Genomic DNA, 225740 nt, shown 5'->3' with positions numbered 1-225740 from the left:
GCCGGGCGCCAGCGGGTTGTCGGTGCCGTCGATCCCATGCACGATGAGGCCAGCGTTGGGGGCCGTCCATGCGACGGCGAGCCGATCTGGCCCCGTCGTATCGGGAGCCGCGTCGAGCGGCAGAAGGTTCGCCCGAGCCCGCAGGCCGGTGGAATCCCGGCCACCCCTGCTTCTCGCCACCGCCCCGCCTCTGCGCCAACGCCAGGACCCAAACCGCCCATGACAGATCGTTCACGCCGCGTGCGGCATCCCGGCGCCGGCCGGTTGCGGCAGCTTCGCGCAAGCACCGCCATCGTGCTGGCCGCCAGCGTCCTGGCCCCCATCGTCCTGGCTCCCGGTTTTCTGGCAACCGCGGCACGCGCCGACGAGGGCATGTGGACGATGGACAACCTGCCGGTGAAGCAGCTGCAGCAGCGCTACGGCTTCACCCCGTCGGCGGAGTGGATCACCCGCGTCACCCAGGCCTCGGCGCGGCTGACGCTCGGCTGTTCGGCGTCGTTCGTGTCTGCGGACGGCCTGGTCATGACCAACCACCATTGCGCCAACGAGTGCCTGGCCGAGCTGTCGCCGAAGGGCCAGAACTGGTTCCAGGACGGCTACAAGGCGGGCGCCCAGACCACCGAGCCGAAATGCCCGGCGATGGAGCTGGACCGGCTCGACACCATCAGCGACGTCACCGCGACCATGGCCAAGGCGCTCGCCGGCCAGCAGGGTGCGGCGTACAGCAGCGCGCAGAAGGCGGCGGAGGCGAATATCCAGAAGGGCTGCGTCGCCGGCGATCCGACCGACTGGCGCTGCGATGTCGTGACGCTCTATCACGGCGGCCGCACGGCGCTGTATCGCTACAAGCGCTACCAGGATGTTCGCCTGGTGATGGCGCCGGACCAGAACGCAGCCTTCTTCGGCGGCGATCCGGACAATTTCAATTTCCCGCGCTACGACCTCGACATGACGTTCCTGCGCGCGTACGAGAACGGCCACCCGGCGAAGGTGACCTATTTCCCGTTCGACCCGACTGGCCCGAAAGACGGTGAGCTGGTCTTCACCTCCGGCAACCCGGGCTCGACCTCGCGCGAGGAGCCGGTGGCGCAATTGCAGCTGACCCGCGACCTCGAGCTGCCGATCGTGTACGGCTATCTCTCGACGCTCGATGGCCTGCTCTGGGAGTATGGCCGCCAGGGTGCAGCGCAAACCCAGGATGCGCAGGACCTGCTGTTCGGTGTCGAGAACAGCCTGAAGGTGTATACCGGCTGGCTGCAGACGCTGGCCGATCCGGCGATGATGGCCGCCAAGCTGAAGAGCGAGGACGACCTCAAGGCCTGGATCGATGCGGATCCGACCCGGAAGGCGGCCTATGGCGATCCCTGGACGACGCTCGAGGGGTCGATCGTCAAGGAACGCGCGCAGTATGTGCGTTACGCGATGCTCGAGGGCTCACGGCAGCCGTTCGGCTTCATGGGCGACCTGTTCGGGTATGCGAAAACCCTGGTGCGCGCGGCGGCCGAGCGCGCCAAGCCGGACGCGCAACGACTTTCCGCCTATCACGACGCCAACCTGCCGGCACTCCAGGCGTCGCTGCAATCGACCGCCCCGGTGCATGCCGATCTCGACGAGACGCTGATGGCGTTCTCGCTGACCAGGCTGCGTCAGGCACTGGGTGCCGACGATGCGACCGTGCGACTGGCGCTGGGCAAGGACAGCCCGGACGAGCGTGCGAAAGCGCTCGTGTCAGGCACCAGGCTTGCCGATCCGGCGGCGCGCATGGCGCTGTGGAACGGTGGCCAGGCGGCGATCGATGCGTCGACCGATCCGATGATCGTGCTCGCCCGCAGCATCGAGCCGACCGCGCGTGCGCTGCGTGACGAGTGGGACAACAACATCGAGTCCGTGCAGCGCCAGACCAGCGAGGCGATCGCCAAGGCGCGGTTTGCGCGTGACGGCGCCAACACCTATCCGGATGCGACCTTCACGCAGCGTCTTTCGTTCGGTGTGGTCAAGGGCTGGGACGAGAACGGCAAGCAGGTTCCCGCCTTCACCACCTTTGCCGGCCTGTATGACCGTGCGACCGGCAGCGATCCGTTCAAGCTGGCGCAGGCCTGGATCGACGCCAAGCCGCATCTCGACCTCTCCACGAAGTTCGATTTCGCCTCCACCAACGACATCATCGGCGGCAATTCCGGCAGCCCGGTGATCGACTCTCGTGGACATGCGGTCGGGCTGATCTTCGACGGCAACATCCATTCGCTGGGCGGCGACTTTGTCTATGACGGCCGCCAGAACCGCGCAGTCGCGGTGGATAGTGCCGCGATCCTGGCGGCGCTGCGGGTCGTGTACAAGGACGACGCGCTGGCCGACGAACTGGTGCGCGGCCACCTGTAGCACGCATACCCCCGCGCCGATGAGACGTCGGCGCGGGAGGCCTTATCGTCGCGGAGGCTGGCCAATCCTCTTCAACCGATCCCACGATGAACTCTTTCCGGTGGGCGCCGCTTGTCGCTGAGCGATGGCCCATTCCCGTGCCTCGCGCGCGTCCGCGTCTGCGTCGAAAGCCTCATGGTCGTAGCGGAGCGCGATCGCCTCACGCCATTCCGGCGAGGCTGACCAGCGGTCGAGGTAGCCGGCTTTTCCGACGGGTGTCAGCAGCCGCCAAAACGGTAGCCAGGTCAGAACGATATAGGTCTCTGCCAGACCCTGATTGGTAGATGCGGCGGTGGTCAGGCCGGGAAGCGCAATCCACGGCGGAGCCAGGTCGTCCATTTTAATGCACCTCGACATCATCCGCGATCCGAGGGACGCTCATCGGAACCGTCGACAGCCGTCGGCAAACAAGCGGCTTTGAAAATAGTTTCGACCAATCGGCCCTGGAGCTGCAAGGCGGCAAGCGCGCTTCGGCTGTGATGATCGATCGACTGCTCCGACAGCGCCTATCGGACGCCACGGGAGGCGCAATCGGCATGATCGGGAGCGGTGTCAAGGGCGTGCTCAAGGACGTGGTCGTCTGGATGACGTCTGAAGCCGGATCATTGGGTTCGGGTCGCTGACGGCTGCCATGCGGGATCCGATCTACTGGCAACGCCTTCGTCGAGACAAAGCATCCGGGCTTGCAGCGCTGTTTGCTATCGGCGCGTGCGGCGTGACCATGGTGGGGCTGATCGAGTTGCTGCTGCCAAGCTCACAGGCAAACCATCGCGAGAACCCGTTCTACTGGATGCTCCTGTTGCCATTCGGCTGGTGGGGCGTCGAGCTCGTGAATTACACGCCGCGAATATCCTGGACACTGGTTCCGGCCCTGGGAACGGGTCCTGCAGTTGCTCTCGTGTGTGCAGCAACCAGCTGGTCATTGGTCAGCGACAACACGGCCTGGCTGGTGATCCTTGGAGTTTCCGTTCTGTTCGGTCTCCTTGGGGCGGTGTTCTACAGTCGGAGCATGTTGCGTCGAGAAGGGCCCGCGCGGTAGCGCCCAGGTTCCGGGCGGCGGCCGAATTTCCGCTGTCATCGACAGCGTCTTCCGTTTGCCAGTCGACACTTGCCGGCGAGCAGGACCTACAGAACACGCTCTCTCGCCCGATCAGGTTGGTCCCCCCGGCGCTCCTGCAGCGCCGCGAACCCCTCCAGCACCGCTCGACACACCGCCAGATCCTGCTCGGGCGAGCCACCCGAAGATCCGACGCCGCCCACGACGACACCCTCGTGCACCAGCGGCATTCCACCCGCGAGCGGCAGCCGTCCCGGGAACGCCAGCATCGCCGGATGCGCGTCTGCCTGCTCCTGCAACGTGGCCGTCGCACTGCGTGTGATGCTGGCGGTGCGTGCCTTCAACCAGGCAGCTTCGGGCGTATGCAGACGCGCTCCGTCGAGCCGCTCCAGCGCCAGGAGCACGCCCGCCTCGTCCACCACCGCGATGCTCACCTCCAGGTCGATCCGCTCCGCCTCGGTGCGCGCAGCCAGCATCATCACGCGAACGTCGGCGGCATCCAGGACCGGTCGGGTGTGCATCGTCGGAGTTCTCCAATGCGATCGGGGGAGGCAGCGGCACCGAATTATCCGGCCGCCCTCTTGACGATCTTATGCTCATACCCAGCATATACGGAGGCGCCACGTTGGCGTCTATTTTTCGGCCCTGGTTATGCTCTGAGTGAGCATTAAGGATCCTGTCCCGATGCTGGATGTCCTGACTGACGTCGCACCACCCCGCCTCGCACCGCTCTATGACCGGGTGCGGCGGGTCGTGCCGCCGGCCGAGTGGTCGCTGTTCGCCGACGACATCGAGGCGATCCTCGAGCTCAAGCGCACCCGCAACGCGGTCATCCTGGCACACAACTACCAGACGCCGGAGATCTTCCACTGCGTCGCCGACATCGTCGGCGACAGCCTGGCACTGGCCCGCGAGGCGCAGAATGTCGAGGCTGACATCATCGTGATGGCCGGCGTGCACTTCATGGCCGAAACCGCGAAGCTGCTGAACCCGACCAAGCGGGTGCTGCAACCGGACATGCGCGCCGGCTGCTCGCTCGCCGACAGCATCACCGCCGCCGACGTCCGGCTGCTGCGCCAGCGCTACCCGGGCGTGCCGGTGGTCACCTACGTCAACACGTCCGCAGCCGTGAAGGCCGAGAGCGACATCTGCTGCACGTCGGGAAACGCCAAGCGCATCGTCGAGCAGCTTGCCCGCGAGGGTGCCGACAGCGTCATCATGATCCCGGACGAGTACCTGGCGCAGAACATCGCCCGCGAGACCGGGATCCGCATGATCACCTGGGCCGGCCATTGCGAAGTGCATGAGCGCTTCACCGCCGCCGAGATCCGCCGGCTGCGCGCCGAGCATCCGGGCGTGGTGGTGCTGGCGCATCCGGAATGCCCGCCCGACGTGGTCGCCGAGGCGGATTTCTCCGGCTCCACCGCGGGCATGTCGGACTTTGTCGCCAGCGGCCAGGCGGCGCGGGTGGTGCTGATCACCGAGTGCTCGATGAGCGACAACCTGGCCGTGCAGCACCCGACCGTCGATTTTATCCGGCCCTGCAACCTGTGCCCGCACATGAAGCGGATCACCCTGCCGGCGCTGCGCCACAGCCTGGAGACGCTGACCACCGAGGTCACCATCGAGGCGCATCTGGCGGTCCGGGCACGGCAGGCGGTCGAGCGGATGCTCGCTCTTTAGGCGTTCGAGCGGGTGCTTGCATCCCAACCATGAACGAGGATCCTCGTAGCATGACCACGATCATTGTCGGCTCCGGCCTGGCCGGGCTGCTGACCGCACTCGAGCTGGCGCCGCGCCCCTGCGTGCTGCTGACCCGCGCCCCGCTCGGCGCCGAGGCTTCCAGCGGCTGGGCGCAGGGCGGCATCGCGGCCGCGATCGGCGCCGACGACAGTCCTGCGCTGCAACTCGAGGACACGCTCCTGGCCGGCGCCGGCCTGTGCGATCCGGTGGTGGCGGAAGCGATCACCGCCGCCGGCCCGAAGGTGATCGAGACGCTCGCGGCGTACGGCGTCCGCTTCGACCGCACACCCGAGGGGACGTTCGCACTCGGCCTGGAGGCGGCACATTCGCGCCGGCGCATCGTGCATGCACAGGGCGACTCGACGGGTGCCGAGATCGTTCGCGCCTTGGTCGAGGCGGTGCGGGCGACGCCGTCGATCACCGTCCTGAGCGGCGCGCTGTTCCGCCGCCTGGTGGTCGCAAATGGCCGCATCAGCGGCGTGGTGTTCGAGCGTGACGGCGAGCAGACGACGCTGTCCGCCAGCCAGGTCGTGCTCGCGACCGGCGGCGCCGGCGGCCTGTTCCGCGACACCACCAACCCGCTGGGCTCCACCGGCACCGGCCTTGCCGCGGCCGCGCGAGCGGGTGCCAGGCTGGGCGACCTGGAATTCGTGCAGTTCCATCCGACGGCGTTGGCGACGGGAGCGAGCGTCGGCGACCTGCCGATGCCGCTGGTCAGCGAGGCGGTGCGCGGCGAGGGTGCGACCCTGGTCGACGAGACCGGACAGCGCTTCATGCAGAACGAGCTGGCGCCGCGCGACGTGGTGTCGCGTGCCGTCTGGAAGCATCTGTCGGAGGGCCACCAGGTGTTCCTCGATGCGCGCGCCTGCCTGGGCGAGCGCTTCCCCGCACGGTTCCCAGGCATCACCGCGCTGTGCCGGGCGCGGGGCGTCGATCCCGTGTCCATGCCGATCCCGGTGCGTCCGGCGGCGCATTACCACATGGGCGGCATCCTGGTGGACGCGTGCGGCCGCAGCGACATCCCCGGCCTGTATGCGGCGGGAGAGGTCGCCTGCACCGGGTTGCACGGCGCCAACCGGCTGGCCAGCAACTCGCTGCTGGAAGCGGCGGCCTGCGCCATCACCGTCGCCCGGACGATCGCCGCCGAGGCTGCGGCTGACCCCGTGACGACGCCGGCGGACACCGTGGCCGGCTCTCCGGCTGCCACGGATCGGGGCGACCGTCTGCAGATGGTGCGCGAGATCATGAGCCGTGGCGCCGGCGTGCTGCGCAACGAGGCCGGGCTCGAACACGCGATCGTCCAGCTGGCGCCGATGGCCGGCGAGAGCGATGCGGCGCTGGTCGGCCTGATGGTCTGCGTCTCGGCGCTGGAGCGTCGGGAGAGCCGCGGCGGCCACTCCCGCACCGACTATCCGGCGACGGCACCGGTCGCGGTTCGCCGCAGCATCACGCTGGCGGAGGCGCTGTCGGTGGCGGACGGGCTCGCCGGTCGACAGAGGATCGCCTCGTGAGCCCGCTCCCCGACGTGATGCTGGAGCCGCTGGTGCGCGCGGCGCTGCTCGAGGATCTTGGCCGCGCCGGCGACATCACCACCGACGCCATCGTTCCCGAGAGCCTGCACACCCGCTGCGTCCTGCAGGCGCGCGAGCCCGGTGTCGTCGCCGGCCTCGATCTTGCCCGGCTCGCATTCGCGCTGGTCGAGCCGCGGCTGGTGTTGACCATCGACCGCCCGGACGGCTCCGCGATCAAACCCGGCGACCGCATCGCCAGCATCGAGGGCCCGGCACGCGGCGTGCTGATCGGCGAGCGGGTGGCGCTGAACTACCTGTCGCACCTGAGCGGCATCGCATCGGCGACCAACCGCGTGGTGCGTGCCGTCGAGGGCACCAAGGCCCGCATCTGCTGCACGCGCAAGACCATCCCGGGCCTGCGCGCTCTCCAGAAATACGCCGTGCGCGTCGGTGGCGGGATGAACCACCGCTTCGGCCTCGATGATGCCGTGCTGATCAAGGACAACCACATCGCCATCGCCGGTGGCGTGCGCATCGCCATCGAGCGTGCTCGAGCCGCGGTCGGCCACCTGGTCAAGATCGAAGTCGAGGTCGACACCTTGGGCCAGCTCGAGGAGGCGCTGTCGGTCGGCATGGACGCCGTGCTGCTCGACAACATGGGCCCGGACATGCTGCGCCGCGCGGTGCAGATGGTCGGCGGCCGCGCGATCACCGAGGCGTCCGGCCGGGTGACACCGGAGACCGCGCCGGCGCTGGCGGCGACCGGTGTCGACCTGATCTCGATCGGCTGGCTCACGCACTCGGTGTCGGTGCTGGATATCGGGCTCGATTACGCCGCCTAAAGGTCTCGCTTCGATATTTCGTGAAATCGGAAAGCGCCCGGCGGGACACCGTTCATGCCGGTGTCACCATGATGACCGCCACTCGGCGCGATTGACGAGGCGGCGGTCGCGCCCGCTTCTATCGCCGCATCTCGGCCCGGCGCATCGGCATCGTGTCGATCAGCGCGGTGATCTCGCGCGCGGCGACCGGCGTATCGCGACGCAGTTTGACCTGACCATCCTTGCCGACGAGCAGCACCTCGAAACTCGAGTCAGGGTCGGTGCCCAGGTCCGGCCGGTCGCGCCGGGCCGCTTCGGGCGTGACATCCTGGATGACAACGTCCCGCTCGCGCAGTGCGGCCGCGTCATGCTCGAGCCCGGCATGCTGCTCCGAAACCCGCGGATCGTTCGCATGGCCGACCACAATCACCAGACGGTGCGGCGACTGCGCGACCGCGGGTGCTGCCAGGAGTCCCAGTGCCATCATGCCACTCCCCAGGTTCATGCGCATCGAGCACCTCCCGGCCGATGAACCGGACCCGGAGCGGAATGGTTGCAGTTGAGGCAACCGCGACGGCGGGCCTGGCCAGTTTCGCTCCCGATGCACGCTGACATCACAGGAACGACGGCAGGCATCAGAAGCGTCCGTATCCCGAACGGATGACACACGAGCCGCGCTTCCCGAACTGCGGTCGGTGAAACCGACGGCTGCAAAGCCAAGGCGCGGATCTCATAATCACGAACGGCAAACTGGCGTTGTCACGCTGCGTCAGGCAACCCGAAATCCGCGATCGTGCCCTGCAGCCGCAGCGCGTTGTTGATCACCGCCATGTGGGTAAAGGCCTGGGGGAAATTGCCGCGCTGTTCGCCCGTTGCAGCGTCGATTTCCTCCGCATACAGACCGAGATCGTTGCCGCGGCCGAGCAGTCTTTCGAACAGGTCGGTGGCATCGCGGGTGCGTCCGCCCAGCGCCAGCACGCCGACCCGCCAGAACGCGCAGGCGGTAAAGGTCGCCTCGTCGCCCTCCAGCCCGTCCTCGGTGCGATAGCGATACAGGAGGTCGCCGTCGCCCAGCTCGCGCTCGATCGCCGCCATCGTGCTGTGCAGCCGCGGATCGTGCGGATCGATCGCCCCGAACACCACCAGCCGCAGCACCGACGCATCCAGCGCGTGCTTGCCATACCCCATGGTGTAGGCCTGGCGCTGATCGTTCCAGCCACGCTCGAGAAACTCTGCCTTGAGCTCCTCGGCGGTGCGCTCCCACGCCGCGATCATCGCCGCATCGAACGTGCCGATGCGTCGCGCCATCGCCGCGGCGCAACTGACCGCCACCCAGATCATCGCCTGGCTGTGCAGAACCACCTGCTTGCCGTCGCGCATTTCCCAGATGCCCTGGTCGGGCCTGTTCCGGAGCGCCAATGCCGCGTCGACCAGGTTCGGCAGCACCTCCGGCAGATGGTCGTTGACCTTCTGCGGCGGGTCGAAATCGACCGCATTCAGGAAGTCGTGCAGCGCCGCCAGCAACTCGCCGTAGATGTCGCTCTGGGTCTGGCCCGACGCCGCATTGCCGATCCGCACCGGGCCGACGCCCCGCCAGCCTTCGAGATGATCGAGCGTCGTCTCCTCAGGCATCTCGCCGTCGATGCTGTACATCAGTTTCAGGGTGCGCCCGCGGTTCGGCTCCGCATCGCGCAGGAAACGCAGGAACTCCGCAGCTTCGCGCGTGTATCCGAGCCGCGCGAACGACGACACGGTGAAGCTCGCATCGCGCAGCCAGGTGAAGCGGTAATCGAAGTTCCGGTTGCCCGGGACCGCCTCGGGAAGCGACGTCGTCGGCGCCGCAACGATCGCGCCGGTCGGCGAGTATGTCAGCAGCTTGAGGCACAGCGCGCTGCGCACGACGGCGTCGCGATAGGGGCCCTGGTAGGTGCAGCGAGCGCTCCACTGTTCCCAGTAGCGCCGCGTCTGCTCCAGCCGTTCGAGCGCGTGATCGACCTTGGCAAGCGGCGGACGCTCGTCATGCCCGTGTGTCAGCACCAGGATCGCGCGCTCGCCGGCCTGCAGCCGGAACGCCATCCGCGCCTGGCGTCCGTCGATCTCGGGCGTGAGCGAGCCGCCGGCGCGCAACCGGTCGGGGCCGGCCTCGAACAGCACGCTGTCGCCGTCGATCGCGGCGCTGCAATAGATCCGGGCGTAATCGAAGGTCGGGCGGATCACGAAGCTGCCGGAAATGCTGCCGCTCTCGCACACCAGCAGCCGGATCAGCCGGCTCTCGTTCTCGCCGTCGGGGCCTTCCTCGGGCAGCGTATCGGGCGGATGGACCGGCATCAGGTCGGTCAGCACGCCGACGCCCGTCTCGCACGCGAAGCGCGTTTCCAGGATGTTGGTATCGGGCAGGTAGCGGCGCGAGCGGGCCATGCGGCGGTCGAGCTCGATCCGGCACGAGCCGCCCCTTGTGTCGTCGAGCAGCCGCAGGAACAGGGCAGGGCTGTCGTGCCTGGGCCAGCACAGCCAGTCGATCGAGCCGTCACGGTCGATCAGCGCGGTGCTGTGGGTGTCGCCGATCAGCCCGTAGTCAGAGATTTGATTGTACAAGATTGTGTCCGGTCGGTGCCAAGTCCACGAGAACGGGCGGGCGCCTCCTGGTTTCCGTCGGGCGCCCGCCGATTACGCCGCCAGGTCGGGTGCGATCGCCGCGCGCACGGCGGTCAGCGCGTCATCGGCGCGATCCGCATCCGGCCCGCCGGCCTGGGCCAACTCCCGCTTGCCACCGCCGCCCTTGCCGCCGAGTGCGGCACTGCCGGCCCGCACCAGCGCCACCGCATCCAGCCGTCCGGTGAGGTCGGGCGACACCCAGACCACCATGCTGGCCTTGCCTTCCGCGGTCGACACCAGCGCCACCACCCCGGAGCCGAGGCCGCTGCCGATCTCCTCCGCCAACCCCTTCAGCTCCCGCGGTGGCAGCTCGCCGAGGTTGCGGCCGGAGAACGCGACATCGCCCAGCTGCTCGACCGATCCGGCCGCGGCGCCACCGGTGGCGACCTTGCGCTGCAGCTCGGAGATCTGCCGCTCGAGCCCGCGTCGTTCCTCGAGCAGCACCGACAGCCGGTCGACCGCTTCCGCCGGCGGCACCCGCAGCAGCCCGGCGAGCTGGTTCAGCCGCGCCTCGGTCAGCAGCGCCGCATGCTCGGCACTCCGCCCGGTGACCGCCTCGATCCGACGCACCCCGGCCGACACGCCGCTCTCCGAGGTGATCCGGAACAGTCCGATATCGCCGGTGCGCCGGACATGGGTGCCGCCGCATAGCTCGATCGAGTAGGCGCCGCGGGGCTCTCCATCGGGGTCCGCCATCGGCTCGCCCATCGAGACCACGCGGACCTCGTCGCCATACTTCTCGCCGAACAGCGCCATCGCGCCCTGTGCCACCGCCTGTTCCGGCGTCATCAGCCGGGTCGTGACCTCGGCATTCTCGCGGATCTTCTCGTTGACCTCGGTCTCGACGAGAGCGAGCTCCTCCGGTGTGATCGGCCGCGGCTGGGCGACATCGAAGCGCAACCGGTCGGGCGCGTTCAGGCTGCCCTTCTGGCTGACATGGGTGCCGAGCCGGCGACGCAGCGCCGCGTGCAGCAGGTGAGTCGCCGAGTGGTGCGCACGGATGTCGCTGCGCCGAGCATGGTCGACCATTGCGGTGACCGGCGCGCCGACCCGCGCGGTGCCCGCAACCACGCGCCCGACATGCACGAACAGCTCGCCCAGCTTCTTCTGGGTGTCGGTGATCTCGATGCGGAAATCCGACCCCGCGATGACGCCCGCATCACCCACCTGGCCGCCGCTCTCGGCATAGAACGGCGTCTGGTTGAGCAGCACGAACACGTCCTGGCCCGTCGCCGCCGTCGTGATCGAGGCGCCGTCGGCCACCAGCGCCAGAATTTCGGCGTCGGCCTGCTCGGTCGAGTAGCCGAGGAATTCCGCGTTGCCCACGCGCTCGCGCAGCTCGAACCAGACCTGCTCGGTGGCGGCGTCACCGGAGCCCGCCCAGGCCGCGCGGGCCCTGGTGCGCTGCACCTGCATCGCGGCCTCGAAGCCCGGCAGGTCGACCGCTTGGCCACGCTCCCGCAGCGCATCCTGGGTCAGGTCGAGCGGGAAGCCGAAGGTGTCGTACAGCTTGAACGCCACGTCACCGGGGAGCGCCTGGCCCTCGCCGAGCCGTGCGGTTTCATCGGCCAGCAGCGAGAGTCCGCGCTCCAGCAGCGCCTTGAAGCGATCCTCCTCGAGCCGCATGGTCTCGCGGATCAGCGCCTCGGTCTGGCCGAGCTCGGGGTAGGCGGCTCCCATCTGCCGCACCAGGGCAGGGACCAGCTTGTGGAACACCGGCTCGGTGGTGCCCATCATGTGCAGGTGGCGCATCGCGCGGCGCATGATCCGGCGCAGCACGTAGCCGCGGCCGTCCTTGGCCGGCAGCACGCCGTCGGCGATCAGGAACGAGGACGAGCGCAGATGGTCGGCGACTACGCGGTGGCTGGTCTTGAACGGTCCGTCCGGGTCCTGCCCGGTGGCCTCGGCGGAGGCCAGGATCAGGGCGCGCAGGGTGTCGGTGTCGTAGTTGTCGTGCTTGCCCTGCATGATCGCGGCGAACCGCTCGAGCCCCAGCCCGGTATCGATCGAAGGCCGCGGCAGCGGGTTCCGGGTGCCCGGCGGGTCCTCGAAATACTGCATGAACACCAGGTTCCAGATCTCGATGAACCTGTCGCCATCCTCGTCCGGCGACCCGGGCGGGCCTCCGGGGATGTGGTCGCCATGGTCGTAGAAGATCTCCGAGCAGGGCCCGCACGGACCGGTGTCGCCCATGCGCCAGAAGTTGTCGGCGGTCGGGATGCGGATGATGCGGCTCTCCGGCAGCCCGGCGATGCGCTTCCAGAGCGAGGCCGCCTCGTCATCCTCGGAATACACGGTGGCGAGCAGCCGCTCCGGGTTCAGGCCGAACTCCTGTGTCACCAGGTTCCAGGCGAACTCGATGGCGAGCGGCTTGAAGTAATCGCCGAAGGAGAAATTCCCCAGCATCTCGAAGAAGGTGTGGTGCCGGGCGGTGTAGCCGACATTGTCCAGGTCGTTGTGCTTGCCGCCCGCCCGCACGACCTTCTGCGCGCTCACCGCACGGTTGTACGGCCGCGTTTCCTGGCCGGTGAACACGTTCTTGAACTGCACCATGCCGGCATTGGTGAACAGCAGGGTGGGGTCGTTGCGCGGAACCAACGGGCTGCTCGGCACGACCTGGTGGTCGTGGCGGGCGAAGTAGTCGAGGAAGGTGGCGCGGATGTCGTTGCTGGAGGCCATGGCGGGCGAGGGACGATCCTGGATATGACACCCTCCACTAGCCCAGCCACCGTGGTTGCGGAAGTGTGTCGCCCTTGGGGCGCTCGCACGTTGCCCTTGGGGCGCTCGCACGTCGCCCATGGGGCGCTCGCATAATCGCCGCAGGGCGCTCGCATGACCGCCTGTGCGGCGCCCGCATCACCCGAGGAATACGCCCATGCATCTTGCCTACTGGATGATCCTGCTGGCCGCCGTGCTGCCTTATGTCATGGCGGGGCTCGCGAAAGGCGGCGGCGGCGTCGACAACGCCCAGCCGCGGGTCGGGCTGGAGCAGCTGCAGGGCTGGCGGAAGCGCGCCGACTGGGCCCAGCGCAACCATTTCGAGGCGTTCCCGGCCTTCGCCGCGTCGGTTTTCGTCGCCGAGCTGGCCCATGCCGGGCAGCACGCGATCGACGTGCTGGCCGGGCTCTTCATCCTGTTCCGCATCGGCTACAGCGTCGGCTACATTGCAGGCCGGCCGGCGGTGCGGTCGAGCTGCTGGCTCGGCGGCGTGGTGTGTGTGGTGGCGTTGTTCTGCATCGGCGCCTGAGCATGGGGGATGTCCATGGCTGAACCTGGAGAGGCCCTGGCGGCGATCGGCATGCTGCCGGACGTCGAGATCGATCCCGCCCCGGCAGCGCTGCAACTCGCCCGGCTGGATGCGTCCGGCCCGGACTGGCAGCAGGCAACCGAGCATCTCTCGGTGCTGGCCCGCGATGCCGCCGCGGTCGGTGCGGTGATGTCGGGGCGCTCGCAGGAGGCGCGGATCGGCGCGCTGGCCGGGCTGCTGCACGCGCATCACGGCTATCGCGGCGACGTCGAGCATTACGACGACCTCGACAACGCCAACCTGATCCGGGTGATCGAGCGGCGCCGCGGCCTGCCGGTGGCACTCGGCGTGCTCTGGCTGCACTGCATCCGGGCCGCCGGCTGGGAGGGGCACGGCATCGACTTCCCGGGCCACTTCATGGTGGCGCTGATCGCCGCGCCCGAGCGGGTGGACTCGCGGCGGGTGCCGGGGATCGACGGCGACACCGACCGCAGCCGGCACACGCGCCAGCCGAAGCGGATGCTGATCGACCCGTTCGGCAATGGTGCTTCGATCGGCAGCGTGCAGCTGCTGGCGATGCTGCAACGGGGCGGCGCCGATGACATCCCGCTCACGCCGGGCATGACCCGCCCGATGGCGACCCGCGACGTGCTGCTCAGGCTGCAGCGCAACCTGGTGCAAAGGCGCCTGTTGGCAGGTGAGCTGAAGGCGGCCTTGCGGTCGCTCGAGGGGATGCTGCTGATCGCGCCGGACGTCATGGCGAACTGGCTCGACGCCGCCGAGCTCAATCACGGGATCGGACGCATGCTGGAAGCCCGGCGCTGCCTCGAGCAGGTGCTGACCAAGGCGCCCTCGAGCGACGCGGCGCGGCATGCGCAGGCCCGGCTCGATGCGTGGACGCGCCCCGAGAGTTGATCGCTCATGGCGCTTGGAGCGCGTGCGATCCGATCCGATCTGATACTGAATGGCTGTCGATCGTCCCTGGATCCCCAAGCGCGTGCTGGTCACCCCGTCGGCGCTCGGCTTCGCGCACGGTGCGGCAATGGTGGAGCGGGCCGCGGCCGCAGGCGCCGAGATCGTCAGGCTGCCGGCCGACCGACTTGCCGGCCTGCCCGACACCTACCGGGACGCCAAGAGCACCATGGCGGTGGTGGTGGCCTCGCCGAGCCGCCGCCGGCCGCAGCCGATCCCGCCCAGTGCCGACTGGCGCTTCGACCTGGCGGAAGGCTGCCCGGCGCATTGCCAGTACTGCTACCTGGCCGGATCGCTTACCGGTCCGCCGATCATCCGCGCCTACGCCAACCTGCCCGAGATCCTGGCCGAGCTGACGCCGCTGGTGGGGCAGGGCACGATCACCTCGCGCTCCCCGGCGCGGGCCGCTGAAGGCACCACCTTCGAGTGCTCCTGCTACACCGACCCGCTCGGGATCGAGCACCTGACCGGCAGCCTGAGCGCCTGCATCAGCCACTTCGGCACCTGGCAGCTGCCCGCGGAGACGCCGGTGCAGTTGCGATTCACCACCAAGTTCGACGCCGTCGAGCCGTTGCTGGGCCTGCCGCATCATGGCCGCACCCGGGTGCGGTTCTCGCTGAACTCCCGGTCCGGCGAGCGCTACGAGGGTGGCGCCCCGCGCATGACGCGCCGGCTCGCGGCCCTGCGTGCGATGGCCGAGGCGGGCTATCCGATCGGATTGACGATCGCGCCGATCCTGCCGCTGATCGGATGGCGCGGGGAATACGACCGGCTGCTGGCGGACGTGGCCGAGGCCCTCGACGGCGTGGCGGTGCCCGATCTCACGGTCGAGCTGATCACCCATCGCTTCACGGACAAGTCGAAATCGGTGCTGGTCGGCTGGTATCCCGGCACCGACCTGCCGCTCGACGAGGCCGCGCGCACCCGCAAGGTGACCAAGTTCGGCACCGGCAAGTGGGTGCTGCCACGCGCCGAGATGACGGCGATGCGCGGCGTCATCACCGAGGCATTGGCGCACCGGCTCCCGCGCGCGCACGTTCTGTACTGGACGTAGCGCCACCGGATGGAGCGCCGCCGGTGGACACCTCGCTTGGCTCGTCCGGAGCCGCGTCGGAGGCGCGGGCCAACCGGCCGATGCGCAACGTCAGGACCAGCGTCGCCACGATGCCGACCCCCAGCAGCGACCACCGCGCAATCCCGGCACCGGAATTCGCCGCCTGCACCCCCACCCCGGCGAGGCACCCCAGAACCACGTAGCCAAGCAGCGCCGGCAGCGAGGCGAGCGTTCCGAGCATGAAGTCGCGTGTGGTAACGCCGGTCAGTCCGAGCGTGTAGCTGGTCGCAGCGAACGGCATCACCGGCGACAGTCGGAGCAGGCACACGGTGCGCCAGCCGTCGCGGGCGATTGCCGTGTCCAGCCTGGCCATCCATTGCCGGCGCGCGGGCGTCCGGCGGCCGAGCCAGCGCAGCACCAGAGGGCGGCCGAGCGAGCGGGCGAGCAGGAAGGCGATGATCGCACCGGCAAGCGTGCCGATCGATGCCAGCAGGAAGCCCCACACCACGCCATAGATCGCACCGGTGGCGATGCCGGTGACCGACGCCGGCAGGATCCCGGTGCAGGCGACCAGCATCTGCACCAGGGCGGTCGTGGTCCAGCCCGCCGCCCCGCTGCCGCGCGCCCACTCCAGCAGCGACCAGGCGAACGCGCCGAGTGGCTGGCGAACCCGGAGCAGGCCGACCAGCGCAACCACGGCCACCGTCGCGGCGGACGCTGCCAGCAGCAACCGGTGCGGGCGCCCGGGCCGCGACACCGACGAGGTGCGGCCGGCCGGCAGCGTCACCGGCTCACCGCTCGTGCGGCACGGCGGGTGCCGCCGGCCTGTAGAGGGCGGATTTCCGCAGTCCGAGGCGCTGCAGCCGGTAGCCGGCGGAGGTGCGCAGCACGCCCAGGCCGTATACGATGCTGCGCTGCAGGTTGATCGAGGAGGCTTCCGGGAAATACCGGGTCGGGCAGGAGATTTCGCCGACGCGGAAGCCGAAATACAGCGACTGCGCCAGCATCTGGTTGTCGAACACGAAATCGTCCGAACAGGCGTCCAGCGGCAGGCGCGTCAGCACCTGCTTCGTCCATGCACGGTACCCGGTGTGGTATTCCGACAGCTTGGCGTTGAGCAGGATGTTCTGCACCAGTGTCAGTCCGCGATTCGCGACATACTTGTAGCGCGGCATACCGCCGGCGAGCGCGCCCTTGCCGAGTATGCGCGACCCCAGCACCACGTCGTATTCGCCCGAGGCCAGCATCGATGCCATCGCGGTCACCAGCTTCGGTGCATACTGGTAGTCCGGATGCAGCATGATGACGATGTCGGCGCCACGGGCCAGCGCTTCCGCGTAGCAGGTCTTCTGGTTGCCGCCGTAGCCCTTGTTGCGGAGATGCCGGACCGTGTGGATGCCGAGTTCGGCCGCGACCTGCACGGTCTCGTCGGTGCTGGCGTCGTCGGTCAGGATGACGTCGTCGACCACGTCGTGCGGGATCTCGCCGTAGGTCTGGCGCAGCGTCCGCGCGGCGTTGTAGGCGGGGAGGACGACGGCGATCCGCTGATTGGCAATCATGATGCAGGTCCAATACAGCGTCGCGCGCCGCTCCAGAAGATGCCAACCGCACGCGCAGGGATCGGGACCGCGCGTTGATGGCCGGATCGCGCCCGCGCTAGAATAATGCCCACCGCCCGAGAGACCGTCATCGGCATGCTGATCCCGACCCGACGACGCGCCGTGCCGGCTCTCGCCTGCATGGCCGGTTTCCTGCTGCTGGCGGTGCTTTATGTCGCCGGATGGTCCGGGCTCTATCGCGGCATCATCAAGGTCTGGGGGATCGCGCCGTTCCGGTTCCCGTTCTTCGACACCGACACGGTGCTGTCCGCCGTGCGGTGCCTGCGCCGCGGCGTTGACGTCTATGTGACCAACCCATGCGACGCCCTGGGCCGGGTCTATGACTACTCGCCGCTCTGGATGGGCCTGGCGATCTTCCCGGTGACGCCCGCCTGGCTGGTGCCGATCGGACTCGCGCTCGATGGTGCGTTCCTGGTGTCGCTGTGGCTGCTGCCCGCCGGCCGTGGTCGCGCGGAGGTGGCGCTGATCACGCTTGGGGTGCTCTCCAGCGGCGTCGTGTTCGCCCTCGAGCGCGGCAACAACGACCTGGTGTTGTTCGTGCTTGCCGCCGTGACCGCGACACTCGCCTGTCGGTCACCGGCGGTCCGGCTGGTCGGCTATGCCGCCGCCTTCCTGGCCGGGCTGCTGAAATACTACCCGATGCTGCTGATGGTGGTTGCCGTCAGGGAACGGCCGATGCGCCTGGTCCGGATCGCGCTGGCTTCGGCGGCGGTCCTGGCGCTGTTCGTCGTGAGCTGCTGGCACGATCTCACCCGCGCCCTGCGCCTGATCCCGACCGGCTCCTATTTCGGCGACATGTTCGGCTCCATCACCGTGGCGGGCGGCCTCGGCGAGGTGTTCGGCCTGTCCCAGGCGACCGTCGGCTTGATCCGGGGAGCGATGTCGCTTGCCGCACTGGCAATCGGCATCCGGCTCTCGATGCGGCCCGGCATCGTGGGCGCCATCCGGGATCTGGGCGAAGATGAGCGCAGCTTCCTGCTGGTGGGTGCCCTGCTTCTGCTGGGGTGTTTCTTCACCGCGCAGAATATCGGCTACCGGGTCATCCACATCATCCTGGTGCTGCCGGCACTGACCGCCCTCGGCTGGTCCGGGCGGCATCGCCTGTTCCGTGCGACCGCGATTATGGCGCTCGCCCTGCTATGGTCGGAAGCCTGGCGGGACGGGCGGGTCATCAGGGCGACCTGGCTCAGCCAGCAGATCCGGGAGCAGATCCTGGTGCTGACCTGGCTGGCACGCGAGACGATGTGGTGGTGGCTGGTGACGGTGCTGATTGCCGGCACCGTCGTCCTGCTCCGCCAATCGGTCTCCGGCTCGTGGCTGATCCAGCACCTGCCGGCGACGCGCGCGACCGCCAGGGGATCCTAGGAGAAGAGCCAGCCCGAAAGAGGGGCTGCCCTAGTAGAACGGCCGGTAGGAATACGGCCGGTAGAAGTACGGGCGGTAGAACGGCCGGTACACGAACGGCACCGGGAGGGGCCGGTAGATGACCGGCGGTCCATACACATAGACCGGCCGCACCGCGACCAGCGGGACAGGCGGGGCGGGCGGCGGTGGCAGCGGCGCGACGGCAGCGACCCGATACGCGACACGGCGCCGGTGGACCACGTGATGCACCGGGTAGCTGCATCGGGCGGCGCGGTCCCTGGCGATCGAGGCCGCCAGTGGCCCCTGCAGCGGTCCGGCGGTGATCTCGGATTGCGCGGCCACGGCACGAACATGGATGGTCGCCTCGGCGGCCGGCAACTGGACCTGCTCAGGCCCTGCCGCCTTGGCCGGTCCCGCAGCCATGACGACGGCAAGTCCTGCGCTTGCCAGGCCAAGCGACCAGGGTCCTGATTTCGACTGCTTCCTTACCCGCATCACGACGCTCCCTCGATCCGGTGCTGGATGTCGTCCGGATTTAAGGTTTTCGCAGGGCGGTTTCTAGGCCGTTGCGTGATGGTCGAGCACTGCCAGCGCCTGGGCGAGGTCCGCGATGAGGTCGTCCGGATGCTCGATGCCGATGCTGAGGCGGATCAGTCCGTCGCTGACCCCGGCGGCACGGCGGATTTCCGCGGGCACCCCGGAGTGGGTGGTCGATGCGGGATGGCTGACCAGCGATTCGGTGCCGCCCAGGCTGACCGCCAGCTTGAAGATCACGAGTGCGTTGAGCACCCGGAACGCCTCCGCCTGGCCGCCGGCGATGGTGATGCTGAAGGTCGAGCCCGGCCCGGTGCACTGGCGGGCATACACGGCATCCGCCGGATCATCCGGCTGGTCCGCCCCGGGGGTCATGCCGAGCGCGAAGACCCGCTCGACCTTCGGGTGGCTGTCGAGGAAGGCCGCGACCTTCTCGGCGTTGCGGGCGGCCTCGCGCATGCGCAGCGACAACGTCTCGAGCGAGCGGCCGAGCATCCAGCAGCTATGCGGGTCGAGCTGGGTGCCGATGGCGCCGCGCAGCAGCCGGACCTGCCTGAGCATGTCGTGCGAGCCGACCGCGGCGCCGCCGATCAGGTCGCTGTGGCCGCCGACATACTTGGTCAGCGAGTAGATGACGATGTCGACGCCGTGCGCCAGCGGCGACTGGAAGATCGGCCCCAGCATGGTGTTGTCGCACAGCAGCACCGGGCGGTGGCCCTGCCGCGCGGAGATGGCGTCGCGGACCTCCGCCACCAGCGCCAGGTCGACCTGGGTGTTGAGCGGGTTGGACGGCGTCTCGACCATGATCGCGCCGACCCGGCCGGCCTGCATCGCACGGTCGGCGGCACCCTCGATCGAGGCCCGGTCGAGGCCGTTCAGGAACGCGACGGTCTCCACGCCCCAGGCCTTGAAGGTGCGGGTGAGCAGCGTCTCGGTGCCGCCATAGAGCGGCTGGCTGTGCAGGATGACGTCGCCGGGCCGCGTGTAGGAGAACAGGCAGGTGGCGATCGCGGCCATGCCGGCGCTGAACACCAGCGCAGCCTCGGCACCCTCCTGCACCGCCAGGCGGTTCTCGACGATCTCGCTGTTGGGGTGGTTGAAGCGGGAATAGACCAGCCCGGCGCCGCCCTCGGGTGCGGGCTTGCGACCGGCCACGACGTCGAAATACGCCGCACCCTCCTCGGCCGAGCGGAACACGAAGGTCGAGGTCAGGAACACCGGCGGCTTCACCGCGCCCTCGGAGAGGGCCGGATCGTAGCCGTAGCCCAGCATCAGGGTTTCGGGATGCAGCAGGTGGTCGCCGATGCTGCGCTGCCGGCTATGGTCGGTCTTCATCAGCGGAACACCAATCGGCGTGACAGGGTGAAGTTGGCGCACATGCCGGCGAGCGAGCCGGCCGCCAGGGCCACCACCGGGTGGGCGAAGCAGAACGGGCTCGACCAGGCCAGGGCGAACACGGCGCTGCGGTTCAGCACGAAGCCGAAGCCGTTGGCGCCGAGGAAGTTGAGCCACTGCCGCAGCAGGCCGTCGCGGCTCGCCCGGCCGCGGAAGGTCCAGAGCCGGTTCAGCATCCAGTTCATCGTGGCGGCGACGAAATAGGCGGCGAGCGTGGCCGCGGTGAAGCCGACGAACGGGCGCAGCGTGTAAACGGTCGAGGTGTCCCACAGGAAGCCGAACGCGCCGACGGTGCCGAACTTCATGAACTGCACGGCGAGCGACAGCAGCCGGTCCGGTCCGGAGACGACGGCGACGACGGGATCGAGGGCAGCCGCATCGGCGGCCGGAAGCGGACCGGCGTCCGGCAGGATCGTCTCGAACGGGTTCAGCGCGGTCTGGCTCACGGGTGTCTCGCTATCCCCGATGGCGTTCGGCCTACAAGTGAATTCCAACGAAAAAGGGGCGCCCTGAGGCGCCCCTTTCCCGAACGGATTCGAAGTGACGAGATCAGTGAAGGATGATCTCGACCCGACGGTTCTGCGGCTCGCGGGTGTTCGGGCCGGTGGCAACCAGCGGGTGGCTCTCGCCGTAGCCGTGGATGTCGATGGCCGAACCCGGAACGCCGTCGCGGATCAGTTCCGCCTTCACGCTCGTCGCACGACGGACCGAGAGGCCCTGGTTGTAGCGAGCGCCGCGTGCGCCGCCGTGGATCGACGAGTTGTCGGTGTAGCCGTTGACCTCGATGCGGGTGGTCTGCACGTGGGTCGAAGCCTGCGCCGCCTGGGCGACGATCTCGCGGGCGCGAGCGGTCAGGTCCGAGCGATCCCAGTCGAAGAACACCAGGTAGGTGCGGGCTTCGGACGGCGGGGCTGCCGGGACGACCGGAGCGGGCGGCGGCGGCGGCGGCGGGGCGGTGTCGAAGGCGTAGCGAACACCCAGCATGAAGCTGTGGTTGAACTGGTCGTTGAAGTCCGCATTGCCCTTGTGCAGGCCGGTCGGCGTGTAGGACGACGAGGCGTAGGCGTCCTGGTCGAGCTGGCCGAGGAAGCGGTACTCGGCGGTGAGCGCCAGGCCCGGGACCGGGGCGATGTTGTAGGCGGCGCCGACGATGCCCTGGTAGGCGAACGAGCCGTTCGTGCCACCGGTACGGTCGATGTTGCCGTTGGTGTACTGGGTCGTGTACGGCGACAGGTGGTTCCACAGGTAGCCGGCGCCGACGCCGACATACGGCGTGACAGGCAGGGCAAGGCCGAACTGCGCCAGGTCGATGTCATACAGCACGTTCACGAGCGCGCCGTAGCTCTCGGCGTGGCCGGAGGTGTCGCCCGGGACCGGGGTGCCGTGACGGTGGTTCACGTTGTTGTTGTAGTAGGCGCCCTCGAGCTCGGCGCGCAGGCCGTTGCCGAAGCCGAAGCCTGCCGAGCCTTCGCCGTTGAAGCCGTCGCCGAAGCGGAAGGTCGACTTGGAGCCGCCGACATTGTTGTTGGAGCCGTCAGCCACCGAGGTGGGGCTGTAATGGGCACCCTGGCTCTGGCGGAGGTTGTAGCCTGCGCCGAGGCTCACATAGGGGCCGGTGATCGGCTGTGCCATCGCGACGACGGAGCTCGCCGCCAGGAGGGTTGTTGCAAGTAGTGCCGTGCGCAGACGCATTGTCTCGTCCTTCTAGGATCCGTTCGACCGGCCGCCAACCATCGGCGACACAGGCTCATCGGGATGCGTAAGTGCGGTATAGTTCCTCCGGTTGCTGTTGAAGAGGGGAACAGTCGGGTCGCCGGCTATTCGGCCGGATAACCGTGTTCCGGAAGCCACAGTTCATTGCTTGACCAGAACAGATTGCCCAGGATTGGCGGTCGACCGCGGTCCGGAGCGGCTTCTTCGCGACAACCGGGCCCAGGACACACGAATCCGTGATCGACCCTTGTGGCCAAATGGTTACGGTTTCTTTAGTCATGGCGGCGGGTCGTCAACAATACAGCCTTCGGCTTGCAGCAACGCCGCGACCGCCTGCGGATCCACGACGCGGGTGGTGAAGGCCCGCCCGATGCCGCGCACCAGGATGAAGGCCAGCATCCCGTCCCGCATCTTCTTGTCGCGCTGCATGTGCGCGAGCAGCGCCGCAACCGGGAGCGGCCGGCCGCAATCGGCGATCGACGACTTCATCCCCAGCCGCTGCAGATGCGCGGTGACCAACGCGGAGTCCGCGGCCGGACACAATCCGAGCCGCACCGACAGCCGGAACGCCAGTGCCAACCCGATGCCCACCGCCTCGCCATGCAGCAGGCTGCCGTCGAACCCCATCTCGGCCTCGAGTGCGTGGGCGAAGGTATGGCCGAGATTGAGCAAGGCGCGGCCGTCGCTGGGCTTCTCCTCGTGCTCGTCCTCGCCGACCACCGCCGCCTTGAACAGGCACGCCCGACGCACCGCCTCCGCCTGGATCGGAGCGTCGCCGGCCAGCACCGCGGCGCCATGCGTCTCGCACCAGTCGAACAGTGCGGGATCGCCGATCAGCCCGGCCTTGAGGATCTCGGCATATCCCGCACGGCGCTCGCGTGGCGGCAGGGTGGCCAGCATGTCGGTGTCGGCCAGCACGGCGACCGGCTGGTGGAAGGCCCCGAGCAGGTTCTTGCCGGCCGCCGTGTTGATGCCGGTCTTGCCGCCGACGCTCGAATCGACCTGCGCCAGCAATGTGGTCGGGATCTGCACGAACGGCAGCCCACGCATCACCGAGGCCGCCGCATAGCCCGCGAGATCGCCCACGACGCCGCCGCCGAACGCGATCACCGCCGTCCGCCGCTCGACCCCCAACGCCAGCATCCGGTCGGTGACGCTGCCGAACCAGGCCAGGCTTTTCGACGCCTCGCCCGGTGGCACGATGATGGTCTCGGTGGCGATGCCGGTCTCGGCCAGCCCCGCCAGCAAGGCCGGCAGGTGCAGTCCTGCCACGATCTCGTCGGTGACCACGATCGCGCGTTTCTGCGGCAGCACCGGCGCCAGCAGCGCCCCGGCACGCGCGACCAGGCCGCGCCCGATCACCACGTCGTAGCGCGCCCGCGACAGGCTGACCGGCACACGGATCGGCGCCGCGTGCTGCGTCAGTGCGGCATGCACCAGGTCGGTGGTGTGCTCCACGCCCTCGTCGTTCACATCCACGATCAGGTCGGCCTCGGCGTAGGTGGGATGGCGCTGCTCGATCAGCGCCGACAGGATGTCGTGCGGTCGGCCCTGGGCCAGCAACGGGCGATGGCTGCGGCCACTGACCCGGCGCACCAGCACGTCGATCGGCGCACGCAACCAGACGCTGATCGCGCTGCTGCGGATCGCCGCGCGGGTCGTCGGATCCATGAAGGCGCCGCCGCCGGTGGCCAGCACGATCGGCGGGCCGCCCAGCAGCCGGCGGATCACGCCCTGCTCGCCGCGACGGAATTCGGGCTCGCCGTAGCGCGAGAACAGCTCGGCGATGCTGATCCCGGCGGCGCGCTCGATCTCGGTGTCGGCGTCCCGGAAGGCGATGCCGAGGCGGGCCGCCAGTCGCCGTCCGATGGTGGTCTTGCCGGCACCCATCAGCCCGACCAGCACGATCGAGGCGGGCGGCACGTCGCTCTGCACAGCGACGCGGGACCGTGCGGGAACGCCGCCGGACGCCGTCGGCCCGGCGCCTGCTCGATCGGCCGTGACTGTGACGGCCGATCCGGTCGAAGGCAGCGGCTCGAACGGGCGTGACATGTTGGCGACGCTACCATAGAGCCCGCATGCCAGCCATGGCGCCGCCGGATCCGGCGGCGGCAGGCGTGGCCGGGATTGAGCGCTGGAACGACGGAGGCTTGCATGAGGCGTGTGTTGGGGATCGTGCTGGGGGTGGGCGTCATCGCCCTGGGCGTCGGCTTCCTGTCGCTCGGCGCGTTTCCGCCGAAGCCGCCGCAGCACCCGGTGCATCAGGTGCTGGCGACGGACAAGCTGGCGCCGCCGTCCTAGCCGATGCGCGCGCCGGGCGTCCGGGATGACCGGCATGAGGAGGCGTTCCTCGAGATGCTGGCCGCCGAGCGCGGTGCCAGTCCGAACACGCTGAAGGCATACACCGCCGACCTCGCGGATTTCGGGTCCTATGCCCATGCAGCCGGGGAGGCCGTTGCCGCCGCCTCGGCTGCGACACTGGCCGGTTACATGGCAAGCCTCGCGCGCACCGGCCTGTCGGCACGGACGGCGGCGCGGCGGTTGTCGTGCCTGCGCCAGTTCCATCGGTTCCTGGCCCGGGAGGGGCTGCGGCCGGACGATCCGACCGCCAGGCTGGAGGCGCCGCGGGCCGGTCGGTCGTTGCCGAAGTTCCTGAGCGAGGCCGAGGTCGCGGCCTTGCTGCGGGCGACGGGTTCCGCCGGCGGCCCTGGAGGCGTCCTGCCGGAGCGGCGCCAGAAGGTCGCCGCGGCCGCGCTGGAGATCCTGTACGCGACCGGCCTGCGGATCTCGGAGATGCTGAACCTCGGCCGGGACGCGCTGGCCGGCGACGGCCAGGTGCTGCTGGTGCGTGGCAAGGGTGGTCGCGAGCGGATCGTCCCGCTCTCCGCGGAGGCGAGGTCAGCGGCGTCCGAGCTGGTGGCGAGTCGGCCGGCGTCGAGCCGGTTCCTGTTCGCCGGCAGGGACCCGGCGCGGCCGCTGACCAGGCAGGGCTTCGACCTGATCCTGCGCGAGACCGCCCTGGTGGCCGGCCTGGACCCCGGGCGGCTGTCACCGCATGTGCTGCGGCACTCGTTCGCCAGCCACATGCTGGCGCACGGAGCCGACCTGCGCAGCCTGCAGCGCCTGCTCGGACACGCCGACATCGCCACCACGCAGATCTACACCCACGTGCTGGCCGAGCGGCTGCAACGGCTGGTCGAGGCGCATCATCCGCTGGCACGCCCGTCTGCCGGCGCGGCTACGGCGGAGCAGCCAGCCGGCCCGCCGCCTTCGCAGGGCCCGCCCCCTTCGCAGAGCCAGGGGTCTTCGCGGAGCCCGGCGCCTTCGGAGCGCCAGGGGTCTTCGCAGCCGCCGGAACTGTGCTAAAGCCCGCCGGCCATGCGACAATTCCTCGACTTCGAAAAGCCGATCGCCGAGCTCGAGAACAAGATCGACGAGTTGCGCCGGATGTCCCTGCCGGTCGGCGGCGTCCCGACCGGCGTTGCCCTGCTGGCCGGCCCCGGCACCGATCGCGACGCTGCCAGCACCGACGCCGGTGCGTTGCCGATCGGCGAAGAGGTCGCGAAGCTCGAGGAGAAGGCCGAGAAGCAGCTCCGCGCGACCTACTCCAAGCTGACGCCCTGGCAGAAGGTGCAGGTCGCCCGCCATGCCCAGCGGCCGCATGCGCTCGACTACATCGCCGCCCTGATCACCGAATACGTGCCGCTCGCAGGCGATCGCTCCTTCTCCGAGGACCAGGCGGTGGTTGGCGGGCTCGGCCGATTCGAGGGCCGTCCGGTGGTGGTGATCGGGACCGAGCGCGGCTCCGACCTGGACACCAGGCTGCGGCATAATTTCGGCATGGCGCGGCCCGAGGGCTACCGCAAGGCGGTCAGGCTGGTCGAGCTCGCCGGCCGGTTCCGGCTGCCGATCCTGACCTTCGTCGACACCCCCGGCGCGTTTCCCGGCATCGATGCGGAAGCACGTGGCCAGGCCGAGGCGATCGCCCGCTCTATCGATGCCTGCCTCTCGGCGCCGGTGCCGATCCTGGCGACGGTGATCGGCGAGGGCGGCTCCGGCGGAGCGATCGCGCTGGCAGCCGGCGACCGGGTGTTCATGCTGGAGCACGCGATCTACTCGGTGATCACGCCCGAGGCGTGCTCGTCGATCCTGTGGCGCGATACCACCCAGGCCACGGCGGCGGCGGAAGCGTTGCGGCTGACGGCGCAGGACCTCAAGCAGTTCAAGCTGATCGACGAGATCATCCAGGAGCCGCTCGGCGGCGCGCAGCGCGATCCGGCGATGGTCATCGAGTCCGTGCGCCACGCGCTGGCACTGGCCCTGCCCGCGCTCTGCCTGCTCGATCCGGCAGCGCTCAAGGCGCAGCGGCGCGACAAGTACCTGGCGATGGGACGTCTCGGCGCCTTCTGAGCCGCAACACCCCAGCCAGATCACTCAGGGCGCAGGTTCGCCCGCGATCGGCGTATGGCCGAGGCTGCCGATCAGCGCCTCGATCCGCAGCCTCGCCGCCTCGAGCGCATCGTCGTCGGTCCCCTTGGCCAGCAGCGCCACGCCGCGTCGCCCGTCCGGACGCTCGAACGGGTAGGAGCCGATATCCAGGTCGGGGAACTCCATCTGGATCCGCTCCAGCGGGTCGGCGAGCGACCCCTCGAGCAGCCGCTCGGCATGCATCGTCACCGACTTCACCGGCAGCCCGCCCTCGAGTTCCGGGGCCAGGGCGTCGAACATCGCCCGCATGATCCGCGGCACACCCGCCATGACATGGACGTTGCCGATCGAGAAACCGGGCGCCATCGAGACCGGGTTCTCGATCGGCCTGGCCCCGCGCGGCAGGGTCGCCATGCGCTGGCGGGCGGCATTGAACTCGCCCGGAGCATAATGCGCCTGCATCATCCGCATGGTGGGCTCGTGCGGCTCCCACGGCACCCCGAACGCCTCGGCGATGCAGGGGCTGGTGATGTCGTCGTGCGTCGGGCCGATGCCGCCGGTGGTGAACACGTGGTCGAACCGCGCGCGTAGCTCGTTCACGGTGTCGATGATGGTCGCGCGGATGTCGGGGATCACCCGCACCTCCCGCAGCGAAATCCCCATGCCGCCCAGCCGGCTGGCCAGGAACTGCACGTTCACGTCCTGGGTACGACCGGACAGGATCTCGTTGCCGATGACGATGATCGATGCGGTGGGGTTCGGCATGGGCGGGCGGCTCCGGGTCGTGCGTCGCCGAGGGCAGCGGCGGGCTGGAGCTGCAACAGCCCCGGCATCGAGATGTTCCCGCGCGAGCCTCGCGAATGGGTGCATCTGTCATGGCTGGCTATTACGCTTCATTTCTGAGACAAAACTTGGCGGGTGATCATCGTGACTTATATTTGCGACATCGCCACTGTGGAGTGACCGCGTGATCTCTGGACATGGCGGCGGCGACGGTCTTCGGGAGCCGGGTCCGGTCAGCAGCGAGCTCCTGCGGCTGGTCGTCGGCAGCGCCACCGATTTCGCGGTGATCGCGTTCGACACCCTCGGCGTCATCACGATGTGGAACGTCGGCGCGGAGCGCCTGCTCGGATATCCGGAGTGGGAGATGATCGGCGGTCGCATCGAAACGATCTTCACGCCGGAGGATCGATCCGCCCTGATCCCGGCGCTGGAGATGAAGCTCGCTTTGAGCGAGGGTCGCGCCGGCGACGATCGCTGGCTGCTCCATCGCGACGGCACGCGGTTCTGGGGGTCGGGCTTGATGATGCCGCTCGCCAAGGCGGGTGCCGGCTTCATCAAGATCATCCGCGACACCACCCCGGAGCGGCTGACGACCGAGTGGATGACGCAGATCGAGCGGCAGCTGCGCGACCTGATCGAGGGGATGCCGCAGCTCATCTGGCGGTCCGCGGATGACGGCATGTGGAGTTGGGCCAGCCCGCAATGGCTCGGTTACACCGGCCAGGACCAGGAGGCCGCAGCGGACCATGGCTGGCTGGCGGCGGTGCATCCCGAGGATCGCGACTCGGTGCTGGCGGCATGGTCGGCGGCGCCGGAGCGGGGCTGCTTCGATGTCGAGATGCGGGTCCGTCGGGCATCGACCGGCGACTGGAACTGGCACCGCTCGCGCGCCATGCTGCTGCCCGACGAGGTCGGCCGGCCTGCACAATGGCTCGGGACCACGACCGACATCCAGTCGCTGAAGCAGGCCCAGTATCGCCAGGCGGCGCTGCTGAGCGAGGCACATCGGCACGCCCGGGCGCTCGAGACCGAGATCCAGGAGCGCAAGCTGGTGGAGGCGGAGCTGCTCTACAGCGCCTTCCACGACGACCTGACGCGGCTGCGCAACCGGGCCTATTTCATCCAGCGCGTGACCGTGGCCCTGGGCCGCATGCGAGACGAGCCGGGCTTCGGCTGCGCCGTGCTGTTCCTCGATGTCGACCGGTTCAAGCTGGTGAACGACAGCCTGGGGCACTCGGTCGGCGACGCCCTGCTGATGGAGGTGAGCCAGCGCGTCAAGGCCTGCGTCGGCGGACTCGGCACGCTGGCCCGGCTCGGCGGCGACGAGTTCGCCGTGCTGGTCGAGAACGTGGACAACATGGAGCCGGTGGTCGGGCTGGCCCGGACGATCATCGAGACGATCGGCCGACCGCTCTGGCTGGGCGACCAGGAGATGCTGATCTCGTGCAGTGTCGGCGTGGTCGAGGCGACGGCGGAGCACCGCCTGCCGCAGGAGCTGCTGCGCGACGCCGATACCGCGATGTACCACGCCAAGCGCCACGATACCGGCGGCTACGTGATCTTTGCCGGCACGATGCACAACCAGGCGGTCGACGCGCTGCAGCTGCAGATCGACCTGCGCGGCGCGGTCAGCCGGCAGGAATTCGTGCTGCACTACCAGCTGATCTGCAGCACGACGACGTCGGAGATCATCGGGCTGGAGGCGCTGGTGCGGTGGCAGCATCCGGAGCGCGGCCTGGTGCTGCCGGTGGGCTTCATCGCCGCCGCCGAGGAAACCGGGCTGATCCGCACCATCGGGCGCTGGGTGCTGCGCGAGGCCTGCTCCCAGACGATCGCCTGGCGTCAGCGGTTTCCGACGATGTCGCTCGACCTCAACGTCAACATCTCGGCTGGCGAGTTGCGCGACCCGCTGTTCGTGGCGTTCGTCGCCGACACCCTGGCGGCCTCCGCGACGCCCCCCGGCAGCGTCACGCTGGAGGTGACCGAGAGCGTGTTCCTGCAGCAGCCCGAGGAGACCGGCGAGACGCTCGTGGCATTGCGGGATCTCGGCGTGCGGATCGCGCTCGACGATTTCGGCACCGGCTTCTCCTCGCTCGGCAGCCTCGACCGCTATCCGATGGACACGATCAAGATCGACCGCTCGTTCGTGGCGGGGATGGCGAGCCGGCCGCGCAGCATCGCCATCGTCGAGTGGATCGTGGCGCTGGGCAAAGCCATGCGGATCGACGTGATCGCCGAGGGCGTCGAGGACCGGCAGCAGCTGCAGACGCTGGCCGCGATGGGATGCGCCGCGGTGCAGGGGCATCTGCTCGGCGCGCCGATGCCGGCGTACGAGATCACCCGGGTGCTGGCCTGCCAGAGCATGTTGTGACGCGAGGATTTCCGGGCCAGAACGGGCGGCCGGATCGTGCCGGCGGTTCCAGGTTTCCGGGAGATGCCCTTGTCGCGACGCCTTGCCTGCCCCCGAGCCCTGTCGTATCGGGGGGCCCTCCTGGCGGCTGTTCCCCTGCTGGTTTTCAATCCGGTGTCAGGGTCGGCTCGCGCTGCCGACGATCCGGTGGCCACGGCAACGCCGGCGGCCGGGGACGCGAAGTCGAAGCAGCCGCATTTCATGCCGGTCGCCAAGACTTCGGACGGGTCGGTCACGGTGCGCGGCCAGAAGATCGACTACCAGGCGGTCGCCGGCACGCTCGTCATCCACCCCAAGGGCTGGGACGATTCCGACCCGAACAGCAACCCTGACGGCAAGGACGACAAGAACCCGACCGCGGAAGCCTCGATGTTCTATGTCGCCTATTTCGAGAAGGGCGCGCGTCCGGAGAACCGGCCGATCACCTTCGTCTATAATGGCGGCCCGGGTTCGGCGACGGTCTGGCTGCATATGGGTGCGTTCGGACCGCGCCGGATCGTCACCGCCGACGACGCGCATACCGCCGCCGCGCCGTACCAGCTGGTGAACAACGACGACAGCCTGCTCGATGCGAGCGACCTGGTGTTCATCGACGCGCCCGGCACCGGGTTCGGCCGCATCGAGGGCCGCGACAAGGAAAAGGCGTTCTACGGCACCGATCCGGACGCCGACGCCTTCACCAGTTTCATCGCGCAGTTCCTCGGTCGCTACGGGCGCTACAACTCGCCGAAATATTTGTTCGGCGAGAGCTACGGCACCACCCGTTCGGCGATCGTCGTGCACGACCTGCAGCAGGACAAGGGCATCGACGTGAACGGCGTGATGCTGCTCTCGCAGATCCTCGATTACGACAACAGCATCGACGGCCCGCAGAACAATCCGAGCGTCGACCAGCCCTACATGCTGGCGCTGCCGAGTTTCGCCGCCACCGCGTACTACCACCACAAGCTCGCCACCCAGCCGGCCGACCTGCGGAAGTTCCTCGACGAGGTCGAGCATTTCGCCACCACGGATTACGCGCAGGCGCTGCAGGCCGGGACCTCGCTCGACGACGCCGAGCGCGACCGCATCGCCGGGCGGCTGCATGACTATACCGGGCTGCCTGTCGACTACATCAAGAAGGCCAACCTGCGGGTGAATGGCGGCGAGTTCGAACAGACGCTGCTGGGACCGGACGAGATGAATACCGGCCGGCTCGACAGCCGCTTCTCCGGACCGGCGATGGACCCGCTGGCGCAGCGTCCGGATTACGATCCGATGGGGGCGGCACTCTCCTCGGCGTATGTTTCGGCGTTCAACGACTATGCCCGCAAGGTGCTGCATTACGCCGATGGCGGGCCCACCGGCGATGGCTGGATGGACTACAAGCTGAGTGCCAACAACATCCGCGAGTGGAGCTTCACCCACCAGCCGCCGAGCACGCCGTATCCCTTCCGGGGGGCGCCGAACGTGCTGCCCGACCTGGCGGCGGCGATGAAATACAACCCGAAGCTGAAGGTGCAGCTCAACCAGGGATATTTCGACCTCGGCACGCCGTATTTCGAGGGCGTGTACGAGATGCGCCATCTGCCGATCCCGAAGGCGCTCGCGGCCAATGTCGAGATCCGGCAGTATCAGTCGGGGCACATGGTGTATGCGCACGAGGACAGCCTGCGCCAGTTGCACGACAACTCCGCCGACTTCATCCGCCGGACGGAGAACCAGTCGGCCGCTCCGGCGCCGGCTGCCCACCCCACACCCACGCATTGATCGGAGACGCCCATGCCCACGCTCTATTCCACGAAAGTCACTGCCGTCGGTGGTCGCGCCGGCACCGTCCGTAGCGATGACGGCCTGCTCGACCTGCATCTGGCGCTGCCGCCTAGCCTCGGCGGCAAGGGTGGTGCGAGCAACCCGGAGCAGCTGTTTGCCGCCGGCTACGCCGCATGCTTCGGCAACGCGGTGATCCATGTCAGCCGCAACCGGTCGGTAAAGGTCGCGGACAGCGCGATCGAGGTGGTGGCCGAGGTCGGGCTGCATTCCAACGATGCCGGCGGGTTCGCGCTGTCGGTGGCGCTGGACGTGGCGATCACCGGGCTGGACCAGGCAGCCGCGGAGGCGCTGGTCGAGGAGGCGCATCGGGTATGTCCGTATTCGAATGCCGTGCACGGAAACATCGATGTCGCGATCCGCGTGACGACGCGCTGAGGGCGCCTCAACTCCGGCGGCGCGCGGACGTTGATCCCCGTGCGTCGCCTGGCGGCGCCACCAGGAGATCATGACGATGCGAACCAGCAAGCTCGGCCGGACAGGATTGTTCGTCTCGGAACTCTGCCTCGGCACCATGACGTTCGGCGGAACCGACGGGATGTGGCGCAAGATCGGCGCGCTCGAGCAGGGTGACGCCGAGCGGCTGGTCGGACGTTCGCTCGATGCCGGCATCAACTTCATCGACACCGCGGACGTCTATTCCGACGGGCTGTCGGAGCAGATCACCGGACAGGCGCTGCACAACCTGAAGGTGCCGCGCGACAACGTCGTCGTTGCCACCAAGGCCTATGGCAAGACCGGCGACGGCGCCAACGCCAGCGGCAACTCACGATTCCACATCTTGAGTGCTGTGAAGGCCAGCCTGAAGCGGCTGCAGCTCGACCATATCGACCTGTACCAGATCCACGGCTTCGATCCGGCAACGCCGATCGAGGAGACCGTGCGGGCGCTCGATATCCTCGTCCAGCACGGGCACGTGCGCTATGTCGGGGTGTCGAACTGGGCCGCCTGGCAGATCGTGAAGGCGTTGGGCGTGTCCGAGCGGGAAGGGCTCGCCCGTTTCGAGAGCCTGCAGGCGTACTACACGATCGCCGGCCGCGATCTCGAACGCGAGCTGGTGCCGATGATGCGAAGCGAGCAGGTCGGGCTGATGGTCTGGAGCCCGCTCGCCGGCGGCCTGCTCAGCGGCAAGTACGACCGCGACAAGGAGGGCGCTGCCGGCGACCGCCGCACCGATTTCGACTTCCCGCCGGTCAATCGCGATCGCGCGTTCGACTGCATCGACGTGATGCGGCCGATCGCCGAGCATCGTGGCGTGTCGGTGGCGCAGATCGCGCTGGCCTGGCTGCTGCACCAGAAGGTGGTGACCAGCGTGATCATCGGCGCCAAGCGGCTCGAGCAGCTGGACGACAACATCGCCGCCACCGGCATCGAGCTGACCGATGGCGAGCTCGATACGCTGGACAAGGTCAGCGCCTTGCCGAGCGAATATCCGCACTGGATGTTCGCGCGCCAGGTCTTGCGGGCAACGCAACTGGCGGCATCCACTCCCCGTCCGAACGCGCGGTAGGGGCGCCATCCGACGGGTTGGCACTGACTTCTGTACCGGTGTGTGCCAGCCCGTCGGCTGGCGGTGCTTCATGGCGCATGTGTTCTCCACCGAGCGTCGGCAGAACCCGTTGCGCACCCTGGACGAGGCGGTCGAAACCCCGGCGCCGTTCGTGGTCACGCGCCGGGTCGGCGAGGGCAACGTGGTGATGATCTCCGAGGAGGCATGCGCCGGCTGGCAGGAAACCGTGCATCGGCTCAGCAGCACGGCCGATGCCAGGCGGCTGCTGAGCGGCATTCGGAAGTTCGATGCCGACAGCGGCACCGAGCATGAACTGGTTTCGCGCGGTTGGTGAGGGTCCACTTCAGCAATGACGGCTGGAAAGACGATCTGCACCGGGTCGAGGCCAAGCCGACCCGTCATTACGGGCTGAACGAGTTGATCGTGGATGTGCGTCAACGGGACCGGCAAGCCGGAAGCCCTGAAGCGATATTTGTCGGGGTTGTGGTCGCGTCGGATTACCGGGGGACACCGGTCGGTCTATCGCGCCCCCGGACGGCAAGGCGAAGACCAGCGCATCGAGGTCATCCAGTGCCGGTATCACGCTTGCGGCGGCACACCGACCCCGGTCAGCCGAGCAGGCGGCCGATCACGCGAGCCGTGTAATCCACCACCGGGATGATGCGGCCGTAATTCAGCCGCTGCGGGCCGATCACGCCGATCGCGCCGACGATCCGGTTGCTCTCGTTGCGCGCCGGCGCCACCACCATGGAAATCCCGGACGCCCCGAACAGCCCGCTCTCGGCGCCGATGAAGATCCGCACGCCGTCGCTCTGTTCGGCGAGGTCCAGCAGCCGGAGCATCGTCTCCTGCGTCTCCAGCCGGTCGAACAGAGCCTGGATCGTCGACAGCCGTTCGAGTTGGGTCACGTCCGAGAGCAGCCGCGACTGGCCGCGCAGGAACAGCGCGCCGCCGCGGCCCTCGCCACCCCAGATCGCCAGCCCGCTCTCCACCACACCCGCCGCCAGCTGGTCGAGCTCGGTCTGGTTGGCCGCCATCTCGCTGTCGACGTGCAGCCGCAGCTCGGCCAGCGACAGGCCGCGCAGCCTGGCGTTCAGGTAGTTCCCCGCCTCGACGAGCGAGGAGGGCGGCAGGCCCGGCGGCGTCTCGATCACCCGGTTCTCGACCTGGCCATCGGTGCCGACCAGGATCACCAGCGCACGCCCGGAGCCCAGTGCGACGAACTCGATATGCTTGATCTGGCCGTCGCTCTTCGGCGCCAGCACCAGGCCCGCCGCCGACGACAGGCCCGACAGCATAGCCGACGCGTCCGCCAGCGTGTCCTGCAGCGACCGGCCGCGGGTCTCGAGCGTGCGCACGATGGTCTCACGCTCGTCGTCGGAGAGGTTGCCGAACTGCAGCAGCCCGTCGACGAACAGGCGCATGCCCTTTTCGGTCGGCATCCGGCCGGCCGAGGTGTGCGGCGCGAACAGCAGCCCGGCTTCGGTCAGGTCGGCCATCACGTTGCGGATGGTGGCCGGCGAAAGCGGCTGCGGCAGCCTGCGCGAGAGAGTGCGGCTTCCGACCGGGTCCCCGGTCTCGACATACTGCTCGACGATCTCGCGGAGAATCGAGGCGGCGCGCGGGTCCAGCCCAGGCGGCAAAACTGGCCGCTGAAGCGGAATTGGTCGATCGATCATGCAGGCTCCACGCCGAACAACGTATGAACCTGCGCGCAACAACACAACACAAACACGCGTGGCATCCGTCTGAGCCGTTCTGGCGCCGCATCTGGCGCCACGACACCGGGTCGGGCTATCTGCACCCACATGCATCCGCTGCCGAGGAGACTGCCCGTGCGCCCATCCGGCCGCGCCGCCGACGCCATTCGTCCGGTCTCCATCGAGCCCGGCTTCGCCCACCATGCCGAAGGCTCCGTACTGATCCGCATGGGCGGCACAGAGGTGCTGTGCGCGGCGAGCGTCGAATCCCGGGTGCCGCCATTCCTGCGCGGCCAGGGTCTGGGTTGGGTGACCGCGGAGTACGGCATGCTGCCACGCGCCACCCACAAGCGCGGCGAACGCGAGGCGGCGCGGGGCAAGCAGTCCGGCCGCAGCCAGGAGATCCAGCGCCTGATCGGCCGCAGCCTGCGCGCCGTGGTCGACCGCAAGGCGATGGGCGAGATGAGCATCACCGTCGATTGCGACGTGCTGAATGCCGATGGTGGCACCCGCTGCGCCGCGATCACCGGCGCCTGGGTCGCGCTGAGCCTGGCGCTGCATACGCTGGTGGGCAAGCGCGTGCTGGCCGCGGTGCCACTGACCGGCCAGGTGGCGGCGGTGTCCTGCGGCCTGGGCGAGGCGGGCGCGCTGCTCGATCTCGATTACGCCGAGGACAGTGCCGCGCACGCCGATGCCAACTTCGTGCTGACCGAGGCGGGTGGCATCGTCGAGATCCAGGCGACGGCCGAACAGGCGCCGTTCGATGAGCCGCAGTTCCTCGAGCTCATGCGGCTGGCGCGGCTCGGCACGGCGACATTGTTCGAGATGCAGCGCGCGGCGGTGGCGGACGCAACCGGCAGGAGTTCGATTGAATGAGTGACGACACCCCCCGCCTGGCGCCCCGCTTGGCGCCCCGCTTGGCGCATGGCGACCGGCTTGTGCTGGCCAGCCACAATCCGGGCAAGCTGGCCGAATTCGCGGCAATGCTGGCCGAGCACGGCGTGACCCTGGTGTCGGCCGCCGATCTCGACCTGCCCGAGCCCGAGGAGACCGAGGACAGCTTCACCGGCAACGCCCGCCTCAAGGCCCACGCGGCCGCGGGTGCGTCCGGACTTCCGGCGCTTGCGGACGATTCCGGCTTTTGCGTGGAGGCCCTGGATGGGGCGCCCGGGATCTTCTCGGCGCGATGGGCGGGCCCTGCGCGGGATTTCGGCGTGGCGATGCAGCGCGTGCATGACGACCTCCAGGCGTCCGGGAGCGATGACGCGCATGCCTGGTTCGTGTCGGTGCTCTGCCTGGCGTTTCCGGACGGTCGCGACGTGGTCTTCGAGGGCCGGATCAACGGCCAGTTCGTGTGGCCGCCGCGTGGCACCGGCGGGCATGGCTACGATCCGGTGTTCGTCCCGAACGGCGAGGCGCGCAGCTTTGCCGAAATGCTGGAGAGCGAAAAGAACGCGATCAGCCACCGTGCCCGCGCGTTCGCCCAGTTCCGCGACGCCTGCCTGCCGGCTCAGTAACCGGCGGCCGGCTCCCCTAGGGCACGCAGCCGGCGCGACCGGGGGATGTGCGCTGGCTCCATGGCCTCACGTCGACGACCCGCTTGCCGAAGAACGCAGCGACTCCCTCGAGTCCATACCCGGCCTGCCTCCCTGCAGGGATGCACACCGTCTGCGCCGCCCAGGACGGGCCGCCGGATAGAGGCCCGGCCGGCGGCACGATGAGCGTCATCGTGTCGCCTGGCAGGCGGCCGGATTTCCAGGTCGCCTGGCGGGCGGTCATCTGCGCCGGCAGCAGGGCCAGGTCGGCGCGCAGTGCGGGGGCCCGCACAACGAGCAGGGTGGCAAAGCCGGCCGCCAGGATCGGCCAGCGCAGCCGGGCCGGGATGGCGACCGGCGACAGCGACACCAGTCCGAGTGCGGCCAGCAGATACATCCCTTGGCGCATGGTCGCGTGGCGGACGCAGCACACGGTGCCGAACTGGTGCAGCGCCAGCACGATCGAGGCATAGGCCGCCAGCAACAGGCAGGCGACCCATATGGCGAGGCGGTAGTGCGCCCCGGCTGCGTGCTGCCGCACCGTCGCTGCCGGCGGCAGCATGGCCAGGATCGCCAGCTTGACGATCAGGCCCGGCAGCAGCGCCATGCCGTCGACACTCGCCAGATCACGCAGGAACGGCGCAGTGGCGGCCACGAGATCACGCGGCCAGTTTCCGGCCATCCGGCTGCTCCGGTCCATGATCTCGCTCATCCCGGCCATCCGCCCGTGGCTGACCAGCAGGCACACGGTTGCGGACGCGGCGAGTGGCGCAAGCCAGGCCAGGATGCCGCCTCGTTGCGCACGGCGGCAGGCGGCCAGGGCGATCATCGCGGCCGAGCAGGGCAGCACCACGATCGCCGCCATCTCGGTGGAGAATGCCGCCAGCACCAGCAGGGCCGGCAGCATGACGAACGCCCGGGTGTCGTTGCGCAGCAGCAGGGTGGCCGCGGCCAGCCCGGCCCAGGCGGTCAGGTACGCGATCGTCGCCATCGGCCAGTAGAAGAACTCGACCGGCTGCCCGATCATCAGCAAGGCGACGAACAGCATGACGGCCAACAGCCACGGCCGATGCTCGCCGGCCCTGGCGCCGATGCCGGCGACGAGCCCGATGGTGCCGGCCCAGCTGATCGCCAGCAGCGGAACGATCAGCGCATGCCCGGCCGCGTATGCCAGCCAGAGGTAGCAGGCGGTCACCAGCTCGGCAACCGGTCGCGGGCTCCAGTGCAGCATCCGGCCCCGGAGCGAAGCGAACCAGCTGAGGTGCTCCACCCACCCGACATAATATTCGTCGGAGAGCCAATAGCCGCCCTCGATCTTGAGGCCGTAAGCGGCCAGGGCCAGCAGGCAGATCACCCAGGTGGCGGCGGGGCCAATACCATCCCGCCGCATGGTGGTGGGTCTGCCTAGCGCCCGGTCAGGATCCGCTCGACCAGCTGCTTCACCGACGGCACGAACCCGTTGGAATAGAACGGGTCCGTTGCGAAGCGGTAGGCGTTGTGACCGCTGAACATCAGGTTCCGCTCGGTCGCCTCGATGTCGTCGTCGGCGGCGTGGCTGATGCTCTGCAGCGTCTTCTGGATGCAGAACGAGCGGGGGTCCGCCTTGTGGCCGTTGCTGTAGCTCGGCGCCTTCTGGCTCCAGCTGGAGAACCGGCACTCCGACAGGCAGCCCATGCAGGCGATCTGGTCGGCGGTGATCTGTGCCGCTTCGGCCCGGGTCTCGAACACCAGCGTCGAGTCCGGGGTGCGCAGCGCCTCGGTGTAGCCCTCGCGTTCCCAGGCGCCGGCGCGCTCCAGGTCGGGACCGGTCAGGAACACCAGGCGGCGGCCGCCGATATAGTACGGCGCCACATGGTCACCCACCAGCTCGGTGCTGAACGCCACCTGCCGCTCGCTGCGCCCCTTGAGGTCGCGCAGGAACTCGTTGCTGACCGCCGAGGAGTAGAAGCCGGTCGGGCTGAATTTGTTGAGGTAGATGTCGCCTTCCTGCAGCCGGGTCAGGCGCTGCTTCCAGGCTTCGGGAATGGGGCTTTCCCGGGTCAGCAACGGCCGGGTGCCGAACTGGAAGGCGATCGGGCCGAGATCGGGATTGTCGATCCAGTCCTCCCACTCCTCCAGCCACCAGACGCCGCCGGCCATGATGATCGGGGTGTCGCCGAGGCCGAAGGTGCGCATCAGCCGGCGCAGCTCGAGCACGCGCCCGAGCGGCGGCTCCGGCTTGTCCGGCGACTCGCTGTTGGACAGGCCGTTATGGCCGCCGGCGAGCCACGGATCCTCGTACACCACGCCGCCGAGCAGCTCCGCGGTCTTCGAGTACGCACGCTTCCACAGTGCGCTGAAGGCGCGCGCGGACGACACGATCGGGTAGTAATGCACGCCGAAGCGGGCGGCGATGTCGGACAGCCGATAGGGCATCCCGGCGCCGCAGGTGAGGCCCTGGATCAGTCCACGCGCACCTTCCAGCACGCCGGTGATGACCCGCTCGGCCGCCCCCATCTCCCACAGGATGTTGGCATGCAGCCGGCCACGCCCGCCGGCCAGCTCGTGCGCCTGCTGCGCCTGGCTGATGCCGCCGGCGATCGCAAAATTCACCATCTCTTCATGCCGCTCGCGACGGGTACGGCCGGTATAAAGCTGCGGGATGATCCGGCCCTGGTCGTCGTAGCTGTCGGCGTTGACCACGCTGATGGTGCCGGCACCGCCGGCGGCCGCCCAATGACCGGAGCAGACCCCGGTCGAGACCGACACGCCCTTGCCGCCTTCGACCAGAGGCAGGAGCTCGGCTCCCCCCATCCGGATCGCATTGATTGTCTTCATCGCCAGCCGTGATCGCCTTCAGGACGTTGCCCGGACCCGGAAGAGTCTCGAATTGTTGCCAGACATCGTAGGTATGGCCCGGGCGCGCAAGCCCGGACCTATAACGAAGTCTGTCAGCGACCTCAGTCGGCAGCGTCGTTGCGACGCTCCGGGCGCGGTCCACGCGGACGATCGTCACGCCGGCCGCCACCTTCGCCGCCCTCGTCGCGGCCACCGCCGGCCTTGGCGCCGACGCTCTCGCTGATGTCGGCACCGGTGGCCTGGTCGACCACACGCATCGACAGCTTCACCTTGCCGCGGTCATCGAAGCCCATGACCTTCACCTTCACGGAGTCGCCATTATTGACCACGTCGGTCGTCTTGGAGACGCGGCCCTGGGCCAGCTCGGAGATGTGCACCAGCCCGTCACGAGCGCCGAGGAAGTTCACGAACGCACCGAAATCGGCGGTCTTGACCACCTTGCCGTCATAGATCGCGCCCAGCTCCGGCTCGGCGACGATGCCGCGGATCCGGCTGATCGCCTTCTGCGCCTGCTCGTCCGACGACGCTGCGATCTTGATCGTGCCGTCATCACCGATGTCGATCTTGGCGCCGGAGAACTCGACGATCTCGCGGATCACCTTGCCGCCGGTGCCGATGACGTCCCGGATCTTCTCCTTCGGCACCGTGATCACGGTGATCTTCGGCGCCGTCGAGGATACGCCGTCACGGTTCTCGGTCAGCGCCTTGGCCATCTCGCCAAGGATGTGCAGCCGGCCCTCACGCGCCTGGTCGAGCGCGATCTTCATGATCTCAGGCGTGATCGAGGTGATCTTGATGTCCATCTGCAGCGAGGTGACGCCCGCCTCGGTGCCGGCCACCTTGAAGTCCATGTCGCCGAGATGATCCTCGTCGCCGAGGATGTCGGACAGCACGGCGAACCCGCGATCCTCCTTGATCAGGCCCATGGCGATGCCCGCCACGGGGCGCTTCAACGGCACGCCCGCATCCATCAGCGCCAGGCTGGTGCCGCAGACCGTCGCCATCGAGGACGAGCCGTTGCTCTCGGTGATCTCGGACACCACGCGCACGGTGTAGGGGAACGCCTCCTTGCTCGGCAGCAGCGGACGCAGGGCGCGCCATGCCAGCTTGCCATGGCCGATCTCGCGACGGCCCGGGCTGCCCATACGGCCAGCTTCACCAACGGAATACGGAGGGAAGTTGTAGTGCAGCATGAAGTTGGAGCGATACTCGCCCTCGAGCGCGTCGATCACCTGCTCGTCCTGGCCGGTGCCGAGCGTGGTCACCACCAGGGCCTGGGTCTCGCCACGGGTGAACAGCGCCGATCCATGCGCGCGCGGAAGGATGCCGACCTCGGACACGATCTGGCGGACGGTGCGGGTGTCGCGGCCATCGATGCGCAGGCCGGTATCCAGCACCGCACCACGCACCACGTCGGCTTCCAGGTCCTTCAGCATCGGCTTCGCCTTGTCGGCGTCCAGGCCCTCGGCCTTCAGCGCCTCGACGATCGCCTTCTTGGCAGCGCCGACCTTCTCGTAGCGGGCCTGCTTGACCTGCTCCTTGTAGGCCTCGGCAACGCTGGCCCGGCCAAGCGCGTCGATGCGGGTCTTGAGGGTGGTCTCCTCTTCGCTCGGCTCCGGCAGCGTCCACGGCGCCTTCGCGGCATGCTCGGCAAGCGCGATGATCGCATCGATCACCGGCTGGAACGCGGCATGACCGAACGTCACGGCACCCAGCATGATCTCCTCGGAGAGCTCGTGCGCCTCGCTCTCGACCATCAGCACGCCCTCGGCGGTGCCGGCGAGCACCAGGTCGAGCTGGCTCTCCTTGGTCTCGGCGATCGTCGGGTTCAGCACGTACTCGCCGTTCGCGTAGCCCACGCGGCAGCCGGCGATCGGGCCGAAGAACGGGATGCCGGACAGCGTCAGCGCGGCCGAGCAGCCGATCATCGCCACGATCGCAGGGTCGTTCTCGAGGTCATGGCTCAGCACGGTCGCCACCACCTGGACCTCGTTGCGGAAGCCGTTCGGGAACAGCGGACGCAGCGGACGGTCGATCAGGCGCGAGCTCAGCACCTCGAACTCGGACGGACGGCCCTCGCGCTTGAAGAAGCCACCCGGGATCTTGCCGGCAGCGAACGCCTTCTCCTGGTAGTTCACGGTGAGCGGGAAGAAATCCTGCCCCGGCTTCACCGACTTGGCGCCGACGGCGGTGCACAGCACGATGGTGTCGCCGTAATAGATCATGACGGCGCCATCGGCCTGGCGAGCGATCTTGCCGGTCTCGAGACGGAGCGTGCGGCCGCCCCACTCCAGTTCCTTGGCGTAGAAATCGAACATGAGCGTGTTCCCTGTCTTGGGGCCGGACAGGGCGGGCGGCAGCGTCTCGGACGGCATGGAGGAGGCCCCCATGTGGCCTGAAACGCTGAGCGGTCCCGCCGCTGTTTTACGGCTTGTTGGTTGATTAGGTACTAAAGGTCAGGCCAGGGCGCTGCCCTGGACCCGTGAGAGGGCAGCCGCCCTCTCAACACCCTATACTAGCGACGCAAGCCGAGGCGGGCGATCAGGCCCAGATAGCGCGTGCCGTCCTTGCGCTTCAGGTAGTCGAGCAGGCGGCGGCGGCGGCCGACCAGCATCAACAGGCCGCGACGCGAATGGAAATCCTTCGCGTGGGTCTTGAGATGCTCGGTCAGGTTGGTGATCCGCTCGCTGAGCAGGGCAACCTGCACCTCGGGCGAGCCGGTATCGGCTTCACCGGTCTTGTAGTCGCCAATGAGCGCCGTGCGGCGCTCTGCAGTGATCGACATCGGGGTTCTCCAGGAACGACGGTTACAGAAGGCGTTCCGGACGCAGCCACCCTTCCTCGAGTCGGCAGAGCCCGATCACGCGCCCCCCGTCCATGGCGCGCGCGACCCCTCCAGCGGGGTTCGCGCCAACAGGAATCCGGCCCATCAGCTCGACCAGGCTGATAGCCTGGCCATGCGATAGGCTTGCCGCTTCACTTGAGGTCAGGGCCAGCGCCGGGATGTCGGCCAGCGCGGTCGCAACCGGCAGCAGCAGCTCCGGGGAGGCAGGCGCGTTGTCCTCGCTCGACAGGATCTTGTCCAGGGAAATCGCGTCCTTCTCCAGGAACGGCCCCACCCGCAGGCGCCGCAACGCCGCCACATGCCCCACCGTGCCGCACGCCACCGACAGGTCGCGCGCCAGCGACCGCATGTACACGCCCTTGCCCGACTGCACCTCGAACACCGCGGTGTCGGCATCCGGCCTGGCGATCAGCTCGAACCGGTCGATCCGGGCCGGCCGCGGTTCCAGCACCGGCGGCCGGCCCTCGCGCGCCATGTCGTAGGCCCGCTCGCCCGCCACCTTGATGGCGGAAAAGATCGGCGGCACCTGCCTGATCTCGCCCTGGAACGCGCCCAGGGCAGCCCGGAACTGCTCGTCGGTCGGGCGCACGTCGGAGGTCGCGATCACCTGGCCGTCGGCGTCGTCGGTGTCGCGCGCCTCGCCGATGCGCAGGGTGAAGTGGTACAGCTTGGTGCCGTCCATGATGTACGGGACGGTCTTGGTGGCCGCCCCGAACGCCACCGGCAGCAGTCCGGTCGCCAGCGGGTCGAGCGTGCCGCCGTGTCCGGCCTTCTGCGCGTCGAAGCCGCGCCTGACCCGGTTCACCACGTCGGTCGAGGTCATTCCCGCCGGCTTGTCGACGATCAGCCACCCGTCGAGGGCGCGTCCGCGCTTGCGTCGCATGATCTGGGTCGCCTCGGTCCACTCACCGCCACGGTCCGTCCGCGGGGGAGGGAGCCTTTAGACGAGCCACCCCGGCGGAGCAAACAGGAACCGGGCGGAGCAATGCAACACCCGCTTCCGACCCGCCCCGAATGCTGCCAGGATGTTGCCAATGCGGCACGAAAAGATGCCGCGTCCGAGGAACACGCCCATGCTCGACACGATCGCGGTGGCGCAGCTGCGCCAGGATCCCCGCCTCATCGCCCTGACCCGGGCCCGGGCGCGCGTCGGATGGACGCTGGCCGCGCTCATGGTGGCGATCTATTTCGGCTTCGTGTTCCTCGTGGCGTTCGCGCCCCACGTGCTGGCGACGCCGGTCTGGGGCGTCATCACCCTCGGCTTCCCGCTCGGCCTGCTGGTGATCCTGTCGGCCATCGTGCTGACCGCGATCTACGTGTCGATCGCCAACCGCCGCTTCGACCCGCTGCAGCGCGCCATCGTGGCGGACGTCCGGTGAACGCCCCCGCTCCAGGCGTCGAGCAGGCCCCCACCAACTGGACCGCCATCGCGTTGTTCGCGGCCTTCGTGCTGCTGACGCTGTTGATCACCATCTGGGCCTCGCGCCGCACCCGCTCGGCTTCCGAGTTCTACACCGCCGGCGGTGGCATCGGCGGCGCCCAGAACGGCATCGCGATCGCCGGCGACTTCATGTCGGCCGCCTCGTTCCTCGGCATCTCCGCACTCGTGTACAGCAGCGGCTTCGACGGGCTGCTGTACTCGATCGGCTTCCTGGTCGGCTGGCCGATCCTGATGTTCCTGATCGCCGAGCGGCTGCGGAACCTCGGGCGCTTCACCCTCTCCGACGTCGTGTCCTACCGCCTGGCCGAGACGCCGATGCGGTGCCTGGCCGCGATCAGCTCGCTGGTGGTGATCGCCTTCTACCTGATCGCGCAGATGGTCGGCGCCGGGCAGCTGATCCAGCTGCTGTTCGGGCTGCCCTACATCTATGCCGTGATCATCGTCGGCGGCCTGATGATCCTCTACGTGACGCTCGGCGGCATGCTGGCGACCACCTGGGTGCAGATCATCAAGGCGCTGCTGCTGCTGGCCGGCGCCAGCTGGATGGCGTTCCTGGTGCTGGCGCAGTTCGGCTTCAGCCTGCCCGCCCTGTTCGCCCGCGCCGTGCAGGTGCATCCGAAGCACCTGGGCATTTTGGCCCCCGCGGCGCTCGCCCGCGATCCGGTCTCGGCGATCTCGCTGGGTATCGCACTGATGTTCGGCACCGCCGGGCTGCCGCACATCCTGATGCGCTTCTTCACCGTCCGCGACGCCACCGCCGCCCGCAAGTCGGTGCTCTGGGCGACCTCGCTGATCGGCTATTTCTACATCCTGACCTTCATCATCGGCTTCGGCGCGGTGGTGCTGGTCTCGACCGACCCCGCCTACGTCACGGCGGCCGGCAAGCTGCGTGGCGGCAACAACATGGCGGCGGTGTTCCTGGCCCAGGCGCTCGGCGGCAACCTGCTGCTCGGCTTCATCTCCGCCGTCGCCTTCGCCACCATCCTGGCGGTGGTCTCCGGACTGACCCTGGCCGGTGCGGCGGCGGTCAGCCACGACCTGTATGCGCGGGTGATCGCGCGCGGCCGTGCCACCGAGGCGGGCGAGGTGCGCGTCTCGAAATGGGCGACGGTGGCGCTCGGTGGTGTCGCCATCCTGCTCGGCGTGTTGTTCGAGAAACAGAACGTCGCCTACATGGTCGGGCTGGCGTTCGCGGTCGCGGCGAGTGCGAATTTTCCGCTGGTGCTGCTGTCGATGTACTGGCGCGGCCTGACCACGCGCGGCGCATTGCTCGGCGGCTGGGTCGGGCTCATCACCGCGGTGACGCTGACGGTGTTGAGCCCGGGCATCTGGGTCAAGGTGCTGGGCTTCCCGCACGCGATCTTCCCGTACGACTCACCTGCGCTGTTCTCGATGCCGCTGGCGTTTCTCTGCTGCTGGCTCGGCTCGACGATCGGCCGGACGCGCGAAACGCCGGCCGAGGCGAGCGCCTTCGACGAACAGCTCGTGCGCTCCCACACCGGCATCGGTGCGACGGGGGCCAGGTCGCACTAGGCGTCGGATACGAACAGCGCTGCAGCCGATCCCGGAAGGGACCTGGCGACGTCAACCGGCCCGGTTGCCACAGAGGTTTTTTGTCTGCTCGCTGGCGTTCAAGGAGGATCCTCTTGCCAACCATTCGACAGCGCGCGACAGGGTCGGTCGCCCGGATCGCTGCAATCCTGCTGCTTCCTGCCCTGTTCAGCATGTTCGGCGTCTGGGAGATCGTCCGCGGCAAGGCCAGTATCGCCGGGTTCGAGCCGGCGCAGGCGCGGGTCACGAGCCAGCTCGGCCGGCTGCAGCAATTTGCCCAGGCCAACCCGCACGCCACTGTCCGCTTCAACGGCGATGAACGGTCCTACGCGGCGCCGGTAGCGGCGCACATGATGGCCGCCCATGCGGATGAGCTCGACACCGACCTGTTGGTGGCGCGGGCGCGGCTGCCGTTCGCTTGGCTCACGGCCCTTGCGGCGTCGCTGGCCCTGGCTGGCGGACTGGCCGGCCTCATCATCGCGAGCCTTGCCGCGCGGCGCAGCATGCGGTCCCGCGACGCCCTGGTCCGCTCGTTCGGCCAGGTGCGACGCCTGGTGCCGGTCGCGCTCGGCTGCCAGGTGGGCGGGGTGGCCCTGGCACTGGTCGGCATCGTCGGCTTCGAGTGCGCCGGGATGTGGTTCCCGGGCACGCTGTCCGGCGCCGATGTGAGGTTCGTGGGAGCGGGCCTGATCGCGGCGGGCCTCGCCCTGTGGGGTGCGTTCCAGTCGATCAGGCAGCTTCGCCGCGCCTCTGGCCTGTTCGAGCCCCACCCTGCGGAGTTGCTCGGCGTGCCGGTGACCGAAGCCCAGGCGCCGGGCCTGTTCGCCTTGATGCGCGAGCTGGCACGCGACCAGGAGGCCGTGGTTCCGCAGACGGTGGTGGCGGGGGCGGTCGCCGGCTTTTTCGTCACCTCCCATCCGCACCGGCTCGCCGGTGTGGGCGAGGTGGTGCGCGGCCGCATCCTGCACGTTCCGCTGCCGCATCTGGCGGTCTTCAGCCGGGCGGAAACACGGGTCGTGCTGGCGCATGAACTTGCCCACTTCTCCGGCGAGGACACCGCCTACAGCACGCATTTCCAGCCGGTCTATGCAGCCCTGCAGCAGAGCATGGTCGCGGTCGCCACCCGGCGGCGCGGCCGCTACCCGATCCTGGACCGGATGCTGAGCCCGGCCTCGTCGCTGGGCGAGCACGTGCTCGTCCGGTTCGATCACACGGTGAAGCATTGGAGCCGGCTGCGGGAGTTCGAGGCCGACAAGGGCGCCCTGGCGACGGAGCAGCCGGACGCGCTGGCGACCTCTCTGCTCCGCGCTGGGGTGACCAGCAGGCTCGTCGACGCGCAGCTCCGGGCGATGGCCGAGCATCCGGACCGCGGCCCCGCCGACCTGGTGCAGCAGACGCTGCAGGTCGCCGGGCAGCAGGGCTTCATCGAGCCCGGCCGCTACCTCGACGAGCGTCAGCCGCATCCGACCGACACCCATCCGCCGACCGTGCAAAGGATCGCCGCTGCCGGCGTCACGGTCGATGACGGCCTGCTCGCCCGCGCCGCCCGGCCGGTAGATGCCGGCGAACTCGCGGCGGTCGAGGCCCTGTTTGCCGATTGGCCGGGCCTGTGCGCGGCGGTGACGACGCAGCTGCGCGGCGTGGCGGTCAGGCAGCAGCAGACCTACCTGGCCCAGGTCGCGGCGGCAGCGTCGTCGGTGGGCGAGGCTCCGGTCGAACTGCACGAGCGGCGCGTGCGGATCATGATCGCGCTCGGCGTCACGGCGTTGTTCTGCCTGGGGCTGGGCGGAGGACTTGCCTGGCTGCTCATGAGCAGCCCGCCCGATCCGGCCGACAGTGCGATCGCCGTGATGTTCTGGGCAGCCATCGTGTTCCTGCTGGGCGGGTTCGCGTCCTGCTTCGGCATCGTGCGGCTTGCCCGGAACCGCGCACCGTTCCTGGTGCTGACGGCGGACGGGTTCAGCTCGCCCGGCTTCAGCGGCATCGTCTCGTGGACGGCGGTCGCGGGCGTGACGGTGCTGTCCGGCCGCGGCGTCACCACCATCCTGACCCTTGCGCCGGGGCAGACACTGCCACCGCGCACCGGCCGGATCTGGCGGCTCCGGGCGCGTCGGCGTCGCAACGCGCTGGTGTTCTCCGAGCTCACACCGCGCGGGCTGAAGGCGCGCGCGTATCTCGATCTGCTGCTGGCGCATCGCCGCGCAGCACTGGCCCGCGAGGAGTTGGCGCGCCGAGACCGGCTCGATCCGGCACGCGGGTTCCCCGGTTGAACCGGAAGGCGCGGCGGTGATCGCCACGCCTTGAAGTCATGGCTGTGAGGAGAGGAACGTCGTGAGAGACCTGATCCTGAAGATGTCGATGTCGATCGATGGTTTCGTCGCTGCCGCGGATGGCGGGATCGACTGGATATTCGGCCCCGACCAGGAGGCAAGACGCTGGTCGGTCGAGGTCGTGTCGGAAGCCGGCCTGCACATCATGGGCAGCCGCACCTTCCGACGGATGGCCGCCCACTGGCCGACCTCCACCGACATGTTCTCGGCCCCGATGAACCGGATCCCCAAGGTCGTGTTTTCACGAGAGGGGCCGGCGATCCTCGGGGACCTGGCTGCAACACCGCCACGCGACGGCGAACCGGCACAGCTGCAACCCGGTGCGGAAAGCTGGGCCGAGGCTGATGTAGCGAGCGGCGATCTGGGGGCCGACATCGCGATGCTGAAAGCCCGCGACGGCAAGCCGATCGTCGCCCATGGCGGCGCCGGCTTCGCCCGCAGCCTCGTGGCGCAGGGACTGGTCGACCGGTTCGTCCTGCTGGTGCATCCCGTGGCGCTCGGGAACGGCCTGCCGATCTTCTCCAAACTCGCCGCGACGACACGGCTCGAGCTGATCGGCTCGAGGGCATTCCCGGGCGGTTCGGTGGCGCAGACCTATCGGCCCGCGTGAATGCCGTGCCGGACCGCCGGCAAGGCAGCCTGGACCGCCGCCGTGCAGACCGATCCGCGGGCGGCGTATCCGTGACCCCCGGTGCATCGGCCGCGTTGCGGGCGATCTGCGACTGACGCCGGACGGTGCCGAGGCCGCTGCGTCCGGCGCGGCCGGTCCGGCCGGCCTACCGGGCCTGCTGCAGCACGACGACGCGCATCTCGCCGGGGGGTGGCAGCGTGTCCGGCGTGATCTCGAACTCGGTGGTGTCCAGCCGGGTCACCTGGCCGGCCGGGAAGCGCTGCGTGAAGGCGTCGACCTTCTCGATCTTCAGCACGCCGCGTTCGTGCCAGTAATGCATCGGGATCACCACGCGCGGCCGGATGGCGGCGATCGCCGTGTCCAGGTCGTCGAGGGGGATGGTGGCGTGCGCGCCGGTCAGGGCCAGCAGGATGTCGACCTGGCCGGCGAGTTCCGCGAGCTGCGCCGGATCGACCGGATTGCCGAGGTCGCCCATGTGCAGCACCCGCAGGCCGCCCAAGGTGAAATGATAGAGCGCGTTGGCGTCCGGGTCGCGGCCGCTGGCGGCCTGGTAGTCGAACGTCCGGCTCTCATAGGCTTCGAAGCCGCGGATCGGGATGCCGCAGACCACGGCGCCGTCCGCCGGCAGTTCCAGCGCGTTGATGATCGTGGGGCTGCCGTCGATGTGGCTCGGGTCGGAATGGAAATCGTCCGTGCGGGAGCTCATGATCACCAGATCGGCCGCCTCGTTGATCGGCGCGAACCCGCTCTTTCCCGGCGTGTAGGGGTCGGTGATGACGGCAATCCCGTCCGCCTCAAGGCGGAAGCTGGCATGGGCGTAGAACTTTATCTTCATTGGTGTTCCCTTTGCTCAACATGGAAGCTGACGTGTGCCGCGGGCTTGTGCGGCCTGTCTGACCCACACTGCTGCGGCCTGCGGCAGGGCATGCCGCGCATTGTGTTTATCCTACGTTGTCCTGGGACGCGCTGGCCATCGGCCCGCGACCATGGTTCGGTCGGCCGGTTTAAGCTTGGTTTTCACGGCCCCAGGGCTGGGCAAATGCTCTGCTGATGCTGCTGTCAATATAGTGGCGCGGCCTCACCACGCGAAACGCCTCCTTTCCGGTGGTGCGCCAGGCTGGTTGCTCGGCAAGGTTAACGGTCCCGAACCCAGGTATCTGGGTCAAGGTATCGGGCAGCCTCTGAATCTGAGACAAGTGCAGGTGCATCCGGATCCACCCCGCAGTAAGGTCCGCAGGCGACTACGGAATGCCATATTGACTAACCGGCTGGGAGTAGGCGGCCGCCTTTCACGCGAGAAGTGACATGCAGACGAACAATAAGAGAAAAGTAGTGCCTCCTGCGCTTCAAGACTTGGTTGAAGATAGTAGACTTGGGAGACTATTTTCAAGTGACGCGCGTCACTGCGCGCTCCAGTTATGGATCTTGCAGATCAAGCACAAAGAAACGGTCGAAAATCGTATAGTCTATGGACGCTTAGTCCCGTATCGCCACTCGAACAACAGGTGGTCTTCCAAAAAGAGTCCCGACTTTCGTGTTGCGGACAATATTCGAGTAACTCTAACCCGCTTAAATCTCTATGTCACAAGTACGCTCAGTGCAGATGTTTTGAGGCTGCTGAGCACCGGGCGAACCCTCGCAGCAGTCAGTGAAGAACTTAACCTAGACCTTACTGATGCAATAAAGACCCATTTTGGAATGACCGCCCTTAACGCGGGAGAGTTGGTCTACCGCCCGGTCTCTTATCTGCTTAATCGCAACGCCCAGGATCGGTCCTCCCTCACCAGCCCACATGGGAATGCCGGGGCGCTTAGTGCTTCGATCAGCCAAACCGATAAGGGAGCATTGTTTCGGCTAGACCATGAGTACGATGTCGCGATGACGCACTGGATAGTCAAGCAGATAAATGCCGAGACCGGTCTGGATTTTGGACTAGCAGACGTCTGCAGATTCGGCGACATTGAGCTACTGGTTTTTCCTACACTCGATGACTTTGAGCGGACATTATTAAAGATCAAGTGGGCAGAAAATCAGGACTTCATCATCATACAATTTGATCCATTGCAGGTATCCCACTTTAGCGGCTTCCAGTTCCGCCTGAACATTCAAAACGGCGGTCAGATCGTCCACTCAGTTATCGGCACTGCGGAACACAAGCCAAACGGTAAGTTTGAGTTAAGTTTTCGGATGAGCGATGATATCCGCTCCCGAACGGACAGCACCGAATTGGAGATATTCGGATTTGAAATAGACAAACCCCAGGAGGGAACACTTTGTTGTCGATGGAAAGTAGGATACATACGAGAAATAGCTTTTCAGGCTTATGTCGTCCGGCCTGAGAGCCGCCCGGTTCACTTTGACTGGTTGGAGAAGAAAGCCAAGCCCTCCTTCTCGGATCGGGTAAAAACGACGTTGACTATAAACCAAAGAGATTTGGGATTTAATAGTCTCATTGGCGGCAGCCGGACAGACCCTTGGGTCCGCGTTAACAGTGACTTCTCCGCTGTTTTCGCGCGACTTCATCCACGGTTGTCCAATGGTCGATTCTTCTTGTGTTGGAATCAGGGCGACGGCGATGGAAGAATACGATTTACAGAGTGGTTTAAGGCACTGCTTGAGCAGCATAAGCAGAGCCAAGTAATCATCTTCGACCCTTATTTTGGAGGCGCTGGTCTAGGATTGATCTTATTATGTGCCCAACCCAAATCAGACTATATTGTATTTAGGTCTTTGTCTAAATCGTTTCAGAAAAGTGACGGTGAGACGCAAGCGTCGGAGAAGCCCACATCAAACGGCGTCGATAACTTGATCGCAAGTTGCGAGCAAAACCGGAAAATGTTAAAGCGTGGCCGGTTGCGTATATTTGGGATGAAGGACGGTCGGTTACATGACCGCTACATCCTGATTGTCGGGTCAGACGGTCTTCCAATAGTCGGGTTTAATCTTTCAAATTCTCTTCAAACAGCGGCCGAAAACTATCCATTACTCATCACGCCCATTCCTGCTGACGTTCTACTGGATGTTGAACGGTACCAACTCGGCCTTGTGCAGGAAGCTTGTAAGTTACAGTCCGACAGCGACATGAAGCACCGCCCTATGCAAATGCTTTTTGATTCTGAGTCATCCGCGATTATCCCACCGCGGTACGAGCCGTTGGCTTTTCTCGAAAAAACGCAGGCCGGAGATGTATTAAGTGCGTGGGCGAATGAGGCATCGCTGCTGAACTTGAAGGGGGAGTCATTAAGGCAGCAAATGACCCTACTAAGCATGCTCAAGGACAACTTGCTAATTTTGCCACTGGCCTCGAACTTAGCTACTTTTCTGGCCAAGAAGCCGGCTGACGACACGGATTTTGGTTCAACTTGGGAAATTCTCGGGGAGCTGCTGGCCAATTCGCACGCAGGGGACCATGATTCAGATCGTCTAGATTCCGAATCTGCTTTTTTAGCTTTTTTGTCTCGGTTCCTTGATAAATCCTTCCACCGTGATCATTCGTTGAGCCAGCACGAATACCGGATCATAGACAGTCGGCTCTTTGCAGACTCATTCGAGACGTTTTTGCATAGCTCAAATCGCATTGAACACATGTATCACCCTGTAAAATACGCTGCTTTGACATGGCCGGAGTATTTCGCAATAAAATTGATGTGGCGGCATACCCCGCTGGCTCTCATAGCAATTGCTGAATATCAGATGGCCAACGCGCCTGTCGATCCTCAGATTCAAGACAGCATGCGATTGTCCTTGCTAAGCCAGATTATTAGCGAGATCTCACTCTCCGTGCAATTTAAGGCTAGCGAGCGCCAGCGAGACTGTCTCCTCAATAGCAGTAATGGCCTTCTAAGGTGGGCAGGACTAAACGCAGTCGAGCGGCAGTTGCGAACTCTGAACGGGCTGGCTCTTGGGATACAGAAGGTCAAAGATCACACGTACACCGAACAGGTACAGGCTTTGGGTTGGATGGTTCAGCGCACGGCGAAGAATCCTGAGGATGGTGATATCTATGGTTCTTTGGTATCGGCTCTTCATGCAGTGCTTCCGGCTAATATTGTTTCGAATGATTTGCGGCAACTTGTGGATTCCATGCGCGGGCATATGCGGACACTGTGCTGGGCAGAGCCGTGGTTGTTCCGCGACGTGGTCTCGCCTCTGTTAGAAGGTGGCCGGGCAAATATTGACGATGCTTGTGAAATTTGGATCCAAGAACTAGCTGACTGGCTGCGATCGGAAGACGATGCTCAGCCGCTGCTATTTGATCTAAATCGGCAGGGTCAAACAACAAATATCGCTGCATTTCTTTTTGCGAATAGCACCATAACAATGCGTCAGAACAGCATGAGGTCGATTAGGGAGATCCTAAGAAGGCAGAAAATAATCGTGCATCAGCCGCTCGCAAGCACCTCCGACTGGACACGGTGGGATCGCGCGCTGGTAATAGCCATGTGGATCCTCAGCTTCTGTAAATTTGGTCAATTCTATCTACTAAAGAGCGATATGGCCGATGCCGACTTAAATGACCTGTCCAAGCACGCTCATGAGCTTGCCATGGTAAGGCCGATCGACGAATGGCGGGTGAATGGTCCTGGGAGGCCGAGCGACCTGGCGGCATTTTACGAGAAGGCGGAGCAGCTTCTAGCTTCGACAAGGAGTAGATAGAAGCAGGCTGATAACGAGAGGTAAAACTTGTGCAGCGGTGATTGCCGCAAGTTTAGCTTTCGCCGCTGAGTTCTGGCATTTTGGCTGCTTAAAGCAATTCCCGCAACAGCGGCACCAGCGGCTTGTCCGCGTCTGGCATGCTGTAGCTGTCCAGCGCCTCCGGCCGCACCCACGCCAACGTCTGGCCCTCACGCGCGACAGGCACGCCTTTCCAGCGGCGGCAGACGTAGAGCGGCATCAGCAGGTGGAAATCGTCGTAGGCGTGGCTGGCAAAGGCGAACGGCGCCAGGCAGGCATCCTCCAGCGCGATGCCGAGTTCCTCGTGCAGCTCGCGCACCAGCGCCTGCTCGGGCGTCTCGTCCGGCTCGATCTTGCCGCCGGGGAACTCCCATAGCCCCGCCATCCGCCGACCCTCCGGACGACGCGCCAGCAGCACCCGGCCGTCGCCGTCGATCAGCGCGCATGCCGCCACCAGCAGGATACGACGCGACACGGCGGGCGGGGCGGCCACGACCGGCGCACCAGCCTCGGCGGGCGGCTCGTCCACATCCGCGGGTGCCCCGGCTTTCGACAGGTCGCCGTGCCGGGCCTCGAACAGCAGCACCGGATGATCACCACCTCGGGCCAGGAACGGCTGCCGGCCGGTGCCGATCTCGCGGAAGCCAATCCGACGCAGCACCGCCGACGAGGCCGGGTTGTCGGTGGCGACCTGTGCGGTCAGCCGGTCGATCGCCAGGTTGGCGAGCGCCCAGTGCGACAGCCGGCGCGCGGCCTCGCCGGCGACGCCGTCGTTCCAGAAGCTGCGGCCGATCCAGTAGCCGAGATCGCCGCTGCGGCTGGCGGCATCGATGCGGATGCCGAGGCAGCCGAGCAGTCGCGCCGAAGTGGGGCGCTCGTCGATGATCGCGAAGTGCCAGGCACGGCCATCCGCCATCTGCACCGCGGTCGAGGCGATCCACTCGTCGGTCAGGCGCCGCGGATAGGGGAAGGGCAGGCGGCTCAGCATCCGCACCACGCCCCAGTCATTCACCAGGCGGTGGATCGCTTCAGCGTCGCTGGCGCAGAGCGGCCGCAGGGTGAACCGCGTCGTGCGCAGGGTCGGCCCGTCGGCGCAGTCCGTGCCGCCCGCCGCCGTGCCCGCCGCCGCTGCGCCACCCGACGCGGTGCCCACCGGCGACACGACCGCCGCCGGGTCCTGAACGGTCGTGTCAGACCCCATGCACGGTCAGGCCGGGTGTGCCGTCTTGTCGATCCCGCACGACACCAGCAGCGAGCGCAGCGACCGGATCACCGGGAACACTTCCTGGTTCCAGTCCTGGCCTTGCGCGTCGTGGGCGGCCTGCTCCATCTCGACGATGTCGCGGTCCTCCTTGAAGATCCGCTCGGTGAACAGCACCAGCAGCGGCCACACCACGTTCAGGATGCCGGGGATCTTCGGCTTCTTGACCGAGAGCAGGCCGAACACCCGGTTGGTCTTCTGCTCGCGGTCGAGCGGCACATAGACGATCCAGAGATCCATCACCGGATCCTCGCCGGCGGTCTGGATGCGCAGCGTCTGGTAGGGATACTCGGTGCGGACCGTCATGACGTCGCGCTCGGCCGCGTTCGCCGCACCGCTGCGACGCTCGCCGAAGATCACCGCCTCGCCGAGGGGCTGCTTGCCGCCGGTGCGCTTGAAGCTGTACTTCACCTCGACCCAGTCATCGCCGCGACCCTGGCCGAGCACGCGGGGCTTCATCTGGCCCATCTGCTTCGAGTGCATGAACTGATGGTTCATGTCCATCAGGTTCTCGTGCATGAAACTGTAGTGGCAGCCGACCTTCTGGCCGAACCGCCGGGTCTTGTATTTCGGGTTCGCAACCGATCCCAGGCCGGGCAGCGGCACGGTGTCGGCGAGTGCCGCGTTGCCCGGGAACACCAGGATCAGGCCGTCGACCTCGCGGCAGGGATAGGCGCGCACCCCGTTCGGCAGCTTGTCGCGGCCGAGATAGGGCACGTCGACGCACTTGCCGGACGCCTCGTACGCCCAGCCATGGTAGCAGCAGCGCACCGCACAGCCATCGACGGTGCCCTTGCTCAGCGGCACCTGGCGATGCGCGCAGCGATCCTCGAGCGCGAACACCGGACCCTGTTTCGGCCGCACCAGCACGATCGGGTCGCCGGCGAACGACACCGCGAGGGTGCCGCCGGCCTTGAGCTCGCGCGACCAGGCGAGCGGATACCAGTGGTCCGGATGCGCCTGGATCAGCCGCAGGTCGGGTGAGGCGGGCACGGACGGATCTGGCCGCAAGCTGTCCGGCGTGACGGTCTGGTTCATCGGTCCTCGACTTCTAGGCGGTGCGCCGCACCCGAGCGTCCGGGCGGATGGTTACAAAACTATAAGGCACTTTGCCCGGCACGCGATGCAACATACGAACGGTTACGTGCGGGCGGTGGTCCCGGCTCAGGCGGCCGGTGGCGCCTGGAAGGCGAACACGGTGTCGGCCGGGCGCAGGCGCATCACCAAGGTGCCGGCCATGATGTCGTGCAGGCCCTGCTTGCGGCGGGTCCAGCCGACCATCAGGAAGCCGATCCCCAGGATGACCGCCGACACGAACTTGCCGAGATAGCGTCCGAGTGCGCGCGCGATGCCGATCCGGCGGCCGGCGAGGTCGGTCACCCGCATCCTGCAGACGCGCTTGCCGATGGTCGCCTGCCAGTGCGACGACTCCATCAGCACGAAATAGCCGAGGGTGAGCACCAGCACGAGCAGCGACATCAGGCTGCCATGCATGTGCCAGGTGCCCGGCCACGCCACCGACCATGCTTCCGAGGAGGCGACGCGGGTGGTGTAGGCGATATCGGAGATCTGGCGGACCGCCTGGTCGTCGTTGGTGGTGACGTACGGCTGCCGCATCCCGCTCGCCAGGCCGAAGACATACTCGACCGCGGTCAGCACCATCCCGTCGATCAGCCACGCGAGCACGCGCCACCAGAAGCCGGCATAGCTCAAGACCATCGCGCCGGTGGCGGACGAGGGCAGCGGATAGGGCTGGAAGGCGCCCGGCATGGGGTTCGGACCGCCGCCGAATTTGCCGCCCGGCGGTGGGTAAGGGTCCGACATGCTCAGCTCCGGTAGCTGCCGTTGATGTCGATGTAGCCATGCGTCAGGTCGCAGGTCCAGGCGCGGCCGCGCCCGTCGCCCAGCCCGAGATCGATGTCGATCTGCAACTCGCGGCCGCGCATGTGGGCCACCACCGGGGCTTCGTCGTAGCCGGGCACGACGGTGCCGTTGCGCGCCATCCAGGTGCCGCCGACGCCCACCGACAACGTGTCGCGGTCGGCCGGCTCGCCGCTCTTGCCGACCGCCATGACGATGCGGCCCCAGTTCGCGTCCTCGCCGGCGATCGCGGTTTTCACCAACGGCGAATTGGCGACGGCCAGCGCCACGCGGCGGGCGGAGGCATCGCTCGTCGCACCCGACACGTCGATCTGCACCAGCTTGCCGGCACCCTCGCCGTCGCGCACGACCAGCAGCGCCAGCTCGAGCAGCAGCTCGTCCAGGGCGGTGGCGAAACCGGCCAGGGCGGGGTCGCCGGCGGTGTCTGGCACCGTGTTGCCGGCGGCACCGGTGGCGAACAGCAGCACGGTGTCGCTGGTGGAAGTGTCGGAATCGACCGTCGTGCAGTTGAAGCTGCGATCGACCGCAGCGGCCAGCAGCGTCTGCAGGACAGGTGCCGGCAGGGCGGCATCGGTCGCCACGAAGCACAGCATCGTCGCCATGTCGGGCGCGATCATGCCGCTGCCCTTGGCGAAGCCCTGGATGGTGACCGGCACGCCCGCGATGCTGGTCAGCCGGCGCGCCCCCTTGGGGAACGTGTCGGTGGTCATGATGCCGCGGGCGGCCGCTTCCCAGCCATCGGGTGTGAGGCTTGCGTTCAGCGCCGGCAGCGCGGCGGTGATGCGCTGGTGGGGGAGCACCTCGCCGATCACTCCGGTCGAGGCCAGGAAGATGTCCGCCGGCCCGCAGCCGAGCAGTGCGGCGGCGGCGGCGGCAGTGGCCTCGGTGGTCTCGCGGCCCGCGCGTCCGGTGAACACGTTGGCGTTGCCGGCATTCACCACCAGGCCGCGCGCCGTGCCGCCGGCGAGGGCGGCGCGGCACCAGTCGATCGGGGCGCCGGGGCATTTGTTGCGGGTGAACACGCCGGCGACCGTGGTGCCGGCAGCGAACTCGAGCAGCACCAGGTCGGTGCGGCCCTTGTAGCGGATCCCGGCGGCACCGCTGGCCAGCCGGACACCGCCGAGCGGGGTCAGGGGCGGAAACGGCGTCGCGAGCGGCGAGACGGCGGCGGGCTGGGCCATGTCGGCGTGTGATCCTGGCGTGGGCGAACCGGTCGGAACCGCAGGATGGCCGGCCCCGGCGTGCCGGCCATCCGCGCGGGATGGCCGGGTCCGGGAGTCGGGTGTCGGGGCCTAGTCGTTGCCGTTTGCGGGCGGTGCGCCGGGGGTCGCGGGTGCGGCGGCCTGGGCCGGGACCGGCGACTGGCCGGCGGCCGAAGCAGCGGCAGGCGGCGGCACCTTGTCGCTGACCGGGGTGCCGTCGGGGTTGTAGCGGACCACCTTCACCTGGGCGACGGCCTTGTCGACGACGACGCGGACGTCCTGCTGGATCAGCTTCTGGCGGATCTGGTCATGGACGGTGGCGAAGGCGGGCGGGGTCGAGGTGCGGGTATCGAGCACCTGGATCACGTGCCAGCCGTAGCGCGTGTGGATCGGCTTGTCGGAGATCTGGCCCTTGTTCATCGCGAAGGCGGCGGCCGAGAACTCCGGCAGCATGTCGCCCTGCTTGAACCAGCCGAGATCGCCGCCGCCGGTCGCGGCACTGCCCTTGTCGGTGGAATCCTGCTTGGCCAGCGTGGCGAAGTCGGCGCCGTGCTTGAGCTGCTTGATGATGTCGTTGGCGGTCTTCTCGTCGGCGACCAGGATGTGGCGCGCATGCACCTCCTTCTCGCCCGGCTTACCAGCGTACTGCTTGGCGTAGGCGGCCTGGATCGCGTCGTCGTTGATCTGCGGGCCGACGGCTCGGCTCAGATAGACGTTCTGCAGCGCCTGGTCGGCGGCGCCCTGCATGGTCTTCTGCACGTCGGGGTCCTTCTGCAGGCCCTCCTTCTGCGCCTCGATGAGCAGCGCCTTCTGGTCGACGAGCTGGTTCACGATCATCGGGAACAGCATCTGCGGCGGCATCCCGCGCATGTCGTCGGGCAGCGCCTGGGCGGCCGCACGGACCCGGTCGAGGCGGATCGGATCGCCGTTCACCGAGGCGACGACCGGATTGGCGGTCTTTGGATCGACCGCGACCGGAGCGCCGGCAGCAGGAGCGGTGGTCGCCGCGTCCTTCTTTGCAGGGGCCGCATGCGCGGCGGGCGCCAGGGCGAAGGTGGAGGCAGAAGCAAGCAGAACCGCTGCCGAAAGGGCAGCAGCCGGGCGGAAAAGCCGCATGGGACGAAAACCTCGAATGACGCGTCGGCCGGATCATGACAAAACCCGGGGGTCACCACAAGCAAGCGCGTCGCGAGCGGACCTGGGTGAAGCCGGCCGGCGGTTGACCGGTCGCACGGCCGGTCCTATTTCGATCCGGCGTGACGCCCGGCTTCGAGCGCCGAACGACCCATCGTTGCCCGCCCGGGTCCAGGTCCGTGACCGCTCCGTCTTCCGGAACGGCACCTTGCCCGCCCGCCGCGGTGCGTCCTTGGGCGTTGGGGCTTTGGAGGCGGGAGCGCCATCCGGAAGGCCTTCATGTTCGCAAGTCTCGCCCGCTCCCTGTTCGGCTCCGCCAACGACCGCTCGCTCAAGGCGCACCAGCGCCGTGTGCCGGAGATCAACGCGCTCGAGCCTGCCATCCAGGCGCTCGACGACCAGGCGCTGGCCGCCAAGACGATCGAGTTCCGCACCCGGATCGCCGGAGGCACCAGCCTGGACGAGCTGCTGCCGGAGGCGTTCGCGGTGGTGCGCGAGGCGTCCCGGCGGGTGCTTGGAATGCGGCATTTCGACGTGCAGCTGGTAGGCGGCATGGTGCTGCACTCGGGCCGCATCGCCGAAATGCGCACCGGCGAGGGCAAGACGCTGGTCGGCACGCTGCCGGTGTACCTGAATGCGCTGACCGCTAAGGGCGTGCACGTGGTTACCGTCAACGACTACCTGGCGCGGCGTGACTCCGAGGAGATGGGGCAGCTCTATGCCTTCCTCGGGCTGTCGACGGGCGTGATCGTGCCGAACATGTCCGACGAGGACCGGCGGGCGGCGTATGCGGCGGACGTCACCTACGGCACCAACAACGAGTTCGGCTTCGACTATCTGCGCGACAACATGAAATACCGGCTGCAGGACATGGTGCAGCGGTCGTTCAACTACGCGATCGTCGATGAGGTGGACAGCATCCTGATCGACGAGGCGCGCACGCCGCTGATCATTTCCGGGCCGGCCGAGGACAGCTCCGATCTGTACCGCAGCGTCAACCTGGTGGTCGGCGAGCTGGTCAAGGACGCGACCACGTTCGACAAGGACGAGAAGTTCCGCAGCGTCATCCTGACCGAGCATGGCACCGAAACCGTCGAGGACATGCTGCGCCAGGCCGGCATCGTCACCGAGGGCGGTCTATACGACGTCACCAACGTGTCGGTCGTGCATCACGTGCAGCAATCCCTGCGCGCCCACACTCTGTTCTCGCGCGACGTCGATTACATCGTGCGCGGCGGCAAGGTGGTGATCATCGACGAGTTCACCGGCCGCATGATGGAAGGCAGGCGCTACGGCGACGGGCTGCACCAGGCGCTCGAGGCCAAGGAGTTGCAGGAGATCCAGCAGGAGAACCAGACTCTCGCCTCGATCACCTTCCAGAACTATTTCCGCCTGTACCCGAAACTGTCCGGCATGACCGGCACCGCGGTCACCGAGGCGGACGAGTTCGCCGAGATCTACAAGCTCGACGTGGTCGAGATCCCGACCAACGTGCCGGTGATCCGCATCGACGGCGACGACGAGGTCTATCTCAACGAGGAAGACAAGTTCAGCAGCGTCACCAACCTGATCGAGGAGATCACCAAGACCGGCCAGCCGATCCTGGTCGGCACCACCTCGATCGAGAAGAGCGAACACCTCTCGGGGCTGCTGCATGCGCGGAAAATCCCGCACAACGTGCTGAATGCGCGCTTCCACGAGATGGAGGCGACGATCATCGCGCAGGCCGGTGCACCAGGCGCCATCACCATCGCCACCAACATGGCCGGCCGCGGCACCGACATCAAACTCGGCGGCAATGTCGAGATGCGGGTGCGCCAGGAACTGAACGATCTCGAGGAGCCCGAGCGCACGGCACGCGAGATGGCGATCCGCGAGCAGGTTGCAGGCTTCCATCCGATCGTAAAGGCAGCCGGCGGGCTGTTCGTGATCGGCACCGAGCGGCATGAGAGCCGGCGCATCGACAACCAGCTCCGCGGACGGTCCGGACGCCAGGGCGACCCCGGTGCCTCGCGGTTCTTCCTGTCGCTGCAGGACGACCTGATGCGCATCTTCGGCTCGGACCGGATGGCCGGGATGTTGCAGAAGATGGGCCTGAAGCCGGGCGAGGCGATCATCCATCCCTGGATCAATCGCGCGCTGGAGAAGGCGCAGAAGAAGGTCGAGGCGCGCAACTTCGACACCCGCAAGAACCTGCTGAAATACGACGACGTGAACAACAGCCAGCGCAAGGAAGTCTATGCGCAGCGCAAGGAGTTCATGTCGTCGGAGGACGTGTCCGAGATCGTCACGACGATGCGCACCGAGCTGATCGACCAGATGGTGCGTGCGCGAATTCCGGAAAAGGCGTTCGCCGAGCAGTGGCAGAGTGCGGAGCTCGCCGCCGACCTGAAGCGCGTGCTGGCGCTCGACCTTCCGATCGAGGCCTGGGCGGCCGAGGACGGCATCGGGCTCGAGGAGGTGATCCAGCGGGTCGAGCAGGCGGGGCTGCAATCTGCGGCGGCGAAGGCGGCGAATTTCGGCCCCTCGGTGATGCGCTACATCGAGAAGCAGCTGCTGCTGAACACGCTGGATACGGTGTGGAAGGAGCATCTGCTGCTGCTCGACCAGCTGCGCCAGGGGATCAGCCTGCGCGCCTATGGCCAGAAGGACCCGCTGAACGAGTACAAGAACGAGGCGTTCGCGTTGTTCAACGTCATGCTCGACGAACTTCGCGAGCGGGTGACGGCGATGCTGGCCCGCGTCGAGGTGATGCCGCCGGCGGACGATCCGTTCCCGGAACAGACGTTCGCGGTGCATCCGGAGCCCGCGAGCCTGGTCGGTATGCCGTCGGGCGACCCGCTGCCGCTTGCCGGTGCAATGGCGACGGCCAGCCTGGGCGAGACGCTGGAGCCGCCGCCGGAAGCGGTGACGCTGGCGCCGGCGCATCCGCATCTGACGGCGGATCCGCGGACCTGGGTCGACACGCCGCGCAACGCATCGTGCCCCTGCGGCTCGGGCAACAAATACAAGCACTGCCACGGGCGGGTGGTCTGAACCCTCCGCGTATGTCGACAAGATAGAGAACGACGATGGCCGGTCATTCCCAGTTCAAGAACATCATGCACCGCAAAGGTGCGCAGGATGCACGCCGCGCGCGATCGTTCGCCAAGGCGATCCGCGAGATCACCGTGGCGGCGCGCTCCGGCCTGCCCGAGCCGGCGTCGAACCCGCGTCTGCGTGCGGCGATTTCCGCGGCGCAGAAGGTGAACATGCCCAAGGACACCGTCGAGCGGGCGATCAAGAAGGCGACCGGAGCCGGCGGTGGCGAGGACTATGTCGAGGTCCGCTACGAGGGTTACGGTCCGGCCGGCGTCGCGGTCATCGTCGAGGCACTCACGGATAATCGCAATCGCACGGCGTCGGATGTGCGTGCTGCATTCTCCAAGCATGGCGGCAGCCTCGGCGAGACAAACTCGGTGTCGTTCATGTTCACCAGGCTCGGCGTGGTCACGTATCCCGTAGCAGCGGCGTCCGAGGACGACATGCTCGAGGCGGCGATCGAGGCCGGTGCGGATAATGTCGAGAGCAACGCGGACGGCCACGAGATCACCTGCGCCACGGACGCATTCTTCGCCGTGCGCGATGCGTTGGAAGCCCGGTTCGGGCATCCCGAGACCGCCAAGCTGGATTGGCGCCCCGGCATGGTGGTGACGCTCGACGAGGAAAAGGGCGGCACGCTGCTGAAGCTGATCGACGCGCTCGACGACAATGACGACGTGCAGGCAGTGTACGCGAACTTCGACCTGCCCGATGCGGTGGCCGAACGCCTGTCGGCGTGATCGAAACCCGCGCAACCCGGCTGCTCGGCATCGATCCCGGCCTGCGCTTCATGGGCTGGGGCGTGCTGGAGGTCGACGGCAACCGGTTGCGGCACATTGCCGACGGGGTGATCGCGACGGACGGCGACGAGAGCGTGCCGTTGCGTCTGAAAACCCTGCATGACGGGCTGGTGGCGCTGTTCGAGACCTACCGCCCGGTCGAGGCGGCGGTCGAGGAGACCTACGTCAATCGCAGCGGCTCCTCGACCCTGAAGCTCGGCTATGCCCGCGGCGTCGCGCTGCTGGCCCCGGCGTTGGCTGGCATCGCGGTCTCCGAATACGGCGCCATGGAAGTGAAGCGGGCCGTGGTCGGCACCGGGGCCGCCACCAAGGACCAGGTCGAGATGATGGTGCGTCGCCTGTTGCCCGGAGCCACGATCCGCCGCGCCGACGCCGCCGACGCGCTGGCCGTGGCGATCTGCCACGCCCATCACCGGGCCAGCCGGTTGCGGGTGGCGAGCGGCACGCGGATGGCCTGAAGCAGCGCTTGCGGAGCCGGATATCCAACACTAGACGAAGGATATCCCCCGGGAGCCCACGATGCCGCTTTTCATCAAGGACGACGTGACCGCCCAACTGGTAGCGCAGCTGGCGACGATACGCGGTCTGTCGAAGCAGGCCGCGGTCAAGATGGCGGTGCAGGCGGAACTGGACCGTGCGGCCGAACGGGTGCCGCTCAGGGAGCGACTGGCCGCTCTGCGCGCCACCCACACGCTGCCACCGCCTATCGGCAACGTCGCCGACAAGGCGTTCTTCGACGAGCTGTCCGACGGGCTGTGACGATCTTCATCGACGCGTCGGCGCTGATCGCCATCATTGCCGGCGAGGAGGATGCGGATGCCTTGGCCGATGCGCTGGAGGCCGATCGCGACCGGATCTGCTCGGCCGTTTCGGTATGGGAAACGGTGGCGGGCCTGTGCCGGTCGTTCGCAGTCTCCGTCCCCGACGCCCGCGCCACGGTGCAGGCGTTCCTGGATTTGGCCGGCGTCAGGATGGTGGCGATCGGCGCCCCCGAATTCCAGCTGGCGACCGATGCCTACGACCGCTTCGGCAAGGGACGTCATCCCGCCGCCCTGAACATGGGCGACTGCCTTGCCTACGCGGCCGCCCGGGCGAACTCAGCCACCCTCCTGTACACGGGCTCGGACTTCGCGCGGACCGATCTCAGCCGCAGTTGAGCCACTCCCGCCGGAGCATGGCGAACAGGAACTCGCTGCCGTATCCGTCCTCGGACCACACATGCTCGACGAAATGCGCCTCCTGGCGGAAGCCGAGCCCGCGGAACAGCCCGGCAGCCGCGTCGTTGCGTGCATCGGTCAGCGCATAGACCCGGTGCTTCTCCAGCGACCCGAACAGGTATCCGAGCACGCACTGCACCGCCTCGCGCGCGAATCCTTCCCCTTGTCGTGGGCGCGCGAGGGTGATGCCGAGCTCGACCTGGCGCGGGTCGCTGGCCAGGAAATGCAGCCCGCAATCGCCGACCAGGGTGCCGGATGCCGCCTCGACGAGCGCCAGCTGGAACCAGGTCCCCGGCGTATCCGGCGCAAGACTGTCCTGGGCGCCGGCGAGGCACGCGGCATCGATCTCGTCGAACCAGGTCCAGGACTGGTAGCGCGCCACTTCGGGGTCGGAGCGATACGCCTGCAGGGCCGGCGCGTCCTCGATCGCGAGCGGCCGGATCAGCAGGCGAGCGGATCGCAGCTCCAGGCCGGCATCGCGTCGAACTGCATCGGTTGCCATGCTAGCCTCACGCTCTCGACCGCCACGTTCCGGGATTCGCCGCGTTGCCTCTGACTGATCCAATCCTGCGCGTGTGCCAAGCCGCCGCCGTGAGCCCGGCATGATCGCCCAGCTGACAGGGCTGGTCGGCCAGCTCGAGGCGGATCGCTGCATCGTCGATGTCGCCGGCGTCGGCTACCTGGTGCAGGCCTCGACGCGCACGCTCTCGGCGCTGCCGCAACCGCCCGAGGTGGCCCGGGTGCTGGTCGAGACGGTGGTGCGCGAGGACGCGATCCTGCTGTACGGCTTCGCCGACAGTGCCGAGCGTGACTGGTTCCGGCTGCTCACGACGGTGCAGGGCGTGGGGGCCAAGGTGGCGCTCGGCGTGCTGTCCGCCTTGTCGCCGCGGGACCTGATCGCGGTGATTGCGGCGGGCGACCGGCCGAGCCTGACCCGCGCGCCTGGCGTCGGCGCCAGGCTCGCCGAGCGGATCCTGAGCGAGCTCAAGGAGAAGGCCGGCGCCATGCCGAGCAGTGCGGCGACCGGCGGCGTGTCTGGCGTCAATGCTGGTGGCGGTGTCGAGGCGGATGCGCTGGCCGCCCTTGCCGGGCTCGGCTTCCGCCGCGTCGAGGCGCATCCGGTGGTCGGCCGGATCATCGAGCGGTTGGGCAAGGAGGCGCGGCTGGACACGGTGATCCGTGACAGCCTGAAGGAGCTCGCGAAGTGAGCGCCCGCGACGAGGCCGATCCGCGCGCCATCGATCCGCGCCGCGCCGACGAGGATGCGGCGGAAGCCACGCTACGCCCCCAGGTGCTGGATGATTTTGTCGGCCAGCGGGCGGCGCGGGAGAACCTGTCCATCTTCATCCAGGCGGCGCGCGGTCGCGGCGAGGCGCTCGACCATGTGCTGCTGCACGGCCCGCCCGGCCTCGGCAAGACCACGCTGGCACAGATCGTCGCCCGCGAGCTGGGCGTCGGGTTCCGCGCCACCTCCGGACCGGTGATCCAGCGCGCCGGCGATCTGGCCGCGATCCTGACCAACCTGCAGCCGCGCGACGTGCTGTTCATCGACGAGATCCACCGCCTGCAGCCGGCGATCGAGGAGATCCTGTATCCGGCGATGGAGGACTTCCAGCTCGACCTGATCATCGGCGAGGGGCCGGCGGCGCGCTCGGTACGCATCGACCTGTCGCCGTTCACGCTGGTCGCCGCCACCACCCGCGCCGGGCTGCTGGCGACACCGCTGCGCGACCGATTCGGCATCCCGTTGCGGCTGGTGTTCTACACCCACGAGGAGCTGCGGCTGATCGTGGCGCGCGGCGCCGAGAAGCTGCGGTTCGCGCTCGATCCGGAGGGTGCCGAGGAGATCGCCCGTCGCAGCCGTGGCACACCCCGCGTCGCCGGCCGGCTGCTGCGGCGGGTGCGCGATTTCGCATCCGTCGGACGGACCTCGACACGACCGGTCGATCGCGCGCTGGCGGATGCGGCGCTGTCGAGGCTCGAGGTCGACGCGATCGGGCTGGACGCGATGGACCGGCGCTACCTGAAGCGCATCGCCGAGCATCACCGCGGCGGCCCGGTCGGCATCGAGACACTGGCGGCGGCACTGGCCGAGGCGCGCGACACCCTTGAGGACGTGGTGGAGCCGTTCCTGATCCAGGAAGGGCTCGTCCTGCGAACAAGTCGCGGCCGGGTGCTGGCGGATCGCGGCTGGGCGCATCTCGGACTGAAGCCGCCGCCCGATCGCACCGGCCAGCTCGACCTGCTGGCCGAGGAGTAGCCGGCGGTGGCGACACATCAGGTGCGGTTCCGGGTGTATTACGAGGACACCGACGCCGGCGGGGTGATGTACCACGCGCAGTATCTGGCCTTCGCCGAGCGTGGCCGCAGCGAGGCGTTGCGTGAGGCGGGTGCGTCGGCGATCTCGCTGCTGCAGGAGCACGGCATCGCCTTCGTGGTGCGCCGGGCGTTGGTGGACTACCTGCGGCCACTGCGACTCGACGACCTAGTGACGGTCTCGACCGACATTGCCGAGCGTCGAGGCGCCAGCGTGCGGTTGCGCCAGACCCTGCAGACCGAGCCCACACCGGACGCGGCGCCGGTGCTGCATGCCAGGCTCGAAATCACCCTGGCCAGCATCCGCACGAGCGATGGCCGGCCGGTGCGGGTGCCCGAGCCCTGGGCCACCGTGCTGGGCCGGCTCTCCGCGCCGGATTAAAAGACAGCCACCTGCAACGAGCTACGGGACAAAGCTTCTGCTTCGGCTGAAAACCCTCTAGGAAGCGCGGCGAGTGGCGAAGTCCGACCCCCGGTCCGATGACCGGGACCGGGCGGCATGCCGACGTCGGAATGGAGGCGTGTTTGGATCGGGCGGTTGATGCGGCGAACCTGGCTGCGGCTTCGGGCGGGGACCTCTCGCTCTGGGGGCTGTTCCTGCAGGCCTCCTTCGTCGTCAAGCTGGTGATGCTGGGGCTGATCGCCGCAAGCGTCTGGGTCTGGGCGATCATCTTCGAGAAGACCATCTCGATCCGCCGCGCCAACCGGCGGGCCGCCGCCTTCGAGGATCGCTTCTGGTCCGGTGGCAGCCTCGACGACCTCTACGAGACCGAGGGCGCCAAGCCGTCGCATCCGATGGCCGCCGTGTTCGGCGCCGCGATGGGCGAGTGGCGGCGCAGCGCCCGCGTGGCCGGCGCCGACCTCAGCCGAGGCAGTGTCGGCGAGCGCGTCGACCGGGCGATGGCGATCACCGTCACCCGCGAGCTCGAGCGGCTCGAGCGCTGGATGATCTTCCTCGCCACGGTCGGCTCGACGGCGCCGTTCATCGGCCTGTTCGGCACCGTCTGGGGCATCATGCACTCGTTCTCGGCGATCGCGGCGATGCACAACACCAACCTGAGCGTGGTCGCCCCCGGCATCGCCGAGGCGCTGTTCGCCACCGCCATCGGCCTGGTCGCGGCGATCCCGGCGGTCATCGCCTACAACAAGATCAACCAGGACCTGGCCCGCTTCGCTGCCCGCCTGGAAGCGTTCGGCACCGAATTCGGCGCGATCCTGTCGCGCCAGTCCGAAGAGAGGGCCTGAGCTCATGGCGATGCAGCTCGGCGGCGGCGGCGGACGGGGGCGCGGTCGGTACCGGCCGATGTCCGACATCAACGTGACCCCGCTGGTCGACGTCATGCTGGTGCTGCTGATCATCTTCATGGTGACGGCGCCGCTGATGACCAGCGGCGTCAATGTCGACCTGCCGAAGACCAACGCCTCGCCGGTCAATGCCGACACCAAGCCGATCACGCTGACCATCAAGAGCGACGGCACGCTGTATCTGGGCGACGATGCGGTCAGCAACGACGAGCTCGTCGCCAAGCTGCAGGCGGCGGCACAGAACGATCCGAACCATCGCATCTTCGTGCGCGGCGACCAGCACATCGATTACGGCCGCGTCATGCAGGTGATGGGCACGATCACGTCCGGCGGCTTCACCCACGTGGCGCTGCTCGCCGAGCAGCCGTCAGGTGCCGGTGCGAGCGGCGGCCGCTAGCAGGCGGAGACTGGTGGCAGCGTGGCGGCAATGGCGCGCATTCGGCGGGACGAAAACCGTGGCCTGAAACGGGCGGCGCTTGTCTCCGGCGGGCTGCACCTGGCGTTGCTGCTGGCGCTCATCGTCGTGATCCCGCCGATCACCAAGCCGCCCGAGCCGCCCGACCCGCCCTCCGTCGAGATGGATTTCGCCGGACCGCCAAGTCAGTCCCGTAAGGGCGACCAGCCGACCACCAAGCCGGTGCCGGCGCCGTCCAAGGTCGAGAAGGTGGCGCCGATCTCGCCGACGCCGCCCGAGCCGGTGCCGGTCGAGGAGCCGCCGCCGCCGCCACCACCACCGACGCCGGTGCCGCCGCCGCCCGAGGCCGTGCAGGCGCCGGTGCCGCCGCTCGAGATCCCGCCCAAGATCCAGGCGGAATCGCCCGACGTCGTGAAGGCGCCGCCGCCGAAGCCGGCACCGCCGGCGCCGAGCCATGCCGTGTCGCCGCCGACGCCGCACCCGCAGCCGGAGCTGCCGAAGATGACGATGCCGTCGCGGCTGACGCAGCCGAACAAGACCAGGAACGCCGAGCCCGACACGCATTCGCTGCTGGCGACGCTGGAGAAGTTCCGTGCCGACCAGCCGCAGACGCATCCGCCGCGGTTCCACGCCAACCCCGACCAGGGCGGTTCGCCGTCGCGTGCCGGAGACGTGACCGGCTCGCTCAGTGCCGGCGCCCAGAAGGCGATCGGCAACTCGGTGCGGCGCTGCTACTCGGAGGATACCGAGGCCAAGAACTACGCGCAGTTCACCGCACACCTGACGGTCACGGTGGATGCGACGGGCGAGGCGCGGCTGGTCGAGTTCAAGCCGGACACCGCGGCGCGCATGGCGTCGGATCCGGGCTACCGGGCGTTGGCGGAGCGGGCGCGTGATGCGGTGCTCAATCCGACCTGCGCCCACCTGCCGATCCCGGCCAACCTGCTGGGCCACACCCAGCAGCTGAGTTTCGTCTTCCGCCCGTGATGGGCCAGAGCATGGAGAACGCGATGTCGATCATCACGGATGGCAACCAGGGCCTGAGCCGCCGCGGCCTCATCGGCGGCACGATCGCCGGCGGGATCGTCATGTCGCCCCTGGCGGCGTTGGCCCAGGGAGCACCCGGCGCGCCCCCGCCGGCCGGAAGCCAGCCCGGCGAGGCGGAGATCACCGTCGATCAGGCCCGTACCGCACCGATCCCGATCGCCATCCCGTCGTTCGGCCCGGGCATCGGCCAGCAGATGACCCAGGTGATCAGCGACGATCTTGCCGGCTGCGGGCTGTTCAAGCCGGTCGGCGACCAATCCACGCCGGTCGATCCCGGGACGCCGAACTTCGACCTCTACAAGAGCCTGGGTGCGCACGCGTTGGCTGCCGGCACCACCTCCGGGTCGGGCAGCAGCGTGCGGGTCGAGTTCCGGCTGTGGAACGTGCTGACCGGCCAGCAGCTGCAGGGCACCGCTTACACCGCCAGCGGCGGCAACTGGCGCCGGATCGCCCACATCATCGCCGACGTGATCTACGAGCGGATGCTCGGCGACAAGGGCTATTTCGACACCCGCATCGCCTACGTCGCCCGCTCCGGCCCGCGCTCGCACCAGACCACCCGCCTGGCAATCATGGACCAGGACGGCGCCAACAGCCGCTATCTCACCGGCGGCGAATGGCTGGTGCTGACACCGCGCTTCCACCCGACGCGCGACGAGATCGCCTTCATGAGCTACGCCAACGACCGACCGCGGGTGTACCTGTATGACCTCGGCAGCGGCCGGCAGCAGATCCTGGGCGAGTTCGCCGGCATCAGCTTCGCCCCGCGCTTCGCGCCCGACGGCAGCTCGGTGGTCATGTCGGTGACCCGCGGCGGCGGCTCCGACATCTATACCGTTGGCCTCGGCGGCGGCGGCTCGCACCAGTTGACCAACTCGGGCGCCATCGACACCAGTCCCTGCTACAGTCCCGACGGCAGCCAGATCGTGTTTACCTCCGACCGTGGCGGCAGCCCGCAGCTCTATGTCATGAGCGCCGGCGGCGGCGGTGCCAGGCGCATCAGCTACGGCTCGGGGCAGTACGAGTCTCCGGTGTGGAGCCCGCGTGGCGACCTGATCGCGTTCGTACGGATCGGCAGCGGCGGCTTCTCGATCGGCGTGATGGCGCCGGACGGAACCGGTGAGCGCATCCTGACCCAGGGTTTCACCGTCGAGAGCCCGACCTTCTGCCCGAACGGCCGGGTGCTGGCCTATTGCCGGCAGACCTCCGGCGGTGCGAGCGGGGCGGGCTTCTCCAGCAGCCTCGGCCAGATCGACATCGCGGGCTTCAACGAGCGCGTCATGCACACGGCGGGCGGCGCGTCGGATCCGGCCTGGTCGCCGCTCAAGGGTTGAGGCTGCAGCCCGCGAGCAAAAAGTTTCTCCGCCGACGCATCGAAAGCACGCTATCCGCGTTGGCGACTTGACCGGCACCGAAACGACGCAGTAATCGGCGGATGGTCTTGATTGTCCGACGCTCGATCGCGCGTTTCTTGCTCCATGACATGGTCGGGTGCCAGCCCGGCCTGCCGCTTCGACTGCAACCGCACCGCTTCCAGGAACGAACCACATGAAATTGAAGCTTCTCGGGGCGCTCGCCCTCGTTGCGGCACTTGCCGCGTGCTCCGACGACAAGGCTGCCAACACCGGCTCCGCGTCAGGCCTGGGCGCCACCTCGGCACCGACCGGCAGCGCCGCTCCGGGCAGCGAAGCCGATCTGGTGGCCAATGTCGGTGACCGCGTCTATTTCGACCTGGCGCGGAACACCCTCTCCAGCGAAGCGCAGGCGACCCTCGATCGCCAGGCGGCATGGCTCGCACGCTATCCGCAGGTCACCGTGCAGGTCGCCGGCAACTGCGACGATCGCGGCACCGAGGAATACAACATCGCGCTCGGCAACCGCCGCGCCAACGCAGCGCGCGACTACCTGGTCGCCAAGGGCGTCTCGGCCGATCGCATCTCGACCATCAGCTACGGCAAGGACCGCCCGACCGCCACCGGCGACGACGAGCAGTCCTGGGCGCAGAACCGCAACGCGATCACCTCGGTTCGCTGAGCCCACGCCGGGCTTCGGCCCTTCGCGGACCCTGAACCTGCCAAGCGCCCTGGGGACCTCCCCGGGGCGTTTTTCATGTCGACCGGCCGTTGCCGCTGCGCCGCCGGCCTGGGCTGCTTCCAGCCTGGCGGCCCATGCTCTAGCGTCTGGCCGCTGCCCGCTCCCAGAGGATTCCGATGCGTCCTGTTGCTCCGTCTTCCAGCCTTGTCGCCCTGATGATCGGCTTTTCGGTGGCAGCGCTGCCGCGTCCGGCGGCCGCCCAGATGGTGAGCCGGGAAGCTATTTCGCTGCAGAACCAAGTCCTGGAGCTCCGGCATGAGCTCGAGCAGGTCGAGGCGAATGGCGGCGGCGGCGGCGGCAACGGCGGCGGCGCGCCGATGGCCCCGCCAATGGCCAGCCAGCCCTCCCAGGGCGGCGATGCCGGGGATGCCAACGGGCTGGCACCACAGCTGCTCGACCGGGTGCAGACCCTCGAGCAGCAGGTGCGCGACATGCGCGGCGAACTGGACCAGTTGAGCAACCAGGTGCAGCAGCAGAATGCCGCTCTGACCAAGCAGATCGCCGACATGAACTTCGCCCTGCAGCAGGGGCATGGTGGCGCACCGGGAGCCGGCAATCCGCCGACCCCGGGCGACAATGCGGGCGCAGCGGCGGGTGCTCCGGCGCCGGTGGCCACCCCCGGCCCGGCCGCGGCACCGCCGCCGCCGCGTCGCACGCCGGAAGCCTCGCTCGCCGCGGGCAATGCGGCACTCGCGCACCATGACTATCCGGCGGCGCAGGCGGCCGCGCAGGCGGTGCTTGCCGGTCCGCGCAGTCCGCGCCAGGTGGATGCGCAGTTCCTGCTCGGCCAATCGCTGGCCGGCCAGCGCCAGTACCAGCAGGCGGCCGTCGCCTATTACGACGCCTATAACCGTGCGCCGCGATCCGGTCGGGCGCCGGACGCGCTGCTCGGCGTCAGCGCCTCGCTGCTGGCCCTGGGCGACAAGCCGTCCGCCTGCCAGGCGCTTGCCAAGCTGCATGGCGAATTCCCGACGGCCGCCCCCCGGGTTCGCAGCGCCTACACGGTGTTGCGCGGCCGCGGCGGCTGCCACTGACCCTGGCACGTGCACCGCGGCGCCGCGGAGTGACGTGACCCGCCCGTCGCCTGGTGAGGGTCCGCCTGCGCCGCTCGGCGACGATGAATTTGCCGTCCTGATGGCGCCCCTGGGGCCCTGGCCTGGTGCCGGCTTGCCTCGTCCGGACCTGGGTCCAGCGCCGCGAGGCCCGGTCGGGCAGGTGCCGATCGCGATGGCGGTGTCGGGAGGCGCAGACAGCATGGCGCTGGCCCTGCTGACAGCGCACTGGGCCCGGGTGCGAGGGATCCAGGTGATGGCGCTGGTCGTCGATCACGGATTGCGCGCCGGGTCGGCTCGGGAGGCATTCTCGACCGTCGAACGCCTGGCCGGCCTCGGCATCGACAGCCGGATGCTGCGCCTGTCGGGGCTGGAAGTCGGGCCCGCTCTGGCCGAACGCGCGCGGATCGCCCGCTATGACATCCTGACCCGCGCCTGCCGCAGCATCGGCACCGTCGACCTCCTGCTGGGTCACCATGCCGGCGACCAGGCCGAGACCGTGCTGATGCGCCGCCGGGCCGGCAGCGGTCCCGACGGGCTGGCCGGGATGGCCGACCTGGTCGAGACCCTCGATCTGCGGCTGGTCAGGCCGCTGCTCCGGGTCGCGCCCGGCCGGCTGCGAGCCCTGCTGCGGCTCCGTGGCATCGGCTGGGTGGACGATCCCTCCAACGCCGATCGACATGCATTGCGGACCCGAGTGCGGCAGGAGCTCGCTGCGGGCGTGCCCGATCCCGTGCCCGGGATACTCCGCGCGGCGACCGGGGACAGGCGGCAGCGAGCGCTCCGGCAGCAGGCCGATGCCGCCGCGCTGGCCGGGTCGGCATCGATGCGGCCGGGAGGCTTCGCGCTGCTGCCGCCCGGGCTGGTTCCTGCAGGCGCGCTCGCCGGCCTCATCCGGGCGGTCGGGGCCGGCAGCTATCCACCTCCGCCGGCTGCGATCGAGGAAATGCTGCGTCGGCCCTGCGCCTGCACGCTCGCCGGCACGAGGCTGATGCCGGCGGGGCGGCTTGGGGCGGGATGGGTGTTGCTGCGCGAGCAGGGCCTGATCGGTCCCGACCTGGATGCCGCGCCCGGAACCTTGTGGGACCGACGCTACCGGCTCGCGAGCAACCCTGACCGCAGGACGGATCTGGCCGGACTGGTCATGTCCGCTGTCGGCGCAGACCAGGCGGCGCTCCGGGCGGGATCGGGCCGGTGCGCGCCGGCGGCAGCCTTGCCGGGGGCGGTGGTGGCGAGCCTGCCGGCACTGCGCCGGGCGGGGCGGCTGGTGGCGGTGCCGCACCTGCTCTGGACGAACGAGCCGGGGCTGGGTGGCCTTCGGTTCCGGCTGATGCCGCCGTCACCGGCCATCGGCTCGGGGTTGTTCATCGCCGATTAACCTCTGCGGGTGCAGGTTGATCGTGTCGCCGGCACTTCCCCAGGCATCGGATCATCCCAATCTAGTTCCTGAGAGTGGTGCTTTGGCGGCTCGCTCGTCTATGGTCGTCCGAACCGCTGCTGGCGGCGAGGCGGTCTCGGCCGGGTCTCGAGCGTGGAACTGTAAGGCAAGATGAGCAATTTCGGCCGGAACCTGGCCCTCTGGGTCATCATCGCATTGCTGCTGGTGCTGCTGTTCAGCGTCTTCCAGCCGGGCAGCAACCAACACGCGGCGCAACAGCTCGCCTATTCCGATTTCGTCGGTGACGTGAATGACGGCCGGGTGCGCTCGGTGGTCATCCAGGACCACAACGTGTCCGGCGTGCTGACCGACGGGACCAGCTTCGAGACCTACACGCCGGAGGACCCGAACCTCGTTACCCGCCTCACCGACAAGAAGGTCGAGGTCGTCGCTAAGGCCGAGGATAGCGACGTCAATCCGCTGTTCCGCTACCTGCTGCAGTGGGCGCCGCTGCTGCTGATCATCGGCGCGTGGTTCTTCGTGATGCGGCAGATGCAGTCCGGTGGCGGTCGCGCCATGGGCTTCGGCAAGTCGCGCGCCAAGCTGCTGACCGAGAAGCAGGGTCGGATCACCTTCGAGGACGTGGCCGGCATCGACGAGGCCAAGTCCGAGCTCGAGGAGATCGTGCAGTTCCTCAAGGACCCGCAGAAGTTCCAGCGCCTGGGCGGCAAGATCCCCAAAGGCGTGCTGCTCGTCGGTCCTCCGGGCACCGGCAAGACGCTGCTCGCGCGTGCCATTGCCGGCGAGGCCAACGTCCCGTTCTTCACCATCTCCGGTTCCGACTTCGTGGAGATGTTCGTAGGCGTCGGTGCGTCCCGTGTGCGCGACATGTTCGAGCAGGGCAAGAAGAGCGCGCCCTGCATCATCTTCATCGACGAGATCGATGCGGTCGGCCGTCATCGTGGCGCCGGCCTCGGCGGCGGCAATGACGAGCGCGAGCAGACGCTGAACCAGATGCTCGTCGAGATGGACGGCTTCGAGAGCAACGAGGGCGTCATCCTGATCGCCGCCACCAACCGCCCTGACGTGCTCGATCCGGCACTGCTGCGGCCGGGCCGCTTCGACCGCCAGGTGGTGGTGCCAAACCCGGACGTGAACGGTCGCGAGAAGATCCTGCGCGTGCACATGCGCAAGGTGCCGCTGGCATCCGACGTCGAGCCCAAGACCATTGCCCGCGGCACCCCCGGCTTCTCCGGTGCGGACCTTGCCAACCTGGTGAACGAGGCGGCGCTGTTGGCGGCTCGCATGGGCAAGCGCACGGTGGCGATGCTCGAGTTCGAGAGCGCCAAGGACAAGGTGATGATGGGTGCCGAGCGTCGTTCGCTGGTGATGAGCGACGACGAGAAGCGCATGACCGCGTTCCATGAAGGCGGCCACGCGCTCTGCGCGATCCGCACGCCCGGCTGCGATCCCGTGCACAAGGCGACGATCATTCCACGCGGTCGTGCGCTCGGCCTGGTGATGAGCCTCCCCGAGGGCGACCGCTACTCGAAGAGCAAGTCCAAGCTGCTTGCCGAGCTGACCATGGCAATGGGCGGACGGGCGGCCGAAGAGATCATCTTCGGCGCCGAGAACGTCTCGAACGGCGCGTCGGGCGACATCAAGATGGCGACCGACCAGGCACGCCGGATGGTCAGCGAGTGGGGCATGAGCGACAAGCTCGGGATGATCTCCTACGGCGACAACGGCCAGGAGGTCTTCCTCGGACACTCGGTGACGCAGAACAAGAACGTCTCGGAGCAGACGATCCGGGAGATCGATGCCGAGATCAAGGCGATCATCGACCAGGCCTATATCAACGCGAAAACGCTGCTGACCGACAACGTCGAGGAGCTGCACAAGCTGGCGAATGGTCTGCTCGAGTATGAGACGCTGTCCGGCGACGAGATCCGGCAGGTCCTGCGCGGCGAGCCGGTCGAGCGCAAGGTGATCGACGAGCCGATGCAGGATAATCGTCGGGCGTCGGTTCCTAATACCCGCAAGCCTGAGGCGATCCCGCCGGCGGCTGGCGGTCTCGATCCGGCACCGCAGCCGGGCTGAATCGCCCGCCCATTGCTCATGAAGCAAGGGTCCGGGAACCATGTTCCTGGACCCTTTTTCGTCAGGCCGCGGTCGGGTAGTCGATATAGCCCTCGGGCCCCTGGCTGTACCAGGTCGCCTGGACATCCTTCGCCAACGGGATCCCGTCGCGCAGCCGCCTCGGCAGGTCCGGATTGGCGATGAAGGTGCGTCCGAACGCGATCGCATCCACCCGCCCGCTCTCGACCGCGGCGCGTGCGGTGGCGCCGTCATAATCCGAATTCAGCACCAGCGGACCGTGGAAGACCTTGCGGATGGCGGGCGCGATCGGCGGTCGGTCGGCGGTGCCGAAGGTCCCGTGCAGGCCGGGCTCCCGCATCTCGAGAAAGGCGATCCCGATCGTCGAGAGCGCTGCGGCGGCGGCAGTGAAGAGGGCGACCGGGTCACTGTCGTTGACGCCCTGGATGAGCCCGTTGGGCGACAGGCGGACCGACACCCGGTCGGCACCCGCAACCTCGGACGCAGCCTGCGTCACCTCGCGCAGCAGCCGGATCCGGTTCTCGATCGAGCCGCCATATTCATCATCCCGGTGGTTGCTGTTGTCGCGCAGGAACTGGTCGATCAGGTAGCCATTCGCCGCATGGATCTGAACGCCCTCGAACCCCGCCGCGAGAGCGTTCCGCGTCGCGTGGCGATAATCGTCGAGCAGCGCCGGGATCTCGTCGACGCGGAGCGCCCGGGCCTGTTCGTACGGCTGCCGTCCGGCATAGGTGTGCGCGTTGTCGGGGCCGGTCGTGGCCGAGGAGGACACCGGCGCCGCACCGTCGAGAAAGCTCGGATGCACCAGGCGCCCCATGTGCCAGAGCTGGGCGATGATGCGACCGCCGGCCTGGTGCACCGCCTCCGTCACCGGCTTCCACGCCTCGACCTGCTCCGGCAGCCAGAGACCGGGTGCGTACGGCCAGCCCAGCCCCTGGCGGCTGATCCCGGTCGCCTCGGAGATGATCAGGCCGGCACTGGCGCGCTGGGCATAATATTGCGCCATGATCGGCGTCGGCACGTGCTCGCGGGTGCTCCTGCCGCGGGTCAGTGGCGCCATCAGGATGCGGTTCGGGGCGGCGATGGCGCCGAGCTGGATGGGGTCGAAAAGCGAGGGCATGATGATCTCCGTGACGGGAACTGCGCGCTGCACGACCACCTGGCCTGCCTCATGGAGATGACGACGGACCGTCTGATCGAGCCGCTCGGCCTGCTGCATGGGGACGCGGCGCGCGAGGCCTGCGCGGCAGGACTGGCCTTGCCGCTGGCCGGCGGCCCGGTCGCGTTCAGCCTGTGCGCGCTGGTAGAGGGCCAACATAGGCGCATCGTCCCGACGCGCGAAATTCCGGTCGGATGGGCCGCGGAACAAGCGCGTGTGACGACGGCGCCGCCCATGGCCGGGCTTCCCGCCGGCGTCCTGGTGATGGGGATCCTGAACGTCACCCCGGACAGCTTCAGCGACGGCGGCCGGTTCGACACCGAAGCGGCGGCGATCACCGCGGCGGACCGGATGCACCAGCAGGGCGCCGGGCTGATCGACATCGGTGGCGAGAGCACGCGTCCCGGTGCGGTCCCGGTATCGGCGCAGCAGGAGCAGGCGCGGGTACTGCCGGTGCTGCGTGCGCTGGTGGAGCGTGGGCGTGCGGTGTCGGTCGATACGCGACACGCGGCGACGATGCGGGCAGCTCTTGGAGCCGGTGCGGCCCTGATCAATGACGTGTCGGCGTTGGCCCACGATGCGGAGGCACGCGCCGTGATCGCCGAGGCAGGCTGCCCGGTGGTGCTGATGCACATGCGCGGCACCCCGCAGACGATGGCCGGCCTGACCGACTACCGCGATGTCGCCGTGGATGTGGTCCGCGAGCTCGGCGGCCGGATCGACGAGGCGGTGGCCGCCGGCATCGCCCGGACACGGATCATCGTCGATCCGGGGATCGGTTTCGCCAAGACCCACGAGCAGAATCTCGAGCTCCTGCGGCGACTGCCGATCCTGGCCAATCTCGGCTGCCGGGTGCTTCTGGGCGTGTCGCGCAAGGGCTTCATCGGGCGCTTCGGCGGGGAGAGCGTCGCCACCGACCGGCTCGGTGGGTCGATCGCGGCGGCGTTGCCCGGGCTGGTGTTCGCAGGCAGCATCCTGCGGGTGCATGACGTCGCCGAGACCGTCCAGGCGGTGCGTCTCTGGCAGGCGGTGCATGGCTGAGCTAGACGAGAGGATTGCTCGAGAGATCCGGAAGTGCACGCGATGAGTGGTCCAAGGAAGCTGTTCGGAACCGACGGGATCCGCGGCACGGCGAACACCGACCCGATGACCGTCGAGGTGGCGCAGCGGCTCGGCCAGGCGGCGGGCCTGCGGTTCATGCGCGGCACGCACCGCCACCGCGTGGTGCTCGGCAAGGACACGCGGCTGTCCGGCTACATGATCGAGTGCGCGCTGGTGTCGGGGTTCCTCGCGGCCGGCATCGACGTGACGCTGGTGGGCCCGCTGCCGACGCCGGCGATCGCGCTGCTGACGCGCAGCCTGCGGGCGGATCTCGGCGTGATGATCTCGGCGTCGCACAACCCGTTCGAGGATAACGGCATCAAGCTGTTCGGCCCGGACGGCTTCAAGCTCTCCGACGAGGCCGAACTGGAGATCGAGGCGCTGATGGCGTCCGACCTCTCCGGCCGGCTGGCCACGCCGGACATGATCGGGCGCGCGTCGCGGCTGAACGATGCGGCCGGCCGCTATGTCGAGAGCGCCAAGTCCAGCTTCCCGCGCGGCCGCCGGCTGGACGGGCTGCGGATCGTACTGGATTGCGCGAACGGGGCCGCCTACCGGGTCGCCCCGACCGCACTTTGGGAGCTGGGTGCGGAGGTGATCCGTATCGGCTGCGCGCCGGACGGGCTGAACATCAACCACCAATGCGGCTCGACCAGTCCGCGTGCCTTGAGTGCCGCGGTGCTGGGCCATCGCGCCGACCTCGGCATCGCGCTGGATGGCGACGCCGACCGGCTGCTGCTGTGCGACGAACGCGGCCAGCTGATCGATGGCGACCAGATCCTGGCGCTCATCGCCCGCTCCTGGGCGACCGCCGGCCGGCTCGAGGGTGGTGGCGTGGTCGCGACCGTGATGTCGAACATGGGGCTCGAGCGGCTGCTGGCCGCGGACGGGCTGCGGCTCGAGCGCACCGCGGTGGGCGATCGCTACGTGGTCGAGCGGATGCGCGAGCTCGGCATGAATGTCGGCGGCGAGCAGTCCGGCCACATGGTGCTGTCGGATTTCGCCACCACCGGCGACGGGCTGATCGCCGCCCTGCAGGTGCTGTCGGTGCTGGTCGAGCGTGGCCGACCGGCGAGCGAGGCGCTGCAGATGTTCACGCCGTTCCCGCAGATGCTGCGGAGCGAGCGGTTTACCGGCCCGTCGCCGTTGCTCGATCCGGCGGTTCGCGAGGCCAGGCGCTGGGCGGAGGACGAGCTCGGATCCCGCGGACGGCTGGTGCTGCGGGAGAGCGGCACCGAGCCGGTGGTCCGGGTGATGGCCGAGGCCGAGGACGAGGGGCTCGTCAGCAAGGTCGTGGCGGGTGTGTGCGAGGCGATCCGACGCGTGTCGGTGGCGGCCTGACCCGGATGCGCGGCCGTGTGCTGATCGTCGCCGGCAGCGATTCCGGTGGTGGCGCCGGGATCCAGGCGGACATCAAGACCGTCACCGCACTCGGCGGCTACGCGATGACCGCGATCACGGCGCTCACGGCGCAGAACACGCTGGGCGTGCACGGCGTAATGCAGGTGCCGCCCGAGTTCCTGCGGCTGCAGATCGAGTGCGTGCTGGCCGATCTCGGGGCGGACGCCTTCAAGACCGGAATGCTCGACACGCCGGAGATCATAGCGACCACTGCCGACTGCCTTAGAAAATGGCCGGACGTGAAGCTGGTGATCGACCCGGTGATGGTAGCCAAGGGCGGTCAGTGGCTGATGCAGACGGCGGCGATCGCGGAGATGAAGCGACACCTGCTGCCCCTGGCCAGCCTGCTGACGCCGAACCTCCCGGAGGCGGAGGTGCTGTGCGGCATGCGCATCGAGAGCGAGGACGACATGCGTCGTGCCGCCGACGCGCTGCTGACGCTGGGCGTGCCGGCGGTGCTGCTGAAGGGCGGTCACCTGCCGGGTGACGAGGTGGTCGACCTGCTGGCGACCGAGACCAAGTGCGAGAGCTTCTCGGCCCCGCGCATCCACACCCGGCACACACATGGCACCGGCTGCACCCTGGCGAGCGCCATCGCCACGGGAATCGCCCAGGGCATGGACCTGCGCGCGGCAGTGGTCCGGGCGCGCGACTATGTCCGGCTTGCGATCGAGACCGCTCCCGGTTACGGCGCCGGGGCCGGGCCGCTCAACCATGCGGTCACCTTACCGCCGGAGCGGTAGCAGCGGCGGGCGCCTGCGCGGGCCAGGCGGCTGGAAAGCGCCTCGGCAACGATGGGCGTGCGTCACACTCGGCGGCGGCTGCGGCCGCACGGCACATGGTGGTGCTGCGCCCGGCTGGCGGCGGTCTCCTCGGCTGGCGACGCAAGGTCTGGGTTCAGCTTCCGGCCATCGGCGACCGGACCTCTAGCCGCTCCTCGCTGGCGTCGTTCCTCGTGTGCTGCAGCGCCATGAAGCGTCGCACGGCGTCTGCGCTGCAGGGGCGGCTGTAGAGAAAGCCCTGGAACTGCGTGCAGCCGCTCGCGCGCAGGCGGTCGGCCTGGTCGAAGGTCTCCACACCCTCGGCGGTGATGGTGATGCCGAGGCCCCTTGCCATGCCGGTGATCGCCTGCACGATCATGTCCGCCTCCAGGTCGGTACCGAGATCGCGGACGAAGGAGCGGTCGATCTTGACGGTATCGACGTGGAACTGGCGCAGGTAGCTGAGCGACGAGAAGCCGGTGCCGAAATCGTCGAGGGCGAAGCGGATGCCGTGCTGCTTCAGCCTGAGCATGGTCTCGCGGACCAACGGGTTGGTCTCCAGGAACAGCGACTCGGTGATCTCGAGCTCCAGGCGTCCGGCCGCCAGACCGCTTTCCTGCAGCGCGCTCTCGACGATGGAGAACAGCCTTGGGTCGCGCAGCTGGATCGGCGACAGGTTGACCGAGATGCCGATCTCCTCAGACCAGCATGTGGCCTCCAGGCAGGCGCGTCGCAGCACCCAGGTGCCGAGTGCCCCGATCAACCCGCATTCCTCCGCCAGCGGGATGAATTCGGCCGGGGGGATCATGCCGCGCGTCGGGTGCATCCAGCGGGCCAGCGCTTCCGCCGCGACCACCCGGCCGGTAACCCCGTGCATGATCGGCTGAAAGTGCAGCGAGATCTCGTCGCGGCTGATCGCGTGGCGCAGATCCGCCTGGAGCAGCAGGCGATTCTGCGCGCCGTTCTCGATGTCGTTGTCGAAGAAGCTGATGGTGCCCCGGCCTTCCGCCTTGGCCCGGTACATCGCCAGGTCGGCGCCCTTGAGCAGGTCCCGGTGGCCGGTGGCATCGTCCGGCGACAGGATCACGCCGATGCTGAGCCCGACCCGCACCGGGATCCCGTTGATGGTGTAGGGCTCGGTGACCTGCGCCATCAGCCGTCGACCGAGTTCGCCCGCCGCCGCGGAATCGCTGTCCATCAAGGCAACCGCGAACTCGTCGCCGCCGAGCCGGCCGATGAGGTCGCGCTTGCGAATGCAGCTGCGCAGGCGGGCCGCGACCTGGGTCAGCAGGGCATCGCCGGCGAGGTGACCGAGCGTGTCGTTGATCGCCTTGAAGCCATCGAGATCGAGGCAGAGCAGCGCCAATTTCTCGCCGCTTTCGGCCTGCAGGGCGCATGCGGTGCGCAGGGCTTCGTGGAAATGCGCCCGATTCGGCAACCCGGTCAGGCTGTCGTGCCGCGCCAGCCAGGCGATCCGGCGTTCGGATTGGCGGATCCCGGTGATGTCGGAGCCCACCCCGCGATAGCCGCGGAAGCTGCCGTCGATGTTGAGCATCGGCCGGCCGCTCAGCAGCAGCCAGTGTTCGCTCTCCCCGATGCCGACCGGGATCTGCACCTGCCGGAACGCCGACCTCGAATCGAGGCTCATCGCCAACGCCTCGAAGCCGTCACGGCCATCGAGCGCCAGCCACATCCGCGAGTTGATCCAGCGGCGCAGCGACAGGTTGGCAAGCGTCCGGCTCCTGCATCCGAGCAGGCGGCACAGCCTCGGTGACGGCGTCACCAGGTGGAAATCCGCCCCGGTTTCCCAGAGCCATTCCGAGCCCTGTTCCTCGAGCTCGTGCAGCAGCGTGCTGCTGATCTCGGTCTGCTCCGCCAGACCGGACTCGCGTCGTGTGGTCCGCTCGAATTCGGCGTGCTGCCAGGCGATGGCACCGGCAGCAATCAGACCCCCGGCTAGGGGGCCGAGCGGCGGCCACATCGTCTCCGCGGCCCAGCCCCGCATCGCCAGCACGGCGCCGCCGGCGACCGCGCCGACATAGAGCAGGGCGGCGGCGCGAACCGGAGCCAGCAGGATGCCGCCGAGGATCAGCGTGGGCACCAGGATCATCTGGAATACCGGGCTTGGACCGGGGGACGTCGCCGCCAGCACCACCGCCCACAGGCTGCCCAGGAGGCCAGCCATGAGGATCGCGCAGCCATAGCGATAATCGACGGTCGCCGGATGCGGCGCCCGCGCTCGCTCGTGGAGCGAGAGCCAGGCGGTCAGGGCGTGCAGCACAACCAGGCAGGCAAGCGGTACTTCGAGTGCAGCCGCTGAGGTGCCGGGGCGCGCCGAGCCTTGCAGCAGGTCGTCGAAGACGGCGAGGAGGATCGAGACCGGCGCCAGCACCAGCCACGTGCGGCCGCACGCTGACAGCGCCTGCAGGCGCATCTGGTTGCGCCGGGCCAGGTGTGAGCTCGGATCTCTATGTGCCAATGTCATGCAGCGCCTTTGACCACGCCATACGCGCCGGAGAGGCGACTGAGCAGGCGTCGGCGGGAGCTTGGCAGGAGTTTCCTAGCGGATGATTAACCGGCCCACAGTCCGCCGGAACAGGCCGTCGGTGTGGCGCCCAGGCCTTGTATCATTGACACCCTGGGAGCGCGCCGTTATTCGGCCCCTCTTTGCGGTGCATCACCGCTCTCGAAGGTCGGACCATGAAGATCAGAAACAGCCTCAAGTCGGCCAAGGTGCGCGACAAGGATTGCCGTGTGGTGCGGCGCCATGGGCGCGTGTACGTCATCAACAAGAAGAACCCGCGCATGAAGGCCCGCCAGGGCTGAGCCGCTTCGCGGGTCGGCTGGCGGCACTCGCGGGCGTTTGCCTGCTGACGGTCGGGGTGCTCCCAGCCGCCGCTGCGCCAAACCGTCCCGACGCCGCACCGCCGCCGGCAGCGTCACCTGCCGATCCCCGGATCCAGGCGCTCGAGGCTGACCTGCTGCATGCGCCGGGCGCGGACCAGGCCGGCGCGATCCTGGCTCGCCTCGAGGCTCGCCGTGAGAGCCTGCTGTCACCTACGGCGCGGCTCATGCTGCATCGGGGCCAGCGGGAACAGGCGGATGGGCATCTGCGTGAGGCGCTCGGCGATCTCAGCGACGCGCTGGAGCTGCAGCCCGGACAATCCCTGCTGTGGCGCGAGCGTGCCGCCGTGCGTGCGGCACAGGCCGACCAGGCCGGCGCGCTGCAGGATCTCGGCAATGCCATCAATCGTGATCCGGCGGACGTGCAGTCCTGGTCTGGGCTGTCGCTGATCGAGGAGAGTGCGGGCAGGGGCGAGCCGGCGTTTGCCGCGTGGGAACACGTGCTGCGGCTGGATCCGATGATCGCCGGGGGTGCGGCGCGTCTGGCGCACCTGCATCACCTGATGGTCGGCGACCCCACCTGACACCGTCCCGGGTGGCGCCCGGGCCGGTCAGCGATCGGTCAGGCGCAGCTCGATCCGGCGGTTGCGGGCGTAGGCCTCGGGGGTGCTGCCGTTATCCAGCGGCTGAAACTGCGAGAAGCCCGTGGCGGCCAGGTTCTGCGGGTTGATCCCGTCCGCGGTCAGCAGCTTCACCACGGTGATGGCGCGTGCCGAGGACAGCTCCCAGTTGGTCGCGAACGCTGTGTTGGCGATCGGCTGCCGGTCGGCGTGGCCGTCGACCCGCAGGATCCAGGGCAGGTCGGGCGGGATCTCGGCAGCGATGGTCTTCAGGGTCCGGGCGAGGGTGTTCATCTGCGCGCGCCCGGCGGCAGACAGCTCGGCGCTGCCCGGCGGGAACAGCACCTCGCTCTGGAACACGAAGCGATCGCCGACGACACGGATGCCGGGCTGGTGCGCCAGCAGCTGCGACAGGCGGCCGAAGAACTCGCTGCGATAGCGTTTCAGCTGCTCGACCTTGTCGGCGAGCGCCAGGTTCAGCTTGTTGCCGAGATCGGTGATCTTGGCGTCGCGATCCTTGATGTCGGCCTGCGAGATGTCGAGCGCCTGGGAGATCGCCGCGAGCTGCTTCTGCAGTTCGGCGAGTTGCTGGTTCAGCAGCGCCACCTGGGCCTGGCTGTCGGTCGAGAGCTTGTCGGCAGAGGCGAGCTTCGCGGTGTCGGCGTTGAGCTCGGCGGCCAGCGTCGCGGCGGAGACCTCGTCCCGGATGTGCTGCGATTTCAGCGTGGCGACCGAGTACTCGAGCGACTGGCTGTGGCCCTTCTCCAGCGACAGCAGCTGGGTCAGCTGCGCCATCTCGCGGGTCAGCCGGTCCAGCGCGCTCTGCCGGCCGTTCAGCGCCACCGACAGGAAAGCCTGCGCCAGCACGAACACCAGCAGCACGAAGATGATGACCATGAGCAGCGTGGACAGCGCGTCCACATAGCCCGGCCAGGCGTCCAGCCCGTTGCCGCGGACGCCGCGACGCCTCATCGCGCCGGACGTCCGGATGCGTCACCGGACGCCGGGAACGCCGGGCTGCCCTGGCCGCCCGATGCGGCGACGGTGCGGGTCAGCACCCTGAGCTCGTTTCGCAGCTCCGTGGTGGTCTGGCTGCGGCCCTGCTCGTTCTCGGCGAGGATGCGTTGCAGCAGCCGTTCAATGCCGCGAATCGGCTCGCGCAGGTCCTGCGCGCCGGCACCGCCGCCGGACGGGTCGCTCAGCCGCTGCAGGGCCGGCACCATCGCCGACTGCGCCTCGGCCACGCGCAGCATCAGCTGCTGGTTCGCCCGGAGCATCTCGTTCAGCGCGCCGATGCGGTCGGACAGCGTCGCCATCGTCTGGTTGTAGGCCTGGCGACCGTCCTCGCCGCGGGCCAGCACGGTCTGCAGGCCGTCGAGGTTCTCCGCGGTCTGCTCGAGCAGCGCCTGCACGTAGGCCGGGATCGGGGCCTCGCCGTCGCCGCCGGTGTAGCCGGAGGAGAAGCGGGTGATGCCGGCCAGCCACTCCTCGAGCTCGTTGAAGAAGCGGTTCTGCGCCTGGCCGGCGGTGAGATCGAGGAAGCCCAGCACCAGCGAGCCGGCGAGGCCGAACATCGAGGCGGAGAACGCGGTGCCCATGCCGGCGAGCGGCTGCGCCAGGCCGGCCTTGAGCTGGCCGAACATCTGGGTGACGTCGCCGGAGCCGACCGACATGTTCTCGATCACCCCGCCGATCGAGTGCACGGTCTTCAGCAGGCCCCAGAAGGTGCCGAGCAGGCCGAGGAAGATCAGCAGCCCGGTCATGTAGCGCGACAGCTCGCGGCTCTCGTCCAGGCGGGACGCCAGGCTGTCGAGCAGCGACCGGGTGGCGGGGGTCGAGAGCACCAGCCGATCGGCGCGGTTGCGGGTCGCCAGCATGGAGGCCATCGGCGCCAGCAGGCGAGGCGGCCGCGGTGGGGCCAGGCCGGCGCGCGGCTGGCGCAGGGTCTCGATCCAGCGCACCTCGGGCGACAGCCGGGCCACCATCACCAGGTTCCAGATGATGCCGAGCGCCAGCACCCCGAGGATCAGGCCATCCAGCACCGGATTGTTCTGGAACGCGAGCAGGAGCGTCGGGAACAGGAACGCAGCACACCCGGCGACCACCGCCAGGAACACCAGCATGCGCAGGACATAGGTCGTGGGGCGGGTCATGGATGGGTGTTTCCGGGAGGCGTTGGTCCGGGGGCGGGGGACAGCGTGGCGTCGGGAGAAGCTGCGGATGCGTCGGCAGCTGGCGTGCCGGCTGGGGACATACCGGCTGGGGGCGTGCCCGCCGGAGGTGCGCCGATCGGGGTCACGGCGGTGTCGCCGGGATTGCGGGAGAGGTGCAGGTCGACGCGATCGGCAGGTGCTGCGGTATCAGCGGCGGTGACGCTCGGGGTGGCTCCGGATGGGGTGTCGCCTGTCGTCGGCTGGCCGATCACCCGGACATAGATCCGGGTCGAGGGGATGCCTTCGTTGATCAGCACGGCACGGGCGGCAAGACCCCGCGAGAGCGCCATCCGCCGCGGCGTGGAGGGATCTTCCGGCGTGCCCAGGCCGTACGCCTCGAGATCGGCGCGGGCCAGCGGATCGGCCTTGAGCTGGGCTGCGAAGTTCTGCAGCGCCTGCATCGTGGTCGGATTGAGGTCGGCGCTGGCGGCTCCGAAGGTGATGCGGGTGCCGCCATCGATCGGCGTCGCGGTGCCGCCGGCGCCCTGCACCACCGGAACCGGCGGCGGCGGTGGTGGCGGATGCAGCGGCACGTTGATGACCGGCGCCCTGAACACCGGGGGCGGCGGCGGTGCGGCCGGGATGGTGGCAGCCGGTGGCGGGCGGCCGGACTTCGCCGCGGGTTTGTGCGCCGACCCCTTGCCGGCGGTGGCGGCGTTATGCGCCGAGGCGTGCCCATGACCGGACGTATGCGCCGGCCTTGCGGGGTGGTGCGTGGCGGTCGCATGCGCGGCCGGCTTACCCGAGCCGAGGGCGTCGAGCGCGCTCCGGTTGGTGGTGACCTGGGCCGCCGCGGGGCTGATCGCCACGCCGAGGAGGCCGATGAAGGAGAGACCGAGGTTCAAGCTGCGCATCGTGCCGGACCCTAGACGAGGCCGCGCACACGCTCAACCGGCGCCGGTCCGGAGAGGGCGCTCAGGTTGGGGGTGTTGCACTCGCCTGGATGGCGCCGCCCATGCCGGCCAGCACGATCTCGCGCAGCTTGGGGTGCATGTAGGTGTTGCCGGCGACGATGTTGCAGTCGGCTTCCATCGCCTGGCTTTCCGCGTTGTGCGGGTCGGTGACGTAGCCGCCGGCCTCACGCACGACCAGGATGCCGGCCGCACAGTCCCACGGCTTCAGCCCGATCTCCCAGAACCCGTCATAGCGGCCGGCCGCGGTCCAGCAGAGATCGAGTGCGGCCGAACCGAACCGCCGGATCCCCGACACCTGCGGCATCAGCGACCCCAGGATGCGGGCGAACGGCAGTCGGCGTTCGGCCGGGATCGCCGCGAACGGGATGCCGGTGGAGAACAGCGCGTCGATCAGCTCGCGCCTGGCCGACACGCGCAAACGGCGCTCGTTCAGGTAGGCGCCGGCGCCCTTCTCGGCCCAGAACATCTCGTTGCCGGCAGGGTTGTACACCACCGCGGCTGCGAGCTCGGCGCTGCCGTCGGGGAGGCGCTTCTGCAGGCCGATGCTGATCGCCCAGTGCGGGATGCCGTGCAGGAAGTTGGTGGTGCCGTCGAGCGGGTCGACCACCCAGCGCCAGGACCAGTTCTCCGAACCCGAGGCACCGCTCTCCTCCATCAGGAAGGCGTAGCCCGGACGGGCGCGTGCCAGCTCCTCGCGGATCGTGGCCTCGGCGCGCAGGTCGGCCTGGCTGACGAAATCGCCCGGCCCCTTGATGCTGACCTGCAGCTGCTCGACCTCGTTGAAGTCGCGCAGCAGCCGGCGCGCCGCCTTCTGCGCCGCGTTCTGCATCACCGTCATGACAGGAGAGAGGCGCATGGCCATCGTCGTCAGCCCTTGGCGCGCTCGACGTAGCTGGCGTCGTCGGTGCGCACGACGATGCGCTCGCCGGCTTCGATGAACGGCGGCACCATCGTCTTGACGCCGTTCGACAGCTTGGCCGGCTTGTAGGAGGAGCTGGCGGTCTGGCCCTTCACCACGGGGTCGGCCTCGACGATCTCCAGCGTGACGTGCGGCGGCAGCTCCATGCCGACCGGATCGCCTTCGACCAGCTTGACGTTGACCGTCATGTTGTCCTGCAGGAACGCGGTGGCTTCGCCGAGGATGGCGGTCGGGATGACGGCCTGCTCGAAGGTCTCGGGGTCCATCAGCACCAGGTTGTCGCCCTCGGTGTAGGAGTACGTGTACTCCTTGTCCTCGGTCATCAGCCGCTCGACGGTGTCGGCGGTGCGCCAGCGCTCGTTGGTCTTGTTGCCGGTCTTCAGGTCGCGCATCTCGACCTGGATGAAGGCGCCGCCCTTGCCGGGGGTGATGATCTGCTGCTTGAGGATGGTCCAGCGACGGCCATCATGCTCGATCACCTGGCCGGCGCGGATCAGGTTGGCCTGCTGCTTCATTGTCGAGCCTTGGGCGGGGGATGGGAAGGCGGGCTTCTAGACCCATCCACCCGGTGCGGCAAGAACGCCGGGCAGGCAGCCCTTGGGCCGTCGACGGACGTGGCGCGGTGACCTATCGTCCGATGCGGGTTCTGTTGCGGTCGTCTGCCGGGCGGACCGGCGCAGCTGTCAGCCCGGGAGATGGGCTGCCTGTCGCAGAACATGATTTCAATCGGATTGATGCGCCTTCATGAAAACCAGTGTCGTGTCCAACGTCGCCTCGCTTCTGCTTGCCGCGGGACTTTCCGGCCAGGCGGGGGTGGCACAGGCGCAGCCGATCGCCGGGCCGGTCAGCCATGAATTCGTCATTCCCGATTTCACCACCGAGAGCGGGTCGGTGCTGCCGCACGCCCGGGTCATGTATGGCACCTACGGCACGCTGAACCCGGCCGGCGACAATGCCGTGCTGCTGCCGTCGCACTACATGGCCGACATGCATGGCTACGAGTGGCTGATCGGCCCGGGCAAGGCGCTCGATCCGGGCAAGCTGTTCCTGGTCACCAGCGAGCTGTTCGGCAACGGTCGCTCCTCCTCGCCGAGCAACACGCCGGAGCCGTTCCACGGGCCGCGGTTCCCGGTGATGACGATCCGGGACAATGTCCGCGCGGTGCACCAGTTGCTGATCGAGCAGTTGCATGTGCGGCATCTGCGCGCCGTCATCGGTTTCTCGATGGGAGCTCAGCAGGCTTTGCAGTGGGCGGTACTGTATCCGGATTTCATGGACCGGATCGTTGCCACGTCCGGAACCGCAAAGACATACGGCCATGGCATCGTCCGGCTCGACGGGCAGATCGCGGCGATCACCGCGGATGCGGCGTTCGATGGCGGCGACTACAAAACCGAGCCGGCGACAGGCATCGCCGCGACGTCGATGGTGTGGCTCGGCTGGCTGTATTCGCAGGAATGGTGGCGTCGCGAATTGTGGCGCGGCGAAAACCCGACCGGCACGACGCTCACCCAGGCGATCGATCACATGGCGCGCGAGTTCTTTGCCGGTGACGACGCGAACGACCTGATCCTGCAGATGCGCACCTGGCAATCCAACGATGTCGGCAACACGCCGCCATTCAAGGGCGACGTCGAGGCGGCGTTGCGCTCGATCAAGGTGCCGGTGCTGTACATGCCGTCGGCGACGGACCTGTATTTCCCGGTCGAGGATGCGCGCTACGAGGCCGGCTTCATCGCGCACTGCACCTTCCTGCCGATCCCGTCGCTGTGGGGCCATCCCGCCGGCGCCGGTGCGAGCCCTGAGGATGCGCGGTTCCTGAACACGCATATCGCAGCGTTCATGGGCGGTTGACCGCTCCGGTTTGCCTGGCGATCCCTGACCCGTTCCCGTCAGCAGTCGATATGTTTCCACTCCCGCCGCGCACGGACGGGTGGCGGATGTCTGCATGAGCGCGAGCGGTCGGGCCTGGAAGCCCGAGCTGCTGGTGCAGCATCGCCGCTACGCATCAGGGGCGAGGTCGTGCGGGAGGCCCGCGGGATCGCGCACGGTGCCGGCGTCCAGATCCAGATAATCCGGGCCGATCGGGACCTTGCCGTGGCCGCCGGGGATGTCGAGCACGTAGGTCGGCCAGGCGAGCCCGGTGACGCGCCCGCGCAACTCCGCCATCAGGCGGCGGCCCTCGGCGATCGGCACATGGAAGTGCGCGGTCCCCGGCGCCGGGTCGAGCTGGTGCAGGTAGTACGGCTTCACCCGGGCGGCCAGCATGGCGCGGAACAGGGCCTCGAGTGCCGCCATGCTGTCATTGACGCCGCGCAGCAGCACCGACTGGCCAAGCACCGGGACCGCCCGGCGCTGGATCCGCAGCAGGGCCGAGCGCGCGGCTTCGGTGAACTCGCGTGCATGGTTGGCGTGCACCACCAGCCAGAGCGGCTTGGTGGTTTCCAACGTGTCCAGCATCGGCCCGGTGATGCGGGCGGGATCGGCCACCGGCACCCGGCTATGGATGCGGATGGTCTGCAGATGCGGGATCGCGTCCAGGGCGGCGAGAACGCCGCCCAGGCGACGCGGCGACAGCATCAGCGGATCGCCGCCGGTCAGGATCACCTCGGTGATCGCAGGATGCGCCGCCAGCCAGTCGAGTGCCCGTTGCAGCGCGGCCTCGTCGAGCAGGCCACCATCGGGGCCCACATGCTCGCGGCGGAAGCAGAACCGGCAATAGAGCGGACAGATCAGCAGCGGCTTCAGCAGCGCCCGGTCGGCATAGCGATGCACGATTCCGGGGACGGGAGAGAAGGCGTCATCGCCGATCGGATCGGATTTTTCGTGCACGGCGACCTCGAGTTCGGCCGCCTGCGGGATCACCTGCAATCCGATCGGATCGTCCGGCTGTTCGATGAGGCCAGCGAACGCGGGCGGGATGGCGGTCGCATAGCGCGCGGCGACTGCCTCCAGCGCACCGCGTGCGGACGGATCGACGAGGCCGGCTTTGATCAGGCCGGCGATGCTGCGGATCGTGCTGCGTTCAGGCTCGAGGTTGCTGCCATCCATCGGCGGGCTGTACTGCCGCGTTCGCCCCATGCGCAACCAGGGAAGGCGCCAGATGACCACCAGCCCGCCACGCGACCCGCCGCGCACCGCCAGCCTGCCCGACCGGCTGCCGTTGCTGCGTCGGCGCGGCATGATGCTGCGCGCCACCCGGGCGTTCTTCGAGGCGCGCGGCTACCTGGAGGTCGAGACGCCGTATCTGGTGCCGAGCCCCGGCGAGGAGGTGCATCTGCGGCCGTTCCGCACCCGCCTGGAGCAGCCGGACGGACAGACCGGTGACATCTGGCTGCATACCAGTCCGGAATTCGCCATGAAGCGGATCGTGGCCGATCTCGGGCTGCCGGTGTTCCAGCTGGCCCGGGTCTGGCGTAACGGCGAGGCCGGCGACACCCATTCGCCGGAATTCACCATGCTGGAATGGTATCGCCCCGGAGCCGACCTGGCGTCGCTGATGGACGAGACCGAGCGGCTCCTGCAACGGCTGTTGCCGCCGGCGATCGAGCGCCATGGCGGCGTGATCCGGATCGACCAGCCGTTCGAGCGGCTGCGCATGGCCGACGCGTTCGATCGTCACGCCGGCGCCGATCTGCTGGGCACCGCAGGCGACGCGGCAGCCCTGGCGCGCCAGGCCGGGTTGGAGCTGCGACCGGGCGAGGACTGGGAGGATCTGTTCTTCCGGCTGCTGCTGGAGCGGATCGAGCCGCAGATCGGCCAAACGCGCCCGACCTTCCTCACGCATTGGCCGGCGGCGCAGGCCGCACTCGCCAGGCGTGATCCGGCCGATCCGCGGGTGGCGCTGCGGTTCGAGCTTTATGCCGGCGGACTCGAGCTTGCCAACGCGTTCGACGAACTGACCGACCCGGTGGAGCAGGCGGCACGGTTCGCCGTCGACCGGGAGCGCCGCGTGGCGTTGCGCGGGCCGGATCCGGATGCTGCCTGGCCACTGGACGAGTCGTTGATCGCGGCGTTGCCCCGGCTACCCGACTGTGCCGGCATCGCGCTGGGCTTCGACCGGCTGGCGATGCTGGCGACAGGCGCCGAGCGGATCGAGGACGTGCTGTGGCTGACCCACCGACCCACCAAAGCCGGTTGTCCGCCCGCAGAAAAATTGTAACGTGATGTGGATGAACTTCCGGCGGCAGCGCCAGGACCTATATCGATGGCCTGAACCAACCTGAACCGCTGGTGCCCGATCCATGAAGTTGCAGACAATCGTGCCTCTCGCGGCACTGCTGGCATTGTCCGCGTGCGAGGTGCCGAGCCCGGCCCAGCGCAAGCAGCTCGACTCGATGATCGGCCGCTCGGAAACCGACCTGGTCCGCTCTTTCGGCGTGCCGACCCGGACTTTCAGCACCGACGGCCACACCTTCCTCGCTTATGTCGACAACGAGAGCAGCTACTCCCCCGGGTCGCCGGGCCTCGGCTGGGGTTGGGGCTGGGGTGGCTGGGGATGGGGCGGCGGCGGGTTCGGTCCCGGTGGCTTCGGCGGCGGCTGGGGCGGCGGCTATGGCGGCTTCGGCGACGGCTTCGGGCCCAGCTACTACCAGAGCAGCTGCACCACGACCTTCGAGGTCGATGGCGGCCGCGTCGCCTCCTGGAAACTGCGCGGCGACGGCTGCTGAGCTCCGCGGACGGTCGCCGGCCGGGCCCGTGATCGGCGAGGCGAACGTTGCTCGCTTGCGCCGGGTGATGCCAGCCGATATCGAGGCATCGGTGCTGGCGCGTGCGTCCTGTCTGGGTGGCGCGCCGGGGAGGGGGATCCTATGAAACGTCGGACGCGTGCCGTGTGGCCGGTTGTGCTTGCAGTGCTGTCGCCGGCGGTGCTGGGCGGATGCGAGAGCACGGCCAGGCAGGACCCGTTCTTCGTGCGCCCGTCGACCGATACGCTGGTGTTTCGCGATACCTCGCTGTTCCGCGACCGGCCGCTCGACGACAGCCTGCGTGGCTCGCTGGCGCTGGCCGATTACAGCACCGCGCTGATCCAGACCGGGCTGATGACGCAGCTGCAGCAGCCCGGGCCGTACACGGTGTTCGCGATCCCGAACACGCCGCTCGAAGCGGCACAGACTGCGGATGGCGGCCACCTGCTGGATCCGGCCATGCGCCCCAGCCTGCGCCGCATGATGGCCTACACGATCGTTCCGGGCGCCTTCACCACGTCAGAGCTGCGCCAGATGATCGCAAAGCGTGGCGGTCCGATCGGCTTGCGCACCATCGATGGCGACATCCTGAGCGTGTCGATCGAGCCCGGGACCGGCGAGCTGCTGCTGGGCGACACCCAGGGCCGGACCAGCCGGATCTGGCTGTCCGACATGCCGCAATCGAACGGCGTGCTCTATGCGACCCAGTCGATGCTGACGCCCGGCGTGGTCGCCTCCGGTCAGGTGCCCGCGACGATCAGGTAGCAGCCGAAGCGGCGTCGGCGATCGCGGCGTTCATTGCGCGGACGCCGGCGGCCGGGCCTTCGGGATGATCCCAGACGGCGCTGATGACGGCGAGGAAATCGGCGCCGGCGGTGACCAGCGGGGCGCAGTTCGCCGGCGTGATGCCGCCGATCGCCACCACCGGCAGCTCCATCATCTCGGACCACCAATGCAGCAGTTCCGGATCCGATCGGATTTCGGTCTGCTTGCTCGGCGACGGGAAGAAGGCGCCGTACGCCACGTAATCGGCGCCGGCCTCGCCCGCGACCATCGCCGCGTCCCGGCTGTCGTAGCAGGACACGCCAAGCTGCATGTCACCGAGCAGGGCGCGGGCAGACGCGATGTCGATGTCCTCGGCGCCGACATGGGCGCCGTCGCAGCCGGAGCGGACCGCGAGATCGGGCCGGTCGTTCAGGATGAAGGCGATGTCGCGCGACTGCACGATCGGTCGCAGCACGTCGATCGCGCGCAGGATCTCGTCGTCCGGGACAGTCTTCAGGCGAAGCTGCACCGCACCGACATCGCCGGCATCGAGCGCCCGCGCCAGGACGTCCGCGAACGCCGACGGCACCAAAGCGGGCGGCGTGAGCACATAAAGGCGGCAGGTCTGGGTCACGTGCGTCGGCTCCGCAACGGGGGCCGCAGACCTAGCGTGAGGGTGGTCCGGTGTCACGCGGCGGGGCCGGGGGCAGCCCGGATGCGGAGTCGCGGCCGCCGCCGAGCCAGGCTGCCAACTGTCGGACGGCCCCGCGTGCGGCAAGATCGAGCGCCGGTGGCCGGACCGCCTGAAGCCTGGCGCCAAGCCCGGTCGCCCGCTCCAGCACCGCGTCGAATTGCGGGCAGGCCTGGTCCAGCACCAGTCGTTTCTGCCCCAGGCGGAGAGCCTGCATCGCCGGTCCGGCAGCGTCGCCGCAATCCAGCAGGTCCTGGATCGAGTCCGTCCGGTGCTGCCTGGCGGCCGCGACCAGTGCCAGCCACCAGGCGGGACCCATGAAGCAGGCCGCATCCGGCGCCGACAGGAGCAATGGCGGTGCCAGGCCGTCTCGTGCCGCCGCCTCGAGCACCAGCCGCGCATCGGCCAGGCTGTGGATCACCACGGCGACCGGTTCGAGGGTGGGCGGGCTGGGGTTCATGCTTGACGTTCAAGTCGTTGCGGGCGAACAGTTCAAGTCCGATCTGAGCAAGGACAAGGGTGCCAGTGGCGCAACAGGACCAGTGGCAACAGGAAGCGACCCCCGCAGCGGCAGCCGAGCCTGACGGCGGCATTTCGCGGCTCGAAGCGGCGCTGGCCCGAATCGCGGCCGCGGCCGGTCGCAAGCAGGACGAGTTGCGGGTCGCCGAACTGACCGCCCGCGCGGCGCAGCATGAGGCTGACCTGTTGGCCCAGAGCCATGCGCTGGCTGCGGCGGAGGCGGCAGCCTTGCCGGCGGCCGCTCCGGGCATGACGCAGGACGAGTTGCAGGCGCTGGCGGCACGTCTCGACCTGATGATAGCGACGGTGCGGTCGGTGGTGGTGGTGCCGGGTTCCGAGGCCGCCGAGTCGGATGCTTCGGTGCCGGAGTCCGGGCCATAGACGCCGGCGCCTCGCGACGGACACCCAAGCGGGCGGCATTGGCCGTCCTATCCAGGAGATTGCGGTGGCGCAGGTAACCGTGCGGATCAACGGCTACGCCTACGCGGTCGGGTGCGAGGATGGGCAGGAGCCGCATCTGCAATCCATGGCCCGGCAGGTGGAGCGGCGGATCGAGCGCATCAAGTCGATCGGTGGCCAGAGCGGCGAGGCGCGGCTGCTGGCGCTTGCGGCGTTGCTGATGGCCGACGAACTGCACGACCTCGCGGCCGATAGGCTGCCTTCGGGCACGACCAGCGCGCTGGAAGAGGGTGAGCAGGCCCGTGTGCTGATCGAGCAGCGCGAGCACCTTGTGGCGGGGCTCGCGGAACGCGCCGAGGCCATTGCAGCGGCGCTGGAGCGTGACTAGGTTGGTGGGGCGGGGCTACCCGGTTCGTCAGGCAATTCATCCCCTGAGCCGATAAGCACTCTCTCGGGGACTGGCACTGTCGTGATCCTGGTCACGTTACCTGGTTCCCACCTGCACTAGCGGGTTCTGGGAGGCTGACAGTCCAACGGCCATGGTGGCTCCGCACTCCTCCTTTTCCGGCTGCCGATGACGCTGATCGAGCCACACGATGCCAAGCGGGCATTGCGCGCGATGCTGCGGTTGCGTCCCGCCACCGACCGGCTGCAGGCGATCCAGCTCACCGCGGCCTTGCTGAAGCTGCGCCTGCCCGATGGCGCGGTCGTGGCCGGGGTGGCGCCGATGCGCGACGAGCCGGACCTGATGGCGGTCTGGGAGACGCTGCATATGCGCGGCCACCGCGTCGTCCTGCCGGAAACCACGCTCCCGGGCAGTCCGTTGCTGTTCCGTGACTGGCAGCCGGGTGCCATGCTGCAGGTAGGGCGCTTCGGCACGGCACATCCGGACGGGCCCGAGCGCCAGCCCGACATCCTGTTCGTGCCGCTGCTGGCCTGGGATCGCCGGCTGTTCCGGCTGGGCTATGGTGGCGGGTATTACGACCGAACCCTGGCCGCGCTCCCGCATGTGGTTCCGATCGGATTCGGTTTTGCGGCCCAGGAGGTCGCCAGCGTGCCGACCGGGCCCTATGACGAGCCGCTCTCGGCGATGGTCACCGAGCGGGAGACGATCACGCCGGAGGGCCTCGAGTTTGCGGATCTTGTTTCTGGGCGACATCGTCGGCCGCAGCGGGCGTGACGCGGTCGAGGCGCAGCTGCCGGGATTGCGCCGGCGGCTCGGCATCGATCTCGCGGTGGTCAATGCGGAGAATGCCAGCCACGGCTTCGGTCTGGCGCCTGCAATGGCGGACAGCCTGTTCGCGGCCGGCTGCGACGTCATCACGCTGGGCAACCACGCCTGGGACCGGCGCGAGCTGATCGGCCATATCGGATCCGCACCGCGCATCGTCCGGCCGCTGAACTTCCCGCCCGGCACCCCGGGTGCCGGGAGCGTGCTGGTCACCCTGGGTGACGGACGCCGGGCGCTGGTCGCCAACGTCATGGGCCGGCTGTTCATGGACGCGCTCGACGACCCGTTCCGCGCCACCCAGGAGCTGCTGTCGCGGCATCGGCTCGGCACCACGGTGGCGGCCATCGTCATCGACTTCCATGCGGAGGCGACCAGCGAGAAGGTGGCGTTCGCGCATTATCTGGATGGAAGGGTGTCGCTGGTGGTCGGCACCCACACCCACACGCCGACTGCGGACCACCGCGTACTGGCCGGTGGCACGGCGTTCCAGGCAGATGCCGGGATGTGCGGCGACTACGACAGCGTCATCGGCATGGGCAAGGAAGGCTCGGTGGCGCGGTTCGTACGCAAGATGCCGGGTGAGCGGCTGGCCCCCGCCGATGGCGAGGCGACGATCTGCGGGCTGTTCGTCGAGACCGACGACCGCACCGGGCTGGCCCGGACCGTGGCGCCGCTGCGGACCGGAGGGCTGCTGAGCCAGGCGATGCCGGAGATCGCATCCGGCGAGGCCGCACGCCCCGCCTGACCGTCGCGTCGCCCGCCGCGCCTGAGCATCGCGTCGCCCGCCGGCTGGTGTCATCGCAACGTCACGCGACCTGTCCCGAGCCGCTGATCTACACGACCCTCGTGATTGCCCCCTGTCAGCCTCGAACAGCCCGGCGCGTCGCACGGGCCGCCCGGTTCCTGCTCCCCGCCCTGGCCGCCGCCGCGTTCGTCGCTCCTGCCCTGGCGAGCCCGGTGCTGGGCAATTCCGGGGCGGCCGACGGACCGGAGACCGTGCAGGTGGCCGGGACCGTGGCGCCGGTGTCGGCATTGTCGCTCGATCCGACGCAGCCGGCCTCGAACCTGACCACGCAATTCATCCGCACCGTGGCGCCCCCGGCGGCCGACTACAGCGAGATCGTCCGGCTTTCTCCCAGCGTGCTGTCGATCGCGCCGAACGGGCCCGGGCTGTCGGAGAGCGCCGACCTCACCATCCGCGGCTTCTCCGACGGGCAGTACAACGTCACCTTCGACGGCATCCCGTTCGGCGACACCGACGACTTCACCCACCATTCCACGGCCTATTTCGCACCCCAGGCGCTGGGCGCGGTGTCGGTCGATCGCGGGCCAGGCACCGGTGCCACGATCGGCGATGCGACCTTCGGCGGCACGGTGTCGTTGCGCTCGATCGATCCGTCCGCGGCTCCGGGCATTGCCGTATCCGGTACCGTGGGCTCGTTCGACAGCCACCAGGCGGGAGTGCGGCTGGAGAGCGGGGCGGTGCCGGCTCTGAACGATGCGGCACTCGTGTTCGAGGCGGATCGCCTGACCAGCAACGGCTACCTGACCGGCTCCGGTGGCACGCGCACCAACCTGTTTGCCAAGCTGGTGCAGCCGCTGGGCCCGGACACCACGCTCACCGCCGCCGGCAGCACCGAGTGGCTGCAGCAGAACCAGCCCGCCGGCGCCACCCGCGCCGAGATCGCCACGTACGGGCCCGACTACGCCCTCAGCGACAGCCCGGCGCAGCAGAACGACGCGGCCTATAACGGCGAGAGCTACCGGACCGACTTCGCGTATCTGGCCCTGCATCATGACGGCTCGGACCGCGTGTCGCTCGACGAGCGGGTCTATACGTATGGCCTGTACCGGCACTTCTCCAACGGCCTCGACGTCAATGGCGAGACTCCGGACGGCACGGCCCTCGGTGCGGGCGACGTGCCGGGCCAGATGGCGCGCAACGATCTGCGCGCGTTCGGCGACGTGCTGCGGGCGGAGCGTGCCTGGGGCCCGGTCACGCTGCGGCTCGGCATCTGGGGCGAGCACCAGACCAACGATCGCAGCCAGTACGAGGTCGACCTGTCGCGGGGTGGCGCGCCGAACCCGGTGCTCCCGCCTGTCGCCGGTGTGCCGGGGTCGGCGGCGATCGACCGGGTGCAGTCCGACACGCTGGACACCATCCAGCCCTATGCCGAGCTCGAGTGGCGGCCGCTTGCGGAGCTCACGATCCAGCCGGGATTGCGCTGGAACTATGCCGTCCGGACCGTCGACAGCCCGGTGATGGAGGGCACGCGGATCCCCACCGACGAGCATGCCGAGTATGACGCGCTGCTGCCTTCGGTGGTGGTGCGCCAGCATCTGTCGCCGGCCTGGACGGTGTATGGCCAGGCGGCGGAAGGCTTCCTGGCGCCGCAGTTGCAGCTGCTGGACACCACCACCGGTGCCGGCACCGTGCCGCCGGAGCGCACCTGGAACTTCCAGGTCGGCAGCAACTGGCAGCGGCCGGGTCTGTCGCTGGGTGTCGATGGCTACGTGATCCAGTTCGACAACCTGTCGGGTACCCGGACCGTCGGCGGCGAGACCAGCGTGTTCGACGAGGGCGGCGCGACCTACCAGGGGCTCGAGACCGAGGCGACTATCGGGGTCGGATACGGCTTCAGCCTGTACGGCAACGCCAGCCTGAACCGGGCGCGCGATCACCGGAGCGGTGCGCCGGTGCCGAATGCGCCGGATGCGACGCTGGCCGGCGGGCTGCTGTATCGCTCCGGCGGCTGGTTCGGGGCGCTGACCGACAAGTGGGTCGGCGCCCGCTACGGCGATACCGACCGCCAGGCGGGACTCGATCCGTTCAACCAGCTCGATGCCAGCATCGGACGTGTGCTGAAACCGGGATACGGGTTGCCGGGAGTGCGACTACAGCTGCAGGCGCAGAACCTGCTGGACAGCCACGAAATCGACGCGCTCGCCGGCTATACGGTGGCGCAGAACACGCCGCTCTGGTTCGTGCAGGCCGGTCGCAGCGTGTGGATGACGGCTGCAGTGGACTTCTGAAATCGAGCCGGCGCGGACAGGCCGGGGTGATACCGGTGGCCTTCGAAGCCTGTTACAACGCGCCGCCTCGAGACGACCGCGCGACGCTGACGGGACCCGATGACCAGGATACTCTACGACCAGAACGGCATGACCGACATCGAGGTGTCGCCTGAAGTCGCCGAATTGTTCCACAGGCTGCGGGTATTTTCGCACTTCGACTCGCCGCCCGGCATCCAGGTCGGGCACAGGCTCTACTGCACGTCGCACGCGCCGATGCCATCCTATGTCGGGATCTACAGGAGCCATCATCTGCCGACGATGGGAGCGTTCTCGTATTCGTTCTCGTTTCTCGATCGCCATGTGGTGATCGGCGCGTACTGCTCGATTTCGTGGGGTGTCAGGGTGATGGGCATCAACCATCCCCTCGACATGTTCTCGACCACGGCTGCACTCTATCAATCGCATCCGATCTTCGAGGCGGCCTATGCGGATGCCGGCAGGCGCCCGGCGTGGCGCGACAATCCGCAGAAGCCGTTTCCGGTGATCGGCAACGATGTCTGGATCGGCCAGGACGTCCTGCTCGGACGCGGCATCACGATCGGCGACGGCGCGGTGATCGCCGCAGGCTCGGTGGTGGTCAAGGACGTGCCGCCGTACGCGATCGTCGCCGGCACTCCGGCAAAGATCATCCGCAGTCGCTTTACCGAGCATGAACGCCGGCTGCTGCAATGGTCGCGCTGGTGGGAGTACGCGATGCCCGACCTGATGCAGCGCCCGGCCGACGATATCCCGGCGTTCGTGCGCTCGCTTGCGGACGCGATCAATGCAGGCACCGTCAGGAAGATCCGGAAGTTCGATGTCTCGCTCGCGGAATTGTGCCGCAGCGGCGGCGTGGCGGAGTTCCTGAACGGGGACCTCAGCTTAACGGAGCCGGCATCGCCGCTCGACCTGTCGACGATGCCGGACCCGGGTGCGGAGGATGCGATCGCGCCGCCTCTGGATGCGCCGCCGCGGCGAGGATCCGGCCCTGTCTTCAAGGTGCAGCGGGGTTAGCCCGACCGGGGCCGGGAGCCGACCGGGGTACTGCCGCACCGATCGAGGCCTCCGCGGCTCTCGGGTCGGTCGGTGCCGGCGACGTTCGCGCTGCCGGCCGAGGGTCCGGAAAGCATGCGCCGGTTTCCCATCTTGCGAACCCGACGGTGCATCCCTCCGGCGCGTGGCTACCGGAACGGGGGTTCGTCGAAGCCGCGCAGTTTGCGGGAATGCAGCCGGTCGACGCCCTGTGCGCGGAGCGAGCGCATCGTTTCGATGCCAACCTTCAAATGCTGGCTGATGCGCTCGCGGTAGAAACTGCGGGCCATGCCGCGGAGCTTGAGCTCGCCGTGCAGCGGCTTGTCCGACACGCACAGCAAGGTCCCGTACGGCACCCGGAAGCGGAAACCGTTCGCCGCTATCGTGGCACTCTCCATGTCGACGGCGATCGAGCGGCTCATGTTGATCTGGCTGAACAGCGCGTTGTAGCGCAGCTCCCAGTTGCGATTGTCGGTGGTCATCACGGTGCCGGTGCGCAGGCGGGTTTTCAGCTCCGCACCCGACAATCCGGTGATGCGCGTGGTGGCTTCCTGCAGCGCCACCTGCACCTCGGCGATCGGCGGCACCGGGACCCAGGGCGGCAGGTCGTCGTCGAGCACATGGTCGGCGCGGACATAGCCATGCGCCAGCACGTAGTCGCCGAGCCGCTGGGTGCGACGCAGGCCGGCGCAATGGCCCACCATCAGCCAGCAATGCGGACGCAGCACCGCCACATGGTCGGTGATGGTCTTCGCGTTCGAGGGCCCGACACCGATATTGATCAGCGTGATGCCGTCGCCGTCGGGGCGCACCAGGTGGTAGGCCGGCATCTGCGGCAGCCCGCCCGAGGGATCGGCACCGGGCTGGTCGCGGCGATGCACGATGTCGCCGGGCTCGACGAAGGCGCTGTACTCGTCGCCGTCCTGCACCTGGGCGCGGGCGTAATCGCGGAACTCGTCGACATAGCGCTGGTAGTTGGTGAGCAGCACGAAGCGCTGGAAATGCGCGGGCGTGGTGCCGGTATAGTGGTGCAGCCGGGCCAGCGCGTAATCCACCCGCTCGGCGGTGAACAGCGACAGCGGCCGCGGCATGTCCGGGTTGGGCTGCAGCTGGCAGTTGGCGATGCTGTCGTCGGTGCTGGACAGGTCGGGCAGGGCGAACCGCTCGCCGAGGCGGCGGAGGTCGTCCTCGGTGATGTCGGTGACGCTGTCCTCGATCACGTACGGCAGCGGGATGCGCCGTCGCGAACGGCCGACCAGCACCGGCCGGTCGTAATGCTGCAGCAGCAGGCCGATCTGCTCGCGGAGGTAGCCGGCGAACAGCGACGGACGGGTCAGCGTCGTGCCGTAGCAGCCGGGCTCGAGCAGCACGCCGTAGGGGAAGCGGTCCTCGGTCAGCAGCGAGGCGCCGTCGATCTCGATCCCCAGGTACGGATACACCGCCGCGGCTGCATCGATCGGCGTGCGTGACTGGAATGCCTGCTGCAGCAGCGCCACGCTCTCCGCGTAGAGGGCCATGATGCGCTCGACCGCGGCGCCCGCGTCGGTGAAGCGGGTGAAGTCGCTACCCACCCGCTCCAGCAGGCCGGGGACCCCCGGCGACTGCCCCGGTGGCGGCGGGGTCGTGAGGGCGCCGGATGGGCTCATTCGTGTCGCTCCTTGGCGGCGTCGCTGCCGCTGGCCTGGGTCGCCTGGCTCGCCCACGGAGTTTGCCATCGGCCGGGCGGTTTGACACCTTCCGCCCGCGCATGGTCCGTCGGCGGCCGTCACCCCCAGCGCCCGGAGGCCCCCCGAGTGCATATCGCCACCACCGTGTTCCTGCTGCTGTTCGTGGTGACGCTCAGCCTGCCGCTGGCCGCCCTGCTGCGGGTGCCGCTGCCGCTGCTGCAGATCGCACTCGGCGTCGGGGTCAGCCTGCTCGGGGTGCATGTGCATTTCGAGCCCGACGTGTTCATGCTGCTGTTCATCCCACCGCTGCTGTTCTCCGAGGCGTACCTGATGCCGGTGCGCGAGCTGCGTGCGCTGGGCTGGCCGATCCTGATGCTGGCGTTCGGGCTGGTGCTGTTCACCACGGTGGGCTGCGGCACCTTCCTGCACTGGCTGATCCCGCAGATGCAGCTGGCCGTCTGCTTCGCCCTCGCGGCGGTGTTGTCGCCGACCGACGCGGTGGCGGTGGGGGGCATGCTCGAGGGCCGCGCGGTGCCGCAGCGCTTCATGCACATCCTGTCCGGCGAGGCGCTGCTGAACGACGCCTCCGGGCTGGTGTGCTTCAAGTTCGCGGTGGCGGCGGCGATGACCGGCTCGTTCTCGCTGGCGCATGCTTCCGGAGCCTTCGTGGTGATGTCGCTTGCCGGGCTGGCGATCGGCGCGGTGCTGGCGCTGATCCTGGCGCTGGGCGTCAGGCTGCTGGTCCGGCATGGGCGCGAGGACGGCATCGGCGCGATCATGATCCCGCTGCTGCTGCCTTTCGCGGCCTATCTCGGCGCCGAGCATCTGGGCGCCTCGGGCATCCTGGCCGCGGTATCGGCGGGCCTCACGCTGAAGCAGTCGCGCGTCATCAACAGCACCCGGCACGAGATCCGGCTCCGCTCCACTGCGGTCTGGAGCATCCTCATCACCAGCTTCAACGGGCTGATCTTCCTGCTGCTCGGGCTGGAGCTGCCGCGCCTGGCCCGCGGCGGCCACGCGCTGATCGCACGGGTGGGGGTGTCGCCGGCGCGGCTGCTGCTGACCATCCTGGTGATCACCATGGTGCTGGTGGCGCTGCGCTTCGTCTGGATCTGCTTCTCGGTGGCGCTGCGTGACGCGGTCCGCTTCACACGCGGGCGGGTGCTGTCGGCGCCGCGGCGCGCGGTGTCGCGGCCGCAGCCGAGGCTGGTGGTGGCGATGTCGGTGGCCGGAGTGCGCGGCGCCATCACCCTGGCGGCGGTGTTGTCGCTGGGAGACGATTTCCCCGGCCGGGACGCGGTGGTGACGCTGGCCGTCGGCGTCATCCTGGCGTCGCTGCTGCTGGCGGCGACATGCCTGCCTCCGCTGCTGCGCGGTGTGGAGGTGCCCGACATCGATCACCGGCAGCAGGAGGTGGACCGTGCCCGGCTGGCGGTCGCACAGGTTGCGATCGACGCGGCCGAGCACGAGCTGGCGCTGCATGAGGACGAGGAGCCCGCCGGCGATGACCTGGCGCCGCACGCCGATGCCGATGACCGGCACGGCCTGGATGTGCTGCCGGAGGAGCGCAGGACCGTGCTCTCGGGGGTGCTGGCCGAGTTCCAGGCGCGCGAGCTGCGGCTGCGGGCGGTGGTCGATCCGGAGGGTTGCGGCTCCGAGGCCGACGCGGTCGAGCGGACGCTGCGCCGGCACCGGCTGGAGACCAGCTTCCGGCTGCGCGTGCTGCGGCTCGAGCGGCACGCGCTGGAGCGGATGAGCCGGTCGTTCGAGATCAACGACGAGACCGAGCGCGCCCTTGGCCGCGAGCTCGATTTCCAGGAGGAGGTGCTGTCTACGGTGGCCCGCTCGCTGCCACGACCGACGCCGGGTTCCACGGGCGCAGCATGAACAGCCGGATCACTCTCGTGCACGGCGCGCCGATCCCCGCGCGCGACTGGCTGATGCTGGTCGGGCTGTCGTTCCTGTGGGGCGGCTCGTTCTTCTTCTACAAGCTGCTGGCGCCGGTGCTGCCGCCGTTCACGCTGGTGCTGGGTCGCGTGGGGATCGCGGCCCTGGTGCTGCATGCGGTGCTGCTCGCGCGCGGCAACCCGTTGCGTCCCACGCCGCGTCTGGTCGGCTGGTTCCTGCTGCTGGGGGCGCTGAGCAGTGCGCTGCCGTTCTGCCTGTTCGCCTGGAGCGAGCAGCGGATCAGCAGCGGGCTGGCCGCGATCCTGAACTCGCCGACACCGATCGTGACCGCCCTGGTGGCGCATTTCGCCACCCGCGACGAGCGGCTCACCTGGCGGACGCTGGTCGGCGCGATCTTCGGGCTGGCCGGGGTGCTGGTGCTGATCGCGCCGAGCCTGCCGGTCGGGGGCATGTCCGGGTCGGGGGTGTCGGACCTGCTCCCGGAGCTCGCCTGTGTCGGCGCGACGATCACTTATGCGGTTGGCGGGGTGCTGGCGCGCCGGGTGCATGGCGTGGCGCCGCTGCAGTTCGCGGCCGGCCAGATGAGCGGGGCGGCCATCGTGACGCTGCCCTTCGCGGTGTTTGGCGATCGGTTCTGGACGCTGCCGCCGCTGCCGGCATCGGGCTGGGCGGCGCTGCTCGGCATCGCGCTGCTGAGCACGGCACTCGCCTACCTGCTGTATTTCCGGATCCTGGCCTCGTCCGGCGCGACCCGGGCGGCGATGGTCACCTTCCTGGTGCCAGTCAGCGCGCTGCTGCTGGGGGTCGCGTTCCTGGCCGAGCCGGTGACCGCACGCGACATCGCCGGCATCGCGATCATCGGCGCCGGGCTCGCGGTGATCGACGGGCGGATGCTGCGGGTGCTGCGGCGGCGGCCGCGGGTTGCGGAGTAGGCAAGAGAGGGGGGTCTTGGACCAGGACCGTGGTCCACAACGGCCTGCGCCGCCTGATCGAGGATGACGACGCATCCGGCGTAAAGGCGGCAGTCGTGGAGAAGCTCCGACGCATCGTCTCCTTCCTCCAGGACATGGAACGCCAAGACGAATTGCGGACGGTATCGGGTTGGAAGGCGCATCTGCCGACAGGTGATCGCAAGGGCACCTGGAGCCTGTCGGTGACGCGGAACTGGCGCCTCACGTTCCGCATCGATCAGGACGAGATCGAGATCGAACTGGACTACGAGGAGCACCGCTAGGAGGTGGTCATGAGCGTGCTGCAGGGCATTCGGATGAAGACCCCCGCCCATCCCGGCGGGTTCGTGAAGAGCGAGATCGTCGAGGCGCTCGGGCTGTCGGTGACGGATGCGGCGCGGGTGCTTGGCGTGACCCGCGCGGCCATCTCGGCGCTGCTGAACCAGCGCGCGCAGCTGTCGCCCGAGATGGCGGTGCGGCTGGACAAGGCGTTCGGCGTCCCGATGGACACGCTGATGCGGATGCAGAACAGCTACGACATCGTCCAGGCGCGCAAGCGGGCGCACGAGATCATGGTGGCGCCGTTCCAGGGCGAGCAAACCGGCCCGTAGCCGGGCGTACCCCGGCCGGGATCACGCCGAGCGTGTCACTGCAGCCGCAGATCCGGGTACGGCGTCAGCGGGTCAGGACGTAGGTGAGGGTGAAGTCGATGTCGTAGTGGTCGTCGGTGATGTCCGGCGGCATCGGCGGGAGCTTGGCGTTGCGGAACATGCCCTGCGTCGCATCATCGAGGGTATAGGACCCGGACGACCCGATCAGCTGCACGCTCTTCACCTTCCCGTCACGGCCGAGCACGACGTGGACGCGGGTCGGGCCTTCCTCGCCACGTTCCGCCGCCTCCTGCGGGTAGTAGATGTGCCGGTGGATCCAGCTCTCGATCTCGCTGTCGTAGTCATCGTTCGAGCCCTGGACACCCACGGTGGCAAACGGCGTGTTCAGCCGGCCGTTCTTGACGAGTGGCCCCAGAGACAGATCGACAGGCGCATGCGATCCGCCGGGGCGACCGGTGCGGGCGCGCTGCGGACCGGGCGCCTCGGAGAACGACAGGTCCATCGGGTTGGAGAACGGCGAAGTGCGCGTGGCATGGGTCTGTGGCCGCATGGTCCGGAGCGGGATGCGCACCGGCTGGGTCTGATGCGCTTCCGGCTTCTCGGGCGCCTCGATCGGCGGCGGCGGTGGCGGCATCGGGACGAAATCAGGGACAGGCACCGGCGGCGGCGGCGGCGGCAGTTCCGTATTGACCGTCGGTTGCTGCTGCTCCGGCGGCGGGGCAGGCGGTGTGATCGGTGTCGGCGGTGCGGGCGTGGGGGTAGGTGCCGCGGCCGCCGGCTTACCGCCGCCACCGGCATCCGGCGAATCGTTGCCGGCCATGCCACTCTGGCCGAAGACCATCTGCACCTGCGTCTGGTCGGATGGCGGCTTCAGCCGGCCCTGGCGCGCATAGAGGATCGCCAGCAGCACCAGAAGCCCGACATGCAGCGCGGCCGAACCGCCGAGCAAGGTCTCGAGATGGGTGCGCTGGGTGCGGATGCGCCGGGCCAGCGGCAGCCCGGCCAGCTCGAGGCGGCCGGCAGGGATACGACCAGCCGCGTCGGCGAAACGCTGGGACGCAACCACGCGTGGCGCAGTGCCGCGCGGTTCCAGCGCCACCAGCCCCCATGCCGAGCGCCGGGCGAGCGCCCTGGCGGAGGTCGAGAGCGTGGTCGGCCGGCGAGAGGGGCCCGACTTCGGGTCCGAGGGAGCGACGCGATCAGCCATGTCGTAGTCGGGTGTCTCCGCCTGATCGCCCGCGACGTTGCTGCTGGCTGGCAGGCTCCGGTCCGCCGCCGGCCCGCCTATGGTCGGTTAAGCCTGGAGCCTATTCTGCCAGCTGGGCCGCGGCTCCGCCACCACCTGTCTGATCGGATGAACGACGTGTCACCTCCGAAGCGCATCCCGCGCCGCAAATCCAATCCGCTCGCGGCTCCCGAACATACCCCGGCCGCGATCATGCAGGCGCCGGACGCCCCGTTGCCCGAGCCCCGGGCCAGTGGACGCGATGCAGGCCGGCGCCACCTGATCGCCCAGGACGACGACCTGGCCGCCTTGATCCGCCGTGTCGGACGCTGTGGCCTGACGGTGGACCGGGCGCGCGAGCCGTTCGAGAGCCTGATCCGCGCGATCGCCCACCAGCAGCTGCACGGACGCGCCGCCGAGGCGATCCTGGGGCGGCTGGTGGCACTCGGCGACACGCCGTTCCCGACACCGGAGATGGTGCTGGGACTTTCGGACGAGGCGCTGCGCGGGTGCGGCTTCTCCGGCTCCAAGAGTGCGGCGATGCGGGCGGTGTGCGAGGCGCGGCTGGCCGGCATCGTGCCGACGCGGGCGCAGGCGGCGCGGATGTCGGACGATTTGCTGATCGAGCGCCTGGTCAGCCTGCGCGGGATCGGACGCTGGACGGTCGAGATGCTGCTGATCTTCAGCCTCGGACGCCGTGACGTGATGCCGATCGACGATTTCGGCGTGCGCGAGGGCTACCGGCTGATCAAGCGCCTCGACCGCCAGCCGACACCGAAGGCGCTCCGCGAGATCGCCCAGGCCTGGAGCCCGCATCGCTCGATGGCGGCCTGGTATCTCTGGCGGGCGGCGGACGAGGGCAAGCCGGCGGCCAAGGGTGGTGGCGCGAAGGTCGTGAATGCAATGACCAGCACCGGTTGAGCAGCGCCGCACGACTCGCCGCGTCCGGGCTCGACTGGTCCGGTATCACGTGGCAATCGCCATCCTCCAGGCCGTGAAAGGTCAGCCGTCAACCATGCTCAGATCCTGTCTCGGATCGGCAATCCGGGGTGCGACACTGGACCATGCGTCGTTTCAAGGCGATGCCCCGCGACAGTGCCCAACCTGGACGGCTCTCTGCCGGTAAAGCATAACCGGTTATGCAACTCTGGGGCCTGACATGCCGGCGGATATCGTTCGTGACCGACCGCACCTGTTTCTCGGTAGCCGCCTCAAGCGGTTGGCGGAACGAATGCAGACCGACGTCCTGCTGGTGGCGCATGCGGCCGGCATCCCGATCCAGCCGGGGCAGTATCCCCTTCTTGTCACTTTGGAGGAGCAGGGTCCGATGGCGATCGGCGCTCTCGCTCGAGCTATGCAGATGAGCCAGCCGGCCATCACCAAGAATGCCAACAGGCTGGCACGGTCCGGGCTGGTGACGATCGACCGCGGCGAAACCGATCGGCGACAGAGCACCGTGGCGCTGTCACCGGCCGGCCAGCAGGCGCTGGACAGATCAAAGCGTAAGGTCTGGCCGCTGGTCGAGGCCGCCGTCAGAGAGGTTCTGCAGGGCCTCTCGGGCTCGTTCCTGGATCAGGTCGCCATGATCGAGGAACGGATGGAGGCCCGATCCCTGAATGCCAGGGCACGGGCGCATGCGGTCGCAAGCCTGCAGGTCGCCGTCGATGCGGACGTCCCGGGCATCGTCACGCTGATGAACCGTGCCTATCGCGGAACCGGAACCGGGTCCGGCTGGAACAGTGAGGCGGATTACATGTCCGGCGACAGGACCAGCGAGGCGCTGCTTCGCGAGGAGATCGTTGCAAGGCCCGACGCCGTTCTCCTGGCGTGGCGCATGGCGGAAGATGTCCAAGGCTGTGTCTGGCTTCAGCCTTTGGCCGACGATGCCTGGTATCTCGGCTCGCTTACCGTCGACCCGCGCCTGCAGAATGTCGGCCTCGGACGGCAACTGCTCACGGCTGCGGAGCAGTGGGTGCGGGACCGGGGTGGCCGGTCGATCCGGATGACCGTCGTGAACGTGCGCGACAGCCTGATCGCCTGGTACGAACGACGGGGTTACGAGCCGACCGGGGAAATCGAGCCGTTCCCGTACGAGGACGCCCGCTTCGGCGTTCCCAACCGCGATGACCTGAAGTTCGTCGTGATGCAGAAGCACCTCCACTGATCGCTGCGCCGTCGCAAGGCAGACAGGTGACGGAGTGAGTGGTCCCCGATGGCTACGATCGAAAGATAGAGGTGTGGCTGCGGTATCCCGCCGGCAGTGGCTTACGAAACGCAGCTCTTCCCGGCGTGAGTGACGGTGCCGAACTGCATTCGGGCAGACCCACCCGAGACCTGATCGTCTTCTCTTCATCCCGATGCGCCGAAAAGCTGTCGCAGGGCTGTCCAACACCCCAGCAGTTACGGCCCTGTTGCGCGAGTTCCGCCGTCGAGGGTCCGGCGGGTCTCGCCACTGACCGGAATAAGGCGCAAGGCGGCTGGCAGCGTCCGTCGACCCGATCTCCGATGGCAGCCGCGGGCCGCACGTCGAGGGGGTTTACGACCCTAGGGAAACGCCTCGGTGAACTCCCCGAGGAGCTGCAGGAAGCGCGCCGGATTCTCCACGTGCAGCCAGTGGCCGGCCTGCTCGATGACCTCGAAGCGGTGGTGCGGGAACAGCCGCTGCATCGCCGGATGGTCCTCCGGGCGGATGTAGGGCGAGCGCTCGCCGGCCAGGAACAGGGTCGGGCCGTCATAGCGATGGCCCTCGGGGATGTACGGCCAGCCCTCGATGTTGGTCATGGACTGCACGATCTCGGCGAGCCCGATCACCCAGCCGGGATTCTCCCCGAGCCGCAGGTTCTGCAGCATCAGGTTGCGCACGTCGGCGTCGGTGATGACCGGCTGCAGCAGCGCATCCGCGGCGGTGCGGTTGAGGTAGGGCGGGAAGCGGACCCGCATCATGTCCTCGGCGAGGGAGAACGTGCCGTGGCCGGTGCGGGCCGGCGGGATGTCGGCGACCAGCAGGCTGGCGACCGCTTCCGGACGGGTGAGGGCCAGCGTCATCGCCGCCTTGCCGCCCATCGAGTGGCCGACCAGGGTGGCGGGCAGGGCGTCGTGCTCGGCCAGCGTCTCCAGCAGGTCGAACGCCATGCTGGTGTAGTCCATCTGGCCGTGCGGGCTGTCGCCGTGGTTGCGCAGGTCGATCGCGAGCGTCCGGCGGCCGACGGCGAGGCGGCGCTGGAAATAGCCGAGGTTGCGCGCCCGCCCGAACAGGCCGTGCAACAGCACGATCGGCGGCCGGCGGCGCGGCTCCGGGGCGTCCGGACCGCGTTCGACGACGGCCAGCTTCACGGGACGCCTTCCGGGGCGCCTTCCGGGGCGCGATCCGGCGCCCGCTCCGGGGCGGCGCCGGTGGTCATGTCGAGGATGATGCGGCCGGAATGGTCGCCCTGTTCCATCATCCGGTGCGCCGCCGCAACCTCGGCCATCGGGAACACCCGGTGCAGTATCGGTCGCACCGTGCCGGCATCGAGCAGCGGCCAGACATTCTGCCGCAGCGCCTCGGCGATCTCCGCCTTGAAGGCGGGAGTGCGCGGCCGCATCGTCGTGCCGGTCAGGGTGAGGCGGCGGGTCATGATCCGGCGCAGGTCGAGGGCTTCCGCCTTGGCGCCACCCTGGACGGCCACCAGCACCAGGCGGCCGAGATCGGCCAGGCTGTCGATGTTGCGGGCAAGGTAGGGGGCGCCGACGATGTCCAGCACGATGTCGACGCCTTGCCCGTGTGTGAGGGTTTGGACGCGCTCGGCGAAATCCTCCTCGCGGTAGTTGATGGCAGCCTCGGCCCCGAGCGTCAGGCAGGTCGCGCACTTCTCCGCAGTGCCGGCCGTCGCGATCACGCGTGCGCCGAAGCTGCGGGCCAGCTGGATCGCGGTGGCGCCGATCCCGCTGGTGCCGCCATGCACCAGCACGGTCTCGCCGGCGGCCAGGTGGCCGGTGCGGAACAGGTTCGACCAGACGGTGAAATAGGTCTCGGGCAATGCAGCGGCCCGGGGGGCGTCGTAGCCGGCGGGCCAGGGCAGGCACTGGCCGACAGGAGCCGTGCAGTACTCGGCGTAGCCACCGCCGTTGGTCAGCGCGCAAACCTGGTCGCCGATCCGGAAGGGTGCGGGCTCGGCCGCTCCGGGTCCGATCGCCACGACGGTGCCGGCGACCTCGAGTCCCAGCAGCGGGCTGGCGTCCGGCGGCGGCGGATACAGACCCTGGCGCTGCATCAGGTCGGGGCGGTTGATGCCGGCGGCGAGGACACGGATCAGCACCTCGCCGGGGCGGGGTTCGGGTACCGGACCGGTCTCGATGCGGAGCGTGTCCGGGTCGCCGCCCTTCGGGTCGTGCATGATCTGGCGCATGCTGGCGATGGCGTTCACTGTTCGTTAATCCCCTGCCGTCCATAGATGCTGGCTTCAGCGAGCCGGCCCGCCCCGCCGGGCGCCGACGGCCGCACCATCCTGAAACTGTCGTCTCTTGCCCAGGTTGTCACCCCAGGCATGCACAGACCATGGAGGACCCGACCATGCGCCATCTGCCACGTCACGCTCCCACCCGCTTCCGACTGGTCGATCCGGTGATGGACCGCGGATGGCCGGGCTGGGCATCGGGGGCGTTCGCGTCCGGCGGCGGCCAGGAGCCGCCGTCACCACCACCGCCCGGACCGGATGAGGATCCGGACGCGCCACCGCCGATCGGCGAGCCACCCGGGCCGATCCCGGTGCCGCCATCCCCGGGAGCGCCGCCGATGCAGGTGGCGGCGCTATAGCCACGGAATGTCGTAGCGCCGTGATGTCGTCGCCGGCGGGTCTTGCAGGGTACACCTTTGCGACGTTCTGCAAGACGGCCGTTGCACTTCGTGGCCGCACTGGTCAGAAGTCTCGGCGGGCGTCATCGCGCTGTGACGTGGCCCTGCAAGGCTGTAACCGTGTCCGGCTCTCCACCCCTCGTTCCACCGGTCGTTCTCGACGATGATCGGCGTCGCCGCGGCAAGTCTGCGGACAGCGCCACCGTATCGAAGACGGCTGACGTTGCGCCCGGAGTGAAGGCCAGCGCCCGAACCAGGCGTGCCGACGCATTCTCACTCGATCGTCGGCAGGCTGCGATCCGGGCGGGGATCGCCACCCAGGGAGCGACGGTCAAGGGCTGGGTCCTGCACGCGCCGTTGGCGCTGCGTGCGCTGGTGCGTGCCGACGAGATCTGGCTGGCGCTGCTGGCTGCCTGCACGGGCGTGATCGCCGGGCTGATCGTCGTCGGCATCAGCGAGGTCACGTTGCTGATGCACCGGGTGCTGTTCGCGCTCGACAATAATGGCCGCCTGTCCGGGCTCGTGCATCTCGATCCGGTGCGGGCGGTGCTGGTGCCGACGATCGGGGGGTTGGCGCTCGGCCTGTTCGGGTTGCTGGCGGCACGGTATGCGCCGGGTCGGCCGGTCGATCCGATCGAGGCGAACGCGCTGTATGGCGGCCGCATGTCGATGCGCGACAGCCTGGTCGTGGTGATCCAGACCGTGCTGTCGAACGGCGTCGGCGCATCGATCGGGCTGGAAGCCGGCTATACCCAGATCGGGTCCGCCGTTGCCTCCAGGCTCGGTCGTGCCTTCCGGGTGCGTCGGCAGGATCTCCGCGTGCTGGTCGGATGCGGCGCTGCGGGCGCCATCGGTGCTGCCTTCGATGCTCCGATCGCCGGCGCCTTCTATGCCTTCGAGCTGGTGATCGGCACCTACGCGCTGGTCAACCTGGCGCCGGTGACGCTGGCCTCGATCGCCGCGATCCTGGTGACGCATGTGCTGGGCGACGCCGCACCCTCGTTGCAGGTGCAGCTGCCGGTGACGATCGCCGGCACCGATTACCTGCCGATCGTGGCACTCGGCGTGGTGTCGGCGCTGGTCGGCATCGCCATCATGCGCGCGGTCACGATGTGCGAGAGCCTGTTCCGCAAGTCGCGCATTCCGGTCTGGCTGCGACCGGCGATCGGTGGGCTGATCGTCGGGCTGATGGCGCTGATCACGCCGGCGGTGATGTCGTCCGGCCACATGGCGATGCGGCTCGGGCTCGATGCGCAGTTCGGGCTGCAGCAGGTGGCGATCATGCTGGTGCTGAAGGCGTTGGCGTCCGCGGTGTCGATCGGTTCCGGCTTCCGCGGCGGCCTGTTCTTTGCGTCGCTGTTCCTGGGCGTGCTGACCGGCACGCTGTTCGGCGACCTGCTGGCGCTGGTGACGATCAACCCGCTCTCGCCGGTCGTCTGCGCGCTGATCAGCATGAGTGCGCTCGCGGTGGCGATCGTCGGCGGCCCGCTGACCATGGTGTTCCTGGCCCTGGAAAGCACCGGCAGCCTGCCGCTCACCAGCGCGGTGCTGGCAGCCTCGGTGGTGTCGTCGCTGACGGTGCGACGGACCTTCGGCTATTCATTCGCGACCTGGCGCTTCCACCTCCGTGGCGAGAGCATCCGCAGTGCCGTCGATATCGGCTGGATGCGCACCCTGACGGTCGGCCGGATGATGCGTCGCGAGGTACGCACGATCCGGCGCGACAGTTCGCTGGCCGCGGTGCGACGCGACTTTCCGCTGGGTTCCGCGCAACGCATCGTGCTGGTCGACGAGCATGATGCGTATGCCGGGCTGGTGCTGGTGCCGGAGCTGCATGGTGCGGAGGGCAACGTCACGCGCCTGGAGGAACTGGTGCATTATGCCGACGTGATGCTGCTGCCCCAGATGACGGTGAAGGAGGCGGTGGCGTTGTTCGAGACCGGCGAGGCGGACGCGCTGGTGGTGGTGGATGATCCCAAGCGCCGCATGGTGCTCGGCGAGTTGACCGAGCAGTTCGCTCTCAGGCGCTACTCCGAGGAGCTCGATCGCAGTCGTCGCGAGCTGTCCGGCGAGCGTTGACCGCTGGCCAGGCTGCGGCCTGGATCAGAGTTGGATGCCCAGTCTGGGTGCGATGGCGCTGACCAGGAGGTAGAGCAGCACCGTCAGCACGCAGCCGAGCAGGAGTGCCCACGGGAACCCGACGCCGGCGCGCATCAGGGCCGGGATCAGCAGGAACATCGGCAGCGACGGCAGCACGTACCAGAAGGTGGCACCGACATGGGCCTGCATGCGCGCGCTGTCGTGGGTGTCGCGCCAGAGCCAGACCATGCCGAGCACCGAGATCAGCGGCAGCGAGGCGACCAGCGCGCCGAACACCGGGCGGTGGCTGGCGATGGTGGAGACCGCGGCGATCAGCAGGCCGGACAGCACCGCCTTCACGATGAAATAGGTCATGTCCGGGTGTCGCCGTGCCAGGCCGCCGCGTCCAGGGACAGCTCGTATTCGTGGCTCGTCGACCCGGCGAAGTGGTCGGCATTCGCGATGCGTCCGACGGTGCGGAAACCGAGGCTGTCGAGCAGGGCGAGCGAGGGGTTGTTGCGGGTGTCGACCAGGGCATCCGCCCTTCCGCAGCCGGCCGAGTCGAACAGGAAATCCAGCATCGCCGAAAGGGCCTCGCGACCGGAGCCCTGGCGCCAGTAGGCGGGGAAGATCATGTAGCCGAGCAGCGCCTGCTGTTCGTGCTCGCCGACCAGCGGGATCGTCGCCTGGACGGTGCCGATGCAACGGCGGTCGGTTTTGCGGCGGATCGCCCAGCTGTGCCAGAGCTGTTCTCCGTCCGGCGAGAGCCCCGAGGCGATCTCCCGGTATTGGGCCTGGAGTGCCGCCGGGCTCCTCGGCGGCAGGTCGACCAGGTAGCGGTAGAGCGCAGGATCCGACAGGCCGTCGAACATCTCGGCGGCATGGTCCGAACGCAGCGGCTCCAGTATCAGGCGGCCGGTGCGGAGTGTGGGTGTCGGTGTGGAGGCCATCATCGATAGCCCGGTGAGCGGGCGGGTGCGCCGTCGGCCGGATGACCGACGGCGCGGGTTGGCTAGACCGAGTAGTACATCTCGAACTCGGCCGGGTGCGGGGTGTGCTCGAACTTGTACACCTCCTGCCACTTGATCTCGCAGTAGGCCTCGATCTGGTCGACGGTGAAGACGTTGCCGGCGAGCAGGAACTCGTGGTCGGCAGCGACCGACTCGAGCGCCTCACGTAGCGAGCCGCACACCGTCGGGATGCTCTTCAGCTCCTCCGGCGGCAGGTCGTAGAGGTCCTTGTCCATCGCCTCGCCGGGGTGGATCTTGTTGCGGATGCCGTCGAGGCCGGCCATCAGCATCGCCGCGAAGGCGAGATACGGATTGGCGGTCGGATCGGGGAAGCGGACCTCGATGCGCTTGGCCTTCGGGCTGGTCGCGTAGGGGATCCGGCACGACGCCGAGCGGTTGCGCGCCGAATACGCCAGCAGCACCGGCGCCTCGAAGCCCGGGATCAGGCGCTTGTACGAGTTGGTCGACGGGTTGGTGAAGGCGTTCAGCGCCTTCGCGTGCTTGATGATGCCGCCGATGTAATAGAGTGCCGTGTCCGACAGGTCGGCATAGCCGTTGCCGGCCATGGTGGGCTTGCCGTCCTTCCAGATCGACTGGTGCACGTGCATGCCCGAGCCGTTGTCGCCGTAGATCGGCTTCGGCATGAAGGTCGCCGATTTGCCGTACGAGTGGGCGACGTTGTGCACGCAGTACTTGTAGATCTGCATGAAGTCCGCGGCCTTCACCAGGGTCGCGAACTTGGTGCCGAGCTCGTGCTGCGACTGCGCCACCTCGTGATGGTGCTTCTCGATCGGCAGGCCCATCTCGCCCATCGTCGAGAGCATCTCGGCGCGCAGGTCGCTCTCGTTATCGACCGGTGGGACCGGGAAATAGCCGCCCTTGACGGTCGGGCGATGGCCCATGTTGCCTTCCGGGAAGTCCTTCAGCGAGGCGCCCGGGCCCTCGACGCTGTCGAGCTGGTACATCGCGAAATTCGGGCCGCTGCCGAACTTCACGCTGTCGAAGATGAAGAATTCCGCCTCGGGGCCGAAGAACGCGGTGTCGCCGATGCCTGTCGATTTCAGGTACGCCTCGGCGAGCTTGGCGGTGCCGCGCGGATCGCGGTTGTAGAGCTGGCCGGTCGACGGCTCGACGATGTCGCAGAACAGGATCATCTGCGGCTTGGCCGAGAACGGGTCCATCACCGCGCTCTCGGGGTCCGGCATCAGGATCATGTCGCTCTCGTTGATCGCCTTCCAGCCGGCGATCGAGGAGCCGTCGAACATGATGCCGTCGCGGAACACCTCCTCGTCGATGGTCGAGATGTGCTGCGTCGTGTGGTGCCACTTGCCGCGCGGATCGGTGAAGCGCAGGTCGACATACTCGACGGAATGCTCCTGCAGCAGCTCCATCACCTTCGCGACGCTACCCGAACTCGGGCTGCCTGAGACTGGGGCGCTGGGAATCGGCTCGGGGGTGGAGTTCGACGCTTTCTTGGCCATCCGGGACTACCTGCTGTTTGCACCGCCGCACGCTGCGGCCGGTTCGGAATCGACGATGTCTCGTGGAGGGTGATCATCGTCTGACGATGAGCAATCACCATGCCACGAGGCTGGGTTCTTGTGACGATCGAGGCCTGGATCAGATGGCATCCTCGCCGCGCTCGCCGGTGCGGATGCGGACCACCTCCTCGAGGCTGGAGACGAAGATCTTGCCGTCGCCGATGCGTCCGGTACGGGCGGCCTCGACGATCGCCTCGACCGCGCGCTCGGCGATGCGGTCGTCGCAGACCACCTCGATCTTCACCTTGGGCAGGAAATCGACGACGTATTCGGCACCCCGGTAGAGCTCGGTGTGGCCCTTCTGGCGGCCGAAGCCTTTCGCCTCCGTAACGGTGATCCCCTGCAGGCCGATCTCGTGCAGCGCCTCCTTCACCTCATCGAGCTTGAACGGCTTGATGATGGCCTCGATCTTTTTCATCTCGGACCTTCCGATCGCGGGCAGGTTGCCGGGGTCTCCCGGTGCCCACCCTGGTCATGCCACGTTCGCATGCGACGCGGGTCCGGGCAATCGCGGCACCCGCCGGTTTGCGTCATGATGCGCCACGATCGATCCGAGGCAGAACCCGATGAAGTCGCTGAACCGCCAGCTTTCCGATGCGCCCACGACCATCTTCACCGTCATGTCGGCGCTGGCGGTCAAGCACGGCGCGATCAATCTCGGCCAGGGCTTTCCCGATACCGAGGGGCCGGCGGACATCGTCCGGGCGGCCGCCGACGCGCTGCTCGACAACCGCAACCAGTATCCGCCGCTGACCGGGCTGCCGGAGCTGAAGCAGGCGGTGGCGCGGGCGAATCGGCGCTTCTACGGGCTCGAGATCGATCCGGTGACCGAGGTGGTGGTGACGTCCGGTGCCACCGAGGCGCTGATGGCGTCGCTCACCGCGCTGATCGATCCGGGCGACGAGGTCGTGCTGATCGAGCCGCTGTACGACACCTACCTGCCGGTGGTGCGGATGCTCGGCGGCGTGGCGAAGCTGGTTAGGCTGCAGCCGCCGGAATGGCGCCTGCCGCGAGAGGAGCTGGCCGCCGCGTTCGGGCCGCGGACCAAGGCGATCCTGCTCAACTCGCCGATGAACCCCGCCGGCAAGGTGTTCGACGCGGACGAGTTGGCCTTCATCGCCAGCCTGTTGCAGCAGCACGATGCCTACGCCGTGTGCGACGAGGTGTACGAGCACCTGACCTTCGGGGCGGCCCGGCACATCCCGCTGATGACGCTGCCGGGCATGCGCGAGCGCTGCATCCGCATCGGCAGTGCCGGCAAGAGCTTCTCGCTGACCGGCTGGAAGGTCGGTTATGTCAGCGCGCCCGCGCCACTCGCCGCGGTGGTCGCCAAGGCGCACCAGAACATCACCTTCACCACGCCGCCGAACCTGCAGCGCGCGGTGGCCGTCGGGCTCGATCGCGACGACAGCTACTACACCGAGCTCGCCGGGGATCTGGAGGCCAAGTGCCGGCTGCTCACCACCGGCCTGGAGGAGATCGGCTTCTCGGTGCTGCCGTCCCAGGGCAGCTATTTCCTCGGTGCCGACTTCCGCGGGCTCGGCTTCGCCGGCGACGACGTGGCGTTCTGCCGGCACCTGACGCAGGCCGCCGGCGTCACGGGAATTCCGTTCTCGGCGTTCTATGACAGGAGCGGCCCGGGGGCGGCCGGGGCCGGATCCGGGGCGCCAGACCACTACGTGCGGTTCGCGTTCTGCAAGAAGCAGTCGGTGCTGGAGGAGGCGCTGGCGCGGCTGCGCGGGTTCGTCGAGGCGGGTCTGGCGGATGTTCCCGAGACCAGGCTGGCTGCGGTCGATTGACGGGGCGGCATCGCTCTTCTAAACCCGGCGCCGCTGTGGCGGACGTAGCTCAGTTGGTAGAGCGCCAGGTTGTGGTCTTGGATGTCGCGGGTTCGAGCCCCGTCGTTCGCCCCAGCGGATCATTCTGAAGTTGCCCGGGCAGGACGCCGTGTTCACGGTGATCCTCTGCGGAGGCGAGGCTCGTCGCCTGGGCGGCCTCGACAAGACGCTGATCGAGATCGGCGGCATCCCCATCCTCTCGCACATCCTGGCCCGGTTGCAGCCGGCGGCAGGCTCTGTCGCAATCAGCGCGAACGGCAATCCTGGTCGGTTCGAGCCGTTCGGCCTGCCGGTGATCCGGGATCGTCATGCCGGCATCGGGCCGCTTGCGGGTCTGCTGCGCGCACTGGAATGGGCGGCCGACCTGGGTGCGGCGTCGCTGCTGACCGTGCCGGGCGATACCCCGTTCGTTCCCGAGCGGCTGGCGCAGGCGCTGTCCCCGGCGCCGTCGGTGGCGGTATCGGGAGGGCGTCGGCATCACCTGGTGGCACTGTGGCCGGTTTCCTGGCGGGGTGCGCTCGAGCGGCACCTACACGCACTCGACGCGGCCGGCGGCGCACGGCGTGGCTACGGGGTGCGGGCCTTTGCCGAGGCCATGGGCATTCGCCTGGTCGAATTCCCTGCCGTGCCGTTCGACCCGTTCTTCAACGTCAACACACCTGAGGACCGTGCCGAGGCGGAGCGGCTGTTCACCGCGCGAAGGTGCGCGCCAGCCCCTCCGCCAGGCTGATTGGGGCAACGCCGAGTTCGGTCCGCATCGGGGCGATGTCGAACGCCTTGTCCTCCATCAGGCGCCTGATCTCGGCAGGCCCGATTGAGGGCAATCCGGGGATCGGGCGGGCGAGCAGGGCGCCCAGCATCAGCGGCCAGGCCGGGACCCGCAGCACCGGGCGCGGCGGCAGTCCGGCGGCCAGGGCGACCGCGGCGGCGAATTGGCGGTAGGCGACGACGTCCGGCCCGGCGATGACCAGGCTGTGCGGTCCATTCCACAGTCGGGCAAGGGCGGCGAGCACCGAGGCGGTGACGTCGGACTGGTGGATCGGCTGCACCAGCGCCCGGCCGCCACCCGGCAGCGGCACCATGGGCAGGCGCTTCAACAGGGCGGCCAGCCGCTGCACGTTGTCCTCGCCCTCGGCGCCGTAGATCATCGTCGGGTGCAGCATGACGCCGTGGCGGCCGGAGCTGAGGAAGGCGCGTTCGCCGGCCAGCACGCCGTTGCCGTGGTCATCCGGCCAGCGGGTGAACTTGCGGGTGCTGCCCAGGAACACGAAGCCGGCATCGGCCGGAGCGGCCTGCAGGATGCGGCCGACATAGCGCGCATGGACCGTGCTGGCGATGCGTCCGGCACCTGCGAGGGCAAGTGCCAGGGCGTCGTCGTGCTGCTCCAGGTCGGCAAGGCGGGGGGTGAGGGCGATCCCCGTGGCGGCCCACCGGGCGGCGCTTCGCACCACCGGCACGACCGTCACCCCGCCGGCTGACAGTGCCCGGACCAGTGCCTGGCCGGATCGACCGGACGCGCCGACCACATGGACGGGGCCAGGGCCGCCAGTGGCCGGGATGAAGCGGGCGGAACCGATGGCGTCGTGCGGCATGCGCCATCTTCCCCTGGAGTGGCAGCATGCGCCAGCAGCGGTGATAACGGATCGACGGCTACGGTATCGGGATACCGCAAGAAAAATCCGTTGTGCAGACTGGGTTTTGCATGAAGCGCTTGACGCGGCGGTGTCCGGCGCGGATAAGGCCGCTCCAATGCCGCGTGCGCCGGGCCCTTGTGCGTCCTGGCGTGTCCGCGGGCACGTCCACCGGCGCCCGATGCGCCCACCTGCCAAGACGGAACAGCATGTCCATCACCAAGACCACCCTCTCGCTGAAGCCTGCGGAGGTGACGAAGGGCTGGACCCTGATCGACGCCGACGGCCTGGTTCTCGGCCGCCTGGCCTCGATCATCGCCGAGCGCCTGCGCGGCAAGCACAAGCCGCAATTCACCCCGCATGTCGATTGCGGCGACAACATCGTCGTCATCAACGCCGAGAAGGTCCGGCTCACCGGCAACAAGGCCGGGCTGAAGCTGTTCCACTACCACACGGGCTATGCCGGCGGCATCAAGCAGCGCACCATCGCGCAGCGCCTCGAAGGTCGTAACCCCGGCCACATCATCACCAAGGCGGTCGAGCGGATGATCACCCGCGGGCCGCTGCAGCGCGCGCAGATGAAGCATCTGTATGTGTATGCCGGCACCGTGCATCCGCATGACGGCCAGCAGCCGAAGTCGCTCGATGTCGCCGCGATGAACCGCAAGAACACCGTCACCGCCAGAGCGGTCGGAGCCTGATCATGTCCGAGACCCAGACTGCCCCCCGCACCGGCTCGCTGTCCGACCTCAAGGACATGGCGGTTTCCGCCGGTGTCGCCGTCACCCCCGACGACGTCGTGGTGCGTGAGCCGAAGCGCGACGCGCAGGGCCGCTCCTACGCCACCGGCCGTCGCAAGAACGCGATCGCCCGCGTGTGGATCTTCCCCGGCAAGGGCGAGATCAGCGTCAACGGACGCAAGGTCGGCACCTATTTCGCGCGTCCGGTGCTGCGCATGCTGATCACCCAGCCGTTCCTGGTGGCCGACCGCTACAACCAGTTCGACGTCTATTGCACGGTGAATGGCGGCGGCCTCTCCGGCCAGGCCGGCGCGCTGCGTCACGGTATCAGCCGGGCGCTCACCTACTACGAGCCGAGCCTGCGCGGCATCCTGAAGGTCGCCGGCTTCCTCACCCGCGACAGCCGCGTGGTCGAGCGCAAGAAGTACGGCAAGGCGAAGGCGCGTCGTTCGTTCCAGTTCTCCAAGCGCTGAGGCGACGCCCCGCTGCGGCTTCGGCCGGGGCGGGGTACAGGGTTTCGGAAGGCCCGGTCGGGTGGCATTGCCACCTTGGCCGGGCCTTCTGCGTTCGGTGCGCTCGCGACGTGGGAGAATGCGGTTGAGTTCAGCGACGGTCTTCATCGATGGCGAGGCGGGCACCACCGGCCTCGGGATCCAGCGTCGGCTGCAGGCCCTGCCGGTGACGGTGCGCTCGATCGAGCCGGATCGGCGCAAGGATCCGGAGGCCCGCCTGGCGATGATGCAGGAGGTCGACCTGGTCGTGCTCTGCCTGCCGGACGAGGCGTCACGGGAGTCGGCTGCACTCGCGGCGGGGCTCGAGCATCCGCCGAAGCTGCTCGACGCCAGCACTGCGTTCCGCACGGATCCGGAGTGGGTTTACGGCTTTCCGGAGATGCGGAGCGGGCAGCCCGACGCCATTGCGGCAGCGTCGCGGGTGTCGAACCCGGGCTGCTATGCGACCGGGGCGATCGCGCTGCTGCGGCCGCTGATCGAGGCGGGTCTGCTGCCGGGCGACCATCCGGTGGCGATCAACGCCGTCAGCGGCTACTCCGGCGGTGGCCGCAGCATGATCGCGGCGCACGAGGCGGCGGGCGGCCCGGCGTTCGAGCTCTACGGGCTGACGCTCGAGCACAAGCACGTGCCGGAGATCCGGGTGCAGGCGGGGCTGGCGCGGCGGCCGATCTTCGTGCCCTCGGTGGGGCACTTCGCGCAGGGCATGATCGTGTCGATCCCGCTGTATCTGGACCTGCTGCCGGGCGACGTCCGCGGCGCCGATCTGCAGCAGGCGCTGGCCGACTGGTATGCAGGGTCCGATCGGGTGCGGGTCGGTGACGAGACGGCGCCCGCCGTGCTGAGCGCCGAGGCACTGGCCGACAGCGACGTGATGGAGCTGCGGGTGCATGCCAACGATGCCAGGCGGCACGCGCTGTTGACGGCGCGGCTGGACAATCTCGGCAAGGGTGCGTCGGGTGCCGCGATCCAGAATATCGCGCTGATGCTGGGGCTCGCACGGGCGCCTATATCTTGAGCCGCCGCCTGCTGCAGGTCGTGGTGATCGTGCTGGGGCTGGTGCCGATCCTGGCCGGCGGCTCCGGTGTCGTGCTGGGCCCGGCAATGGTCGGGCTGCCCGCATCCGCCACGCCGATCGATCTGGACAGCCACCTGCGTTATCTGTCCGGCCTGTTGCTGGCGATCGGGTTCGGCTTCTGGAGCACGGTTCCGCGGATCGAGCGCCAGGCTGCACGGTTCCGGCTGCTGACCGCGATCGTGGTGTTCGGCGGGCTGGGACGGTTGCTCGGGGTCTTCGTAGCGGGAGTGCCGCCGCCGCCGATGCTGTTCGGGCTGGCGATGGAACTGAGCGTCACCCCGTTGCTCTGCTGGTGGCAGTACCGGATCGCGGAACGTTAGCTCCGGACCCGCCGGTGGGGATGAACCGGTCAGTGCCGGGCGTGCTCCGGATCAGGCGCCACGACCAGGCGATTCCGGCCATCCGCCTTGGCACGATACATGGCCCGATCCGCCCGGCCGATCAGGGCGTTCGGCGACTCGCCGAAGTGCCATTCCGCCACGCCGACGGAGCAGGTCATCGGCGCCGGCGTCGCCGCACGCAGGCGCTCCATGCAGCGGATAGCAGCAGCCGACGGAGTGTCAGGCATGACGACGACGAACTCCTCGCCGCCGTAGCGGGCGAGCAGGTCCTCCGAGCGCAGGGACGCGCGCCATCCGTTGACCGCCCTCTTCAGGTAGATGTCGGCATTCTGGTGGCCGAACTCGTCGTTGTATTGTTTGAAGTGGTCGAAATCGATCATCGCCAGACTGAGACCGCGACCGCGACGCTGCGCACCGGCGATGGTTGCCGTCAGCATCCGGTCCAGCGACCTGCGGTTATCGAGCCCGGTCAGGAAATCCGTCAGAGCCGTCTGTTCCAGAAGCTTCACGACGTTTGCGTATTGTTCCTGGCTCTGTTTCTGTTCCGTGAGATCGCGCACGATTTTTCCGAAACCGCAATGGAGTCCGTTATCGTCGTGGATCGAGGTGATCGTGACATGTGCCCAGAAACGGGATCCGCCCTTGCGGACCCGCCAACCCTCTTCCTCATGCCGGCCTACCGAGAGAGCGGTTGTCAGTTCGCGTTCCGGATGACCGATCAGTTGCGATTCCGGCGTGTAGAATTCGCGGAAATTCCTGCCGATGATTTCGATCGAGTCATAGAACTTCATTGCCTTGGCGCCATCGTTCCATCCCACGACGGTGCCGTCCCGATCCAGCAACACGAAAGCATAGCCCTTGACGGTGTCCACGAGCTGCCGCCAGGCTGCATCGCCAGCCAGGAAGTCGTTCATTTCGAATTGACCGGCCTTCAGGGACTTGGTGCTAATCACGTGGTAGAAATAGCACCGCGGCCTGCGCGCCACAACCTTGACAGACCCGCTTCCGGTTCGGGAGACCTTGCACAAAGATGCTGAGCTGAAACCGATCTTCCAGCACTGACGCATACTGTTTCGGTATCGTCCCATGCGTACTCAAGGACTTCACGTTACCGTGTCGACCCAATCACTTTTCCGGGTTCGAAACGTTAACATCAGTGCGCCAGCCGACAGATTTGCAGGCCGTCCTGCTCGAGGTTGGTGCGCACCGGCCAGCACGGCCCGTCGCGGTGCAGCGCGTAGAACCGGAGTGCGAACGCGGCGGGACCACCAGCTGCGGGCACCTCGAGGCCGAAGAGCGGTCCCGCGTGCTGGCGCACGGCCTGCTCGATACGGCGTTCCAGCACGCTGTCCTGGCCGGGATGCACCAGGTTGTTGTCGACGCCGACGAAGCGGACCGTGCGCGGGGCGAAGGCTGCGACATAGGCCATCGGGTCCGGGGTCAGCAGCAGCACCATCGCATCCGGCGGCAGCGGCGGCAGCTGCACCGACGCGGCGGTCATGGACGCAGGAGCGCGGCCCCAGTCGGGATAGATCGTGAGCGACGCGGAGCCGAGCAGCAGAACCGCCATGACGGCCGGCGGGACGATCGGCGCCCAGGTTCGCCGGATGTGGCGGAGCGGCTGCAGCGCCTCCAGCACCACCAGGCCGGACAGCAGCTCGATCGGCGCCAGGTAGCGCAGGACGCCGAACTGCGCCTCCCAGATCAGGAACCCTGCCGACAGGAACACCAGCAGGACGCCGCCGCGACGGTCGCCGATCGGGCGGGCGCTGCGCAGGAAGGCGATCAGGCCGCAGCAGATCATCGCCAGGAATGCCAAAGCGAGGCGGGGGTCTCGGACCAGCAGCTCGCTGCTCAGCCGGCTCGGCGCGAGGCTCCAGAAGAACGGGTAGAACAGCGCCTGCAGTTCGCTGCGGGGCAGGAAACGGTCGTCGGTCAGGGCAGCCTGGGGGTAGAGCGGCGAGCGGAACAGCTGGTTCTCGTACGGGAACAGCGGGCTGCCGGTCAGGCGGGCGAGGTGCCACCACCACGGGCCGCCGATCAGCAGCGCGCCCAGGCCGATACCGGCGGCGACACTGGCCACGCGTCCGAACCGGCGCGGAAGCGGCCCGACCCCGCACGACAGCACTGCCATCACGGCCGCCAGGGCCAGGCCCGCAAGGGTCGGCTTGAGCGCGCACCCGACGCCGAAGCCGATCCCGGCGCAGAGATCCAGCAGCGCGCGGTGGTGCCAGGGTGCGCCGGCCGGGCGTCCGACGAGCAGCAACGCAAGGCCCGCGAGGGCGAAGCAGGCGGCCGGCATCTCGCTCATGCTGGTGCCGGTGGTGGGCAGGCCGGCCGCACCGGTGGCGCCGAACAGGACCGCCAGCATCAGCGACACCCGCGCGTACGGCATGTCGGCGGGCTGGATCAGGCGGCCGATGCACCAGGCGAGCATCACCGCGATGGCGCTCGGGAGGGCCAGCAGGGCGTCCAGCAGACGCGGCCAGTGGTTGAGCCGGAAGCGCAGCCAGAGCGGCGGCAGGTCGAGCATCGGCGGGTGGAAGGTCTGGCGCTGCGCCGGCACCAGGTCGAGGAAGCCCGGCTTATGGAAGGCCGCGAAGGCGTCGTACAGGTGGTAGTTGCGCAGGTCCCAGCTGGCGTCGGGGCCGAGCCAGACCGACAGCAGCAGCATCGCGGCGCCAAGCAGGCCCGGGAGCAGAAACGCCGCGAGATCGATCCGTCGTGTCACGTCACACCGCGTGTCTGCAGGGAGCTCAGGGTTTCAGCATCAACGTGGTGATCTCGAAAGAGCGGTCGCGCGTATCGGCGTCGAGCTGGTGCACGACGGACACGCCGGCATCGAGCGAGAGTGCCACGTCGAGCGGGGTGCGTGCGGCGGTGGCCGGGCAGTGCAGCGGGATCTCGATGCGGTGGCGGCCGGCGCCCTCGATCGACACATCCTGGTCGATGCAGGGCGGGGCGCTCACGTGCAACCGGCGCATCGGCGTTCCAGGCGGGAACAGCTCAGACCAGAACGCGGCGTCGAGCAGCAGCCGGGTCTGGCCGGCGCGGGCGAGGCGGATGGTGCTGTGGCGCCGCACCCAGGCCCAGCCACCGCCCGGAGGATACCAGCCGATGGTGTGGGGGATTTCGTTGCCGCCGTCGAAGCCGGTGGTGAGGGCGGCGGAGTCGCGCATCGGCAGCGTCGGGTCGACCGAGCGGATGCGGTAGAGGCCGATATCGGGCGTGCGCAGCAGCGGGTCGAGGCGGGTGGTCATGAACACCTCGCGCAACGGCGGCTGGCCGAGATTGATCGCGGAATCGTCGACCAGGAAGTAGGCGTCCGGCAGGGCGTTGATGCGGGCCGGGCTCCAGCGGTCGAAGTTCATCACGGTGCGGTCGGAGAACAGCGCCAGCACCGGCGCCTGCCACCAGCCGACACCGAAGATCACGGCATCCTGGGGCAGGGCGCGCAGGCGGGCGACGGCCTCGGTGATGGCGTGCCGGCGCAGTGCCACGTCGGTCGGCGGGAACGGGTGCGCGCCGAAGATCAGCATGCGGGCACCGACCAGGCAGGTGATCGTCAGCATCAGCGGGGCGGCCAGACGGCCGGGCGCCCGGGTCCGGGACGGGTGCAGGGACGCGGCGATCAGGCCGGCGATCAGGCAGGTCTGCAGCAGCAGCCCGGGCAGGATCCGGCGCAGCCAGGCCATGCCGGTGGGGGTGATGGCGAGCCACCAGGCGAAATACAGCAGCGTGCAGGCGAGCAGCGTCGCCAGCAGCAGGCGTTGTGGCGGGCCGGACCGGTGGCGGACGAGGTGCCACGCGCCCAGGCCCCACGGCAGCACGAGCCACAGCACGAGGGCGGCGGGCGGCACTCCGACCATGACGGCGAGCAGGTGCAGATGCAGCAGGAGCGTCGCCAGCAGCACCATCGGGTCGAGCGCCGCGTCGGCGCCGGATTGCTGTGACACCTGGCCGAGCTGCAGCTGCCACCACAGGTGCCAGGCGGCGATGCTGCCGAGCGACACGAGGCGGAACAGCTCCCAGCCGAGCACCGCTGCAAGGAAGCCGCCCACGAGCAGGGCCGGATCGATCAGGCGCCGCGCCGGGTTGTCGCCGGATCGCCGGGTCGCCAGCAGCAGGGCGCAGATCGCAAGGGCCGGTGCCACGCAGAGCAGGGCAATGGTCTTGGTCAGGACGGCCAGCCCGAACAGCAGTCCGGCGAGCGGTGGCACGGCCCGCGTGGGCGCGGGCGCGCGCAGGCAGGCGCTTGCGGCCACCAGTGCGGCGAGCAGCCAGGCCAGCATCGGGAGCTCGCCATAGCCGTCCAGGCCGTAATCGGCGACACCCGGCATCAGCAGGCAGGCGATTGCGGTCGTGGCGGCGAGCCAGAGTGGTGCGTCCAGCCGGCGCATCAGGACCAGCACGGCGAGGCCGAAGCCGACCAGGTAGAGCAGGCTCACCAGTTGCGAGGTGAACAGGGTGATGCCGAACAGGCGGAAGATCAGCACGGCCGGAAGTACGAAAGGGCCGTCGGTCTGCGCCGGGAAGGCGAAGAAGCTGTCGTAGCGGAAGCCGTAGCCGTGACCCTCGGCGACGCTGCGGGCGACGTTCAGGTTCATAGCACCGTCGAAGGACGGGTAGGCGGTGGCGGCGTAGCGTGCGTAGGAGCCGAATACGACGGCGAGGCCGGCCAGTGCCACGGCCGACAGCGCAAACGAAACGGGCCAGGACTTGCGTCCCGGCCCGCTCTCGTTGGCAGGCGCCAAGGTCAGATCTCGGTGATGGAGCTCACGACCTTGGTGACCAGACCGTAGGCGATCGCCTCGTCGGCACCCATCCAGTAGTTGCGGTCGGTGTCCTTTGCGACCTTCTCGTAGGTCTGGCCGCACTCGCGCGCGAACAGCCGGTTGAGACGCTCGCGCATCTTGATGATCTCGCGCGCCTCGATGTCGATGTCGGTCGCAGGCCCGCGGACGCCGCCCATCGGCTGGTGCAGCAGGAAGCGCGTATTGGGCAGGCAGAAGCGACGGTCCCTGTGGCCGGCAGCGAAGATCAGCGCGCCGGCACTGGCGACCCAGCCGGTGCCGATCAGGCGCACCTGCGCCACCGCATCCACGAAGCGGATCATGTCGTGGATGGTGTCGCCGCTCTCGACGTGGCCGCCGGGCGAGTTGACGTACACGTCGATCGGCTTGTCCGAGGCGCCGGCGAGTGCCAGCAGCCGGCCGGTGACGTCGCGCGCCACCTTGTCGTTGATCGCGCCGAAGATCAGCACCTTGCGCTGGTCGAACAGTCGCTTCTCGAGCTCGTTGATCGGCGACGAGAGGGTCTTGTTGTCGCCCGGCTCCTTGGGCTCCGGACCGTTCGGCTCCGGAACGTCGGGGCCATCGGGGTCCTCGGGGTCTTCGTCATCCATCCGGATAAGGTTGTTCGGCGGCATGCCGGTCATCAGGCTCTCCCTCGATCCGGTGTTCGGGATCAGTGTCGTCCATCCTGCAACCGGGCCGCCAGGATGCCAAGGCGGCGGCGCAGGCAATGGCGTGTCGCCTGCATGTAGGGTGCGGCGGTCCAGGGTGAAGGGCCCCAGGCGCGCGCCGGCCCAAGCTGCTGCTTCTCCCGCGGGTGCGGTGCGGCTAACAGTGGGGACGGCGGCCGTCGGAGCATGGTCCGGCGCGGGCGGCTGTTTGGGTGGATGCGGATGGGCAAGGCGGGAATGGTGCGGACGCGGAACCACGGGCGGCGGGTAGCGGACCAGCTGGCGTGCCGGCTCTTGTGCGGCGTGGCGCTGGGGCTCGTCGGCGGTTGCGCGCACCAGGACCCGGTCGATACGCCGCTGAACTGGTGGCATCAGCTCGAGGGCGGCGCCATCGCCCAGCAGCGGCCACCGCCGCCGGGAGTCGACGACCCGTATCCGAAGATCGGCACCACACCGGCGGCCGCCCCCCAGGTGGCGTCGATGGACCTGCGCAAGTCGGTCACCGCGGGCCTGGTCGAGCAGCGCAATCTTTCGGCGCGGCTGAATGCGCACGATCCGCTGCCGCCGCCAGTGGCTGTCGCCACGCCCGGCAAGGCTGCATCCGGGGCGGCGCCAGGGCCGGCTCCGGCGGGTGGGGTTCCAGGTGCTCCGGCGGCTGCGGCTGCGGCCAATCCGGCACTGTCCTCGGCGACACTGGATGCCGCGGAGGCGCCACCGCCGCCCGCAACGCCTGTCACGGCCACAGGCCCGGCCTCCGGTGCGACGAAGGGTGGAAAATCCGGACACGGCAGGACCGACGTGCTGGCCGATCCCTCGCAGGCCGACGAGCCGGAGCTGGCGATGCCGGACCTGGCGCCACCACCCGCCACCGGCCCGGGGAGTGTCACCGCCGAGGCCGATGCGAACGCGCCCACGCCGCAGATCCCGGGCGCTCCGCCGCCGCCGCCGTCGCTGCCGGGAATGGGGCTGGCACCACTGCCGCCGGTCGCCTATGCGGCGCCGGCGCGGCCGACGTACCAGCTGGCCACGGTTCCGGGGGAAGCGCTGGTGTTCGCCGCCGGCACCGACGTGCTCAGTCCCGGCCAGGGTGCCACGCTGCGGTCGGTGGCCACGCGCCGGGGCGCCGGCAGCGTGTATGTTCATGGCTTCGGCGATGCCGCGTCCGACGCGCCGCACGACCAGGCGCAGGCGCTCACGCTGGCAGCTTTGCGGGCCCGCGCGGTGGCCGACGCGCTGGAAAAGGACGGCGTGCCGGCGAGTGCGATCCGGATGCGTGCGGATGCATTCGGTCGCGGCGCGGTTGCGGGTCTGGTAGAGTGAGCGTCTGTTGCAACCCCGTATCGAGTAGCGCGAAGAGCCTGCCATGACCGAAGAATTCCACCGCATCCGCCGCCTGCCGCCGTACGTGTTCGCCGAGGTCAACAAGGCGAAGGCGCAGGCGCGGAGCGAGGGCGCGGACATCATCGATCTCGGCATGGGCAATCCGGACAGCCCGACGCCGCCGCATATCGTGGCAAAGCTCGTGGAGACCGTCGCGGATCCGCGTTCGCACCGGTACTCGGTCAGCAAGGGCATTCCCGGATTGCGCCGGGCGCTCGCCGGCTATTACGCGCGGCGCTTCGACGTGAAGCTGGATCCGGAAACCGAGGTGGTGGCGACGCTCGGTTCCAAGGAGGGGCTGGCCAACCTGTCCGCGGCGATCACCAGCCCGGGCGACACCATCCTGGTGCCGAACCCGTCGTACCCGATCCACCAGTTCGGCTTCATCATCGCGGGCGCGTCGGTGCGCTCGATCCCGGCGAAGCCGGACGAGGACATGCTGCGGGCGCTGGAGCGCGCGGTGCGGCATTCGGTGCCGAAGCCGACCGCGCTGATCGTCAACTTCCCGTCGAACCCGACCGCGTATCTCGCGGATCTGGATTTCTACAAGGAGCTGGTGGCGTTCGCGCGCCGTGAGGAGATCTGGATCCTTTCCGACCTGGCCTATGCGGAAATCTATTTCGGTGACCTGGTGCCGCCCTCGATCCTGCAGGTGCCGGGCGCCAAGGACGTGGCGGTCGAGTTCACCTCGATGTCCAAGACGTACTCGATGGCGGGCTGGCGGATGGGGTTCGCCGCCGGCAATCCGCGGCTGATCAACGCGCTGACGCGGATCAAGTCGTATCTCGATTACGGCGCCTTCACGCCGATCCAGGTGGCGTCGGTGGCAGCGCTGAACGGTCCGCAGGATTGCGTGGCGGAGATGCGGGCGCTCTACAAGGAACGCCGCGACGTGCTGATCCGCGGGCTGTCGGCGGCGGGCTGGGACGTGCCGTCGCCGGAGGGCTCGATGTTCGCCTGGGCGCCGATTCCGGAACGATTCGCCCACCTCGGCAGCGTCGGGTTCTCCAAGCTGCTGCTGGCCGAGGCGGGCGTTGCGGTGGCGCCGGGACTCGGGTTCGGCGAGCATGGCGAGGGCTTCGTACGCATCGGACTGGTCGAGAACACCCAGCGGCTGCGCCAGGCGACGCGCAACATCCGGTCGTTCCTGATGGCGCATAATGGCGGGCCTGCCGTGGGCGAGGCCGTGGAACGGAACCGGCCCGATGTCGCGGCCGTGCATCTGGAACGTGCCTGATGCCACACCCGCTTTCAGGTTTGGCACCTCTCCGGATCGGGATCGCCGGGCTCGGCACCGTCGGCGGCGGCACGCTCAGGCTGCTGCAGGCCAATGCGGAGCTGATCGCCACCCGCGCCGGGCGGCCGATGCTGGTGACGGCGGTTTCTGCGCGTGACCGGCAGCGGGCGCGTGGGCTCGATGTGTCGGATCTGCGCTGGCACGACGACCCGATGGGCCTGGCCGACGATCCGGATGTGGATGTGGTTGTCGAGCTGATCGGCGGCTCGGAGGGTCCGGCGCGCAGGCTGGTCGAGACGGCGTTGTCGCGTGGCCGGCCGGTGGTGACCGCCAACAAGGCGCTGATCGCGGTGCATGGCGCGAGCCTGGCATCGGCCGCCGAACGGGCAGGGGTTGCGCTGGCGTTCGAGGCGGCGGTGGCCGGCGGGATTCCGGTGATCAAGGCGCTGCGGGAGGGCCTGGCCGCCGACCGGCTGGTGCGGATCGGCGGCATCCTGAACGGCACCTGCAACTACATCCTGACCCAGATGCGCGAGACCGGCCGCAGCTTTGCCGCCGTTCTGGAGGAGGCGCAGGCGCTGGGTTACGCCGAGGCGGATCCCTCGACCGACGTCGACGGCATCGACACCGCGCACAAGCTGGCGATCCTGGCGGCACTGGCGTTTGGCCGGCCGGTGGATTTCGACAGCGTGCATGTCGAGGGCATCCGCGGCGTCGGTGCTGCCGACATCGCGTTCGCCACCGAGCTCGGCTACCGCATCAAGCTGCTGGGCATCGCGCGGCGCACCGGGGAGGGCGTCGAGACCCGGGTGCATCCGTGCCTGGTGCCGCATTCGGCGCCGATCGCGCGCGTCGAGGGGGTGTTCAACGCGGTGGTGGCGGAGGGCGAGTTCGTCGGCCGGCTGATGCTGGAGGGCAGGGGCGCCGGCGCCGGTCCGACCGCGACGGCAGTGGTGGCGGACCTGATCGATATCGCCCGCGGCAGCCTGGTGCCGGCCTGGGGTGCGAGCTCGGGGTCGCTGTCGACGCTGACCTCGGTGCCGATGTCGGCCTGTCGCGGCTCGTACTACCTGCGGCTGGAGGTGCGCGACCGGCCCGGCGTGATCGCCGAGATCACCGCGGTGCTGCGCGATTGCGGTGTGTCGCTGAAGAGCATGCTGCAGCACGGCCAGGCGGCCGGCGCCGGTCCGGACGAGAGCGTGCCGATCGTGCTGGTCACGCATGAAACCCGGGAACAGGCGATGCAGGAGGTGGTGCAGTGCATTGCCGGGCTCGACGTTGTCGTCGCAGGTCCTACCATGATCCGAATCGAGGCCGGCTGACCCCGCTCCCGCTGGCGTCCGCCGTTCCGACAACAAAGGTCTTCGCCGCCATGCAATCGCCCGCTCCGGACATCCGCTCTCCGAACGACCGCAACCTGGCGCTGGAGCTGGTCCGGGTGACCGAGGCCGCGGCCCTGGCAGCCTCGCGCTGGAGTGGCCGCGGCCAGAAGAACGAAGCCGACGGCGCCGCTGTCGAGGCGATGCGCACGGCGTTCGACACGGTCGCGATCGACGGCACCGTGGTGATCGGCGAAGGCGAGATGGACGAGGCGCCGATGCTCTATATCGGCGAGAAGGTGGGGTCCGGCGGGCCTGAGATGGACATCGCCGTCGACCCGCTCGAGGGCACCATCCTGACGGCCAAGAACATGCCGAACGCGCTGACCGTGGTGGCGCTGGCCGAGCGCGGTAATTTCCTGCACGCGCCGGACATCTACATGGACAAGCTGGCGGTGGGACCCGGGCTGCCCGAGGGCGTGGTCGGTCTCGACAGCAGCATCGCCGTCAATCTGCGCAACCTGGCGAAGGCGAAGCGCTGCGACATCAGCGACCTGACGCTGTGCACGCTCGATCGCGACCGCCACGAGGAGCTGATCGCACTGACCCGCGAGGCCGGCGCGCGGGTGATGCTGATTTCCGACGGCGACGTCGCGGGGGTGATCGCGGCCTGCATGCCGGGGAGCGGGGTCGATATTTTCGCGGGCTCGGGCGGTGCGCCGGAGGGTGTGCTGGCGGCGGCGGCGATGCGCTGCACCGGCGGCCAGATGCAGGCGCGGCTGCTGTTCGACGACGAGGCGCAGGTGCAGCGCGCCCAGGAGATGCAGGAGGGCGATCCGCGGCGGCTGCTGTCGCTCGAGGATATCGCGCGCGGCGACGTGCTGTTCTCCGCCACCGGCGTCACCACCGGAGCCTTGCTGCGCGGCATACTGCGCACCGGCATCCATGCGGTGACGCACTCGATCGTCATGCGCAGCAAGTCGGGCACGGTGCGGTTCATCGAGGGTCACCACAACTTCGCGCGCAAGACCTGGAGTACCAGCTGAGCGCCTGACGATGCCTGACGGACTGCTTCTTGCGGGCATGGCGCCGGACGCGGTGCTGGGCGTGACCGCCAGCATCGGCGGGCGGCGTTGGGTCTGGCGCAACGGCGGCGGTGCCGCAGCCGATGACCACGAGCGCATGGGCTTTGCGCTGTCGCAAAGGCTGGCCCTGCCGGAGATGGTCGGCCGGCTGCTGGCGGCGCGCGGCGTGGCGATCGAGACCGCGCCGCATTTCCTCGAGCCGACGCTGCGGGCGCTGCTGCCGGACCCCTCCTGCATGATCGACATGGACCAGGCGGCTGCGCGGCTGGCGCGGGCGGTCGAGCAGTCCGAAACGGTGGGCGTGTTCGGCGATTACGACGTCGATGGCGCCTGTGCGGCTGCGTTGCTGACCACGCTGCTGCGTGGCCTCGGCTGCCCGGTGTACACCCACATCCCGGACCGCATGCGCGAGGGATACGGACCTAACCCCGCGGCACTGGCAGGCCTGGTGGAGCGCGGCACCACGCTGATCGTGTGCGTCGATTGCGGCACCGCGGCTCCGGAGGCGCTGGCGCATGTGGCGGCCGATGCGGACGTGGTGGTGCTGGATCACCACAAGTCGGACGGGCCACCGCCGCCGATCCTGGCCACGGTCAATCCGAACCGGCTGGATTGCGGATCCGGCCTGCGACACCTGTGCGCGACGGCGATCGCCTTCCTGACCGGGATCGCGCTGGTCCGGCACCTGCGCCGCGACGGCTATTTCGCCGGCGGCAAGGAGCCCGACCTGATCGCGCTGCTCGACCTGGTGGCGCTGGCGACGGTCTGTGACGTGATGCCGCTGACCGGGCTGAACCGGGCGCTGGTGGCGCAGGGGCTCAAGGTGATGGCGCGTCGGGCGCGTCCGGGCATCCAGGCGCTGCTCGAGGTGGCGTCCGCCAAGGACCTGCCGAGCGCCTTCACCTGCGGCTTCGCACTGGGCCCGCGGATCAATGCCGGCGGGCGGATCAGCGAGGCGGATCTGGGCTTGCGGCTGCTGCTGTCGGACGATCCGGTGGAGGCAAGGCAGCTGGCCGAGCGGCTCGATGCGGTGAACCGGCAGCGTCGCACGGTCGAGAGCACGATCCTCGACCAGGCGATGGCGCAGGGCGAGGCGCAGCTGGCGGCGGGCCATGCGGTGCTGTTGCTGGCGCATGGCGACTGGCATCCGGGCGTGGTCGGCATCGTCGCTGGGCGGATGAAGGAGCGCTTCAACCGGCCGGCGCTGGTGGCAGCGACGCTCGAGGACGGGACGGTGAAGGGCTCAGGGCGCTCCGTCGAGGGGCTGGATCTGGGTGCGGCGATCATTGCCGCCCGGCAGTCGGGTCTGCTGCTGACCGGCGGCGGGCATGCGATGGCGGCGGGCTTCTCCTTGCAGGCAGACCGGCTCGAGGCGTTGCACGCGTTCCTCGACGAGCGGCTCGGTGAGGCCAGGGCGCGGCCGGCGGCATCGGCGCTGGCGATCGACGGGGTGATGACGGTGGCGGCGGCGACGGTCGAGCTCGCGGGCCACCTCGATCGGCTGGCGCCGTTCGGCTCGGGCAACGAGGAGCCGCTGTTCGTGCTGAGCCGAGCACGGGTATTGCGGGCCGAGCGCATCGGGGCCGAGGGCAACACGCTGCGGCTGCTGCTCGAGGGCGAGGGTGGCGGGGTGCGGCTGAAGGCACTGCTGTTCCGCGCCAACGAGAGCAGCCTCACGAGCCTGCTGGAAGCACCGGGCGTGGCGCCGGTGCATCTGGCCGGCTGGCTGCGGGCGGAGGCGTGGAACGGCCGGACCACCGCCGGCTTCTTCATCCAGGACGCGGCGCTGGCCTAGGTTGGGGTGTTTGGCCGGGGCTGCCTTGACCCTGCCCGGACGCTCGGCTACGCAGGCGCCCACGGCACCGCGCGCCGCTCAGCTGGCCAGTCCTGTTCGTCTAGGGGCCTAGGACACCGCCCTTTCACGGCGGTAACACGGGTTCGAATCCCGTACGGGACGCCAGCTAAATTCTTCGCTCACTGAGTATGCTTTTACAGGCTGCTTATACGGTCCCTTGAGGCTGCCACTGGCACTCGTGCTGTGGCACACGCGGAGCGCGTCGCCCCCTGCTCATCCATCCCGCGGGGCCTTGGATCAGCACCCGGCAGGCGCCACCGCGGCTGACACCGCGACAGGCGCAGCACGCGCTGCTTCCGACCGCAACCCACCAGTGGCTCCACGTCCATATCTAACGAAAGGTAGCCCGGACCGGACGCGCCTTCGAGAGGCCGGTCAGGGGTGGGTTTCAACAGCGGTAAGAGCGCTATAGGTACAGCCAGTGAGTAAGGCTCCACTGATGATTGCCCTGCCAGAGTTAATCCGAGAAACCAGAATGGTGCCGTCACTCGTCGTCAGGCTGTGACAGTAAGCTTGCCGGCGGACCGGGTCAGCCTTGGCTATAGCCGGCGTGGCCGGTAACCCGGCGACCGCGACGTTGCCGACAATAGCGACGGGGAGGTTCCGGCGAGAGGCGTCGACTGTAGCGTGCGTGTCGAACATGGTCCTGTTCTCGCGCGCTTCTATGGGTCGGAGTTCAGAAGCCCAGACGCCGCAGGTCCTCGGGCTCGAAATTCTGTCCGCTACGGTGCTTGACGCTGGGGAGCTCGGAGACCTTCGAGCGCCACTCTGCCAGGGCCTCATACTCTCCCGGAATGGCGATGCCTGCCGCGTCGGCAAACATCAGGCCTGCGAAGAGGGTGATGTCGGCCATGGAAAAGCTGTCGCCAGCGACTTAGGCGTTGCCTTTCAGGACGCCGTCGAAATATCTCAGGCCATCGAGAGCCTTGTCGCGCTGCTGGTTGCCCCAGGCGGTACGGTCGGTCCACTCCGGATTCTTGTAAACCTGCAGGATAGGTCCGAGCCCGGGCGTCGCGTTGTGGAAGTAGTTGCCGACAGCGTCGAGCACCTCGGCCTCGGCACGCCGCTGCATCATGTGGATCATTGCCTTCTCGCGCGGCGTCTTGCCGGTGAGGCTCGGGTTGCCATCGAGGTTGTCGAGATACTCGGTGATGGCCGTGCTCTCGGACAGATAGGTGCCGTCATCGATTTGCAGGACCGGCAACACGCCCGACGGGTTCTTGGCCAGGAAGGCGCTCTGTTTATGCTCGGCGCCGATCAGGTCGACCGACACGAACTCCATCTGCGCGTCGAGCTTCTTCTCGGCGAGGACGATGCGGATACGAGCGGGATTGGGAAATCCGGAACGATCGTAGATCTTCATGACGACTGATTTTCCTGCCGCGGCCCAGGTTGGTCCGGTGGAGGAACAGTTAGGCTTCGACACTCCGAGCGAGAACGCGGTATTCTTTCACAGCCCTTGTGAGAAAATGCACAGATGTTCGACTGGGAGGATATGCGTCACTTCGTGGCGCTGGCCGAAGCAGGGACACTGTCGGGTGCCGCGCGAGTGCTGAAGGTCGACCATGCGACGGTCGGCAGACGGGTGTCCGCGCTGGAAGAGGTCTTCGATACCGCCCTGATCGAGCGTCTGCCGAAGCGTTGGGTGCTGACCGAGGCCGGTCAGCGCGTGTCGGCGCTCGCCCAGGGCATGCAGGTGCAGGCACATGCGCTGGAGCGGGCGGTGAAGGCCCAGCATTCTCCCTTGTCTGGAACGGTGACGCTCAGCACGCCGCCCGCATTTGCCAGCTACTTCCTGGCGCCCCGACTGCCGATCCTGCGGCGGCTCTACCCGGACCTGCATCTGACGTTGCTGGGCAACCAGGCCGTCGCGTCCCTGAGCCAGGGCGGTGCCGACATCGCGGTGCGCATCAGCCGCCCGAAGGAGGCCAGCAGCGTCGCGCGCAAGATCGGGACTGTGGAATTCGACCTCTACGCCGCCCCCGGCTACGCGAACCGACCGGCAGCGGAGTGGGACTTCATCGCCTACGACGTGTCGCTCGATCATGTCCTGGAGCAGCAGTGGCTGCTGGCGATCGCCGCGGACCGCCCGGTCGTCTTCCGCGCGAATGATCTGGGCTGCCAGGCCGCAGCCGCACGGGCCGGGGTCGGCATCGCAGCGCTGCCATGTTTCCTGGCCGTTCAGGACCCTGGACTGGTGCCCGTGGCCGTTGATCGGCCGCGGGCGGCCCGGGATATGTATCTCGTCGTCCATGCCGACCTGCGTCGGATGCCAGCCGTTCGCGCGGTGCTCGAATTCGTGGCGGAACAGGTTGCGGGGGGCATGCCGCCCACCCGGACCTGACCTTGATGGCGACCGCGGATCTGGTCCGGGGGGCGGGACGCGTCTGTGGTTCTCGGCCGTCGATCCGGGCGATCCCCGCGGGAGCCCGGACCTGCCTGGTTGTTCAGGCAGATCCCGGCCGCTCAGCAGGGATCGGCCGAGAGGACGTTTCCCTGCCGCTCGTCGCCCGGCATCGGCGCCGGGATCAGTGGCGCCTGCCGCATCATTCAGAACCTGGCCGTGACCTGGAACGACGCCGCCAGGGGCATGCCAGGGTAGGCCGTGTAATAGAACGGACTGTGAAAGGCTCCCGCCGTATCGTCGAATTGGCCATACAGGTAGGTATAATAGTGCTTGTCGAATATGTTCTGGATGTTGAGGTCGAACAGCAGGTTCTTGACGAAGCTGTGGCGGATCGGCAGCCGGTATTTGGCGTCCAGGTTGAACGTCGCGAAAGCGCCGAGCTCGTATGTGCGGCTGGTGACCGTCGCCACGTCCAGGATCGGGTTCGGCTCGTTCGGCGGCAGGTTGTAGAGCGTGTTCTGCGCGCCGGTATATTGCATCCAAAAGCGCAGATCGACGCTGTCGCCGGTGGTCACGACGTTCTTGGGCGTGTAGTCGACGCCGGTGGTCGCGAGCCATTTCGGTGCGTTGGCGAGCGGATCACCCTTGAAGGCGTAGCCGAACTGATCCTCGAATTGCGAGGTGAAGGCCGCATAGCTCTCCAGATACTTGGAGATATTATATGATCCGGTGAAAAACAGCGTGACCTTCGGGCTGACACGCCAATCGACATTGGCCTCGAACCCCTTGAACTCCTCGGTGCCGTAATTGCCGTACTCGCTGACATTGTCGACGAAGTTCGTATAGAAGCCGAGTGCCGCAGTTTCCTTCTGGTAGTAGTAGTCCACGTTCACGTACAGGTCGGGGGTGTCGTAGCGGAGCCCGGCCTGGTAGGAGTGCACCGTGACGGGCTTGGGCGCGTAGGTGGCGTTGGCGATCCCACCCGCACCGCCGCTGATCGCGTAGTCGGTCGCAGGCGGATACAGCGTGCTGCGACCGGTGCTGGCATACCCGACGACGTGACCAGGCAGGTCGTAGCTGACGCCGAGATAGGGCAGCGCGCGGCGATAGAAGTTCTGCAACTGGTAGCCGGGTGCGCCGCCATAATTCCAGTTGTGGCTGACCACGGTGTCGATGCCCTCGAACCGCAGGGCCGGCTCGATATGCAGCTTGTTGTCGAGCAGGTCGACCCGGTCCTGCACATAGCCGGTGTACACGGTGCGCGTGCTCCCGGCGCAAAAATTGTCGGTGCCGCCATTATCCCAGCAGAACGAGTTGTAGCCGTTGATCTCCGGCATGTTCGGCGCGCCATAGACATAGACGTTGGCCGAATACCACTCCTTGGCAATGATGCCGCCGATCGAGATGTTGTTGTGGGGCAGGAAGATATTGATCTTCGGCGCGATGCCGATCTCGTCGGTGTGGGTCGAATTGTTCTCGTATGCCTGGCCCGCGGCAGCGCTGCCGAACGTCAGGGGATCGTAGGTGAAGCGGCCGGGCTGCGTGAAGATCGTCCCGGAGGAGGGTCCGATCGGACCGTAGATCGTGTAGCTGTTCTGGAAGTTCGGAATATAGGGCTCGTTCGGTCCGAGGATGTCCGGGTTGGCGAAGGAGTCGAACTCAGTATCCTGGGAGATGTAGAACGCCTTGATCGCGGCAACCAGGTTCTTTGATATGTAGGTCTGGTCGCCGAGGATCACCGTGAGATAATTGTTGGATTCGCGGGTGTATTCCTCGTTCTTCGGGAAGTTGTAGAACAGGTTGTTGGCGAGCAGGCTGGTCGGCACGGTCTCCGACTGTACATAGGAGAAGTCGTTGTTGTAGATGACGGTGGCGCTCAGGTCCGACAATCCGTTGTCGTACGGCTTGTCGACCGAGAACAGCATGTCGCGGAAGCGGCCGTTGGTGTTCTCGATGAAGCCGGATGTTTCGCTCTGGTTGTACTGCAGCAGCATCTTCAGGCCATCCATCGACTTGATGCTGCCGCTGTTGGCCTCGAAGCCGTAGGTGTCGTAGCCGAAGCTGCCGACACCGCCGGTCAGGTCGAGGTAGGCGGTGTCCGTCGGACGCTTGGTGTGGTAGTCGATGGTGCCGCCGAGCGCATCGATGCCCTGGACGTCGGGAGCCGCAACGCCCGGATAGACGTTGATGTTGCCGGTCTCGGCCAGGGTGATCGGCGCACCGACATTGTTGGTCAGGAACGATCCCGTGCCGCCCGAGATCAGGTCGTTGAACGGGATGCCGTCGAGGTCGCTCGCCAGTTCGCCCTGGCGCACGCCGCGGATGGACAACTCCGCGAAGCTCTGGCCGAAACCGGATTGATAGGAGTTCACCGAGGGCAGTTGCTTGAGCACGCTCTGGATCGAGCCCGACGGGCCCGGTGCCTGCACCTGCTTCTGGTCGAGCTCGAAGGCGGCGGACGTGACGTTGCGCTGCTTCGACAGCAGGCGGCGCCGCATGACGACGACGGTCTCGGGGGAGTCTTTCGAAGCGGCCGCGGTGCCGCCGTGATGTACGCGCGCTGCGGCCGGCCTTGCGGTGGCGCCGGTGCCGGAACCGTCAGCGGAGTTGCCCGGGGCGGCTGCCTCGTCGCCGGCCGGCGGTCCTTGCGCATGCGACAGCGCCGGCAGCAGGCAGGAGATCAAGGCGGTCGCCGTCAGAAGTGCCGTTCTGCGCATGATGTGTCTCCTTGCTGACGGCCCCGAGGGCCGTGGTTCCGCGCTAGCGGTGGGTGGCGGTGAATATCGTGCCGTCAGGCGTGATCCAGCCGCGGAACATGCCCTCGGTGTTGAACGGCGCGCTGACCTGCCCCTGCGCATCGAGCGCAACCAGTCCGGCGCCGATCCGATGCGGCGAGAGCTCGGTCTCGATCATGTATTGCGCGGCGACCGCAACCGTCTCGCCGAGATGCTGGACCCGCGCCGCAATGCCGTACGCCGCGACGTGACGGATGAAGAACTCGCCGGCCCCGGTGCAGGACACCGCGCACACACCGTCACGAGCAAAGGTTCCTGCACCGATCAGCGGACTGTCGCCCACCCGTCCCGCCGGCTTGTCGGTATAGCCGCCGGTCGAGGTTGCGGCCGCCAGGTGCCCGGCGCTGTCGAGCGCCACCGCCCCGACGGTCCCGTGTTTTTCCTGCTCGCTCGCCGTAGCCTGGGTGCCGGCACTGCGTCGCGCCTGCATCGTGCGCAGCGCGGCAAGCCGGCGCTCGGTGGTGAAATACTCCTGCGGCGCCGGGGGCAGTCCGACCGACGCTGCGAAACGATCGGCAGCACTTCCGGCCAGCAGCAGCGCCTCGCCGTGCCGCAGGACCGCACGCGCTGCCTGCACCGGATTGCGGATCGTGCGCGCAGAGCACACCGCCCCGGCGGCGCCCGTGCTGCCATCCATGATCGCGGCGTCGAGTTCGTGCACGCCCTCCCGGTTCAATGCGGCGCCGTGCCCGGCATTGAAGTGCGGGCTATCCTCCAGCACGACGACCGCGGCCTCCACCGCATCGACCGCGGCGGCGCCCTCGGCGAGCAGGTCCCAGCCACGGCGCAATGCTGTCCGCATCACCTCCTCGGCCAATGCCCAGTCCGCTGCCGGCAGGTCATTGCGGGACATCACGCCGCAGCCGCCATGCAGCGCGATCGCGATCGGCCGTCCGGCGGGCTGTCTCATGCGGCGGTGTCCAGCAGGGCCGCCGCTTTCGCGCGGAGGTCGGAAAGGTAGGCTTGCGGATCGAGACCGTTGCCGGTGGCGTCACGCAGGATACGGTCGCGGTTGCGGCTGCGACCGTGCCGGTGCACGTGCTGGCCGAGCCAGGCGGTCAGCGGCTCGTAGCGTCCGCCCCGCAGGCCGTCGCGCACCGCCGGCTCGCTGGTGGCGGCCGCGAAAAACTGCGACGCCATGACGTTGCCCAGTGTGTAGGTCGCGAACGATCCGACATAGCCGTGCGACCAGTGGACGTCCTGCAGCACGCCGCGGGTGAGGTCCGGAACCACCAGTCCGAATGCGGCGCGGATGCGCTCGTCCCACAGCGCCGGCAGATCCGCGACGCGAACCTCGCCCGCCACCAGAGCCGCCTCGAGCTCGCAGCGCAGCATGACGTGGGCATCGTAGGTGAGTTCGTCGGCCTCGATGCGGATCAGTCCCTGCCGCGGCTGGTTCACCGCGCGCCAGAACGTGTCCATGTCGATCCCGGCGAGCTGGTCGGGAAAACAGTCGCGCAGGGCTCCGAAATGCAGCTCCCAGAACTGGCGCGATCGCCCGACGCGGTTCTCGTACAGCCGTGACTGGGATTCGTGCAGGCCGAAACTGCGGCCCCCGACGGCATAAAGGTTGCGCAGGTCGGTGGCGCCGATGCCACGCGTCCAGCGCTCGGCCACGCCCTGTTCGTAGATGCCGTGGCCGGCCTCGTGCCAGAGCGCGAACAGGCCGCCCTTGACGTAGGTTTCGCGGAACCGCGAGGTGATCCGTACGTCGTCCCGGGTCATCGAGATCTCGAACGGATGCACCGTGTCGTCGACGCGCCCGCGCCCGAAATCGTACCCCATCCGCGCGGCGATTTCGGCGGCAAACCGCCGTTGGGTTTCGACCGGGTAGGGTTGTTCCAGGAAACCATCGGCCGGTGGCAGGTCGCGCAACTGTTCGAGCAGCGGCGTGATCCCCGCACGCAGCGTTGCGAACAACGGCGCAAGCGACGCGATGGTCATGCCGGGCTCGTACTGGCCGATCAACGCGTCGTAGGGATGCTCGTCGTAGCCGATGACCTCGGCCAGTTCACGCTGCAGCGCGAAGATCCGGCCGAGGGACGGCGCAAACACGGAAAAGTCGTTCCGCTCGCGCGCCACCAGCCAGGCGGCATGCGAGGTGGTCTTCAGCTCGGCCATCTCGAGCAGGAGGGCAGCCGGCACCCTGCGCATCGTCTCGAGGTCGGCGGCGAATTCCTGCAGCAGCGCGCGCTCGTCTGCATCGCCGTCCCCGCGATCCAGCGCCGCCGATACCGCATCGCGCAGACGCGGGCCGATGGCGATGTCGCGCGCCAGTCCGGTCAGTGTCGCCACCTGGTTGCCGCGGGCCCTGCTGCCGCTGGGCGGCATGTGGGTCCGCGCGTCCCACGCCAGGAGGTTGATCGTGCACAGCACGTCGTTCAGCCGTGCCGTTTCCTCGGCAAGCACAGTGTCCGGCATCGGTCGTTTCTCCTCAGCCACGATGCCGCGGGAGCCGGCCGCCGACGCGGCTGTTGCGCGGGTCGTTCCCTGCAGGCGTGCGGTGGCGCGAAATGTGCAAGCAGCTGTCATGGACGGTGTCGGCGGCAGGATGGAGAGGCCGTATCGAAATGCATCCCATGACCGTCCGAACTCCTGATGCGTCCTAATCACTTAGGACACTAAACGGCGCGGCCTGTCGTTGGTCAACCGAATTATGCTTTGGTTTCTTCGAAAGTCGAAATAATCGTATCAGCCGGCTAGGACAAATCAGGCTGCCTTGACGGCGGTGGTGATCGCGGCAACTTCGTATCGCCGTTGCCTGTCCCGGTGCGCGGCAGCAAGCCCGTCGCTGCGCCGAACGGCAGACCGGCCGCGCAATCGCTGGTCAGGTTGGTGAATCCGGATGCGGGCATCCCGCCATGCCCGTCGTCCGGCTCATGTCCGGGTCGGCAGCGGGAGCGATCCAGGCGAAAGCCGGCCCGGGATGGCGTCGCGTTCCTCGAGCCGCGCATCGATCGCTGCATTCAGCCCCGCGGCGGCATGGCGGCCATGAACAAGGTCCGTTGCCACCGCATGACGTCCGCTCTCGATCTGCGCCGGTGTCGCTGCTGCGAAGTCGCTCGGATTGCTTGCAGCCAGAGCCCCGTGGATCACGAAAACTCCGGAGGCAGCGCGTCGCCCCGTGTCATCAGAGGCGGCATCGAGTTCCGGGATCGTGATCTCGTGCCGCGTGCAGGAAAAGCCTGTCGAGCGGACTTCGGCAGCACGGACTTGTCCGGTCGATGCCGCCATGAAGATGGCCGCCTCAGTCGTCGTGGATGCCAATGGCCCGGCATGATCGAGCGCCCGGGACGATGGATATACGGCGTCCTTCGCCACGGCGTGAGGGTGCCTGCGCGCCAGGCTCCCTCACATCCAGCCGGGGGTTCTGCGTTCAGGCGCCATCACGCGGTTCCGGTGCCGACCCGACTTCCACCACAGGCGCCACCGACAGCCCGATGACGCCGTGCCGCTCGATCAGCCGGGTGATCAGGCCGGAGTTTTTCGCATTCTCGACGAAGCCCGACAGGAACACGGCACTCGCCTGCCTGCTCCGGGGGGTGCCGATCGCCTGCTGTATGGCGGCGAAGCGTCCGTCCAGCAGCCTGGAATCAGGCATCTTCCGGGCATCGACCAGCAGTCGCGAGCGCAGCCCGGCCAGCGCATCCAGCTGGTGGCTCGAGAATTCATCGAAGGCGGTGTCGAAGCTTGCCGAGCGCACCAGCGTCGCATGCCGGAGATTGCGCTCGAGCCAGAGGTCGTAGGCGGTGCGGGCGGTCACCGCGATGCGGATGCCGGGCCGGTCCACCGCCGCCACGGCGTGGATCGCGGAGCCGTTCGGCACCAGGTAGGTAGCGTCGATCTCGACATAGGCGGGCGTGAAGGCGATGTGTTGCGCGCGGGCCGGCTCGGCGCCGATCAGGCCGATGTCCCACTCGTCGCGGACGACTGCATCGGCCAGCGCGCCGGGGTCGGGATACGGCACCAGGACCATGTCGACGCCCAGGTGCCTTGCGATCTCGCCTCCCATGTCGGGTGCGACACCGGTCGGATTGCCGCCTGCATCGCGACCGGTGACCAGCAGGAAATTGCTGAGGTTGATCGCGACACGGAGCAGGTTTCGCGGCGCAAGTTCCGCCCGCACGGCGTCCAGGGTCATGCCGCTTCAACCCCGTCCCGGTTCATCGACGACATCACCGGGGGATTGATGGAATTTCGGCGCTGCCTGCGTCGTCAGGCAACGCGCCGAGACGCTGCAGATAGCGGATCCAGGCGCGGATCCCATCGCGCAGTCGTTCGAGGCGGAAGAATTCGTTCGGTGCGTGATAATCCTCGTCGGTCGTCGAGAACGAGAAGAACACCGTGTCGAGACCGAGCCGATGACGAAAGATCCCGGCGACGGGGAGTGTCGCCCCCATGCGCACCGGCACTGCCGCGCGACCGTACAGCTCCTCCAGCACCTGCATGGCCAGGCGCAGGCCGGGATGGGTGGCGGCAATCGCGGCCGGGTGCGCGCCGCCCGCTTCGCGCGAAACCGTGAGCGTGACACCGGGACCGACGCGGCGCTGCAGATCGTGCTCGATGGCATCGAGGATCTCCGCCGGGTCCTGGTCGGGTACCAGCCGGCAGGTGATTTTCGCGTGCGCCTGTGACGGGATCACGGTTTTCGTCCCCGGGCCGCTGTAGCCGCCCCAGACGCCGTTGAGCTCCAGCGTTGGTCGCAACCAGTTGCGTTCCAGCAGACTCCAGCCGGCCTCGCCCGCACCCGCCGGCGCGCCGATCGATTGGAGGTAGTCGGCCTCGTCGAACGGGACTGCGGCGGTCTCGCGACGGACGGCGTCCGAAGGGATACGGACCCGGTCGTAGAAGCCGGGAACAGCGACGCTGCCGTCACCGGCGTGCAGCCCGGCGAGCAGTGCGCTCAGGGCTTGCAGCGGGTTGGCCACGGCGCCGCCATGCCGGCCGGAATGCAGGTCCTTCGCGGCACCCGACACGGTGAGTTCGAGGGCGCAGAGGCCACGGCTCGCCACCGTCACGCTCGGCAGATCGAGCCGCCACATGGCGCCGTCGGCCGAGAGCACGAAGTCGGCGGCAAGCTCGGCTGCGTGCTCTGCCACGAAATCATCCAGGTGAGCGCTGCCGATTTCCTCCTCGCCCTCGAGCAGGAGCTTGACGTTGACCGGCAACGCACCCGCCGTCCCGAGAAAGGCGGCCAGCGCGGATATCGCAACGATCAGCGGGCCCTTGTCGTCCGACACGCCGCGGGCATAGATCCGGCCGTCACGGATTTCTGGCGCGAACGGCGCGGAGTTCCAGCGATCGAGCGGGTCGGGCGGCTGCACGTCGTAATGACCATAGATCAGGATGGTTGGCCGGCCCGGCGCGTGCAGCCAGTCGCCGGTGACCACGGGATGTCCGGCGGTCGGCCGCAGCGCGACGTTCTCGATCCCGCAGACGCGCAGATGGTCGGCGATGAACCCGGCACCGCGCGCCATGTCCGCCAGGTAGGCCGGGTCGGTGCTGACGCTGGGGATCGAGACGAATTGGAACAGCGTCTCAAGGGTCCGGGCGTCATGCTGTTCGGCCCACGCCTGAGCCTCGGCGGCGCTCACTTGCCGCCATCCACGCTGAGGGTCTGGCCATTGATCCAGCCGGCGAAGTCGCTCGCCAGGAACAGCACCGCATGGACGATGTCGTCGACGGTGCCGAGCCGGCGCATGGAAACGGCATCGAGCAGCCGCTGCTGCCCCTCCGGCCCGTAGGACTCCCATTGTCGTTCCGTGGTCGGATTGGACCGCACGAAACCGGGCGCCACGCTGTTCACCGTGATGCCGAACGGCCCGAGCTCGTGCGCCAGCTGCCGGGTCAGCCCGATCTCCCCGGCCTTCGCCGCTGCATAGGCCTGGATCCCGGTGAGGCTGATGCCGAGCCCGGCGCCGCTGGAAATGGTGACGATGCGACCGCGTCCGGCCGCCTTCATCCCGGGAACCACCGCCTGCGCCATCAGGAACGCACCGGTGAGGTTGACCGAGAGGATGGCCTGCCACTCGGCGGCGGTCACCGTTTCCGCGGGCTTGCCGACCTGGCCACAGACGCCGCCCGCGCTGTGCACGAGGATGTCGGCCGGTCCGAATGCGGCAACTGCCCGGCTGATGCTTTCTGCATCGGTGACGTCGACCACCGCCGTCTGCAGCAAACCTTCGGCGCCGGCTGCCGTCTCGCCCAACCCGTCGGCATTGACGTCGACAGCAAGCGTCCTGGCACCGATCCGCGACAAGGCCTGGGCGATGCCGCGTCCGATCCCATGGCCGGCGCCGGTCACCAGGGCGCGCTGCCCCTCGAAATCGATCCGCATCAGCGTACCTCCAGCCCGGCCGGCCTGAGCGCTCGCGGCGTGAGCACATCCAGATTGGCGCGGTCCAGCCGGCGCTCGCCGCGTTCGATCTCGTGGATCAGCTCGATCAGCCGGACGGTCAGCTTGGTCTCGATGCCGCACGCGGCGCCCCCTGCCACCACCGGTCCGAGCTGCGCATCCACCTCCGTCTGGCGGTGGCGGATCGCCAGGTCGCGCCAGATCCCGCTATGCGATTTCGCGGAGCGGCGGTTGAACGCCACCATCGCATCGAACGAGGCGTCGATCGCCGCCGCGTTCCCGCCCGGTGCGAAGGCGGCCGGATCGAAGCCGTTGAAGCCGCGTGGCTGCACGCCCTGGGCGATCGCCACCGCCACCGCCATCGCCTCGCGCCCGACCCCGACCAGCACCGCGCGATACGTCTCGGATGCCAGGATATCGGCGATCGCGTCATCGGTGACGGCGGTCGCGAACAGCAGCGCTCCGTAGGCGACCTTGCCCCAGAGATAGCCGAGGATGTCGTCGGTCCCGATCGTATCAGGCTCGAACGGCAGCAGCGTTCGGCGCAGCGCGCTCACCCGCTCGCTGGCGCTGCCATCCACCTCGCCGACCACGCAGGCGCCGCGGCCGCCGAACAGGATGCGCCCCGGTTCCAGATAGTCGGCGCCGAAATTGACGAACGCCCCGACCACCCGCTGCATCCCGGTCACCGCGCCGATCACCGGCTCGTTGAGCCCGTTCTGGAACGACGCGACATAACCGGCCGGACTCAAATACGGCAGCAGCGCGCGCGCCGCATCGGCAGTGTGGTGCGCCTTCACGCAGAGCAGGATGCGGTCGTACCGGCCCTCGAGCTGCGCTGGCGTCGCGGCCCGCACCGGCACCACGAACTGCTGGATCGGCCCCTCGATCGCGAGCCCGTCCCGCTGCATCGCCGCGACATGATCGACCGCGCTGTCGACGAACAGTACGTCCTGCCCGGCGCGCACGAGAGAGGCGCCGATGGTGCCGCCGATCGCGCCGGCGCCCCAGATCAGCAGCGTCCCGCTCACGCCCAGCCGCTCTCGATGAGGGCGCGCGTCTCCTCGACCGCGACCTCCCAGATCGCCAGCATGTCCGCGTCGCTGCGCTGGTACAGGCCGCCGAAATTGCCGTCGCCCAGCATCTCCTTGACCTCCGGCGGCGACAGCAGTCGCAGCCGGTCGAGATCGGTCATCGGCTTGGCGTCCTCGGGTCCGCGCAGGTTGCCGAGACGGGTCCAGGGAAAATTCTCCATCCAGGATGCGTGCGACGCCACCGGATCGATCTCATGCACCTTCTGCAGGGTTTTCGGCGCGTTCCACCAGTTATGCAGCCGCACGCGGCACCCCGGATGCTCGGCTACCCACTCCTGCACGTAGTTCGCGGCGGACGCGTTGCCGCCATGGCCGTTGCACAGCAGGATGCGCCGGAAGCCGGTCCGGTACAGGCTGTCCAGCACGTCCTGCACGACGCGCAGATAGGTTTCGGCGCGCAGCGTGATGGTGCCGGGATAGCTTGCGAAATACGGCGTCACGCCATAGGCCAGCACCGGGAACACCGGCACCGACAGCGGCGCTGCGGCTTCGAGGGCCACACGCTCGCTCAGGATGCTGTCCACCGACAGGCTGAGCTGCGCGTGCTGCTCGGTACTGCCGAGCGGGACCACGCACCGGTCGTCGTCTTGCAGGCTGCTCTCGACCTGCATCCAGTTCATCTCGCTGATCCGCATGGGACCTCCGGTCGCTTCGGCATCGGCATCGGCCGACATGCTCGGTTGGGGTTCGTCTGGGCCGTGCCATCGCGGGTCACGGCGTCACCGTGTCTGCCGCCGCGGGATGGGCGGTGTCGGGGAACAGGTGGCAGGCCACCGCGCGGCCGGCCTCGATCGGGCGCAAACCGGGCGCCTCGGCGGCACAGCGCGGCATCGCGTCGGGACAGCGGGCGCGGAACACGCAGCCGGTGGCGGCCACTTCGGCGATGGTGCCGCCCGTCGGTGTGTGGGCGTGCGCGTGGACGTGGCCCGGCTGCAGCGTCGGCGCGGAGCCGACCAGCAGGCGCGTGTAGGGATGCAGCGGTTGCGTGAACAGCGCCTCGCTGTCGCCGAACTCGACCAGCGTGCCTCGATACATCACCGCCACCCGGTGCGAGATGTGGCGCACCAGCCGGAGGTCGTGGGCGATGAAGACGATCGCGAGCCCGAGCTCGTCCTGCAGCGTGATCAGCAGGTTGACGATCTGCGCCTGCACCGAGACGTCGAGCGCCGACACGACCTCGTCGGCAACGATGATTTCCGGGCGCACCGACAGCGCGCGCGCCATGGCGATGCGCTGCAGCTGGCCGCCGGAGAACTGGTGCGGCCGCCGGTCCAGCACGGAGACGGGCAGCCGCACCCGCTCGAGCAGCGCCCGCATCTGCGCCTGCACCTGGTCCGCGGGGCAGATGTCGTGCACCCGCAGCGCTTCGCGCAGCATCTCGGACACCGTCATGCGTGGATTGAGGGCGGCCAGCGGGTTCTGGAACACCATCTGCACACGCCGGTGGAAACGGCGGCGCTCGGCCGGCGGCATCTGCGCCAGGTCGCGGCCACGGTAGAGCACGCGGCCACCGTCGCACGCGTGCAGTGCCGTGAGGCAGCGTGCCAGCGTCGATTTTCCCGAGCCGGACTCGCCGACGATGCTGAAGGTCTCGCCGGGCCGGATCGCCAGGCTGACCTCGTCGAGCGCGCAGATCACCGGCGGGTGCACGCGCCGCGCCCGCTCAAGCAGCGAAGCCGCTCGCCCGAACCGCTTACTGACCCGTTGAGCCTCAAGGATCGGGGCCTCAAGGATCGGGGCGTCGGGGACCGGCGCCGCCGGCATCGGAGAGGCCACGTTCATGCCGCCACCCGGTCGGCAAGGTCCCGCTGGCGCAGGCAGGCCGCCTGGTGGTCGGGCACCTGTTCCTCGAGCGGCGGTACGGTGATGGCGCAGAACGGCCGGGCTGCCACGCAGCGCGGATGGAAGGCGCACCCGGCCGGCCGGTCGCCGATCGACGGGGTGGTGCCCTCGATCGCCGCCAGGCGGGTGCGCGGCGGGGCTTCTCCCGGCATCGAGGCGAGCAACGCGCGGGTGTACGGATGCCGCGGGGCCGCAAACAAAGCAGTGACGCTGCAGCTCTCGACGACGCGGCCCGAATACATCACCACCACGCGCTCGCACAGCCGCGCCACCACCCCGAGATCGTGCGTGACCAGCACGATGCTCATGCCGAGGCGGTCACGCAGCGACAACAGCAGGCGCAGGATTTCCTCCTGCACGGTGACGTCGAGCGCGGTGGTGGGCTCGTCGGCCAGCAGCAGCCCGGGCTCGCTGGCCAGCGCGATCGCGATCATCACCCGCTGCAGCATGCCGCCGGAGAACTGGTGCGGGTGGTCGTCGAGCCGCCGCGCGGCGTCCCGGATGCCGACCAGCTCGAGCAGTTCGGTGGCACGGGCGCGACGCTGGCGGCGATCCAGCACGGTATGCGCGGCGAGGCTCTCGTCGATCTGGGCGCCGACCGTCAGCACGCGGTTCAACGCCGTCGCCGCATCCTGGGTGATCAGCGCGATCTCGCCGCCACGCACCGCGCGCATCTCCCGCTCGCCCAGGGTGGCGAGATCGCGACCGCGCCACAGCATCGTGCCGCCGAGCCGGGCCTCGCGCGGCGGCAGGCGCATGACCGCGCGCAGCAGCTGGCTCTTGCCGGACCCGCTCTCGCCCACCACGCCAAGGATCTCGCCACGCCCGAGGCTGAGACTGACGCCGTCGACCGCGTATGGCGCGTCCTGGCCTGCCCCGAACCGCACCGTGACGTCACGCAGTTCGAGCTGCGGGATCTCGGGCGGCAGGGCGCCACTCACCTTCGCACCCCGAGCAGCGTGCCGAGCCCATCGCCGGTGAGGCTGAAGCCGAGGCCGGTGACCACGATGGCGATCCCGGGGAACACCGTCATCCACCAGGCGGTCGACATGTAGTTCTTGCCGCCGGCGATGAGCGCGCCCCATTCCGCCACCGGCGGCTGCGCGCCGAGCCCGAGATAGCCGAGGCTGGATCCGAGCAGGATCGCCAGCGCCATGTCGGTCATCCAGTAGATCAGCACTGCGGTGATCGCGTTCGGCAGCAGATGGCGGAAGATGATCCGGACCTGGCCGTAGCCCATCGCCCGCGCCGCCGCAGCATAATCCAGTCGGCGCTGCAGCTTCATTTCCGCCATCATGAGCTGCGCGTAGAACACCCAGCCGACCAGGGCAGTCGCCACGTACATGTTGATCAGCCCCGGCCCCAGCACGGTGACGATGGCGATCACCAGCACCAGGAACGGGAAGGCGACGACCACGCCGACCAGCTGCACCAGCATCGTCTCGGCGAGGCCGCCGAAGAAGCCGGCAAGTGCCCCCACGACAGTGCCGATCAGCAGGGCGGGCAGGGTGGCGAACAGCGCGATCTGCATGTCGACCGCGTAGCCCCAGATCACCCGCGAGAGCATGTCGCGACCGAACTCGTCGGTGCCGAGCGGGTGCAGCGGGCTGGGCGCGCTCAAGAGATGCGCATAGTCGAACCGCAACGGGCTGAACGGCGCCAGCAGTTGCGGCACCGCGGCCAGCACGATCCCGAACAGCAGGATCGTCGAGCCGGCCAGCAGCGATCCCGGCAGCCGCCGCCGGACAGCCCGCGCAGGGTGCGCCGTCGCACTCACGACGCCGCTCCCGGGTCGAGGGCAGCGGCGAGCAGGTCGGTCAGCAGCAGGGTCAGCACGACCAGCGTTGCCAGAGTTAGAGTGAGGGCCTCGATCACCGGGTAGTCGCGCGCGAACACGCTATCGACCATCAGCCTGCCGACACCGGGGATCGCGAACACCGTCTCGGTGATCACAGCACCGCCCAGCAGCGTGCCGGTGCTGAGACCGAACAGCGTCACGGTGGGGATGAGCGCATTGCGCAGTACGTGCCGGCGCAACACCAGCGCGCGGTCGAGACCCTTGAGCCGGGCGAACTCGACATGCGGCGAATCCAGGACATCACAGATGGAGGCACGCAGGTTGCGCAGCAGGACCGCGGACAGGCTCAGCGCCAGCGAGATCGACGGCAGCAGCAGGTGCCAGAGATGGCCCGCAAGATCGTCGCCGTAGCCGCCCACCGGAAACAGCCGCAGCCTGGCAGCCAGCACCGTCAGCATCAGCAGTCCGACATAGAAGGCCGGCATCGACAGCCCGACCTGGAACACGCTGCGCAGGATCAGGTCGATCGGGCGGTCACGGTTGATCGCCGCGACCAGTGCCAGCGGCACCGAGATCAGCAGCGCGATGACGGCACTCATCGTGGTGAGCATCAACGTGACCGGCAGCCGCGCGGCGATCAGCGCGGTCACCGGCACGCCGAGTGCGGTCGAGCGGCCGAGATCGCCATGCAGCAGCCCGGCGACGTACGCGGCGAACTGCACCGGCAGCGGCCGATCCAGCCCGAGCAGCGTGCGCTCGTTCGCGACCTCGGCATCGGTGACGCGGTCGCCGATCAGCGCGCTCGCCGGATCGCCGGGCAGCAGGTGCACCAGCAGGAAGGTCAGCACCATGATCGCGAACAGCGTCGGCACCACCTGCAGCACACGCCGGAGGATCCGTGCCGGCGTCATCGTGCGAGCCACGCGCCGGAAAACACGTTGTTGCCGAGCGGCAGCTGCAGGAAGCCGTGCACCGCGCGCCGCAGCAGCACCGCGTACGGCGTCTCAAACAGCCGCACGATCGGGCCATTCTCGTACAGCGCCTGGATCTGCGCGTATTCCTCGGCGCGCCGCCCGCGATCGAGCTCGGTGCTGGACGCCAAATACAGCCGCTCCGCGTCCGTGCTGTGCCAGCCGCTATGCTGTGCGCCGATCACCGGGGTGTACACGAAGTACGAGGTGATCTCGCCGGGATCGGCGATGTCGTCGGTCCAGATGCTGAGCCGCATGGTGTACCTGCCCGCCCGATACAGTGCCGTGATGCTGGCCATGTCGAGCTGCTGCAAGTGCAGCTCGACACCGATCTCGCGCCACATCTCCTGCAGCGCCGTACCGATCTCGATCTCGTCCTCGTTGCCGGCCAGGATCTGCATGGTGGCGGAGAAGCCGTGCGGATAGCCGGCTTGGCGCAACAACGCGCGCGCCTGCACCGGATCGAAACGATCCGCGCCCGGGACATCGACATGCAACGGTGTGGCGCGCGACATGTAGGACGTCATCGGCATGCCGATCCCGTGGGTGACGATCTGGATCAGGCCGCGGCGATACACCGCGTCGTTCAGCGCCTCGCGCACTGCCGGCAGTGAGAGCGGGTTGGCGATATTGCCCGTCAGCGTCGGACGCACGTTCAGGACGGCGTAATCGAGGCGGGTCGACGGAAACAGCGCCAGGCTCAGTCTCGGATCCGCCCGCAGCTCGGCGACCCGCGAGAACGGGATCATTTCGGCGCCGTCGAGCTCGCCCGACTGCACCCGCAGGATGCGCGTGGCATCGTCCGGGATCACCTCGAAGCGGATCCCATCGAGATACGGCAGCGGACGTCCATCGGCGCCGGGCCGCCAGTAGTACGGGTTGCGCCGCAGCTGCATGGTCGCGCCATGCACCCAGGAGGCCAGCACGAACGGACCGGACGTCACCGGATGGTTCGAGAACGTGACCGCCTTTTCGGCGTCGGTGGCGCCGGGAGCCGCCTCGAACTGATGCTGCGGCATGATGGCGGAGTTGAAGACGCTGAGCAGCGGCAGGATCGCCGGATCCGGATGACGCAGCCGCAGCACGACGGTATCCGCGGCCGCAATCCGGACCTCGCCCAGCGCGCCCAGCAGGGCGTTCCAGATCCCGTTATGCGGATTGCGCGCGCGGTCCAGCGACCATTTGACGTCGTCCGCGGTGATCGCGGTTCCGTCCGAGAAGCGGATGCCCGGTCGCAGCGTGAGCGTCACCGTCAGTCCGTCCGGGGAGACCTGCCAGGCGGAAGCCAGCCCCGGTTGCACGCCGCGCCCGTCATCGGTGGGCAGCAGCAGCGTGTCGTAGAGGTTCGACAGGATCCAGATGTCAGCGTTGCTGTCGTTGAGCACCGGGTCGAGCAGCAGGCTGTCGGCGTAGCGGCCGTAGCTCATGATGCCGCCGCGGGTGATGGCTGCCGCCGGTGGGGGTGCCGAAACCGCGCAGGATGGGCTGGAGCCGGAAGCCGCCAGAAGTGCCAAGATGAACGCCAGGGCGCGCCAACATCCCAACAGCATGCCCCTTTCCCGATCATTTCGTCCTAACCGGTTAGAACACTAGGAAGCCGGTCACTCCGGGGTCAACCACTTTCGCGATGTGATCCTAGACTTGGAGCCTTTCGATGGATAGCTCGCGTGCTGCGAGGCAAATGCCCATCTAGCGTGCGAAAGCCGCCTTCGATATGATCATTTCGGGAGAACCAACGTATCAAGATGGTAGAACGCCTCATCCTCGCGCCCAGGGCTGACCTGGCGGCCTTTTCGGTCGATCGCGATCTGCCGGTCCCGCTTGGCACCCAGTTGCGTGGACTGATCGAGTTCGGGATCGGCCTCGGCACGCTGCGGTCCGGCGAGAGGCTGCCCTCGGTGCGCGAGCTTGCGGACCATCTCGGCGTGGCGCCGATGACGGTGGCGCAGGTCTATGCCGAGATGAAGGCTGCCGGCGTGATCGTCAGCCGGACCGGATCGGGAACGTTCGTGGCCGACCTGTCGCCGGTCGAGCGGCGTCCGGCCCGGCACGATATCGCGCTGCACCGTGCCGTCGACGCCATGATCGCGCAGGGCCGAGCCCTCGGGCTGCGCGCGAGTGACCTCGCCGGCCTGATCGCCGCGCGGATGGACGAACCGGACCGGACCGGCAAGCGGCCGTTGGTCGCCGTGATCGGTCATTTCGCGCAAACGACCGCAGCCTACTGTGCAGAGATGGCGCTCGCGGTGGACGATGCGGCGGTCTTCGAGGCCACCACGCTCGCACTCATCGAGCAGGAGGCGGGGGCGCGGAGGCGTGCGTCCTTGGCCGACCTCGTGATCACCTTCCCGCACCGCCGCAGCGACGTGATCGCACTCCTGCCGGACTCGGTGGTGGCAACCATGACCTTCATCCCGGCTGTGGCGACCCGCCAGGCGCTGGCTGCACTCGAGCCGCGCACGCGGGTCGGCGTGGTCTCGATCTACCCCGAGTTCACGCCGCTGATGAAGGCCGGCGTGCAGCGTTTCGCGCCGCATGTTGCCGAGGTTTCGGTGGCGCTGCACGATACGCCGGAGCTTGCGCCGATGCTGCGCCGGGTCGACGTGGTGGTTTATGCCACCGGCGCCGACGATCTCGGTCTGGCGGTACCGGACGGCGTCGCCTCCTTCGAATACCGCCATACGCCGGACCCGGGTTGTGTGAGGCGCCTGATTCGGCCGCTGTTGAACGACGACGGCAACACCGACAAGGATGCGTGAGTCTGCTGCGAGCGCGACTGCCGGCTCGGTTTCGTCGAACATCCTGCGTGCGACTGGCACGATCGTCCACCAGGCGGAAAAGGTGATCCGGGCCGGCGACGGAAGTGCTCCCGGAGTCCTGTTGCGCGAAAGGCCGCCCTGCGCCAGCCGCCAGATCGATGCGCCATGATCGCTTGATCCTGGGGACCCGACACAGCCTGCTCGACCAGCCGCACGGTCGCCTGCGATCGCTTTCCGGCCCTTGCGAATATCCGCCCTCCCGGTAAACCCGGATCGGCTCCGATCGGCAGGCGGGTCTCGTCTCGGGTCGAAGGAGCTGTCTTGGCTGGAATACGGAACGTAGCTCTGCGCGGACTTTTCGCCCTGGCGGTGACCGCGACCGTTGCTCCAGCCGCGAGTGCGGCCGACACGCCGGCCCTCCCGCCGCTGCTCCAGCATGCGTTCAGCGCGGTGTCGCTGTCACCGGACGGCCGCCGGCTCGCCGACATCGAGACGGACGATCCCGCGGATCCCTCGGTCCAGGAAACCATGCGGCTGGTCATCCGCGACACGGCCAGCGGCGCCAGGACGGTCGTGGCGCTGCCGTGCGGCGACGTGCCCGATTGCAAGCCGGGCCAGCCGGTCTGGCGCCCGGACGGGCAGGGCCTGGTGTTCCTGTTGCAGGACAAGACGAAACCCACGCATCCGGCTCAGGCCACCTCCGCGACCGGCCCGGCGCCAACGCCCGGGTGGCGTATCGAGGCTGTCGACGCGGACGGGTCGCATCCGCGCCTGCTGCTGGCCTTCGCCGGCACCCTCGACAGGCCGCGTTTCGCCCCGGATGGCCGCCTCGCCGTGCTCGCCATCGCCGACGCGCACAAGGAGATCGGCGCGGCCTCCGCGGCAGCCGCCCTGAGCGGCGAGATCGGCGCGCACGAGGACGAGCAGCGGATCGGCATCCTGAACGGCACGTCGCTCGAGCTGGTCTCGCCGCCGGACCTGTTCGTCTATGAGTATGAGTGGAGCCGGGACGGGCGCGGGTTCGTCGGCACCGCAGCGCCCGGCGACGGCGACCAGAACTGGTACGTGGCGAAACTGCTCGCCTTCCCGGCGGCGGGCGGCACACCGCGCGTGCTGTTCGCACCCCGGTCGTACCAGCAGCAGATCGCGGATCCCGTGGTCTCGCCGGATGGCCGCAACGTCGCGTTCATCGTCGGCGTGATGAGCGATTTCGGCTCGACCGGCGGCGACGTCTGGAGCGCTCCGCTCGATGGCGGGACCGCCGCCCGGAACCTGACCGCCGGCAGCCGACGCAGCTTCGCCGGGCTGAACTGGTCGTGTGGGCCGTCCCTGCTGGCGAGCGACATCGAGGGACCGCGCACCGGCCTCGTCCGTCTCGACGCAACCGGCCACGAGACCAGCGTCTGGTCCGACGAGGCGCGCCTGAGCAGCGAGGGCTACAACCCGTCCGTCGCATGTGCCGGCGACACCACCGCCGGCATCGTGACGACGATGACCCGGCCGGCGGTGCTGGTGGCGGGTCCGGTCGGCCAGTGGCACCCGATCAGCCACGAGAACGACCACGTCGTCGCGCGCTGGACCGCCCGCAGCGTGTCGTGGAGCGATGGCGGCGTCACTCCCAGCGGCTGGCTGCTGCAACCGCTGCATCCTGGCCCCGGCCGGCGCCCGATGGTGGTCGAGGTGCATGGCGGTCCGTCCGCGGCAGCGATGCCGAACTTCCCGCGTCGCGGCTTCCCGCTCGACATGCTGGCTGCCGGCTATGACCTGTTCATGCCCAACCCGCGCGGCTCGTTCGGCGAGGGCGAGGCGTTCGCGGCGGCCGACGTGCGCGATCTCGGCGCCGGACCGTTGCGCGACATCCTGGCCGGGGTCGATGCGGTGGAGAAGCTGGCGCCGATCGACGATCACCGGCTCGGCCTGTTCGGCTACAGCTATGGCGGCTACATGGCGCTGTGGGCCGCGACCCAGACCGACCGCTTCAAGGCGATCGCGTCGGGTGCCGGCATCTCCGACTGGATCTCGCTGGACGGCTCGACCGGCGTCGAGAAGGCGGACCTCGCCCTGTTCGGTGCACCGTCGTACGCCGCCTTGCAGCTTTATCTGTCGCAGTCGCCGATCGCGCATGTCCGCTCGGTGCACACGCCGGTATTCCTGTTCGGCGGCGACCATGACGACGAATGCCCGATCGGGCAGAGCCTGGAGTTCTGGCACGACCTGCGCGATCTCGGCCGTCCGACCCAGTTCGTCGTCTATCCGGGACAGGGTCACGGGATGCAGGACGCGCATGACCTGAACGACGCGACCCGCCGCACCGTCGCCTGGTTCGACCATTACGTCGGTGCCGGGGGCGGGAAATAGCCGGTTCGTGCATGGCGCGGGACGTCCGGGCGGCGGCCTTTTCTTGCGCCGATGCTTCCCCGGGGGTGATTGAGTATCGATCGGAACGCCGAAGCGACACATGATCGCGCGGCAAGACATCGTGTCTCACCCGTCATCAAGAACGGGGGTCTGATCGGAGGAAACAATGGATACAGGACTGAGCGGCCGGCTCGATGCCGAGAGTGGTGGCGGATCGATCGTGCGGGTGATCACCGCGGCGGTGTTCGGCAATGCGCTGGAGTGGTACGACTTCACGATCTATGCATTCCTCGCCCCGATCATCGGGCGGCATTTCTTTCCGAAATCCACCGACACCGTGGCGCTGCTGGCAACCTTCGCGGTGTTCGGCGTCGGCTTTGCTGCGCGACCGCTCGGCGGCGTGCTGATCGGCGTCGTTGGCGACCGGCTCGGCCGCAAGCCCGCGTTGCTGCTGACGATCATGCTGATGGCCGTGGGCACCGCGGTGATCGGGCTGCTGCCGGGCTTTGCCAGCATCGGAATCGCGGCACCCGTGCTGCTGGTCCTCGCACGCGCGTTCCAGGGCTTCTCGGCCGGGGGCGAGTGGGGAAGTTCGGCCTCCTTCCTGGCGGAATGGGCACCGGCTGCGAAACGCGGGCTGATCGGCAGCTGCCATACCGGAAGCATCATCGGCGGCCAGCTCGTCGGCACCGGCGTCGCTGCGTCGCTGACCACCCTGCTGGGGTCGGCCACCATGGAGAGCTGGGGATGGCGGGTGCCGTTCCTGCTCGGTGCGCTGATCGGCCCGCTCGGCCTGCTCGCACGCCGCCGGATCGACGAGACCCCGGTGTTCCGCGAGGCGGCCCGGGTCGAGGCGCTGACCGGCCCGGTGACCCGGATGCCGGTGCGCACGATGCTGTTCGCGTTCTGCTTCGTGGCCGTGCAGTCCGCCGCGATCTACGTGTATCTCTCCTATTTCCCGACCTTCCTGCAGCGCAATCTGGGCTGGACCGCCGGCCTGTCGCTCTGGTCGACGGCAATCGCCACGCTCGCCACCGGCGCCTCGGTGGTGGCATCGGGCTACGTCTCCGACAAGATCGGCCGCAAGCCGCCGTTGCTGTTCAGCTGCCTCTGCCTGCTGCTGCTGTCCTATCCGCTGGTCTGGCTGATGCTGCACGAACATTCGGTGGCGCTGACGATCGCAGCGCAGATTGTGCTGGGCTCCAACTGCGGCATCTTCATCGGCACCATGACCGTCGCCCTGGTGGAGATGTTCCCGACCCGTCGGCGGCTCACCGGGCTGAACACCTCCTACAACCTCGCCTCGATGGTGTTCGGAGGGTTCGCGCCGTTCATCGCGACCTGGCTGATCTCGCGCACCGGGCAGCCGATCGCGGTGACCTACTACGTCATCCTCGCGGCCCTGGTGTCGCTGCCTGCCTTGCTGATGTTCCGCGAAACCGCCGGCCGGCCACTCGATTGACCGGGAGCCCGGCGGCTTGATCGCCCCGCGGATCACCGTCACCCTGAGCCGGCCGAGGAGCTGCCATGGTCAAGAGAATGCTCACGATCACCGTGTTCGCCTGCGCCCTCGGGCTGGCAGGGTGCGTGTCGCCGGACGGGCAGGGCGGGACTGGTGGCAGGGTCAGCGGGGCCTATGTCAGTGGCAGTGGTGGATACCTCACGCACTGAGCGACCCGCAGGGAGATCGAGCATGGAAGATGTCTGGAGCTACCCACGGCCGCCGGCCCTGCAGCCGGTGGCGGCCGAAATCCGCATCGACTTCGCCGGTCACACCATAGCGCGCACCCTGGCCGGCTACCGCGTGCTGGAGACGTCGCATCCGCCGGTCTATTACCTGCCCGCGGACTGCTTCACCGACTGCGTACTGGAGCCTGCGACAGGGGGCAGCTTCTGCGAATGGAAGGGCCAGGCGCGCTACTGGAGCATCCGGGTGGGCGATCGGGTGGCCCCCCGCGTGGCCTGGAGCTACCCGGAGCCGACGGCCGCCTTCGAGGCGATCCGCGATCATCTGGCGGTGTATGCCGGGCCGATGGATGCCTGCTTCGTCGGCGAGGAGCAGGTGACGCCGCAACCGGGCGGCTTCTATGGCGGCTGGGTCACCTCGGATCTGCAGGGACCGTTCAAGGGCGGTCCCGGCAGCATGGGCTGGTAGCGGCAGCCGGGATGCGCAGTCTGGGCACGGGCGGCGCCGCGGTGGTGGTCGGTGCGTCCGGCGGGATCGGCGGCGCGCTGGTGGCGGCATTGCTGGCAGATCCCGGCATCGCCCGGGTGGTGGCACTGTCCCGCTCCGGGGACCCGCCCGCAGGTGCAGCGGAATCCGGGGCTCGCCTCACGTGCGGCACGATCGACGTGACCGACCCGGAGAGCATCGCCCTCGCTGCGGACCGGCTTGCGCGGGATCTCGGGGGAGTGCCGCTGCGGCTGGCGATCGTGGCGACCGGCGCGCTGCACGGTGATGGAATGAGCCCCGAGAAGAGCTACCGGGCGCTCGACGCCGACGCGCTGATGCAGAGCTACCGGATCAATGCGGTCGGGCCGGCGCTGGTCGCGCGTGCGATGCTGCCGCTGCTGGCCTCGCCCGGCCGGAGTGTGTTCGCGGCGTTGTCGGCGCGGGTCGGCAGCATCGGCGACAACCGCGCCGGTGGCTGGCACGCCTACCGCGCGTCGAAGGCGGCGCTCAACATGATCCTGCGCAACCTGGCGATCGAGGTCGCGCGTCGGACGCCGGAAACGCTGTGCGTGGGGCTGCATCCCGGTACCGTGGATACCGGCCTGAGCCGTCCGTTCCAGCGCGGTGTCGCGCCCGGCCATCTGTTCACGGCGGCGGAGTCGGCGGGGAAGCTGCTGGCGGTGTTGGACGGTCTCGAGGCGTCCGACAGCGGCTCGGTGCTCGACTGGGACGGCAAGACCGTGCCGCCCTGACTCGGTCAGCTGGCCAGTGAGGCGGCGATGTTCACACCCAATGCGATGATCGCGGTGTTGAACAGGTAAGACACCAGCGAGTGCGCCAGCACCAGTTTCCGCATCGACGCCGACTGGGTCATGACGTCGCTGACTTGGCTCGCCACCGCCATGCAGAACGAGAAATACAGGAACTCGGACATGTTCGGGCGGTCGTTGCCCGGGAATTGCAGCCCGCCGCGGCGCCAGAATTCGTGCGCGTAGTGGGTGGCGAAGATCGTGTGGATGAAGAACCAGGAGAGCAGCACGGTCAGCCCGGCCAGGCCGTCGAGGGAGGCTGCGTGGGCCTTGCCGTGGGTTTGTGCCAGCTCCATCACGATCGCGCCGAGCGAGGCGAGGGCCGCCACGATGGTACTCATCAGGATGCCCCAGCGACCCTCGTCGAGTTCGTCGGCAACCTGGCGCAGGCGGTCCGGGGTGGTGCGCGACATCACCACCGTGAACACCAGGCCGTAGGCGACGACGCCGACATCCCAGCCGATCAGGCAGGCGGTGATCGGCCGGAAGTCGAACATCAGGCCGGCGACCAGGATGGTGAGGAGGGCGACGCCGAGGCCGGTCAGCAGCGATGGGCGGTAGCGCAGGTGGTGGATGAAATTGGGCATGGGATCCTGTGGCAGCGGCGGCGCCGGTCGGGGTGATGGGTGCCGATCGCGGGACCGGGCGAGTTGGCGATTGTAATTCGCCGGGTTCGGCGTATGTTTAGCCCATCGGCTGTCTTTTCGGCCGGGAAGATACGATCCCTACGTAGTAACGCACGTCGAATTCAAAGTCTCCCAATCGGAAAGTGGAGCGGTCCGCAGCGTCGCGGATTGCAGGCCTATCAAGGAGACTTGCGATGTCAACAGGCACAGTGAAGTGGTTCAACAGCCAGAAGGGCTATGGATTCATCCAGCCCGACGATGGTTCGAAGGACATCTTCGTGCACATCTCGGCCGTTGAGCGTGCGGGCCTGACCGGCCTGAACGAGGGCCAGAAGATCAGCTACGAGCTCGAGCGTGGCCAGCAGGGCAAGGTCTCTGCCGGAAACCTCCAGGCGAGCTGATTTCGCTGGACAAGACGGCCCCGCGCGAGTGGGGCCGTCGAAAGGACATTCTATGACAGTGCCGAAGTTCGGGATCGGCGATCGAGTCTCGTTCGTTCCCGGCAAATACGACAACAACATCACCCGCGGCGTCTATACCGTGGTCCGGGCGATGCCAGTGACGAACCAGGGCTACCAGTATCGGGTCAAGAGCCTTCGCGACAGCCATGAGCGGGTGATCGACGAAGTGCAGCTCGCTTCTGCGTCCTGATGGGCCGTTCCGGGCAAAATTCCGGTTCTGTCGCCTGACCGTCAGGCAGGCATGACGTCGTCCGACGGAGCGGCGGTATCCGGAGACGGTCCGGTCCGCCCCCCGCGGCCCCGGTGGCGGTTCGCCCACCATCCCATGATCTTCCCGACGTATCGACGCGACGAGCTCGCGGCCGATCAGGTGGTCCATGTCGTCGGCCTGGTTTCGGCGTCGGCCGGCCTTGCCTGGCTTCTCGCGCGCTCCCTGCCGGAAACCGACCGTGCCGGGGCCTTGGCGCTGCTGGTCTATGCGATCGGCCTGCTGTGCATGCTGGGTGCGTCGGCCGCCTATAATCTCTGGCCGCCGGGACGCCGGAAGTCTGCGCTCTGCCTGATCGACCGGTCGATGATCTTCGTGATGATCGCCGGCACCTACACACCCTTCGTCCTGCACGCGCTGCCGGCGCGGCTGGGCGTGCCGCTGTTCATCGTCATCTGGACCCTGGCCCTCATCGGCGTGGCGCTGACGCTGACCTGGTTCGAGCGCTTCCAGCGTGTGTCGCTGTGGCTCTATCTCTGCATGGGCTGGATCCTGGTTTCGGTGCTGCCTTCGCTATACGGCATCCTCTCTGCTCCGGTGCTGGCGCTGCTGCTCGGGGGCGGCGCGATCTACTCGGTCGGCACGGTATTCCACAGCTGGGAGCGGCTGCGCTTCCACAACGCCATCTGGCATCTGCTGGTGCTGGTGGCGGCGCTGGTGCACATGGCCGCGGTCATGCTGATCTTCACGCCGGGCGCCAGCATCGGCTAGAGCATCATCCGATCGATCTTGCTTATCGACCGGAAAAAGCTCTGGCCGCAGCTAACTTCCACTGAACCAGTTGTAGCCTTGGTCCTCCCAGTAGCCGCCAGGATACTGGTTGGTGACGAACACCGCGGCGATGAATTTCGGGTTCTTGAAGCCGAGCTTGGTCGGGATGCGCAGCCGCATCGGGTATCCGTATACCGTCGGCAGCTCCTCGCCACCGTAATCCAGCGTCATGATGGTCTGCGGGTGCAGCGCCGTCGCCATGTCGATCGAGGAATAATACCGGTCGGAGCACTTGAACCCGACATAGCGGGCCGTGGTGTCGGCGCCGATCTGCTTCAGGAACATGTGGAACGGCACGCCGCTCCACTGGCCGATGGCGCTCCAGCCCTCGACGCAGATCAGCCGGGTGATCTGGCTCTCCTGCGGCATCGCGCGCAGCCGGGGCAGCGTCCAGGGCGTCTTGTCGGCGACCAGTCCGGACACCTCGAGTTTCCAGCTGTCGCCGTCGATGTCGGGCGCGTTGTCGATCGGGTAGAAGGCGTTGAACGGGAACGGCTTGGTGATCCGGCTGGCGGCATAGGTCGGCGCCAGCGTGGTCCTGCTGAACAGCAGCGCCTGCACCCGGTCGTTGAAGCGCGACATCGCCAGCAGCACGCGATCGACCGCGTCGCCGTCCGCCAGGTTGCATCCCGACAGCATGGTCAGGGCGCCGAGCGACAGGCCCTGGCGCAGGAACGAGCGTCGCTCGATCCGCTCCAGCCGTGGGCGCAACGTCTCTAGCAACGCCCGCCGGCTGGCCCTGGCTTCCGGCGAGCGATCCTCCATTGGCGGGTTTGCGGGGTCGGTCATCGATCGAGCTCCACGGGCGAGGCGGCGATGCGGGCGCGTCCGGTGATCATGGCGGGCAGAGTGCTCGGCACCACCGCCACCAGCGCCAGATGCACCACCACGAACAGCACGATCCCGGTCATCGCGAAGAAATGGATCCAGCGCAGCGTGCCGTAGCCGCCGAGAGCCGCGTCGACCAGTTGCAGCTGCACCGGCTTCCAGATGCCGAGCCCGGACACCACCACGACGACACCCAGGGCCAGCACGCCGACATAGAGCAACCGCTGCACCGCGTTGTAGGTGCCGAGCTTGTGTTTCAGACGGAAGGTCAGCGCCTGGCCGAGATCATGCCCGATGGCGCGCGGCGTCAGCGGCAGGAACGAGCGTCGGAAGTGCCGGGCGATCAGGCCGTAGCCGAAATACAGCAGCCCGTTGGCGACCAGCAGCCACATCGCCGCCAGGTGCCAGGCAATGCCGCCGCCGAGCCAGCCGCCGAGCGTTGCCCAGGCGGGAAAGCGGAAGGGGATCAGCGGCGAGGCGTTGTAGATCTGCCAGCCGCTCATCACCATCATCACGATGGCGACCGCGTTCACCCAGTGGGTGAGGCGCACCACCAGGGGATGGACGACCATCAGCTTCGGACCTGATGGCTGCATGGTCGTCTCGATGGTCATGGTCACTCCTGAAGCGTCCGGCCGCCGGAGTATCATACGGCAGCCGGCGGGATCCGGTTACATCGGTGGGACGGTGCCGTCTTCGCCGACGATGATCCGCTTGGCGTCGACGCTGCCATCCGCCGCCTTCGGTCCGAACGCCACGACATGCGCGCCGGGCTTCAGCAGCGATGCGGCGCCGGGCTCGAGATCCACGACCGGCACGTCGTCCGGCACCATCAGCGTCTTCTGGCCGCCCTTGTAGTCGACAGTCATGTTGCGGCCGGAGGAGCCGACCACCGAGCCGATGGTGCCGTTGGTCATGGAGGAGCCCTTGCCGAGGTCCCAGCCGTAATTGCCTTCGCCGGCGCCACGCATGCTCTCGGGGAATACCGTGACCTCGAGCGCCTTCAGTGTGCCGTCCGGCTGCGGCACGGCCGCGGTGCCGATGAAGCGGCCGGCCTTGACCTCGCCGAGTGACGCCGACCGGGCGCCGATATAGCCGGTGGTGCTGCCGATCTTGAGGGTCACCGTGCCGGAGTGGTTCTTCAGCATGACGCTGTCGCCACTGACTGCGGTGATGACGCCGCGGGTGCGGGGCGGCACCTGAGCGGATGCCGGTCCGGCCGCCAGCAGAAGGCCGAAGGTCGTGGCGAGCATCGCCGTCGCGGAGTGGAGCTTGGTCATCGGGATCACGTCCTGGGATTGTCTGGGCTTCATATGGGCCGGCGATCACGACCGTCCAGCGTTGTCCTGTGCAGCCGGCGCCCCAGATCTAAACGGCAGCGCCCCCGATCGCTACGGTCTCGTCGCACCCGCGGATCCGGTAGAGCGCCGGAGCAGGCCGGTCACCTGCCTGATCAGCGACGGAGGCTCGGGATCGAGGCCAGCCGATGCCGGCGTCCGCATCCCATTGCCGGCCAGGCGCTGCTCGAACAAGGCCAGCGCGCGCGCATAGAGTGGTCGGTCGATCGTCGTCAGCGTGTCGAGCAGGGCGTCCAGTGCGGGGCTCATCGGCACGCGCTGCACCAGGACGAGCTGGTCGTCGGTGACGACCAGGCGGTCTAGCACCTGGCGCGGCTCGATCTGCGGCATCGACAGTCCGAGCGTGGCGTTCAACAGCATCCGAGAGTCCTCGAACCGCTCCATGATGCCGAAGCAGGCGAGGTCCCGCAGGGTTGCCCAGGCCTGTTCGAGGGCAGCGTCCGGATCGGCGAGGATCGGATCGTCCGGGGCGAGCAGGCGGCAGATGCTGGTCCGGGCCAGCTGGACGGTCATCGCGTTGCGGATCCTGGCATGGCGGACCACCACAGGGTGGTCGAAGAACGCCTCGGGCGACATCGAGCGCGCCAGCAGGAGCATCTCGTAGGCATCGCGATCCGGGTGCGGACGGTGCGACTTCCAGAAATAATAGAGCGACATCAGCCGCGCCTTCGGCTCGCGCAACAGGGTGAGCATGCGAAGCCGTCCCGGAATCGAGCGGCATGGGGCGACGTCGAAGTGACCGGAGAACAGGTCGTAGGCGGCGAGCTCGTTGATCGTCCAGTCGCCCAGCGTGTCATTACGCTCCGGGCAGATCCGCTCCGCAGCGAACTGGGTCGACAGCATCGCGTGCAATGTCGTCCCGCCGCATTTGGGGATGTGCAGGAACACCAGCCTGGGTGCCGCCAGGTCCAGCGAGGTATCCGGAGCGAACGTATGCGCGCGGAGCCGGTGGGTCCTGAATTCTGCCGATCGCAACAGGTGCCGTTTGAAGTCGTGCACATCGTCATGCGGGGAGCCGGCATAATGCGCACGGTTGGCCGCGATCTCGTCCGCCGAGGGCACGCGACCGAGGAGCCACATATAAGCTGCGACGATGTCGGTCTCGCTGATCAATCGGTGCCTCGACGTCTCGACCTGTGCAAAGGCATGTCGGCAAAAGCACCGTCACGCAAGCGTCATGCTTCATCGGGCGAGATGGAGGCCAACGTTTCCAGACGAAGTTGCAAATTAATTAATCAGCATCTGCACACTAGGCATGCATTTGCGTGTGTGGTCATGGCTGTCGGGCTGACCTATCTGAGCGGCCACAGGAGGTGGCTGACCTGCTTCCGAACCCTTTGGATACCCGCCATGTCGAGCACCACGACCTACACGAAGCTCCCCACGCCGCCGACGCGCGACCTGAGCTCCGTCCTCATCAATTTCGGTGCGACCATCTTCACAGTCGGCCTGGTGGCTGTCGTGTGGCTGGTGATGCGCTGATCCGGCTGCAGTCGTCGCGACGCGCCACTCCTGGAGTATTGCGCCGGTCCGCTGGTTGGACCGGCGCGATTGTGGCTTGAGTGGCGACCGGTTTGCTTGCGGCGTCAGCCGTGCCTGACAGACAATAGCGCGTCGCCATCCGTCCGGCGCATTGCTCGTGCGATCGGACCATCCTGGAGGTGAATGTCCAGGCGATGGATCACGGTCTCGTGGGGATTTTGACATAGCACCAGCCGCTCGATCGCAACTCCGGTAGTGTCGCACCGCTGGCGTGTGCTCCGGAATGTTGAACACAGGTCGCTGTCGGGCGTGCGAGAACGCCGACAGTTCAGCGCCGGAATCGAGCAGTCGCCGCAACCCGCCCGGTCGATCATGCCGAGAGCAACCTTGCCGGTTTCGAGATCCAGAGTACCGATGCACTGAGCCAGGTGTTTCCGGAAGGGCACCAGCAGTCCCCACGCGACGACCAGCGGCTTGGTTCAGCTTCCCGACACTTTCGCGACATCGGCTTGCAATGTGCCTGGGAATTTGAACACCACAATTGCCCGGGTCAGGCATCTATTCCCTTGATGCCCCAATGCGGATCGAAACACAGCTGAACCCGATTTATATATTCAATTAGTCAAAATCGGGTGGATGTCGAACTTATAGAATAGCTTTACTCCGGGATTACAGTGGTAATGTCCGGATGCCGGGATTTACGGTCTCGCTGAACTCGGGCCTGTTTCCCTGGCCGTTCTCGCGCAGCAGGTGGTGGGTGGCCGCTGGCATGTCCGGACCGCCATCGAATGCAGGCCTCAACGCAGATGGTGGTGTCGCCAGGCCCGGAACAGCTCGAGGTTGGCCTCGTCGGTTGGCGGATAGAGGCCGATGATGGTGTGTCCGGCCAGCACGCGTTCGGTCACGAAATCCTCGTAAACGGTCATCTCGGTAGCCTCCTCGGCGATCTCGTCGGCGAGGTGCGACGGAATCACGATGAGGCCGTCCGCGTCGCCGACCACGATGTCACCCGGGAACACCGGCGCATCGCCGCAGCCGATCGGCACGTCGAACTCGATCGGCTGGTGCAAGGTCAGGTTGGTCGGGGCACTCGGGCGGGCGTGGTAACTCGGCATCGCCAGGGCGGCGATCTCGGCGCTGTCGCGGAAGCCGCCGTCGGTGACCAGGCCGGCCGCGCCCCGGACCATCAGTCGCGTCGCCAGGATGCCGCCTGCCGAGGCCGCCCGCGGATCCTTGCGGCTGTCGATCACCAGCACGGCACCGGGCGGACACTGCTCGATCGCCTGGCGCTGCGGATGTCCGGGATCGCGGAACACGGTGATCGGATTGAGGTCCTCGCGCGCCGGGATGGTGCGCAGCGTGAAGGCAGGGCCGACCATCGAGAGCCCGTCCGGAGCCCGCAGCGGGCGGACGCCCTGGATGGTCTGTTGGCGCAGGCCGCGCTTGAACAGGATGGTGGCGAGCGTCGGCGTGCTGACGCGCTGCAGCCGCTCGCGGGTCTCGGTCTTGAGGGTCATGGTCTCGTCTCCGCTGATCAGTAGATCGCCGGCTCGCCGACCGGGGCGCCGAAATCGGTGCGCAGGAAGTCGAAGTCGCAGCCCTCGTTGGCCTGCTGGATGTGGCGCGTATAGACCCAGCCATAGCCGCGCTCGTAGCGGGGCTGCAGCGGCGTGTGCAGCGCGCGACGACGCTCCAGCTCGGCGTCGTCGACCTCCATGCGGATCGTGCGCGCCTCGACGTCGATGCTCACCAGGTCGTTGTCGCGCAGCAACGCCAACGGGCCGCCAACGAAGGATTCCGGGGCCACGTGCAGCACGCAGGCACCGTAGCTGGTGCCGCTCATGCGTGCGTCCGAAAGTCGCAGCATGTCGCGATGACCCTGCTTCAGCAGCGCTTTCGGCATCGGCAGCATGCCCCATTCCGGCATCCCGGGACCGCCTTGTGGCCCGGCATTGCGCAGCACCAGCACGTGGTCTGCGGTGATGTCCCAGTGTTCGTCATCGACGGCGCGTTTCAGGGCAGCGTAATCGTCGAACACCACGGCCGGGCCTGTGTGTTTCAGGAAACGCTGGTCCATCGCCGCCGGCTTGATCACGCAGCCATCCGGCGCCAGGTTGCCCGTCAGCACCGCGAGCGAGCCCTCGCCATAGATCGGCCGGTCGAGGGTGCGGATCACGTCGTCGTTGAACACGCGGGCGCCCTCGATGTTCTCGCCGAGCGTGCACCCGGTGACGGTCATGCAGTCGAGATGCAGATGGTCTGTCATCCGGCTCATCAGGCCGCGGATGCCGCCGGCGTAGAAGAAATCCTCCATCAGATACGCGTCCCCGGTCGGCCGCACGTTGGCGATCACCGGCACCCGGCGACTGGCACGCTCGAAATCCGCCAGCCCGATATCGTGGCCGGCGCGCCTGGCCATCGCGATCAGGTGGATGATGGCGTTGCTCGAGCAGCCCATCGCCATCGCCACGGCGATCGCGTTCTCGAAGGCGGGGCGGGTCTGGATGCGCGCCGGCGTCAGGTCCTCCCACACCATGTCGACGATGCGGCGGCCGGATTCCGAACACAGGCGGATGTGTCCGGCGTCCGCGGCCGGGATCGAGGAGCCGCCGGGGAGCACCATGCCGATCGCTTCCGCGATCGCCGTCATGGTGCTGGCGGTGCCCATCGTCATGCAGGTGCCGGGTGAGCGCGCGATGCCGCCCTCGACGCCGAGCCAGTCCTGGTCGGTGATCTTGCCGGCGCGCAGCTCGTCCCAGTATTTCCAGCTGTCCGAGCCGGAGCCCAATATGCGGCCCTGCCAATTGCCGCGCAGCATCGGACCTGCCGGCACGTAGATCGCGGGCACGCCGGCGCTGGTGGCGCCGAGCAGCAGGGCAGGGGTGGTCTTGTCGCAGCCGCCCATCAGCACGACGCCGTCGATCGGATGCGCGCGGATCAGCTCCTCGGCCTCCATCGCGAGCATGTTCCGGTACAACATCGATGTCGGCTTCAGGAAGGATTCCGAAAGCGACAGCGCCGGCAGTTCCACCGGGAAGCCGCCGGCCATCAGGATGCCGCGCTTCACGTCCTCGACCCGCGTCTTGAAATGGGTGTGGCAGGGCTGCAGGTCGGACCAGGTGTTGAGGATCGCGATCACCGGCCGCCCGGTCCACTCCTCCGGCGCGTAGCCCATCTGCATCGCGCGTGAGCGGTGACCGAAAGAACGCAGATCCGCCGGCCCGAACCAGCGCCGGCTGCGCAGGTCTTCGGGCGTGCGCCGTGTCGCGATCGGGCTGTCGGGGATGGGCCCTGGTTCCAGATGCGGGGGGTGCAACGTGTCGTCGGTCACGGCAATCGGATCCTTCCGGAAGCTGGGTTCAGACGGCGCCCTGGGTCGCGACGTAGAGCGAATAGACCGAGGTGCTGGCGGCCATGAACAACCGGTTCCGGTTGCGTCCGCCGAAGCAGAGGTTGGCGCAGCGCTCCGGCAGCACGATCCGCCCGATCCGGGTGCCGTCGGGCGCGAACACCATGACCCCGTCGAGCCCCTCGCCGGTGCCCCAGCCGGCCCAGATATTGCCTTCGATGTCGCAACGGATGCCGTCCGCCGCACCGCCGTCATCGCACCCGATCAGCACGCGCTTGTTGCCGAGTGTGCCTGCCTCGGACACGTCGTACGCCAGGATGCGCCGGGGCTTGGTGCGGGACTCCACGAGGTAGAGGATGCGCTCGTCGGGCGAGAAGCACAGGCCGTTCGGGCCGGAGACGTCATCCGCCACCACCGCCAGCGTGCCGTTCGCGTCCAGCCGGTACACCTGCTCGGGGATCTCGGTTTGCGCCTGGTTGCCCTCGTAATGGCCGAGGATGCCGAATGGCGGGTCGGTGAACCACACGCTGCCGTCGCTGTGCACCACGACGTCGTTCGGCGAGTTCAGCCGGCGGCTCTCGAAGCGATCGGCAAGGGTTGTGATACGGCCGTCATGCTCGGTGCGGGTCACGCGGCGGCCGCCATGCTCGCAACTGACCAGGCGCCCCATCCGGTCGCGGGTGTTGCCGTTGGCAAAGCCCGACGGTCGGCGGAACACGGTCACCGCGCCGGTCTCCTCGTCCCAGCGCATGATGCGATCGTTCGGGATGTCGCTCCAGAACAGTGCGCGCATGTCGCCGAACCACACCGGACCCTCGTGCCACCGGCCGCCGGTCGACAGCCGCTCGACCGAGGCGTTGAACAGCACCAACCGCCCGAACGCCGGATCGAGCGCCTGCACTGCCGGATCGGGATAGCGTGGGCTCGGTCGCCACTCGCTCATGGTCGATCCTCTGGCAACAGTTGTCATATGATTTGACAGGCCAATCGCGCCGGGCGCAAGAGCACGGCATCAGTTCCGGAGACCGAGCCGATGCGCACGACCCCGCTTGCGCCGAGCGACTATAGCCTGTCCGTGGTCGCCGTGCCGCCATTGCCGCTGCGGCCGGACCTGTCGATCGACGCCGATGCCAACGGCATGTTGCTGCGCCATATCGAGCAGGGCGGCGTGCGCATCGTGCTGTTCGGCGGCAATGCCAACATGTACCACATCGATCTCGGGAGGATGCGGACCCTGCTGGCGCTGCTGGCCGAGCAGACCGGACCGGAGATGTCGGTGCTGCCCTCGATCGGTCCCGATCTTGGCCGCATGCTGGACCATGCGCCGCTGCTGCGGGACGCCGGGTTCGGCCAGGCGATGGCGCTACCGGCCGGTTTCCCATCGGACCCGGCCGGCATCGAGCGCGGCCTCCGACTGGCTGTGCAGGCGACCGGGTTTCCCCTGGTGCTCTACGTCAAGCGCGAGGGCTACCTGGCGCCAGGGCAGATCGAGCGGCTGGTCCGGGACGGGGTGGTGAGCTTCGTCAAATACGCGATCGAGCGTGCTGATCCGGTGGGCGACCGAACGCTGGCCGACATCCTGGCCGCAATCGGGCCGGAGCGGGTAGCGAGCGGCATGGCCGAGACCCCGCTGCATGCGCATATCGGACAGGATGGGCTCGCGACCTGGACCTCCGGTGGCGTCTGCATCGCGCCGCAAGCCGCCATGGCGCTGCTCGCCGCCTACCGTGTCGGCGACGCGGCAGCGATCGAGCGGCTGCGGGCGCCGTTCCTGGAGTTCGAGGCCGTGCGCGTGAAGTTCGGCGGCATCCCGGTGCTGCACGAGGCCGTCACCCTGTCCGGCATTGCCGACATGGGGCCGATCCTGCCGATGCTGTCGAACCTCCGCGCGGCGCATCGGCCGGAGGTGCAGGCGGTGACGGATGGCCTGATGGCGATCGAGCGCGTCGTGACTGCCCAGGCCGGCCTGGGCAGCGCCTGAGGGCTCAGCCTGGACCCGGCCACGCCTCAGGGGTCGCGGTCGCGGTCGATCATCCGGCGGCGCGCCTGGCCGATATGGAAGCGCATCGCGGTCTCGGCCGCATCGCCGTCGCCGGTGGAGATCGCGTCCAGCACGTAGCCATGCTCCTCGACCACGGCCAGCGCGCGCTCGCGGGAACCCAGCCGTGTGAGGCTCAGCGAGACGCGCATGAAGCCGGCGAGCTGGGCGTGGATGTGCTGCAGCAGGTCGGCAAACATCTCGTTGGCGGCGGCAGCGGCGACCGCAGCGTGGAAGCGCAGATCGGACTCCTGGCCCATGCCGCCCTGCTCGAGCGCCTCCCGCCGGCAGGCCGCCTGGGCCGCCTCCAGCTGACGCAACTCGGCCGGGCCGCAGCGCTGGGCGGCCAGCCGTGCGGCGGCGGATTCCAGCGGCAGCCTGACCTCGATGCAGCGCAGGAAGCCCGATACGTGGCCGGCATCGGCAAGGTCGGTCAGCCGGTCGGACGGCCGGTGCAGCACGAAGGTTCCGGCACCTTGCCGCGCCTGCACCAGCCCGTCGGCGCCCAGACGCATCAGCGCCGCGCGGACGATCGGGCGCGATACGCCGAACATTGCCGAGATCCGCTGCTCCGACGGCAGGCGCTCGCCGGCCCGCAGCCGTCCGGATACGATCTGCTCGAGAATCTGGCCGTAGAGCTGATCGGCCAGCGGCTGCCGACGACCGGGCACCAGGGTGAAATCGCCCCCGGCTCCAGCCTCGGTGGTCTCGGACGCGGGCCCTGTCACGGTCGCCACCTCTGCTGCATCTCCCAGCGTTGCGGCGGGGGTGGCCGCTGTCAATTCCGGGCAAGCGATGGTGTTGTCATATGAATTGACCAGTATCGGGTGCGGGCGCAGTGTCCGCCTCCTGCGAGGCCGCCCGGAGACCCGCCATGACGCTCCAGTCCGATACAGCCGCGCCCGGACTGCGCGTCGCCCTGACCGGTGCGGCGGGCGCGATCGGCGTCGTGCTGCGTCCGGGCCTGATCGCCGCGGGGCACCACCTCCGCTCGCATGATCTGCGGCCACTCACGCCGCTGCAGCCTGGCGAGGCGGTGGTGCAGGGTGACCTGCGCGATCCCAGCGTGGTCGACCAGGTGCTGGCCGGCATCGATGTGGCCGTGCACATGGCCGGCACCAGTGTCGAGCGCCCGCTTGACGAGATCATCGAGAACAACCTGCGTGCCCTGGCCGCACTGTATGAGGGCGCCTGCCGTCATGGCGTGCGCCGGGTGGTGTTCGCGAGCTCCAACCACGCATTCGGCATGCATCCTGCCGGTAAGACACTGGGTCTCGAGGCGCCCTACCGCCCGGACGGGCTCTACGGGCTGAGCAAGTCGTGGGGCGAGTCCATGTCGCGGCTGTACTGGGACAAGCACGGCATCGAGGGCGTGTCGCTGCGGATCGGCAGCGCGTTGCCGGAGCCCGTCGAGGTCCGCCATCTGAGCACGTGGCTCGGCCATCGCGATCTGCTGGCGCTGGTGCGTCGTGGCATCGAGGCACCGGAGGTCGGCTGCCTGGCGGTGTGGGGCGTGTCGAACAACGCGCGGCGCTGGTGGGACAATGCCGGGTCCGAGCGGCTCGGCTACCGCCCGGTGCAGGATGCCGAGGATTACGCGGCCGCCATCGAGGCCGCGCGGACGCCGGTCGATCCGGTCGCCGCGCGATACCAGGGCGGCAGTTTCGCAAGCCACGGGCTGCAGCCGCGAACCGCGCGGGAGACCGAACCGACGCACGGCTGATCCGGCCGTACAACAATCCGAACGACGACCGGGACAACCGGCGCGCCAGGGACACGGGGAAACGAGTTGATGTCGATTACACGGGGAGAGTCTGCAGCACAGGCGCCCGCCGCATCCCAGGCCACCGCCGGCGCCGGCACAATGACACGCGTGCGCTGGGCCGTCGTCGGATTGCTGTTTGCCGCGACGGTGCTGAATTACATGGACCGCCAGGTCATCGGCATCCTCAAGCCGGTGCTGCAGCAGGATCTGCACTGGAACGACCTCGATTACGGCCACATCGTGTTCTTCTTCCAGGCGGCCTACGCGGTCGGCTACGCGGGTGCGGGCCGGCTGATCGACCTGATCGGCGTGCGCTGGGGCCTGTTCGGCGCGGTGCTGGTCTGGAGCATCGCCGCGGTGTCGCATGCGCTCGTCGCCACGGTGGGCGGCTTTGCGGCCGTGCGCATGCTGCTCGGGCTCGGCGAGGGCGGCGGCTTCCCGAGTGCGATCAAGGCGATCGGCGAGTGGTTCCCCCGACGTGACCGGGCACTCGCCACCGGGCTGTTCAACTCCGGCAGCAATATCGGCGCACTGATCACCCCGCTGCTGGTGCCGTTGCTGACGGTGCATTACGGCTGGCGCTGCGCCTTCGCGGTCACCGGTGGGCTCGGGCTGCTGTGGCTCGTGGCGTGGCTGGCGTTCTACCGGCCGCTGAACCGCAATCCGCGAGTTTCTGCCACCGAGCGTGCCTACATCGCCAGCGACACGGCCGACGCATTGCCGCCGGTGAAGGAAAGCTGGATCGGCCTGCTGCGCCACCGCGCGGTCTGGGCCTATGTGGTCGGCACTTTCCTGACCAGCCCGGTCTGGTGGTTCTACCTGTTCTGGGTGCCGGACTTCCTGCATCGCAGCCACGGGTTGAACATCAGCCAGATGGGCCTGCCGCTGGTGACGATCTACCTGATGACCGATGTCGGCAGCATCGCCGGCGGCTGGCTGTCCTCTGCGTTGATCCGCCGTGGCATGTCGCCGCTTGCCGCGCGCAAGGTCGCGTTCCTGGTGTGCGCGCTGTGCGTGGTGCCGATCTTCCTCGCCCCGATCCTGCACGGTCTGTGGCCGGCAACGTTGCTGATCGGGCTTGCCGCCGCAGCGCACCAGGGGTTCTCGGCGAACCTGTACACCATGGCGTCGGACACCAATCCGCCGAATGCGGTGGCCAGCGTGGTCGGGCTCGGCGGCATGGCGGGTGCGATCGGCGGCATGGGTGTGGCGGAGGCCGCCGGCGTGGTGTTGCAGGCGACCGGAAGCTACGTGATCCTGTTCGGGTGTGCGGCCGGCGCGTACCTGCTCGCCCTGTTGCTGATGCACCTGATCCTGCCGCGCATGCCGCGCGCGGCGGCCTGAGGAAGAGGGGAAACTCGATGAAGACGCTCAAGGGTCCGGCGCTGTTCCTGGCGCAGTTTGCCGGTGATGCGGCGCCGTTCGACAGCCTGCCGGCGATCGCCGCGTGGGCGAAGGAGTGCGGCTTCGACGGCGTGCAGATCCCGTCATGGGACGCGCGCCTGTTCGACCTGGCACGCGCCGCGGAAAGCGACACCTATTGCGACGAGGTGAAGGGCACCCTGGCGGCGAACGGCCTCGCCTTGACCGAATTGTCCACCCATCTGCAGGGACAATTGGTCGCGGCCCACCCGGCCTACGACACGGCTCTCGACGGGTTCGCGCATCCGTCCGTGCGCGGCAATCCGGCGGCTCGGCAGGAGTGGGCGGTCGCCCAACTGCATCTCGCGGCCAGGGCGACGCGGCGGCTCGGGCTCACCGCGCACGTGACGTTTTCCGGAGCGCTGGCCTGGCCGTATCTGTATCCATTCCCGCAGCGGCCGGCGGGATTGATCGACGAGGCGTTCGGGGAGTTGGCCGCGCGTTGGCGTCCGATCCTCGATGCGTTTGACGAGGCCGGCGCCGATCTCTGCTACGAGCTGCACCCGAGCGAGGACCTGCACGATGGCGTCACGTTCGAGATGTTCCTGGAGCGTGTCGGCAATCATCCGCGCTGCAATATCCTGTACGATCCCAGCCACTTCGTGCTGCAGGTGATGGACTATCTCGGCTTCATCGACGTGTACCATGAGCGCATCCGCATGTTCCACGCCAAGGACGCCGAGTATGTGCCGAGCCCGCGCCAGGGCGTTTATGGCGGTTACCAGAACTGGATCGACCGCGCCGGCCGGTTCCGCTCGCTCGGCGATGGCCAGGTGGATTTCGGTGCGGTGTTCTCCAAGCTCGCGCAGTACGATTTCGACGGCTGGGCGGTGCTGGAATGGGAATGCTGCCTCAAGGCTCCCGAGGTCGGCGCGCGCGAAGGGGCCGCGTTCATCCGGCGCCATATCATCCCGGTGACCGACCGCGCGTTCGATGATTTCGCCAGCGGTGGCACCGACCGGGCGGCCAATCGCCGCATGCTCGGTCTGCCGGCCGGAGACGGCGCATGACCGACCGGCGCCTGCGTCTCGGCATGGTCGGCGGCGGGGCCGGCAGCTTCATCGGCGGCGTGCACCGGATGGCGGCCCGTCTGGACGACCAGTACGAGCTGGTGGCGGGCGCATTGTCGTCCGATCCGGAACGGGCGCGGCACTCGGCGGCAGCCCTTCATATCGAGCCTGATCGCGCCTACGCCGATTACGAAACGATGGCGGCTTCGGAAGCCGGGCGATCGGACCGCATCGACGTGGTCAGCGTGGTCACCCCCAACGACAGTCATGCCGCGATCTGCCACGCCTTCCTGAGCCGCGGGATCCCGGTGATTTGCGACAAGCCGCTCTGCACCTCGATGCAGGATGCGCGGTCGCTGGCGGAACTGCTCGGTCGCACCGGGCTGCCGTTCGTGCTGACCCACAATTACACCGGCTACCCGCTGGTCCGCGAGGCGCGCGCCCGCGTGCTGGCGGGCGAACTCGGCACGATCCGTGTGGTGCAGGTGGAATACCCGCAGGAATGGCTGGCCGAGGCGCTCGAGCAGACCGGCCAGAAGCAGGCGGCCTGGCGCACCGATCCGGCACGATCCGGACCCGGCGGCAGCGTCGGCGATATCGGCACCCACGCGCACCAGCTGGCCGGGTTCGTCACGGGATTGCGGCTGGAATCCGTGGCCGCCGACCTGTCGAGTTTCGTACCTGGACGGAGGCTCGATGACGATGCCCGCATGCTGCTTCGCTACGAGGGCGGTGCGCGGGGGATGCTGTGGTGCAGCCAGGTGGCGCCCGGGTGCGAGAACGGCTTGCGCCTGCGCGTGTTCGGCGACAAGGGCGGGCTGGAGTGGCTGCAGGCAGAGCCGAACGTGCTGCACTTCTCGCCCCTCGGCCAGCCGACACGGCGTCTGACGCGCGGCATGCCCGGTCTGTCGGAGGCGGCCGCAAACGCGACCCGGATTCCGGCCGGTCATCCGGAAGGGTATCTCGAGGCGTTCGCGCAGATCTACACCGACGCCGCCGCGCTGCTCCGGTCCTGGCTCGCGGGTACGCCGTCGGGTGACGCCGGCGCGCTACTGCCCGGGATCGAGGACGGGCTTCGCAACGTCGCCTTCATCGACGCGGTGATCGCATCACACAAGGCCGATGCCGCCTGGACGCGTCTGGAGATCTGACAATCCGCGAAATCTCGCGAGCCGGTATCCGGCTCGCCTCCGCGGCGCGCTGATCGAGATCGCCAGCCCGGTCCACTTTGTCTCGTGACGCCGGCGTGGTCATTAGACGTCGATCTCCACGAGGCCCCGCTTCATGACGACGCAGACCCTGACCCCGCACCGGACAAGCCCGGCCGACGATCGTGCGTTCCTCGGTCACCCGCGCGGGCTTGCCGTACTGGCAGCGACCGAGGGCTGGGTCGGGTTTTCCCTCTACGGCATGCAGTCGCTGCTGGTGCTGTACATGAGCGCCCAGCTGTTGCGGCCGGGCCATGTCGAGCATGTGTGGGGGTTCGGTGCGTTCCGCAGCCTGATCGGGCTTTTGATGGGGCCGGTCACGGGTGTGGCGCTGGCCGCGGCGATCATGGGCCTGTATTCCGCAACGATCTGGGCAACCCCGATCCTGGGTGGGTTGCTGGCGGATCGGCTGCTCGGCCGCACCCGCACCATCATTCTCGGCAGCGTGCTGATGACCGCCGGGCATTTCCTGTTGGCATTCGATGCGACGTTCCTGATCGCACTTGCCTGTCTGATCACCGGCCTCGGATGCGCCGGCTCGCTGAAGGCGCAGGTGAGCGGCTTGTATGGACCGGCGGATACACGGCGCGCCGACGCGTTCCAGCTTTATTCGCTGGCCGTCAGCATCGCCGTGGTGGTGTCGCCGCTGGTCTGCGGGACGCTTGGCGAGGACTATGCCTGGCACTGGGGTTTTGCCGCTGCCGGCCTCGGGATGCTGCTCGGGCTGCTGACCTATCTCGGCGGTCGGCGCTGGCTGCCGCCGGAACCGGTTGCGGGACGTGTCTTGCACAGTGTGGTGGCGAAGACGGGTCTGACGCGGACCGACAAGCGCGTCCTGCTGGTGCTGGCGGCGATGCTTCCGGTGCTGGCGATGGCGTCGGTCGGCAACATGGAGATCTTCAACGGCTACCTGTTGTGGGGCCAGCAGAACTACGCGCTCGTGTTCGACGGCCACACCATGCCGGTGAGCTGGCTGGTGTCGCTCGACGCCTTTTTCGGGATCGGGACGCTGGCGTCGTCGATGCTGTTCTGGCGTTGGTGGGGACGGCATTGGCGGCTGCCGGGCGAGATCGTGCGGATTGCGGGGGCGAGCGTGCTGCTGATGCTGGCGCCGCTGATCCTGGCGCTGGCATCGTTCCAGGCGGACGGCCACAAGATCGGACTGGGCTGGGGCCTCGCGTTCCACCTGGTCAATGATTTCGGCTTCTCGAATTTCTACCCGGTCGGCATGGCGCTATATGCGCGGCGCGCTCCGCGTGCGCTGGGTGCCACGGTGGTCAATGCCTTCGTGCTCCACCTGTTCCTGGCGAACCTGCTGGTCGCTCGTCTTGCAGGGCTCGTCACGCAGATGTCCGGGACACGGTTCTGGCTGTTGCACGCTGCACTGATCGGTTCGGCGACGATCCTGCTCGCGGCTTTTGCACTGCTGTTCGGCAGGCTGCTGGCATCTCCTCAGGATGCTGCATAGGCACCGGCCGCATACGCAGAAACCACGCGACACCGGGCGCGGCCGGTCAGGCAGTCGGACAAGTTCGGGCGACCGCTTCGTCGATCCAGGCATCCGGTGTAGCTGAGATAACGTTTTCTACGGCTTCATCACGACCGTCTTCGGTGCCCTTTTTCTTGATCGTTTTCCAGACGGGTTACCGGAGGGCGCGACCGGGACGGTGGCAACCCGTCCTCCGTGAGGCGGCCTGCCGTCTTGCATATGATCTGTCGAGTATACGGTCTTGAGCTGCCGCAGCCCAGCGGTTGAGGTCTGACGTGCCGACGTCATCGTGCGAGGCTGGAAGCCGAAGACGCCGGCCGGTGGATGCGCCCGAGCTCATGAATAATCCGAAATTTTTACTCGGTCGGCTTGACTCTATCCCCGACAGGATGCCTGGATTGTTCGTAAATAGGGCACTCCGATACTGAATAGGCATCGGATGATGATCCTACACACTGGAGGATCATCATGTCTCGACTCGATGAGTTCGCACCGGTCCAGCCGGTTGTTCCGGAACAAACAGGAAACGCGCAGGCGTCCGGCCCCGATCGCCGCGGCTTGCTGAAAGGCGCCGCACTCGGAAGTGCCCTGTCCATACTTGCTGGCTCACGCAGCGCCCTGGCCGCATCCGGCGGACCGTTTCCGGCGCATCCGAAGTGGCGCTTCGTGTTTGTCAACCATGTGACGACCAACCCGTTCTTCACGCCGACGCAATACGGCATGCAGGACGCTGCGGCCTTGCTCGGCTGCGAAACGCAATGGACCGGTTCGGTCACCTCCGACGTCGGCCAGATGGTCAGCGCGATGAATTCCGCAATCGCTGCGAAAGCCAGCGCGATCGCGGTCTCGATCATCGACCCGCACGCCTTCAACGATCCGGTGCAGCAGGCTCTTGCTGCCGGCATCCCGGTGTTTTCGTACAATGCCGACTCGCCGGCGGACAGCGGCAACAAACGGCTTGCCTATATCGGACAGGATCTCTACCTGGCCGGCGTCGAGATGGGCCACCGCATCCTCAGCCTCGTCGATAGCGGGCCGATCGCGCTGTTCATCGCGACCCCGGGCGCGCTCAATATCCAGCCGCGTCTGGACGGAGCATCCGACGTCATCAAGAAGTCGGGCAAGGCGATCACCATCGATGTCGTCGCAACAGGTGCGACCGTCAACGAGGAGATTTCGAAGGTCAAGGCGTACTATCTCGGCCATCAGCACGTGAAGGGCATGTTCGCAGTTGATGGGGGAACCACCGAGGGTGTCGCGGAAACCATGGACCAGTATGGTCTCGCTGCGAAAGGCGTGCATGGCGGCGGCTTCGACCTGCTTCCACGCACGCTGGAACTCATCAAGAAGGGCTCGATGGACTTCACCATCGACCAGCAGCCTTATCTGCAGGGCTTCTACACGGTGATGGAGATGTTCACCTTCCTGGCCTCTGGTGGGCTCGTTGGCCCGGCGAACGTCAATACCGGCCTGAAGTTCGTAACCAAGGAGAATGTCGGGCCCTATCTGAGCACCTCGACTCGCTATGAAGGCAAGTCGAGCCAGTCGGAGATCGTGCCGCTCACCGTCCCCATCGCAGGATAGGCGCGTGAGCGTGGTAGCAAACTCCGGGGCCGGTCCGTCCGGCCCGGATCGGCCCGGCCTTCGCATACGCATCTTCGACGTGATCTTCCGCTGGCGCGAAGTGAGCATCTTCGTCGTTGCCGTGCTGCTCATCATCTATTTCGAGAGTGCCAATCGCGATTTCCTGTTGTCCCAGGCGAGCCTGCAGAACCTCACGCAGTTCATCGCGCCCGCCGCTATAATTTCGCTCGGCGAGATCATGCTGATGATCGGCGGTGAGATCGACCTTTCGGCCGGGATGATCTTCGCCTTCGCGCCGTTCATGATGCATTACGCAGTCATCGCCGGGTTGCCGCCGATCGTCGGCATCCTGCTCGGGCTGCTTGCCAGTGCCATGGTCGGCATGGTGAATGGCATGGTGACGCTGCTGCTGCGGGTGCCGAGTTTCGTCACCACGCTCGGCACCATGTTCCTGCTGAACGGGCTGACCCTCACCCTGTCTGCGGGAACGCCCGTCGATACCCCGAACAATCCAACCCTGGCCGCAATCTTCGGTCATTGGGGCTACAGTGAAATCCTGTGGGCGCTGGTGATCGCCGCCTTCATGCACCTGCTGCTCCGCAACACCCGCTGGGGGTTGCACACTGTGGCATCCGGTGGAAATCCTGTCGGCGCCAGCGAGGCCGGCATCAACGTGACCCGGCTCAAGATCGGCAATTTCGTCATCAGCGCCATGCTGTCGGGCTTCGTCGGCATTCTCGAGGATTTCCGGATTTCCTCGATCGACCCGCAGGCCGGTGGTAGCCAGATCATGTTTCTGGCAGTCGCCGCCGGCGTGATCGGTGGGACCTCGCTCGCCGGCGGGTCCGGCACCATCATCGGCGGCCTGATCGGTGCCACGGTGCTGGGCGTGCTGAATGACGGCTTCACGCTGATAGGGATCAACGCGTTCACGTTCAACATCATCCTGGGCGCTGCAATCCTGCTGGCGATGGTCTTCAATATCCAGGTCGCACGCTTGCGTCGCAGCGGAGCCGTCTGATGAGCGCCACCAACGGATCCCGCGTCGAGGCTCTGCGCGCCGACAACATCGTGAAGCGCTTCGGCGCCATCACGGCGCTGGATGGCGTCTCGCTGCATCTGCAGGAAGGCGAGATTCTCGGCATCCTCGGCGATAACGGCGCCGGAAAGTCGACGCTGATGAAGATACTGACCGGTTTCCAGTCACAGACCGAGGGTCAGTTGTTCATCCACGGGCAGGAGGTCGCGTTCCGGTCGGTGGATCATGCGCGTTCGATGGGGATCGAGTGCGTCTACCAGGATCTGGCGTTGGCTAATGGGTTGTCGATCTATCACAACATGTTTCTCAACCGGGAGATCGTCTATCCTGGGCCGATCAAGCTGCTGAACAACCGCGCCATGCGCCGGCGCACTGCCGAACTGCTCGAAGAGATCGGCGTGAACGTGCCGTCGGTGGATCTCCCGGTGGAGCGCCTGTCCGGTGGGCAGCGGCAGGCGATCGCGGTGGCGCGTGCGATCAATTCCGACGCACGTATCCTGCTGCTCGACGAACCGCTTGCCGCGATGGGCGTGCGCGAGGCCGGCCTCATCATCGACCTGCTCCTGCGGCTGAAGGCCAAGGGGAACCTGTCGATCATCATGATCATGCACAACTACGCGCAGACGCTGGAGATCGCCGACCGGATCATGTTGATGCAGCGCGGCACGATCACCTACGAAAAAGACGCCGCCTCGACGTCGGTGGTCGAACTGATGGAGATAGTGCGCCAGGAATATCGGAGCGTTCGGGCTGGATGATGCCGACTGGTTCCGGCATCGTTACTCTGCCGGCACCGTTGCGCGTGTTCTGGCGCGGTGTGGGGCGCCGACGCGGATGCGTCGGTCGCTGAGGGAGAGGGCGCCGCCGAGGGCCATGACCAGGGCGCCGAGCCACATCCAGGGGGCGAGCGGGTTGTAGTGCAGCCGCAGCACGGCGGTATGGTCGGCGCCGGTGCCGTGTTCCTCGCCCAGCACGGCATACAGGTCGGACACCAGGTTGGTGTGGATCGCGACCTCGGTGGTGGTCTGGCCCTGGCTCGCGAAATCGCGCCGCGCCGGATGCAGCACCGTCACCAGTGCGCCGTCGGGGCGATCGCGGTGCACCAGCAGGGTGGCGATGCGGGCGTGGTAGTTCGGGCCGGCCTGGTCGTCGATGCGGGCCAGCGTCCAGCGGTACCCGGCGAGCGGCACGCTGTCGCCGGTATGCACCGAGACGATGGCGTGGCTGGCAGCCGACATGCCCGCCAGCCCGATCACCGTGATGCCGGCGCCGGCATGGGCGAGTGCCGCGCCGAACACCGCCCGCGGCAGCATCCGCGCCCGGTGCAGGCTGTCGGCCAGCGACACGCGCCCGCTGGTTCCCGCCGGCCGCACCCGCTGGATCACGCCGGCGATGCTGCCGGCGATCACCCAGACCCCGAGTGCAAACGCCAGCACCGGCAGCGTGCCCCGGAGACCGAAGGCGGCGACCAGTCCGGCCGCGCCCGCCAGCAGGGCCGCCCACCACAACCGGGCGATCACCGGGGCGAGCTGGGCGCGCTTCCAGGGCAGCATCGGGCCGATCGCCATCACCGCCAGCAGCGGCAGCGCCATCGGGGCGGCTGTGGCGTCGAAGAACGGCTTGCCGACGCTGATCGCCTGTCCGAACAGCAGGCTGGCGAACGGCGGATACATCGTGCCGACGAGCACCACCGCGCAGATCGCGCACAGCAGGATGTTGTTCAGCACCAGCGCGCCCTCGCGCGACAGCGGCGCGAAGCTGCCGCCGGCGGAGAGGGTGGGGGCGCGGATCGCGAACAGCAGCAGCGCGCCGCCGATCACCAGCCCGAGCAGGGCCAGGATGAACACGCCGCGGGCCGGGTCGTTGGCGAACGCGTGCACCGAGTTGAGGATGCCCGAGCGCACCAGGAAGGTGCCGGACAGCGACAGCGAGAAGGTGCCGATCGCCAGCAGCACGGTCCAGACCTTGAGCGCCTCGCGCTTCTCGACGACGATCGCGGAGTGCACCAGGGCGGTGCCGGTCAGCCAGGGCAGCAGCGAGGCGTTCTCGACCGGGTCCCAGAACCAGTAGCCGCCCCAGCCGAGCACGTAGTACGACCACCACGAGCCGAGCGCGATGCCGCACGTCAGGAAGCACCAGGCGGCCACCGCCCACGGCCTGACCCAGCGCCCCCAGGCGGCATCGACGCGGCCCTCGAGCAGGGCGGCGACGGCGAACGCGAACGGCACCGCGAAGCCGACATAGCCGGTGTAGAGAATGGGTGGATGGAAGGCGAGGCCGGGGTCCTGCAGCAGCGGGTTCATGCCGTGGCCGTCGACCGGCGCCGGCCAGACGCGGTCGAACGGGTTCGAGGTGAGCAGGCAGAACAGCTCGAAGCCGGCCGCGGTGCCGCCGAGCACGCCGAGCACGCGGGCCTGCAAGGTGGAGGGCAGGAAGCGGCCGAACCAGGCGACGGCGCCGCCGCACAAGCCCAGGATCAGCGACCAGAGCAGGATCGAGCCCTCGTGGTTCCCCCAGATGCCGGTGATCTTGTAGAGCAGCGGCTTGGCGATGGCGCTGTTCTCGGCGATGTTCTGCACCGAGAAATCGTTGCCGATGGCCGCCACCGCCAGGCAGATGAAGGACAGCGCCAGGCAGGCCAGCTGCCCGAAGGCGAGGCCGGGGCCGGTCGCCATCAGCCGCGGGTGGCGAGCCCAGGCGCCGGCAAGCGGCAGCGCGCACTGGGCGAGGGCCAGGGTGCAGGCCAGGGCCAGCGCGAAGCGGCCGAGTTCGGGGCTCAGCAGCATGCCGAGAACCGGGCTCATCAGGTGCCGTGGGTGACGCTGGCGGTGGTCATGCTGTTCCAGCTGGCGGCGGCGGGGGGTGGTCCGAAGCGCGGGTCCCAGCGGCCGGAGCGGCGCAGGGCGGCGGCGACATCCTTGGGCATGTAGGTCTCGTCGTGCTTGGCCAGCACCTCGGCCGCCTGGAAGCTGCCGTCGCCGCTCATCTCGCCGAGTGCCACCACGCTCTGCCCCTCGCGGAACAGGTCGGGCAGGATGCCGACATAGCGCACGCGGACCGCCTGCTGGCCGTCGGTGACCTGGAATTGCACGCTGGGTTCGCGTCCGGCGGCATGGTTCTGGACCAGCGAGCCGGCCACCACCATGCCGCCGAGCCGGATGGTGCGGCCGGCCGCCGGCGGGTGCTCCAGGATCTGCGACGGCGCCATGAAGAACACGATGTTGGCGCTGAACGCCTGCAACGTAAGGCCGGTCGCGGCGCCGAAGCCCAGCAGGCAGCCCCCGACCAGCCACAGGCGGCGCGACTTGCGGGTCATGGCGCGGGGTCCGGGCGCCGGCGGACATCCACCGCGGCCAGGCGGCGACGGGCGCGACGCAGCCGGAGGGCGGCCGAAACGGACAGCACGGCCGCCACCGCCAGGGTCAGGCCGTAGGCGCCGGCGACGTAGGGCAGGTGGGTCATGCGGCGCGCGCTGCCCGGGAGGGCGCCAGCAGCAGGGTGCGGGTGCGGCTCTCCATCACCGCCGCCCGCAGCCGCGCCAGCACGATGGCGGCGAAGCCCAGGCTGAAACCGAGGGTGCAGACCAGCAGCGGCCACAGCATGCTCATTGACATGGTGGGCGCGCCGGTCAGGGTGATGCTGTCGGGCTGGTGCAGGGTGTTCCACCATTGCACGCTGAACTTGATGATCGGCAGGTCGACGGCCCCGGCCAGCGCCAGGATCGCGGCGGCACGGGCACCGCGCCTGGGGTCATCGAAGGCGCGGACCAGGGCGATGTGGCCGAGATAGAGAAAGAACAGCACCAGCACCGAGGTCAGGCGCGCGTCCCACACCCACCAGGCCCCCCACATCGGCCGGCCCCAGAGCGAGCCCGACGCCAGGCACACGCCGGTGATGCAGGCGCCCACGGGCCCGATCTCGGCGGCGGCGAGGTCGGCCAGCGGGTGTTTCCAGACCAGCGAGAGCAGCCCGCACACGGCCAGCGCCGCATAGCCGAGCGAGGCCAGCCAGGCGGCCGGCACATGAACATACATGATGCGCACCGCGTCGCCCTGCTGCCAGTCGGCCGGCGACAGGAACAACCCCCACACCAGCCCCGCCGCCGTCAGCAGCAGCGCCGGCCAGGTCAGCACCGGCTGCAGCCAAACCCCCACCCGCAGGAACCGCCCCGGATTGGCAAACCGGTGCAACAGCCCGCCAACCGAGGCCGATCCGGATGCAAAAGAGGCGAACATGCTGTTCATCGAGGCAGATCCGCCACTGTGGAGCCCGCGCCGGAATGCGTTGCGGTTCCGATACCGTTCATGCTTCTACCATGCGGCACTGCACATATTTCAAAAATACAGTTGTTTTTTGAAACCGGACACCTTCCCGCATTGACCGGATCACATTGCAGTGCTGTTCTTAATATCGATGTCCAAGATCGGCTCCAAGCCGTTACGGTAAGCCCGAACGATTATGTTTCGGCCGAAAATAATTGAAGACAGCCGCAAAGGAAAGCGGACATGCGACAATATTCAGCCAGGGCGGCAAAGGCCGGGATACCGGCCTCTGCAGGCAAACGCGCGCTGAACACCGTCCTGGTCGGAGACGCATCGAGCATTCTCTCGATCCTGGCCCTCCTGCTGATCACGAACGATCGCGATCTTGATCGGCACGAAAGCTCCGGAGCCGCCGTGAGCGCTCTGGTCGAACTCTGGACCGAACACCAGGGAGTCGATGTCGACACCTCGGCATCCTCGAAACGCCTATCGAGTACCTATGAGGCTGTGATGCGTCTGCGCTCCTGCCTGGACTGACCAATCAATCGGAACCTGAGCCTTTCTCGAATGGCGCGTTCAGCCGCACGACTTCGTAATTCAGCACGGCCGCAAAAGAGACCCAGCCCAGGTAAGGCAAAAGCAGCCAGGTGATGCTGCTCGAGGCGACGGATGTTCCGGGTTTTCGCGGCAGCCCCAAGATCAGAGCTGCGATCGAACCCCAGAGTGGCACGATCTCGCCAAGTGCCAGATCGGGTCGTCGGCGATTGAAGAACAACAGGCTCCACAACACGTTGAACACGCCGTTGCAGGCGAACAAGGCAAGCACCCTGTTGCGCTCTCCAGGTGCTTTTGCATGTCTCCACGACCTGACCGCGGCGATCGTGGTCAACACGCCGATCAGGGTCCAGGCGGGGCCGAACAGCCAACCCGGCGGCTGCCAACTCGGCTTTTTCAAGGCGGCATACCAGGGTCCGATGGTGGTGAGCGCGCCGCCGGTTCCCAGCACCGTGATCGCGCCCGCCGATGCCCCGACGACATCCTTGTTCATGCAGAGGTCAATCCCGTGAGGTGGGCGATGTTCTTGGCGAATATTCGCAGATGCACCAGCGGCTTCGCCCGCACGAGCTCCTTGGTCATGTAAGCCGCCCAGGTCAGTTGCTGGACATCCTTGTCGCGGCAGATGCTGACGAAACGCTCGCGGCGCATATCGCTGGAGTACCAGTATCGTTGCATGATGCCAAGCACCCAGAAGACCTGCCCGTGCGCCCGCATGAAGCGCCGGCGCGGATGGCGCAGGGCTCGCACGTCGCCCGTCGCGCAGAACATGTCGATCGCCTCGGCAGCAAGGTGGCCGCCGGTCATGGCGTAATAGATGCCCTCGCCGGATGCCGGCGCCACGACCCCGGCGGCGTCACCTGCAAGCACCACATCGCGCCCATTATCCCAGCGTCGCAAAGGTCGCAGCGGAATTGGCCCACCTTCGCGGCGGATGGTCTTCGCGTCGGACAATCCGGTCGACTTGCGCAGGGCGTCCAGGGCCGGGCGCAACTGGAACCCTTTGAGGGCGCTGCCGAGACCGACGCTGGTGGTTTTGCCGTGCGGAAAAACCCAGCCATAGAAGTCCGGCGAGAGCGACCCGCGATAATGCACCTCGCACGACGCGGCATCATGCGACGGGTCCGTCGGAGAGGCGATGATCTCGTGATAGGCGAACACGAAGCGCATCCGCTCGGCACCCGGGATCGCGGCGCGCGCCACCGCCGACCGCGCGCCGTCGGCGCCGATGACCGACCGTGCCCGCAGCACGAAGCCACGATCGGTCTTGCCCCCCGGAGTGTCACGATCGGCCGGCCGGCAATGCACCTGCATGACCCCGTCGGCCTCGCGTTCGATGCGCTCGAACACGCCATGCCGGCGGACGGCGCCGAGGCTTGCCGCCCGCTCGCGCAGCCAGCCGTCGAAACTGTCACGGTCCACCATGCCGACGAAGCCCTTGCCGATCGGCATGTCGGCAATCCGCGCGCTCGGGGAAATGATCCGGGCGCCGGTGATGCGCGCGACCAGCAGGCTGTCGGGGATCTCGAACTCCTCGATCAGGCGCGGCGGGATGGCGCCGCCGCACGGCTTGATCCGACCCTCGCGGTCGAGCAGGACGACGCTGCGTCCGCGCCGGGCCAGCTCGCTCGCGGCGGTGGCGCCCGCCGGTCCGCCGCCGACGACCACGCAGTCGAACACCGTCTCCGACGAGGCCTCCGGTGCGTGCTCCGGTGCCCCCTCTCGCGCGCCTTCTGGCGCGATGTCCGGCACCGTTTCCGGCGACCCGCCCCGACCGCTCATGGCCGGATCGCAAAGGCGGTGACCAGCATGCCGATCACGTAGAGGGTGGTGCCGGTGCCGTTGTACCAGGGTGCCCGCAGGCGGGGCGCCTCGAGCAGCCGCAGCATCAGCAGCAGCTGCACCAGCAGCAAGCCCGCCACCGCCGCCCCGTAGATCGGCAAGCCCCAGACCCCGAGCAGCGCCGACATCGCCAGCTGGGACAGCGTCATCACCAGGCAGGCGATCCGGCAGGCATTGGCCTCGCCGAGCCGTGCCGGCAGCGATGCGACGCCGGTGCGCCGATCGCCCTCGATCGACTTGAAGTCGTTGAGGGTCATGATGCCGTGCGCGCCGAGGCTGTAGATCAGGGCGGCGACGATCACGTGCGGCTGCGGAAAGGCTCCGAGCATCAGGGCCGCCCCGGCGAACCAGGGCAGGCCTTCGTAGCTGATGCCGACGGCGAGGTTGCCGATCCAGCCATCACGCTTCAACCGCACCGGCGGCGCGCTGTACGCCCATGCGAGGACCATTCCGGCGGCGGCCGCGACCGACACCCAGGGGCCCAGTGTCACCGCCAGCACCACCGACAGCACCGTCCAGGCGATCGCGATCAGCAGGCCCCATTGTCCGGGGATGCGGCCCGACGGGATCGGCCGGCCGGGCTCGTTGATGGCGTCGACGTGACGGTCGAACCAGTCGTTCACAGCCTGGCTGGTGCCGCACATCATCGGGCCGGCCAGGACCACGCCGGCGACGATCACCGGCCATCGCGGCTGCAGGGTCATGCCGGACGAGACGATGCCGCAGCCGAACGCCCACATCGGGGCGAACCAGGTGATCGGCTTCAGCAGCGTCAGGACCGATACCGGATCGGGAAGCGTCGGTCGCCGCAAGTCTCCGGTCGGAGTCGCCAGATGCTGGTCACTCATTCGCTGTCGTCCAGGTTGCCGATGCCGAAGCGACGCATCTTGACGTAGAAGCTCTGGCGGCTGAGTCCGAGCATGTCGGCCGCGGCCGCCCGGTTGTCGCCGGTGAGCTTCAGCGCCTCCTCGATGCAGAGACGCTCGATGACGTCGGTGGCGTCGCGCACGAGGTCCCTCAGCGGGACACGCCCGATCAGTTCGACCAGGTGCCCGTTCGATGACGGCCGGGCGCCCGACCCGGTCGCGGGTGGCGGCGTCAGGCGACGGGCGAGGTCACGGATCGAGAAACCGAAACGGGCCTGGTCGCTGCCATCGACGATCACCCCGGAGATCTCGATCTGCCGCTGCATGCCGTGCTGGCCGCGCAGCGTCGTGCTGAAGAGCCTGACGGTGCCGCGCTGCCGCAGGCTGGCGATCAGCACGTCCGCCTCGACGCCGCCGTCACCCTGCCCGAGCCAGTCGGCCAGGGGTCGTCCGCGGGCCTGGTCGATCGTCTGCAGCTGCACCATCTCGAGGAAGGCGGCGTTGGCGGCGAGCACCTGGCCGCCGGTATCGGTAAATACGAAGCCGTCCGGCGACTGCTCGAGCGCTGCAAGCAGGCGCGAATTCAGGTCTTCGACCGACGCGATGTCGAACTTCTGCAGCAGCGACAGGCGTGCGAGCAGGAGCAGGCTGCCTTCGCTCTGCAGCACGCCGCCCGACAGCGAGATCTGGTCTCCGGAATCGGCAAGGTCCAGCGTGACGGAACTGGCTACCCCGGCTTCCTGCAGGGTTGCCACGAACCGGGCGAGCTTCGGGTGGCTGGGCGTGCGGAACAGGTCCGCGAAGACCCGGCCCTTGCGGATCGCGGTGCCGAACATCCGGATCGACGCGGGATTGAACTCGACGATCTTGGAGGTCGCCATGTTGACGGCGACCAGCGCCTCGCCGGCCCCGTCGAACAGCAGCCGCGACCGCGCCTGGATCTCGCGCAACGCGCTGTAGTCGCGTTCGAGAGCCTCCTGCGCATCGATCAGCTTATGCTGCAGGTCCGAGAACAGGCGCAGGTCCTGGCCGAAGGCTGCGGTGATGCCGCCCTTGGCCATCCGGACGGTCGAATACTGGATGGCGATCTCGCGCCCGGCGACCGACAGATGGTTGAGATGACGGACCTGTACCGCCTCGTCGGACATCGCGACCTCGAGCAGGGCCTGCACTTTTGCCCGCGAGTCCGGCGCGACGGTTTCGGTCCAGGGCCGTCCGACCCACTCGCTCGCGCCGCGGATATCCTGCTGCAGCCGCTCGTTCCGGAACGAGGCGTCGCGGATCAGTCCCTCGTCATCGAGCAGCAACGCAATATCGGCGACGGCGCCGACAAGCCGGCCGACCTCCGAGGTCTTGTTCAACAGGCGTTGCATATCCGAGAACGCGTTCAGCCAGACCATCCAACCACTCCGTGCGACGCAGCAAGCTTGGCCAGCCTTGGCGCCGGAAACGGAACAATCGGATCTCGCTCGAGCAACAGCTCGGCTTGCAGCAGCGCCTCTTCCGCACCGTTAGCCACGACATCCACGTCAAGGCCGTCGGCGAGCCCATTCTGCGCTGCAAAAGCCGGGCCGCCGACCATCACGATCACCTCTCTGTTGCGCGAGGTCAAGCGCGCGGCCCGGATACACTCCTCCAGTACGTAGAGCAGCCTCGGATCGCCCAGCGAGAAGCCGACCACGGAGAACGACCGCACCCCGAGGATTGGCGGGATGAGGATGGGATCGTCCAGCGCCGTATGATGGACCGACCAGCCGCGCAGGCGGAACAGCCCGGACAGCATGGCGCTGCCGAAGGTGTGCATGTCGCCAGGCACCGGCCAGAGCGCGATGCTGCGGCGGTCGCTCCAGGCGGATGAGCACGACCGGGAAAGCAATGCGTGCATCTGCTGCAGCACCTGCGTGACGCCGAGGGTCACGTCGCAGAAGCTGCAGCGATCCTCGAGCCACATGTCCCCGAGATGACGCACGCTCGGCGCCAGGAAATCGAGCAGGATGCTCTCGTTCGTCAGGCCGTCCCGCTCCTGCCGTGCGATCTCGATCTTCATCGCGGCAACGTCTCCGCGCAGGGCGGCGGCCGCAAAGGCCACGACGTGCTCGTGCATCGTCAGCGGGCGGGGCATCGCGCATGGGGTTCCGTTCCGGCGTCGATAGACGTCGGCCAACTGCGGAACGACGTCCCCCTCGATCAGGCGCAGGACGGCCATACGACGTCGGGTCTCCGTCTCGTGCATCGGGCGCTCCCAGTAACGATCGCGACAGTCCCGGAACTTGATTTTGGCAAAGATCCCGCCGGGCGCTGACCCGGTCTGGCATCCAGGCGTCCGCCCCGGCCGCGGACCACAACCGCAGAGCAATCCAAGAGCGCGGCGTTGTCAATCCTAGTTTATGTCAATCCAGGTTGACACTCGAAAGCAGCGTGTCTAGCGTCGGTTTCGTCGTCGGGGAGCGTATTTTGACCGGCATCATGTCAAGCACCGTGGTTGCGCCTGAGCCCATGCCGGGACACCTTTCCACGTCTCGGCTGGTGCGCCCGCTTTATACCCCCGAGCAGCGTCGCCGGCGTGACGCCACGGTCTGGACCCTCGTGCAGGGCGTTCTGGCACCGCTGCAGTTTCTCGTGTTTCTCGCAAGCATCGGATTGATCCTGCGGACGCTCGGGACCGGGCATGGCGCGGACCTGGCGAACGCCTCGGTCCTGCTGAAGTCGGGCATGCTCTGCGTGATCATGGTCACCGGCGCGATCTGGGAAAAGCGCGTGTTCGGGCGCTACCTGATGGCACCTGCGTTCTTCTGGGAGGACGTCGCCAGCTTCGGCGTGATCGGGTTGCATGCGGCCTATTGCGCGGCGCTGTTCTGCGGCTGGTTGAGCGAGACCGGATTGTTGTTCCTGGCCCTGCTCGCCTATGCGGCCTATCTCGGCAATGCCATCCAGTTCCTGCTGAAGCTGCGCGCCGCCCGCCTCGGCGCTCCCGCATGAGCTCGACCCTGATCGCGCCGCTGCCTGCGGAGGTCCCGGTCCTGCGTGAGCGCGGCCAGCGTGAGGTGTTTTGCGGGTTGACCGGGATCATCTGGCTGCACCGCCGGATGCAGGACGCGTTCTTCCTGGTGGTCGGCTCCCGCACCTGCGCACATCTGCTGCAGTCGGCTGCCGGGGTCATGATCTTTGCCGAGCCGCGATTCGCCACCGCGATCATCGGCGAGCGCGACCTGGCTGGTGCCGCGGATCTCAACGACGAGCTGGATCGCGTCGTCGGGCGCCTGCTCGCGCGCCGGCCGGAAATCAGGCTGCTGTTCCTGGTCGGCTCGTGCCCGTCCGAAGTGATCAAGCTCGATCTGTCGCGGGCGGCGTCGAGACTGTCGCGCCTGAACCCGTCCGGGGTACGTGTGCTGGCCTATTCCGGTAGCGGAATCGAGACCACCTTCACGGAGGGCGAGGATGCCTGCCTGGCCGCGCTCGTGCCGGAAATGGGAAGGGATACGGACGAACCTCAACTGCTGGTGGTGGGCACGCTGCCCGACACCGCGGAGGCGCAGCTCGGCGGGTTGCTGAACACCATCGGCATCGAGCGGGTCGCCTTCCTGCCGCAGCGCCGGCTCTCGGAGCTGCCGGGTGTTGGACCGAACACGCGCATCCTGCTGACGCAACCCTTTCTTGCCGGCACCGCGCGCGCATTGGAGGCACGCGGCGCGACGCGGATCGCGGCACCGTTCCCGATCGGCATCGAGGGCAGCACGCTCTGGCTCAAGGCGGCATGCCGGGCGTTCGGCATCTCGGACCGGATCGTCGATCGTGTGACCGAAGCCGCCCGTGTCCGTGCGGAGCCCGCGATGCGGAAGGCCCGCGAGGCGCTTGCCGGCCGCAGCGTGTTCCTGTTTCCGGACAGCCAGCTGGAGATCCCGCTCGCCCGGTTCCTGTCGCGCGAGCTGGGGATGCGGCTGATCGAGGTTGGAACCCCATACCTGCATCGGCAGCATCTGGCCGAGGAACTGGCGATGCTGCCGCCTGGCACCGCGATCAGCGAAGGCCAGGATGTCGACCGACAGCTTGATCGCTGCCGCGCTGAGCGTCCCGACCTGGTGATCTGCGGTCTCGGCCTGGCCAATCCGCTCGAGTCCGAGGGCATCACCACGAAATGGTCGATCGAGCTGCTGTTCAGCCCGATCCACGGGTTCGAGCACGCAGCCGACCTGGCGCGGCTGTTCGTCCGGCCGCTGGCGCGACGCGCCATGCTGGAGGTCTGAGCGATGGAACTCTCGCTCTGGACCTACGAGGGACCGCCGCATGTGGGTGCGATGCGGATCGCGGCCTCGATGCGCGACGTGCATTACGTGCTGCATGCGCCGCAGGGCGATACCTACGCCGACCTGCTGTTCACCATGATCGAGCGGCGCCGCACGCGTCCGCCCGTCACCTACACGACCTTCCAGGCGCGCGACCTCGGCGGTGATACGGCCGGGCTGTTCAAGAACGCGGCTCGCGAGGCGGTCGAGCGGTATCGGCCGCAGGCGCTGCTGGTCGGGGCGTCCTGCACCGCGGAGCTGATCCAGGACGATCCGGGCGGCCTGGCGCGAGCACTCGGTCTCGACGTTCCGGTGATCGCGCTCGAGCTGCCGTCATACCAGCGCAAGGAGAACTGGGGCGCGGCCGAGACCTTCTACCAGCTGGTCCGCACGTTTGCGGTGAGCAAGCCGGAGCGCGTCACCGGGCAGCCGCCGCGCTGCAACCTGCTCGGATCGACCAGCCTCGGCTTCCGCCATCGCGACGACCTGCGCGAGATCACCGGGCTGCTGCATCGCCTCGGCGTGGCGGTCAACGTCACCGCACCGCTGGGCGCCGCACCTTCGGATCTCGCCAGGCTGGGAGAGGCGGACTTCAACATCGTGCTCTATCCCGAGATCGCCGATCAGGCGGCGGCCTACCTGGCACGCCGCTTCGGCCAGCAGACCGTCCGGAGCATCCCGATCGGGGTCGGCGGCACGCGCGACTTCATCGAGGAGGTGAGGGTCGCCGCCGGTCTCGATCCGCTCGACGTCGAGGCGTTGGCCCGGGCATCCGGACTGAACCTGCCCTGGTATTCGCGTTCGGTCGATTCGACGTACCTCACCGGCAAACGCGTGTTCATATTCGGCGACGCGACGCACGCCGTCGCCGCCGCCCGGGTGGCGGTCGCGGAGTTCGGCTTCACCCTGGTCGGTCTCGGTTCCTACAGTCGCGAACAGGCACGTTCGGTGCGCGATGCGGCCACCGCGCACGGCCTCACCGCGCTGATCACAGACGATCATCTCGATGTCGAGGCGGCGATCGAGGCGGCCCAGCCGGAGCTCGTGCTCGGCACGCAGATGGAGCGCCACATCGCCAAGCGCCTGGGCATCGGATGCGCGGTGATTTCGGCACCGGTGCATGTGCAGGACTTCCCCGCGCGCTTCTCGCCGCAGATGGGGTTCGAGGGCGCCAACGTGCTGTTCGACAGCTGGGTGCATCCACTGATGATGGGCCTCGAGGAGCATCTTCTGGCGATGTTCCGGGAGGATTTCGAATTTCATCCCGAAGCGCCGCCGTCGCATCTCGGTGCGCAGGTCGTCCCTGTCGCCGATCTTCCCGCAGCGATCCCGGCAGAATCCGGTTGGGCTCCCGAAGCCGAGCAGGAACTGCGCCGCATCCCGATCTTCGTGCGCGGCAAGGCCCGTCGGAACACCGAATTGTTCGCCCGCGAACGGGGCATGTCGATGATCACAGTGGAGACGCTGTACGATGCCAAAGCCCATTTCGCCCGCTGAGACGGTTCCTGTCCGCGTCACCATCGTCACGATGGACAGCCATCTGGCGCAGGCGGCACAGGCTGCCGGCCGCGAGTTGCAGAAGGACCTCCCCGGGCTGCATCTGAGCGTGCATGCCGCGGACGAGTGGGGCCAGGATGCGGCCATGCTGGCCACCTGCCGCGACGACATCGCGCAGGCCGACATCGTCATCGCCACCATGCTGTTCCTCGATGACCACATCAGCGCGGTGCTGCCTGCGCTGACCGCACGGCGCGAGACGTGCGACGCCATGGTCTGCTGCCTGTCCGCCGGCGAGGTGGTGCGTCTGACCCGCCTCGGGCGGTTCGACATGTCCGCCGAAGCGACCGGGCTCATGGGCCTGCTCAAGCGGATGCGCGGTTCGCGCGGCAAGGGCGGCGCGCCGTCGAGCGGGCGCGACCAGATGAGCATGCTGCGTCGCCTGCCGAAGCTGCTGCGCTTCATCCCCGGGCCGGCGCAGGATGCCCGCGCGTATTTCCTCTCCCTGCAATACTGGCTGGCGGGATCGCAGAGCAATCTCGTCGGGCTGATGCGCCTGCTGGTCGATCGTTACGCGACCGGGCCACGCGAGGCGCTTCGTGGGCAGCTACCGGCGGCACCGCCGATCGAGTATCCCGAGGTCGGGCTGTATCATCCGCGCGCGCCCGACCGGATCGTCACCCACCGCGACGCGCTACCGGCCCCGTCGGCCGGGGTCGGTGGCGAGGCCGGCACGGTCGGGCTGCTGCTGATGCGCTCCTATATCCTGGCCGGCAATGCCGCGCATTATGACGGGGTGATCGACGCCCTCGAGGCGCGCGGGCTCCGGGTCGTCCCGGCCTTTGCGTCCGGCCTGGATCAGCGACCGGCGATCGAGACGTATTTCCGCCAGGACGGCGTGCCGGCGGTCGATGCGATCGTGTCGCTGACCGGATTCTCCCTTGTCGGCGGTCCTGCCTATAACGATGCCAAGGCGGCCGAGATCCTGCTGACCGATTTCGACGTGCCGTATGTCGCCGCCCATCCGGCTGAATTCCAGACGCTGCAGCAATGGCAGCTCGATCCGCGCGGGCTGCTGCCGGTCGAGGCAGCGATGATGGTGGCGATCCCGGAACTCGACGGCGCGATCTGCCCGATGACCTTCGGCGGCCGTTCATCAGACTCGTCCGACGACCAGCAGCGGCAGATGGAGGTGCATCCCGAACGCGCCGCCATGCTCGCCGCCCGTGTGAAGCGCCTGGTGACGTTGCGGCGGAGCGAGCGCGCCGATCGTCGCCTGGCGATCGTGCTGTTCAACTTCCCGCCGAACGCGGGCGCTGTCGGGACCGCCGCGTATCTGTCGGTGTTCGAGTCTCTGCACAACACGCTCCTCGCGCTGGCTGCCGGCGGATATTCTGTCGACGTTCCGGCCGATGTCGATGCGCTGCGTGCCCGGGTATTGGAGGGCAATGCCGAGCGGCTCGGCGCCGAGGCCAATGTCGTGCACGCGATCCCGTCCGGAGAGCATGTCCGACGCGAACGCTGGCTCGGCGACATCGAGCGGCAGTGGGGCGCGGCCCCGGGGCGGCAGAACAGCGACGGCAGCTCGATCTTCGTGCTTGGCGCCCGGTTCGGCAACGTGCTCGTCGGGATCCAGCCATCGTTCGGCTACGAGGGCGATCCGATGCGGATGCTGTTCGAGCATGGCTCGGCCCCCACACACGCGTTTTCTGCGTTCTACCGCTACATCTCGGAGGATTTCGACGCGCATGCGGTGCTGCATTTCGGCACCCACGGCGCGCTGGAGTTCATGCCGGGCAAGCATGCCGGGCTGTCCGGCGCGTGCTGGCCGGACCGGCTGATCGGCGACCTGCCGAACTACTACCTCTACGCCGCGAATAATCCGTCCGAGGGCATGCTGGCCAAGCGTCGCTCCGGGGCCACGCTGATCAGCTACATGACGCCGCCGCTCGGCACCGCAGGCCTGTATCGCGGCCTGCTCGACCTGAAGGCGTCGATCGATCGCTGGCGATGGATGGAGCCCGGGACCGATCCGGAGCAGCGCCATCAGCTGGGCGCGCTGGTGCAGGCGCAGGCCGCCGCCGTGGATCTGGCCGAGGCCAGCCCGGACTGGGACGACGATGCCGACCGGCAGATCGAAAGCCTGAGGACCAGCCTGCATGAGCTCGAACAGACCCTGATCCCGCACGGGCTGCATGTGGTCGGGCGGCCGTTCGACGAGGCCGCACGCCGCTCCATGCTCGATGCCGCGATGATCGACGATCCGGTACGCCGGGCCGAGCTCGACGCCCTGCTGGCCGAGGATCACGAGCTTCCGGCACTGCTGCATGCGCTCGATGGCAGGTTCGTCCGGCCGGTGGTGGGCGGCGACTTCGTGCGCAGCCCGGACATGCTGCCGACCGGCCGCAACCTGCACGGGCTCGATCCCTTCCGCATTCCGAGCGCGTTCGCGGTGAAGGATGGTGCGCTGCAGGCCGAGCGTCTGCTGGCCCGCCATTGCGAGGAGGGTCACGCCCTCCCGGAGACGATCGCGATGGTGCTCTGGGGCACCGACAATCTGAAGAGCGAGGGCGGCCCGCTGTCGCAGGCGCTCTGGCTGATGGGAGCGGAGCCGCGTCACGACAGCTACGGGCGACTGGTCGGCGCGCAGCTGGTGCCGCTCGAGCGGCTCGGCCGGCCGCGGATCGACGTGGTGCTGACGCTGTCTGGCATCTTCCGCGATCTGCTGCCGCTGCAGATGCGCCTGCTTGCCGAAGCCGCCTTGATGGCCGCCTCGGTCGATGAGCCGGGCGAACTCAATTTCATCCGCCGGCATGCGCTGGCCTTTGTCGCGTCGCACGGCGTTTCGCTCGAGGAGGCGGCGTTGCGGGTGTTCGGCAATGCGAGCGACGCCTATGGCTCCAACGTGAACCTGCTGGTCGGGCAGGGCGGCTGGAACGACGAGAACCAGCTCGCCGAGATGTTCGTCGCACGCAAGGGTCATGCGTACGGCGTCGATGGGGTCTCGCGCCGGCATGACGCCCTGCTCGGGCAGATCCTCAAGAGCGTCGATATCGCCTACCAGAACCTCGAATCGGTGGAGGTGGGTGTCACCACCATCGACCACTACTACGACACGCTCGGCGGCATCGGACGTGCCGTGCAGCGGGCGCGCGGCGAGCAGGTGCCGGTCTATATCGGCGACCAGACCCGCGGCGCCGGACTGGTGCGGACGCTGGGCGAGCAGATCTCGCTCGAGACGCGCACACGCACCCTGAACCCGGTCTATTACGAGGCGCTGCTCGCGCATGGCGGCGAGGGTGTGCGAAATCTTGAGGCCCAGGTCACCAACACGCTCGGCTGGTCTGCGACGACCGGCCAGGTCGCACCCTGGGTGTATCGGCAGATCACCGAGACTTTCGTGCAGGAAAAGAGCATGCGGGATCGGTTGTCGGCTTTGAACCCGACCGCAGCGGCGCAGATCATCAACCGGTTGATCGAGGCAAGCGACCGGAAATACTGGTCGCCCGATGCGGCGATGCTGGACAGCCTGCACGAGGCAAGCGACGAACTCGAAGACCGAGTCGAAGGCATTCTCACGGAAGTGGCGGCCTGATCATGAACGATGTACGAACACTCCTCCGCGAAGCGGTATCCGGTTGCGCGCCCTGCGGCGACGGCGAGGGCAGCGTTCAGGTCACGTTGGATGCGCAGCGTGGCGCCCGAGCGGCCCGGACGTTCGCGATCTACGGCAAGGGCGGCATCGGCAAGAGCACGACATCGTCGAACCTGTCGGCGGCGTTCGCGAAGCTCGGCCATCGCGTGCTGCAGATCGGCTGCGATCCGAAGCACGACTCCACCTTCACCCTGACCAAGCGCCTGATCCCGACGGTCATCGACGTGCTGGAATCGGTCGATTTCCATCCCGAGGAGTTGCGCGCGGAGGATTTCGTGTTCGAGGGCACGGGTGGCGTGATGTGCGTCGAGGCGGGCGGGCCGCCGGCCGGAACCGGATGCGGCGGCTACGTCGTCGGGCAGACGGTGAAACTGCTGCGTGAGCATCACCTGCTCGAGGATACCGACGTGGTGATCTTCGATGTGCTGGGCGACGTCGTATGCGGCGGCTTCGCGGCACCGCTGCAGCATGCCGACCAGGCGCTGATCGTCGCGGCCAACGATTTCGACTCGATCTTCGCGATGAACCGGATCGTCGCGGCGATCGCGGCGAAGGCGCGCAACTACGATGTCCGGCTGGGCGGGGTGATCGTCAATCGTAGCGCCGATGTCGACCAGATCGAGCGCTACAACCAGGCGGTCGGCATGCGCACGCTGGCGCATTTCCCCGATCTGGACGTGATCCGTCGCTCGCGCCTCAAGAAATCGACGCTGTTCGAGATGGACAGCTCGCCTGAGGTGGATGCGGTGCAGGCGGAGTATCTGCGTCTGGCGCAGAGCCTCTGGGACGGTGTCGAGCCGCTGACCGCGCAGCCGATGAAGGATCGCGACATCTTCGACCTGCTCGGATACGAGTGATGCAGGCTGCGACATACCTGAAGCGTCGGGCGCAGCTCGAGACGTATTTCGACCGGACGGCCCTCGAGGCCTGGGCGAAACTCACCTCGGATGCGCCGCTCGGGAAAGTCCGGGCGTCGGTGCGCGCCGGTCGCGACCGCATGCGCGCCACCCTGCTGGACTGGATGCCGGCCGACCTTTCCGGATGCCGCGTGCTCGATGCCGGTTGCGGCACCGGCAGCCTGGCCGTCCAGGCAGCGCGGCGCGGTGCGGAGGTGGTCGCGGTCGATCTTTCGCCGAAGCTGCTCGACCTGGCTCGCCAGCGGCTGCCGGTGGATGTCGCCGGCAGGGTGCGGTTCCTGCCGGGCGACATGCTCGATGCGTCGCTCGGCGTGTTTGACCACGTCGTGGCGATGGACTCGCTGATCCATTACCCGGCGCCCGACATGGCGCAGGCGGTCCAGGCGCTGGCCGCGCGTGCCCGTCGCTCGGTCGCCTTCACCTTCGCGCCACGGACGCCGGCATTGACCGCGATGCATGCCGTGGGTCGGCTGTTCCCGCGTGGTGATCGCGCGCCGGCAATCGAGCCGGTGTCGCCCCGCCGCATCGAGGGCCTGCTGCGAAACGCCGGCCTGCACCCGGGCCGCAGCCTGCGTGTCGAGAGCGGCTTCTACATCTCGCAGGCAATGGAGCTGGTGATCTCGTGAAACCCGCCGGCGCCCTCGTTCGCGGCTGGAGCCATGTCGGGCTGCGGTTTCTGCCGATCGCCGAGGCGCGTGTCGGGATCACGGAAATCGGCATCCCGCTGTCGCAGCTGCTGCGATTGTCGCTGTTCCAGGTTTCGGTCGGCATGGCGGTGGCGCTGGTGATCGGTACGCTGAACCGGGTGATGATCGTCGAGCTCGGCGTGCCGGCGCGACTGGTCGGGCTGATGGTGGCGTTGCCGCTGCTGCTGGCGCCGTTCCGCGCGGTGATCGGCTTCCGCTCCGATACCCACCGGTCGCTGCTCGGCTGGAAGCGCGTGCCGTATCTGTGGATCGGCACGATGCTGCAGTTCGGCGGCCTGTCGATCATGCCGTTCGCGCTGCTGCTGCTCTCCGAGGGCGGCCTGGCACCGCCGATCGTCGGCGAGCTCGGGGCGGCGTTCGCGTTCCTGCTGGTCGGCGCCGGGTTGCACATGACCCAGACGGTCGGACTGGCGCTCGCCACCGACCTGACGCCACCGCGCTCGCGGCCGATGGTCGTGGCGCTCCTGTGCGTGATGCTGCTGGTGGGGGTGGTCGCCAGCGCGCTGGTATTCGGCGTCCTGCTCGCACAGTTCAGCGAGAAACGGCTGATCCAGGTGGTGCAGGGGGCTGCGGTGGTGACCGTGTTGCTCAACGGCGTGGCACTCTGGAAGCAGGAGCCGCGTGCGCCATCGACGCCCGGCATCGCCCTGCCGCGCGTGTTGCTGCGCGACGCCTGGCGCGCCCTTCAGGCCGAGCCGAATCTGCGACGCCGCCTGACAGCCGTGTGGTTCGGCACCATCGCCTTCAGCCTGCAGGACGTGCTGCTGGAGCCCTATGGCGGCCAGGTGCTGCATTTGCGGGTGGGGGTGACGACTGCGCTGACGGCACTTCTGGCGGTCGGGGGCCTGCTCGGCTTCGGACTGTCGGCGCGGCTGCTGCTGCGCGGCATGGATCGCTACCGCGTGGCGGCGATCGGTACGCTGGCCGGTCTGCTGGCGTTTCCCGCGGTGATCGTGTCGGCGCCGGCCGAGAGCACCGGCCTGTTCGCGATCGGGACCACCCTGGTGGGCTTCGGGAGCGCGCTGTTCCTCGCCGGGACCTTGTCGGGTGCGATGGATGCGGCAGAGGCCGGCAGCACCGGACTGGCGCTCGGCACCTGGGGAGCGGTGCAATCCTTTGCCGCCGGGGCTGCCATCGCGCTCGGTGCGGGCTTGCGCGACGGCGTCAGCGCTCTGGCCGGATCCGGCCGGTTCGGACCCGGATTGGCGTCGCAATCGGTCGGTTACGACGCAGTCTATACCCTCGAGATCATTCTGCTCTTCGTCACCCTCGCGGCACTCGGGCCGCTGGTGAGCTTCCGGCTGCAGGCCCGTGCTCCAGTGCCCGGGACCGCCGTCTTTTCATCCCGACAACAGGAGACCGGCCAATGCTGAGAGGCGCGCTGACGGGTTACGTCGATGTGGCGCAGGTGGCGCTCTACGTGTTCTGGGGGTTCTTCTTCGGGCTGGTTCTCTACCTGATCCGGGAGAATCACCGTGAGGGCTACCCGCTCGTGTCGGAGGTCCCAGGCCAGGTCGGACGCCCGATCACACCGGGTTTTCCGCCCGTGGATATCAAGTTCTTCCGCCTCTACCATGGCGGGATCGCGCAGAATCCGGGTCTCGCCGACCCGCGCAACGAGTTGAATGCACGGCCGGCGGCGCTGTTTCCCGGCGCACCGATCGAGCCGCTCGGCGACCCGTTTCTCGACGGCATCGGGCCTGCCGCCTGGGCGGTGCGCGAGGACTTGCCGGACCTCACCATCGACGGCGCCGTGAAGTTCCGGCCGATGCGCGATCTCGAGCAGTATTCCCTCGATCCGCGCACGCCGAACCCGATCGGCTGGCCGGTCGTCGGTGCGGACAACATCGTTGCAGGCCACGTCATCGATGTCTGGATCGACGAGGTCGAGAACGAGGTCGTCTATCTCGAGCTGCAGCTGTCTGATCCCCTGGTCGGCCCAGTGCTGGTGCCGCAGACCTTCGTGCGGTTCCGGGCGCGGACCAGCACGGTCTCCGTGCGTGCCCTGCTTGCGTCGCAGTTCGAGTTCATTCCGCGGACCCGCCTGCCGAACGTGACGACCCGGCTCGAGGAGGACCGCATCCTGGCCTATTTCGGCGGCGGGGCGCTGTTTGCCACGCCGGCCCGCCGGGGCCCTCTGCTGTGAACCGGATCCGCGTTCTTCGCCACGGCAACGCGCCCGGCGACGACCGCAAGGGCTTGCGCCCGATGGGGTCGGCATCGGGTCTTCCCGCACCGCTGCCGGCGAACGAATCGCTGCTCTGGCAGGGCAGTCCGGAGTGGCGCGTGCTGTTGCGGCGGGCACTGCACGTGCGGGCGATCGCCGCATATTTCGCCGTCCTGATGGTCTGGTGCCTGGTTGTCGCCGTCCGCACCGGCTCGTACCGGATGTGGTTCTCGCTCGCCACGCTGGCGGTGCTGGGGTCGTTCGTCCTTGGCATGGCGGCGTTGTATGCGTGGCTGGTGGCGCGCACGACGATGTACACCATCACCGAGCGTCGCGTCGTGCTGAAGGCCGGCATCGCGCTGTCGATGAGCATCAACCTGCCGTACAAGGCGATCGACGGAGCCTCGCTCAGGCTCAATCCGGACGGTACCGGCGACATCCCGCTGCTGCTCGAGGGCCCGACGCGGATCGGGTTCACCCAGCTCTGGCCGCATGTCCGCCCATGGCGGATGAACCGGGTGCAGCCGATGCTGCGCGCCATTCCGGATGCCGCGCGCGTGGCACAGCTGCTGTCGGCGGCGCTGGCTGCCAGCGCAGGGCAAGCGACGCAGCCGGCCTCGCTGCAGGAACCGGCCCCCCGTGTGCGTGAGGCTGCGCGTGCCACTGCGGACGCAGGCGCATGAACGCGATGTCTCCGGTTCAGGTGCGACGCCGGGTGCCGCTGCCGCCGTTGATCGCGCTGTCGGCCTTCGCGCTGGTCGGCGTCGTGGCGATGATCCCGACGCACAACTCCACGCCGGCGCGGGTCCAGGCCGAACGACGCCTGCGCTTCGATGACGCCGCCAACGACCTCATCATCGTGCGCGACGCCGATAGCGGCCGGACCATCGCCACGATCCCGGTGGCCGACCAGGGCTTCGCGCGCGGGCTGGTGCACGCGCTGGAGGTGATGCGTCACCGCTATCGCGCGCCGTTGGACGGCCCATACATACTCGAGCGGCTCGATGACGGCCGGCTGGTGCTGAACGATCCGTCGGCGCCGATGCATATCGACATCGAAAGCTTCGGGCCGACCAACGAGGCGGTGTTCGCCGGGTATCTTGGCGAAGGGGCACGGAAATGATCGGTGGCTCACGCCAGGTGCAGGCGCACTGCCTGCTCGACATCGAGCACAGCTTCGACAGCCTGCACGCGTACGCGGTGCCGCAGGATGTCGAGATCAATCCCGGCGACGTGGTGCATCTGCACGACGCGCCGACCCGGATCGCCGATGGCGAGAGCCTGACCCGGGAATGCCGGATCACCGTGCAACGTGCCGGTCCGTTGCTGCAGGCGTGGACGCGGGCCGTCTCGGTCTTCTTCCTCACCAGCCTCTACGAGGTCGGCTTCGACGCGAAGGACACACCATGAGCGACGTGCTCGATCCCGATCTGCGGCAGCTGGCCGAGCCGAAGCGCGACGCGCATGGGCCGGCCGTGCGAACCGGCGGCAAGCGCTCGTCGGAACGCGCCGCCCCGCCCGAGGAGACGGTTCTCAGTCCGCGATTCTACACCACGGATTTCGACTACATGGACCGGCTCGATGTCGGACTGGTGCGCACCGAGTGGGACGCGCTGATCGCCGAGATGAAGGCCGATCCGAACCGCGGCCATTTCATCCGCGATGCCCGCTTCGATGTCGATTTGTCATCGATGCCGGAGGAGTTGCGCACGGAGCTGCTCGATTTCCTGATCAGCTCGGTGACGGCGGAGTTTTCCGGCTGCGTGCTTTATGCCGAGATCCGCAAGCGCATCAAGAACCCCGACATCCACGCGCTGTTCGGCTGCATGGCGCGTGACGAGGCCCGTCATGCCGGTTTCATCAACAGCTCGCTGAAGGATTTCGAGGTCGGCATCGATCTCGGCTTTCTCGCGCGCGCCAAGAAATACACCTACTTCAAGCCGAAATTCGTGTTCTACGCGACCTACCTGTCGGAAAAGATCGGCTATGCGCGCTATATCAGCATCTTCCGGCAGCTCGAGCGGCATCCGGAGCGCCGCATCCATCCGATTTTTGCCTGGTTCGAAAACTGGTGCGGCGACGAGTTCCGCCACGGCGAGGCGTTCGCGCTGCTGATGCGTGCCGATCCGGCGTTGCTGCGCGGTCGCAACCTGTTGTGGATCCGCTTCTTCCTGCTGGCGGTGTTCGCGACGATGTATGTGCGCGACCATTCGCGACCGGTCTTCCACGCCGCCCTCGGGCTCGATCCGACCGAGTACGACATGCAGGTGTTCCGCATCACCCAGGAGATCGCCGGCCAGGTGTTTCCGGTGGCGCTCGATCTCGACAATCCGGCCTTCCTGCGCGGCTTCGAACGGCTGCGCGGATTGTCGCGGCGGATCGATGCGGCACGCGCACGCGGCGGGTTTGCCGCGCGCGTGCAGCGGATCGCGCTGTCCGGTGCCGCGGGTCTGGCCTTTGCCCGTCTGTATCTTCTGCCGGTCAAGCATCGCACGTTGCCGGCCGGTGTCCGTCTGCAGCCAACCTGGTAGGAACCAGCCGATGTCGCTCTACGTCCTGCCGGCGCTGTTCGCGCTGTTCGTCTGGTGGTTCAGCACCGGCGTGATCATGTATCTCGACGGGCTGCCGCGGCGCACGTTCCGCTGGAGCCTGCTGGGCGCCACGGTGCTGTTGTTCGGGTCGTTCTATGGCCTCTGGGCGACACGCGGCGACCTCACCCTGCGCGGCGCCTATCTCGCCTTCACGTTCGGACTGCTTGCCTGGGGCTGGCAGGAAATCTCGTTCTACATGGGCTACGTGACCGGCCCGCGCCGGGCGCCCTGCGCCGACGGCTGCAGCGGCTGGCGGCATTTCGGCCATGCGATCCAGACCAGCCTGTGGCACGAGCTCGCCATCATCGGGGCCGCGATCATCGTGGTCGCGCTGACCTGGGGCGGCCGCAACCAGATCGGCACCTGGACCTTCATGGTGCTGTGGTGGATGCACCAGAGTGCGAAGCTCAACGTGTTCCTGGGCGTGCGCAACCTGAACGAGGAGTTCCTGCCGGAGCACCTGCAGTTCCTGAAGTCGTTCCTTACCAAGAAGCCGATGAACCTGCTGTTTCCGGTCTCGATCACCATCTCGACGGTGATCCTGGTGAAGCTGGTGCAGGCGGCGGACGCGCCCGGCGTGACACGGTTCGATGCCGCCGGATACTGCTTCCTGTCGACGCTGATGGCGCTGGCGATCCTGGAACATTGGCTGCTGATGCTGCCGCTGCCGGGCGCCGCCCTCTGGAACTGGAGCCTGCGCTCGCGCAAGCCGGTGTCGGCGGTCGATGTCGAGGTGGTGGCGGGCTTCCTGGGTGCCGGCAAGACCACGGTCATGGCGCGCCGCATCGGCCAGCAGAAGGCCGGCGGCATCGGGCCGCGCACGGTGGTGCTGGTGAACGACTTCGCCGCCGCCGGGATCGATGGCAGCCTGCTGGGCGACCAGGGTGCCGCGGTGGTGGAGCTGCCGAACGGCTGCATCTGCTGCTCGCTCAAGCAGGATCTCGGCCGCCAGATCAACGCGGTGATCGCCGATCATGCGCCGGACCGGATCCTGATCGAGCCGAGCGGTGTTGCAGACCTGGCCTCGCTGATCGCGGTGCTGTCGCAGCCGGACATCAAGCCGATGGTGCGTGGCCTGCAGGTGTCGACGGTGATCGATGCCGGCAGCTTCCTGCGGGATTTCGCCCGCATGCCGACGCATCTGGAAGCACAGGCCCGGCTCGCCGACGAGCTCATTCTCAACAAGACCGACCTGGTGTCGCCGGCCGAGCGGCACCTGATCGAGAACACGCTCAGGATGCAGAACCGCCGGGCGCGGATCATGCTCGCGAGCTTCGGCGAGATCGAGGATGAGGCCGCATTGCCGCGGCTGGCGGCCGACGCGCGTCCGGTGGCCGATCCGGCCGTTCCCGCTGTGGCCGGGCCGCCGGCGGAACACGCGCACCACCACCATCACCATGCGCACGAAGCACAACACGCGGACGAGGCACCGCACGCGCACGAAGCACACGAGCCGCACGACGCACATGGCGCGCACGCGCACGGGCCGGACCTGTCCTCGTGGAGCGGTGCGCTCGCGGGGACGCTCGATCCGCAGCACCTGGCTGACGTGCTCGGGCGGACCCTGGCCGGCCAGTATGGCGAGGTCGAGCGGCTGAAGGGCATCGCGCAGGCGGGCGGCGGCTGGGTGCGTTTCGACATCGCCGGCGGCCGCGTGAACATGGTGGCGTTCGCGGCCAGGGAGGACGAGCTGCCGCGGGTCGTGGCGATCGGGCGCAGGCTCGACGAGATGCGTCTGCAGGCCGCGTTCGACGGCTGTGTCGCGCTCGCCGTCGCGGCTTGAGGGCGGACGAGGATGGATTACGAACGCTTCTTCCGTCGCCAGATCGAGCGCCTGCGTGCAGACGGCAATTATCGCGTGTTCGCCGAGATCGAGCGCCACGCGGGCAAGTTCCCGCGCGCCACCTTGCACGATCCCGCCGGCGGCCCGTCACGCGAGATCACCATCTGGTGCTCGAACGACTATCTCGGCATGGGCCAGCATCCCGACGTGATGCAGGCGATGCACGACGCCCTCGACCGTCTCGGCGCCGGCGCCGGCGGCACGCGTAACATCGCCGGCACCAGCATCGCCCATGTCGAGCTCGAGCAGGAACTCGCCGCCCTGCACGGCAAGGAGCGCGCGCTGCTGTTCGCGTCCGGCTACATGTCGAATTGGGCGACGCTCGGCACCATCGCGGCACGGATCCCCGGCTGCATCGTGCTGTCCGACGCCGGCAACCACGCCTCGATGATCGAGGGCATCCGGCACAGCCGCGCCGAGCGCCACATCTTCGCGCATAACGACGCCGCCGATCTCGATCGCATCCTGTCCGGCCTGGACCCGGACGCGCCCAAGATCATCGCCTTCGAGAGCATCTATTCGATGGATGGCGACATCGCGCCGATCGCCGCGATCTGCGACGTGGCCGAGCGTCACGGCGCCATGACCTACCTCGACGAGGTCCATGCCGTCGGGTTGTACGGGCCGCAGGGCGCCGGGATCGCCGCGCGCGAGGGGGTGTCCGACCGGCTGACCATCATCGAGGGCACGCTCGGCAAGGGTTTCGGGGTGGTCGGTGGCTACATCGCCGCCTCGGACGCGCTGTGCGATTTCGTGCGCTCGTTCGCCTCCGGCTACATCTTCTCGACCGCGCTGCCGCCGGCCATCGCCGCCGGCGCCTGCGCCAGCATCCGGGTGGTCCGCGGCGCCGACGCATTGCGTGCCCGCCATGCCGAGCGGGTGATGGCGGTGCGGCGAGCACTCGACGAGCACCAGGTGCCGCATCTGGAAAACGCCTCGCACATCGTGCCGGTGATCGTCGGTGATCCGATCGAGACCAAGCGGCTGACCGACCGGCTGCTGACGCGGCACGGCATCTACGTGCAGCCGATCAACTACCCGACCGTGCCGCGTGGCACCGAGCGGCTGCGCCTGACGCCGACGCCGATGCACGACGACCAGGACATCGCCCGGCTGGCGGAGGCGATAGGCACCGAATGGGCAGCGCTCGCCACACGCAGGAGTGCCTGATGCACGGTGTGTTGCCGGTTCCGTTCTTCCCGCCCGCAGCCGACCAGGCCCGGCCGCGACTGCAGCGTACGACCGTCAAAGCTCGCCCGGCGGCACCCGTCCGTCGCTGTTTTCCGTTCACCGCGATCGTCGGCCAGGAGGAAATGACTCAGGCTCTGGTGCTGGCGGCGATCGATCCGCGCATCGGCGGGGTGCTGGTGCTGGGCGACCGCGGCACCGGCAAATCCACCGCGATCCGGGCGCTGGCGGCCCTGCTGCCATCGATCCGCGTGGTCGCCGACTGCCTCTATAATTGCGACCCGGACTGCCCGGCCGCCGACTGCCCGCATTGTCGGCCGCCGGGCGCCGCACCGCGTCTGCGCGCGCAAACCGTGCCGGTCCCCACCATCGACCTGCCGCTCGGCGCCACCGAGGATCGCGTGGTCGGTGCGCTCGATCTCGAGCGGGCCCTGGCGGACGGCGCCAAGCGCTTCGAGCCGGGTCTGCTGGCCCGCGCGCATCGCGGCTTCCTCTACATCGACGAGGTCAACCTGCTCGAGGACCATCTGGTCGACCTGCTGCTCGACGTCGCTGCATCCGGCGAGAACCTGGTCGAGCGCGAGGGTTTGAGCATCCGCCACCCCTCGCGGTTCGTGCTGGTGGGCAGCGGCAACCCCGAGGAGGGCGACCTGCGCCCGCAGCTGCTCGACCGCTTCGGCCTGGCGGTCGAGGTCACCACGCCGACCGTGCTCGCGCAGCGGATCGAGGTGCTGCGTCGGCGCGAGGCCTTCGACACCGATCCGGATGCGTTCCTGCAGCACTGGAGCGGCCCCGAGCTCGTGCTGCGTGAGCGCATCGTGGCAGCGCGCGCCAGGCTGGCTGCCGTGCAGACGCCGGAGCCGGTGCTGGAGAGCGTGGCGCGGCTGTGCCTCTCACTCGGCACCGACGGGCTGCGCGGCGAGTTGTCCCTGCTGCGGGCCGCACGCGCGCTTGCCTGTTTCCAGGACGACCCGGTGGTCGATGAGCACCACCTGCGGGCGGTGGCGATCCCGGCGCTGCGCCATCGGATGCGGCGCAACCCGCTCGATGAGGGCAGCGCTACGCCCCGCGTCGAACGGGCGCTGGCCGAACTCTACGATGCCTGAAGCGGGGTCGTCCGGGGGCGCGCCGTCCTGGGATCGCGCGCTGCTGGCGGCGCGACTGTTCGCGGTGCAGCCGGGCCGGCTGGTGCTGCATGTGAGGTCCGGCGCGGGGCCGACCCGGGCGGCGTTCCTGCAGGCACTCCGCGAGCCGCTTCCCGCCACCATGCCGGTGCTGCGCTGCCCGGTGCTGCCGACCGCCGAGGCGCTGCTGGGCGAGCTCGACCTGTCGGCGACGCTGCTCGCTGCGCGGCCGGTCTGGCGCCAGGGGCTGCTGGACCGATCGGTGGGTGGTGTCCTGCTGGTCGCCTCGGCCGAGCGACTGACCGGCGAGACGGCGGCCCTGCTATGCGGCGCGCTCGACGCGGAGCATGCGCCGGGACTGGACGCACTCGGTCTCGTTCTCCTCGATGAAGGCGAGCCGGACGAGGCATTGCCGGCGGTGTTGCTGGACCGGGTGGCGATCCGGGTCGAGCTCGACGGCATCCGCGCGGGGGATGCGGCGACGATGTGTCTGGCGGCCGCGCGGCGTGGGTTCCGGGCGGTTCGGTGTCCGGATCCGGTCATGGACGCGCTGTGCCACGCGGCGGAAGCGCTGGGCATCGCGCCGCTGCGGGCGACGTTGCTGGCCGCGCGGATCGCCCGGGCCGCGGCCTCGCTTGCCGGCCGCGCCGAGGTGGATGGCGAGGATGCGGCACTCGCAGCCGGCCTCGTGCTGGCGCCGCGCGCTACCCGGCTTCCGGTGTCGGAGCCGCCGGCCGAGAATGCGCCGCACCCCGAACCGGCGCCTTCGCCGGAGCAGGCGGATGCCGGAACTTCCCCGGCCAACCCTGGCAGGGATCAAGCGGCCGCCCAGCAGCCTGAGGACGTTTCCCCGACCGAGGGCGATGCGGCGACGCAGGCCGCATCCGAGGCAGGTCCGGCTCCGGAGGCCATGCAGGAGAGCGTGCTCGCGGCCGCAGCCGCCGCGGTGCCGGCTGGGCTGCTCGATCGCGGATCCGGCCCGGGTTCTCGAATCACGGCGACCGCCGCCGGCCGAAATGGCCATGGCGACGTCATGGGCACGCGTGGGCGTCCGCTGGCACCGCGGCGCGGCACGCCCAATGGCGGCAACCGGCTGGCTTTGGTCGAGACCCTGCGCAGCGCCGCACCGTGGCAGCGATCGCGTCGCGCGGCCGCCCGGCCATCCGAGGCCGGAGCCCTGCCACGCCTGCTGGTGCGTGGCTCGGACCTGCACGTGATCCGCTGCAGCCGGCGCCCCCGGAGCACCGCCATCTTTCTGGTCGATGCCTCCGGCTCGGCCGCCCTGCATCGTCTGGCCGAGGCCAAGGGCGCGATCGAGCTGCTGCTCGGCGAATGCTACGTGCGGCGCGATCGGGTGGCGCTGCTGGTGTTTCGGGGTGGCGGGACGGAGCTGCTACTGCCGCCGACCGGTGCGCTCGCCCGCGCCCGTCGCAGCCTGGCCGCGATGACCAGCGGCGGCGGCACTCCGCTGGCGGCCGGGCTCGATGCCGCCATCCTGCTGGCGAGCGGCCTGCGTCGCCGTGGCGAGAGCACGCTGATCGTGACGCTCACCGACGGCCGCGCCAACATCGCCCGCGACGGAACTGCCGGGCGTGTGCAGGCCGGACGCGACGCAACCGAGAGCGCCTCCCGGTTGCGGGCCGCCGGGCTCCCCGCGCTGCTGGTCGATATCGCGCCGCGCGCACAGCCGAAGGCCGAGGGTCTGGCCGCCGCCATGGGCGCGCCCTATCTGCATCTGGCGCGGAGCGAGCCGGCGCTGCTGTCACGCGCCGTCCGGGCTCTCGTCGCATGAAGGGGCCGCGATGAACTGGGAGACCCAGGGGCAGGGCTGGCCGAACCGCGCCAGCAGCCGCTTCGTGCAAGCCGGCTCGCTGCGCTGGCATGTGCAGATCATGGGTGAGGGGCCGACGCTGCTGCTGCTGCACGGCACCGGCGCTGCCACCCACTCCTGGCGCGACCTGATGCCGTTGCTGGCGCGCAACTTCACCGTCGTGGCACCCGATCTTCCGGGCCACGGCTTCACCGAGGCGCCGCGTCCGGAGCTGATGTCGCTCGCCGGCCAGGCGCGGCTGCTGGGCCGTCTGCTGGATCAGCTCGCAATGAAGCCGATGATTGCCATCGGCCATTCCGCGGGCGCCGCCCTCTTGGCCCGCATGACTCTCGATGGCAGCATCGCTCCCGCGGCGATGATCAGCCTCAACGGCGCGCTGCTGCCGCTCAAGGGGCCATCGTCGCAGATCTTTCCTGCCGCCGCGCGGCTGCTCGCTGCCGGCACCCTGGTGCCGCGGCTGTTCTCGCTGCATGCCGGCAACCGCGCCTGGCTGCGGCATTTCATGGACAATACCGGCTCGAAGATCGACCGAGAGGGGATCCGTCTCTACCAGCAGCTGCTGAGCGACCCCGGCCACGTGTCGAGCGCGCTGCGGATGATGGCGCACTGGCAGCTGGACACGCTCACCCCATCGCTGCCGGAACTCGACTGCCGCGTGATGCTGGTCGGTGGCGAAGTCGATCGGATGATCCCGCCCAAGGCCACCCTCGAGGTCGGTCGGCTGCTGCCGGGCGCCGAGCTGGTGATGCTGCCCGGGCTCGGCCACCTCGCGCATGAGGAGAGGCCGGACCTGGTTGCCGGGCTCACCGAACGGCTGTTCGCGGAGAGCGTCCCGGCGCTTCGGCTCGCATGCTGACCTGGTGGTTCGCGGATGGCCGGATCATCGACGCGATCCTGCTGCTGGTGCTTGCGGAGGCCGTGGTGCTGGCGTGGCGCTTCGGGCGGCCGGGGCGTTGGGCGGCGTCGCTTGCGGCCGGCTTCATGCTGATGCTGGCGCTGCGCCTGGCGCTCGGGAGTGCCTCGCCGGTCTGGTTGGCGCTGTGCCTGCTGCTGTCGCTGGCCGCGCACCTCGTGGATCTGTGGATCCGCTTGCGTCCGCGATCGGCAGCCTGGCGCGTCACCTCAGCGCGCGGGGGATCCGGAACGGCAGCATCGCCTGCGTCCACGGCGCCTTGAAGCGGTCGAGATCGAGGCTCTCATGCATGGCCGGCGCGGTCTCGCCGAGCAGCCGGGTCTGCAGCACGGAGCGCGCGTAGAACGGCGAATCCTGCAGCGTCTGCACCACGCTCGCAGTGCCGCCGGTATCGCAGCGGGTGAAGCGGGGCAGCCGCCAGCGCGTGCGTGGCAGGGTCACGGCCGTCGGCGCCTCGAGCGGTGACACGCTGCCGTCACGCGCAACCTGCAACCCGAGCTCGCGTTTCTGCCCGTCGCGACCCTCGACGTCGTACAGGATCGCGGTGCGGTCGCGCAGCGGGACGCGGCACCAGTCCCAGCGCCGGAACGAGGCCTCCAGCGGACCGTCGCCGTCATTGCTGTCGAGATAGCCGTTGCCGCTCCAGCGCAGTCCGGGCTGGTCGAGCTCGACCTCCACGCGTGCACGCGGCGCCATCGGCGACCAGCGATGCAGTCCGGCCGGATCGAGAGACTCGCGATGCCCGGTGATGGCCTCCGGATGCACCCGGATGCGGCCGCGTATCGCGTGCGGGATCGGAAACGACCGTTCCCTGATCTCGATCTCCAGCACGCCGTTGCGCCAGCTCAGGCTGCTCGGCCCGATCGCGATATGATGCGCGTCGCGGTGCAGGCTGGCCTCGCCCCGCTCGGTCATTGCCCAGCGCCGCGTGCCGCCATACAGCGAGATATTGAGCGCACAATGGCGTTCGGCGCGCCCGTCGCCCCGGCGGCGCATCCAGGCATAGTACGGCGAGAATACGCTGCCGATGAAGGCGATCACGGTCAGGCCGGTGTGTCCGTCATCGGCGAGCGCGTCGAGATACCACCAGCCATAGCCGGACGGCGGGACAACGAGGTCGAAACGAGGTCCGAGATGATCCGCGCCGCCGCGAGACGTCCCGACAGCGCCGCCATCGGGACCCCCGGACCCGGGTGCACGCTGCCCCCGGTCAGATAGAGGCCGGGCAGCCTCGAGCGACTCCCCGGCCGGCTGAACGATGCCGCCCAGCCATGCGTCGCCGGACCGTACAGCGCGCCCCCGGTCCCCGGATACAACGCCGCGTACTCCCTCGGGCCGGTCCGTTGCATCACCTCCGGCCTGAGCCGCACGCCGCTGCGCTGCAACCGCGTCATCATCCGGGTTTCGCATTCATCGAGCTCCACTGCATCGAAACGATCCTGGTCGCCCAGCGCTGGGGCGTTGACCAGGCAAAGCAGGCGTTCAGGTCCGGCGTGGGGTCCCGTCGGGCCGGAACAATCCTGCCCGGCGTCCCGATCCTGAGCGCATACATAGACGGTCGGGGAGGCAGGCATGCGGTGATGCCGGAAGATGTCCTCGAACTCGCCCGACGCGTCGCCGGAAAAGAACACGTTGTGGCGCACCAGCGGGAAACCGTCAGTCTCTGCCACCACGCTCCAGGTGACTGCAGATAATGATCGGGCCCGGAGGGGTGTCGGGCGTGCGGCCGCTCTGGCGTCGGCGCCGAACGATCCCGCGGCCAGGGATGCGGTCTCGGCGTTGCAGAGCACGGCATCGCTCTCGATGTGCTCGCCATCCGCCAGCGTCACGCCGACCGCCTTTTTGTTGTGGACGATGATCTCCCGGACCGGGGCATCGAACCGCAGTGTTGCGCCGAGTTGCGTCGCCAGCTCCGCCATCGAAGCCGCAAGCCGGTGCATGCCGCCCTCGACCAGCCAGACCCCCTGCTGCTCGACATGCGCCACCAGCATGAGCGTCGCCGGCGCGTCGATGGGCGAGGAGCCGCAATAGGTGGCGTAGCGGCCGAACAACTGTCGCAGCCTGGGGTCGTGAAATTCCTGCGCAAGTGCGGTGGCCATGCGCGTGAACGGCCTGATCCGGGACAGCGCGAGCGGTCCGGCGCGCCAGGTCAGCGACAGCACGTTCGGCCGTGGCGCCCGCATGAAAGACTGGTCCAGCGTGCGATGGATCCGTGCCGCGGACGCGCAGAACGACCGGAACCGCCTGGCCTCGCCGCTGCCTGCGAGTTCGGCGATCGCCTGTTCCGAACGGGCGGTGTCTGCGAACAGATCGAGGGTCGTGCCGTCCTCCCAGGCATGGCGCGCGAGGATCTCCGCCGGATGCATCGTGACGTGCCGGTCGAGCAGGCTGCCGGCATCCTCGAACAGCGCCTCGAACACGTCGCGCATCGTCAGAACCGTCGGCCCGGCATCCAAGCGGGCCTCGCCATGCGGGGTCGCGAGCGGTACGACCCGCATCTTGCCGCCGGGTGCAGCCTGACGTTCCAGCAGATCGACCTGGATACCCTGGCGCGCGAGGTCAATTGCCGCCGCGAGGCCGCCCATGCCGGCACCGATGATCGTGACACGACGGCGACGGCCCAATCGCGTCACATCTCCATCCAGCAACGGTTGAGGATGTCATGCATAACTGACACTATGATCAGGAAGAACAATCTGACAATCGGCCATGTCACCAGGGGAGGTGCCGATGGACATCCTGACACAGCTTGACGGAGTCCTGGATGACGCGATCTCCGGAGCGGCAGGTCCGGGTGGTCCACCGCGACTGGCCGATGCCATGCGGCACGCCGTCTTCCCGGGAGGCGCCCGGGTCCGGCCGCGACTCTGCCTTGCGGTCGCCGCGTCATGTGGCGGTGACATGAATGCCGCCGGGGCCGCCGCCGCCGCGATCGAGCTGCTGCACTGCGCCTCGCTCGTGCATGATGACCTGCCGTGCTTCGACGACGCGCCGCTGCGACGTGGGCGCGCTTCCGTGCATCGTGCTTTCGGGCAGCCATTGGCGGTGCTGGCCGGTGACGCGCTGATCGTCCTCGCCTTCGAGGTCCTGGCGCAGCGGATCACGAGCGACGGGAAGCTGGCCCCGTTGATGGTGTTGCTGGCCCGCGCTGCCGGATCGCCGTACGGGCTGGCGGCGGGCCAGGCGTGGGAGTGCGAGCGGGACGTGGTGCTGGCGACCTATCACCGGGCCAAGACCGCGTCGCTGTTCGCCGCTGCCGCCGAGGCGGGGGCGATCGTGGGCGGTGCGGATCCGGCAGCCTGGCGCGGTCTGGGCGATTGTCTCGGGCAGGCCTACCAGGTCGCCGACGACATCCGCGATGTGGTGACGAGCGCGTCGCAGATGGGCAAGTCGCCTGGCCGCGACAGGGCACTCGGCCGGCCGAGTGCGGTCTCGCTGCACGGCCTGTCCGGCGCACGCGAGCACCTGGACCAGCTGGTGTCCGAGGCTGTCGCGTCGATCCCGGCCTGCGTCGGCAGATCCGCGCTGGTGTCGCTGATCGGGCATGAGTTGCGGCGGCTGCTGCCGGAGGGATCCGTCATGCCGGCGTCCGGGTCGCCGCTGATCCCGCTTCAGGCCGAACCGTCGCGTCCCGGGGCATCCCAGGCGGCGTGATGCTGCTCGGGTCGTGGCTGGACCGGTTGCAGAGCAGCCGGCATTTCCGGCGCGCGGCAATGGCATTCCCGCTGACACGGCCGATCGCACGCAGACGGGCGCGGGATCTTTTCGATCTGGCCGGAGGGTTCGTCTATACGCAGGTCCTGACCGCCTGCGTGCAGCTCGATCTGCCGGAGCTGCTGCGCCGCGGTCCGGCCACCGCCGAAACGCTGGCGCTTCCGCTCGGCCTCGCACCCGATGCCGCACGGCGACTGCTGGATGCGGCGACGGCGCTGCGTATCACCCGGCATCGCGGCGGCGGACGCTATGGCCTCGGTCCGCTCGGCGCGGCGCTGATCGACAATGCCGGCGTCACCGCAATGATCCGCCACCACGCGCTGCTCTATGACGACCTGCGCGATCCGGTAGCGCTGCTCCGCCGCGAGGCCGGCGCCACCCGACTCGGTCGCTACTGGTCGTATGCCGGGCCGGGCGAGGCGGCTGCGCTGCGGGAGAGTGATGTCGCGCCGTACTCCGCGCTGATGGCGGAGTCGCAGGCGATGGTCGCCGAGCAGGCCCTGGCCGCCTATCCGCTCGACGGCCACCGGCTGCTGCTCGATATCGGCGGTGGTGACGGCAGCTTCCTGATCGCGGCGGCACGGCGTGCTCCCGGGCTGCGCCTGGCGTTGTTCGACCTGCCCGCGGTCGTATCGCTTGCAGATGCACGCCTGGCCGATGCCGGCCTTGCCGGGCGCACCACGACGCATGGCGGTGATTTCCAACGGGACGCGCTGCCGTCCGGCGCCGATCTCGTATCGGTGGTGCGGGTCCTGCACGACCATGACGACGCGACCGTCATGGCGCTGCTGCGCAAGATCCGGGCGGCCCTCGTCCCCGGTGGCACCCTGCTGATCGTCGAGCCGATGGCCGACACGCCCGGCGTCGCGGCCATGGGGGGCGCCTATTTCGGATTCTACCTGTTGGCGATGGGACGCGGCATGCCGAGGAGTGCTGCGCGCCTGACCCGGATGCTGCGGGACGCCGGTTTCACGCGCTGCCGGACTTTGCCGACGCACCTGCCGCTGGTCACGCAACTGATTTCGGCCCGCGGATCACGAAATGACCCGCAGCTGTAAGTCCAGCTTGCCTAACAAGATTGTCATGCTAGGTTGACACATGCCGGCGTCGCACCAGACAGACGCGACAGGAGGACCAATCATGCAGACCGTCGCCGTGGTCATGACCGCTCCCGGACATGCCGGCCTGGATCTGCTGGATCTCTCACCTCCGGGCGAGGACGACGTGGTCGTCGATATCGACTGGAGCGGCATCAGCGCCGGCACCGAGCGACTGCTCTGGACCGGCCGCATGCCCGACTTCCCCGGCATGGGGTATCCGCTGGTGCCGGGCTACGAGTCCGTCGGGCGCATCATCGAGGCGGGTGCCGGCTCGGGTCGCTCGGAAGGCGAGATCGTATTCGTTCCAGGCGCACGCTGCTTCGGCTCGACGCGGGGTCTGTTCGGCGGCGCCGCGGCGAGGCTGGTGACGGGTGGCAGCCGCGTCGTGCCGATCGAGGCCGGCATGGGCGAGCGCGGGACCCTGCTTGCATTGGCAGCCACGGCCTATCACGCGATCGCGCTGCAGCCTCCGGAGCTCCTGATCGGACATGGCGTGCTGGGCCGCCTGATCGCGCGGATCACCATCGCCCTCGGGCATCCGGCGCCGATGGTCTGGGAAGCGCTTCCCGGACGCGCCTCCGGAGCGGACGGATATACCGTCTCGACATCCGAGCAGGACGCGCGGCGCGACTACAAGACCATCATCGATGCCAGCGGCGACATGGCGGTGCTCGACACGGCAATTGCACGGCTGGCTCCCGGCGGCGAGGTCGTTCTGGCCGGATTCTACGCCGGCACGCTCTCGTTCGCATTTGCGCCGGCCTTCATGCGCGAGGCCCGCCTGCGTATTGTCGCGGAATGGAAGCCCGACGATCTCAAGATGGTGCAGCGACTTCTCGCTGACCGCACGCTCTCGCTCGACGGCCTGATCACGCATCGCCGCCGGGCGGTGGATGCACAGGCGGCCTATCTGACGGCATTCGACGATCCCGAATGCCTCAAGATGATTCTCGATTGGAGAACACCGGCATGAACGCTGAAACCCCGATCATCGCAGGTGACGCGTCAGAGTCCAAGAAAGAGGCGCAGATCATTGCCATCTATGGCAAGGGTGGCATCGGCAAGAGCTTCACGCTCGCCAACCTGTCCTACTCGATGGCTCAGCACGGAAAACGCGTCCTGCTGATCGGGTGCGACCCGAAGAGCGACACGACGTCGCTGCTGTTCGGCGGCCGCTCCTGCCCGACGATCATCGAGACCTCGTCGAAGAAGAAAGCCGCCGGCGAAAAAGTGCAGATCGGCGACGTCTGCTTCAAGCGTGACGGCGTGTTCGCGATGGAACTCGGCGGCCCGGAGGTCGGGCGTGGCTGCGGTGGTCGCGGCATCATCCACGGTTTCGAGCTGCTGGAAAAACTCGGGTTTCATGAGTGGGGTTTCGACTACGTGCTGCTGGACTTCCTCGGCGACGTGGTCTGCGGCGGCTTCGGACTGCCGATCGCGCGCGACATGTGCCACAAGGTGATCGTCGTCGGCTCCAACGACCTGCAATCCCTTTACGTCGCCAACAACGTCTGTTCGGCGGTCGAGTATTTCTGCAAGCTCGGCGGCCATGTCGGGGTCGCCGGCCTGGTGATCAACAAGGATGACGGTACCGGCGAGGCGGCCGCATTCGCCAAGGCGGTCGGCATCCCGGTGCTCGCCGCGATCCCGGCCGATGACGACATCCGTCGCAAGAGCGCCAACTACGAGATCGTCGGCAGCATCGGCAGCCCGTGGGAGCCGATCTTCGCCGACCTCGCGGAACAGATCGACGCGGCACCGCCGCTGCGGCCGAATCCGCTCACGCACGACAACCTGCTCGACCTGTTCAAGGGCGATGCCGTCGGTCGGGACGTCGTGCTGCAGCCGGCGACGATGAACGACATGTGGGCCGGCACCCTCGCCGCCGAGCTTCCGTCGCTCGAAGTGATCTACGAAGGCGCCTGATCATGCAGGACATCGACATCCAGCCCGGCGCCGGCGGCAACGCAACGGCCGTGCCTGCGACAGCCACCGCGGATGCCGGTTGTCATGGCGGCCGCGAGACCCTGGTGGCGGCCGCACGCGCCGCCGGACGCAGCGACACGCTCGATCGCCTGCTCACCGATTATCCACGCGGACCGCACGACCAGCCGCAATCGATGTGCCCGGCGTTCGGGTCGCTCCGGGTCGGGCTGCGCATGCGCCGGGTCGCCACCATCCTCTGCGGCTCGGCCTGCTGCGTGTACGGGCTGAGCTTCACCTCGCGCTTCTACGGCGCCAGGCGCAGCGTCGGCTACGTGCCGTTCAACTCGGAATCGCTGGTCCGCGGCCAGCTGTTCGAGGACATCCGCGAGGCCGTGTTCGAGACCGCGAAACCCGCGGACTATGACGCGGTCGTCGTCATCAATCTCTGCGTGCCGACCGCGTCCGGGGTGCCGCTCGAGCTCCTGCCGAAGCAGATCGACGGCGTGCGCATCATCGGCATCGATGTGCCCGGTTTCGGCGTGCCGACCCATGCCGAGGCCAAGGACGTGCTGTCCGGTGCGATGCTGCGGGCGGCGCGGGCGGAGATCGCCGCCGGTCCGGTGCAGCGCCCGCGCGGGCAGGCTTCGGACCAGCCCACCGTCACCCTGGTCGGCGAGATGTTCCCGGCCGATCCGGTCGCCGTCTCGAGGCTGCTGGCGCCGCTCGGGCTCGCGGTCGCGCCGCCGGTGCCGGCGCGGGAGTGGCGCGACCTGTACGGCGCGCTCGATTGCGACGTGGTGGCGGCGATCCATCCGTTCTATGTCGCCTCGTTCCGCGAATTCGCCGCCGCCGGCCGGCCGATCGTCGCCTCCGGCCCTGTCGGCGCGGCTGCCACCGAGGCCTGGCTGGGCTCGATCGCGGCGGCACTGGGCCTGCCCGGATCATCGCTCGACGCTGCACTCGACGCGTCGCTGCCGGCGCTGCGTGCGGCACTCGTCGCCAACCCGATCAAGGCCCGCCTGACGCTGTCCGGCTACGAAGGCTCCGAGCTCCTGGTGGCCAGGCTGCTGATCGAGGCCGGCGCGGACCTGCCCTATGTCGGCACCGCCTGCCCGCGCACGGACTGGACCGAGGCCGACCGCATCTGGCTCGAAGCCCGCGGCGTGCACGTGCAGTTCCGTGCCTCGCTCGAGCAGGATCTCGAGGCCATGCGCATCGTCAAGCCTGACCTCGCCATCGGCACCACGCCGGTGGTGCAGAAGGCCAAGGAGCAGGGCATCCCGGCGATCTACTACACCAACATGGTGTCCGGCCGTCCGCTGCTCGGGCTCCCCGGTATTGCCGCGATGGCGCAGATCGTGCTCGCGCAGACCCGCGGGCGAGAGCGGTTCGAACGCATGGTGTCGTTCTTCGGCACCGGCGCCCCGGCTTCCATCGCGAAGGCGGGCTGAGGCGATGCTGGTCATCGACCACGACCGGGCAGGTGGATACTGGGGCGCGGTGTACGTGTTTTCCGCGATCAGCGGATTGCGCGTGATCATCGACGGGCCGGTCGGCTGCGAGAACCTGCCGGTGACGGCGGTGCTGCACTACACCGACGGCCTGCCGCCGCATGAACTGCCGGTCAGCGTCACCGGACTCGGCGAGGACGCGCTGTCGATGCACGGCACGGAGGGTGCGCTGCGGCGCGCCAACAGCGTCGGCGACCAGAAGATGCCGGGCGTGGTGGTTACCGGCAGCATCGCCGAGATGATCGGCGGCGGGGTGACGCCGGAAGGCTCGAACCTGATGCGCTTCATCCCGCGCACGATCGACGACGACCAGTGGCAGTGCGCCGACCGGGCGCTGTTCTGGCTCTGGACGCAGTTCGGCACGAAGAAGCCGGCGGCACGGCCGACGGTCCGCAAGGTGGGAGCGGCCGGCGAGGCTGCTTCGGAGGCACCGAGCGCACCGAAGGTCAACATCATCGGCGCGATCTACGGCACCTTCAACAGTCCATCCGACATCGCGGAAATACGTCGACTCGCGGAAGGCATCGGCTGCACGGTCAACCTGGTCTATCCGCTCGAGGCGCATATCAACGACACCCCCCGGCTCGCCGACGCGGTGGTCAATATCTGCCTCTACCGGGAGTTCGGGCGCCAGCTGTGCGAGGAACTCGGGCGTCCCTACCTGCAGGCGCCGATCGGGGTGTTCGCCACCACCGCATTCCTGCGCAGTCTGGGCGAGCTCACCGGCCTGGATCCGGAGCCGTTCATCGAGCGCGAGAAGCGCACCACGATCAAGGCGGTGTGGGATCTCTGGCGCAGCGTGACGCAGGACTTCTTTGCCACCGGCAGTTTCGCGATCGTCGCCACCGAAACGTACGAGCGCGGCGTGCGGCATTTCCTGCAGGACGAGCTCGGCATCCCCTGCAGTTTCTCGTTCGCGCGCAAGCCCGGCGCCAAGCCGGATAATTTCGCGGTCCGCGCGGCGCTGAAAGCCACCCCGCCCTTGGTGCTGTTCGGCTCCAACAACGAGCGCATCTATGCGGTCGAGCAGAAGGCGCGATGCATCTTCGTGCCGGCCTCGTTCCCCGGTGCGGTCATCCGACGCGCCACCGGCACCCCGTTCATGGGTTATGCCGGCGCCACATACATCGTTCAGGAATATTGCAACGCTCTGTTCGACGCGTTGTTCAACATGCTGCCGTTGGCGTCCGACCTCGATGCGATCGAGGCAACCCATGCCCGCCGCAACGCCGGCACATCGTCGGAGCGGGAAATGCTCTGGGATGGCGCGGCTGCCGAGCTGCTCGACGACCATGTCGAGGCGGAGCCTTTCATCGTGCGGATATCGGCTGCCAAGGCGTTGCGCGAACGGATCGAGCGCGACGCCGAGGCAGCACACGAGACCCGCATCACCGTCGAGCGGGCCAGGCGGTCCCTCGGTATCGACCACCGGGTTCCGGTGTGACGACCAGTCCGACTTAAACGCGACCCTCGCAGGAGACAACAGATGGCCCTTGATCCGGAAACCCGCTCGACCCTGTCGGGCCTCACCCCTGGTGAAGCCCAGGAGTTCAACAGGATCTTTGTCCTGAGCTTCATCATCTTCACCAGTGTCGCCATCGTCGCGCATATCCTGGCGTGGCTCTGGCGTCCCTGGGGCGGCAACTACCATGCGGCGATGCTGGACGGCGCCCTTGCCGCGCACCAGCTCGTCAGCGCCTTTTCATAGGGAGCAGAAATCATGTGGCGCATCTGGGTCCTGTTCGATCCCCGTCGGGCATTGGTCACGCTGTTCGTGTTTCTGCTGACCCTTGCTCTGGTGATCCATTTCATCCTGCTCAGCACCGATCGCTTCAACTGGCTCGACGGCCCCAACCATGACCGCCTGGTCGGGTCGCAGGTCCAGGAGATGACGCCGTTGCCGCAGACGCCGAAAGCGCAGTGACGAAAAGAGCCTGAACGCACGCAGGCAGGAGATCCCGTCGATGGCGATGTTGAGCTTCGAGTACAAGTACCGCGTTCGTGGCGGTACCCTCGTGGGCGGCGACCTTTTCGATTTCTGGGTCGGTCCGTTCTATGTCGGCTTCTTCGGGGTCACCACTGCGTTCTTCACCCTTGTCGGCACGTTGCTGATCATCTGGGGTGCCGCGATCGGGCCCACCTGGAATGTCTGGCAGATCAGCATCGCGCCGCCGGACGTCCGGTATGGCCTGGGTTTCGCGCCGATGCGGGCCGGTGGGCTATGGCAGTGGATCACGTTCTGTGCACTCGGGGCGTTCTGTTCGTGGGCGCTCCGCATGGTCGAGATCGCACGCAAGCTCGGCATGGGATTGCACGTTCCGATCGCCTTCAGCGGAGCAATCCTGGCCTACTTCACGCTTGAGGTGATCCGGCCGGTGCTGATGGGTGCATGGGGTCACGCCTTCCCGTACGGGATCCTCAGTCATCTCGACTGGGTCTCGAACGTCGGCTACCAGCACCTGCAGTTCCACTACAATCCGGCGCACATGATCGCCGTGACGTTCTTCTTCACCACCACCTTCATCCTCGCCATGCATGGCGGCGTGATCCTGTCGTCGCTGAACCCACCGGCTGACGAGGCGGTCAAGCCGTCGGGCTTCGAGGACTCGTTCTTTCGCGACCTGATCGTCTATTCGATCGGACCGCTCGGAATTCATCGGCTCGGCTGGTTCTGCGCCATCAATGCCGGTGTCTGGAGCGCCATCTGCATCGTCATCAGTGGCCCATTCTGGACCCGAGGCTGGCCGGAATGGTGGAACTGGTGGCTAAACCTGCCGCTGTGGAGCTGAGCCCATGTTCGACTACCGCACGGCCTTTGGCACCGAGTACCAGAACCTTTTCAACCGCATCCACGTGGAGGGACCGCTCGACGACGGCGCCCCGCTCAAATGGGGTAGCGAGAATCGCGGCACCCGCAAGTTCTCCTCGATCCTGATGGGTTTCATCGGTGCGGCGCAGGTCGGGCCGTTCTATCTCGGCACCGTCGGCATCGCGTCCCTCATCTGCGGTTTCATCGCCTTCGAGATCATCGGGCTCAACATGCTGGCCTCGGTGAATTGGGACCCGATCCAGTTCATTCGCCAACTGCCCTGGCTGGCACTGGAGCCGCCCGCACCGTCCTATGGGCTCCACATTCCGCCGCTGGCCTTGGGAGGTTGGTGGCTGATGGCCGGCTTCTTCCTGACCGCGGCGATCCTGCTGTGGTGGGTCAGGGTCTATCAGCGGGCGCGCGCCCTCGGCATGGGCACCCACGTGGCCTGGGCATTCGCGTCGGCGATCTTCCTCTATCTGGTCGATGGCTTCATCCGCCCGTTGCTGATGGGCTCGTGGGGCGAGGGCGTGCCGTTCGGGATCTTCGCGCATCTCGACTGGACCGCGGCTTTCTCGGTCCGATACGGCAATCTCTACTACGACCCGTTCCACATGCTATCGATCGTGTTCCTGTATGGCTCGACGCTGCTGTTCGCGATGCATGGCGGCACCATCCTGGCGGTCGGCCGCTTCTGGGGCGAACGCGAGATCGAGTTGACCGTCGACCGCGGCACCGCTGCGGAGCGGGCGGGGATCTTCTGGCGCTGGATCATGGGGTTCAACGCGACCTACGAGAGCATCCATCGCTGGGCCTGGTGGTTCGCGGTGCTCTGCACCCTGACTGGCGGCATCGGCATCCTCCTCACCGGCACGGTGGTCGATAACTGGTATCTCTGGGGCGTGAAGCACCACATCGCCCCGATGTATCCCCGTGTGTATCAGCCCATTCCCGATCCTGGCCTGCTCCGTGGAGTTGTCGGCTGATGCGTTTCCTGACCGCCCCCTGGGCACTTGTGGCGCTGGTCATGCGCCGCAGTCTGGTCGGGATATCTCGCCATCCGTGGCGGACCTCGGCCGCCATCGTCGGCGCATTCGTCGCACTGATCATCGTGGGCTTCGCACTGACGCTGGAGGGACTTCCGACGGTCAGCGTGCAGCGCGGTTTCCGCGGCACCGGCATGATCCAGTACTACAAGCCCAACCTGCTGAAGAAGGAGATCGCGGCCAACACGTTGCTGCCGGCGCTTCCCGCCGTGCCCCCGGCCGGCAAAACGGCGGCGGTCGCCTATCGCAACATCCAGGTCCTCGGGGATGCCGATGCAAACGCGTTCCTTCGGCTGATGGGCGCCTTCCCGAACTGGCTCTCGCCGGCGACAGGCTGCGCCTACTGCCATTCCCTGCGGAACATGGCCGACGACGCGCTCTACACGAAGACAGTCGCCCGTCACATGATCGAGATGACCCGCGAGATCAATACAAAGTGGAAGAGCCACGTGGGGAATGTCGGCGTAACCTGCTATACATGCCATCGTGGGCATGGGGTTCCGCAGGAGGTCTGGTTCGCAGAGCCTCCGCCAGGATCTGGCCACAACGTCGCCGATGCCGGGACCGGGCAGGGCGGCGTCGGGAAGGCGTCCGGTCTGACAACCCTGGCGAGCGATCCTTTCATGCCATTCCTGCTCAACGCCCAGCCCATCCGCATCACGGGTAACACGGCGCTTCCGTCCGGCAACAACAGCTCGACCAAGCAGGCCGAATGGACCTACGGACTGATGATGCATTTCGGCCACTCCCTCGGAGTGGGGTGCACGTACTGCCACAACACCCGCGACTTCTCGAGCTGGGACCAGGGCACGCCGCAGCGCCTGACCGCCTGGTACGGCATCCAGATGGTGCGCGACATCAACCGGACCTTCATGGTGCCGCTGACCCCGGTGTTCCCGGCAGCCAGGCTCGGGCCGACCGGAGATGTCGCCAAGATCAATTGCGCGACCTGCCACCAGGGCGCCTACAAGCCCTTCTATGGCGCCAGCGATCTTGGGAACTATCCGCTCCTTGCCGAAAAACCCTCTAAATACCTGACCGCGGCGGGAGCTGCGCCATGAGCCGGATCAGGGATTTCGGGTGCGTCCTGGCGCTGGCCCTCGGCAGTCTCGGGCTTTCCGCGGCGGCGGCGGCGCAGGACCCCTCGCTCGACGTGATCGCGCGCGGCAAGTACCTGGCCACCATGGGGGACTGCACCGGTTGCCATACCGCCGAGGGCGGCAAGATGTTCGCCGGCGGCCAGTACATGGCGATGCCGTTCGGCGAGCTTTCGGTGCCGAACATCACCCCCGACAAGAAGACCGGCATCGGCGACTACACCGATGCCACCTTCATCCGGCTGATGCAGCGCGGGATCACCGACAAGGGTGTCTATATCTATCCGGCGATGCCATACGCCTGGTACGCGACCGTTCCCAAGAAGGACCTGCTGGCGATCAAGGCCTACCTGTTCTCGCTGCAGCCGGTCGTGGCGCCACGCCAGCCGAGCAAGATCTGGTTCCCGTTCAATTTCCGCCCGGCGATCGCACTCTGGGACGCGCTGTTCGTGCCGACCCAGGAATTCAAGCCGGATCCGAAGCAATCCGACCAGGTGAATCGCGGTGCCTTCATCGTGGGTGGCCTCGAGCATTGCGGCGAGTGCCACAACCATCGCAACTTCCTCGGCAACACCGCCCTTGCCCAGAATGTCCTGGGCGGTGCCATCACCCGCTGGTATGCGCCGAACATCCGGCCGGACAACCTGACCGGGATCGGTCCCTACAGCGTCGACGACCTGACGGAGTTCTTCAAGAAAGGCCACTCCAAGGCGATGGGCACGGTTGCCGGCCCGATGATGGAAACCATCGATGACAGCATGCAGTATCTCGATATCGCCGACCTTCGCGCGGTCTCCGCGTATCTGAAGTCGCTGCCGCCGACTCCGAGCTACGCACCGGAGGACGCGACCTACCGGCCGGTCGCGATGGCGGACGGACATGATGTCTATCTCAGCCACTGTGCGGCCTGTCATCAGGCGAACGGGCAGGGCATTTCCGAGCAGATCCCGGCTCTCGACGGCAACGGGATGGTGCGAGCCACCGGGCCGCAGGACGTGGTCCGGGTGATCCTGGGCGGTCTCGAAGCCCGTGGACCGTATGCCGCGATGCCTGGTGTCGGTGCTGCGATGAGCGACAGCGAGATCGCCTCCGTCAGCAACTACGTCCGGCAGGCCTGGTCGAACCGCGCGCCGGCCAATACCGGGAAGCTGCTGGTGTCGTTGTTGCGCGAGGACACGCACACCTTGCTCGATGGCAGCCGTCCGGGTGGTTGTCCGACGCTGGCGGACAAGGATCTGCAGACGGTCCTCGACGACCCGTCGAACGGTGTCGCGACCCTGCTGCACGAGACGACCGAGGCCAACCTGCTGCAGAGCGCGAATTCGATCATCGCCAAGGTCAAGTCGGCAGCGCCGCAGATCAAGCAGGCAGACATCGTGAACGGTCTGGCCACCGCCTACTGCCCGGTGGTGGCGACCATGCCCGGCCTGAATCCGGATCAGCGCGTCTGGCAGCTGACGCATTTCATGGAGCGGGTCTACGTGCAGCTGACGACGAACGGAACCTATTGAGCCTGCGTGGCTCCCGAAGGAGAACGCGATGTATTTCTGGCTCTTCGCAGGTGTGGTCGTGGTCTGGCTGTGGCTCGCGGGCGGCAGCGTCTATGGCGGCTGGAAGGGCCGCATAGGCTGGTTTTTCTCCAGTGTCGGCGTTCTGTTCTGGAGCGGCGTGGCGGGGGCGGTCCTGTTGTTCGTCGGTCCCTATTGGCGCGCCATCTATTGGATTCTGCTGCAGCCAGGCTAGGCCGCTGTTTTGCCGGGCATCCTTATCCCATCGATAAGCAAGGTCGAGCGGATGATGCTCTAGTTCTGGGTGTCCGTGTTGATGCGGATCGGGAGGAGGATCGGGTCATCGTCTGGCTCAATGAAGTCGAGACCGGGGAGCAGCGCCTGGCGAGCCGGGTTGCAGAAACAGCCGACATCGTGCGGTTGGACCGGCCCCGGCTCCCCTCCCGGCTGCCGAGACCCTCGGGTTCGCGTCGTGTGATTGTCGTCGGTGCCGGGTTCGGCGGCATGGCCGCTGCACTGCGTGCGCGCGCACTCGGTCACGAGGTCACGCTTGTCGAGCGTCTCGACCAGCTCGGGGGCCGCGGCCGGGTCTTCGAGCGGGAGGGCTTCCGCTTCGATGCCGGACCAACAGTGATTACCGCGCCGTTCCTGCTCGAGGAGTTGTTCGCCCTGTTCGGCGAACGCCTGCAGGACAAGGTCGAGTTGCGCGCCGTATCACCGTTCTATCGCATGAGTTTCCCCGACGGACGGCATTTCGATTACGACGGCGATGCGGAGGCAATGCGCGCACGTGTCGTCGCATGGTCACCGGGCGACGGACCCGGGTATGATCGGCTGCTGGCGCATGCAGGCCGTCTCTACAAGATCGGCTATGAGCGATATGGCGCGCAACCGTTCCATCGCCTCTCGACGATGTTGAAATCGTTTCCGGCCATCCTCCGGCTCGGCGGGCACAGGTCGGTTGCCGCCGTGGTCGCGTCCGCGCTGCGCGACCCGGCATTGCGTCGGATATTCGCGGTCCAGCCGTTGCTCGTCGGCGGTCATCCGTTCCATACCAGCGGCATCTACGCGCTGATCCAGCATCTCGAGCGCCGCTTCGGTGTCTGGTTTCCGGTGGGCGGGACGGCAGCACTCGTCGCCGCCCTGGGCGAGCTGATGCAGCGACACGGCATCACCATCATGACCGGCGCCGATGTCGCGCGCATCACCATCTCGGATGCGCCGCGGCATCGTCCGACCCGGAGGCTGCAGCGGCCGGCGCGCCGCGCGGTGACCGGGATCGAGCT

Annotated in this window: 212 protein-coding genes, 2 tRNA genes and 1 other RNA gene (1 of these 215 cut by a window edge); 130 read left to right on the top strand and 85 right to left on the bottom strand. The window is 68.3% G+C overall.

Going from position 1 to position 225740, the window contains the following annotated elements; all coding sequences use genetic code 11:
- Positions 1-219 precede the first annotated feature (219 nt).
- Positions 220-2379: a S46 family peptidase gene (locus ACOEQ2_RS02715; RefSeq protein ID WP_419729852.1), complete on the top strand. Its 2160-nt coding sequence runs from the start codon at positions 220-222 to the stop codon at positions 2377-2379.
- Positions 2380-2421: 42 nt separating this feature from the next.
- On the opposite strand, the gene ACOEQ2_RS02710 is transcribed toward ACOEQ2_RS02715, so the two are convergent.
- Positions 2422-2757, bottom strand: coding sequence for a hypothetical protein (locus ACOEQ2_RS02710; protein ID WP_419729851.1), 336 nt, complete (start codon positions 2755-2757; stop codon positions 2422-2424).
- A 292-nt stretch (positions 2758-3049) separates the two neighbouring features.
- Here ACOEQ2_RS02710 and ACOEQ2_RS02705 point away from each other — a divergent pair, with 292 nt between their 5' ends.
- Positions 3050-3457 carry a hypothetical protein gene (locus tag ACOEQ2_RS02705; protein ID WP_419729850.1) on the top strand — a complete coding sequence of 136 codons (408 nt, stop codon included), beginning with the start codon at positions 3050-3052 and terminating at the stop codon, positions 3455-3457.
- Between the two features lie 86 nt (positions 3458-3543).
- Here the strand turns inward: ACOEQ2_RS02705 and ACOEQ2_RS02700 are convergent, their stop codons facing one another.
- Positions 3544-3996 (bottom strand): GlcG/HbpS family heme-binding protein, encoded by a 453-nt coding sequence (locus ACOEQ2_RS02700; protein ID WP_419729849.1) that lies wholly within the window; start codon positions 3994-3996, stop codon positions 3544-3546.
- A gap of 163 nt (positions 3997-4159) precedes the next feature.
- On the opposite strand from ACOEQ2_RS02700, the gene nadA reads away from it, so the two are divergent.
- From nadA to nadC, 3 genes are read left to right on the top strand one after another with little or no spacing between them, the layout of a single operon-like run.
- Positions 4160-5158 carry a quinolinate synthase NadA gene (gene nadA, locus ACOEQ2_RS02695; protein WP_419729848.1) on the top strand — a complete coding sequence of 333 codons (999 nt, stop codon included), beginning with the start codon at positions 4160-4162 and terminating at the stop codon, positions 5156-5158.
- Between the two features lie 50 nt (positions 5159-5208).
- On the top strand, positions 5209-6729 hold the full coding sequence (locus ACOEQ2_RS02690) for an L-aspartate oxidase (protein ID WP_419729847.1): 1521 nt from the start codon (positions 5209-5211) through the stop codon (positions 6727-6729).
- Positions 6726-7571, top strand: coding sequence for a carboxylating nicotinate-nucleotide diphosphorylase (nadC, locus tag ACOEQ2_RS02685; protein ID WP_419729846.1), 846 nt, complete (start codon positions 6726-6728; stop codon positions 7569-7571). Before ACOEQ2_RS02690 ends, nadC begins: the two co-directional genes overlap by 4 nt.
- A 118-nt stretch (positions 7572-7689) precedes the next feature.
- On the opposite strand, the gene ACOEQ2_RS02680 is transcribed toward nadC, so the two are convergent.
- The 3 genes from ACOEQ2_RS02680 to alaS form a co-directional block, all read right to left on the bottom strand.
- Complete coding sequence (locus tag ACOEQ2_RS02680) at positions 7690-8061, bottom strand: DUF4174 domain-containing protein (protein WP_419729845.1); 372 nt, start codon at positions 8059-8061, stop codon at positions 7690-7692.
- Between the two features lie 248 nt (positions 8062-8309).
- A complete protein-coding gene (locus ACOEQ2_RS02675; RefSeq protein WP_419729844.1) occupies positions 8310-10145 on the bottom strand; it encodes a glycoside hydrolase family 15 protein in 1836 nt (611 codons plus the stop codon).
- A 72-nt stretch (positions 10146-10217) separates the two neighbouring features.
- On the bottom strand, positions 10218-12884 hold the full coding sequence (gene alaS, locus ACOEQ2_RS02670; RefSeq protein WP_419729843.1) for an alanine--tRNA ligase: 2667 nt from the start codon (positions 12882-12884) through the stop codon (positions 10218-10220).
- Between the two features lie 196 nt (positions 12885-13080).
- Here alaS and ACOEQ2_RS02665 point away from each other — a divergent pair, with 196 nt between their 5' ends.
- Genes ACOEQ2_RS02665 through ACOEQ2_RS02655 form a run of 3 tightly spaced genes read left to right on the top strand, consistent with a single transcriptional unit; the run spans position 13081 to position 15478 of the window.
- Positions 13081-13452, top strand: a complete 372-nt coding sequence (locus tag ACOEQ2_RS02665) for an MAPEG family protein (protein ID WP_419729842.1) — start codon at positions 13081-13083, stop codon at positions 13450-13452.
- Between the two features lie 15 nt (positions 13453-13467).
- Entirely contained in the window at positions 13468-14367 is a 900-nt protein-coding gene (locus ACOEQ2_RS02660; RefSeq protein WP_419729841.1) for a transglutaminase family protein, read from the top strand.
- A 49-nt stretch (positions 14368-14416) separates the two neighbouring features.
- Positions 14417-15478: a radical SAM protein gene (locus ACOEQ2_RS02655; RefSeq protein WP_419729840.1), complete on the top strand. Its 1062-nt coding sequence runs from the start codon at positions 14417-14419 to the stop codon at positions 15476-15478.
- Here ACOEQ2_RS02655 and ACOEQ2_RS02650 read toward each other — a convergent pair.
- Together ACOEQ2_RS02650 and ACOEQ2_RS02645 are read right to left on the bottom strand one after the other, a co-directional pair.
- Positions 15423-16265 (bottom strand): TVP38/TMEM64 family protein, encoded by an 843-nt coding sequence (locus tag ACOEQ2_RS02650; RefSeq protein ID WP_419729839.1) that lies wholly within the window; start codon positions 16263-16265, stop codon positions 15423-15425. The two genes, ACOEQ2_RS02655 and ACOEQ2_RS02650, sit on opposite strands and share 56 nt — an antisense overlap.
- A gap of 4 nt (positions 16266-16269) precedes the next feature.
- Positions 16270-17037: a glycosyltransferase family 2 protein gene (locus ACOEQ2_RS02645; protein ID WP_419729838.1), complete on the bottom strand. Its 768-nt coding sequence runs from the start codon at positions 17035-17037 to the stop codon at positions 16270-16272.
- Positions 17038-17142: 105 nt separating this feature from the next.
- Here ACOEQ2_RS02645 and ACOEQ2_RS02640 point away from each other — a divergent pair, with 105 nt between their 5' ends.
- Positions 17143-18462: a hypothetical protein gene (locus tag ACOEQ2_RS02640; RefSeq protein WP_419729837.1), complete on the top strand. Its 1320-nt coding sequence runs from the start codon at positions 17143-17145 to the stop codon at positions 18460-18462.
- A gap of 30 nt (positions 18463-18492) precedes the next feature.
- Here the strand turns inward: ACOEQ2_RS02640 and ACOEQ2_RS02635 are convergent, their stop codons facing one another.
- The 5 genes from ACOEQ2_RS02635 to aroB all read right to left on the bottom strand — a co-directional run bounded on the left by ACOEQ2_RS02635 (position 18493) and on the right by aroB (position 23994).
- Positions 18493-18885 carry a hypothetical protein gene (locus tag ACOEQ2_RS02635; RefSeq protein WP_419729836.1) on the bottom strand — a complete coding sequence of 131 codons (393 nt, stop codon included), beginning with the start codon at positions 18883-18885 and terminating at the stop codon, positions 18493-18495.
- A 135-nt stretch (positions 18886-19020) separates the two neighbouring features.
- Entirely contained in the window at positions 19021-20331 is a 1311-nt protein-coding gene (locus ACOEQ2_RS02630; RefSeq protein WP_419729835.1) for a cystathionine gamma-synthase family protein, read from the bottom strand.
- Complete coding sequence (locus ACOEQ2_RS02625) at positions 20331-20837, bottom strand: GtrA family protein (protein WP_419729834.1); 507 nt, start codon at positions 20835-20837, stop codon at positions 20331-20333. Before ACOEQ2_RS02625 ends, ACOEQ2_RS02630 begins: the two co-directional genes overlap by 1 nt.
- A 103-nt stretch (positions 20838-20940) precedes the next feature.
- On the bottom strand, positions 20941-22083 hold the full coding sequence (locus tag ACOEQ2_RS02620; RefSeq protein WP_419729833.1) for an OmpA family protein: 1143 nt from the start codon (positions 22081-22083) through the stop codon (positions 20941-20943).
- A 297-nt stretch (positions 22084-22380) separates the two neighbouring features.
- Entirely contained in the window at positions 22381-23994 is a 1614-nt protein-coding gene (gene aroB / locus ACOEQ2_RS02615) for a 3-dehydroquinate synthase (RefSeq protein WP_419731119.1), read from the bottom strand.
- A 264-nt stretch (positions 23995-24258) separates the two neighbouring features.
- Between aroB and ACOEQ2_RS02610 the strand changes: the two genes are divergently transcribed.
- From ACOEQ2_RS02610 to ACOEQ2_RS02600, 3 genes are read left to right on the top strand one after another with little or no spacing between them, the layout of a single operon-like run.
- Positions 24259-24405: a hypothetical protein gene (locus ACOEQ2_RS02610; RefSeq protein ID WP_419729832.1), complete on the top strand. Its 147-nt coding sequence runs from the start codon at positions 24259-24261 to the stop codon at positions 24403-24405.
- 3 nt (positions 24406-24408) lie between these two features.
- Positions 24409-25470, top strand: a complete 1062-nt coding sequence (locus ACOEQ2_RS02605) for a tyrosine recombinase (protein ID WP_419729831.1) — start codon at positions 24409-24411, stop codon at positions 25468-25470.
- A gap of 12 nt (positions 25471-25482) precedes the next feature.
- Positions 25483-26514, top strand: a complete 1032-nt coding sequence (locus ACOEQ2_RS02600) for an acetyl-CoA carboxylase carboxyltransferase subunit alpha (RefSeq protein WP_419729830.1) — start codon at positions 25483-25485, stop codon at positions 26512-26514.
- 24 nt (positions 26515-26538) lie between these two features.
- Here ACOEQ2_RS02600 and ACOEQ2_RS02595 read toward each other — a convergent pair whose 3' ends face one another.
- Complete coding sequence (locus ACOEQ2_RS02595; protein WP_419729829.1) at positions 26539-27297, bottom strand: competence/damage-inducible protein A; 759 nt, start codon at positions 27295-27297, stop codon at positions 26539-26541.
- 202 nt (positions 27298-27499) lie between these two features.
- Between ACOEQ2_RS02595 and ACOEQ2_RS02590 the strand changes: the two genes are divergently transcribed.
- The 6 genes from ACOEQ2_RS02590 to ACOEQ2_RS02565 all read left to right on the top strand — a co-directional run bounded on the left by ACOEQ2_RS02590 (position 27500) and on the right by ACOEQ2_RS02565 (position 33705).
- Positions 27500-29686, top strand: coding sequence for an EAL domain-containing protein (locus tag ACOEQ2_RS02590; protein ID WP_419729828.1), 2187 nt, complete (start codon positions 27500-27502; stop codon positions 29684-29686).
- A gap of 240 nt (positions 29687-29926) precedes the next feature.
- On the top strand, positions 29927-31474 hold the full coding sequence (locus ACOEQ2_RS02585; RefSeq protein ID WP_419731118.1) for a S10 family peptidase: 1548 nt from the start codon (positions 29927-29929) through the stop codon (positions 31472-31474).
- 12 nt (positions 31475-31486) lie between these two features.
- The gene (locus ACOEQ2_RS02580) at positions 31487-31912 is read left to right on the top strand and encodes an organic hydroperoxide resistance protein (RefSeq protein ID WP_419729827.1); all 426 of its coding nucleotides are present in this window, start codon (positions 31487-31489) and stop codon (positions 31910-31912) included.
- Positions 31913-31982: 70 nt separating this feature from the next.
- Positions 31983-33044 carry an aldo/keto reductase gene (locus ACOEQ2_RS02575; protein ID WP_419729826.1) on the top strand — a complete coding sequence of 354 codons (1062 nt, stop codon included), beginning with the start codon at positions 31983-31985 and terminating at the stop codon, positions 33042-33044.
- 70 nt (positions 33045-33114) lie between these two features.
- Complete coding sequence (locus ACOEQ2_RS02570; protein ID WP_419729825.1) at positions 33115-33378, top strand: type II toxin-antitoxin system Phd/YefM family antitoxin; 264 nt, start codon at positions 33115-33117, stop codon at positions 33376-33378.
- 93 nt (positions 33379-33471) lie between these two features.
- Positions 33472-33705, top strand: coding sequence for a type II toxin-antitoxin system YoeB family toxin (locus tag ACOEQ2_RS02565; protein WP_419729824.1), 234 nt, complete (start codon positions 33472-33474; stop codon positions 33703-33705).
- Here ACOEQ2_RS02565 and hrcA read toward each other — a convergent pair.
- Positions 33653-34723 carry a heat-inducible transcriptional repressor HrcA gene (gene hrcA, locus ACOEQ2_RS02560; protein ID WP_419729823.1) on the bottom strand — a complete coding sequence of 357 codons (1071 nt, stop codon included), beginning with the start codon at positions 34721-34723 and terminating at the stop codon, positions 33653-33655. The two genes, ACOEQ2_RS02565 and hrcA, sit on opposite strands and share 53 nt — an antisense overlap.
- Before the next feature lie 156 nt (positions 34724-34879).
- On the opposite strand from hrcA, the gene rph reads away from it, so the two are divergent.
- Together rph and rdgB are read left to right on the top strand one after the other, a co-directional pair.
- The gene (rph, locus tag ACOEQ2_RS02555) at positions 34880-35620 is read left to right on the top strand and encodes a ribonuclease PH (RefSeq protein WP_419729822.1); all 741 of its coding nucleotides are present in this window, start codon (positions 34880-34882) and stop codon (positions 35618-35620) included.
- A complete protein-coding gene (gene rdgB / locus ACOEQ2_RS02550) occupies positions 35617-36261 on the top strand; it encodes an RdgB/HAM1 family non-canonical purine NTP pyrophosphatase (RefSeq protein ID WP_419729821.1) in 645 nt (214 codons plus the stop codon). Before rph ends, rdgB begins: the two co-directional genes overlap by 4 nt.
- A 16-nt stretch (positions 36262-36277) precedes the next feature.
- Here the strand turns inward: rdgB and ACOEQ2_RS02545 are convergent, their stop codons facing one another.
- From ACOEQ2_RS02545 to truB, 5 genes are all read right to left on the bottom strand, one after another.
- Positions 36278-37669, bottom strand: a complete 1392-nt coding sequence (locus ACOEQ2_RS02545) for a hypothetical protein (protein WP_419729820.1) — start codon at positions 37667-37669, stop codon at positions 36278-36280.
- 14 nt (positions 37670-37683) lie between these two features.
- Positions 37684-39096: an NAD(P)H-dependent flavin oxidoreductase gene (locus tag ACOEQ2_RS02540; protein WP_419729819.1), complete on the bottom strand. Its 1413-nt coding sequence runs from the start codon at positions 39094-39096 to the stop codon at positions 37684-37686.
- A 122-nt stretch (positions 39097-39218) separates the two neighbouring features.
- Positions 39219-41435 (bottom strand): polyribonucleotide nucleotidyltransferase, encoded by a 2217-nt coding sequence (gene pnp, locus ACOEQ2_RS02535; RefSeq protein ID WP_419731117.1) that lies wholly within the window; start codon positions 41433-41435, stop codon positions 39219-39221.
- 197 nt (positions 41436-41632) lie between these two features.
- Entirely contained in the window at positions 41633-41902 is a 270-nt protein-coding gene (gene rpsO, locus ACOEQ2_RS02530) for a 30S ribosomal protein S15 (RefSeq protein ID WP_419729818.1), read from the bottom strand.
- Between the two features lie 22 nt (positions 41903-41924).
- Positions 41925-42845 (bottom strand): tRNA pseudouridine(55) synthase TruB, encoded by a 921-nt coding sequence (truB, locus tag ACOEQ2_RS02525; protein ID WP_419729817.1) that lies wholly within the window; start codon positions 42843-42845, stop codon positions 41925-41927.
- A 190-nt stretch (positions 42846-43035) separates the two neighbouring features.
- On the opposite strand from truB, the gene ACOEQ2_RS02520 reads away from it, so the two are divergent.
- The 4 genes from ACOEQ2_RS02520 (at position 43036) to ACOEQ2_RS02505 (ending at position 47894) form a co-directional block, all read left to right on the top strand.
- The gene (locus tag ACOEQ2_RS02520; RefSeq protein ID WP_419729816.1) at positions 43036-43341 is read left to right on the top strand and encodes a DUF485 domain-containing protein; all 306 of its coding nucleotides are present in this window, start codon (positions 43036-43038) and stop codon (positions 43339-43341) included.
- Positions 43338-44936, top strand: a complete 1599-nt coding sequence (locus ACOEQ2_RS02515; protein WP_419729815.1) for a cation acetate symporter — start codon at positions 43338-43340, stop codon at positions 44934-44936. The genes ACOEQ2_RS02520 and ACOEQ2_RS02515 overlap by 4 nt, the downstream gene beginning before the upstream one ends.
- A 113-nt stretch (positions 44937-45049) precedes the next feature.
- Positions 45050-47224, top strand: a complete 2175-nt coding sequence (locus ACOEQ2_RS02510; protein WP_419729814.1) for a M48 family metalloprotease — start codon at positions 45050-45052, stop codon at positions 47222-47224.
- Positions 47225-47285: 61 nt separating this feature from the next.
- Positions 47286-47894 (top strand): dihydrofolate reductase family protein, encoded by a 609-nt coding sequence (locus ACOEQ2_RS02505; protein ID WP_419729813.1) that lies wholly within the window; start codon positions 47286-47288, stop codon positions 47892-47894.
- Between the two features lie 166 nt (positions 47895-48060).
- On the opposite strand, the gene ACOEQ2_RS02500 is transcribed toward ACOEQ2_RS02505, so the two are convergent.
- Entirely contained in the window at positions 48061-48750 is a 690-nt protein-coding gene (locus tag ACOEQ2_RS02500) for an MBL fold metallo-hydrolase (protein ID WP_419729812.1), read from the bottom strand.
- A gap of 470 nt (positions 48751-49220) precedes the next feature.
- On the opposite strand from ACOEQ2_RS02500, the gene ACOEQ2_RS02495 reads away from it, so the two are divergent.
- The gene (locus tag ACOEQ2_RS02495; protein ID WP_419729811.1) at positions 49221-52571 is read left to right on the top strand and encodes a VPA1262 family protein; all 3351 of its coding nucleotides are present in this window, start codon (positions 49221-49223) and stop codon (positions 52569-52571) included.
- 88 nt (positions 52572-52659) lie between these two features.
- Here the strand turns inward: ACOEQ2_RS02495 and mutT are convergent, their stop codons facing one another.
- From mutT to ACOEQ2_RS02470, 5 genes are all read right to left on the bottom strand, one after another.
- Positions 52660-53790 carry an 8-oxo-dGTP diphosphatase MutT gene (gene mutT, locus ACOEQ2_RS02490; protein ID WP_419729810.1) on the bottom strand — a complete coding sequence of 377 codons (1131 nt, stop codon included), beginning with the start codon at positions 53788-53790 and terminating at the stop codon, positions 52660-52662.
- A 6-nt stretch (positions 53791-53796) separates the two neighbouring features.
- Positions 53797-54888 carry a Rieske 2Fe-2S domain-containing protein gene (locus ACOEQ2_RS02485; RefSeq protein ID WP_419729809.1) on the bottom strand — a complete coding sequence of 364 codons (1092 nt, stop codon included), beginning with the start codon at positions 54886-54888 and terminating at the stop codon, positions 53797-53799.
- Positions 54889-55014: 126 nt separating this feature from the next.
- Complete coding sequence (locus tag ACOEQ2_RS02480; protein ID WP_419729808.1) at positions 55015-55674, bottom strand: RDD family protein; 660 nt, start codon at positions 55672-55674, stop codon at positions 55015-55017.
- A 2-nt stretch (positions 55675-55676) separates the two neighbouring features.
- Positions 55677-56912: a bifunctional glutamate N-acetyltransferase/amino-acid acetyltransferase ArgJ gene (gene argJ, locus ACOEQ2_RS02475; protein ID WP_419729807.1), complete on the bottom strand. Its 1236-nt coding sequence runs from the start codon at positions 56910-56912 to the stop codon at positions 55677-55679.
- A gap of 111 nt (positions 56913-57023) precedes the next feature.
- Entirely contained in the window at positions 57024-58049 is a 1026-nt protein-coding gene (locus ACOEQ2_RS02470; RefSeq protein ID WP_419729806.1) for a peptidylprolyl isomerase, read from the bottom strand.
- Positions 58050-58346: 297 nt separating this feature from the next.
- On the opposite strand from ACOEQ2_RS02470, the gene secA reads away from it, so the two are divergent.
- The 5 genes from secA to ACOEQ2_RS02445 all read left to right on the top strand — a co-directional run bounded on the left by secA (position 58347) and on the right by ACOEQ2_RS02445 (position 63105).
- Positions 58347-61103: a preprotein translocase subunit SecA gene (gene secA, locus ACOEQ2_RS02465; protein ID WP_419729805.1), complete on the top strand. Its 2757-nt coding sequence runs from the start codon at positions 58347-58349 to the stop codon at positions 61101-61103.
- A 35-nt stretch (positions 61104-61138) separates the two neighbouring features.
- Positions 61139-61888: a YebC/PmpR family DNA-binding transcriptional regulator gene (locus tag ACOEQ2_RS02460; RefSeq protein ID WP_419729804.1), complete on the top strand. Its 750-nt coding sequence runs from the start codon at positions 61139-61141 to the stop codon at positions 61886-61888.
- Positions 61889-61938: 50 nt separating this feature from the next.
- Positions 61939-62406, top strand: a complete 468-nt coding sequence (gene ruvC, locus ACOEQ2_RS02455) for a crossover junction endodeoxyribonuclease RuvC (RefSeq protein ID WP_419731116.1) — start codon at positions 61939-61941, stop codon at positions 62404-62406.
- 61 nt (positions 62407-62467) lie between these two features.
- Positions 62468-62707: a type II toxin-antitoxin system VapB family antitoxin gene (locus ACOEQ2_RS02450; protein WP_419729803.1), complete on the top strand. Its 240-nt coding sequence runs from the start codon at positions 62468-62470 to the stop codon at positions 62705-62707.
- Positions 62704-63105, top strand: coding sequence for a type II toxin-antitoxin system VapC family toxin (locus ACOEQ2_RS02445; RefSeq protein ID WP_419729802.1), 402 nt, complete (start codon positions 62704-62706; stop codon positions 63103-63105). Before ACOEQ2_RS02450 ends, ACOEQ2_RS02445 begins: the two co-directional genes overlap by 4 nt.
- Here the strand turns inward: ACOEQ2_RS02445 and ACOEQ2_RS02440 are convergent.
- On the bottom strand, positions 63092-63667 hold the full coding sequence (locus ACOEQ2_RS02440) for a GNAT family N-acetyltransferase (RefSeq protein ID WP_419729801.1): 576 nt from the start codon (positions 63665-63667) through the stop codon (positions 63092-63094). The genes ACOEQ2_RS02445 and ACOEQ2_RS02440 overlap by 14 nt on opposite strands.
- Positions 63668-63767: 100 nt before the next feature.
- On the opposite strand from ACOEQ2_RS02440, the gene ruvA reads away from it, so the two are divergent.
- From ruvA to ftsH, 11 genes are all read left to right on the top strand, one after another.
- Positions 63768-64373, top strand: coding sequence for a Holliday junction branch migration protein RuvA (gene ruvA / locus ACOEQ2_RS02435; RefSeq protein WP_419729800.1), 606 nt, complete (start codon positions 63768-63770; stop codon positions 64371-64373).
- Positions 64370-65425: a Holliday junction branch migration DNA helicase RuvB gene (gene ruvB / locus ACOEQ2_RS02430; protein WP_419729799.1), complete on the top strand. Its 1056-nt coding sequence runs from the start codon at positions 64370-64372 to the stop codon at positions 65423-65425. The genes ruvA and ruvB overlap by 4 nt, the downstream gene beginning before the upstream one ends.
- A gap of 6 nt (positions 65426-65431) precedes the next feature.
- On the top strand, positions 65432-65863 hold the full coding sequence (locus ACOEQ2_RS02425) for a YbgC/FadM family acyl-CoA thioesterase (protein WP_419729798.1): 432 nt from the start codon (positions 65432-65434) through the stop codon (positions 65861-65863).
- 131 nt (positions 65864-65994) lie between these two features.
- Complete coding sequence (tolQ, locus tag ACOEQ2_RS02420; protein WP_419731115.1) at positions 65995-66726, top strand: protein TolQ; 732 nt, start codon at positions 65995-65997, stop codon at positions 66724-66726.
- A gap of 4 nt (positions 66727-66730) precedes the next feature.
- Positions 66731-67183 (top strand): protein TolR, encoded by a 453-nt coding sequence (gene tolR / locus ACOEQ2_RS02415; protein ID WP_419729797.1) that lies wholly within the window; start codon positions 66731-66733, stop codon positions 67181-67183.
- A gap of 30 nt (positions 67184-67213) precedes the next feature.
- Positions 67214-68188, top strand: coding sequence for an energy transducer TonB (locus ACOEQ2_RS02410; protein ID WP_419729796.1), 975 nt, complete (start codon positions 67214-67216; stop codon positions 68186-68188).
- A 23-nt stretch (positions 68189-68211) separates the two neighbouring features.
- Complete coding sequence (gene tolB / locus ACOEQ2_RS02405; protein ID WP_419729795.1) at positions 68212-69582, top strand: Tol-Pal system beta propeller repeat protein TolB; 1371 nt, start codon at positions 68212-68214, stop codon at positions 69580-69582.
- A gap of 214 nt (positions 69583-69796) precedes the next feature.
- On the top strand, positions 69797-70282 hold the full coding sequence (gene pal, locus ACOEQ2_RS02400; RefSeq protein WP_419729794.1) for a peptidoglycan-associated lipoprotein Pal: 486 nt from the start codon (positions 69797-69799) through the stop codon (positions 70280-70282).
- Positions 70283-70458: 176 nt separating this feature from the next.
- Complete coding sequence (locus tag ACOEQ2_RS02395; RefSeq protein ID WP_419729793.1) at positions 70459-71376, top strand: hypothetical protein; 918 nt, start codon at positions 70459-70461, stop codon at positions 71374-71376.
- A gap of 181 nt (positions 71377-71557) precedes the next feature.
- On the top strand, positions 71558-72772 hold the full coding sequence (tilS, locus tag ACOEQ2_RS02390; RefSeq protein ID WP_419729792.1) for a tRNA lysidine(34) synthetase TilS: 1215 nt from the start codon (positions 71558-71560) through the stop codon (positions 72770-72772).
- Positions 72773-72943: 171 nt separating this feature from the next.
- A complete protein-coding gene (gene ftsH / locus ACOEQ2_RS02385; RefSeq protein WP_419729791.1) occupies positions 72944-74872 on the top strand; it encodes an ATP-dependent zinc metalloprotease FtsH in 1929 nt (642 codons plus the stop codon).
- 61 nt (positions 74873-74933) lie between these two features.
- On the opposite strand, the gene ACOEQ2_RS02380 is transcribed toward ftsH, so the two are convergent.
- Positions 74934-76010 carry an alkene reductase gene (locus ACOEQ2_RS02380; protein WP_419729790.1) on the bottom strand — a complete coding sequence of 359 codons (1077 nt, stop codon included), beginning with the start codon at positions 76008-76010 and terminating at the stop codon, positions 74934-74936.
- Between the two features lie 57 nt (positions 76011-76067).
- Here ACOEQ2_RS02380 and folP point away from each other — a divergent pair, with 57 nt between their 5' ends.
- Genes folP through thiD form a run of 3 tightly spaced genes read left to right on the top strand, consistent with a single transcriptional unit; the run spans position 76068 to position 79294 of the window.
- Entirely contained in the window at positions 76068-77090 is a 1023-nt protein-coding gene (gene folP / locus ACOEQ2_RS02375) for a dihydropteroate synthase (RefSeq protein WP_419731114.1), read from the top strand.
- A gap of 42 nt (positions 77091-77132) precedes the next feature.
- Positions 77133-78491 carry a phosphoglucosamine mutase gene (gene glmM / locus ACOEQ2_RS02370; protein WP_419729789.1) on the top strand — a complete coding sequence of 453 codons (1359 nt, stop codon included), beginning with the start codon at positions 77133-77135 and terminating at the stop codon, positions 78489-78491.
- Positions 78492-78496: 5 nt separating this feature from the next.
- The gene (thiD, locus tag ACOEQ2_RS02365) at positions 78497-79294 is read left to right on the top strand and encodes a bifunctional hydroxymethylpyrimidine kinase/phosphomethylpyrimidine kinase (protein WP_419731113.1); all 798 of its coding nucleotides are present in this window, start codon (positions 78497-78499) and stop codon (positions 79292-79294) included.
- A gap of 154 nt (positions 79295-79448) precedes the next feature.
- Here thiD and ACOEQ2_RS02360 read toward each other — a convergent pair whose 3' ends face one another.
- On the bottom strand, positions 79449-81746 hold the full coding sequence (locus ACOEQ2_RS02360; protein WP_419729788.1) for a putative bifunctional diguanylate cyclase/phosphodiesterase: 2298 nt from the start codon (positions 81744-81746) through the stop codon (positions 79449-79451).
- Positions 81747-82012: 266 nt separating this feature from the next.
- On the opposite strand from ACOEQ2_RS02360, the gene ykgO reads away from it, so the two are divergent.
- Both ykgO and ACOEQ2_RS02350 read left to right on the top strand, forming a co-directional pair.
- Positions 82013-82138, top strand: coding sequence for a type B 50S ribosomal protein L36 (gene ykgO, locus ACOEQ2_RS02355; protein WP_077807834.1), 126 nt, complete (start codon positions 82013-82015; stop codon positions 82136-82138).
- Between the two features lie 56 nt (positions 82139-82194).
- The gene (locus ACOEQ2_RS02350; RefSeq protein ID WP_419729787.1) at positions 82195-82740 is read left to right on the top strand and encodes a hypothetical protein; all 546 of its coding nucleotides are present in this window, start codon (positions 82195-82197) and stop codon (positions 82738-82740) included.
- Positions 82741-82767: 27 nt separating this feature from the next.
- On the opposite strand, the gene ACOEQ2_RS02345 is transcribed toward ACOEQ2_RS02350, so the two are convergent.
- From ACOEQ2_RS02345 to efp, 5 genes are all read right to left on the bottom strand, one after another.
- Positions 82768-83748, bottom strand: coding sequence for a peptidoglycan -binding protein (locus ACOEQ2_RS02345; RefSeq protein ID WP_419729786.1), 981 nt, complete (start codon positions 83746-83748; stop codon positions 82768-82770).
- Positions 83745-84929, bottom strand: coding sequence for a flagellar motor protein MotA (locus ACOEQ2_RS02340; protein WP_419729785.1), 1185 nt, complete (start codon positions 84927-84929; stop codon positions 83745-83747). Before ACOEQ2_RS02340 ends, ACOEQ2_RS02345 begins: the two co-directional genes overlap by 4 nt.
- On the bottom strand, positions 84926-85843 hold the full coding sequence (locus ACOEQ2_RS02335; protein WP_419729784.1) for an OmpA family protein: 918 nt from the start codon (positions 85841-85843) through the stop codon (positions 84926-84928). Before ACOEQ2_RS02335 ends, ACOEQ2_RS02340 begins: the two co-directional genes overlap by 4 nt.
- Before the next feature lie 61 nt (positions 85844-85904).
- The gene (locus ACOEQ2_RS02330) at positions 85905-86759 is read right to left on the bottom strand and encodes an inositol monophosphatase family protein (protein WP_419729783.1); all 855 of its coding nucleotides are present in this window, start codon (positions 86757-86759) and stop codon (positions 85905-85907) included.
- Between the two features lie 11 nt (positions 86760-86770).
- Entirely contained in the window at positions 86771-87337 is a 567-nt protein-coding gene (gene efp, locus ACOEQ2_RS02325; protein WP_419729782.1) for an elongation factor P, read from the bottom strand.
- A gap of 229 nt (positions 87338-87566) precedes the next feature.
- On the opposite strand from efp, the gene ACOEQ2_RS02320 reads away from it, so the two are divergent.
- Positions 87567-88676, top strand: a complete 1110-nt coding sequence (locus ACOEQ2_RS02320) for an alpha/beta fold hydrolase (RefSeq protein WP_419729781.1) — start codon at positions 87567-87569, stop codon at positions 88674-88676.
- A gap of 147 nt (positions 88677-88823) precedes the next feature.
- Here the strand turns inward: ACOEQ2_RS02320 and ACOEQ2_RS02315 are convergent, their stop codons facing one another.
- Entirely contained in the window at positions 88824-89873 is a 1050-nt protein-coding gene (locus tag ACOEQ2_RS02315) for a lysine-2,3-aminomutase-like protein (RefSeq protein WP_419731112.1), read from the bottom strand.
- A gap of 52 nt (positions 89874-89925) precedes the next feature.
- Between ACOEQ2_RS02315 and epmA the strand changes: the two genes are divergently transcribed.
- The 3 genes from epmA to ACOEQ2_RS02300 all read left to right on the top strand — a co-directional run bounded on the left by epmA (position 89926) and on the right by ACOEQ2_RS02300 (position 92275).
- Positions 89926-90984: an EF-P lysine aminoacylase EpmA gene (gene epmA, locus ACOEQ2_RS02310; RefSeq protein ID WP_419729780.1), complete on the top strand. Its 1059-nt coding sequence runs from the start codon at positions 89926-89928 to the stop codon at positions 90982-90984.
- 82 nt (positions 90985-91066) lie between these two features.
- Positions 91067-91492: a hypothetical protein gene (locus ACOEQ2_RS02305; RefSeq protein WP_419729779.1), complete on the top strand. Its 426-nt coding sequence runs from the start codon at positions 91067-91069 to the stop codon at positions 91490-91492.
- A 141-nt stretch (positions 91493-91633) separates the two neighbouring features.
- On the top strand, positions 91634-92275 hold the full coding sequence (locus ACOEQ2_RS02300; RefSeq protein ID WP_419729778.1) for a fasciclin domain-containing protein: 642 nt from the start codon (positions 91634-91636) through the stop codon (positions 92273-92275).
- Here ACOEQ2_RS02300 and thiE read toward each other — a convergent pair.
- A complete protein-coding gene (thiE, locus tag ACOEQ2_RS02295) occupies positions 92268-92909 on the bottom strand; it encodes a thiamine phosphate synthase (RefSeq protein ID WP_419729777.1) in 642 nt (213 codons plus the stop codon). The genes ACOEQ2_RS02300 and thiE overlap by 8 nt on opposite strands.
- A gap of 31 nt (positions 92910-92940) precedes the next feature.
- Positions 92941-93426 (bottom strand): hypothetical protein, encoded by a 486-nt coding sequence (locus ACOEQ2_RS02290; protein ID WP_419729776.1) that lies wholly within the window; start codon positions 93424-93426, stop codon positions 92941-92943.
- Positions 93427-93491: 65 nt separating this feature from the next.
- Here ACOEQ2_RS02290 and ACOEQ2_RS02285 point away from each other — a divergent pair, with 65 nt between their 5' ends.
- The 7 genes from ACOEQ2_RS02285 to ACOEQ2_RS02255 all read left to right on the top strand — a co-directional run bounded on the left by ACOEQ2_RS02285 (position 93492) and on the right by ACOEQ2_RS02255 (position 99183).
- Positions 93492-93866: a hypothetical protein gene (locus ACOEQ2_RS02285; protein WP_419729775.1), complete on the top strand. Its 375-nt coding sequence runs from the start codon at positions 93492-93494 to the stop codon at positions 93864-93866.
- 64 nt (positions 93867-93930) lie between these two features.
- Positions 93931-94272, top strand: a complete 342-nt coding sequence (locus tag ACOEQ2_RS02280; protein WP_419729774.1) for a cell division protein ZapA — start codon at positions 93931-93933, stop codon at positions 94270-94272.
- Between the two features lie 9 nt (positions 94273-94281).
- Positions 94282-94437: non-coding RNA, 6S RNA (gene ssrS / locus ACOEQ2_RS02275), on the top strand.
- A gap of 21 nt (positions 94438-94458) precedes the next feature.
- Positions 94459-95064 (top strand): 5-formyltetrahydrofolate cyclo-ligase, encoded by a 606-nt coding sequence (locus ACOEQ2_RS02270; RefSeq protein ID WP_419729773.1) that lies wholly within the window; start codon positions 94459-94461, stop codon positions 95062-95064.
- The gene (locus tag ACOEQ2_RS02265) at positions 95018-95860 is read left to right on the top strand and encodes a TIGR00282 family metallophosphoesterase (RefSeq protein WP_419729772.1); all 843 of its coding nucleotides are present in this window, start codon (positions 95018-95020) and stop codon (positions 95858-95860) included. The genes ACOEQ2_RS02270 and ACOEQ2_RS02265 overlap by 47 nt, the downstream gene beginning before the upstream one ends.
- 47 nt (positions 95861-95907) lie before the next feature.
- On the top strand, positions 95908-98148 hold the full coding sequence (locus tag ACOEQ2_RS02260) for a TonB-dependent receptor (RefSeq protein ID WP_419729771.1): 2241 nt from the start codon (positions 95908-95910) through the stop codon (positions 98146-98148).
- A gap of 99 nt (positions 98149-98247) precedes the next feature.
- Positions 98248-99183, top strand: coding sequence for a CatB-related O-acetyltransferase (locus ACOEQ2_RS02255; RefSeq protein ID WP_419729770.1), 936 nt, complete (start codon positions 98248-98250; stop codon positions 99181-99183).
- Positions 99184-99350: 167 nt separating this feature from the next.
- On the opposite strand, the gene ACOEQ2_RS02250 is transcribed toward ACOEQ2_RS02255, so the two are convergent.
- Positions 99351-100847, bottom strand: coding sequence for an AMP nucleosidase (locus tag ACOEQ2_RS02250; RefSeq protein WP_419729769.1), 1497 nt, complete (start codon positions 100845-100847; stop codon positions 99351-99353).
- 147 nt (positions 100848-100994) lie between these two features.
- Here ACOEQ2_RS02250 and ACOEQ2_RS02245 point away from each other — a divergent pair, with 147 nt between their 5' ends.
- From ACOEQ2_RS02245 to ACOEQ2_RS02230, 4 genes are read left to right on the top strand one after another with little or no spacing between them, the layout of a single operon-like run.
- Positions 100995-102755 carry a Na+/H+ antiporter gene (locus ACOEQ2_RS02245; RefSeq protein ID WP_419729768.1) on the top strand — a complete coding sequence of 587 codons (1761 nt, stop codon included), beginning with the start codon at positions 100995-100997 and terminating at the stop codon, positions 102753-102755.
- Positions 102752-103708 carry a DMT family transporter gene (locus ACOEQ2_RS02240; protein ID WP_419729767.1) on the top strand — a complete coding sequence of 319 codons (957 nt, stop codon included), beginning with the start codon at positions 102752-102754 and terminating at the stop codon, positions 103706-103708. Before ACOEQ2_RS02245 ends, ACOEQ2_RS02240 begins: the two co-directional genes overlap by 4 nt.
- Positions 103709-103737: 29 nt before the next feature.
- Positions 103738-104010 (top strand): type II toxin-antitoxin system RelE/ParE family toxin, encoded by a 273-nt coding sequence (locus ACOEQ2_RS02235; RefSeq protein ID WP_419729766.1) that lies wholly within the window; start codon positions 103738-103740, stop codon positions 104008-104010.
- Positions 104011-104019: 9 nt separating this feature from the next.
- A complete protein-coding gene (locus ACOEQ2_RS02230) occupies positions 104020-104337 on the top strand; it encodes a HigA family addiction module antitoxin (RefSeq protein ID WP_419729765.1) in 318 nt (105 codons plus the stop codon).
- Positions 104338-104401: 64 nt separating this feature from the next.
- On the opposite strand, the gene ACOEQ2_RS02225 is transcribed toward ACOEQ2_RS02230, so the two are convergent.
- Positions 104402-105544 (bottom strand): energy transducer TonB, encoded by a 1143-nt coding sequence (locus tag ACOEQ2_RS02225; RefSeq protein ID WP_419729764.1) that lies wholly within the window; start codon positions 105542-105544, stop codon positions 104402-104404.
- 231 nt (positions 105545-105775) lie between these two features.
- Between ACOEQ2_RS02225 and ACOEQ2_RS02220 the strand changes: the two genes are divergently transcribed.
- Together ACOEQ2_RS02220 and ACOEQ2_RS02215 are read left to right on the top strand one after the other, a co-directional pair.
- The gene (locus ACOEQ2_RS02220) at positions 105776-106483 is read left to right on the top strand and encodes a DNA-3-methyladenine glycosylase family protein (protein ID WP_419731111.1); all 708 of its coding nucleotides are present in this window, start codon (positions 105776-105778) and stop codon (positions 106481-106483) included.
- Between the two features lie 310 nt (positions 106484-106793).
- Positions 106794-107726 (top strand): GNAT family N-acetyltransferase, encoded by a 933-nt coding sequence (locus ACOEQ2_RS02215; RefSeq protein WP_419729763.1) that lies wholly within the window; start codon positions 106794-106796, stop codon positions 107724-107726.
- Between the two features lie 380 nt (positions 107727-108106).
- On the opposite strand, the gene ACOEQ2_RS02210 is transcribed toward ACOEQ2_RS02215, so the two are convergent.
- Complete coding sequence (locus tag ACOEQ2_RS02210) at positions 108107-108895, bottom strand: alpha/beta fold hydrolase (protein WP_419729762.1); 789 nt, start codon at positions 108893-108895, stop codon at positions 108107-108109.
- Positions 108892-109950, bottom strand: a complete 1059-nt coding sequence (locus ACOEQ2_RS02205; RefSeq protein ID WP_419731110.1) for an NAD(P)H-quinone oxidoreductase — start codon at positions 109948-109950, stop codon at positions 108892-108894. The genes ACOEQ2_RS02210 and ACOEQ2_RS02205 overlap by 4 nt, the downstream gene beginning before the upstream one ends.
- A 164-nt stretch (positions 109951-110114) precedes the next feature.
- Between ACOEQ2_RS02205 and ACOEQ2_RS02200 the strand changes: the two genes are divergently transcribed.
- Both ACOEQ2_RS02200 and ACOEQ2_RS02195 read left to right on the top strand, forming a co-directional pair.
- Positions 110115-110357 (top strand): hypothetical protein, encoded by a 243-nt coding sequence (locus tag ACOEQ2_RS02200; protein WP_419729761.1) that lies wholly within the window; start codon positions 110115-110117, stop codon positions 110355-110357.
- A 348-nt stretch (positions 110358-110705) separates the two neighbouring features.
- Positions 110706-112475, top strand: coding sequence for a chloride channel protein (locus tag ACOEQ2_RS02195; protein WP_419731109.1), 1770 nt, complete (start codon positions 110706-110708; stop codon positions 112473-112475).
- Positions 112476-112499: 24 nt separating this feature from the next.
- On the opposite strand, the gene ACOEQ2_RS02190 is transcribed toward ACOEQ2_RS02195, so the two are convergent.
- The 4 genes from ACOEQ2_RS02190 to ACOEQ2_RS02175 all read right to left on the bottom strand — a co-directional run bounded on the left by ACOEQ2_RS02190 (position 112500) and on the right by ACOEQ2_RS02175 (position 115444).
- Positions 112500-112850: a DUF3147 family protein gene (locus ACOEQ2_RS02190; protein ID WP_419729760.1), complete on the bottom strand. Its 351-nt coding sequence runs from the start codon at positions 112848-112850 to the stop codon at positions 112500-112502.
- On the bottom strand, positions 112847-113428 hold the full coding sequence (locus ACOEQ2_RS02185; RefSeq protein WP_419729759.1) for a GNAT family N-acetyltransferase: 582 nt from the start codon (positions 113426-113428) through the stop codon (positions 112847-112849). The genes ACOEQ2_RS02190 and ACOEQ2_RS02185 overlap by 4 nt, the downstream gene beginning before the upstream one ends.
- Before the next feature lie 59 nt (positions 113429-113487).
- The gene (gene glnA, locus ACOEQ2_RS02180; protein WP_419729758.1) at positions 113488-114966 is read right to left on the bottom strand and encodes a type I glutamate--ammonia ligase; all 1479 of its coding nucleotides are present in this window, start codon (positions 114964-114966) and stop codon (positions 113488-113490) included.
- A 139-nt stretch (positions 114967-115105) separates the two neighbouring features.
- On the bottom strand, positions 115106-115444 hold the full coding sequence (locus ACOEQ2_RS02175) for a P-II family nitrogen regulator (protein ID WP_171835952.1): 339 nt from the start codon (positions 115442-115444) through the stop codon (positions 115106-115108).
- Between the two features lie 148 nt (positions 115445-115592).
- On the opposite strand from ACOEQ2_RS02175, the gene ACOEQ2_RS02170 reads away from it, so the two are divergent.
- The 3 genes from ACOEQ2_RS02170 (at position 115593) to mobA (ending at position 117594) form a co-directional block, all read left to right on the top strand.
- Entirely contained in the window at positions 115593-116825 is a 1233-nt protein-coding gene (locus ACOEQ2_RS02170; RefSeq protein ID WP_419729757.1) for an aminotransferase, read from the top strand.
- 38 nt (positions 116826-116863) lie between these two features.
- Positions 116864-116939: transfer RNA gene (locus ACOEQ2_RS02165), tRNA-His, on the top strand.
- A gap of 16 nt (positions 116940-116955) precedes the next feature.
- A complete protein-coding gene (gene mobA, locus ACOEQ2_RS02160) occupies positions 116956-117594 on the top strand; it encodes a molybdenum cofactor guanylyltransferase (RefSeq protein ID WP_419729756.1) in 639 nt (212 codons plus the stop codon).
- Here mobA and ACOEQ2_RS02155 read toward each other — a convergent pair.
- Complete coding sequence (locus ACOEQ2_RS02155) at positions 117554-118456, bottom strand: SDR family oxidoreductase (protein ID WP_419729755.1); 903 nt, start codon at positions 118454-118456, stop codon at positions 117554-117556. The genes mobA and ACOEQ2_RS02155 overlap by 41 nt on opposite strands.
- 248 nt (positions 118457-118704) lie before the next feature.
- Between ACOEQ2_RS02155 and rplM the strand changes: the two genes are divergently transcribed.
- From rplM to ACOEQ2_RS02135, 4 genes are all read left to right on the top strand, one after another.
- Positions 118705-119196: a 50S ribosomal protein L13 gene (gene rplM / locus ACOEQ2_RS02150; RefSeq protein WP_419729754.1), complete on the top strand. Its 492-nt coding sequence runs from the start codon at positions 118705-118707 to the stop codon at positions 119194-119196.
- A 2-nt stretch (positions 119197-119198) separates the two neighbouring features.
- Entirely contained in the window at positions 119199-119708 is a 510-nt protein-coding gene (gene rpsI, locus ACOEQ2_RS02145; protein WP_419729753.1) for a 30S ribosomal protein S9, read from the top strand.
- A gap of 124 nt (positions 119709-119832) precedes the next feature.
- Complete coding sequence (gene argC / locus ACOEQ2_RS02140) at positions 119833-120762, top strand: N-acetyl-gamma-glutamyl-phosphate reductase (RefSeq protein WP_419729752.1); 930 nt, start codon at positions 119833-119835, stop codon at positions 120760-120762.
- Entirely contained in the window at positions 120759-121142 is a 384-nt protein-coding gene (locus tag ACOEQ2_RS02135) for a DUF4345 domain-containing protein (RefSeq protein WP_419729751.1), read from the top strand. Before argC ends, ACOEQ2_RS02135 begins: the two co-directional genes overlap by 4 nt.
- Positions 121143-121171: 29 nt before the next feature.
- Here ACOEQ2_RS02135 and ACOEQ2_RS02130 read toward each other — a convergent pair whose 3' ends face one another.
- From ACOEQ2_RS02130 to ACOEQ2_RS02115, 4 genes are all read right to left on the bottom strand, one after another.
- Positions 121172-122077 (bottom strand): GGDEF domain-containing protein, encoded by a 906-nt coding sequence (locus ACOEQ2_RS02130; RefSeq protein ID WP_419729750.1) that lies wholly within the window; start codon positions 122075-122077, stop codon positions 121172-121174.
- Between the two features lie 239 nt (positions 122078-122316).
- On the bottom strand, positions 122317-123894 hold the full coding sequence (locus ACOEQ2_RS02125) for a hypothetical protein (protein ID WP_419729749.1): 1578 nt from the start codon (positions 123892-123894) through the stop codon (positions 122317-122319).
- Positions 123895-123919: 25 nt separating this feature from the next.
- Positions 123920-125917 (bottom strand): hypothetical protein, encoded by a 1998-nt coding sequence (locus ACOEQ2_RS02120; protein ID WP_419729748.1) that lies wholly within the window; start codon positions 125915-125917, stop codon positions 123920-123922.
- Positions 125918-125919: 2 nt separating this feature from the next.
- Entirely contained in the window at positions 125920-126600 is a 681-nt protein-coding gene (locus tag ACOEQ2_RS02115; RefSeq protein WP_419729747.1) for an ATP-dependent Clp protease proteolytic subunit, read from the bottom strand.
- 264 nt (positions 126601-126864) lie between these two features.
- On the opposite strand from ACOEQ2_RS02115, the gene ACOEQ2_RS02110 reads away from it, so the two are divergent.
- From ACOEQ2_RS02110 to ACOEQ2_RS02085, 6 genes are all read left to right on the top strand, one after another.
- Positions 126865-127947, top strand: a complete 1083-nt coding sequence (locus ACOEQ2_RS02110) for an OmpA family protein (RefSeq protein ID WP_419729746.1) — start codon at positions 126865-126867, stop codon at positions 127945-127947.
- Between the two features lie 43 nt (positions 127948-127990).
- Complete coding sequence (locus ACOEQ2_RS02105) at positions 127991-129244, top strand: LL-diaminopimelate aminotransferase (RefSeq protein ID WP_419729745.1); 1254 nt, start codon at positions 127991-127993, stop codon at positions 129242-129244.
- The gene (locus tag ACOEQ2_RS02100; protein WP_419729744.1) at positions 129244-130566 is read left to right on the top strand and encodes a homoserine dehydrogenase; all 1323 of its coding nucleotides are present in this window, start codon (positions 129244-129246) and stop codon (positions 130564-130566) included. Before ACOEQ2_RS02105 ends, ACOEQ2_RS02100 begins: the two co-directional genes overlap by 1 nt.
- 50 nt (positions 130567-130616) lie before the next feature.
- A complete protein-coding gene (gene glpX / locus ACOEQ2_RS02095; protein ID WP_419729743.1) occupies positions 130617-131609 on the top strand; it encodes a class II fructose-bisphosphatase in 993 nt (330 codons plus the stop codon).
- A 10-nt stretch (positions 131610-131619) separates the two neighbouring features.
- Entirely contained in the window at positions 131620-133443 is a 1824-nt protein-coding gene (gene recJ / locus ACOEQ2_RS02090) for a single-stranded-DNA-specific exonuclease RecJ (protein WP_419729742.1), read from the top strand.
- Positions 133444-133532: 89 nt separating this feature from the next.
- Positions 133533-133608, top strand: a tRNA-Glu gene (locus ACOEQ2_RS02085).
- 571 nt (positions 133609-134179) lie between these two features.
- Here the strand turns inward: ACOEQ2_RS02085 and ACOEQ2_RS02080 are convergent.
- The gene (locus ACOEQ2_RS02080) at positions 134180-134356 is read right to left on the bottom strand and encodes a hypothetical protein (RefSeq protein WP_419729741.1); all 177 of its coding nucleotides are present in this window, start codon (positions 134354-134356) and stop codon (positions 134180-134182) included.
- A 21-nt stretch (positions 134357-134377) separates the two neighbouring features.
- Positions 134378-134866 (bottom strand): glutathione S-transferase N-terminal domain-containing protein, encoded by a 489-nt coding sequence (locus ACOEQ2_RS02075; protein WP_419729740.1) that lies wholly within the window; start codon positions 134864-134866, stop codon positions 134378-134380.
- Between the two features lie 114 nt (positions 134867-134980).
- On the opposite strand from ACOEQ2_RS02075, the gene ACOEQ2_RS02070 reads away from it, so the two are divergent.
- Positions 134981-135847, top strand: a complete 867-nt coding sequence (locus ACOEQ2_RS02070; RefSeq protein ID WP_419729739.1) for a LysR family transcriptional regulator — start codon at positions 134981-134983, stop codon at positions 135845-135847.
- Between the two features lie 206 nt (positions 135848-136053).
- Here ACOEQ2_RS02070 and ACOEQ2_RS02065 read toward each other — a convergent pair whose 3' ends face one another.
- From ACOEQ2_RS02065 to ACOEQ2_RS02000, 14 genes are all read right to left on the bottom strand, one after another.
- Positions 136054-138567 carry a TonB-dependent receptor gene (locus ACOEQ2_RS02065; RefSeq protein ID WP_419729738.1) on the bottom strand — a complete coding sequence of 838 codons (2514 nt, stop codon included), beginning with the start codon at positions 138565-138567 and terminating at the stop codon, positions 136054-136056.
- A 43-nt stretch (positions 138568-138610) separates the two neighbouring features.
- Entirely contained in the window at positions 138611-139555 is a 945-nt protein-coding gene (locus tag ACOEQ2_RS02060; RefSeq protein ID WP_419729737.1) for an isoaspartyl peptidase/L-asparaginase family protein, read from the bottom strand.
- Positions 139552-141066, bottom strand: a complete 1515-nt coding sequence (locus ACOEQ2_RS02055; protein WP_419729736.1) for a carboxypeptidase M32 — start codon at positions 141064-141066, stop codon at positions 139552-139554. Before ACOEQ2_RS02055 ends, ACOEQ2_RS02060 begins: the two co-directional genes overlap by 4 nt.
- A gap of 456 nt (positions 141067-141522) precedes the next feature.
- Positions 141523-141879: a hypothetical protein gene (locus ACOEQ2_RS02050; RefSeq protein WP_419729735.1), complete on the bottom strand. Its 357-nt coding sequence runs from the start codon at positions 141877-141879 to the stop codon at positions 141523-141525.
- A 142-nt stretch (positions 141880-142021) separates the two neighbouring features.
- Complete coding sequence (locus tag ACOEQ2_RS02045; RefSeq protein WP_419729734.1) at positions 142022-142786, bottom strand: transporter substrate-binding domain-containing protein; 765 nt, start codon at positions 142784-142786, stop codon at positions 142022-142024.
- 34 nt (positions 142787-142820) lie between these two features.
- Positions 142821-144239, bottom strand: a complete 1419-nt coding sequence (locus tag ACOEQ2_RS02040; RefSeq protein ID WP_419729733.1) for a dipeptidase — start codon at positions 144237-144239, stop codon at positions 142821-142823.
- Positions 144236-144982, bottom strand: coding sequence for an SDR family NAD(P)-dependent oxidoreductase (locus ACOEQ2_RS02035; RefSeq protein ID WP_419729732.1), 747 nt, complete (start codon positions 144980-144982; stop codon positions 144236-144238). Before ACOEQ2_RS02035 ends, ACOEQ2_RS02040 begins: the two co-directional genes overlap by 4 nt.
- The gene (locus tag ACOEQ2_RS02030; RefSeq protein ID WP_419729731.1) at positions 144982-146031 is read right to left on the bottom strand and encodes a ketopantoate reductase family protein; all 1050 of its coding nucleotides are present in this window, start codon (positions 146029-146031) and stop codon (positions 144982-144984) included. The genes ACOEQ2_RS02035 and ACOEQ2_RS02030 overlap by 1 nt, the downstream gene beginning before the upstream one ends.
- A complete protein-coding gene (locus ACOEQ2_RS02025) occupies positions 146028-146729 on the bottom strand; it encodes a creatininase family protein (RefSeq protein WP_419729730.1) in 702 nt (233 codons plus the stop codon). Before ACOEQ2_RS02025 ends, ACOEQ2_RS02030 begins: the two co-directional genes overlap by 4 nt.
- A 76-nt stretch (positions 146730-146805) precedes the next feature.
- Positions 146806-147876, bottom strand: coding sequence for an oligopeptide/dipeptide ABC transporter ATP-binding protein (locus ACOEQ2_RS02020; protein WP_419729729.1), 1071 nt, complete (start codon positions 147874-147876; stop codon positions 146806-146808).
- The gene (locus ACOEQ2_RS02015) at positions 147873-148877 is read right to left on the bottom strand and encodes an ABC transporter ATP-binding protein (RefSeq protein ID WP_419729728.1); all 1005 of its coding nucleotides are present in this window, start codon (positions 148875-148877) and stop codon (positions 147873-147875) included. Before ACOEQ2_RS02015 ends, ACOEQ2_RS02020 begins: the two co-directional genes overlap by 4 nt.
- Complete coding sequence (locus ACOEQ2_RS02010) at positions 148874-149713, bottom strand: ABC transporter permease (RefSeq protein ID WP_419729727.1); 840 nt, start codon at positions 149711-149713, stop codon at positions 148874-148876. Before ACOEQ2_RS02010 ends, ACOEQ2_RS02015 begins: the two co-directional genes overlap by 4 nt.
- Complete coding sequence (locus tag ACOEQ2_RS02005; protein ID WP_419729726.1) at positions 149710-150645, bottom strand: ABC transporter permease; 936 nt, start codon at positions 150643-150645, stop codon at positions 149710-149712. Before ACOEQ2_RS02005 ends, ACOEQ2_RS02010 begins: the two co-directional genes overlap by 4 nt.
- Entirely contained in the window at positions 150642-152255 is a 1614-nt protein-coding gene (locus tag ACOEQ2_RS02000; RefSeq protein WP_419729725.1) for an ABC transporter substrate-binding protein, read from the bottom strand. The genes ACOEQ2_RS02005 and ACOEQ2_RS02000 overlap by 4 nt, the downstream gene beginning before the upstream one ends.
- A 195-nt stretch (positions 152256-152450) precedes the next feature.
- Here ACOEQ2_RS02000 and ACOEQ2_RS01995 point away from each other — a divergent pair, with 195 nt between their 5' ends.
- From ACOEQ2_RS01995 to ACOEQ2_RS01970, 6 genes are all read left to right on the top strand, one after another.
- On the top strand, positions 152451-153464 hold the full coding sequence (locus ACOEQ2_RS01995) for a GntR family transcriptional regulator (RefSeq protein ID WP_419729724.1): 1014 nt from the start codon (positions 152451-152453) through the stop codon (positions 153462-153464).
- 321 nt (positions 153465-153785) lie between these two features.
- Entirely contained in the window at positions 153786-155822 is a 2037-nt protein-coding gene (locus ACOEQ2_RS01990; protein WP_419729723.1) for a prolyl oligopeptidase family serine peptidase, read from the top strand.
- Between the two features lie 166 nt (positions 155823-155988).
- Positions 155989-157284, top strand: a complete 1296-nt coding sequence (locus ACOEQ2_RS01985) for an MFS transporter (RefSeq protein ID WP_419729722.1) — start codon at positions 155989-155991, stop codon at positions 157282-157284.
- A gap of 65 nt (positions 157285-157349) precedes the next feature.
- Positions 157350-157493, top strand: coding sequence for a hypothetical protein (locus ACOEQ2_RS01980; protein ID WP_419729721.1), 144 nt, complete (start codon positions 157350-157352; stop codon positions 157491-157493).
- Positions 157494-157515: 22 nt separating this feature from the next.
- On the top strand, positions 157516-157977 hold the full coding sequence (locus tag ACOEQ2_RS01975; RefSeq protein WP_419729720.1) for a DUF427 domain-containing protein: 462 nt from the start codon (positions 157516-157518) through the stop codon (positions 157975-157977).
- An 11-nt stretch (positions 157978-157988) separates the two neighbouring features.
- The gene (locus tag ACOEQ2_RS01970) at positions 157989-158747 is read left to right on the top strand and encodes an SDR family NAD(P)-dependent oxidoreductase (protein ID WP_419729719.1); all 759 of its coding nucleotides are present in this window, start codon (positions 157989-157991) and stop codon (positions 158745-158747) included.
- Between the two features lie 5 nt (positions 158748-158752).
- Here ACOEQ2_RS01970 and ACOEQ2_RS01965 read toward each other — a convergent pair whose 3' ends face one another.
- On the bottom strand, positions 158753-159391 hold the full coding sequence (locus tag ACOEQ2_RS01965) for a DUF1345 domain-containing protein (RefSeq protein ID WP_419729718.1): 639 nt from the start codon (positions 159389-159391) through the stop codon (positions 158753-158755).
- A gap of 233 nt (positions 159392-159624) precedes the next feature.
- Between ACOEQ2_RS01965 and ACOEQ2_RS01960 the strand changes: the two genes are divergently transcribed.
- From ACOEQ2_RS01960 to trhA, 3 genes are all read left to right on the top strand, one after another.
- Positions 159625-159831 (top strand): cold-shock protein, encoded by a 207-nt coding sequence (locus ACOEQ2_RS01960; protein ID WP_171835915.1) that lies wholly within the window; start codon positions 159625-159627, stop codon positions 159829-159831.
- A gap of 52 nt (positions 159832-159883) precedes the next feature.
- The gene (locus ACOEQ2_RS01955; protein ID WP_419729717.1) at positions 159884-160081 is read left to right on the top strand and encodes a hypothetical protein; all 198 of its coding nucleotides are present in this window, start codon (positions 159884-159886) and stop codon (positions 160079-160081) included.
- Between the two features lie 135 nt (positions 160082-160216).
- A complete protein-coding gene (gene trhA, locus ACOEQ2_RS01950) occupies positions 160217-160870 on the top strand; it encodes a PAQR family membrane homeostasis protein TrhA (protein ID WP_419729716.1) in 654 nt (217 codons plus the stop codon).
- 51 nt (positions 160871-160921) lie between these two features.
- Here the strand turns inward: trhA and ACOEQ2_RS01945 are convergent, their stop codons facing one another.
- From ACOEQ2_RS01945 to ACOEQ2_RS01930, 4 genes are all read right to left on the bottom strand, one after another.
- Positions 160922-161719 carry a molybdopterin-dependent oxidoreductase gene (locus ACOEQ2_RS01945; protein ID WP_419729715.1) on the bottom strand — a complete coding sequence of 266 codons (798 nt, stop codon included), beginning with the start codon at positions 161717-161719 and terminating at the stop codon, positions 160922-160924.
- Positions 161716-162372 (bottom strand): cytochrome b/b6 domain-containing protein, encoded by a 657-nt coding sequence (locus tag ACOEQ2_RS01940; RefSeq protein ID WP_419729714.1) that lies wholly within the window; start codon positions 162370-162372, stop codon positions 161716-161718. The genes ACOEQ2_RS01945 and ACOEQ2_RS01940 overlap by 4 nt, the downstream gene beginning before the upstream one ends.
- 57 nt (positions 162373-162429) lie before the next feature.
- The gene (locus ACOEQ2_RS01935) at positions 162430-163038 is read right to left on the bottom strand and encodes a DUF5666 domain-containing protein (RefSeq protein WP_419729713.1); all 609 of its coding nucleotides are present in this window, start codon (positions 163036-163038) and stop codon (positions 162430-162432) included.
- A 111-nt stretch (positions 163039-163149) separates the two neighbouring features.
- Entirely contained in the window at positions 163150-164196 is a 1047-nt protein-coding gene (locus ACOEQ2_RS01930) for a sulfotransferase domain-containing protein (RefSeq protein WP_419729712.1), read from the bottom strand.
- Positions 164197-164466: 270 nt separating this feature from the next.
- Here ACOEQ2_RS01930 and ACOEQ2_RS01925 point away from each other — a divergent pair, with 270 nt between their 5' ends.
- The gene (locus ACOEQ2_RS01925; RefSeq protein WP_419729711.1) at positions 164467-164598 is read left to right on the top strand and encodes a hypothetical protein; all 132 of its coding nucleotides are present in this window, start codon (positions 164467-164469) and stop codon (positions 164596-164598) included.
- 797 nt (positions 164599-165395) lie between these two features.
- On the opposite strand, the gene ACOEQ2_RS01920 is transcribed toward ACOEQ2_RS01925, so the two are convergent.
- From ACOEQ2_RS01920 to ACOEQ2_RS01910, 3 genes are read right to left on the bottom strand one after another with little or no spacing between them, the layout of a single operon-like run.
- Positions 165396-166115, bottom strand: coding sequence for a ribonuclease activity regulator RraA (locus ACOEQ2_RS01920; RefSeq protein WP_419729710.1), 720 nt, complete (start codon positions 166113-166115; stop codon positions 165396-165398).
- A gap of 17 nt (positions 166116-166132) precedes the next feature.
- Positions 166133-167899 carry an L-arabinonate dehydratase gene (araD, locus tag ACOEQ2_RS01915; RefSeq protein WP_419731108.1) on the bottom strand — a complete coding sequence of 589 codons (1767 nt, stop codon included), beginning with the start codon at positions 167897-167899 and terminating at the stop codon, positions 166133-166135.
- A gap of 58 nt (positions 167900-167957) precedes the next feature.
- Positions 167958-168890 (bottom strand): SMP-30/gluconolactonase/LRE family protein, encoded by a 933-nt coding sequence (locus ACOEQ2_RS01910; RefSeq protein ID WP_419729709.1) that lies wholly within the window; start codon positions 168888-168890, stop codon positions 167958-167960.
- 90 nt (positions 168891-168980) lie between these two features.
- Between ACOEQ2_RS01910 and ACOEQ2_RS01905 the strand changes: the two genes are divergently transcribed.
- On the top strand, positions 168981-169928 hold the full coding sequence (locus ACOEQ2_RS01905) for a dihydrodipicolinate synthase family protein (RefSeq protein ID WP_419729708.1): 948 nt from the start codon (positions 168981-168983) through the stop codon (positions 169926-169928).
- 26 nt (positions 169929-169954) lie between these two features.
- Here the strand turns inward: ACOEQ2_RS01905 and ACOEQ2_RS01900 are convergent, their stop codons facing one another.
- Positions 169955-170722, bottom strand: a complete 768-nt coding sequence (locus ACOEQ2_RS01900; protein WP_419729707.1) for a FadR/GntR family transcriptional regulator — start codon at positions 170720-170722, stop codon at positions 169955-169957.
- Between the two features lie 137 nt (positions 170723-170859).
- On the opposite strand from ACOEQ2_RS01900, the gene ACOEQ2_RS01895 reads away from it, so the two are divergent.
- From ACOEQ2_RS01895 to ACOEQ2_RS01860, 8 genes are all read left to right on the top strand, one after another.
- Positions 170860-171708 carry an NAD-dependent epimerase/dehydratase family protein gene (locus ACOEQ2_RS01895; protein ID WP_419729706.1) on the top strand — a complete coding sequence of 283 codons (849 nt, stop codon included), beginning with the start codon at positions 170860-170862 and terminating at the stop codon, positions 171706-171708.
- 69 nt (positions 171709-171777) lie between these two features.
- Positions 171778-173094, top strand: coding sequence for an MFS transporter (locus ACOEQ2_RS01890; protein WP_419729705.1), 1317 nt, complete (start codon positions 171778-171780; stop codon positions 173092-173094).
- Between the two features lie 17 nt (positions 173095-173111).
- Positions 173112-174182: a sugar phosphate isomerase/epimerase family protein gene (locus ACOEQ2_RS01885; RefSeq protein WP_419729704.1), complete on the top strand. Its 1071-nt coding sequence runs from the start codon at positions 173112-173114 to the stop codon at positions 174180-174182.
- Positions 174179-175333, top strand: coding sequence for a Gfo/Idh/MocA family protein (locus ACOEQ2_RS01880; RefSeq protein WP_419729703.1), 1155 nt, complete (start codon positions 174179-174181; stop codon positions 175331-175333). Before ACOEQ2_RS01885 ends, ACOEQ2_RS01880 begins: the two co-directional genes overlap by 4 nt.
- Before the next feature lie 133 nt (positions 175334-175466).
- Positions 175467-176858 (top strand): peptide MFS transporter, encoded by a 1392-nt coding sequence (locus tag ACOEQ2_RS01875; RefSeq protein ID WP_419729702.1) that lies wholly within the window; start codon positions 175467-175469, stop codon positions 176856-176858.
- A 489-nt stretch (positions 176859-177347) separates the two neighbouring features.
- Positions 177348-178463, top strand: a complete 1116-nt coding sequence (locus ACOEQ2_RS01870) for a sugar ABC transporter substrate-binding protein (protein ID WP_419729701.1) — start codon at positions 177348-177350, stop codon at positions 178461-178463.
- Positions 178464-178467: 4 nt separating this feature from the next.
- On the top strand, positions 178468-179484 hold the full coding sequence (locus ACOEQ2_RS01865; protein WP_419729700.1) for an ABC transporter permease: 1017 nt from the start codon (positions 178468-178470) through the stop codon (positions 179482-179484).
- Positions 179485-179534: 50 nt separating this feature from the next.
- A complete protein-coding gene (locus ACOEQ2_RS01860; RefSeq protein WP_419729699.1) occupies positions 179535-180260 on the top strand; it encodes an ATP-binding cassette domain-containing protein in 726 nt (241 codons plus the stop codon).
- Between the two features lie 21 nt (positions 180261-180281).
- Here the strand turns inward: ACOEQ2_RS01860 and ACOEQ2_RS01855 are convergent, their stop codons facing one another.
- The 9 genes from ACOEQ2_RS01855 to ACOEQ2_RS01815 all read right to left on the bottom strand — a co-directional run bounded on the left by ACOEQ2_RS01855 (position 180282) and on the right by ACOEQ2_RS01815 (position 189260).
- Complete coding sequence (locus tag ACOEQ2_RS01855; protein WP_419729698.1) at positions 180282-182306, bottom strand: heme lyase CcmF/NrfE family subunit; 2025 nt, start codon at positions 182304-182306, stop codon at positions 180282-180284.
- Positions 182306-182818 carry a cytochrome c maturation protein CcmE gene (ccmE, locus tag ACOEQ2_RS01850; RefSeq protein WP_419729697.1) on the bottom strand — a complete coding sequence of 171 codons (513 nt, stop codon included), beginning with the start codon at positions 182816-182818 and terminating at the stop codon, positions 182306-182308. Before ccmE ends, ACOEQ2_RS01855 begins: the two co-directional genes overlap by 1 nt.
- Positions 182815-182964 (bottom strand): heme exporter protein CcmD, encoded by a 150-nt coding sequence (gene ccmD / locus ACOEQ2_RS01845; RefSeq protein ID WP_419729696.1) that lies wholly within the window; start codon positions 182962-182964, stop codon positions 182815-182817. Before ccmD ends, ccmE begins: the two co-directional genes overlap by 4 nt.
- On the bottom strand, positions 182961-183737 hold the full coding sequence (gene ccmC, locus ACOEQ2_RS01840) for a heme ABC transporter permease CcmC (protein WP_419731107.1): 777 nt from the start codon (positions 183735-183737) through the stop codon (positions 182961-182963). Before ccmC ends, ccmD begins: the two co-directional genes overlap by 4 nt.
- 568 nt (positions 183738-184305) lie before the next feature.
- On the bottom strand, positions 184306-184812 hold the full coding sequence (locus tag ACOEQ2_RS01835; RefSeq protein ID WP_419729695.1) for a TspO/MBR family protein: 507 nt from the start codon (positions 184810-184812) through the stop codon (positions 184306-184308).
- Entirely contained in the window at positions 184809-186101 is a 1293-nt protein-coding gene (locus ACOEQ2_RS01830) for a geranylgeranyl diphosphate reductase (protein WP_419729694.1), read from the bottom strand. Before ACOEQ2_RS01830 ends, ACOEQ2_RS01835 begins: the two co-directional genes overlap by 4 nt.
- On the bottom strand, positions 186098-187009 hold the full coding sequence (chlG, locus tag ACOEQ2_RS01825; RefSeq protein ID WP_419729693.1) for a chlorophyll synthase ChlG: 912 nt from the start codon (positions 187007-187009) through the stop codon (positions 186098-186100). The genes ACOEQ2_RS01830 and chlG overlap by 4 nt, the downstream gene beginning before the upstream one ends.
- Positions 187006-188388: a transcriptional regulator PpsR gene (gene ppsR / locus ACOEQ2_RS01820; RefSeq protein ID WP_419729692.1), complete on the bottom strand. Its 1383-nt coding sequence runs from the start codon at positions 188386-188388 to the stop codon at positions 187006-187008. The genes chlG and ppsR overlap by 4 nt, the downstream gene beginning before the upstream one ends.
- 26 nt (positions 188389-188414) lie before the next feature.
- Positions 188415-189260, bottom strand: a complete 846-nt coding sequence (locus tag ACOEQ2_RS01815) for a cobalamin B12-binding domain-containing protein (protein ID WP_419729691.1) — start codon at positions 189258-189260, stop codon at positions 188415-188417.
- Positions 189261-189553: 293 nt separating this feature from the next.
- Between ACOEQ2_RS01815 and bchF the strand changes: the two genes are divergently transcribed.
- The 18 genes from bchF (at position 189554) to ACOEQ2_RS01725 (ending at position 210006) form a co-directional block, all read left to right on the top strand.
- A complete protein-coding gene (gene bchF / locus ACOEQ2_RS01810) occupies positions 189554-190006 on the top strand; it encodes a 2-vinyl bacteriochlorophyllide hydratase (RefSeq protein WP_419729690.1) in 453 nt (150 codons plus the stop codon).
- A complete protein-coding gene (locus ACOEQ2_RS01805; protein ID WP_419729689.1) occupies positions 190003-191271 on the top strand; it encodes a ferredoxin:protochlorophyllide reductase (ATP-dependent) subunit N in 1269 nt (422 codons plus the stop codon). The genes bchF and ACOEQ2_RS01805 overlap by 4 nt, the downstream gene beginning before the upstream one ends.
- 3 nt (positions 191272-191274) lie before the next feature.
- The gene (gene bchB / locus ACOEQ2_RS01800; RefSeq protein WP_419729688.1) at positions 191275-192807 is read left to right on the top strand and encodes a ferredoxin:protochlorophyllide reductase (ATP-dependent) subunit B; all 1533 of its coding nucleotides are present in this window, start codon (positions 191275-191277) and stop codon (positions 192805-192807) included.
- Positions 192782-196402, top strand: coding sequence for a magnesium chelatase subunit H (locus ACOEQ2_RS01795; RefSeq protein WP_419729687.1), 3621 nt, complete (start codon positions 192782-192784; stop codon positions 196400-196402). Before bchB ends, ACOEQ2_RS01795 begins: the two co-directional genes overlap by 26 nt.
- Before the next feature lie 2 nt (positions 196403-196404).
- The gene (gene bchL, locus ACOEQ2_RS01790; protein WP_419729686.1) at positions 196405-197319 is read left to right on the top strand and encodes a ferredoxin:protochlorophyllide reductase (ATP-dependent) iron-sulfur ATP-binding protein; all 915 of its coding nucleotides are present in this window, start codon (positions 196405-196407) and stop codon (positions 197317-197319) included.
- Positions 197319-198005, top strand: coding sequence for a magnesium protoporphyrin IX methyltransferase (gene bchM, locus ACOEQ2_RS01785; protein WP_419729685.1), 687 nt, complete (start codon positions 197319-197321; stop codon positions 198003-198005). The genes bchL and bchM overlap by 1 nt, the downstream gene beginning before the upstream one ends.
- Positions 198002-199459, top strand: a complete 1458-nt coding sequence (locus tag ACOEQ2_RS01780) for a BCD family MFS transporter (RefSeq protein WP_419729684.1) — start codon at positions 198002-198004, stop codon at positions 199457-199459. Before bchM ends, ACOEQ2_RS01780 begins: the two co-directional genes overlap by 4 nt.
- Complete coding sequence (gene puhA, locus ACOEQ2_RS01775; RefSeq protein WP_419729683.1) at positions 199453-200232, top strand: photosynthetic reaction center subunit H; 780 nt, start codon at positions 199453-199455, stop codon at positions 200230-200232. The genes ACOEQ2_RS01780 and puhA overlap by 7 nt, the downstream gene beginning before the upstream one ends.
- Positions 200229-200936 (top strand): photosynthetic complex putative assembly protein PuhB, encoded by a 708-nt coding sequence (puhB, locus tag ACOEQ2_RS01770; protein ID WP_419729682.1) that lies wholly within the window; start codon positions 200229-200231, stop codon positions 200934-200936. Before puhA ends, puhB begins: the two co-directional genes overlap by 4 nt.
- The gene (gene puhC / locus ACOEQ2_RS01765; RefSeq protein ID WP_419729681.1) at positions 200933-201376 is read left to right on the top strand and encodes a photosynthetic complex assembly protein PuhC; all 444 of its coding nucleotides are present in this window, start codon (positions 200933-200935) and stop codon (positions 201374-201376) included. Before puhB ends, puhC begins: the two co-directional genes overlap by 4 nt.
- The gene (locus ACOEQ2_RS01760; protein ID WP_419729680.1) at positions 201373-201663 is read left to right on the top strand and encodes a hypothetical protein; all 291 of its coding nucleotides are present in this window, start codon (positions 201373-201375) and stop codon (positions 201661-201663) included. The genes puhC and ACOEQ2_RS01760 overlap by 4 nt, the downstream gene beginning before the upstream one ends.
- Positions 201660-202784 (top strand): magnesium-protoporphyrin IX monomethyl ester (oxidative) cyclase, encoded by a 1125-nt coding sequence (acsF, locus tag ACOEQ2_RS01755; RefSeq protein WP_419729679.1) that lies wholly within the window; start codon positions 201660-201662, stop codon positions 202782-202784. The genes ACOEQ2_RS01760 and acsF overlap by 4 nt, the downstream gene beginning before the upstream one ends.
- Before the next feature lie 10 nt (positions 202785-202794).
- On the top strand, positions 202795-204627 hold the full coding sequence (gene puhE / locus ACOEQ2_RS01750; protein ID WP_419729678.1) for a putative photosynthetic complex assembly protein PuhE: 1833 nt from the start codon (positions 202795-202797) through the stop codon (positions 204625-204627).
- A 12-nt stretch (positions 204628-204639) separates the two neighbouring features.
- The gene (gene hemA / locus ACOEQ2_RS01745; RefSeq protein ID WP_419729677.1) at positions 204640-205857 is read left to right on the top strand and encodes a 5-aminolevulinate synthase; all 1218 of its coding nucleotides are present in this window, start codon (positions 204640-204642) and stop codon (positions 205855-205857) included.
- A gap of 143 nt (positions 205858-206000) precedes the next feature.
- The gene (locus ACOEQ2_RS01740) at positions 206001-206981 is read left to right on the top strand and encodes an ATP-binding protein (protein ID WP_419729676.1); all 981 of its coding nucleotides are present in this window, start codon (positions 206001-206003) and stop codon (positions 206979-206981) included.
- Positions 206974-208791 carry a VWA domain-containing protein gene (locus tag ACOEQ2_RS01735; RefSeq protein ID WP_419729675.1) on the top strand — a complete coding sequence of 606 codons (1818 nt, stop codon included), beginning with the start codon at positions 206974-206976 and terminating at the stop codon, positions 208789-208791. Before ACOEQ2_RS01740 ends, ACOEQ2_RS01735 begins: the two co-directional genes overlap by 8 nt.
- Positions 208792-208801: 10 nt before the next feature.
- Positions 208802-209686 (top strand): alpha/beta fold hydrolase BchO, encoded by an 885-nt coding sequence (gene bchO / locus ACOEQ2_RS01730; RefSeq protein WP_419729674.1) that lies wholly within the window; start codon positions 208802-208804, stop codon positions 209684-209686.
- Positions 209680-210006: a hypothetical protein gene (locus ACOEQ2_RS01725; RefSeq protein WP_419729673.1), complete on the top strand. Its 327-nt coding sequence runs from the start codon at positions 209680-209682 to the stop codon at positions 210004-210006. Before bchO ends, ACOEQ2_RS01725 begins: the two co-directional genes overlap by 7 nt.
- Here ACOEQ2_RS01725 and ACOEQ2_RS01720 read toward each other — a convergent pair.
- Both ACOEQ2_RS01720 and crtD read right to left on the bottom strand, forming a co-directional pair.
- Positions 209948-210784: a carotenoid 1,2-hydratase gene (locus ACOEQ2_RS01720; protein ID WP_419729672.1), complete on the bottom strand. Its 837-nt coding sequence runs from the start codon at positions 210782-210784 to the stop codon at positions 209948-209950. The two genes, ACOEQ2_RS01725 and ACOEQ2_RS01720, sit on opposite strands and share 59 nt — an antisense overlap.
- A gap of 2 nt (positions 210785-210786) precedes the next feature.
- Positions 210787-212376, bottom strand: a complete 1590-nt coding sequence (gene crtD, locus ACOEQ2_RS01715) for a 1-hydroxycarotenoid 3,4-desaturase CrtD (RefSeq protein ID WP_419729671.1) — start codon at positions 212374-212376, stop codon at positions 210787-210789.
- A gap of 97 nt (positions 212377-212473) precedes the next feature.
- On the opposite strand from crtD, the gene ACOEQ2_RS01710 reads away from it, so the two are divergent.
- From ACOEQ2_RS01710 to crtI, 14 genes are all read left to right on the top strand, one after another.
- The gene (locus tag ACOEQ2_RS01710) at positions 212474-213397 is read left to right on the top strand and encodes a polyprenyl synthetase family protein (RefSeq protein ID WP_419729670.1); all 924 of its coding nucleotides are present in this window, start codon (positions 212474-212476) and stop codon (positions 213395-213397) included.
- Positions 213397-214515: a methyltransferase gene (locus tag ACOEQ2_RS01705; RefSeq protein ID WP_419729669.1), complete on the top strand. Its 1119-nt coding sequence runs from the start codon at positions 213397-213399 to the stop codon at positions 214513-214515. Before ACOEQ2_RS01710 ends, ACOEQ2_RS01705 begins: the two co-directional genes overlap by 1 nt.
- Positions 214516-214597: 82 nt before the next feature.
- Positions 214598-215530 (top strand): chlorophyll synthesis pathway protein BchC, encoded by a 933-nt coding sequence (gene bchC, locus ACOEQ2_RS01700; RefSeq protein WP_419729668.1) that lies wholly within the window; start codon positions 214598-214600, stop codon positions 215528-215530.
- Complete coding sequence (locus tag ACOEQ2_RS01695; RefSeq protein WP_419729667.1) at positions 215527-216483, top strand: chlorophyllide a reductase iron protein subunit X; 957 nt, start codon at positions 215527-215529, stop codon at positions 216481-216483. The genes bchC and ACOEQ2_RS01695 overlap by 4 nt, the downstream gene beginning before the upstream one ends.
- Before the next feature lie 2 nt (positions 216484-216485).
- A complete protein-coding gene (gene bchY / locus ACOEQ2_RS01690) occupies positions 216486-217934 on the top strand; it encodes a chlorophyllide a reductase subunit Y (protein WP_419729666.1) in 1449 nt (482 codons plus the stop codon).
- Positions 217935-217938: 4 nt separating this feature from the next.
- Positions 217939-219438: a chlorophyllide a reductase subunit Z gene (gene bchZ, locus ACOEQ2_RS01685; RefSeq protein WP_419729665.1), complete on the top strand. Its 1500-nt coding sequence runs from the start codon at positions 217939-217941 to the stop codon at positions 219436-219438.
- Positions 219439-219480: 42 nt separating this feature from the next.
- On the top strand, positions 219481-219702 hold the full coding sequence (gene pufB / locus ACOEQ2_RS01680) for a light-harvesting antenna LH1, beta subunit (RefSeq protein ID WP_419729664.1): 222 nt from the start codon (positions 219481-219483) through the stop codon (positions 219700-219702).
- Positions 219703-219714: 12 nt separating this feature from the next.
- Entirely contained in the window at positions 219715-219918 is a 204-nt protein-coding gene (gene pufA / locus ACOEQ2_RS01675) for a light-harvesting antenna LH1, alpha subunit (protein WP_419729663.1), read from the top strand.
- A 40-nt stretch (positions 219919-219958) separates the two neighbouring features.
- Complete coding sequence (pufL, locus tag ACOEQ2_RS01670; protein WP_419729662.1) at positions 219959-220783, top strand: photosynthetic reaction center subunit L; 825 nt, start codon at positions 219959-219961, stop codon at positions 220781-220783.
- Positions 220784-220787: 4 nt separating this feature from the next.
- A complete protein-coding gene (pufM, locus tag ACOEQ2_RS01665; RefSeq protein WP_419729661.1) occupies positions 220788-221789 on the top strand; it encodes a photosynthetic reaction center subunit M in 1002 nt (333 codons plus the stop codon).
- On the top strand, positions 221789-222910 hold the full coding sequence (gene pufC / locus ACOEQ2_RS01660) for a photosynthetic reaction center cytochrome PufC (protein ID WP_419729660.1): 1122 nt from the start codon (positions 221789-221791) through the stop codon (positions 222908-222910). The genes pufM and pufC overlap by 1 nt, the downstream gene beginning before the upstream one ends.
- Positions 222907-224457 carry a c-type cytochrome gene (locus ACOEQ2_RS01655; RefSeq protein ID WP_419729659.1) on the top strand — a complete coding sequence of 517 codons (1551 nt, stop codon included), beginning with the start codon at positions 222907-222909 and terminating at the stop codon, positions 224455-224457. Before pufC ends, ACOEQ2_RS01655 begins: the two co-directional genes overlap by 4 nt.
- Before the next feature lie 28 nt (positions 224458-224485).
- On the top strand, positions 224486-224689 hold the full coding sequence (locus ACOEQ2_RS01650) for a hypothetical protein (protein ID WP_419729658.1): 204 nt from the start codon (positions 224486-224488) through the stop codon (positions 224687-224689).
- 269 nt (positions 224690-224958) lie between these two features.
- Positions 224959-225740: the 5' portion of a phytoene desaturase family protein gene (gene crtI, locus ACOEQ2_RS01645; protein WP_419729657.1), read on the top strand. 715 nt of this gene lie beyond the right edge of the window; 782 of the gene's 1497 nt are visible here — the first part of the coding sequence; its start codon is at positions 224959-224961; the stop codon falls past the right edge of the window.

The organism is Lichenicola sp. (genome assembly GCF_965198575.1).
Classification (GTDB): domain Bacteria; phylum Pseudomonadota; class Alphaproteobacteria; order Acetobacterales; family Acetobacteraceae; genus Lichenicola.
The sequence above is the reverse complement of the archived record's forward strand: the minus strand, read 5'-3'. Positions and strand labels throughout refer to the sequence as shown.

Excerpts from the sequence above, each read along its gene's own strand:
- ACOEQ2_RS02715 (WP_419729852.1), top strand. The coding sequence starts at position 220 with ATGACAGATCGTTCACGCCGCGTGCGGCATCCCGGCGCCGGCCGGTTG.
- ACOEQ2_RS02710 (WP_419729851.1), bottom strand. The coding sequence starts at position 2,757 with ATGGACGACCTGGCTCCGCCGTGGATTGCGCTTCCCGGCCTGACCACC.
- ACOEQ2_RS02705 (WP_419729850.1), top strand. The coding sequence starts at position 3,050 with ATGCGGGATCCGATCTACTGGCAACGCCTTCGTCGAGACAAAGCATCC.
- ACOEQ2_RS02700 (WP_419729849.1), bottom strand. The coding sequence starts at position 3,996 with ATGCACACCCGACCGGTCCTGGATGCCGCCGACGTTCGCGTGATGATG.
- nadA (WP_419729848.1), top strand. The coding sequence starts at position 4,160 with ATGCTGGATGTCCTGACTGACGTCGCACCACCCCGCCTCGCACCGCTC.
- ACOEQ2_RS02690 (WP_419729847.1), top strand. The coding sequence starts at position 5,209 with ATGACCACGATCATTGTCGGCTCCGGCCTGGCCGGGCTGCTGACCGCA.
- ACOEQ2_RS02680 (WP_419729845.1), bottom strand. The coding sequence starts at position 8,061 with ATGCGCATGAACCTGGGGAGTGGCATGATGGCACTGGGACTCCTGGCA.
- alaS (WP_419729843.1), bottom strand. The coding sequence starts at position 12,884 with ATGGCCTCCAGCAACGACATCCGCGCCACCTTCCTCGACTACTTCGCC.
- ACOEQ2_RS02665 (WP_419729842.1), top strand. The coding sequence starts at position 13,081 with ATGCATCTTGCCTACTGGATGATCCTGCTGGCCGCCGTGCTGCCTTAT.
- ACOEQ2_RS02660 (WP_419729841.1), top strand. The coding sequence starts at position 13,468 with ATGGCTGAACCTGGAGAGGCCCTGGCGGCGATCGGCATGCTGCCGGAC.
- ACOEQ2_RS02655 (WP_419729840.1), top strand. The coding sequence starts at position 14,417 with ATGGCTGTCGATCGTCCCTGGATCCCCAAGCGCGTGCTGGTCACCCCG.
- ACOEQ2_RS02645 (WP_419729838.1), bottom strand. The coding sequence starts at position 17,037 with ATGATTGCCAATCAGCGGATCGCCGTCGTCCTCCCCGCCTACAACGCC.
- ACOEQ2_RS02640 (WP_419729837.1), top strand. The coding sequence starts at position 17,143 with ATGCCCACCGCCCGAGAGACCGTCATCGGCATGCTGATCCCGACCCGA.
- ACOEQ2_RS02635 (WP_419729836.1), bottom strand. The coding sequence starts at position 18,885 with ATGGCTGCGGGACCGGCCAAGGCGGCAGGGCCTGAGCAGGTCCAGTTG.
- ACOEQ2_RS02630 (WP_419729835.1), bottom strand. The coding sequence starts at position 20,331 with ATGAAGACCGACCATAGCCGGCAGCGCAGCATCGGCGACCACCTGCTG.
- ACOEQ2_RS02620 (WP_419729833.1), bottom strand. The coding sequence starts at position 22,083 with ATGCGTCTGCGCACGGCACTACTTGCAACAACCCTCCTGGCGGCGAGC.
- aroB (WP_419731119.1), bottom strand. The coding sequence starts at position 23,994 with ATGGGTGCCGGCAAGACCACCATCGGACGGCGACTGGCGGCCCGCCTC.
- ACOEQ2_RS02610 (WP_419729832.1), top strand. The coding sequence starts at position 24,259 with ATGAGGCGTGTGTTGGGGATCGTGCTGGGGGTGGGCGTCATCGCCCTG.
- ACOEQ2_RS02605 (WP_419729831.1), top strand. The coding sequence starts at position 24,409 with ATGCGCGCGCCGGGCGTCCGGGATGACCGGCATGAGGAGGCGTTCCTC.
- ACOEQ2_RS02600 (WP_419729830.1), top strand. The coding sequence starts at position 25,483 with ATGCGACAATTCCTCGACTTCGAAAAGCCGATCGCCGAGCTCGAGAAC.
- ACOEQ2_RS02595 (WP_419729829.1), bottom strand. The coding sequence starts at position 27,297 with ATGCCGAACCCCACCGCATCGATCATCGTCATCGGCAACGAGATCCTG.
- ACOEQ2_RS02585 (WP_419731118.1), top strand. The coding sequence starts at position 29,927 with ATGCCGGTCGCCAAGACTTCGGACGGGTCGGTCACGGTGCGCGGCCAG.
- ACOEQ2_RS02580 (WP_419729827.1), top strand. The coding sequence starts at position 31,487 with ATGCCCACGCTCTATTCCACGAAAGTCACTGCCGTCGGTGGTCGCGCC.
- ACOEQ2_RS02575 (WP_419729826.1), top strand. The coding sequence starts at position 31,983 with ATGACGATGCGAACCAGCAAGCTCGGCCGGACAGGATTGTTCGTCTCG.
- ACOEQ2_RS02570 (WP_419729825.1), top strand. The coding sequence starts at position 33,115 with ATGGCGCATGTGTTCTCCACCGAGCGTCGGCAGAACCCGTTGCGCACC.
- ACOEQ2_RS02565 (WP_419729824.1), top strand. The coding sequence starts at position 33,472 with ATGTGCGTCAACGGGACCGGCAAGCCGGAAGCCCTGAAGCGATATTTG.
- hrcA (WP_419729823.1), bottom strand. The coding sequence starts at position 34,723 with ATGATCGATCGACCAATTCCGCTTCAGCGGCCAGTTTTGCCGCCTGGG.
- rdgB (WP_419729821.1), top strand. The coding sequence starts at position 35,617 with ATGAGTGACGACACCCCCCGCCTGGCGCCCCGCTTGGCGCCCCGCTTG.
- ACOEQ2_RS02545 (WP_419729820.1), bottom strand. The coding sequence starts at position 37,669 with ATGCGGCGGGATGGTATTGGCCCCGCCGCCACCTGGGTGATCTGCCTG.
- ACOEQ2_RS02540 (WP_419729819.1), bottom strand. The coding sequence starts at position 39,096 with ATGAAGACAATCAATGCGATCCGGATGGGGGGAGCCGAGCTCCTGCCT.
- pnp (WP_419731117.1), bottom strand. The coding sequence starts at position 41,435 with ATGTTCGATTTCTACGCCAAGGAACTGGAGTGGGGCGGCCGCACGCTC.
- rpsO (WP_419729818.1), bottom strand. The coding sequence starts at position 41,902 with ATGTCGATCACTGCAGAGCGCCGCACGGCGCTCATTGGCGACTACAAG.
- truB (WP_419729817.1), bottom strand. The coding sequence starts at position 42,845 with ATGCGACGCAAGCGCGGACGCGCCCTCGACGGGTGGCTGATCGTCGAC.
- ACOEQ2_RS02520 (WP_419729816.1), top strand. The coding sequence starts at position 43,036 with ATGCTCGACACGATCGCGGTGGCGCAGCTGCGCCAGGATCCCCGCCTC.
- ACOEQ2_RS02500 (WP_419729812.1), bottom strand. The coding sequence starts at position 48,750 with ATGAAGATAAAGTTCTACGCCCATGCCAGCTTCCGCCTTGAGGCGGAC.
- ACOEQ2_RS02495 (WP_419729811.1), top strand. The coding sequence starts at position 49,221 with ATGCAGACGAACAATAAGAGAAAAGTAGTGCCTCCTGCGCTTCAAGAC.
- mutT (WP_419729810.1), bottom strand. The coding sequence starts at position 53,790 with ATGGGGTCTGACACGACCGTTCAGGACCCGGCGGCGGTCGTGTCGCCG.
- ACOEQ2_RS02485 (WP_419729809.1), bottom strand. The coding sequence starts at position 54,888 with ATGAACCAGACCGTCACGCCGGACAGCTTGCGGCCAGATCCGTCCGTG.
- ACOEQ2_RS02480 (WP_419729808.1), bottom strand. The coding sequence starts at position 55,674 with ATGTCGGACCCTTACCCACCGCCGGGCGGCAAATTCGGCGGCGGTCCG.
- argJ (WP_419729807.1), bottom strand. The coding sequence starts at position 56,912 with ATGGCCCAGCCCGCCGCCGTCTCGCCGCTCGCGACGCCGTTTCCGCCC.
- ACOEQ2_RS02470 (WP_419729806.1), bottom strand. The coding sequence starts at position 58,049 with ATGCGGCTTTTCCGCCCGGCTGCTGCCCTTTCGGCAGCGGTTCTGCTT.
- secA (WP_419729805.1), top strand. The coding sequence starts at position 58,347 with ATGTTCGCAAGTCTCGCCCGCTCCCTGTTCGGCTCCGCCAACGACCGC.
- ACOEQ2_RS02460 (WP_419729804.1), top strand. The coding sequence starts at position 61,139 with ATGGCCGGTCATTCCCAGTTCAAGAACATCATGCACCGCAAAGGTGCG.
- ruvC (WP_419731116.1), top strand. The coding sequence starts at position 61,939 with ATGGGCTGGGGCGTGCTGGAGGTCGACGGCAACCGGTTGCGGCACATT.
- ACOEQ2_RS02450 (WP_419729803.1), top strand. The coding sequence starts at position 62,468 with ATGCCGCTTTTCATCAAGGACGACGTGACCGCCCAACTGGTAGCGCAG.
- ACOEQ2_RS02440 (WP_419729801.1), bottom strand. The coding sequence starts at position 63,667 with ATGGCAACCGATGCAGTTCGACGCGATGCCGGCCTGGAGCTGCGATCC.
- ruvA (WP_419729800.1), top strand. The coding sequence starts at position 63,768 with ATGATCGCCCAGCTGACAGGGCTGGTCGGCCAGCTCGAGGCGGATCGC.
- tolQ (WP_419731115.1), top strand. The coding sequence starts at position 65,995 with ATGGAGGCGTGTTTGGATCGGGCGGTTGATGCGGCGAACCTGGCTGCG.
- tolR (WP_419729797.1), top strand. The coding sequence starts at position 66,731 with ATGGCGATGCAGCTCGGCGGCGGCGGCGGACGGGGGCGCGGTCGGTAC.
- ACOEQ2_RS02410 (WP_419729796.1), top strand. The coding sequence starts at position 67,214 with ATGGCGCGCATTCGGCGGGACGAAAACCGTGGCCTGAAACGGGCGGCG.
- tolB (WP_419729795.1), top strand. The coding sequence starts at position 68,212 with ATGTCGATCATCACGGATGGCAACCAGGGCCTGAGCCGCCGCGGCCTC.
- pal (WP_419729794.1), top strand. The coding sequence starts at position 69,797 with ATGAAATTGAAGCTTCTCGGGGCGCTCGCCCTCGTTGCGGCACTTGCC.
- ACOEQ2_RS02395 (WP_419729793.1), top strand. The coding sequence starts at position 70,459 with ATGCGTCCTGTTGCTCCGTCTTCCAGCCTTGTCGCCCTGATGATCGGC.
- ftsH (WP_419729791.1), top strand. The coding sequence starts at position 72,944 with ATGAGCAATTTCGGCCGGAACCTGGCCCTCTGGGTCATCATCGCATTG.
- ACOEQ2_RS02380 (WP_419729790.1), bottom strand. The coding sequence starts at position 76,010 with ATGCCCTCGCTTTTCGACCCCATCCAGCTCGGCGCCATCGCCGCCCCG.
- folP (WP_419731114.1), top strand. The coding sequence starts at position 76,068 with ATGACGACGGACCGTCTGATCGAGCCGCTCGGCCTGCTGCATGGGGAC.
- glmM (WP_419729789.1), top strand. The coding sequence starts at position 77,133 with ATGAGTGGTCCAAGGAAGCTGTTCGGAACCGACGGGATCCGCGGCACG.
- thiD (WP_419731113.1), top strand. The coding sequence starts at position 78,497 with ATGCGCGGCCGTGTGCTGATCGTCGCCGGCAGCGATTCCGGTGGTGGC.
- ACOEQ2_RS02360 (WP_419729788.1), bottom strand. The coding sequence starts at position 81,746 with ATGCGCCTGCAGGCGCTGTCAGCGTGCGGCCGCACGTGGCTGGTGCTG.
- ykgO (WP_077807834.1), top strand. The coding sequence starts at position 82,013 with ATGAAGATCAGAAACAGCCTCAAGTCGGCCAAGGTGCGCGACAAGGAT.
- ACOEQ2_RS02345 (WP_419729786.1), bottom strand. The coding sequence starts at position 83,748 with ATGAGGCGTCGCGGCGTCCGCGGCAACGGGCTGGACGCCTGGCCGGGC.
- ACOEQ2_RS02340 (WP_419729785.1), bottom strand. The coding sequence starts at position 84,929 with ATGACCCGCCCCACGACCTATGTCCTGCGCATGCTGGTGTTCCTGGCG.
- ACOEQ2_RS02335 (WP_419729784.1), bottom strand. The coding sequence starts at position 85,843 with ATGCGCAGCTTGAACCTCGGTCTCTCCTTCATCGGCCTCCTCGGCGTG.
- ACOEQ2_RS02330 (WP_419729783.1), bottom strand. The coding sequence starts at position 86,759 with ATGCGCCTCTCTCCTGTCATGACGGTGATGCAGAACGCGGCGCAGAAG.
- efp (WP_419729782.1), bottom strand. The coding sequence starts at position 87,337 with ATGAAGCAGCAGGCCAACCTGATCCGCGCCGGCCAGGTGATCGAGCAT.
- ACOEQ2_RS02320 (WP_419729781.1), top strand. The coding sequence starts at position 87,567 with ATGAAAACCAGTGTCGTGTCCAACGTCGCCTCGCTTCTGCTTGCCGCG.
- ACOEQ2_RS02315 (WP_419731112.1), bottom strand. The coding sequence starts at position 89,873 with ATGGATGGCAGCAACCTCGAGCCTGAACGCAGCACGATCCGCAGCATC.
- epmA (WP_419729780.1), top strand. The coding sequence starts at position 89,926 with ATGACCACCAGCCCGCCACGCGACCCGCCGCGCACCGCCAGCCTGCCC.
- ACOEQ2_RS02305 (WP_419729779.1), top strand. The coding sequence starts at position 91,067 with ATGAAGTTGCAGACAATCGTGCCTCTCGCGGCACTGCTGGCATTGTCC.
- ACOEQ2_RS02300 (WP_419729778.1), top strand. The coding sequence starts at position 91,634 with ATGAAACGTCGGACGCGTGCCGTGTGGCCGGTTGTGCTTGCAGTGCTG.
- ACOEQ2_RS02290 (WP_419729776.1), bottom strand. The coding sequence starts at position 93,426 with ATGAACCCCAGCCCGCCCACCCTCGAACCGGTCGCCGTGGTGATCCAC.
- ACOEQ2_RS02270 (WP_419729773.1), top strand. The coding sequence starts at position 94,459 with ATGACGCTGATCGAGCCACACGATGCCAAGCGGGCATTGCGCGCGATG.
- ACOEQ2_RS02255 (WP_419729770.1), top strand. The coding sequence starts at position 98,248 with ATGACCAGGATACTCTACGACCAGAACGGCATGACCGACATCGAGGTG.
- ACOEQ2_RS02250 (WP_419729769.1), bottom strand. The coding sequence starts at position 100,847 with ATGAGCCCATCCGGCGCCCTCACGACCCCGCCGCCACCGGGGCAGTCG.
- ACOEQ2_RS02240 (WP_419729767.1), top strand. The coding sequence starts at position 102,752 with ATGAACAGCCGGATCACTCTCGTGCACGGCGCGCCGATCCCCGCGCGC.
- ACOEQ2_RS02230 (WP_419729765.1), top strand. The coding sequence starts at position 104,020 with ATGAGCGTGCTGCAGGGCATTCGGATGAAGACCCCCGCCCATCCCGGC.
- ACOEQ2_RS02225 (WP_419729764.1), bottom strand. The coding sequence starts at position 105,544 with ATGGCTGATCGCGTCGCTCCCTCGGACCCGAAGTCGGGCCCCTCTCGC.
- ACOEQ2_RS02220 (WP_419731111.1), top strand. The coding sequence starts at position 105,776 with ATGCAGGCGCCGGACGCCCCGTTGCCCGAGCCCCGGGCCAGTGGACGC.
- ACOEQ2_RS02215 (WP_419729763.1), top strand. The coding sequence starts at position 106,794 with ATGCAGACCGACGTCCTGCTGGTGGCGCATGCGGCCGGCATCCCGATC.
- ACOEQ2_RS02205 (WP_419731110.1), bottom strand. The coding sequence starts at position 109,950 with ATGCGCCAGATCATGCACGACCCGAAGGGCGGCGACCCGGACACGCTC.
- ACOEQ2_RS02200 (WP_419729761.1), top strand. The coding sequence starts at position 110,115 with ATGCGCCATCTGCCACGTCACGCTCCCACCCGCTTCCGACTGGTCGAT.
- ACOEQ2_RS02190 (WP_419729760.1), bottom strand. The coding sequence starts at position 112,850 with ATGACCTATTTCATCGTGAAGGCGGTGCTGTCCGGCCTGCTGATCGCC.
- ACOEQ2_RS02185 (WP_419729759.1), bottom strand. The coding sequence starts at position 113,428 with ATGATGGCCTCCACACCGACACCCACACTCCGCACCGGCCGCCTGATA.
- glnA (WP_419729758.1), bottom strand. The coding sequence starts at position 114,966 with ATGGCCAAGAAAGCGTCGAACTCCACCCCCGAGCCGATTCCCAGCGCC.
- ACOEQ2_RS02175 (WP_171835952.1), bottom strand. The coding sequence starts at position 115,444 with ATGAAAAAGATCGAGGCCATCATCAAGCCGTTCAAGCTCGATGAGGTG.
- ACOEQ2_RS02170 (WP_419729757.1), top strand. The coding sequence starts at position 115,593 with ATGAAGTCGCTGAACCGCCAGCTTTCCGATGCGCCCACGACCATCTTC.
- ACOEQ2_RS02155 (WP_419729755.1), bottom strand. The coding sequence starts at position 118,456 with ATGCCGCACGACGCCATCGGTTCCGCCCGCTTCATCCCGGCCACTGGC.
- rplM (WP_419729754.1), top strand. The coding sequence starts at position 118,705 with ATGTCCATCACCAAGACCACCCTCTCGCTGAAGCCTGCGGAGGTGACG.
- rpsI (WP_419729753.1), top strand. The coding sequence starts at position 119,199 with ATGTCCGAGACCCAGACTGCCCCCCGCACCGGCTCGCTGTCCGACCTC.
- ACOEQ2_RS02130 (WP_419729750.1), bottom strand. The coding sequence starts at position 122,077 with ATGAACGACTTCCTGGCTGGCGATGCAGCCTGGCGGCAGCTCGTGGAC.
- ACOEQ2_RS02115 (WP_419729747.1), bottom strand. The coding sequence starts at position 126,600 with ATGACCGGCATGCCGCCGAACAACCTTATCCGGATGGATGACGAAGAC.
- ACOEQ2_RS02110 (WP_419729746.1), top strand. The coding sequence starts at position 126,865 with ATGGTGCGGACGCGGAACCACGGGCGGCGGGTAGCGGACCAGCTGGCG.
- ACOEQ2_RS02105 (WP_419729745.1), top strand. The coding sequence starts at position 127,991 with ATGACCGAAGAATTCCACCGCATCCGCCGCCTGCCGCCGTACGTGTTC.
- ACOEQ2_RS02100 (WP_419729744.1), top strand. The coding sequence starts at position 129,244 with ATGCCACACCCGCTTTCAGGTTTGGCACCTCTCCGGATCGGGATCGCC.
- glpX (WP_419729743.1), top strand. The coding sequence starts at position 130,617 with ATGCAATCGCCCGCTCCGGACATCCGCTCTCCGAACGACCGCAACCTG.
- recJ (WP_419729742.1), top strand. The coding sequence starts at position 131,620 with ATGCCTGACGGACTGCTTCTTGCGGGCATGGCGCCGGACGCGGTGCTG.
- ACOEQ2_RS02080 (WP_419729741.1), bottom strand. The coding sequence starts at position 134,356 with ATGGCCGACATCACCCTCTTCGCAGGCCTGATGTTTGCCGACGCGGCA.
- ACOEQ2_RS02075 (WP_419729740.1), bottom strand. The coding sequence starts at position 134,866 with ATGAAGATCTACGATCGTTCCGGATTTCCCAATCCCGCTCGTATCCGC.
- ACOEQ2_RS02070 (WP_419729739.1), top strand. The coding sequence starts at position 134,981 with ATGTTCGACTGGGAGGATATGCGTCACTTCGTGGCGCTGGCCGAAGCA.
- ACOEQ2_RS02065 (WP_419729738.1), bottom strand. The coding sequence starts at position 138,567 with ATGCGCAGAACGGCACTTCTGACGGCGACCGCCTTGATCTCCTGCCTG.
- ACOEQ2_RS02060 (WP_419729737.1), bottom strand. The coding sequence starts at position 139,555 with ATGAGACAGCCCGCCGGACGGCCGATCGCGATCGCGCTGCATGGCGGC.
- ACOEQ2_RS02055 (WP_419729736.1), bottom strand. The coding sequence starts at position 141,066 with ATGCCGGACACTGTGCTTGCCGAGGAAACGGCACGGCTGAACGACGTG.
- ACOEQ2_RS02050 (WP_419729735.1), bottom strand. The coding sequence starts at position 141,879 with ATGGCGGCATCGACCGGACAAGTCCGTGCTGCCGAAGTCCGCTCGACA.
- ACOEQ2_RS02045 (WP_419729734.1), bottom strand. The coding sequence starts at position 142,786 with ATGACCCTGGACGCCGTGCGGGCGGAACTTGCGCCGCGAAACCTGCTC.
- ACOEQ2_RS02035 (WP_419729732.1), bottom strand. The coding sequence starts at position 144,982 with ATGCGGATCGATTTCGAGGGGCAGCGCGCCCTGGTGACCGGCGCCGGC.
- ACOEQ2_RS02025 (WP_419729730.1), bottom strand. The coding sequence starts at position 146,729 with ATGCGGATCAGCGAGATGAACTGGATGCAGGTCGAGAGCAGCCTGCAA.
- ACOEQ2_RS02020 (WP_419729729.1), bottom strand. The coding sequence starts at position 147,876 with ATGAACGTGGCCTCTCCGATGCCGGCGGCGCCGGTCCCCGACGCCCCG.
- ACOEQ2_RS02005 (WP_419729726.1), bottom strand. The coding sequence starts at position 150,645 with ATGACGCCGGCACGGATCCTCCGGCGTGTGCTGCAGGTGGTGCCGACG.
- ACOEQ2_RS02000 (WP_419729725.1), bottom strand. The coding sequence starts at position 152,255 with ATGCTGTTGGGATGTTGGCGCGCCCTGGCGTTCATCTTGGCACTTCTG.
- ACOEQ2_RS01995 (WP_419729724.1), top strand. The coding sequence starts at position 152,451 with ATGGTAGAACGCCTCATCCTCGCGCCCAGGGCTGACCTGGCGGCCTTT.
- ACOEQ2_RS01985 (WP_419729722.1), top strand. The coding sequence starts at position 155,989 with ATGGATACAGGACTGAGCGGCCGGCTCGATGCCGAGAGTGGTGGCGGA.
- ACOEQ2_RS01980 (WP_419729721.1), top strand. The coding sequence starts at position 157,350 with ATGGTCAAGAGAATGCTCACGATCACCGTGTTCGCCTGCGCCCTCGGG.
- ACOEQ2_RS01975 (WP_419729720.1), top strand. The coding sequence starts at position 157,516 with ATGGAAGATGTCTGGAGCTACCCACGGCCGCCGGCCCTGCAGCCGGTG.
- ACOEQ2_RS01970 (WP_419729719.1), top strand. The coding sequence starts at position 157,989 with ATGCGCAGTCTGGGCACGGGCGGCGCCGCGGTGGTGGTCGGTGCGTCC.
- ACOEQ2_RS01965 (WP_419729718.1), bottom strand. The coding sequence starts at position 159,391 with ATGCCCAATTTCATCCACCACCTGCGCTACCGCCCATCGCTGCTGACC.
- ACOEQ2_RS01960 (WP_171835915.1), top strand. The coding sequence starts at position 159,625 with ATGTCAACAGGCACAGTGAAGTGGTTCAACAGCCAGAAGGGCTATGGA.
- ACOEQ2_RS01955 (WP_419729717.1), top strand. The coding sequence starts at position 159,884 with ATGACAGTGCCGAAGTTCGGGATCGGCGATCGAGTCTCGTTCGTTCCC.
- trhA (WP_419729716.1), top strand. The coding sequence starts at position 160,217 with ATGATCTTCCCGACGTATCGACGCGACGAGCTCGCGGCCGATCAGGTG.
- ACOEQ2_RS01945 (WP_419729715.1), bottom strand. The coding sequence starts at position 161,719 with ATGACCGACCCCGCAAACCCGCCAATGGAGGATCGCTCGCCGGAAGCC.
- ACOEQ2_RS01940 (WP_419729714.1), bottom strand. The coding sequence starts at position 162,372 with ATGACCATCGAGACGACCATGCAGCCATCAGGTCCGAAGCTGATGGTC.
- ACOEQ2_RS01935 (WP_419729713.1), bottom strand. The coding sequence starts at position 163,038 with ATGACCAAGCTCCACTCCGCGACGGCGATGCTCGCCACGACCTTCGGC.
- ACOEQ2_RS01930 (WP_419729712.1), bottom strand. The coding sequence starts at position 164,196 with ATGTGGCTCCTCGGTCGCGTGCCCTCGGCGGACGAGATCGCGGCCAAC.
- ACOEQ2_RS01925 (WP_419729711.1), top strand. The coding sequence starts at position 164,467 with ATGTCGAGCACCACGACCTACACGAAGCTCCCCACGCCGCCGACGCGC.
- ACOEQ2_RS01920 (WP_419729710.1), bottom strand. The coding sequence starts at position 166,115 with ATGACCCTCAAGACCGAGACCCGCGAGCGGCTGCAGCGCGTCAGCACG.
- ACOEQ2_RS01910 (WP_419729709.1), bottom strand. The coding sequence starts at position 168,890 with ATGAGCGAGTGGCGACCGAGCCCACGCTATCCCGATCCGGCAGTGCAG.
- ACOEQ2_RS01905 (WP_419729708.1), top strand. The coding sequence starts at position 168,981 with ATGCGCACGACCCCGCTTGCGCCGAGCGACTATAGCCTGTCCGTGGTC.
- ACOEQ2_RS01895 (WP_419729706.1), top strand. The coding sequence starts at position 170,860 with ATGACGCTCCAGTCCGATACAGCCGCGCCCGGACTGCGCGTCGCCCTG.
- ACOEQ2_RS01890 (WP_419729705.1), top strand. The coding sequence starts at position 171,778 with ATGTCGATTACACGGGGAGAGTCTGCAGCACAGGCGCCCGCCGCATCC.
- ACOEQ2_RS01885 (WP_419729704.1), top strand. The coding sequence starts at position 173,112 with ATGAAGACGCTCAAGGGTCCGGCGCTGTTCCTGGCGCAGTTTGCCGGT.
- ACOEQ2_RS01880 (WP_419729703.1), top strand. The coding sequence starts at position 174,179 with ATGACCGACCGGCGCCTGCGTCTCGGCATGGTCGGCGGCGGGGCCGGC.
- ACOEQ2_RS01875 (WP_419729702.1), top strand. The coding sequence starts at position 175,467 with ATGACGACGCAGACCCTGACCCCGCACCGGACAAGCCCGGCCGACGAT.
- ACOEQ2_RS01870 (WP_419729701.1), top strand. The coding sequence starts at position 177,348 with ATGTCTCGACTCGATGAGTTCGCACCGGTCCAGCCGGTTGTTCCGGAA.
- ACOEQ2_RS01855 (WP_419729698.1), bottom strand. The coding sequence starts at position 182,306 with ATGAGCCCGGTTCTCGGCATGCTGCTGAGCCCCGAACTCGGCCGCTTC.
- ccmE (WP_419729697.1), bottom strand. The coding sequence starts at position 182,818 with ATGACCCGCAAGTCGCGCCGCCTGTGGCTGGTCGGGGGCTGCCTGCTG.
- ccmD (WP_419729696.1), bottom strand. The coding sequence starts at position 182,964 with ATGACCCACCTGCCCTACGTCGCCGGCGCCTACGGCCTGACCCTGGCG.
- ccmC (WP_419731107.1), bottom strand. The coding sequence starts at position 183,737 with ATGTTCGCCTCTTTTGCATCCGGATCGGCCTCGGTTGGCGGGCTGTTG.
- ACOEQ2_RS01835 (WP_419729695.1), bottom strand. The coding sequence starts at position 184,812 with ATGAACAAGGATGTCGTCGGGGCATCGGCGGGCGCGATCACGGTGCTG.
- ACOEQ2_RS01830 (WP_419729694.1), bottom strand. The coding sequence starts at position 186,101 with ATGAGCGGTCGGGGCGGGTCGCCGGAAACGGTGCCGGACATCGCGCCA.
- chlG (WP_419729693.1), bottom strand. The coding sequence starts at position 187,009 with ATGAGTGACCAGCATCTGGCGACTCCGACCGGAGACTTGCGGCGACCG.
- ACOEQ2_RS01815 (WP_419729691.1), bottom strand. The coding sequence starts at position 189,260 with ATGCACGAGACGGAGACCCGACGTCGTATGGCCGTCCTGCGCCTGATC.
- ACOEQ2_RS01805 (WP_419729689.1), top strand. The coding sequence starts at position 190,003 with ATGAGCTCGACCCTGATCGCGCCGCTGCCTGCGGAGGTCCCGGTCCTG.
- bchB (WP_419729688.1), top strand. The coding sequence starts at position 191,275 with ATGGAACTCTCGCTCTGGACCTACGAGGGACCGCCGCATGTGGGTGCG.
- ACOEQ2_RS01795 (WP_419729687.1), top strand. The coding sequence starts at position 192,782 with ATGCCAAAGCCCATTTCGCCCGCTGAGACGGTTCCTGTCCGCGTCACC.
- bchL (WP_419729686.1), top strand. The coding sequence starts at position 196,405 with ATGAACGATGTACGAACACTCCTCCGCGAAGCGGTATCCGGTTGCGCG.
- bchM (WP_419729685.1), top strand. The coding sequence starts at position 197,319 with ATGCAGGCTGCGACATACCTGAAGCGTCGGGCGCAGCTCGAGACGTAT.
- puhA (WP_419729683.1), top strand. The coding sequence starts at position 199,453 with ATGCTGAGAGGCGCGCTGACGGGTTACGTCGATGTGGCGCAGGTGGCG.
- puhC (WP_419729681.1), top strand. The coding sequence starts at position 200,933 with ATGAACGCGATGTCTCCGGTTCAGGTGCGACGCCGGGTGCCGCTGCCG.
- ACOEQ2_RS01760 (WP_419729680.1), top strand. The coding sequence starts at position 201,373 with ATGATCGGTGGCTCACGCCAGGTGCAGGCGCACTGCCTGCTCGACATC.
- acsF (WP_419729679.1), top strand. The coding sequence starts at position 201,660 with ATGAGCGACGTGCTCGATCCCGATCTGCGGCAGCTGGCCGAGCCGAAG.
- puhE (WP_419729678.1), top strand. The coding sequence starts at position 202,795 with ATGTCGCTCTACGTCCTGCCGGCGCTGTTCGCGCTGTTCGTCTGGTGG.
- hemA (WP_419729677.1), top strand. The coding sequence starts at position 204,640 with ATGGATTACGAACGCTTCTTCCGTCGCCAGATCGAGCGCCTGCGTGCA.
- ACOEQ2_RS01740 (WP_419729676.1), top strand. The coding sequence starts at position 206,001 with ATGACTCAGGCTCTGGTGCTGGCGGCGATCGATCCGCGCATCGGCGGG.
- ACOEQ2_RS01735 (WP_419729675.1), top strand. The coding sequence starts at position 206,974 with ATGCCTGAAGCGGGGTCGTCCGGGGGCGCGCCGTCCTGGGATCGCGCG.
- bchO (WP_419729674.1), top strand. The coding sequence starts at position 208,802 with ATGAACTGGGAGACCCAGGGGCAGGGCTGGCCGAACCGCGCCAGCAGC.
- ACOEQ2_RS01725 (WP_419729673.1), top strand. The coding sequence starts at position 209,680 with ATGCTGACCTGGTGGTTCGCGGATGGCCGGATCATCGACGCGATCCTG.
- ACOEQ2_RS01710 (WP_419729670.1), top strand. The coding sequence starts at position 212,474 with ATGGACATCCTGACACAGCTTGACGGAGTCCTGGATGACGCGATCTCC.
- ACOEQ2_RS01705 (WP_419729669.1), top strand. The coding sequence starts at position 213,397 with ATGCTGCTCGGGTCGTGGCTGGACCGGTTGCAGAGCAGCCGGCATTTC.
- bchC (WP_419729668.1), top strand. The coding sequence starts at position 214,598 with ATGCAGACCGTCGCCGTGGTCATGACCGCTCCCGGACATGCCGGCCTG.
- ACOEQ2_RS01695 (WP_419729667.1), top strand. The coding sequence starts at position 215,527 with ATGAACGCTGAAACCCCGATCATCGCAGGTGACGCGTCAGAGTCCAAG.
- bchY (WP_419729666.1), top strand. The coding sequence starts at position 216,486 with ATGCAGGACATCGACATCCAGCCCGGCGCCGGCGGCAACGCAACGGCC.
- bchZ (WP_419729665.1), top strand. The coding sequence starts at position 217,939 with ATGCTGGTCATCGACCACGACCGGGCAGGTGGATACTGGGGCGCGGTG.
- pufB (WP_419729664.1), top strand. The coding sequence starts at position 219,481 with ATGGCCCTTGATCCGGAAACCCGCTCGACCCTGTCGGGCCTCACCCCT.
- pufA (WP_419729663.1), top strand. The coding sequence starts at position 219,715 with ATGTGGCGCATCTGGGTCCTGTTCGATCCCCGTCGGGCATTGGTCACG.
- pufL (WP_419729662.1), top strand. The coding sequence starts at position 219,959 with ATGGCGATGTTGAGCTTCGAGTACAAGTACCGCGTTCGTGGCGGTACC.
- pufM (WP_419729661.1), top strand. The coding sequence starts at position 220,788 with ATGTTCGACTACCGCACGGCCTTTGGCACCGAGTACCAGAACCTTTTC.
- pufC (WP_419729660.1), top strand. The coding sequence starts at position 221,789 with ATGCGTTTCCTGACCGCCCCCTGGGCACTTGTGGCGCTGGTCATGCGC.
- ACOEQ2_RS01655 (WP_419729659.1), top strand. The coding sequence starts at position 222,907 with ATGAGCCGGATCAGGGATTTCGGGTGCGTCCTGGCGCTGGCCCTCGGC.
- ACOEQ2_RS01650 (WP_419729658.1), top strand. The coding sequence starts at position 224,486 with ATGTATTTCTGGCTCTTCGCAGGTGTGGTCGTGGTCTGGCTGTGGCTC.